The organism is Pseudomonas sp. BIGb0558, assembly GCF_024807515.1.
Taxonomy (GTDB): domain Bacteria; phylum Pseudomonadota; class Gammaproteobacteria; order Pseudomonadales; family Pseudomonadaceae; genus Aquipseudomonas; species Aquipseudomonas yamanorum_A.
On record NZ_JANUEW010000002.1, the window covers coordinates 288,358 to 519,043 of the forward strand.

Here is a 230,686-nt window from a genome sequence, read left to right on the forward strand (position 1 = left end):
AGCCCCGGCTCGCAAGAGCCGGGGCTTTTTGTTGGTGCGCTACAACGGCTTAGCCGTTGAACACATCATCCACGCTTTGCAGCGGGTAGTGCTTCGGATACGGCAGGGTGGCCACACCGGTCTCGATGGCGGCTTTGGCCACGGCATCGGAGATCAGGGTGATCAGGCGCTTGTCCATTGGTTTCGGGATGATGTACTCACGACCGAATTCCAGCTTGATGCCGCCGTAGGCGTCGCACACTTCCTGAGGCACCGGCAGCTTGGCCAGTTCGCGCAGGGCGTTGGCGGCAGCCACTTTCATTTCTTCGTTGATGCGCTTGGCGCGAACGTCCAGGGCACCACGGAAGATGAACGGGAAGCCCAGTACGTTGTTGACCTGGTTGGGGTAGTCCGAACGGCCGGTGGCCATGATCACGTCGTTACGGGTGGCGTGGGCCAGTTCCGGGGAGATCTCCGGGTCCGGGTTGGAGCATGCGAACACGATCGGGTTGGCCGCCATGGACTTGAGGCCTTCGGCGCTCAGCAGGTTCGGGCCGGACAGGCCAACGAACACGTCTGCACCGTCGAGGGCGTCAGCCAGGGTACGCTTGGAGGACGGATGCGCGAACATCGCCTTGTACTGGTTCAGGTCGGTACGCTCGGACTGCACAACGCCCTTGCTGTCGACCATGTAGATGTTTTCCAGCTTGGCACCCATGCTCACCAGCAACTTCATGCAGGAGATGGCTGCAGCGCCGGCGCCCAGGCAAACGATCTTGGCTTCGCCGAGGGTTTTGCCAGCGATTTCCAGGGCGTTGATCATGCCGGCCGCAGTAACGATTGCGGTGCCGTGCTGGTCATCGTGGAAAACCGGGATGTCGCACTGTTCGATCAGGGCCTTTTCGATCTCGAAGCACTCAGGTGCCTTGATGTCTTCCAGGTTGATGCCACCGAAGGTGATGGAGATGCGCTTTACGGTGTCGATGAAAGCCTGTGGGCTTTCGGAATCGACTTCGATGTCGAATACGTCAATGCCGGCGAAGCGCTTGAACAGCACGCCTTTACCTTCCATGACTGGCTTGGAAGCCAATGGGCCGAGGTTACCCAGGCCCAGGATCGCGGTGCCATCAGAGATCACTGCAACCAGGTTGCCTTTGCCGGTGTACTTGTAAGCCAGTTCAGGATCGCGGGCGATTTCACGTACGGGCTCGGCAACGCCAGGGCTGTAGGCCAGCGACAGGTCGCGGGCGGTGGCAGTGGCTTTGGTGAGCTCTACACTCAGCTTTCCTGGACGAGGATGGGCATGATATTCGAGAGCGGCAGTTTTCAAATCAGACATATCGGCATTCCGCTTTTACTGTTGGTCGACGGACCGCCGAGGATACTCGTGTCGCAAAGCCCCTACAAGACTGGGCAGTCACAGGTGTCAAGGGCCCTGCCCTACGACTTTTGGCCAAGAGCCACGGGATACAAGGGCTTAACTGTTCACAATCGTACGAAAAAATGTCTACAATTTTTTTCTTATGGTGCCGGTTGAAGCATGCCGGGATCGGTCAGTGGCAACAGCCAGCGTGCCTGGCCATTTTTCAGGCCGCCGCGTCGCGAGCGGTCCAGCACCCAGCCGCGGGCTTCGATGGACTGGCCCTGCAAACCCTTTAACAGCGAACTGTCGATCCGGTCCACCAGATTGGGTGCAATGCGTAATACCAGTGAATCCTGCAACTCAATCCAGATTCCACCCCGATTGCGCTCGATTTTGCTGACCCGGCCGCCGATTACGGCAAAGCCCGAGCGCTGGATTTTCGCCGCTTCTACCACCGGTGACTGGCGCCACAAGCCCAGCCGGGCCTGACGCGCGCTGCGTTCGGCGGCCTGCTGACAGGCAACCAACTCCACATTCGGTGCGACCGCCACCTGGAAGCCGAGGCCTTCGGCCAGCAACTGCGCCTCCAGATTCGCGCCGTCGGCGCCGTAGAGATGCGCCAGGGTGCGCCCGTAACGGTCCTTGCTCTCCCGGCCCGGCACCACGCCCACTCGCCCACCGCTCGCATCCACCAGGCTTTGCAGGCGCTCGCGGGCGGCCACGGCGAAGGGCTCGTCAGTGCGGCCCTGCTTGCCGGTTTCCGGGGCGTTGACGCCGATCATGCGCACGCTGCGGCCGTCCTTCAGGCGCACGGTGTCGCCATCCACCACCCGCTGCACGTCGAACGTGGCAAGAGACGAGGGCGCAGGGCAGAACACGTCGGCCTGGGCGGGCGCCAGCCAAATCGCAGACACAAAAAAGGCGCCCGCAAGGGACGCCTTTTTCATCAGCGAGGACAAGCCATACAGGCCATCCAAGCGGACCAGCCTTACTCGGCTTTAGGAGCAGCTTTAGCGCCGAAAGCACCGAAGCGGGTCTTGAAGCGATCAACACGGCCGCCAACATCCAGAGTCTTCTGCTTGCCGGTGTAGAACGGGTGGCACTCGTTGCACACGTCGATTGGCAGAGCTTTGCCGAAAGTCGAACGGGTTTCGAACTTGTTACCGCAGCTGCAGGTAACGTCGATGGCAACATAGTTTGGATGGATATCGGCTTTCATGGTGTATTCCTCAGGCTAGCGTGCCGCCAATCAACACTATTGTTGAATACCGCACGTAATTAGGCCGCGGATTCTACCAGACCTTTTTAAACGCGCAAGAAGCACTACGGCCCCTTTCATCAGAAAAGCGCGGCATACCAAGGCCCTGTGGGAGCCGGGCTTGCCCGCGATGCAGGCGCGGTGGTCTCTCAGGTACACCGTGCCGACACTATCGCGGGCAAGCCCGGCTCCCACATCCACCGCTGGTCTGCTAGGCTCGCGCCCTTCTTCGCCGCCCGTCATATGAGAACCCCCGCGTGCCCGACGCCATTTTGCGCCTCGCCCTGCCCTCGCCCCTGCGCCGCCTGTTCGATTACCGGGCACCTGCCGGCGTATTGCGGTCGCAGTTGCAGCCGGGCATGCGCGTACGGGTGCCGTTCGGCCGGCGGGAGATGATCGGCATCCTGGTGGAAGTCGCCGACTACAGCGAAGTGCCCGCCGAGAAGCTCAAGCCCGCGGTAGCGATCCTCGACAGCACGCCACCGCTGCCGCCCGCGCTGTTCAAGCTGTGCCTGTGGACCTCGCAGTATTACCAGCACAGCCTCGGCGATACGTTGAGCTGGGCGCTGCCGGTGCTGTTGCGCCAGGGCGAACTGGCCGAGGCGCGCCAGGAGCGTTTCTGGTCGATGGTGCCGGGCGCGCGCATGGACGACCCGCGCATCGCCCGCGCCCCGCGCCAGCGTGAAGCCCTGGCCACATTGGCCCAGCATCCCCACGGCGTCGCCCATCAGCTGCTAAGCAAGCTGATGCTGAGCAAGGACAGCCTGGACTTGCTGCTGGCCAAAGGCTTGGTGCAGGTAGAAATCCGCAAGCACGCACCCGGCGAGCGCCACGAACACTGGCTGGCCCAACCGGAACTGCCGCTCAACCCCGAACAACGCGCGGCCTACGAGGCGATTCGCGCCGGTTTCGACAGCTTCCACGCGTTCCTGCTGGCGGGCGTCACCGGCAGCGGCAAGACCGAAGTCTATTTGCAGTTGATCCGCGAAACCCTCGAAGCCGGCAAACAGGCACTGGTGCTGATCCCCGAGATCAACCTCGGCCCACAAACCCTGGCGCGATTCGAACAGCGTTTCAACGCGCGCATCGCCCTGGTGCACTCGGCGGTCAACGACCGCGAGCGCCTGGAATCCTGGCTCGCCGCCCGGGACGGCGAGGCCGACATTATTATTGGTACGCGCTCGGCGCTGTTCACCCCGATGAAAAATCCCGGGCTGATCATCATCGACGAAGAACACGACGGCTCCTATAAACAGCAGGAAGGCCTGCGTTACCACGCCCGCGACCTCGCGCTGGTGCGCGCCCGCCAGGAAAACATCCCGATTGTGCTGGGTTCGGCCACGCCGTCCCTGGAAAGCCTGCACAACGCCTACACCGGGCGCTATGGCCTGCTGCGCCTCAATGAGCGTGCCGGCGGTGCCAAGCAGCCACGCTTCCTGCGCCTGGATGTGAAAAGTCGTCCACTGGACAGCGGCATTTCCGGGCCAATGCAACAAGCCATCGGCCAGACCCTCGCCGCAGGCCAGCAAGTGCTGGTGTTCCTCAACCGTCGGGGTTTTGCGCCGACGCTGCTGTGCCATGACTGCGGCTGGATGTCCGAGTGCAAGCGCTGCGATGCGCGAATGACCGTGCACCAGCGCTCCGGCGAGCTGCGCTGTCATCACTGTGGGCATGTGGAACGAGTGCCGCGCCACTGCCCGCAGTGCGGCAAAGTCGACTTGCGGCCGGTGGGCGCCGGCACCGAGCGCGCCGAGGAAAGGCTGGGCATTCTGTTTCCGGATTACCCGGTGCTGCGGGTCGACCGTGACAGTACCTCGCGCAAGGACGCGATGAATCAGCTGTTTGCCACCATCCAAAAAGGCCAGCCGTGCATTCTGGTGGGCACGCAGATGCTTGCCAAAGGACATCACTTCCCACGGGTGACCCTGGTGTCGATCCTGGATGCCGACGGCGGGTTGTTCTCCGGGGATTTCCGCGCCAGCGAGCGCATGGCGCAGCTGATCGTGCAGGTCGCAGGCCGTGCCGGGCGGGCCGAAGAGCCGGGCAAGGTGATCATCCAGACGCACCTGGCCGACCATCCGTTGCTGATTCAACTGACAGAACAAGGCTACTTTGCCTTCGCCGAACAAGCCCTGAGCGAACGCCGCTCCGCCGGTTTGCCGCCGTTTGCGCACCTGGCGCTGCTGCGGGCCGAGGCGCACAAGCCGGGCCAGGCCGAAGGTTTCCTGGATGAAGCGTGCAGCGAGGCTGAACGTTTGCTGGGGGAACTGGGTCTGACCGGCATCGAATTGCTCGGCCCGGTACCCGCACCAATGGAGCGCCGCGCCGGGCGTTACCGCGCCCAGCTACTCTTGCAAGCCAGTGCCCGCGCCCCGCTGCATCGTTTATTAAGCAGCTGGTTACTTGCCCTGGAGCAAATGCCCAGCGGTCGCCAGGTGAGATGGTCGCTGGACGTAGACCCGGTAGATTTGTACTAAACCCCTGTGGCGAGGGAGCTTGCTCCCGCTGGGCTGCGTAGCAGCCCCAAAAAAGCCGGGAGCGCTACGCACTCCAGCGGGAGCAAGCTCCCTCGCCACAGCAAGCTCCCTCACCACAGGTTAATCGTCCGTCAAGGTCCAGCGAAGGTTGGCAAGCCCGCCCTCGCCACGGATAATGCCCAGTTTTTCCACCTGCGCATCGCGCGCCACCGCTTGCGGTCGAAAGAGAACACGATGAAAGACACCATTCGCCAGCTGATCCAACAAGCCCTCACCCAACTCGTCAACGAAGGTGTGTTGCCTGAAGGCCTGACGCCGGCGATCCAGGTGGAAAATACCCGCGACAAGACCCACGGCGACTTCGCCAGCAACATCGCGATGATGCTGGCCAAGCCCGCCGGCCTGAAGCCGCGCGACCTGGCGGAAAAAATCATCGCCGCGCTGCCGGCCGACCCGCAGGTCACCAAGGCGGAAATCGCCGGCCCCGGCTTTATCAACTTCTTCCAGAACACCCAGGCCCTGGCTTCGCGCCTGGACGCGGCCCTGGCCGACGCCAAAATCGGCGTGCGCAAGGCCGGCCCGGCACAGCGCGTGGCAATCGACCTGTCGGCACCGAACCTGGCCAAGGAAATGCACGTGGGCCACCTGCGCTCCACCATCATCGGCGACGGCGTGGCGCGGGTCCTGGAGTTCCTCGGCGACGACGTGATCCGCCAGAACCACGTGGGGGACTGGGGCACCCAGTTCGGCATGTTGATGGCCTATCTGCAGGAAAACCCGATTACCAGCAATGAGCTGTCGGACCTGGAGAACTTCTACCGCGCCGCCAAGAAGCGTTTCGACGAATCCGAAGAATTCGCCGACCGCGCCCGTGGCCTGGTGGTCAAGCTGCAAGCCGGCGATGCCGAATGCCTGGAGCTGTGGAGCCGCTTCCGCGAGATCTCGCTGTCCCACTGCCAGGAAATCTACGAGCTGCTCAACGTCAAACTGACCATGGCCGATGTGATGGGCGAAAGCGCCTACAACGACGACCTGATCAACGTGGTCAACGACCTCAAGGCCAAGGGCCTGCTGGTTGAGAGCAACGGCGCCCAGTGCGTGTTCCTCGAAGAATTCAAGACCGCCGACGGCGACCCGCTGCCGGTGATCATCGTCAAGGCCGATGGCGGCTACCTGTACGCCACCACCGACCTGGCCGCCGTGCGCTACCGCAGCGGCGTGCTGAAAGCCGACCGCGCCCTGTACTTCGTTGACCAGCGCCAGGCCCTGCACTTCCAGCAAGTGTTCGAAGTGGCGCGCCGCGCCGGTTTCGTGACCCACCCGATGCAGATGGAGCACATGGGCTTCGGCACCATGAACGGCGCCGATGGCCGCCCGTTCAAGACCCGTGACGGCGGCACCGTGAAGCTGATCGACCTGCTGAACGAAGCCCAGGACCGCGCCTACAACCTGGTGAAGGAAAAGAACCCGGAGCTGGCCGAAGCTGACCTGCGCAACATCGCCCGCGTGGTGGGGATTGGCGCGGTGAAATACGCCGACCTGTCCAAGCACCGCACCAGCGACTACAGCTTCAACTTCGAGCTGATGCTCAACTTCGAAGGCAACACCGCCCCGTACCTGCTGTATGCCTACACCCGGGTCGCCGGCGTGTTCCGCAAGCTGGGCAAGGACTTGAGCGAAGTCGAAGGCCAGATCAACCTTGAAGCACCGCACGAGCAGGAACTGGCCGCCAAGCTGGCGCAATTCGGCGAAGTGCTGAACAGCGTCGGCGAAAAAGGCACGCCGCACATCCTCTGCACCTATTTGTACGAAGTCGCCGGTTTGTTCTCCAGCTTCTACGAGAACTGCCCGATCCTGACCGCAGACGATGAAGCCCAAAAGCAGAGCCGCTTGCGCCTCGCCGCACTGGCAGGACGGACCCTCAAGCAAGGCCTGGAGCTGTTGGGCCTGGAAACTCTGGAGCGTATGTAAGTTGGCTGCCAAGAAAAAACCTGCACCCAAGCGCGGCGCCAGCCGCTACCAGGCACCGGCGAAGAAACCTATCCCGGGCTGGATGTGGCTGGCGATCGGCCTGACGGTCGGCGCCTTTGTGGTGTTCCTGATGAAACTGGACCCGGGCAAGGGCGATGACGTCAAACGGGTCAAGCAAGAGCAGCAGAAGGCTACGAAAATGGCCGAGGCGAACAAAACGCCACCTAGCCCGACTGCGCCCGTGAAGCCGAAGTACGACTTCTACACGCTGCTGCCGGAATCGGAAGTGATCGTGCCGCCGGACGCCGTGCCGGAGAAAACCTTGCCGACGCCGCAGCCTGTGCCGACCACACCGGTTACCCCGGCGGAAGCGGCGAAAATCGACACCGCACGGGCCCAGGCTGCACTGGCCGGGATTACCCCGCCGCCACCGCCGCCGGTTGCCACCACCAAGGCAGCGCCGGTGACCAAGTTCTTCCTGCAGGCGGGCTCGTTCCCGAAACAGGCGGATGCGGACCGCGTGCGGGCGCAGATTATTCTGCTGGGGCAGGCGGTGACGGTGGAGTCCGGGACGGTTAAGGATGCGACCTGGTATCGCGTGCTGGTAGGGCCGTTCAGCAACCGTGAACAGCTGACCGTGGCGCAGAAACAACTGGCGGGCGCAGGGTTTAGCAACCTGTTGTTACAACAACGCCAAAGCCGCTGATTGCGCCTCGCCGAAACCCTGCAGGAGCCGGCTTGCCGGCGATGAGGCCTCTGAATTGTGTGTGATTCTTGAGGCCGCCATCGCTGGCAAGCCAGCTCCTACAGGACTCGCACCACTCGTCCGCCCTCCCGTCCTACAGTTGAAATCCCCCCCGCCACCCCCATATGAGTTCCATCAGGGCATTTTCGCCCCGCAGCGTGGAGACTCTCCCCTTGACCACCATCGTTTCAGTTCGCCGCCACGGCAAAGTCGTCATGGGCGGCGACGGCCAGGTTTCACTTGGCAATACCGTGATGAAAGGCAACGCGAAAAAAGTCCGTCGCCTGTACCACGGCCAGGTCCTCGCCGGTTTCGCTGGCGCCACCGCTGACGCCTTTACCCTGTTCGAGCGCTTTGAAGGCCAACTTGAGAAGCACCAGGGCCACTTGGTCCGTGCCGCCGTCGAGCTCGCCAAAGAATGGCGCACCGACCGCTCCCTCAGCCGCCTGGAAGCCATGCTGGCCGTCGCCAACAAAGACGCCTCCCTGATCATCACCGGCAACGGCGACGTGGTTGAACCCGAAGAAGGCTTGATCGCCATGGGTTCCGGCGGCGGCTATGCCCAGGCCGCAGCCAGCGCACTGCTGAAGAAAACCGACCTGTCGGCCAAGGAAATCGTCGAGACGGCCCTGGGTATCGCCGGCGACATCTGTGTCTTCACCAACCACAACTTCACCATTGAGGAGCAGGACCTCGCCGAATAAGCCCCAGGCTTATTCCCGCTTGAGGACCGCCAATTACTATGTCCATGACTCCCCGCGAAATCGTCCATGAACTCAATCGCCATATCATCGGCCAGGACGATGCCAAGCGCGCCGTTGCCATCGCCCTGCGTAACCGCTGGCGCCGGATGCAACTGCCCGAAGAATTGCGCGTTGAAGTAACCCCCAAGAACATCCTGATGATCGGCCCGACCGGTGTCGGTAAAACCGAGATCGCCCGACGCCTGGCCAAGCTGGCCAACGCGCCGTTCATCAAGGTCGAAGCCACCAAGTTCACCGAAGTGGGCTACGTAGGCCGTGACGTCGAGTCGATCATTCGTGACCTGGCCGACGCGGCGCTGAAACTGCTGCGCGAACAGGAAATGACCAAGGTCAGCCATCGCGCCGAAGACGCCGCCGAAGAGCGCATCCTCGACGCCCTGCTGCCACCGGCACGCATGGGCTTCAACGAAGACGCCGCGCCGAGCTCGGATTCCAACACCCGCCAGCTGTTCCGCAAGCGCCTGCGTGAAGGCCAACTGGACGACAAGGAAATCGAGATCGAAGTCGCCGAAGTGTCCGGCGTCGACATCTCCGCACCGCCTGGCATGGAAGAAATGACCAGCCAGTTGCAGAACCTGTTCGCCAACATGGGCAAGGGCAAGAAGAAAAGCCGCAAGCTCAAGGTCAAGGACGCGCTGAAACTGGTGCGCGACGAAGAGGCCGGGCGCCTGGTCAATGAGGAAGAACTCAAGGCCAAGGCCCTGGAAGCGGTCGAGCAGCACGGCATCGTGTTTATCGACGAGATCGACAAGGTCGCCAAGCGCGGCAATTCCGGCGGCGTCGACGTCTCTCGCGAAGGTGTGCAGCGCGACCTGCTGCCGCTGATCGAAGGCTGCACCGTCAACACCAAGCTGGGCATGGTCAAGACTGACCACATCCTGTTTATCGCCTCCGGTGCGTTCCACCTGAGCAAGCCAAGCGACCTGGTGCCGGAACTGCAAGGCCGTCTGCCGATTCGGGTGGAGCTGAAAGCGCTGACGCCGGGCGATTTCGAACGCATCCTCAGCGAGCCGCATGCGTCGCTGACCGAGCAATACCGCGAGCTGTTGAAAACCGAAGGCCTGGGGATAGAGTTCCTGCCGGATGGTATCAAGCGTCTGGCGGAGATTGCCTGGCAGGTCAACGAGAAGACCGAGAACATCGGTGCCCGCCGCCTGCACACCCTGCTTGAGCGCCTGCTGGAGGAAGTGTCCTTCAGTGCCGGCGACATGGCGGGCGCGCAGAATGGTGTGGCGATCAAGATCGACGCCGACTACGTCAACAGCCACCTGGGCGAATTGGCGCAGAACGAAGATCTGTCTCGTTATATCCTGTAGGTCATGTGAACCCCCTGCAGGAGCCCGGCTTGCCGGCGATGGCGATTTCAAGGTCGCCATCGCCGGCAAGCCGGGCTCCTACATGATCTGCTCGGATCCCGTCATGACCAAACTGCCTACTGCCATCAACCTGCACAAAGCCTCCAAGACCCTGGGCCTCACCTACGGCCCCGATGAGGTTTATCAGTTGCCCGCCGAATTCCTGCGGGTGCACTCCCCCTCCGCCGAAGTCCAGGGCCACGGCAAACCGATCCTGCAATTCGGCAAGCTCAATGTCGGCTTGACCAAGATCGAACCCGCCGGCCAATACGCACTGAAATTGACCTTCGATGACGGTCATGACAGCGGATTGTTCACCTGGGACTACCTCTATCAACTTGCCGTGCGTCAGGACGCGCTGTGGGCGGATTATCTTGCCGAGCTGAAAGCCGCCGGAAAAACCCGCGACCCGAGCCAGTCGGTCGTGCGGCTGATGCTCTAGCTCAGGCCTTTTGCTCATTAGTGGGCATTTTCTAATTCCATCTGCTTGAATGCCCCTCTGTCGTGGCCAACGATTGGCCCGCTTGCGAAAAAAATTAAACTCGGGTAACCAATGGAACTGGCAAGTTCCCTGCATTTGACGATGCGGTATTAACGGTCACCCGAGCAGTAGTACCAGGCTGTGCTGTGTGGCAAGTAGTGGTACACAGCGGTACCCGGTACTCGTCTGTCGGACAATGGAGCGTCGTAGATGAGTAACAAGAACAACGATGACTTGAAACGCCAGGCCTCGGAAAACACCCTGGGGCTGAACCCGATCATCGCGTTACGGAAAAAGGATTTACTGGCATCCGCTCGGATGGTGCTGACCCAGGCCATCAAACAACCGTTGCACAGCGTCAAGCACGTCGCGCATTTTGGCGTCGAATTGAAGAACGTGGTGTTCGGCAAATCACAGCTGACACCCGAGGCCGACGACCGCCGTTTCAACGACCCGGCGTGGACCCAGAACCCGCTCTACAAACGTTACCTGCAAACCTACCTGGCGTGGCGCAAGGAGCTGCACGACTGGATCGGTGACAGCAACCTGTCGGAACACGACATCAGCCGCGGCCACTTCGTCATCAACCTGATGACCGAAGCCATGGCGCCCACCAACAGCGCGGCCAACCCGGCGGCGGTCAAACGCTTCTTTGAGACCGGCGGTAAAAGCCTGCTGGATGGCCTGTCGCATCTCGCCAAAGACATGGTGCATAACGGCGGCATGCCGAGCCAGGTCAATATGGGCGCCTTTGAAGTGGGCAAGAGCCTGGGCACCACCGAAGGCTCGGTGGTGTTTCGCAACGATGTGCTGGAGCTGATCCAGTACAAGCCGATCACCGAACAGGTGCATGAGCGCCCGCTGCTGGTGGTGCCGCCGCAGATCAACAAGTTCTATGTGTTCGACCTGTGCCCGGACAAGAGCCTGGCGCGCTTCTGCCTGCGCAATCACCAGCAGACGTTTATCGTCAGCTGGCGCAACCCCACCAAGGCCCAGCGCGAGTGGGGCCTGTCGACTTACATCGAGGCGCTGAAAGAAGCGGTCGATGTGGTGAGCGCAATCACCGGCAGCAAAGACATCAACATGCTCGGCGCCTGCTCCGGCGGTATCACCTGCACCGCCCTGCTGGGCCACTACGCGGCGCTGGGGGAGAAGAAGGTCAACGCCCTGACTCTGCTGGTGAGCGTGCTGGACACCACCCTGGACACCCAGGTAGCGCTGTTCGTCGACGAGCAGACCCTGGAAGCGGCCAAGCGCCATTCCTACCAGGCCGGCGTGCTGGAAGGCCGCGACATGGCCAAGGTATTTGCCTGGATGCGCCCCAATGACCTGATCTGGAATTACTGGGTCAACAATTACCTGCTGGGCAACGAGCCGCCGGTGTTCGACATCCTGTTCTGGAACAACGACACCACCCGCTTGCCGGCCGCATTCCATGGCGACCTGATCGAACTGTTCAAGAACAACCCGCTGGTGCGCGCCAATGCCCTGGAGGTATGCGGCACGCCGATCGACCTGAAACAGGTCACCGCCGATATCTATTCCCTGGCCGGCACCAACGACCACATCACACCGTGGCAGTCCTGCTACAAATCGGCGCAGCTGTTTGGTGGCAAGGTGGAGTTTGTGCTGTCCAGCAGCGGGCATATCCAGAGCATTTTGAACCCGCCGGGCAACCCCAAGTCGCGCTACCAGACCAGCGATACGATGCCGGGCAAGGCCCTGGACTGGCAGGAGAACGCCACCAAGCACACCGATTCGTGGTGGCTGCACTGGCAGGCGTGGCAGGCGGAGCGGTCGGGCAAGCTGAAGAAAGCGCCGACAGCACTGGGCAATAAAGCGTACGCAGCGGCTGAAGCGGCGCCGGGCACTTACGTACACGAAAGGTAGGCTGGAACGGGATCAACTGTGGGAGCTGGCTTGCCTGCGATGGCATCAACTCGGTGTGCCAGATACACCGCGGCGCCTGCATTGCAGGCAAGCCAGCTCCCACACTGACCGTTTTCCGGCAGGGAAATAGCGCCATTTCACAGGGTACGAGCATGCCGCAACCGTTCATCTTCCGTACCATCGACCTGGATGGCCAAGCCATCCGCACGGCGGTACGCCCGGGCAAGCCTCACTTGACGCCGCTGCTGATTTTCAACGGCATCGGCGCCAACCTTGAGCTGGTGTTTCCGTTCGTCCAGGCCCTGGACCCGGACCTGGAAGTGATTGCCTTTGATGTACCGGGAGTCGGCGGCTCGTCGACCCCCAGCCGGCCTTACCGCTTTCCTGGCCTGGCCAAACTCACCGCACGCATGCTCGATTACCTGGACTATGGCCAGGTCAACGCCGTGGGGGTTTCCTGGGGCGGGGCACTGGCGCAGCAGTTTGCCTATGACTACCCGGAACGCTGCAAGAAACTGATCCTCGCCGCCACCGCCGCCGGTGCCTTCATGGTGCCGGGCAAACCCAAAGTCTTGTGGCTGATGGCCAGCCCGCGGCGTTATATCCAGCCGTCCCACGTGGTGCGCATTGCGCCGATGATCTACGGCGGCTCATTCCGTCGGGATTCGAAACTGGCCGCCGAACACGCCAGCAAAGTGCGCTCGGCGGGCAAGCTGGGCTACTACTGGCAACTGTTCGCCGGGCTTGGCTGGACCAGCATCCACTGGCTGCACAAGATCAAGCAGCCGACCCTGGTACTGGCCGGCGATGACGACCCGCTGATCCCGCTGATCAACATGCGCATGCTGGCCTGGCGCATTCCCAACGCCCAACTGCACATCATCGACGACGGTCATCTGTTCCTGATTACCCGGGCCGAGGCGGTGGCGCCGATCATCATGAAGTTTCTCCAGGAGGAACGCCTGCGGGCGGTGATTCACCCGCAACCCGCGCTTTAGACGGTGGCGGTCAGGACGACCGCACCGCGCAACTTGGCCAGAACCGACTATGGTTCTGAATTGGCGTGCTTGTTGATGGCTTGACGAAGGAGTGTTGGCGCATGCGAGAAAGACCCGTATCGAACCCGGTGCCCACACCCGCCGCGTTCATCAATATTGAAAGTGCGATCACCGGCCTGCGCGGCCGGGATCTGCTGTCGACCCTGCGCAGCGTCGCCGCACACGGCCTGCGCAACCCGGTGCACACCGCCCGTCACGCCCTGAAGCTGGGCGGGCAATTGGGCCGCGTGTTGCTGGGGGAAACGGTGCACGAGCCGAACCCGGCGGACAGCCGCTTCGCCGACCCCACCTGGCAGCTCAACCCGTTTTACCGGCGCAGCCTGCAAGCCTACTTGAGCTGGCAAAAACAAACCCGTCACTGGATCGACGACAGCAACCTCAGCGCCGACGACCGGGCGAGGGCGCACTTTGCCTTTGCCCTGCTCAACGATGCAGTGTCGCCGTCCAACACGTTGCTCAATCCGCTGGCAATCAAGGAGCTGCTCAACTCTGGCGGCAACAGTGTGGTGCGTGGCGTCAGCAACCTGTTCGACGACCTGCTGCACAATAACGGCTTGCCGCGCCAGGTCACCAAACAGGCCTTCGAAGTCGGCAAAACCGTCGCCACCACCCCCGGCTCGGTGGTGTTTCGCAATGAGCTGCTGGAGCTGATCCAGTACAAGCCCATGAGCGAAAAACAGTACGCCAAGCCGCTGCTGGTGGTGCCGCCGCAAATCAACAAGTACTACATTTTCGACCTGAGCCCGAACAACAGCTTCGTCCAGTTCGCCCTGAAAAATGGCCTGCAGGTGTTCATGGTCAGCTGGCGCAACCCGGATGTGCGGCATCGGGAATGGGGCCTCTCCACCTACGTCGCCGCCCTGGAAGAAGCGCTGAACGTGTGCCGCGCAATCACCGGTGCCCGCGAGGTCAACCTGATGGGCGCCTGTGCCGGAGGCTTGACCATCGCCGCACTGCAAGGCCATCTGCAGGCCAAGCGCCAGTTACGCCGCATCTCCAGCGCCAGCTACCTGGTGAGCCTGCTGGACAGCCAGATAGACAGCCCGGCCACACTGTTCGCTGACGAACAGACCCTGGAAGCCGCCAAGCGCCGCTCTTACCAACAAGGCGTGCTCGACGGCCGGGACATGGCCAAGGTGTTCGCCTGGATGCGCCCCAATGACCTGATCTGGAATTACTGGATCAACAACTACCTGCTGGGCAAGGAGCCGCCGGCGTTCGACATCCTGTACTGGAACAACGACAACACCCGCCTGCCCGCCGCGCTGCATGGCGACCTGCTGGACTTCTTCAAGCACAACCCGCTGAGCCATCCCGGTGGCCTGGAAGTCTGCGGCACCCCCGTCGACTTGCAGAAGGTCACGGTGGACAGCTTCAGCGTGGGCGGGATCAACGACCACATCACACCGTGGGATGCGGTGTACCGCTCCACCCAACTGTTGGGCGGCGACAAGCGTTTCATTCTGTCCAACAGCGGGCATATCCAGAGCATCCTCAACCCGCCGGGCAACCCCAAGGCCAACTACGTCGAGAACCTCAAGCTGAGCAGCGACCCGCGCGCCTGGTACTACGACGCCGATCATGTCGAAGGCAGCTGGTGGCCCAATTGGCTGGCATGGATCCAGCAGCGCTCCGGCGTGCAGCGCGAAACCCTGACCGCCCTGGGCAACCAGAATTACCCACCGATGGAAGCGGCCCCGGGCACCTATGTGCGAGTCCGCTGAGCCCAACGACGATTTTAAGAAGACTGGATGAAGACCCGCGACCGTATCCTTGAATGTGCCTTGCAGTTGTTCAACCACAAGGGCGAGCCGAACGTGTCGACCATGGAGGTGGCCAATGAAATGGGAATCAGCCCCGGCAATCTCTATTACCACTTCCATGGCAAGGAGCCGCTGGTGCTCGGGCTGTTCGAGCGCTTCCAGGCCGAGTTGGCACCGTTGCTCGACCCGCCTGAGGACGCTCAACTGGCGGCCGAGGATTACTGGCTGTTTTTGCACCTGATCGTGGAGCGCATGGCGCACTATCGGTTTCTGTTCCAGGACTTGTCGAACCTGGCGGGACGCTTGCCGAAACTGGCCAAGGGTATTCGCAACCTGCTGACGTCGCTCAAGCGCACGCTGGCCTCATTGCTGGCCCGGCTCAAGACCGACGGGCAATTGGTCAGTGATACCCAGGCATTGGGGCAGTTGGTGGAACAGATCACCATGACCCTGCTGTTTTCCCTGGACTACCAACGAATTCTCGACCGCGAAGGTGAGGTGCGGGTGGTGGTGTACCAGATCATGATGCTGGTGGCCCCGCATTTGCTGATGCCGGCGAGGTTGGCGACGGAGCGTTTGGCGCTGCGTTACCTGGACGACTCGGACTAACAAACACCCCAATCAATGTGGGAGCTGGCTTGCCTGCTCCCACAGTGGATCACAAACAAAAAAGCCCGACCTTCGCAGGCCGGGCGTTTTTATATGTCCTGCAAAAATCAGGACTGACTGGTAGGCGCCGGGGTTGCCGGCGTTGCAGTCGAGGTAGCAGCAGGCGTCGGTGGAGTGACCGAGTTGGTCGCCGGCGCTGGAGTTGCAGGCTTGGCCACTACCGCTGGCTTTGGCGCTGCTGGTTTTTTGGCTACGGCAGGCTTCTTGGCCGCGGCCGGTTTTGCAGCTGGCTTGGCCGCTGCAGGTTTTGCAGCCGCAGGCTTGGCGGCGGGCTTGGCAGCAACCGGCTTGGCTGCAGGTTTCGCAGCGGCTGGCTTGGCAGCAGGCTTCGATGCAGCAGGTTTGGCGGCAGCGGTTTTAGCCGCTGGCTTGGCTGCTGCTTTTGCTGCCGGCTTGGCTGCGGGTTTAGCCGCAGGTTTTGCAGCTGCTTTAGCGGCCACTGGTTTAGCGGCAGGCTTGGCGGCCGGTTTGGCCGCTGCGGTTTTAGCCGCAGGCTTGGCAGCCGGTTTTGCAGCAGCTTTGGCAGGCGCCTTGGCCGCTGGCTTGGCTGCCGGTTTGGCGGCGGCCTTGACCAGAGGTTTGGCGGCGGTTTTTGCAGCAGGTTTGGCCGCTGCAGTTTTAGCCGCAGGCTTGGCAGCCGGTTTAGCCGCTGCCGTTTTAGCCGCGACTGGCGCAGCTTTAAGGCCGGTGAGTTTTTCGATTTGCTTGGTCAAAGTATCGACTTTGCTGTGCAGCGCTTTCACTTCAGTACGGCTAGGCACGCCCAGTCGCGAAATGGCACTGTTCAGGCGCTTGTCAAAAGCCCCTTCCAGTTCGCCCCACTTGTCGCTGATACGTGATTTGGCAGAACCGGCGGAAGCCTTTGCCGCATCGACTTGTTTACCCACTGTGCTCTTGGTCAACTTCTCGGCCTTCTCGCCGTCTTTAACCAAAGTCTCGAAGTATTTGCCGCCGTCACTGCTCACCTTCGAGTACACGCCTAAACCAGCCAGCCAGATCTTGCGGGAGTATTTTTCAACTTCCCCGATCCACGAGCTGCCTTCTTTATCAGTAGTCTTTTTAACAGCCATCCCGTTGTCTCCTTAGTGTTTACGCGCGACACGTTCGAGCAATGCCGTCAGCTCATCGAGCTTAGCAGAGAGTGTCTCCACGTCATGTTTAGACGGAATGCCGATCCGATTCAAGGCACTTCCAACACGACTATCAAAAGCTCTTTCAACTTTATCCAGTTGCACTTCGACTCGACCTTTGACGCCGAAGACTTCGCTCTTGACTTGATCAATCTGACTGTTGGCAGCATCAAGTTGTTCAATCACAACTTTTTTGCCTTTACTTTCAACATGTTGACCAGTCTTAACGAGTTCCTTGAAGTACTCGGCGCCCTCGCTGCCGACCTTGGCGTAAGCCCCCAAACCGGCCAGCCAGATCTTGCGGGCATAGGTTTTAACCTCGCTCAGGGTGTTAGTTCCGGTAGCAATTTTTTTCTTCAAAATAACTTTGGCCATGGTGCACCTCACGCATAAAGGGGGGAGGAACTGCCCACAGAAGTTGAGGGCTTGGGCACAAAGTAGGCAGAAAAATTAGAATCGGCACCCTAAGAAGGTCGAAAATCAGGCGAGGGCTTTATCCAGTGCCTTCTCGATTTCGGACTTGATGGTGCCACTCATGGCCGACATCAACAGGCCCAGTTCCACTTCGATGCGCAGGGAATCTTCAGCCACTTTAACGGTGCCTTTAACTCCCGAGCGCTTGAGGTTCAGTGTGTCGCCGGCCCACGAAGACTCCAGGCCATATTGCTCCTTGAGTTTGCTCGCCAACTTGTCGGCTTTTTCTCGGGCAGCGTCTTTGCCCAGTGTGTGGGCACGTTCAACCTGTATACGGGCCATTTGAATGACTCCTCGTTATAGAGACTTGTCGACCCGCCATGCGGCAAAAGGTCTCGGTGGCCACCTATCTTACCTTCAGCCTTGCCAAGACAAAGCATGCCTTGGGGATTAGAATGCCCCCATTCTCTTTTGGTGACAGCGATATGACTGATCAGCGCAAAGGCAGCGATGCCGAACCCACCACTCACTTCGGCTTCAAGAACGTCCCGGAAAGCCAGAAAGCGGAAAAAGTCGCCGAGGTGTTCCACTCGGTAGCCGCCAAGTACGACTTGATGAACGACGTGCTGTCCGGCGGCATGCACCGCCTGTGGAAGCGCTTCACCATCGAGTTGTCGGGCGTACGCACCGGCAACCGCGTGCTGGATATCGCCGGCGGTACGGGCGACCTGGCCGCCAAGTTCTCCAAGCTGGTGGGCCCCACCGGCCAGGTGGTATTGGCCGACATCAACGGCTCGATGCTCAAGGTCGGTCGTGATCGCCTGCTGGATAAAGGCGTGGCGGGCAATATCGAGTTCGTCCAGGCCGACGCTGAAAAGCTGCCGTTCCCGGACAACCATTTCGACTGCGTGACCATCGCCTTCGGCCTGCGTAACGTGACCCACAAGGAAGACGCCCTGCGCTCCATGTTGCGCGTACTCAAGCCCGGCGGCCGCCTGCTGGTGCTGGAGTTCTCCAAGCCAACCAACGCTTTGATGTCCAAGGTCTACGACACCTACTCGTTCGCCTTCATGCCGTTGATGGGCAAGCTGATCACCAATGACGCCGAAAGCTACCGCTACCTGGCCGAATCGATCCGCATGCACCCCAACCAGGAAACCCTGAAGTCGATGATGGTAGAGGCCGGTTTCGACCGCGTGACCTACCACAACATGACCTCGGGCATCGTCGCCCTGCACCGCGGCATCAAGCCCTGATGTTGTTCGCGGGCCTTCTCGCCAGCGTTGAACACGGCCTCAACCGTGTCTTGCGCCTGGACAGCACCGCCCTGGCGCGGCTGGCGCACCTGAACGGCAAGATCATCGCCGTCGATTGCACCAGCCCCGCCTTGCAGCTGTTTATCCTGCCCAACGATGAAGGCCTGTTGCTGGCGTCCCACTGGGCCGCCGATGCCGACTGCACCCTGCGTGCGTCCGGCTCAAGCCTGCTGCGCCTGGCCATGAGCCGGGACAAGACGGCGATCCTCCACGGCCCCGACGTTACGCTCACAGGCGACAGCGCGGTGCTGATGGACCTGGCCGCCGTGCTGCAAGACCTGGAACTGGACTGGGAATACGAGCTGTCACGCTGGCTCGGCCCGGTGGCCACGCAACTGATCAGTGGTCACCTGCGCAGCCGTACGCGCTGGTACCAGCAAGGTTTCGCCAGCCTCAACCAGAACCTCGCCGAATACCTGAGCGAAGAATCGCGCACCTTGGTCGGACAACGGGAAGCCGAAGCGCGCTTTCGCGAACTCGACCAGGCCAAACTCGACCTGGAACGACTTGAGGCGCGCTTCGAGCGCCTGAGCCGCTCCCTTGATTCAAGCGATAACGCATGAAGCTGCTCGCCGTCCGCCGTTTGTTTCGTATCCAGCGCGTCGTAATCCGCTACCGCCTCGATGACCTGCTGTTCGCCCTGCCGCTGCCGTGGTTTCTGCTGGCGGTGCGCTATGTGCTGCCGTGGCGCTGGTTCCCGCGCAAAACCCTCGACCTGAGCCGTGGCGCCCGCCTGCGCCTGGCGTTGCAGGACCTGGGACCGATCTTCATCAAGTTCGGGCAGATCCTCTCCACCCGCCGCGACCTGTTGCCCGAAGACATCGCCGACGAGCTGATGCTGTTGCAGGACCGCGTCCCGCCGTTCGACTCGCAACTGGCGGTTACGCTGATCGAAGAACAGCTCGGCAAGAAAATCAGCGAAGTGTTCAGCCGCTTCGACATCGCCCCGCTGGCCTCGGCCTCGGTGGCCCAGGTGCATGCCGCGCAGCTCAAAAGCGGCGAAGAAGTGGTGGTGAAGGTGATTCGCCCGGGGCTCAAGCCGATCATCGGCCAGGACCTGGCGTGGCTGTTCATCCTCGCCCGCGCTGCCGAGCGTTTCTCGGCCGATGCACGCCTGCTGCACCCGGTGGACGTGGTGCTCGACTACGAAAAAACCATCTACGACGAACTCGACCTGTTGCGTGAAGCGGCCAACGCCAGCCAGCTCAAACGCAACTTCGAAGGCTCGCCGTTGCTGTATGTGCCGCAAGTCTACTGGGACTGGTGCCGCCCGAAAGTACTGGTGATGGAGCGCATCTATGGCGTGCAGGTCACCGACCTCGCGACCCTGGCCGACCAGCGCACCGACATGAAGATGCTCGCCGAGCGCGGCGTGGAAATCTTCTTCACCCAGGTGTTCCGCGACAGCTTCTTCCACGCCGACATGCACCCCGGCAACATCTTCGTCAGCACCGTGAACCCGTGGAGCCCGCAGTACATTGCGATCGACTGCGGCATCGTCGGCAGCCTGACCCCCGAAGACCAGGATTACCTGGCGCGCAACCTGTTCGCTTTCTTCAAGCGTGACTACCGCCGCGTGGCGCAGTTGCACATCGATTCGGGCTGGGTGCCGGCAGAAACCAAACTCAACGAATTCGAAGCGGCGATCCGCACCGTGTGCGAGCCGATCTTTGAAAAACCGTTAAAAGATATTTCCTTCGGCCAGGTGCTGATGCGCCTGTTCCAGACCGCGCGGCGCTTCAATATGGAAGTGCAGCCGCAGTTGGTACTGTTGCAAAAGACCCTGCTGAACATCGAAGGCCTGGGCCGCCAGCTCTACCCGGACCTCGACCTGTGGAACACCGCCCAGCCATTCCTCGAGCGCTGGATGCGTGACCGTGTCAGCCCGAAAACCCTGCTGGGCAACCTGCAAAGCCAGGTCGAGCAACTGCCGCACCTGGCCAACATGACCCGCGACCTGCTGGAGCGCATGTCCCAGCCCCACGCCAAGGACCCGGCGCCGCCGTGGCACAAGCGCAAGGACGACTGGTTCCTGCGCCTGCTGGGCGCCGCGCACCTGGTGGGCGGTACGATACTGGCCGCCGGCGGTCCGCTGAATGAACTGGGCCATTGGCCGGCTGGCATTATGGTCGCCGTGGGCGTGTATCTGATCGTGCGTCGATAGCCAATCCGGTTATACACTGTCGCAAATTGCCGGAGCCGAAAATGAAAGACTGGCTGGACGAGATCAAGTGGGACAGTGACGGCCTGGTGCCGGCCATTGCCCAGGACTACAAGACCGGGCGCGTGCTGATGATGGCCTGGATGAACCGCGAGGCCCTGAGCCTGACCGCCGCCGAGAACCGCGCCATTTACTGGTCACGTTCCCGTGGCAAACTGTGGCGCAAGGGCGAAGAGTCCGGGCACGTGCAAACCCTGCATGAGATGCGCATCGACTGCGACGCCGATGTGGTGATCCTCAAGGTCGAACAGATTGGCGACATCGCCTGTCACACCGGCCGTCACAGCTGCTTCTACCGCGTGTTTGAAAACGGCGAGTGGAAGACCGTCGAGCCCGTACTCAAAGATCCGCACGCTATCTATTCGGCAGGACACTGACCATGAGCGATACCCTCAACCGTGTGGCCCAGGTGCTGGAAGACCGCAAAGGCGCGGACGCTGACAGCTCTTATGTCGCCAGCCTGTACCACAAGGGGCTGAACAAGATTCTGGAAAAACTCGGCGAAGAATCCGTCGAGACAATTATTGCTGCCAAGGACGCGCAAATCAGCGGCGACTGCAGCGACGTGATCTACGAAACTGCCGACTTGTGGTTCCACAGTCTGGTCATGCTCGCCCAACTGGGGCAGCATCCACAGGCAGTGCTTGATGAACTGGACCGTCGCTTCGGCTTGTCCGGGCATGCCGAAAAGGCCTCGCGCCCGTCCGCCTGACCAACTTTTACAGAGGAATTGCAGCATGGGCATTTTTGACTGGAAACACTGGATCGTCATTCTTGTGGTCGTTGTGCTGGTGTTCGGCACCAAGAAACTGAAAAACCTCGGCACCGACGTCGGTGAATCGATCAAGGGCTTTCGCAAGGCCATGAACGACGACGAAAAGCCTGCCGACCCGGTCGTCAACCCGGTGCCACCGGCGCAGCCTGTGCACCCGCAGGCCACTCAGCCGATCACTGAACGTCGCACCTTCGACGTACAGGCCGAGCACGTCAAAGAGCAGAACCAAAAAGACTCGTGAGTACTGAATAATGTTTGGTATCAGCTTCTCTGAACTGCTGCTCGTCGGCCTCGTGGCCCTGCTGGTACTGGGGCCGGAACGCCTGCCCGGTGCCGCGCGCACGGCCGGCCTGTGGATCGGGCGCCTGAAACGCAGTTTCAACGCCATCAAACAGGAAGTTGAACGGGAAATCGGCGCCGACGAGATTCGCCGGCAACTGCACAACGAACACATTCTGTCGTTGGAGCAAGAGGCACGGAAGATTCTCTCGCCGGTACAGGAAACGCCCAAGCCGGTTGAACCTGTGGCCGAGCACTCGATTGCACCGGCTGCCGCGCCCGCGCCTGCACCGGTCGCTGACCCCGTGCACGCCGCCGAGCCTGCGCCCGCAGCGCCCGTGACCCCGACCGAACCCGCGCCGACGCCTGCCGTGTCGCCCGCGCCCCACGACCCTACATTGCCGCCGCGAGCCCCATGAGCGCTGATAAACCGGAAACCGACCAGCACATGCCACTGGTCTCGCACCTCACCGAGTTGCGCACCCGCCTGCTGCGCTGTGTCGCGGCGATCTTCATCATCTTTGCCGGACTGTTTGCCTTCACCCAGCAGATCTACACTTTCGTCTCCACGCCGCTGCGCAATTACTTGCCGGCCGGCGCGACGATGATCGCCACCGACGTGTCGTCGCCGTTCCTCACGCCGTTGAAGCTGACGATGATGGTCTCGCTGTTCCTGGCGATCCCGGTGATCCTGCATCAGATCTGGGGCTTTATCGCGCCGGGCCTGTACAAGCATGAAAAACGCATCGCCGTGCCACTGCTGGTGTCGAGCATCCTGCTGTTCTACACCGGGATGGCCTTCGCGTACTTCCTGGTGTTCCCGCTGATCTTCAAGTTCTTCGCCGCCGCCACCCCGGCCGGTGTGGAGATGATGACCGACATCACCAGCTACCTCGACTTCGTGATGACGCTGTTCTTCGCCTTTGGCGTAGCGTTCGAAATCCCGGTGGCCGTGGTGCTGCTGGTGTGGATCGGCGTGGTCGACGTCAAATACCTGAAGAAGATCCGCCCGTACGTGATCATCGGCTGCTTCGTGGTCGGCATGATCCTGACGCCGCCGGACATCTTTTCCCAGACGTTGCTGGCCGTGCCGATGTGGATGCTGTTCGAGATTGGCATCCTGTTTGGCAGCCTGGTGAGCAAGCGTGGCGATCACCCGGATGACCAACCCGCCGACGACGACCAGCCGCCAGCGACCCAGCCGTGAACCTGCTGCTGCTTGAGGAGGCCGACTTTATCGCGGCCGACCGGGTGGTGCTGCGTGATCGGCGCCTGGTGCATATGCAGGAAGTCCACCGTGCCGCGGTAGGCGACAGCCTGCGGGTCGGGCGCATTGGCGGGCTGATGGGCAATGCTCAGTTGCTGCGCCTGGAGTCTCAGGAAGCCGAACTGGCAGTGACCTTCGACCAGCCGCCGCCGGCCAAACTGCCCCTGACCCTGCTACTGGCCCTGCCCCGCCCGAAGATGCTGCGCCGGGTGCTGCAAACCGTGGCCTCCATGGGTGTGCCTCGGGTGGTGCTGGTGAACAGCTACCGCGTGGAAAAGAGCTTCTGGCAGACGCCCTTCCTGGAGCCGGAAGCGATTCGCGAACAACTGATCCTTGGCCTGGAACAATCCCGGGACACCGTGCTGCCCGAGATCGTGATCGAAAAGCGCTTCAAACCGTTCGTCGAAGACCGCCTGCCGGCGCTGGCGCAAGGCACCCTCGGCCTGATTGGCCACCCAGGTGACTATCCACCCTGCCCTCGCGGTCTGGATGAGCCGGTGACGCTGGCCATCGGGCCGGAAGGCGGCTGGATTCCCTATGAAGTGGATCTGCTGGCCAAGGCCGGGTTGCAGCCAGTGCAACTGGGGGCTCGCATCCTGAGGGTCGAAACCGCTGTTACCGCGCTGCTCTCAAGACTCTTCTAAATCCCAATGTGGTGAGGGAGCTTGCTGTGGCGAGGGAGCTTGCTCCCGCTGGAGTGCGCAGCGCTCCCAGGATTTTGGGGCCGCTACGCAGCCCAGCGGGAGCAAGCTCCCTCGCCACAGCAAGCTCCCTCGCCACTAAAGCCCCCTCACCACAACAAGCTCCCTCACCACAAACGCCATCCCGCCTACAGAATCCAATGTCCCTGCCGATAGCCTCTGAATAAGTCCAAGCCTTGTTCCAGGGGAGTTCGCAGCATGTATCGTTGGTTAGCCGAGAAACTGGGGAATGTAAGCGTCAACCGCAAGCTGGGCATAGGCTTCGGCCTGGTATTGATCCTGACCCTGCTGATCACCTTTACCGGCTGGACCGGCCTGAGTGGCGTGATCAGCCGCGGCGACAAGCTGGGCTATATTTCCAGCCTCAACGGGCTGACCAAGGACCTGCGCCTGGCGCGCCTGGACTTCGAAATGCGCCGTGGCGAACAAGGCACCGGCGCGGTCAACGACTTGATCACACAACTGGACACCGGCCTGAAAACCGCCGCAGAGCTGATCGAGCAACCCGACGACAAGCTCCTCGTGGAGCAACAACAGGACGCCCTGGGCCAATACAAAAAAGCCTTTGGCACCATGGTCCAGGCCGGCCTCAAGCGTGAAGGCGCCCGCAGCAAGCTGGGCGATACCGCCGACAACGCCGTGGCAAAAACCAACGAAGTGGAAAAATCCCTGCTGCAAGGCGACAGCGTCACCCTGTTCAACAGCGTGGTCGACCTGAGCAAACTGATCCAGCAGGCGCGCTTCCAGGTGCGTGGCTACACCTACAGCGGCAAGGTCGAAGCCGAACAGCCAGCCCTGGACGCCATCGACAACGCCCTGAAAAAAATCACCGACCTCAACGGCCAGTTGCCCGAGCAATACCAGGCCAACCTGCAGGAGGCCAGCGTATCACTGCAGGCCTACCGCTCTGCCGTCAGCCAATACCGCGATTCCCAGGTGGCTACCGCTGCCGCGACGAAAATCATGGCCGAGCAAGGCGATATCCTGCTCGACCGCAGCAATAAACTCACCCTCTCGCAAACCGTGGTGCGTGACACCGACACCGCCCACGCCAAGAACCTGCTGCTACTGGCCACCGCCCTGGCACTGGCCTTCGGCATACTCGCCGCCTGGGCCATCACCCGACAGATTGTTATCCCGCTGAGCCAGACCCTCAAAGTCGCCGAGCGGGTAGCGGCCGGTGACCTCAGCCACAATTTGATCTCCGAACGCCGCGATGAGCTGGGCCAACTGCAGCGGTCCATGCAAAGCATGACCGTAGGCCTGCGGGAACTGATCGGCGGTATCAGCGACGGCGTCACCCAGATCGCCAGCGCCGCCGAACAACTGTCGGCCGTCACCGAGCAGACCAGCGCCGGGGTCAACAGCCAGAAGGTCGAGACCGACCAGGTGGCCACCGCCATGAACGAAATGGCCGCCACCGTGCAGGAAGTCGCCCGCAACGCCGAAGAAGCCTCTGAGGCGGCCGTCGCCGCCGACCAGCAGGCCCGCGAAGGCGACAAGGTGGTGGGTGAAGCCATCGCCCAGATCGAGCGCCTGGCCAGCGAGGTGGGCAACTCCACCGAAGCCATGGGCCATCTCAAGCGCGAGAGCGACAAGATTGGCAGCGTGCTGGACGTGATCAAGTCCGTGGCCCAGCAAACCAACCTGCTGGCCCTCAACGCGGCGATTGAAGCCGCCCGTGCCGGTGAAGCCGGGCGCGGTTTTGCGGTGGTCGCCGATGAAGTGCGCAGCCTCGCCCAGCGCACGCAGAAGTCCACCGAGGAAATCGAAGAGCTGATCGTCGGCCTGCAAAGTGGCACCCAGCAAGTGGCGACCATCATGGACAACAGCCGCAACCTCACCGACAGCAGCGTCGAGCTGACCCGCCGGGCCGGCAACGCCCTGGAGAACATCACCCGCACTGTCTCGACCATCCAGGCGATGAACCAGCAGATCGCCACCGCCGCCGAGCAACAAAGCGCCGTGGCTGAAGAGATCAACCGCAGCGTGCTTAACGTGCGGGATGTTTCCGAGCAGACCTCGGCAGCCAGCGAAGAAACCGCCGCTTCCAGCGCTGAACTGGCACGGCTGGGGATTTACCTGCAAACCCTGGTAGGCCGCTTCAAGGTCTGACCCGCGCGCGGCGGCCATCAGGGCCGCCGCCACGACAACTTGTGAAATTTCCTACGCGCTTTTCAGGTCGTGGATTACACACCTGGCGCCGAATAAAAGTAGCGTTTCAACTCCTCCTGACCTCTTCAGCCGGACGCTCGAAACGCTCCTTTTATTCGTTGGAGGTCCACATGCTTCGTCCACTGACCCGCCTGCTTGGAAACATCAGCATCAGCGTCAAACTTGCCCTGGGCTTTGGCCTGGTGCTTAGCCTCAGCCTCATCATCGCGGCAACGGGCTGGCAAGCCTTGAACGCCTCACTCAATCGCTCACAAAAGCTCACGACCCTCTCGCAATTAGCCGTTGTCGGTGAAGAGCTGCGTGCTGATCGCATTGTCTATCGCACGCTCAACGACCCCGCCAGCCTGTCCAAGATCGAGCAGCACATGGACAAGATCGACCAGTTTCTGGTGGATCTTTCCCCACGATTTACCGACCTGATCAATCAGCAGCAGTTGCAGGAAAGCCGACGCTTTGTCACCAGCTTCAAAACGGCCCTCAGCGGCCTGGAGGGGCTGACCAAACAACGCGAGAACGCCCGCGAACAGCTCAAGCGCAGCTCAGTCCAGAGCAGTGACACCCTCTCTGAACTGTCCAGCAACCTGCCCAATCAGGACGACGAAAAGGCCCTCGACGCCGTAGAACAATTGCGCCGGGCCATGGAGCAAGCCGAGGACCGCGCCCAAAGCCCCGCTTGGGCCGCCGCGTCACTGGACGCCTATGCCAACGGCCTGAATGATGCGCTGCTGGCGCTGGATGGCGCTCAAGCGGCTGTAAGCGCGCTACCGGTTGATGCCAGCGCCCTTAGAACCGCACTGCTCGGCTTTCGGACTCACCTGACACGCCTCAAGGAGGCCCAAGTGACCACCGAAACCACCCAGAACCAGCTTGAGCAATGGGTGGATCAGTTACTCAAGCAAAGCGACCTGTTGAGCCAGGACCAAACCACCAAACGTGACACGGAGGCCGGCCTCGCCCGTACCCTGCTGCTCAACGTCAGCGCGCTGGCGCTGTTGCTCGGCATCGTGGCCGCCTGGCTGATCGCCCGCCAGATCGTCGCGCCGCTGCGCCAGGCCCTCCACGTGGCCAACCGGATTGCCGAAGGTGACCTGAGCCACGACATCCAGACCTCACGTCAGGATGAACTGGGGCAGTTGCAGCGCAGCATCGGGCAAATGACCCTCAACCTGCGGGGCTTGATCAGCGGCATCGGCGACAGCGCCCAACAGATCGCCAGTGCCGCCGAACAACTGTCTGCCGTCACCGAACAGACCCGCGCCGGGGTCGATGGGCAGAAACAGGAAACGGAACAGGTGGCCACTGCGATGAACGAAATGCTCGCCACCTCCCAGGAAGTCGCGCGCCATGCCGAGCAAGCTTCACTGGCCGCTGCCGAGGCAGACCAACAGGCGGGCCAGGGTGATCAGGTGGTCGCCGAGGCCATTACCCAGATTGAGCAGCTGGCTCAGGAGATGCTCCGTTCTAGCCAGGCCATGCAAGGGTTGCAACAGGAGAGCCGGAAGATCGGCAGCGTACTGGAGGTGATCAAGTCAGTCTCGGAGCAGACCAATCTCCTGGCCCTCAACGCAGCGATCGAAGCGGCCCGCGCCGGCGAGGCCGGCCGAGGGTTTGCCGTGGTCGCCGATGAAGTGCGCAGCCTGGCGCAACGCACCCAGCAATCGGCCGAGGAAATCGAGGAACTGATCAGCGGCCTGCACCGAGGTACGCAGCAGGTTGCGGACATCATGGACAGCAGCCGCAGCCTCACCGACAACAGCGTGCAACTGACCCGTCGCGCAGGCGATGCCTTGGCCGGTATCACCCGGACCGTGTCGGTTATCCAGGAGATGAACCCACAGATTGCCGCCGCTGCCGAAGAGCAGACCGCAGTGGCAGAGGAGATCAACCGCAGTGTGCTGAAGGTCAAGGATGTGTCGGAACAGACCTCGGCCGCGAGCCAGGAGACGGCGGCGGCCAGTGTCGAACTGGCGCGCCTGGGCGCGGATTTGCAGGTGTGGGTGGGCAAGTTCAAGGTCTGAAGAAGCCCGCTGCCGACTGTGGGGAGGGTGCTTGCTGTGGCTAGGGAGCTTGCTGTGGCGAGGGAGCTTGCTGTGGCGAGGGAGCTTGCTCCCGCTGGAGTGCGCAGCGCTCCCAGGATTTTGGGGCCGCTACGCAGCCCAGCGGGAGCAAGCTCCCTCGCCACAGCAAGCTCCCTCGCCACAAGAAGCGTTTTACAGAACCTGACGCAGAAAGGCTTGGGCCCGAGGATCCTTCGGCGAATCGAAGAATTGCGCCGGAGCGGCGTCTTCCAGGAGTTTGCCGTGATCGAAGAACAGCACCCGATCGGCCACTTCCCGGGCAAAACCCATTTCATGGGTAACGCAGACCATGGTCATGCCTTCCAGGGCCAGGGTCTTCATCACGTCCAGCACTTCGCCGACCATTTCCGGGTCCAGCGCCGAGGTGGGCTCGTCAAACAGCATCACCTTGGGCTCCATCGCCAGCGCACGGGCAATCGCCACGCGCTGCTGCTGGCCACCGGAAAGCCGCGACGGAAATTCGTTGGCTTTCTGCGCGATGCCGACCTTTTCCAGGAGCGCCAGGGCCTTGGCCTCGCGCTCTTTCTTGCCGCGCTTGCGCACGACTTTTTGCGCCAGGCAGAGGTTTTCCAGCACGGTCATGTGAGGAAACAGGTTGAAGTGCTGGAACACCATGCCGACTTCCCGGCGATAAGCGTTCACGTCGGTCTTCGGGTCTGCCAGTTGCAGGCCGTCAATGCTCACCGAGCCGGAATCGAACTCTTCCAGGCCGTTAAGGCAACGCAGGAACGTCGACTTGCCGGAGCCGGACGGGCCGATCACCACCAGCACTTCACCCTTGGCCACCTGCGTGGTCACGTTATCCACCGCGCGGACTACGTGGCCACGGGTGTCGAAGACTTTTACCAGATCGCGGACTTCAATCACTTTGCGCGAGCCTCCGCTCAAGCCGGCTGGCGATTTTCGACAGCGGCAGGTTGATCAGCAGGTACAGGCCTGCCACGCAGAACAGGATTTCGAACGGCGAAAACGAGGTAGTGATGACTTCACGGCCGCTTTTCAGCAGTTCGGTAATCGCAATCACCGACACCAGGGACGTGTCCTTCACCAGGCTGATAAATTGCCCGGCCAGCGGCGGCAACACGCGCTTGAAGGCCTGCGGCAACACCACATGGCGCATCGACTGGCCGGCACTGAGCCCCAAAGAACGTGCCGCTTCATTCTGGCCACGGGCAATCGACTGCACGCCGGCACGAATGATTTCGGCCACATAGGCGCCGGTAAACAACGACAGCGCGGCGATCCCGGCGAATTCCCGGGACAGGTTGAGCACCGTGCCGATAAAGAAATAGAAAATGAAGATCTGCACCAATAGCGGCGTGCCGCGTACCAGTTCGACGTAGATCGTCGACAGATCGCGCAAAGTCGGGTTATTCGACAAGCGACACAACCCGGTCGCCAGGCCGATCAACAGGCCCAGCACCCCGGACACCACCGATAGCCACAACGTGGTCCACAAACCCCACAACAACGGGCCCGCCGCCCAATGCCGGGTGACGCCGATCACATCGCCCTCGGCCACGTCATCGTCCTTGGCCACTTGCAGGCTGTTCTCGGCCACGGTCAGGTGCTGTTCGTTGCCCTCGCCGTTACGCAGGGTGACTTCAGCTACATCGCCCTTGCGCACCAACTCGCTGACGGTGGAAATGTCCGACGCCCGCTGGGACTCTTCTGCCTGGTAGACGAAGTACTGCGGAACACGGTTCCAGCGCCATTCGTAGGACATCAGCGAGGTGGCGTAATACAACGCGCCGGCCAGGCCGACCAGCACCAGCACCGTCAGCAGGTGCCAGGGCCATTGGGCTTTTTTCTGTTTCATTATTTAACATCCATCAGGGGCGGGATGTACCCCGTATGTGGCGAGGGAGCTTGCTCCCGTTGGGCTGCGTAGCAGCCCCAAAAAAGGCGGGAGCGCTACGCACTCCAGCGGGAGCAAGCTCCCTCGCCACACAAGCCAAGCGTTATTCCATGTCCTTGAGCCACTCGGAGCTCTTGAACCACTTGTCATGGATGCGATCGTAGGTGCCGTCGTTGCGGATCTGGTGCAGGAAGTTGTTGATGAAGTTGATGCTGTCGTAGTCGCCCTTCTTCAGGCCGAACGCCAAAGGTTCAAAGGTGAACGGCTGGTCGAGGAATACCAGCTTGCCATTGCCGACCTTGTTCACCGCCACCACGTTGTAAGGCGCGTCGTAGACAAAGGCGTCGGCCTTGCCGTTGACCACGTCGAGCACGGCTTCCTGCTCGTTGTCGTAGCCGTGGTACTTGGCCTTGGAGATCAGCTTCTTGGCCACCATCTCGCCGGTGGTGCCGAGCTTGGAGGTCAGGCGGTACTTCTCGTCGTTCAGGTCTTTGTAGGACTTGATGGTGCCTTCCAGCTCCTTGCGAATCAGCAGGGTCTGGCCGACCACGATGAACGGTTCGCTGAAGTTCAGGCGCAGGTTGCGTTCCTGGGTCAGGGTCATGCCGCTGCCGATCATGTCGAACTTGTTGGTCAGCAGGGCCGGGATGATGCCGTCGTAGCCGGTGGAGATCGGCTCGAACTTGACGCCCATGGACTTGGCCATGGCCTTGAGGATGTCAACTTCAAAGCCGATGATTTCACCGCGCTTGTTGGTCATCTGGAACGGCATGTAGGTCGGGTCCATGCCGACTTTCAACGTGCCGCGCTTGACCGCATCATCGATGGCGCCGGCGTGGGCCGCGTTGACCGCCACCAGTGCGGTGACGCCTAGCAGCAGCATCGAAAGATACTTTTTCATCATCAAGTCCCCTGAACCCATTTTATGGTGAGATCGGCGCGCAAAAGGGCTGCACCATTTCGGGGTGCGATCCTAACTCACTCCCCGCCCGGTACAAAGGTTTCACCGGGATTTGTTGCCAAGGGATGACAGAAAAGCCCCACAACGGTGCAGGGAACCCTGCCGCTAGACATGTCAACGCACAGGCCAGCCAATTGATTGATGTGTAAGCAGTTATGACTACCAGCCCACCTCCGTCATCCAGTCCGTGTCTTTGAACCACTTGTCATGCAGCCGATCGTAGGTGCCGTCCTGGGCCACCTGATTGAGGAAATGATTGATCCAGTTGAGGCTGTCGTAATCGCCCTTTTTCACCCCGAACGCCAACGGCTCGTAGGTGAAGGGTTGTTCCAGCGCCAACAGCGTGCGGTTCTGGGGCTTGGTGATGGCGATCAGGTTGTACGGCGCGTCATGGATAAAGGCGTCCGCCTTGCCCTCCACCACCTGGCGCACCCCTTCTTCAGGGGTCGGAAAACTGTGCAACCGGGCAGCGTCGAGAAACCTCTTCGCCGCCGCCTCGCCCGTGGTGCCTTCGGCCGCCGCGATCCGGTAGCCGGCTTCGTTCAAGTCTTCGATGCTGTGGACCTGCTCGGCCAGCCGCGGATGCAGCAGCACGGTCTGGCCGACGATGATGAAGGAATCGCTGAAATTGAGTGTCAGGTTGCGCTCCTGGGTGACCGTCATGCCGCTACCGATCAGGTCGAACCGGCTGGCCAGCAGGCCGGGGATCAGGTCGGTATAGGGCACTGAGACCAACTCCAGCTTCACCCCCAGCGCCTTGCTCATCTCCCGTAGCAGGTCAATTTCAAAGCCGACGATGCGGCCCTTCTTGTCGGTCATCTCGAAGGGCACGTAGGCCGGGTTGGTGCCAACTTTCAGCACACCGCGGCGAACGGCTTCGTCTATTGCCCCGGCATGCGCCAGGTAACCATGGGAAAACGTGACGATGCCGAGCAACAGCATCGATAAATACCTTTTGATCATGAAACGCCCCTGTTCCGTTAAACACTCCCACTCCCAGCCACGCACAAGTTCGCGTAAACCAGGGGCTTCGAGTCAGATTTTGGGGGCGATGCTAACCCACTCACAGGCACGGCAATACGCCTTGGTGAAGGGTCTTTTGTTTCGAAATAACAAGGAGTTAGCGCGGAAGAACAGAGGGGAAAAACAACGTAGGACGGTTGCCAAAAACGCCCCCGAGGCGTTACCTCGGGGGCGTCCGAATCAGGCCGGTTGAGCCTGGGACGACAGTGGTTTCAATGGCAGCAACGGCGCATGCGGATCAGCCTTGACCGATGCCCGCCAGGCGTTGAGCCATTCGGCGTGACCTTCGCTCCAGACCTGCTCGTGCAAACGAGCCAGGGCGACCGGGTCGCTGAGCAAGGCCAGGCGTTCGCCGTTGTTGAGGCCGGCAGGGCCGACTTTCAGCGCATGACGAACACGCTCGGCGCGCAGCCATTCGATCGGCTCCGCCTGCCCGTGACGGGACGTCGCGAGGGCACACGCCAGGGCGTTTTGCTGAGGATCGACCACCGCCCGCACAAAGCCGTCGTTCAGCGCATGCCAACGGTTTTCGTGGGTGTATTTGTCGGTCGACAACAGCGCCTGGGGCGGATTGTATTCCTCGGGGATCAGGAACAGGCTCTCGTCACGGGACTTGAGGCCCAGCTTGACCCGGCTGGAAATCACCGACACCGGAATCGACAGCATCAGCGAACCCACGATCGGCACCAGCCACCACAGGAAGCTTGGGTTCAACCACACCACCAGCAGTGCCCAGAAGAAGCCGAGCAAGGTCTGCGGACCGTGGCGCTTGACCGCCTCGCTCCAGGGCGTGGAGTCGTCGTCACGCTGTGGCGAGTTCCAGGTCGCAGCCCAGCCGAGGAACGCGGCGAGTACGAAACGGGTGTGGAAGATCATCCGCACCGGCGCCAGCAACATGGAGAACAGCATCTCCAGCAGCATCGACAAGGTCACCTTGAACTTGCCGCCGAACTCTTTCGCGCCCTTGGCCCAGATCAGGATGATGCTCAGCAGTTTAGGCAGGAACAGCAGCACGATGGTGGTGGAGAACAGCGCCACCGCCTTGTCCGGATGCCATTGCGGCCACAGCGGGTACAACTGGCGTGGCGCCATGAAGTACTGCGGCTCCATCAGGGTGTTGACCGCCAGCAAGGCCGTCGACAGCACCAGGAAGAAGAACCACAACGGCGCCGACAGGTATGACATCACGCCGGTCAGGAACACCGCACGGTGCACCGGGTGCATGCCTTTTACCAGGAACAGGCGGAAGTTCATCAGGTTACCGTGGCACCAGCGACGGTCACGCTTGAGTTCGTCCAGCAGGTTCGGCGGCAGTTCTTCGTAGCTGCCCGGCAAGTCGTAGGCAATCCACACGCCCCAGCCGGCACGGCGCATCAGCGCCGCTTCAACGAAGTCGTGAGAGAGGATCGCACCGGCAAACGCGCCTTTACCCGGCAACGGCGCCAGGGCGCAGTGCTCGATAAACGGTTTCATGCGGATGATCGCGTTGTGGCCCCAGTAGTGGGATTCACCCAGTTGCCAGAAGTGCAGGCCGGCGGTAAACAGCGGGCCGTACACACGGGTGGCGAACTGCTGCATGCGCGCATACAGGGTGTCCATGCCCGACGCACGCGGCGCGGTCTGGATAATCCCGGCATCCGGCGTGGCTTCCATCAGGCGTACCAGGCTGGTCAGGCATTCGCCGCTCATTACGCTGTCAGCGTCGAGGACCACCATGTACTTGTAGTCACCGCCCCAGCGACGGCAGAAGTCGTCGAGGTTGCCGCTCTTGCGTTTGACGCGACGGCGACGGCGGCGATAGAAGATCTTGCCGAAGCCACCGGCGTCGCGGCACACGTCGAGCCAGGCTTGCTGCTCGGCGATGCAGATATCGGCCTCGTTACTGTCGCTGAGGACGAAGAAGTCGAAACGGTCCAGGTCACCGGTGGCGGCTACCGATTCGAACGTTGCGCGCAGGCCGGCAAATACCCGGGGCACGTCTTCGTTGCAGATCGGCATTACCAGCGCGGTGCGGGCGTCTTTCGGAATCGGCTCGTCACCGGCACTTTTGCCGGAGATACGGTATTTATCGTGACCGGTCAGCAGTTCCAGGAAGCCCATCAGCGCGGTCCAGAAACCGGCCGAGACCCAGCAGAACAGAATCCCGAACAGTACCAGGATGCTGGTTTGCAGGGCGTAAGGCAGCACCTGGGTAGCGGTTTGCAGCAGGGTCTGGTTGCGGATCTCGTCAAAGTCGACGAAGGACCAGCCCTGGTACGGCATGATGCCTTTCATGTACCAGCCTGCGACGATCGTCTGGCCGAGCATCAGCACCAGCAGGATATAGCGACGGATCGAACCGACGGTGCGCCAGCGCGCAGCCGGCAACACGCGCTCATCCTTCGGCGGTGCCGGAGGGTTGGTGCGACCGGTCAGGCGGCGCCAGCCACGCACCAGGATATTGGTGCGCCACGGCTCAGGCACGACCTTGGTCCGACGAATCGGCGGCGTGGCCTTGAGGCAGACCCGGCCGCTGGCATCGAGCGCCAGCATTTCGGCGTCTTGCAGCTCTTCGGCGGTGTTGAGGGTCAGCCGCGCACCTACCGACGTTTGGGCAGCGTCGGCCGGCGCATCGAACGTGGACGACGACAGGCGCTTGTGCAAATCACTGAAGGACTCGCAGCCCGCCAGTTCGGCGCGCTGCTCATCGGTCATCGGTAGATGCGCCAGGTACTCGGCAAGAGTCTCTGGCTGGACTTGGGAATTACTCATCGGCAGGCAACTGATAGCTCCAGGTTTCGGTCAGGACTTGCTCTGTCTTGGCCTGATCCTGGGTAGGGAGTGGTGTGGCTGGGGCAGCCGCTTCCGGCTGCTTGGCGTCCTTGTCCTTGGCGTCTTTCTTGGCCGCTTTCTCATGCTGTTTGGCCAGTACTTTATCGGCCTTAAGCACTTGGGTCGAAACCTTCTCCGGCTCAGGTGTCACGATATCCTGGACCAGGGCAGCACGCATTTCGGTCGGCTTGCCTGCGTCCTTGATCTTCATGCGCAGGGTCAGGCGCCAGCCTTGGGTGTGCGGGTTGTAGCGCACGCTGTTTTCAACGATTTCGGCGTTGTCACCCACGCTGACCTGGCTGCGAACCGGTGCATCCGGTGCGAGTTTCTTCAGGGACGGGCCCTCGAAGTCCACCAGGTAAGCCACGCTGCCGTCTGGCTGGCGGATCAGGTTGGATTGCTTGACGTCGCCGGTGGAACGCAGGGTCTGCTTGACCCAGGCGCTTTCAGGCGAATGGAACTCGGCGTCTTTCAACGTCCAGTGCAGGCGGTAGGCGACGTCCAGCGGCTTGCCTGGCTCCGGCAGTTTTTCCGGGCTCCAGAAGGCAACGATGTTGTCGTTGGTTTCATCGGCGGTCGGAATCTCTACCAGGTCGACGGAACCCTTGCCCCAGTCGCCATCAGGCTCGATCCAGGCGCTTGGGCGCTTGTCGTAGTTGTCGTCGAGGTCTTCGTAGTGGCTGAAGTTGCGACCGCGTTGCAGCAGGCCGAAACCACGCGGGTTTTCCACGGTGAAGTTGCTGACCGACAGGTGTTTCGGGTTGTTCAGTGGGCGCCAGATCCACTCGCCATTGCCGGCATGGATCGACAGGCCGCTGGAATCATGCAGCTCGCGACGGTAGTTGAGGACCTTGGACGGCTGGTTGGCACCGAACAGGAACATGCTGGTCAGCGGGGCAATGCCCAGCTTGGTGACCTTGTCACGCAGGTACATCTGGGATTTGACGTCGACGATGGTGTCGGTGCCAGGGCGCAGGATCAGGCGATAGGCGCCTGTGGCCCGTGGCGAATCCAGCAGGGCGTAGATCACCAGCTGTTTCTCACCCGGCTTTGGACGCTCGATCCAGAACTCGGTGAAACGCGGGAATTCTTCGCCGGACGGCAACGCAGTGTCGATCGCCATACCGCGGGCAGACAGGCCGTAGACCTGGTCTTTACCCACGACGCGGAAATAGCTGGCGCCGAGCATGGTCATGATTTCGTCTTGCTTGTCGCCCTTGTTGATCGGGTACAGCACACGGAAACCGGCATAACCCAGCTGTTCGGTGGACTTGGGATCGAACTTGACGTCGCCGAAATCGAAGCGGGACGGGTCGTACTTGATTTCCTGGACGCTGTCGGCGGTGACTTCGTTGATTTTCACCGGTGTATCAAAGTGCATACCCTGGTGATAGAAGGACAGCTTGAACGGGGTGTTCTGATCGGCCCACTCGGCTTTTTCGTTGCGGAAACGAATTTTCTGGTAATCAGCGAATTTCATTTCGCGGAATTCGTTCGGCAAATTGCTGCGCGGAGCTTCGTATTTCTGCCCGGCCAGCTCTTTTGCCTTGGCCGACACATCATCCAGACTGAATGCCCACAGTTGACCCGCGCCGAACAGGCAAAACAGGGCAGAGCCCGTTACCAGTGCGTTTCGTAACCGTTTGGCAGACAATTTTGGTGCATTACAGGGACTAACAATCACGAGCAACCCTCGCCGAAAACAGATCAAAAAACCAACGGCCAGCTATCTATATGCCAGGTTGGCGAGCATTGTTCCGACTCCCATGGGGCTAAATGATTCCCCACTGGCGATCGGACAAGTCTCTACCTAAGTCAAAAATGGACCAATTTACGCTGATCCCCGTAGCGCGCGATTATCTAGTAGCCCGCGTGACAACGCATCAGGGTCAGCGAAGTATTTGTAGCGAAAACCCGGTTTTTTGGGCATTACAAGTCGTTTTCAGTACATTCACGTCTGTAACAGGAAGGTGACCGGCCCGTCATTGACCAAATGCACCTGCATATCAGCGCCAAAACGCCCCGCCGCTACCGTGCCATGCAATTGTTGCGCTTGTAACAGCAGGTAGTCGAAAAGTGCTTCGCCCAACGCCGGCGGTGCCGCCGTGGAGAAGCTGGGACGCAAGCCGCTCTTGGTGTCTGCCGCCAGGGTGAACTGCGACACCAGCAGCAACCCGCCGCCAATGTCTTTCAAGGACAGGTTCATCTTGCCCTCGTCGTCGCTGAACACCCGATAGTTAAGCAGCTTATGCAGCAGCTTGTCGGCGCAGGCTTGGGTATCTGACGGTTCGACAGCCACCAGCACCAGCAAACCCTGGTCGATGGCCCCCACTACTTGCCCTTCTACCTCGACCCGGGCGCCGCGCACCCGTTGCAAAAGCCCCTTCATGCTTCTTCAGGCGGCAGATCAAGCAGGCGCCGTGCCATCTCACTCGCCGCACGCACCAGCGCATCGGCGATGCCGGGTTCGGCAGCCGCATGGCCGGCCTCGCGAATAATCTGCAGCTCACTGTTGGGCCACGCCTGGTGCAGTTCCCAGGCGTTATCCAGCGGGCAGATCATATCGTAGCGGCCATGCACGATGACGCCAGGCAGATGGGCGATCTTGTGCATGTCGCGGATCAGCTGGTCTGGCTCAAGGAACGAGTTGTTGGTGAAGTAGTGGCATTCGATACGGGCAATCGACAGGGCGCGCTGGGGCTCGGAGAAACGCTCGATCAACTGCGGGTTCGGGCACAGGCCCAACATGCGGCCTTCCCACGTGGACCAGGCCTTGGCGGCGTGCATCTGGGCGATCTGGTCGTTGCCGGTCAGGCGCTTGTGGTAGGCGCTGAGCAGGTCGTGGCGCTCCTCCACAGGGATGGGCGCGAGGTAGTCCTGCCAGTAATCGGGGAACAGTCGGCTGGCGCCCGCCTGGTAAAACCACTGAATGTCCTGGGGGCGGGCCAGGAAAATGCCCCGCACAATCAGACCATGTACCCGTTCTGGATGGGTTTGCGCATAGGCCAGGGCCAGGGTCGAGCCCCAGGAACCGCCGAACAGCACCCATTTTTCGATACCCAGGTGCTCGCGAATCCGCTCAAGGTCGGCCACCAGGTCCCAGGTGGTGTTGTTTTCCAGGCTGGCCCGCGGGGTGGAGCGCCCGCAGCCGCGCTGATCAAAAGTAACAATTCGGTACAGATTCGGATCGAAAAAGCAGCGGCTATTGGCGTCACACCCGGCGCCAGGGCCGCCGTGGATGAACACAACGGGCAAGCCTTCCGGGGAACCGCTTTCGTCGACGTACAGGACGTGGGTTTCGTCGACGGCCAGATCGTGCCGGGCGTAGGGTTTGATCTGCGGGTACAAAGTCTGCATTGCGCGCTCCGTAAGGGGTCGAGTTCATCCCTGGGGGGACGTCTATTATTCTGCCGTCTGGCATCATAAACCCGAATTGTGCAATGAGCATGTCCTGACGGACTTAGACCTGTGTCAGCAGAACACCACGCAGGTAATCCAGCAGATAAGCGTACAGCCGGTCGACCTCCGCTACCTGGCCTCGGGCTCGCAGGCAACCGTGGATCAGGCCTTTGCCGGGATACAGCGTGGCCGCCACCCCGGCCGCTTGCAGGCGCTCGGCGTAGAGCATGCCGTCGTCCCGCAGCGGGTCGAACTGGGCGACGGCGATCAAAGCCTGCGGCAGCCCGCTGAAATCCGCCGCCAGCAATGGCATGGCATAGGGCGACGGTTTGCCTGGCCCACGCAGGTACAGAGCCAGGTAGCACTCGGTGTCGGCTGTGCTGAGCAGTGGCGCGTCGACGCAGTCGCGGCGGGACGGCAAGTCGGCGGGGCCGCCCAGGCCGGGGTAGATCAGGATTTGCGCCAGGGGCTGCGGCTGATGGTCATCCCGCAGGCCCAGGCACAAGGCAGCCGCCAGGTTACCGCCCGCACTGTCACCGGCCACCACCAGACGTTGAAGGTTGATGTGACAAGGCGCTTCACCCGCCTGAATCGCCCGCCAGACCGTGCGGCAATCGTCGAAGGCGGCCGGGAACGGATGTTCGGGGGCCAGCCGATAATCAATGGCGATCACCAGCACCTGCAGAGCGTCGGCCAGCTCACAGCAGATAAAGTCGTGGGAATCCAGGCCACCCACCACCCAGCCGCCACCGTGCATATAAAGGATGCATGGCCAGCCGGCATCGGGCGCGGGTGTCGTGGGTTGATAAATGCGTATGCCCACGCCACCGAGGGAACCGTCTGACACCTGCAACCCTTCCGGCCGCGCCGGGGTGAATGCCTGGCACATGCGGTCATAGCCTTGGCGCAATCCAGCCAGCGATGTGTCATCGCTGGTGAAGGATTCGGTTTTTTCGACGAAGGCGCACATTGGCGCGGAAATCGGGTAGTGGGACATGAAGGTGATCGTCCTGATAGGAAGACTCAAAGCACACCACAGGACAAATGTGGGAGCTGGCTTGCCTGCGATAGCGGTGTGTCAACCAACGCCATCGTCGACTGATACACCGCCATCGCGGGCAAGCCCGGCTCCCACATTCGCTCTCTGTTGTTTGATCTATCGTGTTCGCATCAGGGTTTCAGGCTGGCCTGTACCGCCGCCACGCCGTCTTTGCCATCCAAAGTCGTCACACCCGCCAGCCAGCGCTGCAGGTCCTCGGGGTTATCCCGCAACCACTGTTTGGCCACATCCTGCGGCGTCTTGCGGTCCATGATCGGTACCATCAACTGGCTCTCCTGGGCCGCGGTGTAGGTCAGGTTTTCCAGCAGGCGTGTCACGTTGGGGCAACGCTCGGCGTAATCCGGCGCCGTCACCGTGGAGACCGTGGCCATGCCCTCGTTGGCACCGAACACGTCTTCACTGCCGGTGAGGTAAGCCATTTTCATGTTGATGTTCATCGGGTGCGGGGTCCAGCCGACGAACACCACGAACTCCTTGCGATTCACCGCCCGCTGCACCGCGGCCAGCATGCCCGCTTCACCGGACGCCACCAGCTTGAAGCCGCCGAGGCCGAAGCGGTTGCTGTCGATCATTTTCTGGATATCGGTATTGGCGCCGCTGCCCGGCTCGATGCCGTAGATCTTGCCGCCCAGCTTGTCCTTGAAGCGGGCAATGTCGGCAAAGGTTTTCAGGCCGGCATCGGCGACGTACTGCGGCACTGCCAGGGTGGCCTGGGCGTCGGCCAGGCTCGGCTTATCGAACACCTTGACCTGATTGGCCGCGAGGAACGGCGCGATGTTGTTGTCCATCGCCGGCTTCCAGTAGCCGAGGAAGATATCCAGGCGCTTGTCACGGATGCCGGCAAAGATGATTTGCTGCACGGCGCTGGTTTGCTTGCTGTCATAGCCCAGGCCATTGAGCAGCACGTAGGCCATGCCGCTGGTGGCGATCACGTCAGTCCAGCTGACCACGCCCATGCGTACGACCTTGCAGGAGGCCGGGTCGGCGGCCATGGCATTCGCACTGATCAGTGCGGCGCCGGTGAGAATCAACAGACAACGGTTGAACAGTCTTTTCATCGATGCGGTCTCACTCGGCAGTTTTTATTGTGGGGATGGCGTCTGACGCGCCGTGCCCCACACCTTACCCAGCGAGACCTCGATAAAAGCGAACTGTGGCGACAGGGATTTGCACACAGACGACTTGGGAGGTGTGTTGCTGTTGAGGGCCTCTTCGCAGGCAAGCCAGCTCCCACATTTGAATGTGTTTGCAATTCAAAAGGTGGGAGCCGGGCTTGCCCGCGATGGCTATCTCAGCTGCGCAACCAATCACCGATAGTGCTTCTGCCCCCAGGCCAGGAACCCTTCCAGCAACTCCTTCAATACCACCCGAGTCGGCTCGGCCAGGTCGGCGCGATAGCGGAACGGCTCAAACTCTTCCATGTACGTGCACTGCCCCAACTCCAGCTGCACCGCGTGGATATTCTCCGCCGGGTTGCCGTAGTGCCGGGTGATATGCCCACCCTTGAAGCGCCCGTTGAGCACATGGCTGTACTGCGGGTGACCGGCGCAGATGGCTTCCAGCTGGCTGGCCAGTTGCGGGTCGCAGGCTGCGCCATTGAAAGTGCCGAGGTTGAAGTCCGGCAGCTTGCCTTCGAACAGGTGCGGGATCATCGAGCGGATCGAGTGCGCATCAAACAACAATGCATAGCCGAACTCGGCCTTAAGCCGGGCCAGCTCGTTTTGCAGGGTGCGGTGATACGGCGTCCACACCTGCTCCAGGTACGTGGCGCGTTCGGCCTTGGACGGTTCCAGGCCTTCGCGGAACAGCGGCACACCGTCAAACAGCGTCGCCGGGTACAGGCCGGTGGTGGCGCCGACGTACAGCGGCTTGTCGTCTGATGGCCGGTTCAGGTCGATGACAAAGCGCGAATACTCGGCCGCCAGGGTGCTGGCGCCCAGTGCTTCGGCAAAGTCATACAGCGTGGGGATGTGCCAGTCGGTGTCCGGCAGGCTTTGCGCCTCGGGGATCAACCCGGCTTGCACCGCCGGCGTCAGGCGCAGGCCCGCGTGGGGCATGCTGATCAGCAGCGGCACACGGCCTTGTTTGAAGTTCAGAACCTTATCCACAGCAGTACTCCTTAAACGGTGACATCGGCGCCGTGGCGCACGACGCGTTTATCCAGCTCGCCACCCAGCCAGTAGGCCAGGTCGGCAGGGCGATCGATCTGCCAGGCGACAAAGTCCGCGACCTTGCCCACTTCCAGCGAGCCGTGGCTGTCGCCCAGGCCCAGGGCGGTGGCCGCGTGTTGCGTGGCGCCGGCCAGGGCTTCTTCCGGGGTCATGCGGAACAGGGTGCAGGCCATGTTCAGCATCAGGCGCACCGACAACGCCGGCGAGGTGCCCGGGTTGAGGTCGCTGGCGATGGCGATCTTCACGCCGTGCTTGCGCAGGGCGTCCATCGGCGGCAGCTGGGTTTCCCGCAGGAAGTAGAACGCCCCCGGCAGCAACACCGCGACGGTGCCGGAAGCGGCCATGGCGATGGCGTCTTCCTCGGTCATGAATTCCAGATGGTCCGCCGACAACGCCTGATAGCGCGCTGCCAGGCTGGAGCCGTGCAGGGACGACAACTGTTCGGCGTGCAGTTTTACCGGCAAGCCGAGTTTCTGGGCGGCGATGAACACACGCTCCACCTGCTCCGGCGAAAACGCCAGGTATTCACAGAAGGCGTCGACCGCATCCACCAGGCCTTCCGCCGCCAGTGCCGGCAGCATCTCGGTGCAGACGTGGTCGATATAGGCGTCGGCGCGGTCCACGTACTCCGGCGGCAACGCATGGGCCGCCAGGCAGGTGCTACGCACACTGACCGGCAACTCGGCGCCGAGGCGACGGATCACCCGCAGGATCTTGCGCTCGCTGGCCAGGTCCAGGCCGTAGCCGGACTTGATCTCGACGGTGGTCACACCGTCGCGCAGCAAACTGCGCAGGCGCTTGTGGCCGCTGGCAAACAGCTCATCTTCGGTCGCCGCGCGCGTGGCGCGTACGGTGCTGGCAATACCGCCACCGGCGGCGGCGATCTCGGCGTAGCTCACGCCTTGCAGCCGCTGCTCGAACTCGCCGCTGCGATTGCCACCGAACACCGTGTGGGTGTGGCAGTCGATCAGCCCGGGGGTGACCCACGCACCTTGCAGGTCATGGGTGGTTGCGTAGTCCGCCTTCGGCAGATCGGCGCGCGGGCCGATCCACTCGATGAGCGTACCCGAGGTAACGATGGCGGCATCCTCGATGATCGAGTAGTTGCCCTGGGCCATGGTTGCAACGTGGCAGTGTTGCCAAAGCGTTTTCATTCAACACCTGCGTTAGGTTATCGGTGAGACAAAGCCGGGTCGTAGTGGACCTTGGCCGTTTGCCCGGCGGCGGGCTTGACCCACAGCAGGTAGGCAACGATCAGCAGGACGATCCACACGGCGCCGACCATTAGGGCGGCCTGGGTGTCCGGGAAGTAACCCAGCACGCCGAAGATAAACAGCATGAACACGATGGCGGCCGCTGGCGCATAGGGCCAGAACGGCACCGGGAATTTCAGCTCGGCGATCTGCTCCTGGGTCATCGCGCGACGCATGGCCACCTGGGTGACCAGAATCATCAGCCACACCCACACAGTGGCAAAGGTCGCAATCGAGGCGATCACCAGGAACACGTTTTCCGGGATCAGGTAGTTGAGCACCACGCCGCCCAGCAACGCAGCACCCATCACCACCACGGTCATCCACGGCACGCCCTGTTTCGACAGCTGGGCAAAACCCTTGGGCGCCTGCCCTTGCTGGGCCAGGCCGTACATCATGCGGCCGGCGCCGAAGATGTCGCTGTTGATGGCCGAGACGGCGGCGGAAATCACCACGATGTTGAGGATGGTCGCTGCCGAGCCTATCCCCAGGTTGCTGAAGATCTGCACGAACGGGCTGCCCTGGCTGCCGATCTGCGGCCACGGGTAGATCGCCATCAACACAAACAACGTCAGCACGTAGAACAGCAGGATGCGCAGCGGCACCGCGTTGATCGCCTTGGGAATCACGCGCTGCGGGTCCTTGGCTTCGCCGGCGGTGATGCCGATGATTTCGATGCCGCCAAAGGCGAACATCACCACCGCGAAGGACGCAATCAAGCCGCCCACGCCGTTGGGCATGAAGCCGCCGTGGGCCCACAGGTTACTGAGGCCGGTAGCCGGCGCGTCGCCCGCCGAGTGAATGCCGAACAGCATGATGCCGAAGCCACCAAGGATCATCGCGACGATGGCGCCGACCTTGAGCAGCGACAGCCAGAACTCCATTTCGCCAAAGACTTTGACGTTGCACAGGTTCAGGCCGCCGATCAGCAACACGATGCCCAGCACCCAGACCCAGCGCGCGACTTCGGGAAACCAGAAGCCCATGTAGATGCCGAAGGCGGTGACGTCGGCGAGGCAGACGATGATCATTTCAAAGGCGTAGGTCCAGCCGAGGATAAAGCCGGCCATCGGGCCCAGGTAGGTGCTGGCGTACTGGCCGAAGGAGCCGGACACCGGGTTGTGCACGGCCATTTCGCCGAGGGCGCGCATCACCATGAACACCGCGGCGCCACCGATCAGGTAGGCCAGCAGTACAGCGGGGCCGGCCATCTGGATGGCGGAGGCAGAGCCGTAAAAGAGCCCGGTACCGATCGCGGAACCGAGGGCCATGAAGCGAATATGTCGGGCTGAGAGCCCGCGTTTCAAACCTTTTTCCTGGTGCATTTCTCGTCCTTAATTATTTTTATCCTGAGAAAATTCGAATCTGCAGAAGATCAATGTGAGAGCTGTCGAGCCTTGGCGAGGCTGCGATAGCGGTGGGTCAGGCTACGAAAATGTTGCCTGTGCCGGCGCCATCGCAGCCTCGCCAAGGCTCGACAGCTCCCACACTGGATCGGTGTGGCTGTTACAGGCTCGGGAGCAACTTCGCCGGCACCAGCTCATTCAGGCAGCGCGTTGCCAACAGCTCACTGGCGGCATTGATGTCTGGCGCAAAGAACCGGTCCTTCTCATAAAACGCGACTTTGCTGCGCAGGATCCCGCGTGCCTTTTCCAGCGCGGGTGAAGTCTTCAAGCCATTGCGCAGGTCCAGGCCCTGGCACGCCGCCAACCATTCCACCGCCAACACACCACGGGTGTTCTCGGCCATTTCCCACAGGCGCTTGCCCGCAGCCGGAGCCATCGACACGTGGTCTTCCTGGTTCGCCGAGGTAGGCAGGCTGTCGACGCTATGGGGATGCGCCAGCGCCTTGTTCTCGCTGGCCAATGCCGCTGCCGTCACCTGGGCGATCATGAAGCCGGAGTTCACACCGCCATTGCCCACCAGGAACGGCGGCAGTTGCGACATGTGCTTGTCCATCATCAGCGAGATGCGGCGTTCGCTCAGGGAGCCGATTTCCGCGATGGCCAGCGCCATGTTGTCCGCCGCCATGGCCACCGGTTCTGCGTGGAAGTTGCCGCCGGAAATCACGTCACCTTCCGCCGCAAACACCAGTGGGTTATCCGATACAGCGTTGGCTTCCACCACCAGCACTTCGGCCGCCTGGCGGAACTGGGTCAGGCAGGCGCCCATGACTTGCGGCTGGCAGCGCAGGGAGTACGGGTCCTGGACCTTGTCGCAGTTCTCGTGGGATTGGGACACTTCGCTGCTTTCGCCCAGCAGGGCGCGATAAGCGGCGGCGGAGTCGATCTGGCCACGCTGGCCACGGGCCGCGTGAATACGCGCGTCGAACGGCGAGCGCGAACCCAGCACGGCTTCCACCGTCAGGGCACCGCAAGCCAACGCACCGGCAAACAAATCTTCGCCTTCAAACAGGCCACGCAGCGCGTAAGCGGTGGAAACCTGAGTGCCGTTGAGCAGCGCCAGGCCTTCCTTGGCCGCCAGGGTCAGCGGCGTGAGGCCGGCGACTTTCAGCGCTTCGGTGGCTTCCAGCCATTCGCCCTTGTAGCGGGCCTTGCCTTCGCCCAGCAGCACCAGCGACATGTGGGCCAACGGCGCCAGGTCACCGGAGGCACCCACCGAACCTTTCAGCGGAATGTGCGGGTAAACCTCGGCGTTGATCAGGGCGATCAGCGCGTCGATCACCTGCCGGCGAATCCCGGAAAAACCCCGGCTCAGGCTGTTGACCTTGAGCACCATGACCAGCCGCACCAGCGCATCGCTGATGGGCTCACCGACGCCGGCGGCGTGGGACAGCACCAGGGAACGCTGGAGGTTTTCCAGGTCTTCGCTGGCGATGCGGGTCGAGGCCAGCAGGCCGAAACCGGTGTTGATGCCGTAGGCGGTGCGGTTCTCGGCGAGAATCTGCTCCACGCAGCTAACACTGGCTTCGATCTGGGCCGAGGCGCTGTCATCCAGACTGAGGGTTACCGGCTGCTGGTAGATGGCTCGCAGTTGGGCAAGGCTCAGTTGGCCTGGAATCAGGTTTAGCGCAGTCACATTCATGCTCCTTTTGAGAGTGTTGTTAACTACCAGTCGCTCCGGATGCTTCCGTTATCCGCCGCTGTGCTCTTTTAGAGGATCAGTCGGCTTGGCACGCTGGTTATTGTTGGGAAAAGATCAGTGCAAATTCGGTAGCGTGCGTTGCAGTAAATCGGCGTGCTTGAGCAACGCGGCTGCGGCCGCGATGTCCGGCGCCAGCCAGCGGTCCTGGTCGTAGGCCGGGACGTGTTCGCGCAGCAAACGCCAGGCGGTATCGGTACCGGCGCCGAAGCGCTGCTCCTGGAGAAACTCGAACGCCTGGGCCGCCAGCAGGTACTCGATGGCGAGGATCTGGGTGACGTTTTCCAGCACCGAATGCAGCTTCAGCGCCGCGTTGGTGCCCATGCTCAAGTGGTCTTCCTGAAGGCCCGAGGTGACGAAGTTGTCGAGCACCGCCGGTTGCGCCAGCTGGCGGTTTTGCCCGCACAGCGAAGCGGCGACGTACTGCACGATCATCATCCCGGAGTTGACCCCGGGGTTGCTCACCAGGAACGCCGGCAGGCCACTGACGTGGGGGTTGATCAGGCGGTCCAGGCGGCGCTCGGCGATGGAGCCGATTTCGGCCATGGCGATGGCCAGCATGTCGGCCGCCAGGGCCACGGACTGCCCGTGCGGGTTGGCCTGGGAGACCACGCGGTAGTTATCTGGCGTGCCGAGCACCAGCGGGTTGTCGCTGGTGCCGTTGAGTTCGGTTTCGATCTGCCGGGTGGCGTGCTCCAGTTGATCGCGGGCAGCACCGTGCACCTGGGGGATCGAACGGATGCTGAGGGCGTCCTGGGTACGAATGCCTTTGCTGCTGGCGATCACTTCACTGCCATCGAGCAGCGCGCGCAGGTTAATGCCCACTTGCTGCATGCCCGGGTGCGGCTTGAGGGCGATGATCTCTTCGTCGAAGGCGTCGATCTGACCGCGCTGGCCTTCAAAACTCATGGCACCGATCACATCAGCCCACTGCAGCAAACGGTGCGCATCGGCCAGGGCCAGGCAACTGAGGCCGGTCATGCACGGCGTGCCGTTGACCAGGCACAGGCCGTCTTTGGCACCCAGCACCACCACCTGCAAACCTTCTTCGGCGAGGGCCTGGTGCGCCGGGACGATGCGGCCCCGGTAGCTCACGTTGCCAACACCGAGCAAGGCGATGCTGATGTGGGCCATGTGGGTCAAATAGCCCACCGAGCCCTGGGACGGAACCTGCGGCGTGATGCCATGGTTGAGCAGCGCCAGCAGTGAGTGCACGACTTGCGGATGCAGGCCGGACTTGCCGTGGCTGTAGTTGATGATGGCGCAGCAGATGATCGCGCGGGTCTGTTCGTCGCTCAGCGCCGGGCCGACGCCGCAGGCGTGGCTGAGCAGGGTGTTGCGCGACAGCCGGCTGAGTTGCTCGCCCTTGAGCGATACGTTGCACAAGGCGCCCAGGCCGGTGTTGACGCCATAGGCGCGCTCGCCGCTGGTGACGATGCGCTGGACGATGGCCTGGGCATTGTCGATTCGCGCCCAGGCCTGGCCCGAGAGTTCGAGGACAGCACCGTGGCGGGCCACGGCGACCACGTCCTGCCAGCGCAGCGGGGCGTCGGCGATGATGATTTTTTCAGCCTGGGACATCTTTGTACCTTCTCCAATTCTTGTGCAGCTTCACCGGCCTCATCGCAGGCAAGCCAGCTCCCACAGGGGGAATGCATTTCAATTGTGGGAGCTGGCTTGCCTGCGATAGCGCCAGTCAACTCACCACAAATCGCGGTCAAACCACGGCAGCCCGCCGCTGAACGAACCGGTCCACATACTCATCCGCCGGCGAATGCAAAATCTCCCGGGGCGTGCCGACCTGGATCAGCTTGCCGTCCTTGAGGATCGCAATGCGGTTGCCGATGCGCACGGCCTCGTCGAGGTCGTGGGTGATGAAGACGATGGTCTTGTGCAGGGTCTTTTGCAGTTCCAGCAACTGGTCCTGCATCTCGGCGCGGATCAGCGGGTCGAGGGCGCTGAACGCTTCGTCCATCAGGATGATGTCGGTGTCGGCCGCAAGGGCGCGAGCCAGGCCCACCCGTTGGCGCATGCCGCCGGACAGCTGGTGCGGGTATTTGTTTTCGTAGCCCTTCAGGCCCACGGTTTCGATCCAGTGCAGCGCACGCTCGGTGCACACTTGCTTGGTTTCGCCGCGCACTTTCAGGCCGTAGGCGACGTTGTCCACCACGCTCTTGTGGGGCAGCAGGCCGAAGCTCTGGAACACCATGCTGATCTTGTGCCGGCGGAATTGGCGCAAGGCTTCCATGTCCAGTTGCAGGATGTCTTCGCCGTCCACCAGGATCGCGCCGCTGGTGGGGTCGATCAGGCGGTTGAAGTGGCGCACCAGGGTCGACTTGCCTGAACCCGACAGGCCCATGATCACGAAGATCTCGCCGGTGGCGATGCTCAGGGACAGGTCGTTCACACCCACCACGCAACCGGTGTCGGCCAGCACCTGGTCCTTGGTCTTGCCCTGGCCAATCAGCGCCAGTGCTTCCTTGGAGCGGTTGCCGAAGATCTTGAATACGTTTTTGACTTCAATCTTGCTGACGGTAGTCATTTGCTCGCCTCATGCCGTGGACGACCATAGGCCTGGGTAATGCGGTCGATGACCACTGCGAGAATCACGATCGCCAGGCCGGCTTCAAGGCCACGCCCGACGTTAAGCGTCTGGATACCGACGAGTACGTCTTCACCCAGGCCACGGGCACCGATCATCGAGGCGATCACCACCATCGACAGGGCCATCATCGTGGTCTGGTTGATCCCGGCCATGATGCTCGGCAGGGCCAGCGGCAGTTGCACGCCGAACAGTTGCTGCCAGCGGTTGGCACCGAAGGCGTTGATCGCTTCCATGACTTCACCGTCGACCTGGCGAATGCCCAGGTCGGTCAGGCGAATCAGCGGCGGCGCAGCGTAGATCACCGTGGCGAAAATCGCCGGCACCTTGCCCAGGCCAAACAGCATCAACACCGGGATGAGGTACACGAAGCTGGGCATGGTTTGCATGATGTCCAGCAGCGGCATCAACACCGAGCGCAGGCGGTTGCTGCGGGCCGACAGAATTCCCAGAGGAATGCCGATCAGCACCGAGATCACCGTGGCCACCATCATCAGTGCCAGGGTTTGCATCAGCTTGTCCCACAGGCCAACGGCGCCCACCAGGAACAGCAAGCCGACGATCACCGCCGTAGTGACCACCTTGCGCGTGGCGTGCCAGGCAATGCCGCCGACAATCGCCAGCATCAACCACCAGGGTGCCGCGCGCAGCACGCCTTCCAGGTTGACGATGGCCCACAACAGGGTGTCGGAGATGTGCCGGAACACATCACCGTAATTGGTCACCAGCGAATCAACCCAACTGTTGACCCAATCGGCGATGGAAAACGTAAAACTCTCAGGAAACATAGTGTGCTCTCGATCCAGTGGATTGTGGCCGGGCTTCCGGCTGCCTGCGAGGGCAACCGGAAACGCTCAACCTACAAGGCCGCTTCGATTTTCTTGGCTGCGTCGTCGCTCACCCATGCGTGCCAGACTTCAGGATGTTCCTTGAGGAAAATTTTCGCCAGTTTTGGTGATTCAATTCGCTCTTTGGCCATGCGGCCCAGGTTCTGGTTCAGCAGGTCGATAGGCAGGTTGACCTTTTCCAGCACGGCCACCAATTCCGGCGCTTGCTCGTGGAAGGTCTTGGACAGACCGACCTTGATGCTCACGCTTTTATCCACACCGGGCTTTTCTTCGAGTTTGACCAGGTCCACCTGGCCCATCAGCGGGGTGGGCGACCAGTAGTAGAACAGGATCGGCTCGCCGCGCTTGTAGCTCGACAGCACTGCCGCATCCAGCGCCGGTCCGGTGCCTGGGCGGAAGTTGGTGTAGGTGCTTTCCAGGCCATAGCTTTTCAGCATTTCGCTGTTGTCCAGCTCACAGGTCCAGCCGGCGGGGCAGTTGTAGAAGCGGCCCTTGGACGGTTCTTCCTGGTCCTTGAACACCGAGGCGTATTTGGCCAGGTCGGCGATGTTTTTCAGGTCCGGCGCCTTGGGTTCCAGCTTGCGCTTGGCATCGCCTTCGATCACGTAGCGCGGCACGTACCAGCCTTCAACCGCACCTACCACCGGAGCGCCGACACCGACGACTTTGCCGGCCTTCTCGGCCTTGTTCCAGACTTCGCTGCGGCCAACCCACTCCTCGGCGAACACCTGGATGTCGTTGCTGCTCAGGGCGTTCTCCATGGTGATGGAGTTGCCTGGCAGGCTGTCGGTTTTGCAGTCGTAGCCTTTTTCCAGCACGGTTTGCAGGATGTCGGTGAGCAACATGCCGCTTTCCCAGTTCAGGCCGGCGAATTTCACCGGTTTGCCGGATTCGCACCAACCGGCCGCCTGGGCGCCAGCAGAAGCCAGCAAGCCTGCCGAGAACAAAGTGGCCAGCAGGGTCTTATTCATTTTCATTGTTGTGACGCTCCCAATCTTGAAATGGATTACGGCAGTCAGTAGGCATCCTGCCCTGTCCACGTCCCATCAGGCCTGTGCAGCCAGCCCGTTTGTCGTTGGTGCAGCGCCCTGCTCTACCGGCAGGATCAGGTGTTCAGGTATTGCGCTGTGCCACTTTTTGGCGGCCCAGTAGTAAAGCGCAGCCGGCACCACCAGGCCGATGATCCAGGAGATATCGGTGTCGCCGAGGCTGGCAACCAGTGGTCCGGTGTAGAAATGCGTGGAGATGAACGGCATCTGGATCAGCACGCCGAACACGTAGATGCTGATGCCCATCACGTTCCAGCGACCGTAGCGGCCGTCGGGGTTGGACAGTGCCGGGATGTCGTAGCGCTCTTTGGTGATGCAGTAGAAATCCACCAGGTTGATCGCGCTCCAGGGCGTGAAAAACGCCAGCAGGAACAGGATGAACGCGGAGAAATCCTTGAGGAACGAGTCCTTGCCCAGCAACGCCAGCGCGGCCGCAATCGACACCATCACGAAGATGTACAACAGGCGCGTGCCACTGCCGATATGCCGGCTGCCACGGAAGCCACTGATGATGGTCGCGATCGACATGAAGCTGCCGTAGGCATTCAGGGTGGTGACGGTGACCTTGCCGAAGGCGATGCTGAAATACAGCAGCGCCGCGACGATCCCGGTGCCGCCCAGGCCGACGATGAATGACACTTCGTGGTGAGCGAATTGCGAGCCGGCCAGGGCCGCGGCAAACACACCGAACACCATCGACGCCTGCGCACCGATCACCGAACCGAGACCCACGGCCCAGAAGGTTTTCGAAGCCTGGGTGCTGCGCGGCAAGTAACGCGAGTAGTCCGCCACATACGGGCCAAACGCGATCTGCCAGGACGCCGACAGGGAAATCGCCAGCAGGAAACTGCTGAGAGAAAAATGCTTGTTGCCCAGCAACGCACCGATGTCGTTACCGGCCAGCAACTTGTAGAACAGGTAGACGAAAGCCACTACCCCCAGCACGCTGGCAACCCGGCCAATGCCGTGAATCACCCGGTAGCCGAAGATCGTGAACACCATGATCAGCCCCGCGAACAGCACGATGCCCACCCAGTCCTCAACATGGAGCAACTGCGCCACCGCCTGCCCCGCCAGCAATGAGCCGCTGGCGGAAAAACCGATGTACATCAGGCACACCAGGACCAGCGGGATCACCGCGCCATACACGCCAAACTGCACGCGGCTGGAGATCATCTGCGGCAAGCCCAGTTGCGGGCCTTGCGCCGCATGCAGCGCCATGACGCCGCCGCCCAGAAGTTGACCGATCAGCAGACCGATCAACGACCAGAACACATCACCGCCCAGCACCACGGCCAGGGCCCCGGTGACAATCGCGGTGATTTGCAGGTTGGCACCCAACCACAGGGTGAACTGACTTAACAGACGGCCGTGTCTTTCCGCTTCCGGGATGTAGTCGATCGAACGCCTTTCGATCAACGGGGTGCTGCTTGCACGAGCGTCTTTTACAGCCATTGTTGTTCAACCTCTGATGGATTGTTCTGCATGCGGATTGCTCTTCTGTGGGAGCTGGCTTGCCTGCGATGGCATCACCTCGGTCTTACTGACAAACCGAGTCGCCTGCATCGCGGGCAAGCCCGGCTCCCACAGGAACCGAGCCGGTCTTTATTTGATCATCGGCAGGTTCAGGCCCTGCTCTTTGGCGCAATCGATCGCGATCTGGTAGCCGGCATCGGCATGACGCATCACGCCGGTGGCCGGGTCGTTGTGCAGCACGCGAGCGATTCGCTCGGCGGCTTCGTCGGTACCGTCGCAGACAATCACCATGCCCGAGTGCTGGGAGAAGCCCATGCCGACGCCGCCACCGTGGTGCAGCGAAACCCAGGTCGCGCCGCTGGCGGTGTTGAGCAAGGCGTTGAGCAGTGGCCAGTCGGACACGGCGTCGGAACCGTCCTGCATCGACTCGGTTTCACGGTTGGGGCTGGCCACCGAGCCGGAGTCGAGGTGGTCGCGGCCGATCACGACCGGTGCCGACAGCTCGCCGCTGCGCACCATTTCGTTGAACGCCAGGCCCAGCTTGGCGCGCTGGCCCAGGCCAACCCAGCAGATACGTGCCGGCAGGCCCTGGAAGCTGATGCGCTCGCGGGCCATGTCCAGCCAGTTGTGCAGGTGGGCGTCGTCCGGGATCAGCTCTTTGACTTTGGCGTCGGTCTTGTAGATGTCTTGCGGGTCGCCCGACAGCGCAGCCCAACGGAACGGGCCGATGCCACGGCAGAACAGCGGACGGATGTAGGCCGGTACGAAACCCGGGAAGTCGAAGGCGTTTTCCACACCTTCTTCCTGCGCCATCTGGCGGATGTTGTTGCCGTAGTCGAAGGTCGGGATGCCTTGCTTCTGGAACTCGAGCATGGCTTTGACGTGCACGGCCATCGACTGTTTGGCAGCCTTGATCACGGCGGCCGGTTCGGTCTTGGCGCGGGCGCGGTATTCATCCCAGGTCCAGCCGGCGGGCAGGTAACCGTTGAGCGGGTCGTGAGCGCTGGTCTGGTCGGTGACCATGTCTGGGCGCACGCCGCGCTTGACCAGTTCCGGCAGGATTTCAGCCGCGTTGCCCAGCAGGGCGATGGAAATCGCGCGGCCTTCCTTGGTGTATTTGGCGATGCGCGCCAGGGCGTCGTCGAGGTCAGTGGCTTGCTCGTCGACATAACGGCTGTTCAAGCGGAAGTCGATGCTGACCTGCTGGCATTCGATGTTCAGCGAGCAGGCACCGGCCAGGGTCGCGGCCAATGGCTGGGCGCCGCCCATGCCGCCGAGGCCGGCGGTCAGGACCCAACGGCCCTTGAGGTCATCGTTGTAGTGCTGGCGACCGGCTTCGACGAAGGTCTCGTAGGTGCCCTGCACGATGCCCTGGCTGCCGATGTAGATCCAGCTGCCGGCGGTCATCTGGCCGTACATGGCCAGGCCCTTGGCGTCGAGTTCGTTGAAGTGTTCCCAGCTCGCCCAGTGCGGCACCAGGTTGGAGTTGGCGATCAGCACGCGCGGGGCATTGCTGTGGGTCTTGAACACGCCGACGGGCTTTCCGGATTGCACCAGCAGGGTTTCGTCGTCATTGAGGTTGGTCAGGCTTTCGACGATCTGGTCGTAGCATTCCCAGTTGCGCGCGGCACGACCGATGCCGCCGTACACCACCAGTTCTTTCGGGTTTTCGGCAACCTGTGGGTCGAGGTTGTTCATCAGCATGCGCAGCGGCGCTTCAGTCAGCCAGCTTTTGGCGGTCAGCGTATTGCCGCGTGCGGCACGGATTTCAACGTCACGGTACTTGGTAGGCTTGGTCACAAAAAATTCCTCAACGATCAATGCGCGAACATGATTGGTGCGAAGAGGATGTCCATGGACTCTTACGCACACATCTTTACTTGTACATACAAGCATATGCAATCAAGCGGCCAACTTTGCGCGCAAGGTTTGAAGAATTTTCCGGGATGAGGGTGAAAGCCTTGGAAAATAAGGCTTCGCTGCTTGATGAATTTTCTTACAGAGGATTTTTACAGCGCGGGAGACTTGTCACCGAGGCAGTGCTTTGCGCCATGCTGGGGCGTTCGGTAACAAGTTGGTGCGGGGGCTGGAAACAGTTTCCAGCGTCGCTGGAGATCAACTGTGGGAGCTGGCTTGCCTGCCATAGCGGTTGGTCAGCCATGCATCTGCTGCTGATACACCGCTATCGCAGGCAAGCCAGCTCCCACATTTTTAACCGCGTTTAGTCAGCTCGATGACGCAGCAACGACCCATGACGCTGACGTCCAGCAGGCCGGTGTTACCGTCCAGTTGCAGGCAGTCGTGACGGCTCAGACGCTCACCGAGCACCTTCACTTCATCGGCCACACTGAACACCAGCACGGTGTGCGCGGCGCTGAAGAAACGCTGCGTACCGTCCATCCACTGCAACCGCGCCTGATAGCGTTGCGGTGAATAGATCAGGTTGAAATCGCGGATCGGCCCGCCGATCAATCGACAGGACACCTGGCTGTCACCCTTGAACGGGAACGGCTGCAGCGGTAACAACCCGCGCTGTTCCTCGCCATCCACCGTGAGCACCATGCCCGAGCCTTGCAGCACGGTGATGATCCGCTGATACCCGGCGAAGGTAGAGAACCCGCCCGACTCGGCGATATCGGCAATCGACAGGCGCCAGCCAAAACCGTCCAGGCCCTCGCCTGCATCACGGGTGATTTCTTCGGTGCTGCCGCCGCCGTTTTTCCACGGCATGCGCACGTAATCGGCGGCGCGCCAGACTTTCATCGAACTCATTTACTGAAACGTCCTTCCAGGCTATGACGGGAACCGGGGTGGATCAAACGCGCGGCGGTCACCGGCTGGCGGCCCGACCAGGTGCGGCGGCGAATCAGCAGGCATGGCTCGCTGGTTTCGATTTGCAGCAGCTTGCATTCGTCGGCGTCGGCGAGGATCGCCTCAACTACGTGCTCGCCTTCGGTCAGCGGCGCCACCTGGTTGAGGTAGGCATATGGCGTTTGCTGGGTGAAATCCTGCTGCAGGTATTCCGGCGCTACGAGGGCGTTGACGAAACGGTCTTCGATTTGCACCGGGATGTCGTTTTCGTAGTGCACGATCAACGAGTGGAACACCCGCCCGCCTTCGCGCATTTCCAGGGCGACGGCGCGCTCGGAACCGGCAGCTTCTTCACCGAGGGTAATGACTTTGCAGGTATGACGATGGCCGCGGGACGCGATCTCGTCGGCAATGTTGTGCACTTCAAACAGCGCCGACTGGCTCTTGGGCTCGGCGACAAACGTGCCCACGCCTTGCATGCGCACCAGCAGGCCTTCGGCGGTCAACTCACGCAGGGCGCGGTTGATGGTCATGCGGCTGAAGCCCAACTGGTTGACCAGTTCGCTTTCCGACGGCACGCGGTAATGAGGCGGCCAGTTGCCGTTGAGAATCTGCTGGCTGATCATCTGTTTGACACGGGCATACAAGGGCGCCGGACTTTCGTCCATGTGGGCAGCCAGTGAAGACTTGGCGGGCGGAGTCGGCACAGGGAATCCTTGCAGGTGAAAAAGAAGCATAGCTTGCCGGAGTTTACCGAGCAGGCAAACGTCTGTATATGTATATACAAATAAACACACGACCGGGGTGCCTTAATCATGTCCGCTTTCTTTGCCGAACGCGCGCTGCTGCCTAATGGATGGGCCAATGATGTACGTCTTGAAGTCAGCGCCGACGGCCTGCTGACCAAGGTTGAGCCCAACGCCAGCGCAGACGGTGCCGAACGGCTCAGGGGGCCGGTGCTGGCGGGCATGCCGAACCTGCATTCCCACGCGTTCCAGCGGGCAATGGCCGGGCTGGCGGAAGTGGCCGGCAACCCGAACGACAGTTTCTGGACCTGGCGTGACTTGATGTACCGGATGGTCGGCAAGATCAGCCCCGACCAACTGCAGGTCATCGCGCGCCAGCTGTATATCGAGATGCTCAAGGCCGGCTACACCTCGGTGGCCGAATTTCATTATGTGCACCACGACGTCAACGGCCAGCCCTATGCCGACCCGGCGGAGCTGTCGCGGCAAATCAGCCAGGCAGCCGCCAGCAGCGGCATCGGGCTGACCTTGCTGCCGGTGCTGTACAGCCATTCCGGTTTCGGCGGCCAGGCACCCAATGAAGGCCAGCGGCGCTTTATCAACAGCACCGAGAATTACCTGAACCTGCAATCACGCCTGCAACCGATCCTGGCCGCACAACCGGCGCAGCAACTGGGCCTGTGCTTCCACTCGCTGCGTGCGGTCACGCCACAGCAGATCAGCGAAGTACTGGCCGCCAGCGACAAGGCGTGCCCGGTGCATATCCATATCGCCGAGCAGCAAAAGGAAGTCGACGACTGCCTGGCCTGGAGCGGCCAGCGTCCGCTGCAATGGCTGTATGACCATGTTGAAGTGGATCAGCGCTGGTGCCTGGTACACGCCACCCACGCCAATCCGGAAGAAGTGACATTGATGGCCAAGAGTCGGGCGATTGCCGGGCTGTGCCTGACCACTGAAGCCAATCTGGGCGACGGGATTTTCCCGGCGGTGGATTTCCTGGCCCAGGGTGGGCGCATGGGGATTGGTTCCGACAGCCACGTATCACTGAGCGTGGTGGAAGAATTGCGTTGGCTGGAATACGGGCAGCGTCTGCGGGACCAGCGGCGTAACCGGCTGTATCGCAGCGATCAGCCGATGGTCGGGCGTACGCTGTTCGATGCCGCACTGGACGGTGGTGCCGAGGCACTGGGGCAGCCGATCGGGCGCCTGGAAGTCGGCAAGCGTGCCGATTGGCTGGTGCTGGATGGCAACGATCCGTACCTGGCGACGGCGAACGAAGACGGGATTCTCAATCGCTGGCTGTTTGCCGGCGGGGATCGTCAGGTGCGCGATGTGCTGGTCAACGGCCAGTGGGTAATTCGCGACGGGCATCACGCTGCCGAAGAAGACAGCAGCCGGGCGTTTACCCAGGTCTTGCGGGATTTGTTGGGCTGACAGACGACACATAACAAAATGTGGGAGCTGGCTTGCCTGCGATAGCAGTGGTGAATCCGACACCGCTATCGCAGGCAAGCCAGCTCCCACATTGGAATGGTAGCGCTCTTCAGTTACTGCGAAGTCTTCGCCATCTGCTTGTCCGACGTCCGCCAGATCAACCGGGTGGTGTCATACCCCTGTTGCCGCGCCCTGCTCAGCAGGTCTTCGCGAGTGTCGGCACTGACTGTCGGCGTGCGGGACAATAACCACATATAGCGCCGGCTCGGGCTGCCGACAATGGCGGTCTTGTAGTCATCGCTGATGTACAACACCCAGTAATCGCCCTTGGTCACGCCCGGCAACAGCGCGGTGAACCAGTTATTGAATTCCACCCAGAGCTTGTCGGTCCTGCCGGCAACTTGCGGCGTGGCCGTGCCCTTGGCTTCCTGCCACTTCCACTCCGGCGTCAGGCAGCGGTTGAACACCGACATATTGCCATCGGGCAGCAGCGTGTAACGGGCTTCGGACTGCGCGCAATTGCGCTGGAAGTACATCGGCAAACGGGCCAACTCATACCAGGTGCCCTGGTAACGCTTGAGGTTGACGCTGCCAACCGTCTTGGGTTGCAGATCATCGCCAGAATGGCTGGCGCAGCCCGCCAAAAACAGGCTGGCGCAGAGGTATAGAACGAAACGCATCATGTTGTTTTTCTCCCGCAGGCTTTCGCCCCGGTTTACTTCAGGCCTTGCCCGGAAAAAATCAGTACTTTGTCACCGGCGTATTGCACGCTGATAAAGCTGTTTTTATCGCCCCAGGTGCAACTGGACATACCCAGCGCGCCAGAACAATCAGTCGGCTTGCCCAACAACGACTCCACCTCGGCCTTGGGCATGCCGGCCGACAGTTTTGCGTAATTTTCTTGAGTGACCTTGCTGCAAGCGGCCAGAAGCACGCAAAACGACAACAGGGCGAGACGGCGTAACGACATGGAAAAACTCCTGGAGAGACGAAGCAGCTTGGGGGTCTGCCAGAAGCTTAGAAGGGAAAAGGGGTGTCTGGTTCCCGATGGGGGGTGGTATTTCTTTTTTCAATCCAGCGACTTTATTCGGGCTTAAAAAATGGGTGCGTTTCGTCGGATGACAGCGGCAATAAACCACTGCAATGTCACGAAGGACCAAATAAAGACTAAAATCAGTCCTATCTTCAAGAAAGGATCGTCCCGTGAAACTCTCATCCCAGATCAAACCCATCAGCTACTTGAAAAGCCACACTGCAGAGATCGTCAAAAATTTAACTGAAAGCCGTGAGCCACTGGTAATCACCCAAAATGGTGAGGCCAAGCTGGTTGTGATGGACGTGAAAAGTTTTGAAGAACAAGAAGAAACCATGGCCCTGTTGAAGCTTCTAGCCTTAGGTAGCCGACAAATTGAATTGGGCCAGTTTCAAGACATGGAGGACGTGTTCGCGGAACTGGACAAGGACGATGAACAATGAGTTTCAACGTTGTAATCCTTCACTTCGCCAAAAACGACCTCAAGGAAATTAAGTCCTATCTGATCCGACAGTTCTCTGCAGCGTCATGGCAACAAACCTACGACACGTTGAAGCAAGCTCTTCGTCGCCTGGAAACCCAGCCTTATGCCGGATCCATACCCGAAGAACTTGAAAAGCTCCATCTCGGCCGCTACCGGCAGACTGTGTGCGGGATGAATCGGATCATTTATGAGATCCACGATAAAACCGTTTACGTCCATATCATTGCCGATACACGGAAAAGCTTTCAGGCGTTACTGCTGAAAAGCCTTATTCAATAAACAAAAAAGCCCCGAAATGCTGAAAGCATTCGAGGCTTTTTGCTTACCGCAAAGACTTACGCCTTGTGGTAACCGGTCACACGCTCAACTTCTTCCTTCGAACCCAGGAACACCGCCACGCGCTGGTGCAGGCCTTCAGGCTGGATGTCGAGGATGCGCTGGTGGCCGTCGGTGGACGCACCGCCCGCCTGCTCCACGAGGAACGACATCGGGTTGGCTTCGTACATCAGGCGCAGTTTGCCCGGTTTGGACGGCTCGCGGCTGTCACGTGGGTACATGAACAGGCCACCACGGGTCAGGATGCGGTGCACGTCGGCAACCATCGCAGCCACCCAACGCATGTTGAAGTTCTTCTTCAACGGGCCTTCCTCGCCTTCCATCAACTCGTTCACGTAGCGCTGTACCGGAGCTTCCCAGTGACGCTGGTTGGACATGTTGATGGCGAATTCCTGGGTAGTCGCAGGAATGGAGATGTCTTCGTGGGTCAGCACGAAGCTGCCCATTTCACGGTCCAGGGTGAAGCCTTTGACGCCATCGCCCAGGGTCAGCACCAGCATGGTCTGCGGGCCGTAGATCGCGTAACCGGCAGCCACCTGCTCGGTGCCCGGCTGCAGGAAGGCCTTTTCGTTCAGGGCTTCGTTCTGGCTCAGGTATTCGTTCGGGCAACGCAGTACCGAGAAGATGGTGCCTACCGGTGCGTTGATGTCGATGTTCGAAGAACCGTCCAACGGGTCGAATACCAGCAGGTACGCGCCTTTCGGGTATTTGCCCGGGATCTGGTAGGCATTGTCCATTTCTTCGGACGCCATGCCGGCCAGGTGACCGCCCCATTCGTTGGCTTCGAGCAGGATTTCGTTGGAAATCACGTCGAGCTTCTTCTGTACTTCGCCTTGTACGTTTTCAGTGCCCATGCTGCCCAGGACACCACCCAGCGCGCCTTTGGAGACGGCGTGGCTGATTTCCTTGCAAGCACGCGCCACCACTTCGATAAGGAAGCGCAGATCGGCAGGCGTGTTGTTGCTGCGGGTCTGCTCGATCAAATAGCGACTCAGGGTAACGCGGGACATGGAAGGCTCCGGAAATAGGGGGCTAAAAACCCGCGCAGTTTAACGCGAGTCGGGGCGTATTTCCTCATATGAGAGGATTTAAACCCAATAGAGTTCATGGACTTTATTTAACGTGCCACCGGCGGCTTGCGCAGCAAACTGTAGGCCATGGCCCCCAGTGCCGCCACACCGAGCAGCAGCACGGCCCAGAGACCGAGTTTTTTCCAGTTCGGCCCGCTATCAACAGGGGCCACAACCGCAGGCGAAGTCACCACCGCCTCGCCCGCCACTTTCGCCTGCCCAAGCCCCGCGAGGCGCTCGGCGCTGTAATCCGGAATCAACGTCGACAGCGGCAAGTTCGCACCCTTCACCGACGGGTTGCCCAACGCCAAAGTGAACGGTGGCTCGCCCCGCGCCAGAAACACCAACTGCGTGGCCCGCACCGCAAAGCTCAAGGCCGGTGCCTCCACACCGAGACCGCCGCCGCGCTCGTCCACGTCGAGCTTGAGCTGGGCAACGGCCTGGCCCGGCAGTTGCAATTCATTCTGCAAAACGTCCTGGCCATTTTGCGTCAGCCGGTAGAGCAAACCGCTGCTCAACGGCTGCCAGGCCTGATTGCTTTCCCGACGGCCCGACAAAGTGACCGGCGCGAGGCTGTTCGGTTGGCTCAGATCAATGCGCAAGCGTTCGACATTCAGTGTGTTGGGCAACTGCCAGCTGTATTCGCCCGCTTTGAGACGGCTACCCGACAACGGCTGCGACCACACCAGCGGCAACGGCAAGCTATGGGCATTGACACTCTCCAACTGCGCCGACGTCAGCGCCGGTGCGGCCTGGCCTTTCCACAGCAGGCGCAGATAACGCGCCGATTGCCCCGGCAAACTCACTTCATGCTGCTCGACGCGCTCGTCGGCAAACGACAGCCGCGCCACCTGCCCTTCGCCCCAGGAACGCCAGTGCTGCAAGTCGTCGCTGGCTTCGATGCTGAAACGCTGGAAGCCGTCGCGTTCGCTGGTCCAGTCGAGAATCAGTTGCTGCAACGGGGCCTTGATCGCACTGGCATCGAGCAGCCAGCCGCGCAGGACTTCTTCGCCGGCCTCCAGCTGGCTGGGCGGCTGCACCTGCACCAGCGTGCCGGTGGATGTGGATTGCACGCGAACGCTGGGCACGGCTTCAGTGGAGTCGGCCGCGGCGTACAGTGGAAACCACTTCACGTTGGCCAGGCTGCGGCTTTCGGTGCTTTGCGCCGACTGCCGCGCCAGCGCGTAAGCCTGGGGCTCGCCGGCGGCGTTGAACACCCGCACGTCATTCAGGTCAGCCTGACGGGCGCTCAACTGCACCACCAGCGGCAGTTCCAGGCGGTACCACGGGCCTTCGCCGCTGACCGTCAGCGGCACCCGCGTGGTGAAGTCGGCGGGGGTTTCCTGGGCCCAGGCCGAACACGTTGTGCACAACCCCAACAGCACCACACTCAGCTTGCCCATCAAGAGGCCACTCCTTCAGATTCAACCACCGGCTCGGGACGCTTGGGCGGCAACGGGGCGAAATAGCCCACCACCAGCAACAGCCCGCCCACACCGATAAACGATACGATCCGCGCCAGCCCGCCGCGGTTGCTCAGTTCGACGAAGAACAATTTGGCGACCACCACCGCGATCAACACGGCACCGATCAGCCACACCTCGCGCCGATGACGCAGATGGCCACCGATCATCAGGCTCAGGGCAATCAGGGTCCAGACGATCGACAGCCCGGCCTGTACCAGCATCGATTCCAGCAGCGCATCCAGATGGAACGGCACGCCACCCCAATGGTGAGCCGTGCGCATCACCAGGGCGGTGAAGAAGGCGAACAACGACACACCGGCGACCGCCTGGGCGATCAGTTCGGCGCGTGGCCCACGCTGGGGTGCGGCGCTGCGGGACCACAGGTACACACCCAATAGCGCGAACAATAAACCCAGGTCCAGCGGGTTAAGCAGCGGCACATACGGCAGCGGCTCGGCGGTGCCGTCGCTGAAGATATTTGCCAGCCAGAACCAGCCAAGCATCAACACCGCCAACGGCAACGCGGCATACAACCGGTACTCGCGCGGGTACGCCGACACCGGCCATGGCCAGTTGCGCGGCACAGCAGCCAGCACCAGGTACAGGCTTGGCAGAATCGCCCAGCCCAGCCAGCGCCAGGCGTTGTATTCCTCGGACAGCAGTAACAGGCCGTAGCGCAGCTCCAGCGCCAACACGCCAATCAGCATCCAGCAGCCGAGCACATGGGCGGCGCCCAAGGCTTTTTCCGGGATGACCAAGGCCAGGCGCCGCAGCGAAACGAAGTGCACCGCAAACACCGCCGCCCACGCCAGCCAGGCGAAATTTGCCGACGGGTGATAACGCGAGTCCCATGAGCCCAGCAACACCACGCCGGCCGCCGGCATCAACAGCGCGCACAGCAAGCCCAGCGACGCCCATTGCAGCCTCAGGGCCAACACCGCCCAGATCGCCACACTCACCGCCGCCACTGCCAACAGCCAGGTACCTTGCAGCGTCGAGGGCGCAAAACGCAGCACTTCACTGACCAACGCCAGCGTCCACCAGGCCGCGCCCCACACCAGCAGCACGTCGGACAAGCGCTGCAGACTCAACGCCTCGAACACCGGCGCATGCGGCCGACGCTGCAAACGCCAGGCACCGACCAGCGCCGCCAGCCCAAGCACCATCGGCGTCCAGAAACCGCTATGGCCCAGGGGACGCAAGCCTTCGCTGGTCAGCGGCCCGAGCAAGTCCGGCACCGCGATCAGGAACGAAGCGCCGCCGATCACCTGCAGCAACAACCCGAAGACAAAACTGACGCGCTGTTGCAGATACAGGCTCAGCCAGATGATCAACAATCCACTGGCCGCCCACACGCCGCTGGCGGTCTCCCATGGCAGCACGAACAGCACCGCCAGATTGATCAACACCAGCCCGGCCAGCAGTACTACCGACAAGCCACGCAACAACCGCACGTCGCTGCGCACCATGCTGTCCCGCGCGGCCAGCAGCATGCCGCCGATCAACGCCAGGCCTATCAGCGAAGCGGTGAGCAACCCGCTCCAGCCGGCACTGAACACCGCGCTTGAATCAGCACCCGCCTGCAGGCGCAGCAGGAACAGCGCGCCACCCAACAGTTGCACGGCAAACGCGGTGAAGAGGAACGTACGCGAGCCGATGCGCAGGCCCACCAGCAAGGTTGCAAGGCCCGCGATTGCCCAACTGATGGCGGTGCCTTGGGTCAACAGCAGCAACGGGGCAAGCAGGTACAAGAAACCCAGGCCGACACTGGCCAACACTGGCAAGCCGCGACGCTCCCAATTCGCCGCTTGTTCAACCGAGGCTTTGCGCAGTTGAGAGAAACTGAACAGCAATGCCGCGCCCAGCAACAACGCCCCCAACGGTGCGCCATCCAACAGGCTGGTTTCGCCAACCCGCAACTCGCTGAGGAACGCCAGCGCCGAGCCGACTTGCAACAGCAAGCCAAACGCCCGCGCCAGAGGCCGCTGCTGACGCAGGCCGAGCCAGAAGATCCCGGCGCCTTCCACCGCCCAGGCCGCTGCGGTCCAACGTGCGTCGAGGCCCAGTGGGATCGCCAGGCTGGCGAAGATCACACCCAGTGCCAGGCAGGTTTCCGCCAGCAGCAAGGCGCGCCCGCCACTCAGCAAACGGGCCAGGCCCATGTAGATAATGCCCAGGGCCAGAGCGCTGAACGCAGCGGCAAACTCCAGGTGCTGCACCAGCGCAAACTGCAACCCGAAGCCCACCACCGGCGGACCGAACAGCATGCTGCCGTCGACATAATCGCCCTTGGCCGCCGACCAGCGCAGCAGCGCGCCACGGCTGTCATCCTGCGGCGCATCGCTCATCTCCAGCAATTTGCGCCGGGCGAACAACAGGCCGATGCCGAGGTACATCAGGAAAAAGAGAATCAGGAACGGCTCGGTGCTCCACAACAATTCGGGTGTGTAGGAGCGCATACCCCAGGCGAAGCCGATGCCGAAGGTGCCGACGAATCCGATCAGGTTGAGCAGGCGCCAGGCCTTGAACCAGGCGATGGCAAGGATGCCCGCGTTCAGCAGGGCGAAATAGCTGAACAGCGCCACATGGTTGCCGGCGCCGGTGGACGTAAGGATCGGCGCCGCAAAACCGCCGAGGGCAGCGGCGCAGGCCAGGCCGAGGGCGTCCTGGGTAATGGCCAGGATCGCCGAAAAGACCGTGACCGCCACCAGCAGACCGAGGGCGGCACCGGGATCGAGCAGCGGGTGCAGGCGCATGGCCGCGAACACCGTCAGGTACAGCACGGCGATGCCGGTGCCTTGCAGCATCAACCCGTAGTTGCTGTTGCGCAGCCGCAGCCACCAGCCCAGGCCCAGCAAGGCCAGCGCACAGCCGGCAACGCCCGCATAACGCAGCTCGATCGGCACCACCATCCCTTCAGTGGCATAACGCAGCAGGAACGCCAGGCCGAGGAACAACAGCACCACGCCGACCCGCAAAACGGTGTTGCCACCGAACAACCAGTTGCGTGCGCCGCTGATGGCGCGCTCGATGAGATTGGGGCCACGGGGCACCGCTGGCGCGGCGGGCTGTTCAGGGATGCTGTCGCTCGGTTCCGCCCTCCAGACGTCAGCCGGCAATGGCTGGCTGGGCTCGGCCGCTACCGTTGCGTACGCAGGTTCCAATTCGGCGGGTAATTCCCAGACGAGTTCGGGCGACGCCGTTACCGGCAGCGGCTCTTCGACAAGGATAGGTTCGGGGGTTTCAACGGCAGCCGGCCTTTCCAGCAAGGCCAGACGTTGCTCCACCCCTTTCAGGGCGTTGCGGACAGACTCCAACTGACGGCCTTGCTCCTCCGTGCGCGAGGCGAGCATCGACAAGCGGATCGCCTGGCCAATGCCCAAACCGAGGAGCGCACCAATGCCCGCATCACTGAACGACTCGTCGAGTGTCCAGCCGAGCACCAGGCCAATCAGCATGAAAATCCATTGCATGGTCGATATCCCTAAGCAGCCCGAAGCGGGCAAACCGAGGCTTAGTATATCGACACAACCCAAATGTGGGAGCGGGCTTGCCCGCGATGCAATCTCCGCGGTTTCTCAGTAACACCGGGGTGATGCTATCGCAGGCAAGCCAGCTCCCACACAAAGCAGCGGGATCTGCGGTGCCTAGTCCAACGCTTTCCAGATCTCGGTCGCATACTCGCGGATGGTCCGGTCCGACGAGAACCAGCCCATGCGCGCAGTATTGAGCACCGCCGAGCGCCACCACTCCTTGGAATCATGCCAATGCGCCTCGACCCGGGACTGGGCATCCCAGTAGGAATCGAAGTCGGCACAGACCAGGAAGCGGTCGTAGTCGATCAGCGAATCCACCAACCCGGCATAACGGCCCGGATCATCCGGCGAGAACACCCCGCCACGAATCGCTTGCAGCACATCGTTCAAGCGATGGGACGCGGCGATTTCCGGCCCGGCATTGAACTCACCGGCGTGTTTGCGCGCTTCCACCTGCTGGGCGCTGAGGCCGAAGATGAACATGTGGTCGGCGCCCACCCGTTCGTGCATCTCCACGTTGGCGCCGTCCATGGTGCCAATGGTCAGCGCACCGTTAAGGCCGAATTTCATGTTGCTGGTGCCCGACGCTTCAAAACCGGCAGTGGAAATCTGCTCCGACAGGTCGGCCGCCGGAATGATGCTTTCCGCCAGGCTGACGTTGTAGTTGGGCAGGAACACCACCTTGAGCAACCCGCGCACCGTCGGGTCGTTGTTGACGGTACGGGCGATGTCGTTGGTCAGCTTGATGATCAGTTTGGCCTGGTGATAGCTGGCCGCCGCCTTGCCGGCGAAGATCTTCACCCTAGGTACCCAGTCGGTGCCCGGCTCGGCACGGATCGCCTGGTACAGCGCGACGGTGTGCAGCAGGTTCAACAGCTGGCGCTTGTACTCGTGGATCCGCTTGACCTGTACATCGAACATCGCCGCCGGGTTGACCGAAATCCCCAGGCGCTCGTGAATGATGTCGGCCAGTGCCCGCTTACTGTGCAGGCGCTGTTCGGCGAAGGCCTTGCGGAAGGCTTGCTTCTCGGCGAACGGCTCCAGGTCCACCAGGCGCTGCTCGGGGTTATCCAGTACGTCCGGGCCCAGGGCCTCCACCAGCATCGCGGTGAGTTTGGGGTTGGCCTGGTACAGCCAGCGGCGGAAGGTAATGCCGTTGGTTTTGTTGTTGATGCGGTCCGGGTAGAGCTTGTGCAGTTCGGAGAACACCGTGCTGCGCATCAGTTGGGTGTGCAGGCCGGACACGCCGTTCACGCTGTGGGAACCGAGAAACGCCAGGTTACCCATGCGCACGCGACGGCCGTTGTCTTCCTCGATCAGCGACACCGCGCGCAGCACGTCGAAGTCGTGGATGCCCTTGGCCCGCAGCGAGTCGATATGTTGGGCGTTGATCAGGTAGATGATCTGCATGTGCCGCGGCAGCATGCGTTCCATCAAGCCCACCGGCCAGGTCTCCAACGCCTCGGGAAGCAAGGTGTGGTTGGTGTACGACAGGGTTTCGACGGTGACGTCCCAGGCGGCATCCCACGGGATGTCGTGCAGGTCCACCAACTGGCGCATCAACTCGGCCACCGCGATCGAGGGGTGCGTGTCGTTGAGCTGGATGGCCGCGTGTTCGCCCAGGCTCAGTACCGAGCCGTGCATGTTCTTGTGGCGGCGCAGCAGATCCTGCAGCGAGGCGGAAACGAAGAAGTATTCCTGGCGCAGGCGCAGTTCCTGCCCCGCTTCGGTGCTGTCAGCCGGGTAAAGCACTCGAGAGATGCTTTCGGCACGGGCCACTTCGGCCACGGCACCCAGGTGGTCACCGGCGTTGAAGCGTTCCAGGTGCAGGTCTTCCACGGCCCGGGCACGCCACAGGCGCAAGGTGTTGACGCTGGCGCCACGCCAGCCGACTACCGGGGTGTCGTAGGCTACCGCACGTACGGTTTCATTCGGCGTCCAGACCTGGATCGACTTGCCGGACGCATCCAGCAGGGTTTCCACGCCGCCGCCAAAGCCGATCGGGTAGATCACCTCGGCGCGCTCGAACTCCCACGGGTTGCCGAAATCCAGCCAGCGTTCGGTTTGCTCCTGCTGCCAGCCATCGACAATCGCCTGACGGAACAGGCCGTGCTCATAACGAATGCCATAACCGTGGCCGGCAATGCCCAGGGTCGACATGCTTTCCATAAAGCACGCTGCCAGTCGGCCAAGGCCACCGTTGCCCAGGGCCGCGTCGGGCTCCAGCAGGCGAATGCGCTCCATGTCCACACCCAGCTCGCTCATGGCCTCGCGGGCCACGTCCAGCAAGCCGAGGTTGCTCAGGCTGTCGTAAAGCAAGCGGCCGATCAGGAATTCCAGCGAGAGGTAATAGACCCGCTTCTGCCCCTTGCGGTAGATGTGCCGCGTGTGGTCCATCCAGTGGTCGACCATATGGTCGCGGGCGGCCAGTGCAATGGCTTCGAACCAGTCGTGATCGAAAGCGTGATCGGGGTCCTTGCCCACCGCATAGGTAAGTTTGGTCAAGACGGCATCGCGAAATGCGGCTACCTCTGCTTCTCGTACAAGCGGTTCCTGAGACATCGATGCGACCTCGGGCGAGATAGAAGGAGTTGCTAGAGCCTAGACGGTCTGACAGACGGTAGACGCTCTGGTTCGGCAGTTTTTTAACTCATTCACCTTTGCGGGAATTTGATGCAGGGGCCGTGCCCGTTTGTGGCTCGGCGCAGCCTTCGAGCTGAAACCCGGAAGATATTGTTCAAAAAAGCACCAATTCCGGTATGATCCCGCGCCGGATAACACCCCTCTTGGAAACCTGATGAAGCCTCAACTGATCGCCGCCGCGGAACTCGACCGTCTCGAGACCTGGCAGAAATACTCAAGCCATATGTGTGGCGGCTGCGTGTCGAGCTGCTGCACCCTGCCGGTTGAGGTGAAGATCAAGGACCTGATCCGTATCGGCATCGTCGATGAGTTCGAGCGTGGCGACCCGCCGAAGAACATCGCCAAGCGCTTGCAGAAGGAAGGTATCGTCGAGCGCTTCAACGCCAAATCCGAGATCTTTACCCTGCAGCGCATGAGCAACAACGATTGCCTGTACCTGGATCGTAAGAGCCGCTTCTGCACTATTTATGACAAGCGCCCGGATACTTGCCGCAATCACCCGAAAATCGGACCGCGGCCGGGGTATTGCGCGTACAAGCCGAAGGAAGTGGTGCGCGAGACCAAGTTCAAGACCCTCGACAAGTTCTGACCCAAATTTTTGTGGGGGCCTTGAGGGCCCTATCGCAGGCAAGCCAGCTCCCACAGTTGAATGTGTTCACCTATCAAAATGTGGGAGCCGGGCTTGCCCGCGATAAGGCCGTCGCAGTCACCACAAAAACTGCAGGCATAAAAAAACGCCCCCGGCCTTTCGACCGGGGGCGTTTTTCATTCAGCCTGAGTTAACTCAGTTCTTGGCTTTCTTGGCAGCGCGGGTACGCTCGCCTTCGTCCAGGATCTTCTTACGCAGGCGGATCGACTTAGGCGTGACTTCGCACAGCTCGTCGTCCTGGATGAATTCCAGGGCCTGTTCCAGGGTGAAGCGAACAGGTGGAACCAGAGCGATGGTTTCGTCTTTGCCCGAAGCACGCATGTTGTCGAGCTTCTTGCCTTTGGTTGGGTTGACGCCCATGTCGTTGTCACGGCTGTTCAGACCAACGATCTGACCGTTGTAGATCTCTTGACCGTGTTCAACGAACAGCTTGCCACGCGCCTGGAGGGTTTCCAGGGAGTAGGTCAGCGCCTTGCCGGTTTCTACCGATACCAGAACACCGTTCTGACGGCCGGACATGTCGCCGGACTTCATGGTGTCGTAGCGATCGAAGATCGAGGTCAGGATGCCAGCACCGTTGGTCAGGGTCAGGAACTGGTTACGGAAACCGATCAGACCACGAGCAGGGATGTTGTATTCCAGACGCACACGGCCTTTGCCATCCGGCACCATGTTGGTCAGGTCGCCCTTACGCAGGCCCATCTCTTCCATGACCTTGCCCTGGGATTCTTCAGGGGTGTCGATGGTGACGTTTTCAAACGGTTCCTGCTTCACGCCGTCAACAGTACGGATGATCACTTCCGGACGACCAACGCCCATTTCGAAGCCTTCGCGACGCATGGTTTCGATCAGTACCGAGAGGTGCAGCTCACCACGGCCGGAAACCTTGAACTTGTCAGCGGAGTCGCCTTCTTCAACGCGCAGAGCAACGTTGTACAGCAGCTCTTTGTCCAGACGTTCCTTGATGTTACGGGAAGTCACGAACTTGCCTTCTTTACCGCAGAAAGGCGAGTCGTTTACCTGGAAGGTCATGGAAACGGTTGGCTCGTCAACGGTCAGAGGCTTCATCGCCTCGACAGTGTCCGGCTGGCACAGGGTGTCGGAGATGAACAGCGAGTCCATACCGCTTACGCACACGATGTCGCCGGCGAAAGCTTCTTCAACGTCGATACGGTGCAGGCCGTGGTGACCCATCAGCTTCAGGATACGACCGTTGCGCTTCTTGCCGTCGGCGCCGATAGCGACAACCGGGGTGTTCGGCTTGACGCTGCCACGAGCGATACGGCCAACGCCGATAACACCCAGGAAGCTGTTGTAGTCCAGTGCCGAGATTTGCATCTGGAACGGGCCTTCACGGTCAACCTTCGGTGGTGGAACGTGGTCAACGATTGCCTGGTACAGCGGGGTCATGTCTTCCGCCATGGCGGTGTGTTCCAGACCGGCAATACCGTTCAGGGCAGAGGCGTAGATCACCTGGAAATCCAGCTGTTCTTCGGTAGCACCCAGGTTGTCGAACAGGTCGAAGATCTGGTCCAGAACCCAGTCCGGACGCGCGCCTGGACGGTCAACCTTGTTGATGCACACGATCGGACGCAGGCCGGCTTCGAACGCCTTCTTGGTCACGAAACGGGTTTGCGGCATAGGGCCGTCTTGAGCGTCAACCAGCAGCAGAACGGAGTCAACCATCGACATTACGCGTTCTACTTCGCCGCCGAAGTCGGCGTGGCCCGGGGTATCCACGATGTTGATGTGGTAGCCGTTCCAGTTGATGGCGGTGTTTTTAGCCAGGATGGTAATACCGCGCTCTTTTTCCTGGTCGTTGGAGTCCATCACGCGCTCGTCGTTGAGCTCGTTGCGCTCCAGGGTGCCGGATTGACGCAGGAGTTTGTCTACCAGGGTGGTTTTACCATGGTCAACGTGAGCAATGATGGCGATGTTGCGTAGATTTTCGATCACTTGTGTATCTCGATCAGAGGATTCGGTGTGCTGACAGGTCGTGGCAGCGATTAACAGTAGAGTCAGGCCTTGCCGTTACAGCTTGACGGCAGAGTCGGGGGGCCGGTGACGCAGGCCACAGGCAAACAGCCCCGGGCTCTTAGCTCGGTCGATAAACGCGCACATTGGCATGCCCCTCACTGAGCAAATGGTGGGCATGCAGGCGACTCATCACGCCTTTGTCGCAATACAACAGGTACTGACGGCTGTCATCCAGTTCCTTGAAACGCGCATTCAATGCATAGAACGGCAGCGTTTGTACGTCGATGCCAGCGATTTCCAGCGGCTCGTCTTCAGCGGCATCCGGGTGACGGATGTCGATGATGATCTGACCGGCCAGAGCCTCGCTGACTTCTTCGATCTGCAAATCCTGGCCCAATTCGTCGATAACCCGATCGATCGGCACCAGTTTGGCGTTCTCCAGCGCACGCTCGAGAACCGCCATGTCGAACTGTTGTTCTTCGTACTCCACGCGGTTGCGCTTGGCGTGGGTCTTGGGGTTCACCGAGATGACCCCGCAATATTCCGGCATGTGCTTGGCGAAATCCGCCGTGCCGATCTGGGTCGCCAGGTCGATGATGTCTTGCTTGTGACTGGCGATCAGCGGGCGCAATACCAGCTTCTCGGTCACAGAGTCGATCAATGACAGGTTCGGCAGGGTCTGGCTGGACACCTGGGAAATCGCTTCACCGGTGACCAGTGCGTCGATTTCCAGCTGATCCGCGATTCGGGACGCAGCGCGCAACATCATACGCTTCAATACTACGCCCATATGACTGTTATCGACTTTCCCGAGAATTTCTCCCAGGACTTCCTCGAACGGTACGCTGACAAACAGCACCCGTTGCGAGCTGCCGTACTTCTTCCAGATGTAATGCGCGACTTCCATCACGCCCAATTCGTGTGCACGCCCGCCCAGGTTAAAGAAGCAGAAGTGACTCATCAGCCCGCGGCGCATGATCTGGTAGGCCGCCACGGTGGAATCGAAACCGCCGGACATCAATACCAGGGTCTGTTCCAGGGCGCCCAGCGGGTAGCCGCCGATGCTGTCGTGCTGGCTGTGGATCACAAACAACCGTTGGTCGCGAATTTCCATCCGCACTTCAATTTGCGGCGCTTTCAGGGAAATTCCGGCGGCGCCGCACTCGCGACGCAGCTTGCTGCCGACGTATTTTTCGACATCCATGGAGCTGAACGGATGCTTGCCGGCGCGTTTGCAACGCACCGAAAACACCTTGCCTGCCAGCACATCGCCGTAGTGCTGCTTGCACTTTTCGGTGATGTCGTCGAAGTCGCCCAGCGGGTACTCGTCGACCTGCAGGAAATGCGCGATGCCCGGCACGCAGCTCAGGCGCTCGGTCATGTCCTTCAAGGCTTTGGGGTCTGTGAGGCGGGTTTCCAGCTCGAGATTGTCCCACACACCGTTCACCACCACCGCCGGGTCCAGATCGCGGAGCACGGCACGGATATTCTTGGCCAATTGACGGATGAAACGCATCCGTACCGGTCGGCTCTTGATGGTGATCTCGGGGAAGACTTTAACGATTAATTTCATGAAAACAGCGCGCGCAGGCCCAGCCGAAAAAGGGGGGCGCGGATTATAGCGGAAATCGCTCAAGGTTTAACCAGTTAATATGCAACTGACCTTTCGCGCACCAAAACGGGTCATAAACGAAAATAAGCGCTACATTGCGGTGCGCAATTTATTCCGTTTCAGCGGTTTGCACCTTTATAGGGGCGTTTTTGTGGCAAAAAACCCATGTCGGGGCACTGGCATGCAATTTGCTCTCTTGTGAGGCAGGTTGCCTTGGTCGAGTATTCGCGCCGGCATCACCCACATTCTAAGGGCTAACTCCACTACCCCAGCCCGAAGCCACCCGGAGGACACTATGTCGAAGTCGGTTCAACTCATCAAAGATCATGACGTCAAATGGATTGATCTGCGCTTCACGGACACAAAAGGCACTCAGCACCACGTGACCATGCCGGCTCGCGACGCGCTGGATGACGCCTTCTTCGAAGAAGGCAAAATGTTCGACGGCTCCTCCATTGCCGGCTGGAAAGGCATCGAAGCTTCCGACATGATCCTGATGCCGGACGACAGCACCGCCGTACTCGACCCGTTCACCGAAGACCCAACGCTGATCATCGTCTGCGACGTGATCGAGCCTTCGACCATGCAAGGCTACGACCGTGACCCACGTGCGATCGCCAAGCGTGCCGAGGAATACCTGAAGTCGACCGGTATCGGTGACACCGTATTCGTAGGTCCGGAACCAGAATTCTTCATCTTTGATTCGGTCAAGTTCAAGTCCGACATCTCTGGCTCCATGTTCAAAATCTTCTCCGAACAAGGTTCGTGGATGTCCGACCAGGACGTGGAAGGCGGCAACAAAGGCCACCGTCCAGGTATCAAAGGCGGCTACTTCCCGGTTCCTCCGTTCGACCACGACCACGAAATCCGTACCTCCATGTGCAACGCCATGGAAGAGATGGGCCTGGTCATCGAAGTTCACCACCACGAAGTGGCGACTGCCGGCCAGAACGAAATCGGTGTGAAGTTCAACACCCTGGTTGCCAAGGCTGACGAAGTTCAGACCCTTAAGTACTGCGTACACAACGTGGCTGATGCCTACGGCCGTACCGCGACCTTCATGCCTAAGCCTCTGTACGGCGATAACGGTTCGGGTATGCACGTTCACCTGTCCATCGCCAAAGATGGCAAGAACACCTTCGCTGGCGAAGGTTATGCCGGCCTGTCCGACACTGCCCTGTACTTCATCGGCGGTATCATCAAGCACGGTAAGGCCCTGAACGGCTTCACCAACCCGTCGACCAACTCCTACAAGCGTCTGGTCCCAGGTTTCGAAGCTCCAGTAATGCTGGCCTACTCGGCTCGCAACCGTTCCGCTTCGATCCGTATTCCTTACGTGTCCAGCCCTCGTGCTCGCCGTATCGAAGCCCGCTTCCCGGATCCGGCAGCCAACCCGTACCTGGCCTTCGCTGCCCTGGTAATGGCCGGCCTGGACGGTATCCAGAACAAGATCCACCCTGGCGACGCCGCCGACAAAAACTTGTACGACCTGCCGCCTGAAGAGGCCAAAGAGATCCCACAAGTGTGCGGCAGCCTGAAAGAAGCCCTGGAAGAGCTGGACAAGGGCCGTGCGTTCCTGACCAAAGGCGGCGTGTTCAGCGACGACTTTATCGATGCCTACATCGCCCTGAAAAGCGAAGAAGAAATCAAGGTCCGCACCTTCGTACACCCACTGGAATACGAGCTGTACTACAGCTGCTGATCCGGTAGCGCCGCTTAACGTGGCGTGATGAAAAAGGCCTCCTTCGGGAGGTCTTTTTTTTGCCCGCAAAACCCTGCGGGAGCGGGCTTGCCCGCGAAAAACTCAAGGACACTGCATTTCTTCAATATTTACGCGTTATCGTTAACGACCTTCGCGGGCAAGCCCGCTCCCACAGGAGATCACCGTTGAAACGTCGACTTGCGTTCGCCTTGCTGTTCGTCAGCGCCAATGTATTCGCAGCACCACCCACCCTCGCCCCACTGCTCGACAGCATCGCCGAACGCCTGGCGATCGCCGACCAGGTGGCCCTGAGCAAATGGGACAGCCACAAGCCCGTCGAGGACCGTGCACGGGAGCAGGACGTGATCGCCAGCGTCGTGGCCCAGGCGCCGAGCTACAAACTGGCACCGGCGCAAGCCGAGCAGTTTTTCTCGGCCCAGATCGAGGCAAACAAATTGGTGCAATACGCTCACCTGTCCGATTGGCAACTGCAAGGCAAGGCGCCCAATGACCCACGCCCTGACCTGGTCGGGCAGATTCGCCCAAAACTGGACCTGCTGCAAAAACGCCTGCTGCAACAATTGGCGGACTTCACCCCGGAGCGCAGCAACCCGCAGTGTCCGCAATGGCTGGCCCAGGCCAATCACGCACCAGCCAACGACCCGCTGCACCAACTGGCGATGATTCGCGCCACTGCCGAGTTGTGTGTCTACCAGAACTAAAACTGCGTACCCAATCAAAAGTGTGGGAGCTGGCTTGCCTGCGATAGCGGTGTGTCAGCAACCAAAATACCAACGGGTAGTCAGCTATCGCAGGCAAGCCAGCTCCCACAGGTTTCAGTGACACGAGTTCCTGAACAGATTTTTCAAAATCGCACTATATTGGTGCGATACGCTGCACCCTTCCCACTTGCCCAGCCCATTTTGGTTCGAAACTTCCCGCTCAAGCTGGCAGAACGCCACAGTTTCGCGCCTTAAGCCCCCATTTCAGGGCTTTAACGCTTCTTTTCGGAGCTTTGGTTTGGTTTTTGCATTTTCCTTGTATCAGCGTGTGCCTCAAGCCCGCGCCTTGCTCCAAAAGAGGTCCTAATGACCATCAGCGACGCACTGCACCGCCTGCTACTCGACAACCTGACCACCGCGACCATTCTGCTCAATGACGAACTGCGCCTTGAGTACATGAACCCGGCGGCGGAGATGCTGCTGGCCATCAGCGGACAGCGCAGCCATGGGCAATTCATCAGCGAACTGTTCACCGAGTCGGCCGAGGCCTTGAGTTCGCTGCGCCAGGCCGTGGAGCAGGCGCACCCGTTCACCAAGCGCGAAGCGATGCTCACCGCCCTCACCGGCCAGACCCTGACCGTGGATTACGCGGTCACACCGATCCTGAGCCACGGCGCCACCTTGCTGCTGCTGGAGGTGCATCCTCGCGATCGCCTGCTGCGCATCACCAAGGAAGAGGCGCAACTGTCCAAACAGGAAACCAGCAAGATGCTGGTGCGTGGCCTGGCCCATGAGATCAAGAACCCCCTGGGCGGGATTCGCGGCGCTGCACAGTTGCTGGCCCGCGAGCTGCCGGACGAGAACCTCAAGGACTACACCAACGTCATCATCGAGGAAGCCGACCGCCTGCGTAACCTGGTAGACCGCATGCTCGGCTCCAACAAGCTGCCGTCGCTGGCGATGACCAACGTCCACGAGGTTTTGGAGCGTGTTTGCCAGCTGGTGGAGGCCGAAAGCCAGGGTTGCATCACCTTGGTGCGCGACTACGACCCAAGCATCCCCGACGTATTGATCGACCGCGAGCAGATGATCCAGGCGGTGCTCAATATCGTGCGTAACGCCATGCAGGCCATCAGCAGCCAGAACGAACTGCGCCTGGGCCGCATCAGCCTGCGCACCCGCGCCCTGCGCCAGTTCACCATCGGCCACGTGCGCCATCGCCTGGTGACCAAGGTCGAGATCATCGACAACGGCCCGGGCATCCCGGCCGAACTGCAGGAAACCATCTTTTTCCCAATGGTCAGCGGCCGCCCGGACGGTACCGGGCTCGGCTTGGCCATTACCCAGAACATCATCAGCCAGCACCAGGGTTTGATCGAGTGTGAGAGCCATCCCGGCCACACCACGTTCTCGATCTTTCTGCCACTGGAACAAGGAGCCCCATCGACATGAGCCGTAGTGAAACTGTCTGGATCGTCGATGACGACCGTTCTATCCGCTGGGTCCTGGAGAAAGCCTTGCAACAGGAAGGCATGACCACCCAGAGCTTCGACAGCGCCGACGGGGTGATGAGCCGCCTGGCTCGCCAGCAGCCCGACGTGATCATCTCCGACATCCGCATGCCCGGCGCCAGTGGCCTGGACTTGCTGGCGCGGATTCGCGAGCAGCACCCGCGCTTGCCGGTGATCATCATGACCGCGCACTCGGACCTGGACAGCGCTGTCGCGTCCTATCAGGGCGGCGCCTTTGAATACCTGCCAAAACCGTTCGACGTGGACGAAGCGGTGGCGCTGGTAAAACGCGCCAACCAGCACGCCCAGGAACAGCAGAACCAGGAAGCCCCGCCAGCCCTGACCCGTACTCCGGAAATCATCGGCGAAGCGCCAGCGATGCAGGAAGTGTTTCGCGCCATCGGGCGCTTGAGCCACTCCAACATCACCGTGCTGATCAACGGCGAGTCGGGTACCGGTAAAGAGCTGGTGGCCCACGCCTTGCACCGTCACAGCCCACGGGCGGCGTCGCCGTTTATCGCGCTGAACATGGCGGCAATTCCGAAGGATTTGATGGAGTCGGAACTGTTCGGCCATGAAAAAGGCGCGTTCACCGGTGCGGCCAACCTGCGCCGTGGCCGTTTTGAACAGGCCGATGGCGGCACGCTGTTCCTCGATGAAATCGGCGACATGCCGGCCGACACCCAGACGCGCTTGCTGCGGGTGCTGGCAGATGGCGAGTTTTATCGGGTAGGCGGGCACACGCCGGTCAAGGTCGACGTTCGCATTATCGCGGCGACCCACCAAAACCTGGAAACCCTGGTGCATGCCGGGAAATTCCGTGAAGACTTGTTCCACCGCTTGAACGTGATCCGTATCCACATCCCCCGGATGTCGGACCGCCGCGAAGACATCCCGACCCTGGCCCGTCACTTCCTCAGCCGCGCCGCCCAGGAGCTGGCCGTCGAGCCGAAGCTGCTGAAAAGCGAGACCGAGGAATACCTGAAGAACCTGCCATGGCCGGGCAACGTACGTCAGCTGGAGAACACCTGCCGCTGGATCACGGTGATGGCTTCGGGGCGCGAAGTGCATATCAGCGACCTGCCGCCGGAGCTGCTGAGCCTGCCTCAGGATTCGGCACCGGTGACCAACTGGGAGCAGGCGCTGCGCCAATGGGCCGACCAGGCTTTGGCACGTGGCCAGTCGAACCTGCTGGACAGCGCTGTACCGGCGTTTGAGCGGATCATGATCGAAACCGCCCTCAAGCATACCGCCGGTCGTCGTCGCGACGCCGCCGTGCTGCTGGGCTGGGGCCGCAACACCCTGACCCGCAAGATCAAGGAGCTGGGGATGAAGGTCGACGGCGGGGATGATGACGAAGGTGATGAGGCCTGATCACTAATCCCTGATCCACTGAAGATCTAATGTGGGAGCCGGGCTTGCCCGCGATGGCGTTGTGTCAGTCACTGGATGTATCGACTGACACAGCGCCATCGCAGGCAAGCCAGCTCCCACATTTGTTTTGTACCAGACTAACGACCGTGCACCGCTTCAATGCACCACGAACCGGCATCGCGCACGCATCCAACGCCTTAAACACATGCCTTGTTAAATAAATATTAAAAGCTGAAAACGCCAAAGCCCCGTATTCCGGGGCTTTGCGCTTTCTGAAGAAATTTTTTGGCACAACTTTTCAATTCTGGCACGCGCCCTGCAATAACCCTGTTACTACCCAGTTTCGGGGACCTTGGTACAGGCAGGCCGAGAATCCCCTCTTTACACCCGGGGTGCTTGATGCGGATCGCGTCGCGCCCCACACCCGTTTCGGGAACCTCGGTACAGGCAGGCCGGGGATTCCCTCTTTAACACCGAAGCCTTTGGCTTCACCCCGTTTTGGGAGCCCTGGTACAGGCAGGCCGGGAACTCCCTTCTTTACACCCGGGGCTTATGAGGCAACTCGCCCATAGCCCCAGCCCGTTTTGGGAACCTTGGTACAGGCAGGCCGGGGATTCCCTCTTTTATTCCTCCCGGAGATGGATCTCCAACCGCCAGCGTCCTTCGACCTTCTCCCCCGACCATTCCCCGCGCAACGGCCGAGCCGCCACCAGGTTCAGCAGCAAGCCGCCATCGGTCTTGCGCACGCGCCAGTTCACGTCCTTGTCATTGACCTTCAGTTGCCCACCCTGAGCCTTGCCCAGCGCATCGAACAACAGCGCCACGGTGCCGTCGATATGCTCGCCGTGCAGCTTGGGTTCGCTGTTGAACCACACCACCAGGCCATCGGCGGCGGGCTCTACCTGCAGCAGCTCAACCGGGTCTGGGGTGGTCAGCCGGCCGATCATCAGGCCCACCATCAGGCCGACAATCGCCAACGAGCCTAAAACCCGTGGCAGAAGCTTCGGCCTGGGATCTTCTTCAGGGGTAGAATGCAGCGCATCTTTGCCTTCGGAGCCGTGCATGTTTCACGTCATCCTTTTTCAACCAGAAATTCCGCCGAATACCGGCAACGTTATCAGGCTGTGCGCCAACAGTGGCTGCCACCTGCATTTGATCGAGCCGCTGGGCTTCGACATGGACGACAAGCGCCTGCGCCGTGCCGGGCTGGACTACCACGAGTACGCCACCCTGCAACGCCACGCCGACCTTGCCAGTTGCCTGGAAAGCCTGAACCACCCTCGGCTGTTCGCGTTTACCACCAAGGGCTCGCGGCCGTTCCATGATGCCAGCTTTGCCGAAGGCGACGCCTTCCTGTTCGGCCCGGAAAGCCGGGGCCTGCCGGCGGATGTGCTCGACGCCCTGCCCGACGGCCACCGCCTGCGCCTGCCGATGCGCGAAGGCTGCCGCAGCTTGAACCTGTCCAACACCGTGGCCGTGGCCGTCTACGAAGGTTGGCGGCAACTCGGTTTCAAGTAACGCACATAACAAATGTGGGAGCGGGCTTGTGTGGGAGCCGGGCTTGCCCGCGATGCAAGCACCTCGGTGTGTCAGTCACACCGCGGTGATGCTATCGCAGGCAAGCCAGCTCCCACACAAACCGGCTCCCACATTTAGTTCTGCGTCAGGTTCGAAATTATTGAACCGTTGGCGAACCTTCCTGTTGCATGCGCTGCAGCTCTTGCGCATACAGGGCATCGAAGTTCACCGGAGCCAGCATCAGCGCCGGGAACGAGCCACGGGTGACCAGGCTGTCCAGGGTCTCACGGGCATACGGGAACAGGATGTTCGGGCAGAACGCGCCCAGAGTGTGGCTCATGGACGCTTCGTCCAGGCCCTGGATCAGGAAGATACCGGCCTGCTGCACTTCAGCGATGAAGGCCACTTCTTCGCCGTTCTTGACGGTCACCGACAAGGTCAGCACGACCTCGTGGAAGTCGCCTTCCAGGGCCTTTTGACGGGTGTTCAGGTCCAGCGCGACGCTCGGGGTCCATTCCTGACGGAAGATGGCCGGGCTTTTTGGCGCTTCGAACGACAAGTCGCGTACGTAAATACGCTGCAGGGAAAATTGTGGGCCTTGAGCCTCTTCTGCTGCCGCTTCGGTGTTCTGTTGGTCAGTCATCGCAGATCCTTCGTGATCTTGGGGTCTTTTAGGGGTTGTGAGTCAGACGTGAAGCAGCGCATCCAGTTTACCGGCGCGCTCGAGTGCGAACAGGTCATCGCATCCACCGACATGCTTGTCACCGATCCAGATCTGCGGCACGGACGTGCGTCCCGCTTTCTTGGTCATCTCGGCGCGCACCTGGGGCTTGCCATCAACCTTGATCTCGTCGAAGGCAATGCCCTTTTTCTCAAGCAAGGCCTTGGCCCGCATGCAATAAGGGCAATAATCGCTGGAATAAACGACAACCTGGCTCATATCACTTCACCAGCGGCAGGTTATCGCCACGCCAGCTGGAGATACCACCCGACAGTTTGGCGGCGTTGAAGCCGGTTTTCAGCATCTCGCGGGCGTGGGTGCCGGAGTGCTGACCCTGGGCATCGACCAGGATGATGGTCTTGGCCTTGTACTTTTCCAGCTCGGCCAGACGCGAAATCAGTTTGTCCTGGGGAATGTTCAGCGCGCCAACAATGTGACCGGCGGCGAAATCCTTGGCGGGACGAATGTCCACCACTACGGCCTCATCCTTGTTGACCAGAGCGGTCAACTCCGACGTGCTGAGGCTGCGGCCACCGCGGCTCATTTCGTGAGCGATCAGCAGCGCCAGCAGTACGACGAACGCACCAGCGAGCAAATAGTGGGTAGTGGCAAATGCAATCAGGTGATCAACCATCAAGGAGGTTCCAGGGCGTTAAAATGGCGGTAAGTATACACAGCCGTCATGGTCGGCCAACCCCCGTAAAGCGGTGACGTGGTCGGAACTTCGCTTTAAACTGCCACTCCCTTTTCAATTGCCTTCATTCATTACCGCCGCGAGAGGATCTATGACTACTACGCCTAAACCTTTGGTCCTGATAATTCTCGATGGCTTCGGACACAGTGAAAGCCACCACGACAACGCTGTGTACTCGGCCAGCAAGCCCGTACTGGACCGTCTGAGCGCTACCGTACCGAACGGCCTGATCTCCGGGTCGGGCATGGATGTTGGCCTGCCGGACGGCCAGATGGGCAACTCGGAGGTCGGCCACATGAACCTCGGCGCCGGACGAGTGGTATATCAAGACTTCACCCGCGTGACCAAAGCGATCCGCGACGGCGAATTCTTCGAGAACCCGACCATCTGCGCGGCCGTGGATAAAGCGGTCAAGGCCGGCAAGGCGGTGCACTTCATGGGCCTGCTGTCGGACGGCGGCGTCCACAGCCACCAGGACCACCTGATCGCCATGGCCGAACTGGCCTTCAAGCGCGGTGCCGAGAAGATCTACCTGCACGCCTTCCTCGACGGCCGCGACACCCCGCCAAAAAGCGCCCAGTCCTCCATCGAACTGCTGGACGAAACCTTCAAGACCCTCGGCAAAGGCCGCATCGCCAGCCTGGTGGGCCGTTACTTCGCGATGGACCGTGACAACCGCTGGGACCGCGTGGCCCAGGCCTACAACCTGATCGCCGACGGCCAGGCCGAATACAACGCCGCCACCGCCCAGGAAGGCCTGGAAGCCGCCTACGCCCGTGGCGAGAGCGACGAATTCGTCAAGGCCACCACCATCGGTGAGCCGGTGAAGATCGAAGACGGCGACGCACTGGTGTTCATGAACTTCCGCGCCGACCGTGCCCGCGAGCTGAGCCATGTGTTTGTCGATGACGGTTTCAAGGACTTCCAGCGCGCCCGCCAGCCGAAAGTCGAATTCGTGATGCTGACCCAATACGCCGCCAACATCCCGGCCCCGTCTGCATTTGCCCCGGGCAGCCTGGAAAACGTGCTGGGGGATTACCTGGCGAAAAACGGCAAGACCCAACTGCGCATTGCCGAAACCGAGAAATACGCCCACGTGACCTTCTTTTTCTCCGGCGGTCGTGAAGAACCGTTCCCGGGCGAAGAACGCATCCTGATCCCGTCGCCAAAAGTCGCCACCTACGACCTGCAGCCGGAAATGAGTGCCCCGGAAGTCACGGACAAGATCGTCGACGCCATCGAGCACCAGCGTTATGACGTGATCGTGGTCAACTACGCCAACGGCGACATGGTGGGCCACAGCGGCAACCTGGAAGCGGCGGTGAAAGCCGTGGAATGCCTGGACCTGTGCGTGGGCCGCATCGTCGACGCCCTGGACAAGGTGGGCGGCGAAGCGCTGATCACCGCCGACCACGGCAACTGCGAGCAGATGTCCGACGAATCCACCGGCCAGGCCCACACCGCCCACACCACCGAGCCGGTGCCGTTCATCTACGTTGGCAAGCGCGACCTGAAAGTGCGTGACGGCGGCGTGCTGGCCGACGTGGCACCGACCATGTTGATGCTGATGGGTCTGGAGAAGCCGAAAGAGATGACCGGGACCTCAATCCTGGTCTGATCCCGAAGCACCGCGTAATCCTGTAGGAGCTGGCTTGCCTGCGATAGCATCAACCTGGTGTATCTGAAACACCGAGGTGCCTGCATCGCCGGCAAGCCAGCTCCCACAAGGTTCGGAGGCGGCTTCGGGGATGTCCTTTTGCCATACTGCCGCCACTCGGCACCTAACTTGCCTGCCTTGCCGAATTGGGCGTTTTTTTTGCAGCGTGGGCCGGGCATACTAGGCCGTCCCTTTCCCTGGTGTCGCCCGCCTCTATGCTTCGCGCCTTGATTACCCTCGCTCTTGTCTGCCTGCTCCAACCGGCGTTTGCCGATGAGCGCGCACAAACCCAACAACAGTTGGACGCTACGCGTCAGGACATTACCGAGCTGAAGAAACTGCTCGGCAAGCTCCAGGAAGAGAAATCCGGCGTGCAGAAAGACCTGCGCGGAACGGAAACCGAGATGGGCAAGCTGGAGAAGCAGGTCCAGGAGCTGCAAAAGGAACTAAAGAAGAGCGAGTCGGAACTGGAGCGACTCGACGGTGAGAAAAAAAAACTCCAGAGCGCCCGCGTTGAACAGCAACGCCTGATCGCGATCCAGGCCCGCGCCGCCTACCAGAACGGCCGCCAGGAATACCTCAAGCTGCTGCTCAACCAGCAGAACCCGGAAAAATTCGCTCGCACCCTTACCTATTACGACTACCTGAGCAAGGCCCGCCTGGAGCAACTGAAAAGCTTCAACGAGACCCTGCGCCAGTTGGCCAATGTCGAAACCGAGATCGCCAACCAGCAGTCGCAGTTGCTCGACCAGAAAAGCGCCCTCGACAGCCAGCGCGACGAGCTGGACAAGGTGCGCAAGGAGCGCCAGCAAGCGCTGGCCAAGCTGAACGACGACGTAAAGGCCCGCGACACGAAGCTCAAGAATCGCGAGCAAGACCAGGCCGACCTGGCCAAAGTCCTGAAAACCATCGAGGAAACCCTGGCTCGCCAGGCCCGCGAGGCCGAAGAAGCGCGGCAAAAAGCGCTGATCGCCCAGCAGGAAGCCGAAAAAAAGCGCGAGCGTGAGGCCGCCGAGGCAGTCGCCAGCGCCACCACCGACGCCCCGGCCCCGCGTAAACCGGCGCGCGCAGCCCCTGGCCCGCTGGTTTCCAGCGCCGGCGAATCCTTCGGCGGACCTTTTGCTTCGGCCCGAGGCAAACTTCCATGGCCAGTTGATGGTCGACTACTGGCACGCTTTGGTGAAACCCGTGGCGATGACACCCGCGCCAAGTGGGACGGTGTGATGATCAGCGCCGGTGCCGGCACCCAGGTCCATGCCATTCACGGCGGCCGTGTGGTGTTCGCCGATTGGCTGCGTGGCGCAGGTTTGTTGGTGATTCTTGACCACGGTAATGGCTATTTGAGCCTTTACGGCCACAATCAAACTTTGCTTAAAGCGGCAGGTGATGTTGTAAAAGCCGGTGAATCCATCTCCACTGTCGGTAACAGTGGTGGCCAGGACACTCCGGCGCTGTACTTCGCTATTCGTCAGCAGGGCCGCCCGAGCGACCCAGCACAATGGTGCCGCACCCAAGGATAAGGGTCGCATCTACATTAGGAGTTCGTTCGACATGCTGCATTTGTCCCGCCTCACATCGCTGGCCCTGACGATCGCCCTGGTGATCGGCGCGCCTTTGGCATTCGCCGACCAGACCGCCCAGTCAGCCACGGCCGCGACCACCAAGGCCCCGCTGCCGCTGGACGAGTTGCGCACCTTTGCCGAGGTCATGGACCGGATCAAGGCTGCCTATGTCGAACCTGTGGACGACAAGACCCTGCTGGAAAATGCCATCAAGGGCATGCTCAGCAACCTTGACCCGCACTCCGCTTACCTCGGCCCGGAAGATTTCGCCGAGCTGCAGGAAAGCACCAGCGGTGAATTCGGTGGCCTGGGCATCGAAGTCGGCGCCGACGACGGCAACATCAAGGTGGTCTCGCCGATCGATGACACCCCGGCGTCGAAGGCCGGCATCCAGGCCGGCGACTTTATCGTCAAGATCAACGGCCAGCCAACCCGCGGCCAGACCATGACCGAAGCCGTCGACAAGATGCGCGGCAAGATCGGCCAGAAAATAACCCTGACCCTGGTGCGCGACGGCGGTACACCGTTCGACGTGACGCTGACCCGCGCCACCATCACGGTCAAGAGCGTGAAGAGCCAGTTGCTGGAGTCGGGCTACGGTTACATCCGCATCACCCAGTTCCAGGTCAAGACCGGCGACGAAGTGGCCAAGGCCCTGGCCAAGCTGCGTAAAGACAACGGCAAGAAACTCAGCGGCATCGTGCTCGACCTGCGTAACAACCCGGGCGGCGTGTTGCAGGCGGCAGTGGAAGTGGTCGACCACTTCATCACCAAGGGCCTGATCGTCTACACCAAGGGCCGTATCGCCAACTCCGAACTGCGCTTCTCGGCCACCGGCAACGACCTCAGCGAAGGCGTGCCGATGGTTGTGCTGATCAACGGCGGCAGCGCCTCGGCCTCGGAAATCGTCGCCGGCGCCCTGCAAGACCAGAAACGCGGCGTGCTGATGGGCACCACCAGCTTCGGCAAAGGCTCGGTGCAAACCGTGCTGCCGCTGAACAACGAGCGCGCCTTGAAGATCACCACCGCGCTGTACTACACGCCGAACGGTCGCTCGATCCAGGCCCAGGGCATCGTGCCGGACATCGAAGTGCGCAAGGCCAAGATCACCAACGAGGCCGACAGCGAGTTCTACAAGGAAGCCGACCTGCAAGGTCACCTGGGCAACGGCAACGGCGGCGCCGACCAGCCTACCGGCAGCGGCTCCAAAGCCAAGCCGATGCCACAGGACGACGATTACCAGTTGGCCCAGGCACTGAGCCTGCTCAAGGGCCTGAGCATTACGCGCAGCCGTTGATATGCGTCGTGGACTGATCATCGCTTTGCTGTGCTGTCTGGCGGGTGTTGCCCAAGGCAACCCCGCCAGTGCCGCTCCCGCTGAACACAAAGCCTACCTGACCCTGATCATCGACGACCTCGGGCAAAACCTGCCCCGGGATCGTCGCGTGCTCGCCCTGCCCGGCCCTGTGACCACGGCGATCATGCCCGACACACCCCACGCCGCCGAATTCGCCCGCGAAGCCCACAAGGCCGGCAAGATCGTGATCCTGCACATGCCCATGGACCCGGCCACCGGCCCGTTCGCCTGGCACCCGGAGTTGCCCATCGAAGAACTCGGCAAACGCCTGGACGCCGCCTTCAAGGCCGTGCCGTACACCGCCGGCATCAACAACCACATGGGCAGCCGCATGACAGCGCAGCCGGAAGCCATGGCGTGGTTGATGGGCGAATTGCAACGGCGCCACAAGTTCTTCGTCGACAGCCGCACCAGCGCCAAGAGCGTGGCCGCTGCCGAAGCGCAGAAGATCGGTTTGGCCAGCGTCTCGCGGGACGTGTTCCTCGATGACGAGCGCACTGAAGCGGCCATCACCACCCAACTGCAAACCGCGATCAAGCTGGCCCACAAACAGGGTTCGGCGGTGATGATCGGCCACCCTTATCCACAGACCCTGGCGGTGCTGGAACGCGAGCTGCCCAAGCTCAAGGCCCAGGGCATCGAGTGGATCGATATCAAGCTGATGATCAGCCTGCGCAGCAATCGCGCGATGGCTGGCCATGGCAAAGACGGCACCTATCGCTGACCCCGTGATGGGTTCCGGGCGCTCTATATAGCTACCGCTGGGCGCCTCCCGTTTTATTCAATAGTTGCAGCGCAGCCGCACAGGCCACCCATACCGGGGCCTGCAACTTTTAATAGAATTGGGACGACAAACCATGCAACCCATACGATTCAAAGATCTGCTGATCAACTTCACCACGGAGTTTGACCTGCTCTGGAGCGCCAAGGATTCAGGCGCCGATAACGCTGCCACCTTTTGGCGCCCCAACACGACGGCCGATGCGCTGAACAGTTTTTCTTCATTGGGTGACGTAATTGTCAGCGACTATCGCACGATCAATAACCGAAAATTCGTCGCGGTGGTCAGCGAAGCAGACAGCGTCAATGGCACTGCGCTTCGAGCGCCGGTGGACTTTAATCTGGTCTGGAAAAACTCCGGAAAGAAGGTTCGATCCGAGTGTTCCGTATGGAAACCCGTGCCTCCCGAAGGCTATGTGGCAATGGGGATGGTCTGCTGTATCGGTTATGACAAACCGACGCTGAATGCGATTCGTTGTGTCCGGGCTGACCTGGTGGTCGATGCCTATATCGGCAACCCGATATGGAGCGACAAGGGCAGCGGGTCTCGCATGGACTTCAGCGCCTGGGACATCCACACCCCCGACGTCCAGCCCGCAGAAGCCTATATCGCAGCGGGCACCTTTTACGGCGCCGACAGCTGGACCCGGCCTTCTTTCGGCGCCAGGCCGTACGCCTTGCGCATGGAGCTGGCAGTGCAGGAAAGCACCCTGCCTGCACCACCCACACCGCTTGCCCTGGAAGAAACCGAAGCGTCTTCCCACGTTTGCGAGTTGCCGTGGTTTGTCGTGAAAGACAGCAACCTGACGCCACTTGAGCAACTGCATCAATCGCCCATCTATCGACTGGAAAGAAGCGACCGCTATCTACCTGTCGGCGTTGGGCACAATACGACGCTCCAGGGCAAAACGTTCAACTGGACGGCACGCAAGGGCGAGGCAGGCGATAGCTCGGTAGACTTCATAGCGGCGACGGGTATTGAGTTTGCGTACGAGTGGTCACCGATTACTCGACCGGTGATTTTTTCTGCACACCTGAACAAGTCCTTCACCCATACCGCCCAATCAGCGAAAGGCTGGGGCACTTCAACCTCACTGGAAGTGGCGGCCTACGTGCCGGCGAGCCAGACCATCGCGGCCTACGTTGTACGCAGCGAATACAAGCTCTATCGACAGGACGGCAGCCAATTGGCAGCCACCGTCAGCTACACCAACGGCGACACAGTGTATTTCAGCGAATCAACGGCACAGGCGCCTGAGGTAGACGAACCAGCACCCGTCCTGGTTCCACCCGTAGAGCCAGGCCCGGTCGAGGAAGCACCTGTTACCCCGCCAGGAGAAACGGCTTTAGAGATAACGCCCCATGATTTGATCGACGACACCTTCTTCTCGTAACTGATCCAGGGCTGCCTGAAGCTTGGCCACCACGTCATCCGGCACATTCTTGTTCAATGCCAGATACAGCTCGGCGCTGTTGAAGCGCAGTACGGTCTTGAGTCCGGTCACCCCGACCTGGCGCGCCAGATAACGGCCCGCCGGGTCGCCGGTAGCCCAGAGGTCGATCTGGCCATCGATCAATTTCTGCGCATTGTCCTGGTCCCGCAGCACGATGACCGGCTTCAGGCCCTGCTTCTCCAGGCTCTCGGCGATGGCATCGCCCTTGTAGGCGCCGATCTTGTAGCGCCGGGCCTGCTCAAGGTCGCTCAACTGGATCTTGCTGTCAGCCTTGGCCAGCAGCACCCAATCGTCCGGGCCGATGGGGCCGACCCATTTGAACAGCGCCTCACGGTCCGGCAGGCGCGCCATCACGAACACACCGTAGCCGGGCTTTTCCAGGGCGAGTTTGTAGATTCGCTCCCAAGGGAAACGCAGGGTGAGGCTGTAGGAAATGCCGGCACGCTGGAAGGTCTCGCGGACGATGTCCACGGCGATGCCTTCGATGTTCTCTTCCTTGGCGAAGTTCTTGCCGTTTTTCGCCATGTTGTACGGCGGGAAGTTTTCCGTCAGCAGCACCAGGGAAGCGCTGTCGGATGGTTCATCAGCGTGAGCCGAACCCGTCAACAGAACGGTGGTACTGGCAAGGGCGAGCAGCAGGTCTTTGAACATGAAAGTTACCGGAATCCATGGCAAGCCCAGAGAGTGCCGCGAGCCTGCCATGGTGTCCAGTGACGTTTAGCGTACGACGATACCGCGCGCCGCCATGTAGGCCTTTGCCTCAGGTACGGTGTATTCGCCGAAGTGGAAAATGCTCGCCGCCAGCACTGCGCTGGCGTGGCCTTCGATCACGCCGTCGGCCAGGTGCTGCAGGTTGCCGACGCCGCCCGAAGCAATCACCGGGATGCCCAGGGCATCGCTGATGGCGCGGGTCACGCCCAGGTCGAAGCCGTTTTTCATGCCGTCCTGGTCCATGCTGGTCAGCAGGATTTCACCGGCGCCCAGGGCCTCCATCTTCATCGCCCACTGCACCGCGTCCAGCCCGGTTGGCTTGCGCCCGCCGTGGGTGAAGATCTCCCAGCGCGGGGTTTCGCCGGGGCCTGAGACTTTCTTGGCATCGATGGCCACCACGATGCATTGCGAACCGAAGTGCTGCGCGGCTTCGCCGACGAACTCCGGATTGAACACGGCCGCAGTGTTGATCGAGACCTTGTCTGCGCCAGCGTTCAGCAGGTTGCGGATGTCTTGCACGGTGCGCACGCCACCGCCCACGGTCAGCGGGATAAACACCTGGCTGGCCATGCGCTCGACGGTATGCAACGTGGTGTCGCGACCGTCGACGCTGGCGGTGATGTCGAGAAAGGTAATCTCGTCAGCACCCTGTTCGTCGTAGCGACGGGCGATTTCCACCGGGTCGCCGGCGTCACGGATGTTCTCGAACTTGACGCCCTTGACCACGCGACCGTTGTCGACGTCCAGGCAAGGGATGATGCGTTTGGCCAGCGCCATGGTCAGTCCTCAGCCGTTGTAGGCGTCGCAGTAAGCCTGGGCTTCAGCGACGTCCAGGGTGCCTTCATAGATCGCACGGCCAGTGATGGCGCCGATGATCCCTGGCGCCTTTGCGTCCAGCAGCGACTTGATGTCACCCAGGTTGTGGATACCGCCGGAAGCGATCACCGGGATCTTCGTGGCGGCAGCCAGCGCAGCGGTGAACGGTACGTTGCAGCCCTGCATCATGCCGTCTTTGGCGATGTCGGTATAAACGATGGCAGAGACGCCGTCGGCTTCAAACTGCCTGGCCAGGTCGATCACCTGGACGGTGCTGATCTCGGCCCAGCCGTCGGTGGCGACGAAACCGTCTTTGGCGTCCAGGCCCACGATCACCTTGCCGGGGAATGCACGGCAGGCTTCGGCAACAAAGGCAGGGTCTTTGACCGCCTTGGTACCGATGATCACGTAGCTCACGCCCGCTTTCACGTAGTGCTCGATGGTTTCCAGGGAACGGATGCCGCCGCCGATCTGGATCGGCAGGTTCGGGTAGCGCCTGGCAATCGCCGTGACCACTTCACCGTTGACCGGCTGGCCTTCGAACGCACCGTTCAAGTCCACCAGATGCAGACGACGGCAGCCACCTTCCACCCACTTGGCAGCCATGCTCACCGGGTCATCGGAGAACACCGTGGAATCTTCCATACGGCCCTGGCGCAGACGTACGCAGGCGCCGTCCTTGAGATCGATAGCGGGAATAATCAGCATCTGGCAAACCTTATTCGATATTCAGCGTTGCTCGGGAAATCAGGGTTTCTCGAGCGCCCACAAGTCGCTTTCGATGCTTTCGAACCTTTCTTTAAGGTGCGTCTGCACATCGAAAATCGCCCTGTTGTAATAGTGCGGAGCAATTTCAGTGGTGAACAGTTCGAGGATTTCTGCAACCTCGAACGAACCGAGCTTGAGCTCGAAGCGGTCTTCCATGAAACGCTTGATCTTGTCGGTGGCCTCACTCTCCTGCTGGGGAGTGAGGTTCAGGATCGGCGGCTTGACCTTCTTGGCCATTACCAGCGCCCGTCCCACGCGGCGAAGTTCTGCAGCAATTGCAGGCCATGGGTATGGCTCTTCTCCGGGTGGAACTGCACGGCAAAGCGCGAACCGTCGGCCAGGGCCGCGGCGAAGTCGACGCCATAGTGCCCGCCACCCACCACCTGGCGCGGGTTACCGGCAGCGATGTAGTAGCTGTGCACGAAGTAGAAACGCGCAAGGTCCGGCACGTTGTGCCACAGCGGGTGATCCACGGTCTGGCGCACTTCGTTCCAGCCCATGTGCGGCACCTTCAGGTGCTCGCCGTCTTCGTGCAGGCCCTTGCCGAAAAACTTCACCTGGCCCGGGAACAGGCCGATGCAGTCGACGCCGTCGTTCTCTTCACTGCTGTCGAGCAAGGCTTGCATGCCCACGCAGATGCCGAGGAACGGCCGGTCCTGGCTGACTTCACGCACCAGGCTGTCGAAGCCCAGGCGGCGAATCTCGGCCATGCAGTCGCGAATCGCGCCGACCCCTGGGAAAACCACCCGGTCGGCTTCGCGAATCACGTCGGCATCGCTGGTGATCAGCACCTTGCCGGCACCTACGTGTTCGAGGGCCTTGGCCACCGAGTGCAGGTTACCCATGCCGTAATCGATAACCGCGACCGTCTGCATTACAGGACGCCCTTGGTCGACGGCATTTGCCCGGCCATGCGGTCATCCAGCTCCACAGCCATGCGCAGGGCGCGACCGAAGGCCTTGAACACGGTCTCGATCTGGTGGTGGGTGTTGGTGCCACGCAGGTTGTCGATGTGCAGGCTGACCAGCGCGTGGTTGACGAAGCCCTGGAAGAATTCCTGGAACAGGTCGACGTCGAAGCCGCCCACGGTGGCGCGGGTGTACGGCACGTGCATCTGCAGGCCCGGGCGGCCGGAGAAGTCGATGACCACACGCGACAGCGCTTCATCCAGCGGGACATAGGCGTGGCCGTAGCGACGGATGCCTTTCTTGTCGCCGATGGCCTTGGCAAATGCCTGGCCCAACGTGATGCCGACATCCTCCACGGTGTGGTGGTCGTCGATATGCAGGTCGCCCTTGCTGACGATATCCAGGTCGATCAGCCCGTGACGGGCGATCTGGTCCAGCATGTGCTCAAGAAAAGGTACACCGATATCAAATCGGGCCTTTCCGGTGCCATCCAGGTTAATCGAGGCTTTGATCTGGGTTTCCAGAGTGTCGCGCTCGACGGACGCCTTACGTTCGGCCATCACCAGCTCCGCAAAATCATTGGGCGAAAAAGGCAGCCATTATAGGGGCGCGGGCGCTAAACAGAAACATCGGAGGGGATAAGACTGACGAGTTGACGCGAGGAATGTCGGGGATAGACATGTGCATACAGGTGAGCACGGGTTCAGGCGGGACTGGATTATGTGGGAGCTGGCTTGCCTGCGATGCAGACACCTCGGTGTTTCAGTTACACCATGGTGATGCTATCGCAGGCAAGCCAGCTCCCACACAAGCCCGGTTCCCTCAGGAACCGGGCCCACTCTGCCGCGGTGTTAGTGGAACAGTACCGCGGTTTTCTGCAGGGTGACCCACACGCCCCACGCCAACGGAATACCCACCGCCAGCCAGGCGGCAACCGCCAACGGCACGCTGCCGGAAGAGGCTTTCCATTCCAGCACGGTGCTGGAATCGGCGCCCTTGTCGTGGCCCAGCGCCTGTTCGGCAGCCAGTTCCGCGTCGGTCATGAAGTACTTGTCTGCCACCGGCCGTACCAGCAGGTTGCAGATGAAGCCCAGCACCAGCAGGCCGGCGAGGATGTACAAGGTGATGTCGTAGGCCGCAGCGCGTTCAACGCCGATGCTCAACTGATACTCACGCAGGTAGTTCACCAGCACCGGGCCCAACACGCCCGCTGCTGCCCATGCCGTCAGCAGGCGACCATGGATCGCGCCCACCATTTGCGTACCGAACAGGTCCGCCAGGTAAGCCGGGACAGTCGCAAAACCACCGCCGTACATCGACAGGATGATGCAGAAGGCCGCGACGAACAGTGCCACGTTGCCCAGATGGCCCAGGTTCGGGATCAGCGCGTACAGGGCAAAGCCCAGGGCGAAGAACACGAAGTAGGTGTTTTTACGGCCCAGGTAGTCGGAGAACGATGCCCAGAAGAACCGGCCACCGATGTTGAACAGACTCAACAGACCGGTAAAGCCGGCGGCAATGGCCGCGATGGACGCCAGTTGGCCGGCATCCAACTGGCCAAACGTCAGACCGTTACCCAGCAACTTGCCGCCGAACACTTCCTGCAGCAGCGGCGAAGCCATGCCGAGGATGCCGATACCGGCAGACACGTTCAGGCACAGCACCAGCCACACCAGACGGAATTGCGGGGTTTTCCAGGCCACGTTCACGTGCACGTGACGGTGGGTGATCATCGCGTTGCTGGCTTTCTTCGCCGGGGCAGTCCAGCCCTCAGGCTTCCAGCCGGTCGGCGGAACACGGTAAGACAAGGCGCCGCCAATCATGAACACGAAGTAGATCACGGCCATGACCACGAAGCTCTGCCACACGCCAACGCTGGTCGGCGAGGCAAAGTGGCCCATCAGCGCAGCTGCCAACGGGGCGCCAACCATCGCGCCGCCGCCGAAGCCCATGATCGCCATGCCGGTGGCCATGCCGCGTTTGTCCGGGAACCACTTGATCAGGGTCGAAACCGGCGAGATGTAGCCCAGGCCCAGGCCGATACCGCCAATGACCCCGGAGCCGATCCACATCAGCCAGATCTGGTGGGTATAAATCCCCAATGCCGAGATCAGCAGGCCGCCACACCAGCACAAGGCCGACACGACGCCGGCCTTACGTGGCCCGGCATGTTCCAGCCAGCCGCCCCAGATCGCTGCCGAGCAGCCCAGGAAGATGAAGAACAGGGTGTAGATCCAGCCCAGCATGGAGATGGGCCAGTCGCATTGGGACGAGAAGACCTGGCTGATAAAGCTCATGTCCGGCGCGCAGGCGACCGGTGCGGTAATACCCAGCGCCTTGGACAGCGGCAGCCAGAACACCGAAAAACCATAGGCCATGCCGATGCACAAGTGGATGGCCAGGGCGGCCGGTGGTACCAGCCAACGGTTGAACCCGGGCTTGGCGATAATGCGCTCCTTGGACAGGAACGCAGGCTGTGCGGCAGTTGAACCTGCCACAGTGCTAGTGCTCATTGGTGTTTCCCCCAGTTATTAGTATGTGTCCGTCGGGCGCTCTCTCCTTTGGCCTTACACGCAAGGCGTGGCCATATTTGTTGAGTAAAGCTCCATTTTTGCGCGACGTTTAGTCGCAGAAGGCGGACGAACACGCAGAGATTAGCATCTGTGGATGACAGAAAAACCAAACTGATATCACCTTTTTCGGGATATCTGATTTCTCTGACGTCAAAAATCCGTTTTCCGGCCTCTAGATACAATGTAACTATCCGCGAACTGACGTAAGCCTTCGGGCGTTATACTCTGCGGCTAAATTTTAAAACGACATACAAGGACTCGCCCATGAAAGCGTTCGGCAAAATCCTGGGTCTGGTACTTCTCGGGCTGTTGCTGATCATTGTGGCTCTAGGCTTTGCCCTGACCCATCTCTTCGATCCCAACGACTACAAAGACGAGATTCGCCAGATTGCCCGCGACAAGGCCCACATCGAGCTGACGCTCAATGGCGACATCGGCTGGAGCCTGTTCCCCTGGCTCGGCCTTGAACTGCACGAGGCCAGCGTTGCGACCCTGACCAACCCGACCCAGCCGTTTGCCGATTTGCAGATGCTCGGCCTCTCGGTGCGCGTGCTGCCGCTGCTGCGCCGCGAAGTGCAGATGAGCGATGTGCGTGTCGAAGGCCTGAACCTGCGCCTGAACAAAGATGTGCATGGCCATGGCAACTGGGAAGACATCGGCAAGAATGTGCCGGACCCGAGCACGCCTGCCAGCACGCCCGCCGTCGCTGAAGCGGCCACGCCGCCCAAGCCTGAAAAGCCGCCACAGCCGATCCGCCTGGACATCGACAGCCTGACCATCAACAACGCCCGCGTCGAATACAACGACGAGCAGACCGGCAAGCAGTTCAGTGCCGAAAGCATCCAATTGAGTGCCGGCGCCGTGCATGAAGGTGCAAGCATCCCGCTGAAACTCACCGCCTTCCTCGGCACCAACCAGCCGCTGATGCGCGTCAAGACCGAGCTGAACGGCAACTTGCGCATTCAACGCGCCCTCCAGCGCTACCAGTTCGAAGACATGAAACTCACCGGTGAAGCCACCGGCGAGCCGCTGCAAGGCAAGACCCTGACCTTTTCGACCCAGGGCCAATTGCTGGTGGACCTCTCCGCCAACATCGCCGAATGGACTGGCATGAAGCTGTCGCTGAACCAACTGCGCGCCCTGGGCGAGCTGAAGGTCAACGACCTGGACAAGACCCCGCAACTCAGCGGCGCCCTGTCGATTGCCCAGTTTGACCTGGCCAAGTTCCTCGACAGCGTCGGCAACCCGCTGCCACCGATGGCCGCGGGCAGCCTGAGCAAGGTCGAACTGGTCAGCCGCCTCAAGGGCACGCCCACCAGCCTGGCGCTTGAAGACCTCAACCTGAAACTCGACGAGAGCACCTTCACCGGTCGCGTGGCCGTGGATGATTTCGCCAAGCAGTCCCTGCGGGTACAGCTCAAGGCCGACACGTTCAATGCCGACAACTACCTGCCAGCAAAATCCGACGCCGCCAAAGGCGCGACGGCCGCCCGCCAGGCTGAAGTGCAAAACAGCGAAGCCGGCGCCATGGCGGCCGGAGGCACCACACCGCTGCCGGACGCCCCGACCAAGGGCGCGTGGAGCACCGACAAACTGCTGCCACTGACCCGCCTGCGCGCCCTGGACGTGAATGCCGACCTGTCCTTCGGCCAACTCACCCTGAGCAAGCTGCCGATCCAGAACGCCGCACTGAAAGCCTCCGGCCTCGATGGGCAGCTCAAGCTCGACACCTTGAGCGGCGGCCTCTACAACGGCACCTTCCAGGCCAACGGCAACCTTGACGTGCGTCAGGACATCCCGTTGCTGGCGCTGCAAACCCGCATCAAGCAAGTGCCGGTCGAGCGCATCCTGCAAGCCCAGGGGCAGAACCCGCCGGTGAAGGGCCAACTCACCCTCGACAGCAATCTCAATGGCCGCGGCAATAGCCAGAAGGCCCTGATCGACAGCCTCAACGGCACCGCCAGCTTCGTGATCAATAACGGTGTGCTGCTCAACGCCAACCTTGAGCAACAACTGTGCACCGGCATCGCCTTGCTCAACCGCAAGACCCTCAGCGGCGAGCAGCGCGGCAAGGACACCCCGTTCCAGGAACTCAAGGGCAACCTGACCTTCCGTAACGGCGTGGCCAGCAACCCGGACCTGAAAGTGCGCATCCCGGGCCTGACCGTCAACGGCAACGGTGACATCGACCTGCGCGTGCTGGGCATGGACTACCGCGTGGGCATCATCGTCGAAGGCGACCAGCGCGAAGTGCCGGACCCGGCCTGCGAGGTGGGTTCCAACTTCCAGAACATCGAAGTCCCACTGCGCTGCCGCGGCCCGCTGGAACTGGGCGCCAAGGCTTGCCGCCTGGACAAGGACGGCCTGAGCCAGGTCGCTATCAAGGCGGCAGGCAACAAGCTCAGCGAGAAGCTTGAGCAGAAGCTCGACAAGGTCAATCCACAGTTGAAAGATGCTCTGAAAGGCCTGTTCAAGCGATGAGAGACGAGCAATTTTCATCGGCGGTGCTCGACTGGTACGACCGCCACGGTCGCCACGACCTGCCCTGGCAACAGGGCATCACGCCTTACCGGGTATGGGTCTCGGAGATCATGTTGCAGCAGACCCAGGTCAGCACCGTGCTGAACTACTTCGACCGGTTCATGGCTTCCCTGCCGACAGTCGAAGCCCTGGCTGCCGCGCCGGAAGACGAAGTGCTGCACCTGTGGACCGGCCTGGGTTACTACACCCGGGCGCGCAACCTGCAAAAGACCGCGAAGATTGTCGTGGCCGAATACGCTGGTGAGTTTCCCCGTGACGTCGAAAAGCTCACCGAGCTGCCCGGCATCGGCCTGTCCACCGCCGGCGCGATTGCCAGCCTGAGCATGGGCCTGCGGGCGCCGATCCTCGATGGCAACGTCAAACGCGTGCTGGCACGCTTTACCGCGCAAGAGGGTTACCCAGGCGAGCCGAAGGTTGCCAAGCAGTTGTGGGCCACCGCAGAGCGCTTTACGCCCCATGACCGGGTCAATGCCTACACCCAGGCGATGATGGACATGGGCGCCACGCTCTGCACCCGCAGCAAACCCAGCTGCCTGCTGTGCCCGCTGGAAAAGGGCTGCGAAGCCCACATGCTCGGCCTGGAAACCCGCTACCCGATCCCCAAGCCCCGCAAGACCGTGCCCCAGAAGCGCACGCTGATGCCGCTGCTGGCCAATGGCGAAGGCGCGATTCTGCTTTACCGTCGCCCTTCCACGGGCCTGTGGGGCGGTTTGTGGAGCTTGCCGGAGCTGGATGACCTGAGCGACCTGGAACACCTGGCCAACCAGCACTCCCTGGCGCTGGGCGAGCAACAGGCACTGCCGAGCCTGATCCACACCTTCAGCCACTTCCAACTGGCTATCGAACCCTGGCTGGTCCAGGTCCAGGAGTCTGCCCATCACGTGGCCGAGGCTGACTGGCTCTGGTATAACCTCGCCACCCCGCCGCGCCTGGGCCTTGCCGCCCCGGTAAAGAAACTGCTGAAGCGCGCGGCTGAAGTATTGAACGCAGGAGTTCCGTCATGACCCGCACCATCATCTGCCGCAAGTACCACGAAGAATTGCCCGCCCTGGAACGCGCCCCGTTCCCTGGCGCCAAGGGCCAGGACATTTTCGACAACGTCTCTGCCAAGGCCTGGGCCGACTGGCAAAAACACCAGACCCTGCTGATCAACGAAAAACGCCTGAACATGATGAACGCCGAAGACCGCAAATACCTGCAAGGCGAGATGGACAAGTTCTTTTCCGGCGAAGATTACGCCAAGGCCGACGGCTACGTGCCACCTGCTGAATAATTGATCAAATTTGGGGGTTGGCCCGTAAGCGACGGTAATAATTAAATATTTTTTGAAAACTTGCTTGACGACCCCCTGAAAAACCCGTTTAATGCGCCCCGTTGCCCAGATAGCTCAGTCGGTAGAGCAGGGGATTGAAAATCCCCGTGTCGGCGGTTCGATTCCGTCTCTGGGCACCACTAATTAGTTTCAGGTGGTGCAAACGTCATCTGAAACAAACAAGAAACCCGCCTGGTGCGGGTTTTTTGTTGTCTGGATTTTTTGCCCCCCTTCAGCCCCCTCCGCGCATCAACGTCAACACCGCAGCCCGCTCCTGCTCGGAGATGTGAAAACCACTCTCCTCCACGCGCGCAATCCAATCCTGCGCCGAAAGCGACTCACCAAAACGCACCAGACGCCCGTAGCGCCTGAACACCGCCTCCAGCACCCCGATCATCGACGGGTAGCTGCAGCCGCCGTCAAAACAAATACTGAGGCCGCCAAACCAGGAACGGCCGATCACGTGAGCACTACCGGCGCTCTCAGCGCCCGCGTACGCAAAATCCATTTTTACTGCTTCCATGTCACATCCAGAAATCATCACTACGAAAGTACCAAAGCCTAGCAGACGCGTGCTTTACGGCAGGCTGCAAAGCGTTTTATCAGACCCGACGGTCATTTAAACGACGACCATACAGCAAGACGATCCAAACCGTCGGGGACCCGCTGCGCCTTATGACCCTATTGATCTGTCCTTAATTCCCCAGTGATCGCCTCTCGCATCACCCCGGAGCCACGACGAATAAGGCAACTGACTCACTTCACCAGAAACACCATTAGCGGGTTGTCATTCAATCGCCCGCTGAACACCGGCGCCCTATGCTCCAGTGGCGTGCCATTGAGCAACGCGGTTTGCTTGCGCTCCACAATCACCCAGGCCGGACGCGGCAACGTGTCCACCAGCAAGGGTTCGTTGCGCCCGATGAACAGCGGCTTCTCGTCGTGATCAAGGTTCATGATGTAGCGGATCGCCCAGGTGTCCTTGGCCAGATCGACAAACACCAGGGTCCCGGGATTGCCGGCTCGCAGTTTCTCCACCGCGCCAACGAAGTTCCTGGTGTCGAATTGCAGGTCCTTCGCCGGCTCCACCACCTTCACCAGCACCAGCCATTGGGTAGCCAATGCAATAAGGCTGAGCACTACCAGGCGCCGGCCGAGACTGTCCTGCAAACGCCGCCAGGCAATCACGGCGGCCAGTTGCAGCACAATCAGCACACCCACCAACGCCGGCACTGAAACGTCCGGCCAGTAACCGTGCTTGTGCCACAGGTGCCGACAGACAAACACCACCACGATCCCGAGCACCGGCAAGGCCGCCACCAACCACTCATAACCACGACGCACACCCAGCAGCCAGCCCTGGGCCTGGAGCAAGCCGTAGGCCGCCACTGCAGCGAACATCGGCACCATCGGCACAATGTAATAAGCGCGCTTGAAGTGCGGGATGGACAGGCCCAGCAGAATCATCAGCCCGCAGGCGGCCAGGCGCACCGCCAACTGCACATCGGCATCCTCGTTGCGCACCGACCATTTGTGACGCAGGACAATCATCGTCGCCAGCGCCAGCGGCACCACCGGGAAATAGCGGTACAGGCTCAACTTGAAGTAGAAGTAGAACGCCTCGCCGGTTTCGTCGAGGCGCCCGGTAAACTGCATCCTGAGCACATCATCGACAAAGGCATCGCCGCCGCTGATCCGCGCCAGCTTCAACAGCACCCACCAACAGCCTGCCAGCAGGATCAGTCCGATAACCCCGTGGGCAATGACCTTTTTCAGCAGTGCAATCCGCTCTTGCCGCGTGCGGGCCGGGCCCATCGCCCAGTAGACACAGACCACCCCGCACACCTCGACCAGCCCCAACGGACCGCGAATGGCAAACGCCACCACGAATAACGGAAAGACCGCATATTGGCGCAGCCGCGAGCCCGTGCGCTCGCCGGTATGCAACAGATAGAAACTCGCCAGGCACAGAAACGAGACCATCTGGTCCAGGCACACCGAACGCGACTTTTCCAGCAACTGGGCGGTCAATGCGGTGAGCAGTACCGTCAGCAGCGCCCACGCCCGACCGGACGGTGCCAGCAAGCGGTAGATCAGCGCCATGACCCCGGCCGATGCCAGGGCGGTAGGCATCACGTTGGCCAGATCATTGGGCGCCCCGAACAAGCGGGCAAAGAGGTAGCTGAGATACGTCGCCGTGCCGGGATAGTCCGGGTAAGACTCACCATAGGTGGTCGGAAAGAGGCTCGGGCCGTGGCGAAACATCTCTTGCATGAAGACGGCCCATCGGCCATCGAAGCCTTGTGGCTGCTGGTCCCAGATCCCCAGGGTAAACAGCAGCAAGGCGATGAAAAAGATTCCCAGCGATTCCATTCGAAAGCGGTTGTGTTGATCCATTGTTCAGCCTGTCAGGTGGGGTAAACCGGCCCATGTTGCCGAACACTCTCCTGAATAACCCCTGAACGGAATCAAACATTCATCCGCCTAACGACGAGCGGGCCAAATCAGCAGCGGCATCAGCCGGATGTAGAGTAGCTCCCCCACCAGTTCTACCAGGGTTTGCGTGATCACCGCTGCGCCAGCGAGCCCACGGATGTCTTCGGGCAACGCCAGCGCCAGCGGCAACACCACCAGAGAATTGCGCGTAGAAGCACTGAAGGTGACCGCCCGCGCCGTACTCGCCGGCAGCTTGAACAACCGCGAAGCCAATGCGCCCATCAGCGGCGCCAGCAACAGAAAGCCGACGTAAACCGGAATCACCGGCGCCAGCAGGCCGATATCGCGGACCACCGCGGTGATTTGCGAACCGATCACCACCATCAGCACCAGCGCCATGGCCGGCACGGGCAGCCAGGCCCAGGCATCGTTCCAGGCACTGATGACCTGAGAGCGCCGGGACAGGGAAGTCGTCAGCACCGCCAGAATCATGGGCGCCACGATCAGCAGCAGGAAGGCCTCGACAAACGGCCCCACCGAAACCACCACCTGCGATTGCGCCCCCAGCATCAACCCCAGGTACAGCGGCAACAGCAACAGTTGCAGCAGCAACAGGATCGGGGTCGCTGCCAGCATCAACCGTGAATCACCCTTGCCGATGTGGGTGAACACCACCACGTAGTCGATGCACGGCGTCAACAGCACCAGCAACGCTCCCACCAGAATCGCCGGTTGCGCTACCAGGCCACGGGTCAGCGCCCACACCAGCAACGGAATCAGGATGAAGTTGGCCAGCAGTAACGCGCACATGAAACGCTTGTTGCCCAAGCCCTGGCGCAAGTCCAGAAACGGGATTTGCAGGAACATCGCGTACATCAGCACGGCGATGGCGGGCGTGACCAGGGCGGCCAGGCCTTGAGACATGGAGGGCGCCAGCAGGCCGACAACGGCAGCCAGCAGCACGGCGGCGAAGTAGATCGGGATCTGGTGTTGCTCGAGGGTGTCGCGAGTCATGGACAGGTTCTGATAGGGCGAGAGGGCCCAAGCCTAGGCATTTGAGTCGCTCAGGTCGAGCATCAGAAAATCGTCGGGGTCTTAGCGACAGAAATTTGTTAGCTTCGACTTCTTATAAAACTGCGCACGGGCCTCTGACGCCCCATCGAAAGCGCAATGATCGAGCCAGCTCATGAATCTGCCAATCCGCCCCCAAGCCGAACCCTTCCGCGAAGCCGCCGCCGACGGCCACCTCATTGGCGGCTTCACCTGGCGCCACATCAGAACCGACCTCGAGCGCCCGGTAGTCATCATCAACGCCGCCACCTCCGTGCGCTGCCGTCACTATTCACGCTTCGCCGACTACCTGTTTGCCAATGGCTTCGATGTCATCACCTACGACTACCGTGGCATCGGCGAATCCCGCAGCGGCTCGCTGAAGGGCTTCAAGGCGTCATGGTCGGATTGGGGCGTGCTGGACTTCGAAGCGATCCTGCAGCGCGCGCAGCGGGAGTTTGCGGGGCAGCCGATTGATGTGGTCGGGCACAGTTTTGGTGGGTGCGCGGCGGGCCTTGGGGCCTCCGGCGCGGTGATCCGGCGATTGGTCACGGTGGGCGCGCAGTTCGCCTATTGGCGCGACTACGAGGCGAGCGGGCGCTGGCGGATGTTTGCCAAGTGGCATGTGGTGATGCCGTTGGTGACCGCAATGTTTGGCTACTTCCCGGGCAAGCGCATGGGCTGGCTGGAAGATACGCCGGCAGGTGTGGTGCGCGATTGGAGTACGCCGACGCCAGGTTATGAAAAACGCCCCAGCGGGCGGGCGCTGAGTGAGCTGCCGTTTTCTCGGGTGAAGGCGCAGGTATTGGCGATCAGCATCACCGATGACCCATTTGGCACGGTGCCGGCAATCGAGCGCCTGCTGAGGTACTTCGAAGGCAGTGAGCGCACGCACCTGCGGATCGCCCCTGAAGATATCGGCGAAAAGGAGGTCGGACATTTCGCGTTCTTTCGAAGCCAGTATCAGGATCGGTTGTGGCCGATTGCGCTGGCGTGGCTACAACGAGGGGAATTGGCCGAAGGCACTCCGGGCCACCAAGTGACGGATCGCACCTAGAAACCCTTGGGATTTCCCCGGACCTGCGCTTCAATACGCCATTCCCAGATCCTGACACCAAGGACGTGAGCCCATGGCCTCGCCGAACAAGCAGCAAAAACGCGCCCACCGGGCAAAAGCCAAGGCCAAGCAGAACCGCACCCAACGCGCCGTCGCCACCAAGCCCGATGCCTTTGCAGGCGATGACAGCCGCATTGACCTTGAGTCGGTGGATTTGACCGAGCTGTTCCTGGAGATGCGTACCGCCGGCGAAACCAGCCAGCAGGCGCTGTGTGCGGTGTTCCTGGCGCACCCGCTGCTGGCGGTGGTGCTGGAGCAGGAAGGTGAAGAGGAAGCGACTGACTTCATCCTTGCGGCGCTGATCGAGTATCGCCAGTGGGCCACGGATACCGAGGATGAAGCAGCGGCCCTGGCGTGGATTGAATCGCCAGAGTTCCAAGCCGATTACGTGGCGGCATCACAGGCACTGGTTAATTCCGAAGGCTGATACAAAACGCAATGTGGGAGCCGGGCTTGCCCGCGATGGCGGTGAGTCAGTCAACATCTGTCTCGACTGACACACCGCCATCGCGGGCAAGCCCGGCTCCCACAGTTTTTTACAGCGCTTGATGGATCGTATTTCAACCCATCAATTCAACACCGCAGCCCCAACCTTCCGGCCCTTGCGCCGACGAGACACCATCAGCCCCGCCGCAACCACCAGCAAGCTCAGGATCCCGGTAGCCATGATCTCCACCCGGTGCGCTTCCTGGAACAGCATGATGGTCAGCACGCCCACGATGAACACGATCACCGCGTACGTCAGGCCCGGGAACAACCACATCTTGAAGGCAATCTTCTCGCCCGCCTCGGTGCGCTTCTGGCGCATGCGCAGTTGCGAGACGGCGATCACCAAGTACACCAGCAAGGCAATCGCGCCGGAGCTGGCCAGCAGGAATTCAAACACGGCAGCCGGGGCCACGTAGTTGGCAAACACCGCCAGGAACGCCGCGCCGGTAGACAGCAACACCGCCCAGTAAGGCGTGCCGCTCTTGTTGGTGATCTTGGACACCGCCGGCGCATCGCCGCGGCGGCCCAGGGAGAACATCATGCGCGAAGCGGTGTACAGCGCCGAGTTCAGGCAACTGGTCACCGCCACCAACACCACCAGGTCAACGATCAGCTTGGCATTCGGAATGCCCATGCGTTCCAGAACGGTCTGGTAGGAACCGACCGCGGCCAGTGCAGGATCATTCCACGGCACCAGGGCCACCACGATGAAAATCGACACCAGGTAGAACAAGCCGATCCGCCAGATCACCGAGTTGGTGGCCTTGGAAATCTGCTGGCCCGGGTTCTTCGATTCAGCAGCCGCGATGGTCACGATCTCGGTGCCCATGAACGAAAACATGGTGGTCAGGATTGCCGCCAACACCGCGCCCATGCCGTTGGGCAGGAAGCCTTGAGTGTCGAACAGGTGTGAAACGCCGCTGACCTGACTGCCCGGCAGGAAGCCGAAAATCGCCAGGATGCCGAGGATCACAAAGCCGATGATCGCCACCACTTTGATCAACGCAAACCAGAACTCGAACTCGCCGTAGTTCTTCACGCTGAACAGGTTGGTCGCCGTCAGCAGCAAGGTGATGATCAAGGTAAACGCCCAGATCGCCACGCTGGGAAACCAGGCGTGAAGGATGGTCGCGGCAGCGTTGGCTTCCAGCGGAATCACCAACACCCAGAACCACCAGTACAACCAACCGATGGTAAAACCGGCCCAGTGCCCGATCGCGCGGTCGGCATAAGTAGAGAACGAACCGGTATCCGGCGAAGCAACGGCCATCTCGGCCAGCATGCGCATCACCAACACCACCAGGGTACCGGCGGCGGCATACGCCAGCAGCACGGCTGGCCCTGCCGCAGCAATCGCGTGGCCGGAACCGACGAACAACCCGGCACCGATAACGCCGGCAATCGACAGCATGGTGACGTGACGCGGTTTGAGCCCCTGTTCGAGGTCATTGGAGCTTTGCGTACTACTCATTGACACACCTTTGCGAGGAATTGCGAATACGGTCCACCCGGCCTGGCGTCTTTCTCGTGAAAAGAAACCAACGGGGCGTTCTTTATTTTTTACGCAAGATTTGCGCCAAAATGTTACAGAGCCGCGATTGACGCGGGCTGTAGGGAAACTCAATAGCTAACGTAAGTCACTGACACTAATGGCATTCCGCTATAGCGTTACTGTGCGACCCACTTAAAAGACGAACAGGCGCACCAAAAACACACACAAATTGTGCGTGACGCCCTATTAAAGGGCTGATAGGGACCGTTCACCCGTTTAACCCTTCCAACACCCGGCCAAAGCTGGCACCATCGCGCCCTTTTTTACGCAAAACCTGTGGGAATCCGGGTTCAAACGGCTGTTCGGTTGTTGATGGCGCGACACACTGCTGTGCCGATGCGACACCCTGCCGCACACCGCCTGATAACCGCCCGCAGGGCTGTTGGCTGTCATCCAAACGCTATGCTAGCTTGGCGCCTCGCCAGGAAGGCGGCCCAACAGCAGGAGCGCAATGAACACAATGAGGACCCCACATGGCTGAGGCCACGCCCGCGCTTGAAATCCGCAACTTGCATAAACGCTATGGTGAGTTGGAGGTGCTTAAAGGCATCTCGCTGACCGCCCGCGACGGCGATGTGATCTCGATCCTGGGTTCCTCCGGTTCCGGCAAGTCCACGTTCCTGCGCTGCATCAACCTGCTGGAAAATCCGCACCAGGGGCAAATCCTGGTGGCCGGTGAAGAACTCAAGCTCAAGGCCGCGAAAAACGGCGAACTGGTGGCCGCCGACGGCAAACAGATCAACCGCCTGCGCAGCGAGATCGGTTTTGTGTTTCAAAACTTTAACCTGTGGCCGCACATGAGCATCCTCGACAACATCATCGAGGCCCCGCGCCGCGTGCTCGGCCAGAGCAAGGCCGAGGCCATCGAAGTCGCCGAAGCCTTGCTGGCCAAGGTCGGCATCAGTGACAAGCGCCACGCCTACCCGGCGCAATTGTCCGGCGGCCAGCAGCAACGCGCCGCCATCGCCCGCACCCTGGCCATGCAGCCCAAGGTCATCCTGTTCGACGAGCCCACATCGGCCCTTGACCCGGAAATGGTTCAGGAAGTACTTAATGTGATCCGCGCACTGGCCGAAGAAGGCCGCACCATGCTGCTGGTCACCCATGAAATGGGCTTCGCCCGTCAGGTGTCCAGTGAAGTGGTTTTCCTGCACCAGGGCCTGGTCGAAGAGCAAGGATCGCCACAGCAGGTATTTGAAAACCCGCTTTCGGCGCGCTGCAAACAATTCATGTCCAGCAACCGCTAACGGAGCAACATGCATGCAGAACTATAAAAAATTCCTCCTGGCTGCCGCCGTTTCGATGGCATTCAGCGCCTCGGCAATGGCCGAGACCTTGACCATGGGGATCGAAGCGGCCTACCCGCCCTTCAACAATAAAGACGCCAGCGGCAACGTAGTGGGCTTTGACAAAGACATCGGCGACGCCCTGTGCGCCAAGATGAAAGTCGAGTGCAAGGTGTACGTCTCCGATTGGGACGGCATCATCCCGGCCCTGAACGCCAAGAAGTTCGACTTCCTGGTCTCCTCGCTGTCCATCACCGATGAACGCAAGCAGGCCGTCGACTTCACCGACCCGTACTACTCCAACAAGCTGCAGTTCATCGCGCCCAAAGCCACCAAGGACTTCAAGACCGACGCCGGCTACCTGAAGGGCAAGATCATCGGTGCACAACGCGCGACGCTGGCCGGTACCTACCTGGAAGACAAGCTGCCGGACACCACCGCCAAGCTCTACGACACCCAGGAAAACGCCTACCTCGACCTGACTTCCGGCCGACTGGACGGGATGCTCGCCGACAAGTACGTACAGTACGAGTGGCTGAAAAGCAAAGACGGTTCCGCCTACGAGTTCAAGGGCGACCCGGTGGTAGAGAGCGACAAGATCGGTATCGCCGTGCGTAAAGGCGATGCACTGCGCGAGCGCTTGAATACCGCACTGGCTGAAATCAAGGCCGACGGCACCTACAAGAAGATCAACGACAAGTACTTCCCTTTCAGCATCGAGTGATCCTGAATGGCCTGCCCGGCGTGCTCCCTTGAGTGCGCCGGTCCTGAGCTTTGCCTTGCGAAACGACTAAACCATGAATTTCGACCTCTACGGATTCGGCCCGGCGCTCGCCGCTGGTGCGCTGATGACCGTCAAGCTGGCGCTCACGGCCCTGTGCCTTGGGTTGGTGCTCGGCCTGGCCGGCGCCTTGGCCAAGACTTCCCCGTACAAGCCCCTGCAATGGCTTGGCGGCGCCTACTCCACGCTGGTGCGTGGCATCCCGGAACTGCTGTGGGTACTGCTGATTTACTTCGGCACGGTCAACCTGATGCGTTCCCTCGGGGAGTTTTTCGGCAACCCCGACCTGTCCCTCAGCGCCTTCGCCGCCGGGGTTATCGCCCTGGGCCTGTGCTTTGGCGCCTACGCCACGGAAGTGTTCCGCGGGGCGATCCTGGCAATCCCCAAGGGCCACCGTGAAGCCGGTGTCGCCCTGGGCCTGTCGAAGTTCCGGATCTTCACCCGGTTGATCATGCCGCAGATGTGGCGCATCGCCCTGCCGGGCCTGGGCAACCTGTTCATGATTCTGATGAAGGACACCGCGCTGGTCTCGGTGATCGGCCTGGAAGAAATCATGCGCCACGCGCAGATCGGCGTGACCGTCACCAAGCAGCCCTTCACCTTCTTTATGGTCGCGGCCTTCATGTACCTGGGCCTCACCGTCCTGGCGATGACCGGCATGCACTTCCTGGAAAAACGTGCCGCGCGCGGCTTTGCGAGGAGCACGCAATGAGTGGCGACTACAGCTGGCTGGCGCATTTCGACCTCGGCCTGAACTGGGCCGTGATCATCAAGTGGCTACCTCGGTTGGCCCAGGGCGCAACCCTGACCCTGGAGCTGGTGGCCATCGCCGTGATCGCCGGCCTGCTGCTGGCGATCCCGCTGGGCATCGCCCGCTCTTCACGCCTGTGGTACGTGCGCACCCTGCCCTACTGCTACATTTTCTTCTTCCGTGGCACGCCGCTACTGGTGCAGTTGTTCCTGGTGTATTACGGCCTGGCGCAGTTCGACGCCGTGCGTGAGAGCGCCATGTGGCCCTACCTGCGGGACCCGTTCTGGTGCGCTACCGCCACCATGACCCTGCACACCGCCGCCTACATCGCCGAGATCCTGCGTGGCGCGATCCAGGCCATCCCGCCGGGTGAAATCGAAGCGGCGCGGGCACTGGGCATGTCCAAGCCCAAGGCGCTGTTCTACATCATCCTGCCGCGTGCCGCGCGCATCGGTCTGCCGGCCTACAGCAACGAAGTGATCCTGATGCTCAAGGCCAGCGCCCTGGCCAGTACCGTGACCTTGCTGGAGCTGACCGGCATGGCCCGCACGATCATTGCCCGCACTTATCTGCCCGTGGAGATTTTCTTCGCCGCCGGGCTGTTCTACCTGCTGATGTCCTACGTCCTGGTGCGCTTCTTCAAGCTGCTGGAACGCTGGTTGCGGGTCGATGCCTGCCAGGGCCGCTGACGCCTCGTTGACGGGTGAGCAACTGCTCGCCCGCTTCCAGGCGCTGGACGCGTTCCTCACCGAGCATCAAGGGCTGTGGCGACCACGGCCCTTTACCCACCTGCAATTGCCGTGGGAAACCCGGCACCCCGAGCTGGCCCACTGGCTGCGACAGCGCTCGCTGGCAGACGCGGAAAGCAGCCATAACCAACCTCACACCCTGCCGGCACCCGCGCCCTTTCCCGAGCTGGCGATACAGTCGCTGAATCTCAGTGCTGTGGATAACTTACCGTCCAGTGCCCTACCAGCCGCCCACCATCGTTTGAACATCGATGTACCCGGCCGCAAATGGCAGCAGATCGAAGCCTTCGGTGCCGCGCTGCAATTCGCCGCAACACCAAAACACTGGCTCGACTGGTGCGCCGGCAAGGGCCACCTCGGCCGCCGGCTGCTGCAACCCCGGCAACAACTGACATGCCTGGAATACGACCCGGCCCTGATCGCCTCGGGGCAGGCGCTCAGCGAACACCATCGATTGCCCGTCACCCATCGCCTGCAAGACGTGATGGCCGACATGCAGATCAGCCCCGAGCAAACCCCGGTCGCCCTGCATGCGTGCGGTGACCTGCATGTGCGCCTGCTCCAGCTGGCCAGCGCCGCCGGCTGCCGGCAACTGGCCGTGGCACCGTGCTGCTATAACCGCATCCGCGCCGAGCATTACCTGCCACTGTCGATGACCGCCCAGGCTTCATCACTGCGTTTATCGGTGGAAGACCTCGGCCTGCCGCTGAGCGAAACCGTTACCGCTGGGGCGCGAGTGCGCCAGCAGCGCGACACCTCGATGGCCAGGCGCCTGGGCTTCGATGGTCTGCAACGGCAACTGCGCGGCAGTGACGAGTACCTGCCCACTCCATCGCTGCCCGCGAGTTGGCTGGCCAAGCCCTTCGCCGACTACTGCCGCGAACTGGCGGCGCTCAAGGGATTATCCACCGGTGAACAGGATTGGCTGGCGCTGGAGGCCCAAGGCTGGCGGCGCTTGGCCGAGGTAAGAAACCTGGAATTGCTGCGTGGCCTGTTTCGGCGCCCGCTGGAGATGTGGCTGGTGCTGGATCGCGCGCTGTTTCTCACGGAGAACGGCTACACCGTGCACGTCGGCAGCTTCTGCGAAACACCGCTGACCCCGCGCAACCTGATGCTGCTGGCCGAGCGCAATTAAGGGGCATTTTGTCGCAGCGTGCCCTGTGGATAACTCTGTTGATGGAATTCTTGCGCAGGCCGTAGCAGCAAGCTTTACAGAGCAAAATGCTGACTGGTCATTTTTTGTTCATAAAATAAAACGCACGCAAAACAGGCAGTTGCAGCCTGATGAGAACCGCTCCGCAAAATTGCGGTTTCATGACATGTCCAACCAACCGATTGTGCATAAGCATCTGGCGTTAGCGGCATAACCCGGGCTTTTCAGCGGGCAATCAACAGGCGGCAAAGCTCGTTGATATCGTCACAGGCCATGCTCGCGGCTTCGTTATCCAGCGGGTCGCTGCCAAAGGCCAGGGCCTCGCTGATCGCCGAATCCCGGTGCACCACTTCCAGCAGGTTTTCACCCAGGCGCTTCTTGAACACCTCGACCATGTCGAGGCTGAAGCCGGAGGTTTCGTCGAGCTGGTTGATCACGAAATGGCAACGCAGCGCCGGCTGGCGACCAAGGTGCGGCACCAGCAACTGTTCCATCTGTTCCAGGGTGCCAAGGGAGGCGGCATCCGCCTGGGCAATCACCAGCACCACATCGGCCACGTTCAGCGCCTGATGCAGGTAGACGTTGTTGCCCGCCGGAGTGTCGATGATCACGGTGTCGTGCTCACTCAAGCCCAGGGCCGACAGATGTTGCGCCAGCCAGTCCGGCTCCTGTTTCAGCCAGCGCTGGAGGTCTTCCTGCTGACGGATATCGGTTTCGCCAAAGGTGATCACCTGGCAACCGGCAAAGCCTGAATGAAGGATCTGGCTCCAGCGCTCGTTGTGCAGGCTGGTGCGCCCGATGCCAGGCAAGGCGTGGCTCAGGCCGAAGTGATGATAGAGCGCGTTTTGCGGGTCCAGGTCCAGCGCCACTACCGGCCGCCCCAGGCGTTGCATACCGCTGCTGAGTGCCGTGGCCAGGGTGCTGCGGCCTACACCGCCGTTGACTGACACCAACGCCACCACATTCGCACGGATGCTCGGGGCTTCGCGCCGCTGCTCGTTGGCACAGGGGGAATGCGGGGAGAACGACGCGCCGCTGCCCATGTTGAGGCTGGCGCTGTCGTCGACGGGGATGTCTTCGAAGAATTGCAGCATCGAATCCATTCCCTGGACATCACTGGCAGTTGTCTTATCAAACAACTCAAAAAGATCATCGGTTCGGCTCATCGCCAACACTCCTCACGACGCATCGTAAAGACGTGAAAGGTCAGCTGTACTGATGCTTACCGCAGGTCTTTTTGTGGGCGCCTTTGTGTACGCATTCTGTGACAAAGGATCGAGAGTGTCATTATTTTGGTGTTTCTGAAGAAATCTTTAAGACGAGCGGTAAATGGTCAATTTACTGACTAATCTTTATCGAATCGTACGGCGTCTGCAAATCACGCTCCGGAATTTCCCAGATCAGCAGCTTGGGCGGCGTTTGCTTGAACGCCGGGCTGTCGAAATAAGCTTTGGCGGCGCCAGAAAATTCACCACCGTCTTTGCTGAAATTACCCACCGGTGCATTCATGGCTTTTTGCAGGAAACCCACGAAGTTCGAATTACGCGAGAACGAAGTGCCGATCAGCGCCACGTTCGGCAGCCCGGCGTCGCCAAACAAATCGTCAGGGTTGCTGGACGCCGCAGGACCATTCTCATGGGCCGTACTGGCGGCAACTTGCTCGCCCACCGGCTGCAACTTCGGCGGCAACCAGTCGAGACCGGCCAGGCGCACCAGGTCACCCGGACGCGGTGCCAGCGGCGCCTGGGTAATGTCGAAGGCCTGTTCCGGCGTGGCCTTGATACCGCGCTGCTGAATGCGTTGGGCCACGGCACGGGCGCCGGCATTCGAGCCGATTTCGCTCCAGTGGGTGTCGGTGCGCAGGAACGCTTCCGGGCCGAGGGGTTTGAGGGTCTCGGTCAAATCCAGGACTTCAACGCCCGCCGCTTGCAGCTGCGTGGTCCATTGCCGGATTCGGCCATCCAGCACTGCCGGACGATACAAGCCGCAACGTTCGGCGGCGGCAATGCGGGTTTTATCCGGCACCACCACCACTTGCAGATCAATACCGCGTTGGCCGAGCTGCTTTTGCAGGTCGATCACCGCGTCCGCCTTAGTGCGCGCATTGTCGTCGGCGTGACGGTTGAGCTTCAGTTCATCGCTGATAAACAGCCAGCCCGGACAACCCTGGCGCACCCGCGGCCCGGTGTCGCTGAACGCCAGCCAGCTGGCGCCGCGCTCCAGGTTCGCCGCTTCAATCGCCATCGGCGCCTTGGACAGTTCCTTGGCAAACCGATGGGTCACGTCGCCATGCAACAGCATGTCGCTGTCGACCTTGGGCGGCAGGAAACTCACCGGGCCCTTGACCATCAGCCAGACGCAAGACAACAGCCCCGCCGCCAGGAAAGGCACCAGCACCCAGCCCGCCAGGGGGCTGGTGCGAACGGCCAATTCACTCGGTGGGGTCGGCGCGGTAGGGGCGGGCATCGTCAGGCTTCCTTAGAACTGAAAGTACAGAAACGGTACGGCATCGCGGCTGGCAATCAGCGCGAACGACAACACAAACCCGGCCACCGGCCACAGGGACGCGGCCACCACAAACCAGGGCTGCGTACCAAAACGCTGCTCGCAGCGGGTCTGCCAGATCGGCGCGATGATGCACACCAAGCCGAGCAACACGGCCATGCCATGGGCCGGACGCATGGCCACCGCCAACGCATCACCCAGTGCAATGCCATGCATGCCGAATTGGCCGGCGTACATGGTCAGTGCCGAATGGAAGTCCGGCGCGCGGAACAGCGTCCACGCCAGGCACACAAACAGCAGCGTCAAAATGTGCGACAGTGCCAAAGGGATACGCGGCAACGTCGAGCGCGACCACGCCCGGTCGATGCACAACGCAATACCGTGGGCCGATCCCCACAACAGGTAGTTCCAGCTGTCACCGCCATGCCACAACCCGGCAATCGCCATGGTCAGGAACAGGTTGCGGTAGGTGCGCCATACGCCGTCGCGGTTACCGCCGAGGGCGATGTACAGGTAGTCCCGCAGCCAACTGGACAACGACAGATGCCAACGCCGCCAGAAGTCCTGGATGCTGCTGGCCAGGTACGGCCGGTTGAAGTTTTCCGGGAAGTGGAAGCCCAGCATCAAGCCCAGGCCGATGGCCATGGCGCTGTAGCCGGCGAAGTCGAAAAACAGTTGCAGCGAGTACGCCAGGCAGCCGATCCAGGCATCCACCAGGCTCGGGTTTTCCAGGTGGAAGGCGATGTCCACCAGCGGCGACAAGGTGTCGGCCACCAGCACTTTCATGCCCATGCCGATCATGAAGCGCCGGGCACCGAGACTGAAATTCGGCCAGTTGAAATAGCGCTGGTTCAGCTCGCGCCGTACCCAGTCATACCGAATGATCGGGCCGGCAATCGAGTGGCCGAACATCGAGATATAGGTGGCGTAATTGATGAAGCTGCGCTCCACCGGCACCGTATGCCGATGCACGTCCACCAGGTACGAGATCGCCTGCAACACAATGAACGACAACCCCGCCGGCAACGCCACGCGCTGCCACTCCAGCGGCATGGCGCCGTACCAGGTGATCACCTCGCTCACAGTGCCCGCGACGATGTTGGCGTACTTGTACCAACACAGCACGGCGGTGTTGAACACGATCAACGCGATCAACAACCGCACCCGGCCTTTGCCGTCTTCACGGGAACGGTCCACCAGCAAGCCGCCGACCCACGCCACCACGGTCAACACCATGTGCAGGAACAGGAACAGCGGGCTCAACCAGCCGTAGAACAGCCAGCTGCCGATCAACAGGATGACGTTGCGCCAGCCCGGACGGGCCAGCGCATAAATCAACAGGAAGGCCGGCAGGAACAGCGTGAGGAATTCCAGTGAGGCAAAGACCATGGTGGTGTCGGGCCCGATCAGTTAGCGAGCGTGTCGGAGGTAAACAGCAACCTCGAACCGGCAGCCGATGGCAGGGCCAGCACGCTGTAGCGCTCGCCGGCCTTGAGGGTGAAGGTCAGCGGTTGGCCGACCGGCGCATTGGCGCACTTGAGCTGCACCGACAGTTCCACCGGGTTGATCATGCGGCGCGAAATCGAACCCTCAGCGACCTTCTTGAACAGCTCGGCTTTTTGCGCCACGGCTTCCAGGCTCGCGTCGGCGCAGGCTGCGTCGGCGTTGATAAAGGCCAGCGAGGCCTTCAGCGCATTGAAGTCGTCGGGTTGTTCGTGGATCACCAACTGGCGCGTGCCGCCCTTGGCATCCGGCACGGCGACCACGGTGGCGAACTCACCCGGTGCGACGGTCACGGCCAGCTCGGAATCCTTGCCGCCCTGGCTCAATACGCCCTTGATCGGAGTCTTGCCGCCCGACACCGGCAGGTAGTCAGACACCAGCTTGTCGCCGCCCAGCACCAGGCTGGCCTTGGAACCTTGTGGCAGCAATTTCAGCTCGCCGTCGGTGCCGTTGGCCAGGCGCAGGAACGCCGAATCTTTCTCCGGGCCGGTGGGGTAAAGCGGGATGTCGGCGCTGTAGGCGCTGACGCTGGCAAGCAAGGTCGCCAGGCCCAGGGTAATCCGCTTCATTATTGCGCTCCCTTGGTCACAGCGGCCGGTGGCAACTTCGCCAGGGACTCGCCGATCGCCTTGGCCCACTTCTGGTAGCCGTCGATGGTGAAGTGCTGGCCGTCAGTGGTGATCCACTGGCCCGGCTTGGAGAAGGTCAGCGAGTCGACGTAGGTGCACGGCGCCACGTTGGTGGCGAGGAACTGGGACATCACCTTGGTGCGCGCGTCATCCTTCTTGTACTGCGAACCGACCTTGCCCCACGCCGGCCCGACCCACACGCACTTGGTGCCGGTTTCGGTGATGGCTTTGGTCAGGGAGGTCACGCTTTTCCAGGCCCAGACTTTCGGGAACTGCGGCTCCGGGTACGAAGCCATGGTGTCGGCGATGATGATCACCACCAGGTCCGGCTTGTCCTTGGCGATCAGGTCTTTGATCGGCGTGGTGCTCATGCCGTTCTTGCCGAAAATCTCGGCCTTGCCGCCGGGCAGGCGCTCGGCGCCGCACTCGACTTTCTTCGGCACGATCCAGTCGGCCGCACCGGCGCCGCACGCGCCGATGGAGTGTACCTTGGCGCCTTGAGCAGTGAGATTGTCCTGCAGCGGGTTGAGCAGCGAATCAGGAAAGCTCATGTGACTTTCGCCCAATACCAGCAGGGTCAGGCCGGCAATAGCAGAAGCGGAAACAGGCATGGATGACTCCTATCAATCAATTCGAATAAGGGGAACGGTACGGACTGACCGGCAAGGGCATAGGCCCGCTCAGGTCTTCAAACAGATAGCGCAGGTAGGCGTTGCCGACGTACTGGCGATAGTCCTGGGCGTTGTCGAGACCGACTTCGCCACCCAGGTAAAAGCGCGAGCTGAGGCGGTATTCGGCGGCAGCGTTGAAGCTGTAGCCGATGCCGGTTTTTGTATCTTGGGCATAGTTCGGATTGCCCCGGGCACGCTGAAGCTGGTCATGCCCCGGGAAATAATCGACTGCATCTTGCTCGATACGCTGGAGGCCCACCGAACTTTTTATCTGGTAGCTGAAGCGATCAAAGCTCTGCGCCCAACGCACCGGCACACCCAGGGAGTAGAAGCCCTGTGGACTGAAGTAGCCGCCCTGGCCGTAGGTGTAGTAACCCTGGTTCTCTTTGAAGCGCATGTACGAACCGCTGAGACCAAGGGTCAGGGTGTCGGTCGGGGTATTGCGCAGGTACCAGTAGATGCCGCTGCCCAGTTCCAGGCGGGTGTTGTCTTCGACATTATTGCCCAGCATCTCGTGCAACGACGCGTAGCCATACACACCGAGCTTCTGGTTGTCGTAGCTCAGGTCGCCACGCCCACCGTTGGCGGTCACGCCGCCCCATTTTTCGCCGGTGCGCTTGTCTTCGGAACCGGCAAAGGAGGTCACGCTGTCGGTGACCGGACGCCGCGAAACGTTGACGCCGTAACGGAAGTTGGAGCCCTGGGAAAACGGCCGCGAGACACTGGCGCCACCGATGATGGTGTCGTACAGGAAGCCCAGCGGGCTGACGCCGATATCGGCCTTGAGGCCTTCATCCGGGTTCTCCACGGCAACGGCGAAACCGACACCCGTGTCGCTCTGAGAGCCCGCCGGGTTGGCAGTACCACCGCCAAACCGGGTGGCGGAGTCGCTTTTCACACTGCCGGAACTCAAGTGCACCGGCGTCACACGTGCGGCGACGTTGAGGTCACCCACCGGCATCCGCACCTCGAACGGCGCCTCAACGTCAGTGATTTTGCTCAACCCGCTCTCACCATTATTGCTGCGAACGCTCAAACCCTGCACCACATAACCGGTGCGATCCCGCAGGATCGTATCCAGCGCACGACGTGCCGGGCTCAGGTTGGCGGTGTCGAGGGAAGCAATCTTCGACGGTGGCTCGAACGGCTCACTCCAGTTGTTCGACGCCGGACGCCCGGAGGCGGCTAAAGCGTTTTCCGGCACGACATTGGTCGGCGCATCAATCGGTGGCGGTACTGGACCGGCGACGGTCAGGTCAGTGACCTGGCGACGCTGGCCCGGCAAGCCGACGAAGGGGTTGTAAGGGACGCCCTGGGAACCGGCCTGGGCCAGTTGCGTCTGGCTCTTCTGGCTGTTCTCAATCGCCAGCGCCTTGCGCAGCAGCGCAGCGGCTTCGTTGTTTTTGCCCAGGCCCTGATAGATGCGCGCCGCCGAGGTGAGGATCTCCGGGTTACCCGGTTCCAGGGACAGCGCCTTTTCACTGGCGCTTTCCGCCAGGCCACGGTCACGACCTTGCAGCGCGATATCCGCCAGGCCCAATTGCAGGCGGGCGTTGTTCGGGTTCTGCTGGATCAACGGAGCGTAAAGCTCCATGGCTTTTTTGCTGTTGCCACTGGCCGCGTACATCCGCGCCAGGGCACCTACCGCCAGTGCATCGTTGGGACGCTGGGCAAGGGCCGGCGACAGCATGTCGTAGGCCGCGACCAGGTCGTTTTTCTCGCGCAAGGCGTCGGCCTGTTTGACCCGGTACAGGTAGATCAAATCGTCGTAGCGCTGGCGACCGGTTTCACTCAATGGCTGGCCCTGCACTTCGCGCAGGATGTCGCCCGCCTCGGTGTAGTGGTTGGCCTTGAGCAGCACGTTGGCGTACAGCAGCTTCTGGTCGACGGTGGGGTTCGGGTTCTTATCCACCACCTTCTGCATGATATCCAGGCCCTGCTGCGTGGCACCGACTTCCACATAAGCGGCAGCCAGAATCGCCAGGCGCTCGGGCTTCTGCCGGGTCATGGCTTCACTGCGGCCCAGCAGTGCGAGGGCTTCCGGGCGCTGGCCACGGCGGGCGGTCTCGATGGCGATGTCGGTCTGCTTGTGCAGGGCGATATCGATGCCCAGCTCGTTCATGTCGGCGGTACGTTGCCCGGCCGGGATCCGCGCCAGGGTCTCTTCGGCTTTCTTCCACTCGCTCAACTCGGCCGACAACAGCGTGCTGGTGTACAGCGCGTCCGGCTGGTTCGGTTGCTTGGCCAGCAAGCCGTCGATCAGTGCGCGGGCGTTGCGAATCTGGCCGTCGCGCAGGTAGATGCGTGCCAGGGCGAAGCGCGTCCACGGGTTTTCCGGGTCGGCATCGAGGGCTTGTTTGTAGGCGGCTTGCGCGGCTTTCAAATCACCCCGTTGCTCGGCCAGCTTGCCGACCTGGGTGGCGCGCAACGCAGTGATCTTCACACTCGGCGCAAACTTGGCGCGCTCGGCGGGCGATACCGAGTCGATCAGCTTCAAGGCTTCTTCCGGCTGCCCGGATTGGGACAGCACGTTGATCAAACCGCTCAGTGCATCCGGGTCGCCAGGATGACGGGCGAGCACTTTGCGGTAGCCGGCTTCGGCGGCTTCGAACTGATTGTCCTGGGCCTGGAAGCCGGACAGCGCCACGGCCGCGCCGGGCTGGCCAGGGTTCAGGCGTTCGGCCTGGGCCACCAGGTCACGGGCCTGGCTGGTACGACCGCCACGCTGCGCATCGCGAGCCTGGTTCAGCAGGTTCCAGTAGCGCACATCATTGAGCGCCGACTGCCACGCCGCGCCACCCGGCAAACGGGTGGCCTGTACCAGGTAGCTTTCGGCCTCGCTGAAGCGCTGCTGCTGTTGACGCAGCACGCCCATGCCGCCGAGGGCATCGACGTCGTTGGATTTTTCGCTGAGGCGCGCAGCCAGCAGCGGCTCGGCGGTTTTCAGGTCGCCGTCATCCAGCGCCTTGAATGCCTTGGTCATCTGCGGATCACGTTGCCAACCGGCGCCGCTCTTGCCCTGGGCGATGCCCTTGTTCATCAGCGCACGGATCTCGGTGTCGTCCGGGTGCACAGCGAGGAACTGCTGGAACAACGGCACCTGGTCGCTCTTCGGCGGGCCGAGCCAGATCAGCGCAAAGCGCCAGGTTTCATCGGCATTGCCGCCCACGTCGTTGTTCGGCGCCAGCTTGGCCAGCGCGCGAATGCCATCGGCCCGGGTGGCCGGGTTACGCGCCAGATGCTTGGCCAGGAACAGCGCCACAATCGGGTCATTCGGCCGCTCGCGGGACAAGCGCTGCAAGCCGGCGATGGCTTCATTCGTGCCCTTGGATGTAAAGCCCAGGGTGTTGTAATACTCGCGGGCGACCAGGCCCTGAGGCTGGCGCCCCTGGAAGATCTGGCGATACAGCGCCACCGCCTGCTCACGCTCTTCTTCAGGCTCGCCCAGCTCGCGGGCCTGCTCCAGCAACTTGGCGTTGGCCGGAATATTCAGGGTGATGTCCTGCTCCAGCAGCAAGGCCTGGCGCGGAACCGGGCTCAACGCCTGCAGGCGGGCCAGGTACTTTTGCGCTTCAGCCGGGCGCTGTTGCTGCACCGAAATCAAGCCGATGCCATACAGCGCATCCGGTTGCTCGGGGCTCAGGCGCAGCAGTTTCTGCCAGGTCTCGAGGGCGCGTTCCGGGTTCTTTTTCGACTGCCAGTAATAACCCTGCTCGATCAGCAGGCTTTGCGGGTCAGTGGTTTCGGCAAAGCTGGCGGTAGACGCCAGGGCCGCCAGAATCGCAACGGCTAGCGTGTGACGGCGCATGCTGACTCCCAGGATAATTTCACCGTGCCGTCTTGTTCGAAACGGTACTTTTGATCAGCGAAGCCCTGGCCGAACAGGCTGAGCATGTAGTCGTAGTAGATCGGCTGCGCACTGTCCGGGGCCGAAGGCGCGAGGGCTTTCGCGAGGGCGTCGTCGACCTTCTGCTTTTGCAGTTGCGCCAGGGCGGTTTCGCCCCGGGCCTGAAAGAAGGCCATGGTGGAGGCCGAGAAACCCGTCGGCGTGTAGCCGTTGTTTTTCTCGACTTCACCGGTCAGCACATGGACTTTCTCCGGAGGAAAACCGGCGACCGACGAAGCGGTCGCCCGGGAAATCCCGCCCAACGCCTTGAGCATCGGCGCGGCCAGCGGGTCGCTCTTGGCGGTCATGCCGGCCCAGAGGTACGTGCGGATCGCGTCGTAGCTGCCCAGGTCATCGGAAAACGGATCGACGATAAACAGCCCGGTGTTCGCACTGGTGGCGCGATAACCAACCCAGTTGGCCGCCAGGCCGTGGGGGTTGCTCGGTTGGTCAGCGAGCATCTTCGCGTTGCTCTCGGCCACTTCGTTCCAGCCGGCGTTCGGGCGTTCTTTTGCAAAGCGACGCAGTTGCGGCAGCACTTGATAGCTTGGGTTGAAGCGCCACAGGCCGCCCGGATGCGCATAGCCCACCGGCCCCGGCAACAGCATCTTGCCCAGGCCCGGCACACGTACGATCAGGTTGCGTTCAACGTTGGCCAGCACCAGTTGCGCGTCGCTGCGGTACTGCGGTGCATTCCACACGCGCGCCGCTTCGAGCAAGGCGTAGGCCATCCACAGATCGGCGTCGCTGGCGGAGTTGGGGTCGATCGTGCCCCACTTGCCGTCGGCGCGCTTGCCCCACAACCAGGCCGGCAGGTTCTGGCCGATGTCGGCACCTGCCATGTTGGCCTTGGTCCAGGTCCAGAGCTTGTCGAAGGTCGCCCGGTCATTGCCCACCAGGGCAAAGAACATCGCGTACGACTGCCCTTCCGAGCTGCTTTCCGTCGGCTTCATGGACGAGTTCAACACCCGGCCATCGTCCTGGATAAAGCGCTTGGCATAGTTCTGCCACAGCGGCCAATCACAGGTCTGTGCCTGGGCGGCACCGGCAAACAAGGTACTGCCGATCACGGCCAGAATCGCGCTACGCAAAGGGCTCATGCCAACCGCCGTTTTGCACGGGCACGCAGTGCCAAGTAGATCAGGCAGGTCAGCACCAGCAGACCGAGGAAGGTGATTGCCAACATCCAGCCCAGGTTCTGGGACAGCTGCCATTGCATGAATTTGAAGTAGTTCAGGTCGCCGACGTAGTACTGCTGGTCGGCGACCAGCGAGCTGATCTGCGTACCCTGCACCACCGCCAGGCTGCCCTGGATCGAGTCTTTGTAGTCGTCACCGCCAATCAGCGCCGAGGTCGCTTCAAGCAGGCCCTGAGGCTGATTGCTGGCGATCAGTACCACACTGCGCCCGGCCTTGAGCGGCGATTGGAAACCGGCGAACCAGGTGCTGTTGCTCAGGCCGCTGAAGGTGATGCCGGCGTTGGCCGGATGCTGGTTGGCGGCGGCGTCCGGGCTGATCCAGCTGCGCACATAGCGCGGCAGGTCAGACAGCAGGAAGTGGTGCTGCGGGCCGTCGCTGGTAGCCGGCAGGTACTGCTGCCATTGCTGCAACAGCGGCTGGTTGCCGCCGGTGGCGAGCACCAGCAAGTCTTTGTCGGCAACGCTTTGCACGTCCTTGGCCTGCACCACTTTGACAGCCGTGGCCGGGTAGCCGGTGGATTCGCCGAAGCGGCCCATCACGGTCAGGTAGGCGCTCAGCTCATCGGTGCCGACGTTGTCCGGCATCACTACGGCGGATTCCGAAAGGTCAGCCAGGCGAGTGAACGGGAAGCCCGAATCGTTGAACACGCCGAGGTTCGGCATCGCAATAAAGTGCTGGTAGGTGCTCAGGTCCAGGCTGGAGTCAGGGTCAATCGCGCCGCGCATGTTGTCGACGATGATGTCCCGGCATTCGCCCTCTTTGATGTAGTCGTACATGAAGCGCAGTTGCAGCTTGGACTTGGGCGAAGCCGAGCTGATCGGCAACAGGGTCGTCACTTCACGGGGCAGGGTTTCATCTTTCTTCAACTGGTCCAGCAGGCTTTGCCCGCCGCCCAGGTTGGTCACCGACGGCAACGCCACGGACTTCATGAACTGGTCGTTCAGGCCAATCAGCAAGGACGAGTTGGTAGACACCTGCTGTGGCGTGTAGCGGTATTTGACGTTGAGCGGCACGCCCTCTTCACGCCAGTTGAACAGGTCGGGCGGCAGGCGCAGGTCGACGCTGATCGGGCCCGGGTTGTAGCCGGAGACGTTGAGTTTTTTCAGCTCCACCAGCTCGCCAAGGCGTACCGGGCGATTGCTGGGCAACCAGTTCGGCGCATCGTACGGGCGGCGCGGGGCCAGGGTGTCGAGCTTGGTGATGACCACGCTGTTGCCGGTCAACACCGGGTTGCCCAGCACCACTGCGGTGGCGGCGCGCTTGAGTTCGGCGCCGTCGCGGCCGGAGACGATCAGCAGCTTGCCATTCGGGTCGTTGGGGTTGGCGATCAGGGTCAGGGTCGGCCCTTTTGGCTCGGGTACCGCCACACCGTGTACGTCCACGGCCTGGGTGCTTTGCACCAGCACGATGGCGTTGCCCTTGGCCGGGATCTCGCCGAGGGTGGTCGGGAACGTCGCACCACGGTAGCTGGCCATGCCGCCTACCCACGATGACAGTGCACCGGCGGCTTCCAGCGCGGCGTTGTCCGGCGCGGTGGCAAACACGAACGGCAGGCTGACCTGGCGCGCATCACGCTTGTCGAAGAACGGCAGCGGCAGCACCGACAGGTCGTCCTTCAAGACGATCGGCTGCACCTGCACTTTCAGCTCGCTGCTGTTGCTGATCTTGGCCCACAGGCTGCTGTGCAGCGGGTCTTCACAGGACATGGTGTAGTGACCGATAAACTGCAGGCTCAAGCGGTTGAATTCGGTGATCAGGTGCGCCGGGATCTGCACCAGCTTTTCCTGCTGGATGCCTGCGCCGTCTTTGGGCAGCGGCAGGCTGGCGGCGACTTCGTCGTTGACCAACACGTTGATCTGCGACAGGTCCGCCAGCAGCGCTGGCGAGTAGCTGTACTTGAGCAGCAGTTGCGCGCCCTTCACTACTTCATCGGCACGGATGTCGAAGTTGACGCTGTCGGACGCTTCCACGCCTTGCAGGTTCATGGTGTCGCGGCGGCCCAATTGCTTGAGGGTCAGGCTGTAACCGTCATCCGTGCTCTGCACCGCAACGGCGGGTGCAGCAGCCTGTGCCTGCGAGCCCAGGCCCAGCAGCGAAGCGATCATCAGCGCGAGCACACCGCGCGACTGCGGGCGGGCAAATATCGTGGAAGTCATGGCTTGTCCATCAGCGTATCGAGCGGTTGTGAGGGAGTGCGGCGCAGGGCCAGACGCAATTCATGCAGCGTGGCGCGGCCCAGGGTAAACAGGCCGCCGATGCCGATGGCACCGACTTCACGCAGGGCAGACAACGGTGTATCGGGCTGGCCGGCGCCCCAACTGGCGGCCCAGGTGTCGGCGCGGGAAAACGTCAGGCGTACCAGTTCGCTTTGCTGGCGCAGGGACAGTGCATCGAATTGCGCGCCAATCTGCGCGCCCTTGCTGAACACCACCCGCGCCTGGAACAGGCTGTCCTGGCCATTGCGCGACAGCACCAACTGCACCGGTTCGCCCTGGGCAATCTGGTGCCCGTCGGCGAGGATCAGGCCGAAGCCGTTTTGCGAGAAATCCTGAGTGGTGCCCTTGAGCACACGGCCGTCGGCGCAGATCACGCTGACCGGCAATTTTGCGCTGACCCGCGGCTCGGAACGCACTTGCCGCGCCTCCGAAGCCACTGCCACTGCCGCGCTGGTAATGATCAGGTTGTAGAGGGTCCAGGTCAGGTTGATTGCCACGGTGACCGCGGTGGACTCATCGCCCCAGATCAACTGATAGAGACCGAAGCCCAGCCCGACCAGGTTCACCGCCAGCAGTACCAGGTACGGCCGCGCGAGTTTCCAGTCGAAGAATTGCTTGTCGATGATCCCCCCCTTGTCGGTGACGTTGAAGCCACCGGCCTTCGGGTTGACCAACGCCACCAGCACCGGCGGCAGGATGTACCAGGCCAGCACGGTCTCGTAGACCTCGTTCCAGAACGAGTGGCGGAAGCGCCCCTGGATCCGCGAGTTGGTCAGGCTCGAATGCACCAGGTGAGGCAATACATAGGCGACGATCATCAGCGCCGAAGCGTGGAAGATCTGCGCGCCGAAAATCAGGTAGGCCAGCGGTGCGGTGAGGAACACCAGCCGCGGCAAGCCATAGAAGAAGTGCAGCATGGCGTTGGCGTAGCAGATGCGCTGGCCCCACTTCAGGCCTTTGCCCAGCAGTGGGTTGTCGGTGCGGAAAATCTGCGCCATGCCACGCGCCCAGCGAATACGCTGGTTGATATGGCGCGACAGGCTTTCAGTGGCCAGGCCCGCTGCCTGCGGGATTGCCAGGTAAGCGGTGTTGTAGCCCAGTCGGTTGAGCTTGAGCGCGGTGTGGGCGTCTTCGGTCACGGTCTCGACGGCCACGCCGCCGATTTCCAGCAACGGCTTACGGCGGATCACCGCACACGAGCCGCAGAAGAAGGTCGCGTTCCACAGGTCGTTGCCGTCCTGCACCAGGCCGTAGAACAGTTCGCCCTCGTTGGGCACGGCGCGGAAGGTGTCGAGGTTCTTTTCAAACGGGTCAGGCGAAAAGAAGAAGTGCGGCGTTTGCAGCATCGCCAGCTTCGGGTCCTTGAGGAACCAGCCGAGGCTGACCTGCAAGAAGGAACGGGTCGGCACGTGGTCGGCGTCGAACAGCGCGATGTACTCGCCGTCGGTGACCTTCAACGCTTCATTGAGGTTGCCGGCCTTGGCGTGGAAATTGTTGTCGCGGCGGATGTAGTTCACGCCGATCTTGCGGCAGAAATCGCGGAAGTCGTCGCGACGGCCATCGTCGAGTACGTGGACCCGCAGCTTGTCCTTGGGCCAGTCCATCGCCTGGGCGGCGAAGATGGTCAGTTTGACGATGCTCAACGCCTCGTTATAGGTCGGGATGAACACATCGACAGTGGGCCACTCCGACGGCTCCGTCTTGAGCCACACCGGCTCGCGACGCAGCGGCCAGGCGGTTTGCACGTAGCCGAAGATCAGCACCACCAGCGCGTACAACTCGGCGAGCACCAGGCCGTAGCCGAAGAGCATGTCCAGCCAGGTTTCAAAACCCAGGGTGGAGGTCAGGCGCCAGTACATGTAGCGCAGCGACGCCACCAGCGACAACACCACCAGCGCGAGGATCGCCATGCGCCCGGGAATCTTGCGCAGCACCAGCACCGCGAGGAAGCACACAGCCGCAAACAGGCACTGGCTGTAGAGGTCCAGCGGCGCGCTGACGATGCTCACCAGCAACAGGGTGCCGATCACGCAACTGATCACCACCAGCACTTTGCGCAGCGCATCGGGCCAGCGGTTGAAGCGCGAAATCGCGGCGTCCAGGCGCTGTTCAGTGCGCCCCGGGGTGTGGGGCGTAGAGGACGTAGTGTCGGTCATGGAAGGTCCGAATCGATGCGTTCGAGCAGCGTGCGGCACAGGGCATGAATGTCCTGGCAGCCGAGACTGTTGACGGTAGGGTCGAGGGGATCGCGGCCGTAGGCCTGGGCTTCGCTGAACGCCGGGTCACGGTGGACCGTGCCGAGCAGTGCATCGCCCAGGCGCGCCTTGAACACTTCGGCCATGTCCAGGCTGAAGCGGTGGGCGCCGTCGAGTTGGTTGATCACGTAGTAACGCTGTGGCGGCTTTGCGCGCTCAAGGTACGGCGCCAGCACACTGTCCATCTGGGCCAGGGTGCTGAATGACGAGACGTCCGCCTGCACCGCCACCAACACCACATCGGCCAGGGCCATGGCCTGATGCAGGTACACCGTGTTGCCGGCGGGCACGTCGATCACTAGCGTGTCCTGGCCATTCAAGCGCAGGCCCGCAAGATGCTTGGGCAGCCATTCGGTTTCTTCGCCCAGCCAGCGATTGAGATTTTGTTGCTGTTCGTTGTTGGTCTCACCGAACGCCACCAGCCGGCAACCGGCAAAGCCACGCTCAGCCAGGCCTTCCCACGACTCATTGCTCAAACTCGCCGCACCGATGCCGGGCAGATTCAGGCCCAGGCACAAGTGATGACGCAGGGCGTTTTGCGGGTCCAGGTCCAGCGCCAGCGCCGGGCGACCTTGACGCTGCAAGCCGCTGGCGATGGCGGCGGTCAGCGTACTGCGGCCGACGCCGCCTTTTAGCGACACCACCACAATCACCTTGGGCGACGATTGCTCCGAGTACACCTCACCGGTCGGCCCTTCCACCACTTCGGGTGGCTGCACGTGACCGGCTTCGGCCTGGGTCAACTCCTCGAGCAAACGCAGCAATGGCGCCGACGGCGGCTCATCCCGGATGACCGGAGAAGCGGCCTTGACGGGGGTGGGCACGGCGTCGAAACGCTCGACGACCACATCATCCTCAAGATAATCGTGGACGGCCTGCAACTCCCGGTAGCCATTTGGATTGGCGCCCAGCTTATTGAATAGTTTTGAAATATCGTCTGCGCGACTCACCCACGGCCCTCCCCGATTAATAGCTTTAAAGGCGATAAAAAGGTCAGCGCATAAGGCTGACCTTGGTATTTCTAGTTATGTGTTGGCAGGCGGCATTCTGTGATATCAGATTGATGGTGTCAGTATTTTGATGCTTTTCGATTAATTCTTTCCGACGAGTGGCATTGTGTCGATTTTTTGACTTATTTTTGATTTTTTTACCATTTTCTTGCAGATCAAAAGGTTGTGATGCTTTATTGGTAAAATTGCTGGCCGACTGGTCAGGAAAAACCGCTTAGCTGACAAATCAAATTACAACTAAGTGATTAACCCTCAGCGCGCCATAAAAGCGATTAAACGATTCCGCTATTAATCTGACGCTTAATATTTCGAAACAGAATACGTAAAGGCTCGCCTTATTCAAGGGAAAACCGATGGTCGTTATGCCGAAAGCATCTAAGCAAAAGGCCTGACCGACTAATCCCTCTAACGGTCGGGTTTATGTATCAAGTTGTATGCAATTCCCCTCTCAATACATGGCGAGGCAAAACGCCGGGGTGCATGACACAGGCCGGATACCTCCCGGGCGCTCAATAGGCTCCAACGAAACACATCACCTATTGAACCCCAGAGGACACCACCATGAACCGGACCACCTTCATCGCCAGCAGCCTGTTTGCCTTGCTCAACATCGCCGCCTTTTCAGCCCACGCCGAGGCCAGCCAAAAGCTGGATATTCAGCAAGTGCTGTCGACGGTGGACGATGGTGGTGCCGCGTGTGGAGTGGTGAATGCGCGGATGACTTACCTGGATTCCCATGGCCAGAAGCGCGTGTTTGAGTACATGAAATTTGCGGACTCGTGCAATGAAGGCAGCTAACACGGTGAACAGCAAACCCTGTGGCGAGGGAGCTTGCTCCCGCTGGGCTGCGAAGCAGCCCCAAAAAACAGTGGGAGCGCTGCGCACTCCAGCGGGAGCAAGCTCCCTCGCCACAAAATCTCTTCTGAAGCTAAATCGCTTTAACCGCGAATACGGTGCTCGGTGAACTCATAATCCTCCTGGCAATCGCCAGTCGGGTCCGCCGCCACACTCACGTAATGAACCGTGTCGGTGTCGACCATCTTGTAGGTGTAGATATCCGGCGTACGCACGCCATCCGTTCTCAACTCATTCTTGCCATTGACCGCAGACCAGGTGCCGTTCTCGGTTTGAATCGGCTGGGTTTGCTGCGCATCACGGAAAAAGGTGATGGTGAAGCGGCCGTCGGGCTTGAGGTTGTTGTTCCAGGACAGGAACTGGCACTTGCCGCTTTCTGCGCGCAGGCCTTTCCATTGGCCGACGAGGGCCGGGTCGTTGGCAGGCTTGTTGGCGGCGCAGCCACCGAGGGTGGCGGCCAGGAAAATGAGAGCCAGGGAGAGATTCCGTTTCACGTGGTGCTTCCTTATATGAGTGCATTCGTCTCGCGAACGCGCTCAGGATTGATCCTGATAGATGCCGATGGTTCGTTGAAGCGCCCCTTCATCCATGGGACGGCTGACGAAGAGTGGCATGTTGCCACCACCTACAGACCTTTTCCAGTGATCCAGCGCATGGGATTTGCGGGGTTTGGGTGATTGAAACGAGGCCGAGCAGAAAAAACCCAGGCGGTTGCAAAAATAGTCAGAATTCAGGGGTTTACAGAAGCTTGCCAATCGCTATAATCGTCGCCCTAACACGCCGGTATAGCTCAGTTGGTAGAGCAACTGACTTGTAATCAGTAGGTCCCGGGTTCGACTCCTGGTGCCGGCACCACATTAGGCTCCATTGCATTCCACTGAATGCTCTGGAAGCCCCGAAAACCCGCCCTTTGGCGGGTTTTTTCGTTCCAGAACCCTCCGTCGGGATCCAACAAAATCCCCCTTCCCCGAGGGTATGTTAGGGGTACTGCGATTTCCCGGTCAGGAGCGCGTACCCCTATGCCACGTCTAGCGATCCCCCTCAGCGACCTGCAATGCCGCACGGCCAAAACCCGCGAGCGCGCCTACAAACTGTTCGACGGCGGCGGCATGTACCTTTTCGTCAAACCCAATGGCGTGAAGACCTGGCGCTTGAAGTACACCAAGCCCAACGGCAAGGAAGGTACGCTCATCATCGGCAATTACCCCATCGTTACCCTTTCCGTCGCACGACGTAAGCGAGACGAAGCCAAGGCGTTGCTGCTAGACAACCTCGATCCAATGGAAGAAAAGAAGAAGGCCAAGATCGTAGCCCAGCGGGCGGCACTGCTTTTCGAAACCGTTGCTCTGGAGTGGCACGCCGACATGTCCCGTCGCTGGACCGAAGGACACGCAAAAACCGTGATGAGCCGACTGCGTACCCACGTCTTCCCGCTGATCGGCCAACGACCCATCGCTGAACTCGATACCCATGACCTGCTAGAGATCACCCAGCGCATCAAGGAACGCGGCACCATGGATGTGGCGTTAAGGGTACAGAACTACTTATCCACCATCATGCGCGGGGCCAAAAGGGCTCGGCAGATCACCATGAATCCTGCACTGGATCTGGCAGGCTCGATTCACGCGCCGCGCACAGTCCATCGCCCGGCCCTATCCCTCAATCGCCTACCCGAACTGCTACACCGTATCGACAACTACAACGGCCGCGAGTTGACGCGCCTCGCCGTCCTGTTGACGTTGCATGTATTCGTCCGCTCCAGTGAGCTGCGCTTCGCCCGATGGAGTGAGTTCGACTTCCAACGCGCCATGTGGGAAATCCCCGATACGCGCGCACCGATTGAAGGGGTACGCAACTCCACACGCGGGACCAAGATGAACGGCGACATTCAAATGGTTCCGCTATCGCCGCAGGTCATCGAAATACTGGAGCGCCTGCGTAGCCTCAGTCGCTTTTCAGAATTAGTGCTACCGGGCGACCATAAGTACTGGAAGCCCATGTCCGAGAACACGGTGAACACCATGCTCCGTAACGTCGGCTATGACACCAGCAAGGACGTGTGCGGCCACGGCTTCAGGACAATGGCCTGTAGCGCCCTGCTGGAGTCCGGGTTATGGACCGACGCAGCCATCGAAAGACAAATGAGCCACAAGGAACGCAACCGTGTGCGCGCCGCGTATATCCACAAAGCTGAATTTCTGGAGCAGCGCCGGCTGATCATGGCGTGGTGGAGCAACTACATCGACGCCAACCGCCATGGGCATGTGACGCCGCACGAATTCGCTCACCCGGTCGGCGACAACATTACCGCCCTGCAACATAGACGTGGCGCATCCAAACGTGAGTAAGCCAATGAGATCACCGCAGTCCGCCCTTCCACGCGGGCCCATCCAAGCGGGGCTGCAAAGCCGCCCTGCTTGGATGGACCTCACTTAAAAAATCTAAAGCCCACGCAACTGTCTGTGGAAAACCATAGATTTCCACCGGTGGATAATTTCATCCACAGCCGCAGAACTCCCGAAAATTCGAGCCTTGACCCAAATTGTCCACAGGCGTAGAAAAGATCGGGCAAAGCGCTGTCGTTGACAGCAACCCAGGTAGCCAGAACCTTTAAGGCTACGCCACACCGTGGTGGTTCTCCCAAAGTGCGATTAGCGTCCGGCGGCTCGCACGCTCACAGCGATGTGATGGATGCCTACTTCTACCAGAGTGCCCACTGCGGCAACTCACACCCCTTCGTAGCTGCCCTGCAGCAACCCATCCGCTTGGCCATTTCACTGCGCCAACCTGCGCCCGTCTCTTTCTCCCGGAAAGAGACGGGCGCTCCTACCGCTGCTGCAGCCCAACTCGTACAAGGCTTTGCGGCATTCCCCCTCGTGACAATCGGCGTGACAAACACCGAAGTCACCAGCAACAGCGATGCAGATGATGGTGCCGCAGCCCAGGGAATGGACTGCACCTGACTGACAGTCAGGCATGCCCCGGTCATCTCATCACTGCCTTCACCCGACTCAGGATCTCGCGGCGCTGATCTCGTCAGCCAGTGCAGCCTCCACCCGCCCACTTCTTCGGAAGTGCTCAGGAGGCCAGATCATGAGATGCCCAAGCTCTCGGTCGTAAAGAGCCGCCAGTCCCGCGTTAGTGGACAACCCTCACAGGTCGCAGGGGCCTTGATCCCTGATAACACTCAGCATTCTTGGCGGGATGACGTGGGGAAGGTTTTAAGAGTTGGCTTCGAGAGGCGTTCGATCATGGTACTGGTAGGTAAACGGGATGGGCGGAACTTTGGCTATGGGCGGCAATTGAGCTATGCCGGGCCGCAAGCGTTGCGCGATCTATTTGGCGGCGGGCATTACGGCACGGTCAAAACTCACAGTGATCGATGGCAGGCGTTTGTACGCTGGTGTCGTTCGGAGGATGGACCAGGGTTTAACGATGCGCGGCGGATTGATCGGCAGACTTTGCTGGACTACGCCGGGCACTTGCGTCAAAAAGTTGAGTTGGGTGAGCTAGCCATCGCCACAGCGCAAAACCGGTTGTCCAGCGTCAACCGGACCATGGCCGCGCTTCGCGGTGATCAATATGTGAAAGTGCCAAACCCGAGCAAGGTGTTAGGAATGCGGCGGACCACCGTTCGCACAACCGCTCCCCAAGGCCAAGATCGTGAGCAAGTTATGCGCATCGTCGAAGCGCTTCGCGAACACCAAATGCCGCGCGCGGCGGCTATCGCTCAGTTGGCGCGAGCCACCGGCATGCGCTTACGCGAGGCGATTTTGGCTGACCTACCGCGTTTAAAACGTGAGGCCGAACTCTACGGCAAGATCAACATCCAGGATGGCACCAAAGGTGGCCGTTCAGGTGCGTCAGCACCTCGCAGGATTACGGTCGATGATCATATTCGTGAAGCTCTGAGGTTTGCCGAACAGGTCTCGCCCGATGGTGGCCGCAACCTGCTGGCACCGAACGAAAGCTACCTCGATTTCTTGCAGGGGAACGTCCGCCCCGCCCGAGATATCCTCCATACGCACAACCTCAAAGGCTTCCACGAATTGCGGGCAGCCTATGCGTGCGAACGCTATGAGCAAATCACCCATCATCTCGCGCCTATCAACGGTGGCAGGTGCAGGCGCCTCGATCCACGCCTTGATCGAGAGGCACGCTTACAAATCAGCTATGAGCTCGGACACGGCCGTATCGACGTGGTATCGGCGTACGTCGGTGGTCGAACATGAGCAAGCCATTCGATATGGAGCTGTTCCTGACGGGCGTCCTGACCGGATCGCACACCACCCGTCAACGCCACCTTCGTCAGGCGAAGGCTATCCAAACAGCTATCGCTGAGCGCTGGCAACGCGACAATCCATGGACTTGGCAGAGAAAACACCTTGAGTGGTTTTTGAATCACCACCTAAACCAGCGCACTGAGTCGACGCGCTATTACTACTTGCTGACCATGCAATTACTCACTCATCGCCTAGGAAAATCCTGGCAGCTCATCCGCTAAGCGAAAGTCAGAAAACGGCCAAAAGTAGATGGTCGGGGGGGGGCTCGCAATATGAGAGTCGATTCACATGTACTCTCAGCTACGCTCTGCATATTAGCTTCAATTTCCCCCAGGCTGCGGCGAAAGTGACCTACGCTATTGACAATCGCAAGCTATCCTCGATTGGTAGACATGCTGATGGCAAAATAGTAGTGTTTTTATTTTTAACGCTATGATTAGTCTTTCAAACCTAATGTTAATGACAGTTACCCTTGAGGCCGAAAAGGGTAATTAAAATGAATGAATGAGAGAACGTTTAGATGAGTGCTATTGATTACGCTGATGGACTGAACGAGCGAAAAGTATCGTTCGCGCTGTTTCGAAATGCACTGCATCAAAATGATCTTGCAGCATCGTTAGGCTGGGAGCGAACGATTGATAAGCTCGTAGAGTATCTGAAGTCAGAAAAAACATCCGGGAAGTATGCTCAAGGCTTGGAGGATGTTTATATAGACCTCACAAATAACGGCAATAAGCTGGTGCGAGTTTATAACTTGTTAGGTGAGTATGATGAGATTGTAAAATTCTTCAAACTTAATATTCTTGAAGAAGATACTTTGTATGATGATAGGTTTCCGCTGCCTTTGGAACACGACGACCTGGTCAATGCGCCGCTTGACATAAATTGCGTAGATTTCTACGAGACTGACAGCAGGATTTGGTTTGTATTCTGCTCGAAGCAGTACGTCATAGAGAAAGAAATTCTGCCCGAAGGATCCCTCACGGACCTGGTTATCGAAGACTATGGTCGTTTTGATGAGATCTTTGGTATTCGCAAGCGCGCCGTGCAACTATTTGATGTTGTATGCATTGACAAAGAGAGTTCTATATTAGAGTTCCGGATGGATGGCTTGGACGTTCAAAGAGCCAAGGATATAGAGCGACGACTTGAGTTTTTGGAATCGAAAATTCTCAAGGCTTTTGAGAGTGACTTTGATCTTGGTGAGCTTTTTGCTGGTCCGATTAATTTGTTTCCGGCAATCCAAAAACTTTATTTAAGTCCTGATGGACGAATTGCCGAAATAGGTCACACCACCACAAGTGCTGGCGTGCACAATGGTAAAATGCGTACCAAACAACTTGATTTTCGGGATGACCGATATCATGTTGGAGGTGTTTCCAAGGTTGCGGAACTTAATCCTCATATGTTGTCCAAATGCTGGGATAGTCCTTCTGGATATGGTTATGTTCAGTTGGTTGTTCCGGGAACTGTTGCCCTGACGAGCTCAGAGAATCCGACGATTGACACAGCGCACATCCTATCGTGCGCTTCAGATTTAGACTATGATTTCGTTATGAGTAAACTACTTGAATCATTGATGCCATGAATCTTGATCATGCGTTAAGTATAATTGCTGAGGATATTAGGCCGACTGAGGATCAGCAGGCCATTTTTCGTTTGGCTGAATACATCTTTGCGCATAAGAAAGATATAAAACATCTGACCTATTCTGCAATTGCTCAGCTTGTGGATGTTAGACGACCAGAAAAGCTCTTGCGCATTGCTCAATATTTGTCTGGAGAGAGAGTTAAAATACTCGAGATGAAATTTGAGCTGATAATCGATGATTGCATTACGCCGCTTGATGATGAGACTGTTTACCACGCTGAAACAACAGGCTCACTGATCCATCCTGATACAGGTTACCCTGTCGAAAATTATAGTCACCATGTATACCCCTACTTCGTCCCTTCTTCGGAGGTCGAAAATGGGTGAAGTTGTGAATGACCCTCTTGATGGTCTTACTTTAGGACAGCTTAAGTTGTTTGCAGAGCAGTTTGGACTTTCCGGCGTTGCAGGTTCGATCAGGAGAGCGACAGCTAGTACTTATGAACAATTTACAGAAACCTTATACTCTGATCTGAATGATGTTGTTTTGAGTTTCCAGGAGAATCCGGAGCTTAGAAGGAATGATGGTGAAGATCGGCTCACTATTGAGATTGTGAATGTCCTTCGTGGCATGGGTTATAATGCCGGGCATGAAACAAAAATAGGTGGTCATACGGATCTTTCCGTTAGAGGTAAAAACAATTACCTTTGGATTGGTGAGGCAAAAATCCATTCGAGTTATGATTATCTCTTTCAAGGATTTCAGCAACTCTGCACCCGGTATGCCACAGGTGATGTGAATCAAGATAGCGGTGGATTAATAATCTACATTACCAAGAATAAAAATTCTTCCAAGGTTATAACGACGTGGAAAGAGCGTTTGAGTGGATACGGTCTTGACGGCCTGGAGATAAATTCATGCCCAAAACGTCCCGATTTTGAATTTGATTCGACGCACATGCTCGAGCGGACAGGAACACCTTTCAAGGTTAAACACATCGGTGTTAGCTTGTTTTTTGATCCGCAGGACAAGGACTGATACTTGGCTATATAACTGTGCGCTTCTGTGCTCACTAAAATTTTCGATCGTTCTACGCTATAGGTAAACTACTAGTGGCATGAGTGAATGCATTAGTAACTTCATCGATGCGACACTAAAAATAGTGCAGGCAATACGTTTCGGTGTGCCTCAGAAGGCGGTTGGCATGCGTCAGGTCGCCTTCTGAGCGCTATGGAACGATAGTAGCCTTTCGTGATTGGCTGCCATCGACCCAATATAGGCGCCGGTGGCGCTACTCGTCTATTTCCAAGAGAATGTTATTGTCGTCGAGTGCGCGCGTCAAGATCTGCACCAAGCGACTATTCGAATTAGACTGAATTATACTTCTGCAAGCTGATTTGAAATTATTAGTGCCATGAAGAAACTCTTCGCTAAGCCCTGTAGTCCGTAATAAAGAAAAATTTTCGTGAAGAAAATCGCCAAGCTTGTTACCGCGCAGGCGCCTTATTACCTCTTCGTATTGCGCTGGTGTGGATTGCTGAAAACAAATATTTTCTCTATCCCCCCAGCCCTTGTTGCTTCTGATTCTATCGATAGCCTCTTCTAATGCAAGCGGAGGATATTGCCTATCTCTTATGCGGGCATTTAGAGCTTCGATTGCTGGATGAAGTGACTGTCCCCTGCTAGGGAAGTGCTCAGGCTCGCCGGATTCAATAGCAGGCTCATTTTTTTCGATCCACACTTCAATCAGCTGTTCCGAAGCACTAGTTTCTCCAAGCTCACTGAGAATGTTAGCAACTCCGCTTGCCTCAACCCCGCTTAATAGCCCTGCGTTGGGAACGAAAGACTTAGTAAACTCCAATGCTTTTTCCTGATCGAACAGCGGATCCCAAAAATACGACTCAAAAAATCCTCTGACCTCGTTTTGCACCTGATTTCTTGCTAAATCTGTACGATATTTAGACATGACTTTGTCTAGCTTTTCTTTGTCGATAATACCTGTTTGCAAATAATCCTGAACTACATTTTCAAAATCATCGCATGATGAGATGCCGAGGCTATTGATGATGTCATCCCACTTAATGTCATCATCTGTACGCTGCGCACGCGACATTATTTTTACGATTGAGTTATGCTGCAAAACATATTCGCTGGTGATTTCTGATGTTATACCTCGATAATGAATGGCTGTCAGTAGTACTGTGCTAGGAACCACCTTACTTTGTACATGCTCATCAAGTATGCCGTAGTTCTCCAGCAGCTCTGACAGGACTCTTATTATTCTTTTAATTACCCTAATGTTCGTAATACCTAAAGTGCTTATAGCGTCACGAGCAGACTCCAAAAAACTGAGATTATAATCCGCGCTTGCAACAGCAAATGCTTCGGGGGACGTAGGCTGAAGTAATAGCTCTATATCGACAACCTTTTCGTGAAGCTTTTTCCAAATGTTTTCGTCTTCTAGTTTGTCTGTATTCAGAAGGAGCAAAAAGCGGGTTTTGTGATTTTCTGAGTACTCATTTATAAAGCCAAGGATCTCATCGATGTCTAAGCTTTTGTGCTTGCGCTCGACGTCGTCAATCACCACTAGTCGTCCACCTAATAGTTTCGGTAAGCTCAGAAGGATGAGTTCATCCACTGCCAAGCCTGGAATAAACTTTCCTGCGATACCTTTTATCAGCGAACCTCCAGCACTAACGAAATCTTTGTATCTGCTATCATTTGTAACTGATCCACTTTGAAGAAGTCTTAATTTCAAATCATTTGAGGTTTTAGCTCCAAAAATCGAAACGAAAATTGGCTGAGGGACACTAGGAGTGGGGCTTTTAAGCTCTTGCTTTATAAGATTCCATAGATGAGTTTTTCCTGTCCCCCACTTCCCTGAAAGCGCGACAACCTTGTAAGAGTGGTCATTTAGAATTCTTATTAAAGTTTCTTTGGCTTGTTGATATGAGCTTAACATGGCGTCCATTTATCCTTAATTCAAAAAACGTACTGAAGCTGTTAAAGGTACTATCAAGCTTTGGCGAGGCATGCTCTTGCAATTGAACTAGTAGTGGCTACTGGTATTTCATGTCCTGCATAGACAGATCCGCCGACCAATGAGTAAAAACGATTAGGCCTACCAAAGAAGTCGTTCGCTAATGGCCGGCAATAGGTTTACCAGCGGTTCAACGCAGAGCTCAACTGTAATGCATAGTTAGCCCGTTACCACAGTAACTTGTCCACGATTCGTGGTATTCCGGTCGTCCCACGCGTAGAGTCTAGTGCCAAAAAATCCCGCAGATTTGGATTATGGTTGTTACTTCGCCAAATCTCATAAATATGCTGATTTATACCTATAGCCGCAACGAATCTTGCAGAATCCCAACTTGTGCGTCCGGCTCCCCGCGGGCTCGGATTTGGTATGCCAAGAGGCAAAGTGCCATTCCATTGATCCCACGTGCGCAAACCGAGTGGAGGTAAATATGTAGCTCGGGATATGTGAAAGTACGAGAGCCCGGAGTGTCTCCCATCAATCATCGGGGCCAAATCTGGAAACAAGCAATGTAATGTCTTGCTTGCAGCAACAAAACCGCCGCTCAAGGTCACTGAGCCCGGTGCGGCCAAGACGTTAAAGAGGTCTTGCAACTCCACTGATAAGGTAGAGTGCGTCGAGGAGTTGCTAATGGTGCAAGGCGATGTTGGCAATGGAAGTGAGATATTTTGTATCCAGTTTAGAACCCCAGCAGGAAGTCCATTTAGAATCCCATGTAGCACCGGAGGAGCGACGAGAATCGAGCGTTGTGCGCTCATACCAAAGGCCGTCAATAGATTATGAATATCCGCAGCGGCGTTCCCATTTTTAATCCAGTTTGCGAGGCTTCCATGGGTAGCAACCCCTTGTGCTCTGCCAACTATAAATCTTTCATATGTAATGTTGTAATTAGCAGTACGTGAGTTTGGTGTGTTGTACGCCGCGATCATCGCTGGAAGCATCGCCGGCAGCGCCGCCAATTGCGTGTTCACTGGTATAGGCATCTATTTCACCAAATAAAATATTTTTTAATGTAATGACTAACTATAAATAGATTACCAGAGGCATAATGTCTAACGGCTTGCGGTTAATTTTTTGAAGTCAGCACAAGCAGTCTTTTTGTTGACTGCCTCAGCGTAACAGCGCTATGCAGTAAAATCAGCTACGTTCGTAATGCGAATCTGAGTTTTCAATCGCATTCCGTTACCGCGAATGGTCACCGATCGCTTGGTACGGTGGGCATCTACAGCACGTTGATACTGTTCATTAGTCAATATCGCAGACATAAAAGTTCGTTCTCCCTGGAAGTCTGTGACTACTCGGATATAGTTCCTATTACCTTCAGGATCGCGCGAGCGGAGCTCGACTATGGAGCCAGTCACCGTTATATTATCTTCCCCGCGGAAGTGCTTCTTAATAAAGGCGACATAGTCCTTTAACCGTGTAATCTTATCTTCGGTAATCCAACCGGTAGAAGAGGTCCGTATAGAGGCTCCTGTTTCTAAAGAAAACTCAATGGTATCCATACCAGGCCCTAAAATCATCTTCGACAAGGCTTCCAACAATTCCACATCAAACAGTGAAATGGCATCCGCCATTGACTCTTCGGTGTATAAAGACTCTGTATCGTTGAGTACTCGAGCATTCAGGAATTCAATAGCCGAAAATAATGAAGAGCAAACTTTATTCGAGTCAATCGCCTCATGCCCGAATAAATCGGCTTGCCGGAGCGTTATTCTTGGCACCTCGATGCTAGCAATGAAGCTACCGACTTTAGTTTGAAGCAAAAGACATTCGTTTGCGAAAGTACTGGCTGTTACTCGATTAGAGTTATTATCCCCACCCAGCTTAAATTTCGCGCTTTCATATAACCCTGCTCCCATATGAGTCAAAAACTCCCCAAACGCCAAAAGCGGCATCGCACCCCAGCGAGTAGACGAATCCACGAATCGTGATGAGATACGAGCAGGACTTGAATCTGCATTTGAAGCGGCGCTCTCAACCATTTCGCCGAAGCGGCTGTAACCATACAAATCCAATAGAGAGTCAGCAGCTGCATGCAAAAGAGTATCTACACCAGGCTTGGATGAGTCATCGGGTAGCGCGATGGAATACTTCCCCTCGATCCCAAGGGCAGCCGGCGGATAAAAAAAACGAAGTCCCTTGGCTTGACGCCCTTCTACCCATCCTGAGGCGGTGAGAAAAGTCTGGAGCTTTTCGGCGAGGATAGACAGGTCTTCAGATCTATGACTCATACCTCTATCCCCAGCTGCTCGTAGCAAGATCGGACGAAACCGAGCCCAAGACGATTGGCCTTCGGAATCGAAATCCTAATTTGGTGCGCGTTCTCGGTCTCAGTAACCCCCTCATCTGGTAGGTACCAGTATGCGCTTCCAGCAACAGACAATTGTGACTCGTCTATGGCTATACAGTTCGGTGGGGCTGAATCGAGCACTACAAGGATTAGGTGCATGGGCAAAAACTGAGGTCGTCGGGCGACGAGATCATTGTAGGTCTTGGATTCGAGATCAAACCTAATCTGATCGCCATCGTCCGTGACTCCAGCAGATGTGGTTGCCTTGAGCTGAAAATCTAGCTTGTAGGGAGAGTCAAGATAACGCATCCCCCCTTGGGGAGTGCGTCGCACTGTAACAGGGCAGACAACCATGTCCACTCCATGGTCAAGCGGGGGCTCCGTGACTTTAAATCCGTGCCCGTTAGCGAGGATTCGAAGAAATTCCTTCGAGATCGCTTCCTTGATCTGAGCCTCCGTCATATCCCCGCCGTGCCTAATTTTTTGACAGCATAACGTATGAAAATGCTGAGCGTTAGTCATGAACGGCATAAGGCCATCATCACTCCAAGTAACGTTCGACACTCGAGCAAGCATAGCGACACTTCCTTCATTAGCGAGGAAGGCGGGTCACACAGAGATTTGTGTCCTCTCGGGGCAGAAGAACACACCCCCTTCATGGGAAGCCGGTGGAGCCTCGGACGCCATAGAAGTTAGAAAACTTGACTTATATAGTCGACGTTGAACGACTTGCGTACAAATTGCACAAATGTCCCGAAAGCTACTGAATCCGGATTCGATTCCACTGAAAGCCATAACTAGCTGATTTATTTATAGTTACTAGTTGGGGTACGCCGAATTTTCCAACGAACTCCAGACGCCCGGAAAACCTGGCCTCGCCGAAACATACCGTTCGTCTGGTGCCGGCACCATACAAAACGAAGCCCTCGCAGAAATGCGGGGGCTTTGTTGTTTCTGGGGTATCCCCGCCCCTCGCTGCCTTCCTGCCTATCCCCTCGCCTTTCTTGTCGCCGAATCGACCATCGTGTTTACTGTCAATTGCGCCACAGGTGCCTCCTTGCGCGCCAAAACGGTTTTCAAGTGTATTGCCTTTAAACAGGTTCGAACGCTTATGACGATTGCTACGCCCTCCATCAAACTCAGCACGCTTCGGCAAATAGCGCCCTACCTGAGCATGCGAGGGGTGTCGCCGTTGGAGTTCTTTCGGCGCTTTGGTATTTCCCCCCACGTTTTTCATCAGGCTGATGGGTGGGTGCCGCGCGCGACCTGCTTTCATATCGCCAATGAAATGGCGGCTATCGCACAGGATCCTTTCGCCGGTGCGTCGGTGGGACACTTGATCGAAGTACGTTCACTCGGGGCCTGGGGCGACTTGATATTGGGCTCGACCAGCCTCGCTCAGGCGTGTGCAGTAGCGTCGATCCATACGGAGTTACTGCATCAGGGAGGGGAAGTAAAAATCGTCACCGAAGGCCGTACAACAAAACTCATCCACCAATTTACCGGACAGCACGGGGCTGACCCGAAGCAAGTGATTTTCGGCACGCTGGCGCTGCTTAGAAAAGTACCGCTCATGTCCGGCGAGCCTGGCGGCATTCGTGTGCATCTGAAAAACCCCAGGGAAAGAGGCGACGAGACGCTTGAAGAATACCTGGGGCCGAACCTCGAAATGAACGCGACATACAACATGATCGAGTTCGACCGTGAGTTGCTCGACACGCCCCTGCAAGCTGTTCGGGATGACGCCTGGAAAGTCACCCAGGCCTTGAAGTCGACCGTTGAAACCGCCGACGTGCTCGCCAAACAGATAGCGGACCAGCAACTGTCCAAACTTGCCACTATTTCAAAAAAGATCGGACTGTCTCCGCGCACGTTGCAACGTCGCCTCGAACATTGCGGCATCGACTTCGATGCACTGCGTGACGAAACACGTCGCAGTGAAGCCTTTCAATTACTGGCCAGCGGTAAATACAGCGCGACCGAGATTGCCTACATGGTCGGCTACAGCGATCCCGCGCACTTTACGCGTGCCTTCAAGCGTTGGACCGGGAGCCCGCCGTCGCGCTATCGCTCCATCCTGAAACAGGGTCGCTAACCTCCTCGCTTCCTTCCCGTACAACTATTCGGCCCATTTCAGCGGTTGCCTTCGCGTGCGCGCTCACTTTGCTTTTGGCACCAAATGGCAAGTTTGCGCCGAGGCGTTCTTATACAGTCAAAAAATTAACGCCAACTTATAAGACCCTGAGGTTTAAATGTCTCACTCATGCACCGCCTGCGTCCTTGCCATCGCACTGGCAACGTTTGGAAGCGCGAACGCCCAGTCATCCCCGGAAGCGGTAATACCGGTGGGCGTGGATAACTTTGCCCGTGCCGAGTCCGATCTCTACCTGGGAAAAATGGTCGCGAGTGGCAGTTTGGGCCGGTTTGTTCATACCCGCGAAGCGGTACCCATCGACGCCCAGGATGTGGTGCGGATGAACCGGGACACGCTCTATTCGTCAGCGGTGTTCGACCTCGATGCAGGCCCCGTCACCATCACGTTGCCTGAGGCCGGTGGGCGGTTCATGTCGATGGCGGTGATCAATGAAGATCACTACGTCCCCATCGTCACGTACGGCGCAGGCCGCCGGACGCTGACAAAAGAGGCCGTCGGCACACGTTATGTATTTGTGGCGGTGCGCACGTTCTTCGATCCCGCAGATGCCAAAGACCTTGAAAAGGTACATGCACTGCAGGATGCAATCACCGTCAGCCAGGCCAAGGTTGGAGAGTTTGTAGTGCCCAAGTGGGACCTAGCGAGCCAGGCAAAGGTGCGCGAGGCTCTGGAGGTGCTGGGTTCGACGATTCCTGACTACAACCAGTCCTTTGGCCCAAAGGGCACGGTCAATCCAATCCATCACTTGATCGGCACCGCCACAGGCTGGGGCGGAAACCCGGCCAAGGACGCGATCTACCTCGGCGGCGTGATGCCGCACAACGATGGGGAAACCCTTTACCGACTTAAAGTTGGAGAGGTCCCGGTCAATAGTTTCTGGTCTGTCAGTGTTTATAACGCCGACGGTTACTTTCAGAAGAATCCCTATGACGCCTATTCGTTGAACAACCTCACCGCCAAGAAAAGTGAGGACGGCTCGATTGTTATCCAGTTCGGCGGTTGCGACGGGAAGATTGTTAATTGCCTGCCTACTACACCCGGCTGGAACTACACCGTCAGGCTTTATCAGCCGAGCGAACAAATACTGAATGGCAAATGGAGCTTTCCAAAGCCACAGCCCGTCGCACTCTAGTCAGTTATTCCCAAATTTTTAGAACTTAAAAAATTGCAAATACGTTTGGTTTTACACCAAAGGAAACAAGCGATGACAACCCTCTATGGTTCGAACTTTCTCAAGTACCCGGTGACGCTCATGACCGGTGCGGCGCTCGCTTTTGCGATGGTGTTGCCTGCACACGCCGACGATTCAAGTGAGCCCTCCGTGACCGTCGGTGGCGGACTTGCCGTTGGCCCGCTGTACGAAGGTTCCTCACACTACGCTGCGTTCCCGTCACTGAAACTCAAAGCGGTTTTGCCCACCGAAAACTGGGGCAAATTTACCGCATCCTTCCCGGAAGGGCTGCGCTGGGACCTACCGGGTTTGTCGCCTTTCGGGATCGCCCTGTTGCTGGGTTACGACCAGGGCCGCAAGGAAAGAATCCACACCCTGGGCGGTCGTGATGACTACCTCAAGGGCATGGGCAACCTGGACAGCACCGCGCTTGTCGGGGCGGAAGCGTATTGGATGCTACCGGCCGGACGCCTGTTCGTGCGTGGCCTGCAAGCCAGCCAGAGCCGCGATTACGGTGGCGAAAGCCTGGGGCGTACCGCATTCCTGGAGGCCGGTTTCGCCACCGCCTACGCACTGTCTTCGACATTGACCCTGGACTCGACCCTATACGGCACCTGGAGCAATGAGAAAGACATGATGGCGCGCTTCGGCGTCACCGCCCAACAAGCGGCGCGCACCGGCTTCGACGAATACCACCCAGGCGGCGGCATGCGCGACGTGACCTTGAAACTGGGCCTCACCTGGCAATTGCAGCCACAACTGGCACTGGAAGGCGGCATCAAAACCTACGCCCTGGTCTCCGACGCCCGCAACAGCCCGCTCACGGGTGAAAACGTGGGCGCAGGCGCCTACCTGAATGCCCTTTACCGGTTTTGATCAGGGAACACTCGATGAAAACACTACATAAGCAGCTGGGTTTGGCCGGCCTGCTCTGGTCGGGGCTGGTACTTGCCGACGATGCCACCAAGGTCACAGACCCTCACTTCAAGCTGGCCCCAGGCTATCTGAACTCGGCGGATCTGCCATTGCGCCTGGCGTTGCTGGGCGCCCCGCCCAAGCCCGACTCTGCGGCGCTTGCACGGGATGAAGAAGCACGGCGAACAGCGCTGTCGCTACGCGGTACGGCCCGGGAGAAACTCGCCGCAGCAGATGCGGAGCTGTCATTCCCGGGCCCGGCCAACGCATTCGTCTGCGCGATGGGCACGCCGATCAGCGAGAAAAATACACCGCATCTCTACACCCTGATGCAACGCACCCTGACCGATGCGGGCGGCTCCACCTACGCTGGGAAAAATGCCTACAACCGCACCCGACCGTTCGTGGCCCATAACGAAGGAACCTGTCGCAAAGACATGGAGCCGTTGCTGCGTACCGATGGCTCCTGGCCGTCCGGCCACTCTGCCGCGGGCTGGGCCTGGGGCCTGGTACTGGCGGAAATCAACCCGGCACGCGCCACCGAACTGATGACCCGCGGGTTGTCCTTCGGCCAAAGCCGGGTCATCTGCGATGCGCACTGGCAGAGCGACGTGGATGCAGGCCGCATCATGGGGGCCGCCACAGTGGCGAGCCTGCATAGCAATCCGGCATTCCTGGCGGACCTCGCGGCGGCGAAGGAAGAGGTCAAGGCTGCGCAAAAGGCTGGCCTGAAACCTACAGAAGACTGCGCGGCCGAGAGCGTGGCGCTCTCGCTGACCCAGCACTGATCGGGGAAACACCATGATCCACAGTGACAACGTCCGCCTGGCGCTGCTGGTTGGCGCTTTCGCGGTCGCCGGCTCAAGCCTGCCAACAGTGGCCAGGGCGGCAGACAGCGATGAATGGCAGTTCAACGGTGGGCCCTACGTATGGGGCGCCGGTATCCGTGGGCACGTGGGCCACAGCAGCACCGGGACCCAGTTCATAAAATCCGACTTCTCCGACATCGCCAAGACGGTCGATATGTCGGTGATGCTGATGGGTGAGGCGCGCCGTGGCCCCTACAGCGTGCTCGCCGACCTGATGTACATCGACACCGACACCCGCAACCGCCTGCCTGGAGGCGCCAAACTTGAGGTTGAAAGCAAGACGGCCTCCGGGTTCCTGGGTGGCGGCTACACCGTGCTGGGAGATGAAAACCGTCGGCTGGATGTCGCCGGTGGCGTGCGCGTCTGGTACAGCGGCACCACCCTCACCTTCCATGGTGGTCCTCTTGGCGGCTCATCGGGTTCTGACAATGCGACCTGGGCAGACGCCATGGCGGGACTGCGCGGGCACTATGCCGTGAATGACCGGTTCTGGTTGTCATCGTGGGGAATGGCGGGCGCCGGGCAGTCTCGGGAGGATTGGGACCTGGCTGCGCTGGCGGGCTGGGAGTTCTGGCCGGGATTTTCAGCGGTGGCCGGCTACCGGGCCATGGGGGTGAATTATCGTCATGACGGGTTTGTGTACGACATTGTCCAGAAGGGGCCACTGCTGGGTATCAGTGGGCGATTCTGAGGTGTTGGGCTATTTTGATTTCACCCGAAAGGATGTCGCGGAGAGCCGGACATGGTTCAAGAATTCAATCACCACCGTGAATGGATAGCAGCGCTTGATAAGTACGAGAAACTTCTGACTGAAAACCCCGACCTCCGCTGGGAAGGGCTACCGGCCGATCAGCACACCCGCATGGCACTCGGGTTGTACAAGCTCAAGTGCTTCGCCGAACGGATGCTCGAAGGCAGCACGGCAATCTGGGCCAGACTGGACGCCATGGACGAACTTCGACTCCACTTGATCAGCGAGCACCACTGGACCCTGCAGGACGTGCGGCAGATACAGGACGAAGAGGATTTTGTGTTCCTTCTTCATGATGAGTTGCAACAGATGAAGCTGACCGAGCAAGAGGCTGGGCCTGTTCGGCAGTGGACGGATCATCTTGGGTCAAGGGGTGAGTACCAGCAGCACTACAGGGATTCTGCTTCATAGCGGGAGTGGGGGTTGGAGTAGGCTTTCAATTCAATAACGAGAATCGTGGTCTGACGCAGTTTTCCCGTTTTCCAGATAGACCAATTCCTGTAGAGAAGTCCCGCCTCAGATTTATGCAGAATTATGGGTAGCCAATAATTATGGCGTATCCATAAAAAGAGCTAATTCATGAGCACATGCCTCTGCGGCCCCGAATTTTCGTACACCCATATCAGCTTGCCTCCCCATCCTCCACCCCGCTAACCTCCCCCAGCCGCTGCAAAATCAGCGGCCGGATGTGGAAGTCCGTACTATGGCTAAAGGCGCTCAAACGCCCATGAACACCTACTGGCGTTTTTTTTCGCCTGTATTCTTGTGTTATGGCGGCTGTGTGCGGGGCACTTCGGTGCGCCGGGTTCCTTTAGCCCCGGTCTTCCACACCTGCGCACAGCTGCCACCCTCATGTGGAAGTGAGATTGGCAGTTCCTGAATCGCTAAAGGAGCTTCGCCATGTTCAAGGTCACACCTAACCCGCCTCATACCCCAATCGACGCCAAGCTTCATGCCGCCGCGCAGCGGGCGATTGATCATTACTTGCACTCATCAGACGATGCAGAACCTGCGGCGCGTTCAGGCAGTAATCTGTTCTCCGTTTCGCCCGATGTGGATACCGAAACGCTGCTGGCCAATGCCGCAGAAACCCTCTCGTCAGCCAATGAAATGGTCTCGAACCTGGCATTCGAGCTGGAAGGATCACAAAGGGCTGTGGCATTGGGGATTCAGCAACTGATTGAGTTGAGTTCAATCCTGGTAGATCGGGCGTTGGAACAGGTCGCGCCTTCAACCCGTTAATTCCGACAGGCCAACAAAAAACGCCCCGAACCATCACGGTCCGGGGCGTTTTTTCGTTCAGTCGCGTCGCTTAGTGCCCAGCACTCTGCCCACCATCCACATGCAGAATCTCACCCGTCACAAACCCAGCCGATTCCAGGTACACAATAGCCTGCGCAATATCCCGCGCTTCACCCATATGCCCAACCGGATGCAAGCTACCCAACGCCGCATGCGTCTCTTCACCATGCATCGGCGTCTTGATAATCCCGGGGCTCACCGCGTTCACCCGAATCCCGCGCTTGGCGTATTCAATCGCCAGCGATTTGGTCGCGGAGTTCAGCCCGCCTTTGGTCAGCGAAGCCAGCACCGACGGCACGCCGTCAATCGCGTGGTCCACCAGGCTGGTGGTGATGTTGACGATGTGCCCGGCGCCCTGTTTCAGCATCTCGGTAATCGCCAGTTGGGTGATGTAGAAGAACCCGTTCAGGTTCACCGCCAACACGTTCACGTAGTCTTCGTGGGTGTAGCTGGTGAAGGGTTTGGCGACGAAGATCCCGGCGTTGTTGATCAGGCTGTCGATGCGGCCAAACCGCGTCACGCCTTCGCGGATGACGCGCTCGGCGGTGGCCGGCTCGGCGATGTCGCCCGCCACGGTAAGGATGTCTGGATCGGTCGACGGTTTGATCGACCGGGAGGTGGCAACCACGCGGTAATCCAGCTCGCGGTAAGCCTTGACCGCAGCAGCACCGAGGCCTTGGGATGCGCCAGTAATCACAACGACTTTTTTCGAATTGCTCATGATGAAACCTCTATAGGGAAAATGGGATGGTTCAAGCAGCCGCGGCGGACATTTCCCGCAGCATCTGTTCGTAGTAACTGACTGATTGCGACCCGGAGACCAACTGGCGGCCGTTGAGCACCATGGCCGGCACGGAGTTGATGCCGTGCTCGCGATAGAACACTTCAAGCTCGCGCACTTCGTTGGCGTAGGCGGTAGAGCCCAGCACCTTGCGTGCGCCTTCAATGTCCAGCCCGGCTTCGGCGGCCAAACGAGCCAGGGTTTCGTGGTCGCTGACGTTCTGGCCATCGCTGAAATACCCTCGCAGCAGCGCCCTTTTCAGCTCGGTCTGGCGCCCTTGCTGCAACGCCCAAAACAGCAACCGATGGGCGTCGAAGGTGTTGTAGAAGTGGCTGCGTTTTTCCAGGTCGAAGGTGAAGCCGATGGCCTCGCCCCGCTCCATCAGCATCTTTTTGCCGCTGGCGACTTCCTCGGCGCTGCGCCCGTATTTGCGCATCATGTGGGCGACGGCGTTTTCGCCTTCGGCCGGCATGTCGGGGTTGAGTTCGAAGGGTTTGAAGGTCAGTTCAACCTTCACTTCGCCTGCCAGGTTGTCGATGGCTTGTTCCAGGGCGGTGGCGCCGAGGGCGCACCACGGGCACACCACATCGGAGATGAAGTCGATGGTGACGGGCGCGCTCATGACGGATTTTCCGCGAGCTGCTTGCGGTACTGGGTGGTAGTGATGCCGGCATAGCCCCAGTTATCGGTGTCGACTTCTTCGATGACGATGTGGGTCAGGTCGGGGCGTTTTTTGAGGACGCGCTCGAGGGTTTCGGTGATTTCGGCAATGACCTGGGCTTTCTGCTCCGAGGTAACGCCGTCGCGGGTGATGCGTACGCTGACAAATGGCATGGCAAGGCTCCAGTGACTTGCCCATCGACATGGTGGGCAGGCAGTGAGGCCAATTTATGGGGTTGTTTGATGTGGATAAAGGTGGGGCGGAGTACTTCATTAGTGATGTGGTGTAATCAATAAGCTCAGATCGCAGGCATAAAAAAACCCCGAACCAGTCGGGGTTTTTTATCGCCTTGAATCAGGCGCGACGCTCAATCAATCAGAAAACGTTGATTGGGTAGTCGGCGAACAGACGGATCTCGTTACCGCCCACGTTGTAGTTGCTGGCGTTGTTGGAAACGCGCAACCACGACGCACGGGCACGCAGGCTCAGGTCTTTGGCCGGGCCGTTCTGTACCACGTATTTGAACTGGTTGAAGATCTCACGCTCGGTGCCACTGCCGCGGTTGGAACCGTCGTCAATGTTGGTGCCGCGCACGTAGGCGATGTTGTAGGTCAGGCCAGGCACGCCGAAGGCGCTGAAGTCCAGGCCGTAGCCTGCTTGCCAGGAGCGCTCGTCCTTGCCGTTGAAGTCAGACCAGTAGGAGTTGGCCAACAGGATGGTGTTGCCACCGTCGCCGATACCGCCTGCGTTGCGGTAGCCGCCGTACAGGTAACCGGTGTCACCGGTGCTGCGCTGGTGGGCCAGGGTGAAGCTGTGCGGGCCAACGGCCCACGTGGCGCCCAGGCTCCAGATTTTGTTGTCGCGAGCGTCGGCGTCACCTTGGTTTTCCAGGGCGAAACTACGGTCGAGCTTGGTTTTGTAACCGTTGAAGTCGAAGGTCAACGATTGTTTCTCTGGCAGGGCCAGCACGTAGTTGACGTTGACGTATTGCTTCTTCAGCACGTCCTGCATGTTGGAAGCGTAGAGCGCTGCCGACAGGCTTTCGGTGAATTTGTAGCTACCGCCGATGTAGTCGATGCTTTTCAGCGCGCCACTGTCGGAACCCTCGGCGCTCTTGCGAGCTTCCTTGGTGAAGTGACCAGCGTCCAGTTGCAGGCCGGCGATTTCTTTGGAAACGATCGAAGTACCTTCGTAGGTTTCCGACAACAGACGGGAGTTGTCGTACTGCAGCACCGGCACGGCTGGCATCTGCTGACCGTATTTGATCACGGTGTTGGAGATGCGTGCCTTGACGGCTGCGCCGCCCTTGGCCAGGTCATCGGCTGCTGCGCCGCTGTCGCCTTGCTTGAAGAAGTCGATACCGCCAGCGCCACTGCGACCTTTACCACCATCCAGGCGAATGGCGTATTGGCCGATCACGTCCACACCCACACCGACGGTGCCTTGGGTGAAACCGGACTCGAACTTGCCGATGAAGCCCTGGCCCCATTCGGCTTTGTCTTGCTTGCCGTTCTTGTAGTCGCGGCTGATGTACGCGTTGCGTGCCGCGATGTTCAGGTGGCTGTCTTCAACAAAACCCTTTGATTGGGATTGGTCGTCAGCCATTGCTTGCGTAGCGCTCAAAATCCCCAGAGCGATCAGCCCCATCCGTTGTTTCAACATTTTCTTATATTCCTTATTACTGGTTGAGTACGCGCTGTGACACCAGGCTCCGTGTTGCTTTTCTGGTGTCGACTTTCCCCAGATAAAAAAAGGCCCGCGGACGACTAAAATGCCGCGGGCCTTTTTTTATTGGAGAAGTCATGGCGGTTAGCCACAGGCGTTGGGGCGAATCCTATCCGCGCCCTTTACTGTGTGTCAATTTCGTGAATCGTCTGTATTTAGGCTAAAAAAGTCTAAGAAACATTAAATAGCCATCATGGTGCAAGGCTCTATCAAGCCCGTCTCGGCTCTTCGCAACCCTGCAGGCCACACATTGGTGCACTCGATTGGGTGGTTGGAATCGAAATTGCGACTGTTTGTCTCAGCCACTCAGCAAAGGCTTGGGGCTTGCCCAGCCAGGGGCTGATGTCGAGCAATTGCAGTTGGCCGCCCTGCTCCAGGGCCAAGGTGGGAAAGCCCTGGCCGCCGATTTTTGCCAGCCATTGGCGGCTGTCTTTAATGTGAGCCTGGGTTTCTGCGCCCTGGATTTCATTGAAGGCTGTGTTGAAGACTTGAGGATCCAAACCGATGGACTCAGCCAGAGTCAGCAGCACGTCGTTATCGGCGATTCGGCGACCTTCGACGTAGTGCGCCGTTTGCAAACGCGCCAATAATTCCAGGCCGCGACCGGCAATTTTTTCTGCGGCCAGCACCGCGCTGATGGGCGGGGCTGAGTCGAACACCGCGTCGTGGTCCCGCAGCAAGCCTTCGAAATACGCCTGGCCAAACGGTTGCCCGGTGTACTCGGCAATGCGCCGGTCATGGGGCATCACGTAGTCACGCAACTGCAGCGAGACAGATTGGCGATTGGCGCCGGTCATCATGCCGCCGCCGTGCAGCTGGACAGGCAATACATCCCGGGCGGCATGCAGCAGCGGCTCGGCGCCGTAACACCAGCCGCACAGCGGGTCGTAAATGTAATGAAGCGTGGCTGCCGACATGACGGGCTCCGATAGACGTTGATGCCCGGCAGATTAGTCTTACCTACAGTTCGGAAAACCCCGAATTGGCTCCCAGACTGTTTCGGGAATCGGTCGAATATCCCTGTAAAACATATGCCGTAACATTTTTCAGAAGGGTCAACTTAGGAATAGATAACCTGCGCAAATAGTAAGCATTACCATTAACGCGCTTTTATCCTGCCAACCTTTTTGGATACACACCCCGATGCCTGCCCTGCGCCTGACGCCCATTACCCTTGGGCTTTCTGTACTGCTGTCTGCCGGATTTGCCTGCGCTGCCACCGTCCTGCCGGAAACTTCCGTGAGTGCTGAAGCCGACGAAGACGACCCGCGCGTCAAGGAAACCAGTACCGCTACCCGCACCGCCACACCCGTGCGCTACGTGCCCCAGGCCATCGACTCGGTGAAAACCGACAGCCTGCGTTCCTACGGCACCAATGACCTGGGCCAGGCCTTAAGCGGCGTGCCCAACGTCAGCAGCGGCGCCGACACGCGGTTCGACAGCCTGCGCATCCGTGGCTTCGACGCCAGCAATGACTTCTATCTGGACGGTATTCGCGACGACAGCCAATACGTACGCGACCTGCACAACATCGAACGCATCGAAGTGCTCAAAGGCCCGGCAGCCGTGCTGTACGGGCGCGGCGGCCAGGGCGGCATCGTCAACCGCGTGAGCAAGCTGCCCCAGGCCGGTCGCGCCTCCAGCATCGAAGCCCAGGGCGGCAGCGATGATTTGCGCAGCCTCTATGCCGACCTCAGCACCGACCCCACCGATAACATCAGCCTGCGCCTGAACATGGGCAACCAGGACAACAACAGTTTCCGCGACGGCGTCAGCGGCAATCGCCAGCTGTTTGCACCGTCCATGAGCTGGCAACTGACCCCCGACCTGAACTGGCTGGTGCAGTACGAATACAGCCGTTACAACCGCACGCCCGACCGTGGCATTCCCGGGGTCAATGGGCGGCCGGCGGATGTCAGCCGCGGCACCACTTATGGTGACAAGCGCGATTACATCGACGACACATCCCAATCCCTGCGCTCCCGGCTGGCCTATGAGTTGAACGACAGTTGGCAACTGCGCCATACCCTGGGCGTGTTCACCCTCGACAGCGACTTCGATAACACCTACGCCGTCAGCTACGACCCCAAAACCAACAAGGTCGGGCGCCAGCGCTGGCAGCAGGACTTGACCACACGCAACATCCTCAACAACGTCGAGCTGGAAGGCGGCTTCAGCACTTTTGGCCTGGAGCATCGCTTGCTGACCGGAGTGGAATTGGGCAACCAGCGCCGCGACCCGAAACTCTATCGGGCGCCGCTCGCCGCCGTGCCGAGCGTGGATGTGTACAACCCCAACCCGGACCTGCGCCACAACGGTCGCCTGCCGGCATTCAGCAGCAGCCACACCGAAGTGCAAAGCCAGGCCGTGTATGTGCAGGACCAACTGCGCCTGAACGATCAATGGCAACTGCTCGCCGGTTTGCGCTACGACCGCTTTGATGTGGAGTCCACCAACAGACTGACCAACGCCTCGGAACAGGTCGTGAGCCACAGCACCAGCCCGCGGGTGGGCCTGGTCTGGACGCCGCTGGAACACCATTCGTTCTACGCCTCGTGGAGCAAGACCTTCTCGCCCACCGGTGGCGGCCTGATCGGCATCACGCCCAACGCGACGGGCAACGCCAACGACCTGAGCCCGGAACTGACCAGGCAGAAGGAAATCGGGGTCAAGAGCGACTGGCTCGATGACCGCCTGAGCACCACCCTGGCGGTGTACGAACTGGAACTCTACAACCGCCGCACCCGTGACCCGCTGGACCCGACCATCACCCTGCTCAGCGGCGAGCAGCGCTCCCGTGGCGTGGAGTTGACCGCTGCCGGCAAGATCATCGGCAACTGGTATGTACGCGGCGGCGTTGGCCTGCAGGACGCCACGGTGGTGAAGGACAACAACGGTTTTGAAGGCAAGCGCATCAGCGACGTGGCCAAGCGCAATGCAAGCCTGTTCGTCACCTGGAAACCGGAGATGGGCTGGTACGCGGAAACCGGGCTGACGCTGGTGGGTGAGCGTTATGCGGATAACGCCAACACCGTGGTGTTACCGGGTTACGGCCGCTGGGATGCACTGGCCGGGTTCCGGCAGAAGGAATGGGATGTAAGGGCGGCGCTGAACAATATCAGCGACAAGACGTACTACGCGTCGGCGACGAGTGCGGCGCAGATTCAGTTTGGGGACCCGCGTAGTCTGGTGGTTACCGGAACGTACAGTTTCTAAACAGCAACGCACTTTTCTGTGGCGAGGGAGCTTGCTCCCGTTGGGGTGCGAAGCACCCCCAAAATAAGGCGACTGTGTTTTTCCAGATAGAACTCGGTGATCTGTTTTGGGGCTGCTGCGCACACCAACGGGAGCAAGCTCCCTCGCCACAAAGTCCGGTGCAACATTGAAAACAACCTTCAGTTCTGCATCAACTCACACAACGCCTGCACCTCATCCTCGCTGAACAGCCCCACCGGGTACCGTTCGCTCATCACCCGGCGCGGGTCGGGCGTCCTGATCTGCCTCGAACCGTTTGCCTTCAACCAGAGCGCCAGCGCATGGATCGCGTCGCCGTTCACCCGCAAGGGGTGGAACGTACGCTTGTACATAAGGTTGATATCGGCATTCATTTCAGCGCTCTCTCCGACGGCTTGAGCGGCTAACTTACTCAAGGTTTATGACAGAACCGCTTAGTCAGACTAAGCGCTCCCTGTCGCAACAGCGATACAAGAGCTATGCCAATGTGCCCGGTTTGTCGGCACATGGTCACAAAAAAGCCCACGAACCTGACGGGCCGTGGGCTTGCTGTGAGCGCCCAAACCGCGGCGCACCCGATTGGCACTCAACCGGGTATCAGGCTGTTACAAGTGCACTCAGTTTTTGTGCGGCGCCGGCTGCTGCTGGGTCAGGCAGTGGATGTTGCCGCCCCCCAGTAACAGTTCGCGCCCCGGCACCATCACCACTTCGTGCTGCGGGAACAGGTTCTGCAGAATCTCCTTGGCGCGGCTGTCCAGCGGGTCGTCGAAGCTCGGCGCGATGATGCCGCCGTTGACAATCAGGAAGTTGACGTAGGAACCGGCCAACCGCACGGTGGGATTGCGCTCCTGGGTGCCGTCGACTGGATCCACGCCGGCACATTCTTCCTCGGTGGCGTACAGCGGCCCCGGGATCGGCATTTTATGCACTGTGAACGAGCGGCCCTTGGCGTCGGTGCTGCTTTGCAGGACGTCCATGGCGGCGTGGCAGCGTGCGTAGTTCGGGTCTTGCGGGTCATCGGTCCAGGCCAGCAACACTTCGCCCGGGCGCACGTAGCAGCAGAAGTTATCCACATGCCCGTCGGTTTCGTCGTTGAACAGGCCATCCGGCAGCCAGATAATCTTATCCACAGCCAGGTTGGCACTGAGCACCGCTTCGATTTCCTCGCGCTGCAGGTGCGGGTTGCGATTGCGGTTGAGCAGGCATTCTTCGGTGGTGATCAGCGTGCCTTCGCCGTCGACGTGAATCGAGCCGCCTTCCAGCACAAACCCTTCGGTGCGATAACGCGGGCTGCGCTCGATCTCGAGGATCTTGCCGCCCACCTGGGAATCGCGATTCCACGGCGAGTACAGGCCGCCATCAAAGCCGCCCCAGGCGTTGAAGTCCCAGTTCACGCCACGCACTTCGCCGCTGTTGTTGATCACAAACGTCGGCCCGGTATCCCGTACCCAGGCATCGTCACTGGACATTTCCACCAGGCGGATATTCGGTACGTCCAGGCGCGCCCGGGCGTTTTCATACTGGCTGGCCGAGACCGCCACGGTCACCGGTTCAAAGCGTGCAATGGCCTTGGCCACCGCCACGTGGGCGGCCTGCGCCGGCTTGCCGCCCAGGCGCCAGTTGTCCGGGCGCTCGGGCCAGATCATCCAGGTCTGGGTCTGTGGCGCCCATTCGGCAGGCATATGGAAGCCGTCGGCGCGGGGGGTGCTGTGCAAAGTGGTCATGAAAAATCTCCTGGGACGGCTGCGTGAGCATGACGCCTTTATATCGGATAAAAATCGACCTTAAAAGACGATTTACATCTACCACTCATAAATTACCGAGCAATTACCGATAACAATCGAATTACCCCGACAAATGGTTAAAGCGACTCGTCCAACACCTTCGCCAGCATGTCGACGAAGAAGTCCACGCTTTGCCGGGAAGTGACCATCGGCGGCTTGATCTTGAGGATGTTCAGATAGTCGCCGGTGGGCTGCATGAAGATCCCCAGTTCCCGCAAGCGATCACACAGCAGCGCGGTCTCTTCGGTGGCCGGTTCCAGGGTCTGCCGGTCGCGGACCAATTCCAGCCCCAGGTAAAACCCGGAACCATGCACCGCGCCCACCAACGGATGCTGCTCGACCAACGCTTCCAAACGGGCCTTGAAATGCCCGCCTACCACCTGGGCGTTTTCCCACAGTTTTTCTTCCTCCATCACGTCCAGCACCGCCATGCCGATGCGGCAACTCACCGGGCTGCCGCCTGATGACGAGAAGAAGTAACCCTCGGCCTCCAGCGCCTCGGCGATTTCCCGGCGGGTGATCACCGCGCCCAATGGCTGGCCGTTGCCCATGCCCTTGGCCATGGTGATGATGTCCGGCACCACGCCCTGCTCTTCAAAACCCCAGAAGAAATGGCCCATGCGGCCATAGCCCACCTGCACTTCATCGGCGATGCACACGCCGCCCTGTGCCCGAACCAGGGCATATACCTGCTGCAAATAGCCAGGCGGCAAGGAGATCCCGCCGGCATTGCCGTACACCGGCTCACAAATGAAGCCCGCCAGTTGGCGGTTCTGCGCGGCGATTTTCGCCAGGTTGTGTTCCACGCTGCGTACGTAGTCCGGCGCACTGTCCTGCCCGCGGAACTCGCCGCGATAGGTATTCGGCGCGGTCACCGGATGCACCCAGTCCGGGCGGCTGCTCAAGGCCTGGGGGTTGTCGGCAATCGAGGTCGACACCGCGTCCGCCGCCACTGACCAGCCGTGATAGGCCTCCAGCACGCTGAGCATGTCGCGCCCGCCGCTGTGGGCCCAGGCCAGGCGAATGGCCAGGTCATTGGCTTCGGTGCCGCTGTTGACCAGGAACACCCGGTCCATGGAGTCCGGCGCCAGGGCCAGCAGACGCTCGGAGAATTCGGCAATCGCCGCATAGTGGAAGCGTGAGTTGGTGTTGAGCAGCGACCATTGCCGCGCCGCCACTTGGGCCATGCGTGGGTGACCGTGGCCGAGCACCGCGACGTTATTGAGCATGTCGAGGTAGGAGCGACCCTGCATGTCGATCAGATGATTGCGCCAACCGCGCTCGATGCGCGGCGGGTCGATGTAATAGTGCTTCTGCGAGCGGGCGAAGCTGGCATCGCGACGAGCCAGCAAGGCCTCGGGGTCCAGTTCCGGCTCGGCGTCGCAGGCCAGCCCCAGCAAAGTGGCCGGGGATGGGCACAACGCTTGCCAGGCCACCGCCCGGGACGGCGTGCAGAACAGCGGCGGTTCGAGTTCGGCGCGGCACAGTTGCACCGTCAGCGGGCCGGCAACTTCGCCGAGCACTTGGCCCTTTACCACCGCGGCGCCGTGTTGCAACAAGGCGTTCACGCCCCACAATCGCACACTCAACTGCTCGCTGTGCAGGCACATCAAGCCGTCGGCGGCGTAGCGCAAGGTGCCGGCGAACGGTGCTTCCACCGTGGCACCCAGAGGCATGTGCAGCTCTACATGAAGCGGGAAAGTCTCGGGCTCGACGGCGCTGTCGGGCTGGGTACGGGACAGTCGGTATTGAGCATAACGGCTGGCTGCCAAGCCATGGACCACAGCCGCTTGTTCCAGCAGACGGCGATCAATGCCCTCCTGCTCCCAATTGCCGGCCTCGAAATGCGGGCTGAGCACGCCCAGGTCAATCAGCGCGAACTCACGCCCAACCAGCCCCGGCAACAACGGCGCAAAGCCTTCGCCGGCAATTGGCGGCAACTGGGCACCGACACAACCCAGGATCGCCGCCTCCATCAGCTCAAAGGGCACCGATGTCGCCACGTTGAAAATTTCCCACTCATGCTCGGCGTTCTTCAACAGGTAGGTGTTATCCGGGTCCAGCCTCTGCTGCTGCTCACTGCTCAGTACCAACACTGCAGCCCTCGCGACGATCAGCGGCCATAGCACCTGCAACTCTTCGTGCTGCAACGCAGTGATCGCGTGGCACGCCTGGATCGCCGGCAGAATGGCGAACGGATCGCCCTCGGCATGGTGCAGCAGTGCCGCGCAAGTCACCGACAGGTCGGCAATGCGCCAGGTACGCACCAGGTCGCCGAAGTCGATCACGCCCTGGACCTGCCAATGCCGCTGGGCATCGCGCTGCCACACCACGTTGTCATCGGTGATATCCATGTGCACGGCTTGCCACGGCAGGTGATCGGCCAAAGGCCGCACACGGCGTTCCACTTGCTCGGCCACTTGCTCCAGCGCCGCCCGCTGGGGAAGGTTTTCGAGGGTCGAGAGCAGATGGGTGATCAGTTCAAGGGCGTGGCGAGGGTCCCATTGCAGAGTGCGTTCCAGGCCCGGATGCTCGAAGCCGGCCAGCGCCAGGCTCATCCGCCCGCAGAGTTCGCCGAAGCCTGCGATCACTTCACGGCCCAGATGTGGGACATGGGTCAGTGGCTGGCCGTCGATGTAGTCCAGCAGCCGCAGGTGCACGGTGTGCCCGGCGACGGTTTCGGTCAGCAGGTCTTCGCCATCAAGCGCTGTGATCACCTTGGGCACCCGCACGTCTGAATGTTCCTGCAGGTGCTTGAGGGCCGCGTGCTGGGCCTGCAGCTCGACGGCGGCATAGTCGCCCCGGCAGATTTTCAGCACAAAACGGCCTCGGTCACTGTCGATGCGGTAGTTGAGATCTTGCTGGCTGCCCAGGGACTTTAGCGTGCCGCCGAGGTCGTAATGCTGCTCCAGTAGCCGCGCCGCAGGGTCTGGTCCGACTTGCGGGCATGGCAGACTGGCGCGATGAATCAACGTGGCGAGCAACATGTGACGACCCCTGGTGTTTTTATCAGACGCTTATATCGCCATTGTTGACGGGGGTTACGCAACCCCCAGGCCCCACCCGGTGCCGTCAATCTGATGGTGTCCCCTTGCACCACCTGGCTTCACAACTCAAGCTATGCTCCATTCGCTTAATGTCTGTCTAAGGAAAAGGGCCTCCGACATGCGCATTCTCATCACTGGCGGCGCCGGATTCATCGGCTCAGCTCTGATCCGGCACCTGATTCAACACACCGGGCACGAAGTGCTCAACCTGGACAAACTGACCTATGCAGGCAACCTTGAGTCGCTGACCAGCATCGCGACCAATAGCCGCTATGAGTTCGTCCAGGCCGACATCATCGACCAGGCCACCGTCAGCGCCGTGCTGGCGCGCTTTGAGCCCCACGCGATCATGCACCTGGCGGCCGAGTCCCATGTGGACCGGTCCATCGACGGACCGTCGGATTTTATCCAGACCAATATCGTCGGTACCTACAGCCTGCTGGAGGCCGCACGCGGCTATTGGCAGAAGCTGGAAGAACCGGCCAAAAGCGCCTTCCGCTTCCACCACATCTCCACGGATGAAGTGTACGGCGACCTGCACGGCGTGGATGACCTGTTCACCGAGACCACGCCTTACGCGCCCAGCTCGCCTTACTCGGCCAGCAAAGCTGCGTCCGATCACCTGGTGCGTGCCTGGCAGCGCACTTACGGCCTGCCGGTGCTGCTGACCAACTGCTCGAACAACTACGGGCCCTTCCACTTCCCCGAGAAGCTGATCCCGCTGGTGATCCTCAACGCCCTGGCCGGTAAACCGCTGCCGGTGTATGGCGATGGCCTGCAGGTGCGCGACTGGCTGTTCGTCGAAGACCACGCCCGCGCGCTGTTCAAAGTGGTAACCGAAGGTGTGGTGGGCGAGACCTACAACATCGGCGGCCATAACGAGCAGAAGAATATCGACGTGGTGCGCAGCATCTGCGGCCTGCTGGAAGAGCTGGCGCCACAGCGCCCGGCGGGCGTCGAAAAATTCACCGACCTGATCACCTTCGTCAAGGATCGCCCGGGCCACGACCAGCGCTACGCGATCGACGCCAGCAAGATCGAACGCGAGCTGGGCTGGGTGCCCGAAGAAACCTTTGAAACCGGCCTGCGCAAAACCGTGCAGTGGTACCTCGATAACCTGGAATGGTGCCGCAGGGTCCAGGACGGCAGTTATCAGGGCGAACGACTGGGCAACACCGACTTTAAGGATCTGATCGCATGATGAAGGGAATCGTATTGGCCGGTGGCTCCGGCACCCGTTTGCACCCCATTACCCTGGGCGTTTCCAAGCAGCTGTTGCCGGTGTATGACAAGCCGATGATCTACTACCCGATTTCGGTGCTGATGCTGGCCGGGATCAAGGACATCCTGGTGATTTCCACCCCGGTGGACCTGCCGCAGTACCGTAACCTGCTGGGTGACGGCAGCCAGTTTGGCGTGCGTTTCACCTATGCCGAACAACCGTCACCGGACGGCCTGGCCCAGGCGTTTCTGATTGGTGAAGAGTTCATCGGTGATGACCCGGTGTGCCTGATCCTGGGCGACAACATCTTCCACGGCCAGCATTTCGGCGACCAGTTGCGCACCGCCGCCGAGCGCCCATCCGGCGCCACCGTGTTCGGCTACTGGGTCAAGGACCCGGAGCGTTTCGGCGTGATCGATTTCGACAGCGAGGGCCGCGCGCTTTCCATCGAGGAAAAACCGGCGAAGCCAAAGTCGAGCTACGCGGTGACCGGGCTGTATTTCTACGATAACGACGTGATCAAGATCGCCAAGGCCGTCAAGCCATCGCCACGTGGCGAGTTGGAAATCACCGACGTCAACAACGCCTACCTCCAGCGCGGCGACCTGCATGTGGAGCGCTTCGGCCGTGGTTTCGCCTGGCTCGACACCGGCACCCACGACAGCCTGCTGGAAGCCTCGACGTATGTGCAGACCATCGAGCACCGCCAGGGTTTGAAAGTGGCATGCCTGGAAGAAATCGCCTACGAGAACGGCTGGATCGATCGCGACCATTTGCTGGAACGGGCCAAATACTTTGGCAAGACCGGCTACGGCCAATACCTGTACTCACTGGCCGGGGAGCAAAAATGAAGGTCACCGACACCTCGCTGCCGGGCGTACTGATCATCGAACCGAAAGTGTTCGGCGACGAGCGCGGTTTTTTCTACGAAAGCTTCAACGCCCGCGCCTTCGAAGAAGCCACCGGGCTCAAGCGTGACTTCGTGCAGGACAACCACTCGCGCTCGCAGAAAGGTGTGCTGCGCGGGCTGCATTACCAGCTCGAACATACCCAGGGCAAACTGGTGCGCGTCACCGCCGGCGAAGTACTGGATGTGGCCGTAGACATTCGCCGCAGCTCGCCCAACTTCGGGCAATGGGTGGGTGTGCGGCTTTCCGCCGACAACCACCGCCAACTGTGGGTGCCGGAAGGTTTCGCCCATGGGTTTGTGGTGCTGAGCGACTACGCAGAATTCCTCTACAAGACCACTGATTACTACCAGCCGAGCGCCGAGCGCAGCATCCTCTGGAACGACCCGACGCTGGCCATCGACTGGGAGCTGACCGAGGCGCCGCAACTGTCCGCCAAGGATCAGGCCGGCAAAAGCCTGCAAGAGGCCGACCTGTTCCCATGAGCACCCCGTTGAAAATCCTCATCAGCGGCCAACACGGCCAGGTCTCCCGGGAGCTGCAACATCGCCTCCAGGGCTTGGGCGAGTTGATCGTGCTGGGCCGCGACCAGCTTGACCTGGCGCAGCCCGAGCAGATCCGCCAGCAAGTGCGTGCCCACCGCCCGGGCCTGATCATCAACGCCGCCGCGCACACCGCCGTCGATCAAGCCGAAAGCGAGCCGGAGGCGGCCTTCGCCATCAACGCCACCGCCCCCGGCGTCTTCGCCGAGGAAGCCAAGGCACTGGGCATTCCACTGATCCACTACTCCACCGACTACGTGTTCGACGGCAGCAAGGCCGCGCCCTACAACGAGGACGACGCCACCCACCCGTTGGGCGTGTATGGCGCAAGCAAGCTGGCCGGTGAACAGGCAATCGCCGCGGTCGGCGGTGAGCACCTGATTCTGCGCACCAGTTGGGTCTACTCGACCCATGGCAAAAACTTCCTGCTGACCATGCAGCGCCTGCTGCAGGAAAAGCCGCAGATGCGCATCGTCGCCGACCAGATCGGCGCGCCGACCTGGGCCGGCACCATCGCCAACAGCACCCGGGCCCTGATCGAACGCTGGCAAGCGGGCCAGGCCGGGGATTGGGGGGTCTACCACCTGACCGCCCAGGGCGAGACCTCGTGGTTCGGTTTTGCACAGGCAATCGGCGAGCAATTGCGGGCCCAAGGCAAAGCTTGCGCAGAGCTGGAGGCGATTCCCTCCAGCGCCTATCCGACACCCGCCAAGCGTCCGCTGAACTCACGCCTCGATTGCAGCCGCCTGCAACAACAGTGGCACGTATCGCAGCCGCAATGGCACGACGCATTGCGCGAGTGTCTTGCCGAGCAGGCGTAGGCATAATGCGCCTGTACCCACAGGCGCACGATTCCCATGACTCCACCCCTTCCGCGAAGACCCCGCTGGCGCAGCCTGGCCCTGCTGGCGCTGTGCCTGGCACCGCTGTTGTGGCCGCTGGAGCACTTGGCCGAGCGCTATTATCGCAGCGAACTGGCCGGGCAGAACCGCCAGACGCTGGACCTGTACGTCGCCAACCTGCTGGGCACCCTGCACCGCTATGAAGTGTTGCCGCAGATCCTCGGCGACCTGCCGGCCCTGCGCACCGCCATCGACGCGCCCCAGGTCAGCACCAACCTGGTCAACGCCAACCACCTGCTCAAGGACGTTGCCGCCCAGGCCGGGGTGGAAGTGATGTACCTGATGGACACCACCGGCAAGACCCTCGCCGCGTCCAATTGGGACAAGCAGGACAGCTTCGTCGGGCGTAACTTTTCCTTTCGCCCCTACTTCAGCGAAGCCATGGCCGGGCGCCTGGGACGCTTCTTCGGCCTGGGCACCACCTCGGCCAAACGCGGCTACTTCTTCGCCGCCGCTGTGCGCGATGGCGACAAGATCATCGGCGTGCTGGTGGTGAAGGTCGACCTGGACCACACCGAAAGCCTGTGGGGCAACACACCGGAACAACTGCTGGTGACTGACCACAACGGCGTGGTGATCCTGACCTCGCGCCCGCAATGGCGATTCCGCGCCACCCGGCCACTGACGGACGAAGAACGCCGCGCCATCATCGCCATCCAGCCCTACCCGACGCGCGACCCGCAGCCGCTGAACCTCAGCTCCACGGCCTGGGTACGCCAGGCCACCGACATTGCCGAAACCGGCTGGAAGGTCGAGATTCTTGCCCCCCGCACGCTGATCAGCCGCCCGGTGCGCACCGTGGTCGCCGTGGGTGGCGCCACCTTGCTGGTGCTGATGCTGTTGCTCGGCCTGATGATGCAGCGCCGTCGTCACTACCTGGAGCGCATCGCCTTCGAAGCCAAGGCCCGCCGCGAGCTGGAAATGCGCGTGATCGAACGCACCAGCGACCTGGAAGGCCTCAACCGGCGCCTGAAACAGGAAGTACTGGAGCGCGAACATGCCCAGCAGGAACTGGTGCGCGCCCAGGATGACCTGGTGCAGGCCGGCAAGTTGTCGGCGCTGGGCACCATGTCGGCGAGCATCAGCCACGAGCTCAACCAACCGCTGGCGGCGATTCGCAGCTATGCGGAAAACGCCGAGATCCTGCTGGACCACCAACGCACCGACGACGCTCGTGGCAACCTCAAGCTGATCAGCGAATTAACCGGGCGCATGGCCTCGATCATCGCCCACTTGCGCGCCTTCGCCCGGCGCGACCGCCACGCGCCGGAAAGCGTGGCCCTGCAACCGGCACTGGATGATGCGCTGGCGCTGCTGGCCAAGCGCAGGCGGTCCATGGAGGTCGAGTTGATCCGCGATTTACCCGAGGCCACCTTGTGGGTCGCAGCCGGCGAAACCCGCCTGCGCCAGGTGCTGGGCAACCTGCTGGCCAACGCCCTCGACGCCCTGACCGAAAAAGGCCCGCCACGCAAACTCTGGTTGAGTGCCCAAACCACCGAACAGGGCGTCAACCTGTACATTCGCGACAACGGCCCGGGGTTCTGCATGGAAGCCCTGGGCCGCGCCAGCGAACCCTTCTACACCACCAAGACCCGCACCCAGGGCCTGGGGTTGGGCCTGGCGATCTGCGACACCCTGATGCGCGCCTTTGGCGGTGAACTGTTGTTCGCCAACCACAAGGAAGGTGGCGCGCTGTTAACCTTGAAACTGCGCGCCGGAGCACCGGGTGTCAGTCTGCAACCGTCCGAGGACCGCAGTGTATGAGTATCGATAACCAGATTCAGGTGGTGTTGATCGACGATGATCCACACCTGCGTCAGGCCCTGTGCCAGACCCTGGACCTGGCCGGGCTGAAGGTCCTGACCCTCGGCGAAGCCCAGGGCCTGACCGCGCGCCTGTCCCGGGATTGGCCGGGCGTGGTCGTGAGTGACATCCGTATGCCCGGCATGGATGGCCTGGAGCTGCTGAGGGAACTCCACGCGCAAGACCCGGAGCTGCCGGTGCTGCTGATCACCGGCCACGGCGATGTGCCGTTGGCGGTGCAGGCCATGCGGACCGGCGCCTACGACTTCCTGGAAAAACCCTTCGCCAGCGACGCCCTGCTCGACAGCGTGCGCCGTGCCCTGGCCCTGCGCCGCCTGGTGCTGGACAACCGCAGCCTGCGCCTGGCCTTGAGCGACCGCCAGCAATTGAGCACGCGCCTGGTGGGGCACTCACCGCAGATGCTGCGCCTGCGCGAGCAAATCGGCGCGCTGGCGGCGACCAAGGCCGACGTGCTGATCCTCGGCGAAACCGGCGCCGGCAAAGAGGTGGTGGCGCGTGCGCTGCACGACCTGTCGAACCGCCGCACCGGCCCGTTCGTGGCGATCAACGCCGGGGCGTTGGCCGAGTCGGTGGTGGAAAGCGAGTTGTTCGGTCACGAGCCGGGGGCCTTTACCGGCGCCCAGAAGCGGCGCATCGGCAAATTCGAATTCGCCAATGGCGGCACGCTGTTCCTCGATGAAATCGAAAGCATGAGCCTGGATGTGCAGGTCAAGCTGCTGCGGCTATTGCAAGAGCGCGTGGTGGAACGTCTTGGGGGCAATCAGTTGATCCCGCTGGATATCCGCATCATCGCCGCCACCAAGGAAGACCTGCGCCAGTCCGCCGACCAGGGGCGCTTCCGGGCTGACTTGTACTATCGCCTCAACGTCGCGCCCCTGCGCATTCCGCCACTGCGCGAACGGGGTGAGGACGCGCTGATGCTGTTCCAGCACTTTGCCGACGAAGCCAGCACCCGCCACGGCCTACCGATGAAAGAGTTGCAACCGGGCCAACGCGCGCTGCTGTTACGCCACAGCTGGCCGGGCAACGTGCGCGAACTGCAAAACGCCGCCGAGCGCTTCGCCCTGGGCCTGGAACTGGCGCTGGACAGCACCCCGGACAACCCTTCGACCGGCATCCTCACCAGCACGCCCGGCGGCTTGAGCGAACAGGTCGAACAGTTTGAAAAAAGCCTGATCGCCGCTGAACTGACGCGCCCCCACAACTCCATGCGCAGCCTTGCCGAAGCACTGGGCGTGCCGCGTAAAACCCTGCACGACAAACTGCGCAAGCACGGGCTGAACTTCGCCGACAGCGGCAACAGTCACGCTGACGACGAATGACCCTTTTCCACCTGCCACGAGGCCACCATGAGTCGCGATAGCCGTTACCTGGAATCGATCCTTCACCACGACATTCCCCTGACCCGGGAAATGGGCCTCAAGGTAATCGACTGGCAGGACCGACAACTGCAACTGCGCTTGCCGCTGGACGCCAACATCAACCACAAGAGCACCATGTTTGGCGGCAGCCTCTACTGCGGTGCCGTGCTGGCGGGCTGGGGTTGGCTGCATCTGCAGTTGCGTGAGGAAGGGATTGAAGACGGGCACATCGTGATTCAGGAAGGGCAGATCAGTTACCCGCTGCCGGTGACTACTGATGCGACGGCGGTTTGCCAGGCACCAGATGAGAAGGTGTGGAAGCGTTTTTTGGCGACGTATAAGCGTTATGGCCGGGCGCGGTTGGCGCTGGAGACGTGGATTGTCAATGAGGGCAGTGAAGAGCGGGCCGTGGCCTTTACTGGCCAGTACGTGCTGCACCGCTAACAATCATAACCCCCGCCCCGTATAACGCCCGCCCCGTAGCAGCTGTCGAGCGCCAGCGAGGCTGCGTCGGGCGCAACTCGGTCCTGCGCCAGCCGTGATTACAGCGGTGCTGCCACCGCAGCCTCGCTGGCGCTCGACAGCTGCTACGGGGCGCCGGGCTTCAGGAACGAGCCAGGGTCAGCAACCGCTCGCGCCACTCCGCTTTAGCCGGCAACGCCAGGAAGAACGGATTTAATAGCGACGCCCGAGCCGGATAACTGAACGGCTGCCCATCCAGCTCCAGCACTTCACCGCCCGCCCCTTCCAGCACACCCTGTGCCGCCGCCGTGTCCCACTGCGAGGTCGGCGCCAGGCGCGGGTAGCAATCGGCGCTGCCTTCAGCCAACAGGCAAAACTTCAACGAGCTGCCGATATTGGCCAGTTTCAACTCGCCCAATCCCACACTCAAACCGGCCAGCAAACGCTCCTGCTCCGGGCTGCTGTGCCGACGGCTGGCAACCACGGTAAACGCCTCGCCCGCCGCAGGTGTCCGGCGTACCTGAATCTGCTTGGGCGGCTCACTCACATCGGAGCGCCAGGCGCCAAGCCCGGCACCGCCGAAGTAGCAACGGCCGCTGGTGGGTATCGATACCACGCCGAACACCACGCGACCCTGTTCGATCAGGGCGATGTTGACGGTGAACTCCTCGCTGCCGGAGATGAACTCCTTGGTGCCGTCCAGCGGGTCCACCAGCCACCAGCGCTGCCAACCGGCGCGCACGCTCTGGTCGATGTCCGCGTCTTCTTCAGACAGCACCGGAATGCTCGGGTCCAGGGCGGTGAGCCCGGCGAGGATCAGGTGATGGGCGGCCAGGTCGGCGGCAGTGACCGGCGAATCATCGGTCTTGGTGGTCACGGCCACGTCGGCACGCCAGTACGGCAGGATGACCTCGCCGGCCTGGCGGGCCAATTCAATCACGGGGGCAATAAACGGGTGACCCAGGAACAGTTCGCTCATGGCTGGAACGCTCCTCGTTGAGTCAGCAGGTCACGTACCAGATACAGCGCAGCCAAGGCACGGCCCTCGCTGAACTGCTCGTTTTGCGCCAACTGCGAAAGCTCCCGCAGGTTGACCCGGTCAACGCGCATCGGCTCCGGCTCGTCGCCTTCCAGGCGCTCTTCGTACAGCTCGGTGGCCAGTACCACCTGGATTTTCTGGCTCATGTAGCCGGGGGACAACGACAGTTCGGTGATGTGTTCCAACTGGCGGGCGCCGTAACCAGCTTCTTCCTTGAGCTCCCGGTCTGCGGCCGCCAACACATCCTCACCCGGCTCGATGAGGCCCTTGGGCAATGACAGTTCGTACTCGTCAGTGCCGCCGCAATATTCTTCAATCAGCAGCGCATGGTCCGAGTCGATCATCGCCACGATCATCACCGCGCCGTAACCGGCCCCCCTGCCCACCAGGCGTTCGTAGGTCCGCTCCACGCCATTGGAAAAGCGCAATTGCACTTCCTCCACGCGGAACAAACGGCTACTGGCGACTATTTCGCGGGCGAGGACGGTGGGTTTCTGGCGCATGAGCGGCTCCTTGGCGTGATCGGGTTACTATACCGTGGCTTTTCCGATTGTCTGTGTCGGATATCTTTTCTTACATGAGTGTTCTTTATGCCTCCACTGCCCTGGCACGCCATCGACACCGTCCTGCTGGACATGGACGGCACCTTGCTCGACCTGCACTTCGACAACCATTTCTGGATGGAGCACCTGCCCCAGCGCTACGCCGAGCTGCATGGCGTGAGCCGGGCCATGGCCGAGATGGAGCTGCAGCCGCTGTTCGAGCGTAACGCCGGACAGTTGCAATGGTATTGCCTGGATTTCTGGAGCGCCGAACTCAAGATCCCAGTGCGTGAACTCAAGCTGGAAACCGCCCACCTGATCGCCTTGCGCCCGGACGCCGATACCTTCCTGGCGGCGATCAAACAGGCCGGCAAGCGGGTGATCCTGATCACTAACGCGCATCGCGATTCGCTGTCGTTGAAGCTGGAGCGCATCGAGTTGGCGCCTTATTTCGAGCGGCTGATCAGCTCCCATGACTATGGTTTTGCCAAGGAAAACCCACAGTTCTGGGACGCACTGCACGCCGACATCGCCTTCGACCCGGCCCGCAGCCTGTTTATCGATGACACCTTGCCGATCTTGCGCAGCGCCCGGGATTTTGGCGTGGGGCACTTGCTGGCGGTGAAGGAGCCGGACAGCCGGAAGGGGCCTAAGGACACGGCGGAGTTTGCGGCGGTTGGGGATTATCGGGAGTTGATTGTCGGGCTTTAGATCGCAGCGCGGGCAAGCCCGCTCCCACAGGAGAATGCATTCCAAATGTGGGAGCGGGCTTGCCCGCGATTGCCATCACTCAATATGAAGCCTTACTCAGGAATACGCAGTGTCTGCCCTGGGTAGATTTTGTCCGGGTGGGACAGCAGCGGCTTGTTGGCCTCGAAGATTTTGTTGTACTGGTTGGCGTTGCCATACACCGCCAGGGAGATCGCGCTCAGCGTGTCGCCCTTTTTCACCACCACAAAGCGGGCCGCAGCGACAACCGGACCGGAAACGGTGATCTGGTCATCAACACTCGCTACGCCGGCGATGTTGCCCAGCGCCAACAGGATTTTTTCTTTCTCTTCCTGGCTGGCAACTTCGCCGGTCACGGTCACCTTGTCACCATCAACGGTGGTTTGCACATTGGGATTACCCAACCCGACCTTGGCCACGTGATCTTTCAACTGCTCGCTCGCGTTGGCATTACCCGGCGTCAACAGATCAATCAACTTCTCGCCTGCTTCCTTAACAAAACTGAAAATACTCATGGTGCGCTCTCCTTGGGATATGAATTCCAGATGCAAAAGACTAGACCAGTCCCACAGAATTGGGTTCCTGCCCGACCAAAGACCGGATAACTCCTACGGTTCCTGAGCCCCGACCCCAAACGCGCTAGAATTCCCCGCCTATGGACCACGCCCTGGAGCGAAGATGGACATCAAGCAGCTGAAATTCCTCATCGCCCTCGACGAAACCCGTCACTTCGGCCAGGCCGCCGCGCGTTGCCATATCACCCAGCCGACCCTGTCGATGCGCCTGCGCAGCCTGGAAGAAGAGCTGCAACTGCCACTGGTCAATCGCGGCCAGCGCTTCGAAGGCTTTACCGCTCCGGGTGAGCGCGTGTTGGCCTGGGCACGCACGGTGCTGGCGGCGTACGACGGCTTGCAGGCCGAGGCCGCCGCCTGTCGGGGCAACCTGGTGGGTACGCTGCGCCTGGGTGTGGTGCCGTTGTCGAGCTTCGATCCGCTGGCGTTGATGCAGAAGCTGCATAAAGAGCACCCGAGCCTGCGCTTTGAGCTGTCCGCGTTAAGCTCCGAGCAGATCCTTGAACAACTGGCGAGCAACCGCCTGGACCTCGGTGTGTCGTACCTCGAGCGCCTGGACGCCGAGCGTTTCGACTCCCTGGCCTTGGGCGAAACCCGCATGGGCCTGCTGTACGACCAACGGTTCTTCAGCTTCGGCGACAAGCCCCTGAGCTGGGAAGCGCTGATCGAACTGCCCCTGGGCATGCTCACCAGCGGCATGCACTTTCGCCAGTCCATCGACCACAACTTCCACAGCCGCGGCCTCAACCCGCAGCCGCTGTTGCAGACCGATGCCGTCCATCAATTGTTACAAGCCGTGCACGGCGGCCTGTGCTGCGCGGTGATGCCACTGGACGGCGGCCTCGACGCCCTCACCGAGCACCTGCGCCTGCAACCCATTGAAGACGCTCACACTCTGGCCCGCCTGGGGTTGATCATGCGTCGCAGTGCACCGCGTTCGGCATTGGCGGAAGCCTGTTTTGCGCTGTACCAGAAATCGCTGCTGGAACCTTGATCGACGTCATCTATCGATAGATCAGTACTGACGATTAGACGCGACCCTTTGTCGCGCCTAGTCTTAGAGCTGAATACTCCCGGTGGTAATGCCCAATGAACGCCCAGCGCCCAGTCTGCGCGGCGCCTGCCCTCGAAACGCCCGCGCCCGCCGCCAGCCAGAGCTACCAGTTTTGTAATCTCGAACACACCGAATCGGCCAGCACCGCGCTCGCCGAGGAAGTCGCGTTGGCGATTGCCTATAACGACATCAGTCAGGCGGTGATGCTGGTGACGCCCACCGACCTTGAAGACTTTATTGTCGGCTTCAGCATCGGTAGCGGCATTATCGAAGACGTTAGCGACATTTATGACCTGAAAATCAGCGGATCGGGTTCAACTCAATACGCTCAGGTACAGATCTCCAGCCGTGCCTTCTGGAATATGAAGCAGCAGCGCCGGCAACTGGCTGGCACCAGCGGCTGTGGACTGTGTGGGGTAGAGGCCGTGGAACAGGCGCTGCCCAACCTCAAGGTGCTGCCCGGCGCGCCCCTGCCGCCTGCCGAATGGCTGGATGGCCTGCGCCAACGCATCAGCGCGTTTCAACCCCTGGGCCAGTACAGCGGCGCGGTGCATGCGGCGGTGTTCATGAACAACCAGGGCGAATTGCTGCTGGGCCGTGAAGACATCGGCCGGCATAACGCCCTCGACAAGCTGATCGGCGCGCTGATCCGCCAAAAAATTCCGACCGACGGCGGCCTGGCGATTGTTACAAGTCGCTGCAGCCTCGAGCTGATCCAGAAAGTCCTGCGCGCAGGCATCCAGACCCTGGTCAGCCTGTCGTCGCCCACCGGCCTGGCCCTGCAATGGGCCCGCCGGCACAACCTCAATCTCATCCACCTGCCGCAGAAAAGTGCGCCGCGGGTCTACAGCCCTGCGATGGAGAATCAAGCGTGAGCAATCATCATCAAGCCGACGATAAACCCACCCCGCGCTACAAGCCCTACAAAGGCCCGGCCGGTGGCTGGGGCGCACTGATCAGCGTGGCGCAAGCCTGGCTGACCAGCGACAACGCGCTGAAAAACATCCGCATGATGCTCAAGACCAACCAGAACGGCGGCTTCGACTGCCCGGGCTGCGCCTGGGGCGACTCGCCGGAAAGCGGCATGGTCAAGTTCTGCGAGAACGGCGCCAAGGCGGTCAACTGGGAAGCTACCAAGCGCCGGGTCGACGCAGCGTTCTTCGCCAAGCACAGTGTCAGCGCACTGCTGGAGCAGAGCGACTACTGGCTGGAGTATCAGGGCCGCCTGACCGAGCCAATGAGCTACGACGCCGAAACCGACCGTTACAAGCCCATCAGTTGGGAGTCGGCGTTCGACCTGATCGGCAAGCACCTCAACGCACTGCCAAACCCGGACATGGCCGAGTTCTATACCTCGGGCCGGGCCAGCAACGAGGCGGCTTACCTGTATCAACTGTTCGTGCGCTCTTACGGCACCAACAACTTTCCGGACTGCTCGAACATGTGCCACGAAGCCAGCGGCGTGGCCCTGGCGCAAAGCGTGGGCGTGGGCAAAGGCACCGTGACCTTCGATGACTTCGAGCATGCGGACGCGATTTTCGTCTGGGGCCAGAACCCCGGCACCAACCACCCTCGGATGCTCGAACCGCTGCGCGAAGCGGTAAAACGTGGCGCCCAGGTGGTGTGCATCAACCCGCTCAAAGAGCGTGGCCTGGAACGCTTCCAGCACCCGCAACACCCGCTGGAAATGCTCACCAACGGCGACAAGCCGACCAACACCGCCTACTTCCGCCCGGCGCTGGGTGGCGACATGGCCATCCTGCGCGGCATGGCCAAGTTCCTGCTGCTGTGGGAACGCCAGGCCCAGGCCGAAGGCAAAGAGGCCGTGTTCGACCACGACTTCCTCAACGAACACACCACCAACGTGCTGGATTACCTGGGCAAGATCGACGACACCTCCTGGGATGAAATCGTCGAGCAGTCCGGCCTGACCCTGGTGGAGATCGAGCAAGCGGCGCGCATGTACGCCAAAGGCAAGAACGTGATCATGTGCTGGGCGATGGGCATCACCCAGCATCGCCATTCGGTGCCGACCATCCAGGAAATCGCCAACCTGATGCTGCTGCGCGGCAACATCGGCCGCCCGGGCGCCGGCCTGTGCCCGGTGCGTGGCCACAGTAACGTGCAGGGCGACCGCACCATGGGCATCAACGAACGGCCACCGGTGGCGTTCCTTGACTCCCTGGAACGTCGCTTCCAGTTCCAGGTACCGCGGGAAAACGGCCATAACGTGGTGGAAGCCATCCACGCCATGCTCGAAGGCCGCTCCAAAGTGTTTATCGGCCTGGGCGGCAACTTCGCCCAAGCCACGCCAGACAGCCCGCGCACCTTCGAAGCCCTGCGCAATTGCGACCTGACCGTGCAGATCAGCACCAAGCTCAACCGCAGCCACCTGATGCACGGCAAGGACGCGCTGATCCTGCCATGCCTGGGCCGCACCGACATCGACATCCAGGCCGAAGGCCCGCAAGCGGTGACCGTGGAAGACTCGTTCAGCATGGTCCACGCCTCCAACGGGCAGTTGCAGCCGCTGTCGAAACAGATGAAATCCGAGCCTGCGATTCTTGCTGGCATTGCTGCCGCCACCCTGGGCAGCAAGCCGGTGGATTGGAACTGGCTGGTAGCCGATTACGACCGCATTCGCGACCTGATCGCCGACACCATTCCGGGCTTCAAGGACTTCAACGAACGCCTGAAAAACCCGGGCGGTTTCTACCTGGGTAACTCGGCCGGCGCACGCCGCTGGAACACCCCGTCGGGCCGCGCCAACTTCCGCCCGAACATCCTGCCCAAGGACCTGGTGCACGAACGCACCCGCAATACCGGGCAACTGCCGGACCTGATCATGCAGTCGATGCGCTCCCACGATCAGTACAACACCACTATCTATGGCCTGGACGACCGCTATCGCGGGGTCAAGGGTCAGCGGGATGTGCTGTTCGTCAACGAAGCCGACATCATCCGCCTGGGCTTCAAGCCGGGGCAGAAGGCCGACATCGTGTCGATCTGGGATGACGGCCGCGAACGTCGGGTGAAGGGCTTTACCTTGCTGGCGTTTGATATTCCGGCAGGACAAGCTGCGGCTTATTACCCGGAAGTGAACCCGCTGGTGCCGCTGGAGAGCACCGGGGATGGCAGCCATACGCCAACCTCGAAATTCGTGGCGATTCGGTTGGAAGCAGCGAGTGCGACCGGCTTGATCATGGCGAAGTCGGCCTAAGCCACACCTTCTTATTGTGGCGAGGGAGCTTGCTCCCGTTCGGGTGCGAAGCGCCCGTAAAAATTTCGAGGCCGCTGCGCAGCCCAACGGGAGCAAGCTCCCTCGCCACAAACAGCACCCGAGTTTTTTACGGGCACAAAAAAGGCCGCTTTTGCATAAAAGCGGCCGTTCCGAAGTAGTTAAAGACTCGCAAAAATCACTTAAGTTCCCCATACAAAACAGCAACTTAGAGAATTGTATACAACCCATACCACTGGTCGGGTTTCGATTGTTTCCGCCTCGATACAACCTCAGGATCGCGCCGTCATCCTCTTGAGGTTCCTCTATGAAGTTCTCCTCGATTCTCTTGTTGTCCCTTGGCCTGGTCAGTGGCGCAGCCATGGCCGGTGGCACCACCGAAGCCGGTGTGGGCGGCGCATTGGGCGGGGTTTTAGGTTCGGTCGTAGGCCAGCAGTTGGGCGGTAACACCGGTTCGGCCATCGGTGCAGCCCTCGGCGGCGCAGGCGGCAGTGCGGTTGGTGCAGACAAACGCAGCCGTGGCGAAGCGGCCATTGGCGGCGCGTTGGGCGCAGCCGGTGGCAACGTGGTGGGCCGCAGTGTCGGCGGCAGCACCGGCAGCCTGATCGGCGCAGCAGCCGGCGGTGGCGCCGGTGGCGCGCTGGGCAACTACATGGGCAACAAGAGCGATGACGATGACCGTCGTTACCGCGGGCGCGACAACCGCCGTTATGACCGCGACGACCATCGCGGGCGCGGCCATGCTTATGGGCATCGCAAGAACAAGCATCACTATCGCCACCGGTAAGACTTGAAATACCTTCCGGAAAACGCAGCAAAATAGTGTGGGAGCTGGCTTGCCTGCGATGCGGTCGCCTCGGTGTATCAACCAAATCGCGGCGATGCTATCGCCGGCAAGCCAGCTCCCACATAAGCTGCGTCAGGCCACCAAGCGCTGCAAGGCACCTCGCAGCGCTTCTGGAATCGTCACCGGCTGGTTCGACGCCCGATCCACGAACACATGCACAAACCTCCCCGCGGCACAGGCGTCGTCTTCGCCAGCCTTGAACACCGCCAACTCATACTGCACCGAACTGTTGCCCAACTTGCCCACCCGCAGGCCTATCTCGATGCGGTCCGGAAAGGCAATCGACGCGAAGTAATCGCACGCCGAACTCACCACAAACCCAACCACTTCGCCGTCATGAATATCCAACCCGCCCTGCTCGATCAGGTAGGTGTTCACCGCTGTATCGAAGAAGCTGTAGTAGGTGACGTTATTCACATGGCCATACACATCGTTGTCGTGCCAGCGCGTGATGATCGGCTGGAAGTGACGGTAGTCGGCGCGCTGTGGCATTGAGTCGGACATGGACAAATCTCGGGTCAGTTGATTTACAGGTCGTCCAAATGAGCTTCAGCCCATTCACGCACCTCGGCGTAGGGATATTCCTCAAGCGCGGCGAAGCCTGGAATGCTCTTCGCCTTCAGCTTGGTAAACAACGGCACGCTGATCCCGCCCAGGAACCGCGTCAAGCGCTCGGCGCCCGGCAAATGACCGTTGTACTCATGATGCCTGTGGATAAAATCACCGCACAGCGCCTGGAAGTTTTTATCCACAAGCGGCGGCAGGCTTGGCGGCGGCGGCAAGTGAGCGACATTACCGTGACACACCGAACAATGCCCGCATTGCCGGGGCGCATTTTCATCGCCGAAATAGTGCGCCAGGCGGTAACCCAGGCACTGCTCTGTGGCAAACAGATCCAGCATGGCGTGAATCCGCGCCACTTCCGTCACCTCGTGCTGTTTGAAGCCTGTGTATAACTCTGTGCTCAGCGCCTGTGGATCAAAGTCGGTATTGAGCAAGCTGTAAACCTCGGTCATCTGTTTGCTTTCCATCTCGATCAGGCCCTGTTCCTGGAAGTAATCCAGGGCCTTTACCACCCGGTTGCGCTCGGCTTGATGCTGCTGGTAAAGCGCATCGAAATCCACGGTCGCCCAGGTTTTCGCGCGTTTGCAGACCTGGATAATCGCTGCGACAAACTGCTGCCGCTCGCCGGAAAAACGCGCGAGCAAGGCTTCTGGCTCAATCAGATACTTGAAACGGTATTCAGCGTAAAACGCATAGCGCGGCGCGATCACGCCCTTGAGTTCAAGCTGCACCAGCAAGGTCTTCAGCGGCAGTTCGCGGATGTTGCTCTGGTCCGAAAGCGAGCGGAGCAGGAACTCCCACTGCCCGTCACCACGGGATGCCTGTATCTCCTCAAGCACGCGGCGAATACCTTCCTGTTCCGGCGTGTCGCCGTACACAAAGTTTTCCAGAATATTCAGGCTGTCGCGATTCGCCAGAACCAGGCAGTCGGAAGGCTGCCCGTCACGCCCGGCGCGACCGATTTCCTGGCTGTAGTTCTCGATGGACTTGGGCAAGTCGAAGTGCACCACGTTGCGAATGTCGCTCTTGTCGATGCCCATGCCAAAGGCGATGGTGGCGACGATGCAGTTGGACTGGCCGCCCATGAATCGCCTCTGGATGCCCTCACGCTTATCGTGCGCCAGGCCCGCGTGGTAAGCCTCGGCCTGGATACCGTTGCGATTCAGATGCTCGGCGATATGTTCGGCGGTTTTCTGCAGGGTGACGTAGACGATGCTCGGCTGATTGGCCCGCTCCTTCATCCATGCCACCAGCCGTCGACGCTTGTCCTGGCCAGCGACGGGCTCCACCAGCAGGTTGAGATTGGAGCGGTAGAAGCCCGTGGTGATCACATCGTCCGGCGCAATGGCGAACTTGGCCTGCATGTCGGCGATCACCTTGGGCGTGGCGGTAGCCGTCAGCAACAACGCCTGTGGGATACGGAACTGGCGCTGGTAATCCGGCAGCTTCAGGTAATCCGGGCGAAAGTTATGGCCCCATTCGGAAATACAGTGCGCCTCGTCCACCACCAGCAGCGAGATCGGTACGCTCTGCAGGAAATTGCGGAAACGCTCGTTCTTCAAACGCTCCACGGAAACCATCAGGATTTTCAGCTCGCCCGAACGCGCCCGGGCCATGACGTCATTGGCATCATCGCGGCTCTGGGCCGAGTCGATGCTGCCCGCCGAAATACCGTGGCGCTGCAAGAAACCCAACTGGTCCTGCATCAACGCCAGCAACGGCGACACCACGAGCGTCAAATGCGGCAGCAACACGGCGGATAGTTGATAGCAAAGGGACTTGCCGGAACCGGTGGGGAAAATCGCCGCCGCCGAACGGCCTGCCAGAATCGCGCTGACCGCCGCTTCCTGACCCAAACGAAACTGTGGATAACCAAAGACCTGTTGGAGGGTGTTGTGCATAAGCTGTCACTCCATTGACCGCTGAACGAGCCCAAAACATAGACCAGCGCATTCAGCGAATCGAGAAAGGTCGCAAGTTAAAAAGAGTCAGGATGATACACAGCCTGGGCAATGGAGTAGGCACCAGTAGGAAACGTTCCAACCTCGCGCAGGACGCATCTGCAAACCCATTGCGCTACAATCAAGCTTCGCACCGAGAGGACGCTGTCATGGCCGAACTGACGTTTGAGCAAAAGCAGGATCACTACGACAAGATCCGCCGATCCAACTACCTGGCCAGCCTGCGCCTGGAAGGGTTCGACACCCAGCCCGCCGACGTCGACAAACCCCTGCCGACCCGCGAAGCCGTCCTCGCCAAGTACCGCAACACGCCACGCTGATGCTCGACAAATACGGCGTGGGCCAGGACCCGTACTGCTACCCCGGTAGCAGCGTCCTGCGTAACCGCCTGGATTTGTTCGACGAAGAGCGCCTGCATCAGGCCGAGCGGGAACTGTCTGAAATTGCCGTAGGCAGCCTGCCGCTGTATCCCCCACCCTACGACCTTGAACGCCTGCAGCACATCCACCGCACCCTGTTCGGCGACATCTACGAATGGGCCGGTGAGCTGCGCACGGTCAATATCCAGAAAGGCGACACGCTGTTTTGCACACCGGAGCGTATACCGCCCGAAGCCGCGAAAATCATCCAGCACGTGGCCCAGGCCAACTGGTTCGTTGGGGCTACCCAGGCCGAGTTGGTGACGCAAATCGCCGAGGCTTATGGCGACCTCAACGTGATCCACCCGTTTCGCGAAGGCAATGGCCGGGCGCAGCGGATTCTGTTCGAGCAGATCATCGTCAACGCCGGATTTTCGGTGAATTGGTGGTTGGTGAAGAATGCGGCGTGGATACCGGCGAATATTGATGCGGTGGCGTGTGATTACCGGGGGTTGGAGGCGATTTTTGAGCGGTGCATCAGCACCCCGCGCTGAGCAAAACATTGCTCAACTTGCACCGCAACGCCACCCCCACCTATAGTTCGCCCCGTCGCTGCAAAATCAGCGATCAGGTTTGGTCACCTGTACAGAGTTCGCATACGCACCCTCAGATGTCGTAGGCACATTCGTGCCCACACGCTTCATGGCGGCTGTGTTTGGGACGCCTTCGGGCGTGCCGGGTGAATCTCTGCCGGTTGACCAACCTGGACACAGTCCGCCACCCATCGCTTGGTCACGATGATGGCGGTTCTCCTAAATTACAGAGATCGAAATCAATGAGCGCTATAAATCCATCTGAAAATCGCTATCGCCTTCTGCGCACCAACTTCACCGATACCCATCCTCTGGTCATAGATACTGAAGCCGCTGCCGAAGACATTCAGTCCGCCGCACACCAACGCATCCGCGCTGCAGCCGACCTACTGGAAACCTTCTCCTGCCTGACCTTCGAACAGGCCGACCTCAAAGACATTTCCCACATCACCAACCCCCTGTATTTGCTGGTCCAGGATGGATGTGACCTGCTGGAAGCCGCCCAATACGGAATGATGCAACTCACCACCGCAGACGCCATAAAGCGAACACCCTCTGAGCAATCACACAGTTAAAAATGTGGGAGCTGGCTTGCCTGCGATAGCGGAGTGTCAGACAACACCTCTACCACTGACACACCGCCATCGCGGGCAAGCCCGGCTCCCACTTTTGATTTCTCCGCATGCGAAGTATCAATCCACTGCAAATCTAGGATAAGGCCGTAAGAAAACGCCGAGCGCCACGCCATATCCTTCCCAAACTGCTTCCCGCACCAGCCAATCCCTCTACAGAACTCACCGCAGCCTGACCGAAACTAGCGCCCCGTCATCTACTCGGCAGAAACCCCGTGAACCTCGAAAGGACTCAATACATCGGCCACTATGGCGTCATGTTCACCTTGATCCGATTTACCGTAACACCCCATAACCGACACAAACTCGCCACTCTCTGCTTGATTGACGCACAAGCCTCTGCTGACGCTCAAGTTAAAGGCGGAATCGGCCCTCAACGCTCTACGTCCTCAATGCACGTGTACTCAAATGAGTCATAGTCAGATGCTCTACTTACAAGCAGCGTGCTTTTTCGCCGCTTACCTGCTGCTGCACTACCAAATCACCGACGCCACAATCAGAAAGCGATGTGCCCTCACCTTTCTAACGACGACGCTAATCCTGACTTTCTGGCTACCCTACGTGGCCATCATTCTCAGCATTCAACTCCTCCCTATCGCCCTGTTCTTGATAGGCTTGGCACTGTTCATCACACGAAATAAATTCCGCCGGAAACGTAACCGCCCTCCTCACCCACTCCAACGTGCCCCCACCATGAACCTGGCCCCCAACTTTCCCGAAGACACCGCCATGCAGCAACTCCTGCAACTGCTGCACGACGAAATCGGCTTGCCTAAACACAAAACCATCCGCCTCGAAACCTCAATCAACCTGGACTTGGGCTGCGACGGCACCGAGGCCAAGCAATTCATTGAGGCGCTGGAACAGGATTTCGCCGTCGACTTGAACGACTACGACGCTTATCGTTACTTCCAGCCTCCGGTCTTTGATGTGTTCCTGAAACGCCGAGCCAAAGGTCGCGGCGATAAAATCCCGCTGACCATCGGCATGCTCTACCTGGCTATCAAGACTCAGCGTTGGGACACCCAAACCCTGGAAAACCTCAGCTGAATTGTAGGAGCCGGGCTTGCCCGCGATGAGGCCCGAACAATCAACACACCTATAAGCCAATACACCGTAGCCTCAAAAAAATAACAAGGACCTTACATGGACGTACTAATGGGCCTGCTGGCCGCCCTGCTCTGGGGCGGCACGGACTTTCTCGTGGGCCTCAACGCCCGAGCCGTCGGCGTAAAACGCGCGGTGTATTTCGGCCAGGCCTTGGGCTTCCTGATCATGACCCTGCTGTTGGCCATATTCCCCGCCTTCCTCGTCAAATCCCTCGCGGCACCGTTGAGTTTCTGGCTCCTTGGCGCCGCTGCAGCCCTGCTGACCGTCTCCGGCGCCCTCGCACTGTCCAAGGCCTTCTCCCTGGGCAAAGCGGCCATCGTCGCACCGCTGGTGACGTCCTACGGCGTCGTGACCACTTTACTGTCATGGGCCAGCGGCGAACACATCAGCCTGATCCAACTCGGCTGCATCGCTCTCTGCGTAGTCGGCGTGATCCTGTCCAGCATTCACAAGGACAACGGCGTCCCTCACAACAGCTCCAGCCGCTCGATTGCCTACGCAATGCTCGCAGCGTTGCTCTACGGCACAAGCTTTTGGGTGCAAGGCCGCTACACCCTGCCGACGCTTGGACCGATCACGATGCTTTGGCTCGGGTATCTGGTAGGCCTGTGCGTGCTGGTGTTGATGGTGCTTAAAGTCAAAGACGGCCTGAAAATCCCGCCGCTGAAAAACTGCGCAACATTGACCGGGGCGAGCCTGATGAACCTTGGCGGGTTCTCGGCATTTTCGTGGGGCGCAATGGTGGGGTCGGTTTCCGTGGTGACGGTGATCAGCACCCTATCCGGCGGGATCGCGGCGATTTTGGGGTTTGTATTTTTCAAGGAACGACTTTCAGCGGTACAAGTAACCGGCGTGGTACTGGTGTTGGTGGGAGCGGTGGTTTTGCACCTCGTCGACTGATCCATCGCCCACAAAAAAGCCGCCCACAAGGGGCGGCTTTTTCACAACTGCCGAATCTTACAACTTCGGACCCGCAGCCTTGATCGCATCGCTCACTTCAAACTTCTTGAAGTTCTCGATGAACAGACCCGCCAGCGCTTTCGCGGCTTCGTCGTAGGCAGCCTTGTCAGCCCAGGTGTTACGTGGGTTCAACAGGCCGGTATCAACGCCAGGTACAGCCAATGGCACGTCCAGGTTGATGGTGTCCAGGTGCTCGGTCTCGGCACCGATCAACGCGCCGCTCTGGATCGCTGCAATCACGCCACGGGTGGTCGGGATGTTGAAGCGCTTGCCAACGCCGTAGCCGCCGCCGGTCCAGCCGGTGTTGACCAGGTACACCTTGGAGCCGAAGCCGCGCACGCGCTTGATCAGCAGTTCTGCGTATTCACCGGCCGGACGCGGGAAGAATGGCGCGCCGAAGCAGGTGGAGAAGGTCGACTTGATGCCGCCGCCCGAACCCATTTCAGTCGAGCCCACCAGAGCGGTGTAGCCGGACAGGAAGTGGTAGGCCGCTTGTTCTTCGCTGAGGATCGACACGGGCGGCAGTACGCCGGTCAGGTCGCAGGTCAGGAAAATCACAGCGTTGGGCTCGCCACCGAGGTTTTTCTCGGAACGCTTGGCCACGTGCTCCAGCGGGTAGGCGGCGCGGCTGTTCTGGGTCAGGCTGACGTTGGTGTAGTCGGCGTGCTTGGCATCGTCGATCACCACGTTTTCGAGCACGGTGCCGTGCTTGATGGCTTTCCAGATAACCGGCTCGTTCTTCTCGGAGAGGTCGATGCACTTGGCATAGCAACCGCCTTCGATGTTGAACACCACGCCCTCGCCCCAACCGTGTTCGTCGTCACCGATCAGGTAACGGCTTTCGTCGGCGGACAGGGTGGTTTTACCGGTGCCGGACAGGCCGAAGAACAGGGTCACATCGCCAGCTTCGCCGATGTTGGCTGCGCAGTGCATCGGCAGTACGTCGGACGCCGGCAGCAGGAAGTTCTGCACCGAGAACATGGCTTTTTTCATCTCACCGGCGTAACGCATGCCGGCGATCAGGACTTTTTTCTGGGCGAAATTGAGGATCACGCAACCGTCGGAGTTGGTGCCGTCACGCTCTGGCACGCATTCGAAGTTGGCCACGTTAAGCACTTGCCACTCTTCACGACCGGCCGGGTTGTACTGGGCCGGGTTGATGAACAGGCAACGACCGAACAGGTTCTGCCAGGCAGTCTGGGTGGTCATTTTCACGGCCAGGTAGTGGTCTTCTGCAGCCCCTACGTGAACGTGGGAAACGAAATGCTCTTGCGCGTTGTTGAATGCCTCGACGCGAGCCCACAGGGCGTCGAACTTGTCGGCCGGGAACTTGCGGTTGATCGGGCCCCAGGCAATGGCAGCCTGGGTGGAAGGCTCTTCAACGATGAAGCGGTCGACTGGCGAACGGCCGGTACGATGACCGGTTTCTACGACCAGCGCTCCAGTATCGGCAAGCACGCCTTCACCGCGCTGCAGGGCTTCTTTGACCAGATCGTCAACACTCAGGTCAGTGTATACGGCGTTATTGGCTTGCGTCATGAGGTTCCCCGTCGGCCTATGGCCGAGTGCTCCAAACGTTTTGTAGTAGAAAGTTGCGCACTACTACCGCGAAAAAAGTGGGCCGGATTATGCCAGAAAAGCCCAAAAAGAGTAGGGTCCTCCGGTCAGAACGGCGGAAATCTGGCGTTTCTCAGGTGATTTACCTGTGCTTAAACGTTTTAGTGGCGGGTGCCTGAAGGGGTGTCGACGCCCGCGCCGGCGAATAATTGAGCAATATCGGCGGCGTCGAACAGGTAGCGCTGGTTGCAGAACTGGCAGTCGATCTCGATGTTGCCACCGTGTTCCACCACCAGATCCTGCGCATCTTCCAGGCCCAGGCTGACCAGGGCAGTGGCGGAGCGCTCGCGGGAGCAACTGCAGTGGAAGCGCAGGGATTGCACGTCGAACAGGCGCACGGCCTCTTCGTGGTAAAGGCGGTGCAGGATGGTTTCGTTGTCCAGGCCCATCAGTTCTTCGGCTTTCAAGGTGCCGGCCAGGGCGGTGATGTGTGCCCAGCTGTCGGCGCGGTCTTCTTCATCCTTGATGCGGTCGGCCGGCAGTTGTTGCAGCAGCAGGCCGCGGGCGCGCTTGCCGTCGGCGTTGAGCCAGAAGCGGGTGCCCACTTGCTGGGACATCACGAAATAGTTGGTGAAGCAGTCGGACAGGGTTTCACCGTCGAGATCGACGATGCCCTGGTAGCGCTGGCCTACGGTCGGGTCGACGGTCAGTGCCAGTACGCCGTCAGGCATGAGGTCGGCCAGGGTCGCGTCGGGGGCGATGCGGTCGGCGTCGTAACGGGCCAGGCCACGGATTTCGCGCTCGCTGGAGCATTCGATCATCAGCAGCGGGATCGGGCCTTCGGAGCGGGCCTGCAGGATCAGCAAACCATCGAACTTCAGGGTGCCCACCAGCAACGAGGCGGCCGCCATCAGCTCGCCGAGCAACTGCGCGACCGGCTCCGGATAGGGGTGCTTGGCGAGGACTTCGGCATAGCTGCGCTCCAGGGCGACCAGCTCGCCGCGGGCGTCGCTGTCGTCGAAGATGAAGCGTTGGGTGAAGTCGGTATCCGGTAAATCAGTCATAGGTCTGGGTATCTGAATTGATGACAAAAAGATGACAAGGTTTATAGAATTACACGCTTTAGCACTATTTTGGTGCGGCCTTCCACGGAAAAACGAAGCGCTTTAAAGCAAAGAGGAAACAGTTTATGAACAATCCGGGTTTGTTCCAAGCCAAGTGGAACCTCGGGCGATTGGCCCTGTGCAATTTACTCGCTGTGGGGCTGCTGTGTTTTTGGCTCTGGCCGGCGGGCCAGGCGCTCTGCGTGGTTTTCGACGAGTGGCTGTTTCATCTGCTCAACGACCCTCTGGCGAGCAGCCCGGTGTGGCTGCATGTGTGGGCGGTGGCCAGTTTGCGCCCGTTTGACGCGGTGGTCGGGGTGATTCTGCTGACGCTGTTGATCCGCGGCGGCTGGGTGTTCAAGGCGATTGAAGTGCGCCAGGCGTTTTTCGGATTCCTGGGCATTCTGCTGCTGTTGCTGTTTATCCGCATGCTGTTTTCCAAGCTGGCGGCGCAGATGGGCTGGCAACACCATAGCCCGTCGATGGTGATCAGCGGGGCGATCCAGATGAGTGACTATTTCCCCGGCCTTGAAAAAACCTGGGAACTGAAGGACCGCTCCAGCCAGAGTTTCCCGGGAGATCACGCGTCCGTGTTGTTGATCTGGGGAATGTTCATGACCGTGTTCGCCAAGCGCATCGGCCAGGTTCTCGTGATCTGGGGCTTGGCGCTGCTGTTCATGATGCCGCGGCTGGTGGCCGGCGCACATTGGGGGCAGGACGATTACATCGGCGGGGTGTTGCTGGCGCTGTTGGCGTTGGGCTGGGGTTACTACACGCCGTTTGCAGCGAAGGTTTCGGGACTTCTGGTACGGGTGACAAGCCCGGTGTTTGGATGGTTTCAACGGGTGCCGCTGGTTAATCGCTTGAGCGTTATTCGCAGCGCTTAACGTGAAGTTGCAGGAGCCGACCTGGCTCCTGCGGTTTTCCGGTTAATCATCGTTGCCACTGCCGCGAAACTTGAACAGGTCACGCCGCTGCTTCTTGCTCGGCTTGCCGTCGGTGGTCATGCCCAGGGAGCCCGCCTTGCGCATGGCCGCCGCGTTTTCGCGCTTGGCGATGCTGGCTTCGGTTTCGGTATACAAGGCCTGCGCCTCGGGAGCGCCCCTTCGCACAATTGAAAGCGCCTGGACCACCACGGTTCGCTCATCAAAACCGGCACGAATCTGGAACTCATCGCCAATGCGCGGCTCCTTGCCCGGCTTGCAGCGCTCGCCCCGCCAATGCACTTTGCCACTCTCGATAGCCGCCTTGGCGAGGGCACGGGTCTTGAAAAAGCGCGCCGCCCACAACCACTTGTCCAGACGGACTTTTTCTTCCTCTTCCTGCTTCTGAGCCACTTGAATTCCTCGCTCTGAAAAATGTCGCAACTTTACCGTTGAAACCCTTCAACGCATAAACCCTTGAGCTCACCTAAGATACGCCAGGTAGCAACCTGTTTTCGCGAGGTTAACGCGTGACCGACTTTCCCATTTCACTCACCTCGCCCAGACAAGGCTGCGCGGGTTGCCAGCAAAGCGAACCGCTGGGCTTTGAGTTTGCCTTCGCCTATCAGCCTATCGTGGACCTGCGCGACCACTCGGTCTTTGCCCATGAAGCCCTGGTGCGCGGCGTTAAGGGTGAGGGTGCGTTGTCGGTACTTGATCAGGTCAACGACAGCAATCGCTATCGTTTCGACCAGCAATGCCGCACCAAGGCCATCGCCACCGCCTCGACACTGGGCCTGCAGACGCACCTTTCAATCAACTTCATGCCCAATGCGGTCTATCGGCCCGAGTTGTGCATTCGCAGCACCCTGGAAGCGGCCCGCACGCATAATTTTCCATTGGACCGGCTGATTTTCGAGACACTGGAAAGCGAGCACGTAGATAACTATCGCCATTTGACGAATATTCTGCGTGAATACCGCGAATTCGGCTTCAAGACCGCCATCGACGATTTCGGGGCGGGCTATTCGGGGCTGAACCTGCTGGCCGATTTCCAACCTGACTTGATCAAACTCGACATGGCGCTGATCCGCGATGTCGACCGTGATCGTGTCCGCCAGGTGATCGTCCGGGGGATTGTCACAATCTGTGAGCAGTTGGGCGTTACTGTCATCGCCGAAGGTATCGAAAGTGCCGGCGAGCGGGATTTCCTCGCCGACTGTGGAATATTTCTGATGCAGGGCTACTGGTTCGCCAAGCCTGCATTCAAAGCCCTGGCCGAGGTTTCACCTGGCGCCTGGGCGAATTAATTGCCGGTTATTCATATTGAAGACATTTGACCATTTGACCGTTGTGGGTCTGCGTGAGTGGGTGGCACTTCCCGACTTGGGAGTGGCTGGCCTGCGCGCCAAGATCGACACCGGCGCCAGTACCTCAAGCCTGCATGCCACCGAGATCGAGCCATTTGAGCGCGACGGTGCAAAGTGGGTGCGCTTCACCGCGCACCTGGGCAGCGTGGTGCAACTGCGTCACCGGCGCTGCGAAGCGCCGCTGGTGGCGATGAAAACCATTAAAAGCTCCAACGGCCAGGCCCAGGTGCGGTATGTGATCAGCACCACTCTGGCCCTGGGTGATCGGGTGTGGCGGGTGGAATTCACCCTCGCCTGCCGCAAGGCGATGCGTTACCGGCTGTTGCTGGGCTCCAAGGCTCTGATTGACGGCCAGCTGGTGGTCAATCCCGGGCTCAAATACGTTCAAGACAAGCCGGTGTTCCCGGTATCTACTACCTCTGCCACAGGTGTTGCATGAAGATCGCTGTGCTGTCGCGTAACCCGCGTCTGTATTCCACCCGTCGCCTGGTCGAGGCCGGCACCGAACGTGGCCATGAGATGGTGGTGATCGATACGTTGCGCGCCTATATGAACATTGCCAGTCATAAGCCGCAGATCCACTACCGGGGCAAGCCGCTGGAAGGCTTCGATGCGGTGATCCCGCGTATCGGCGCTTCGGTGACATTCTATGGCTGCGCGGTGTTGCGCCAGTTTGAAATGATGGGGGTCTCGCCCCTGAATGAATCGGTGGCCATCGCCCGTTCGCGGGACAAGCTGCGCTCGCTGCAGTTGCTGTCGCGCCGTGGCATCGGCTTGCCGGTCACCGGTTTTGCACACTCCCCGGACGATATTCCCGACCTGATCGAGATGGTCAACGGCGCGCCGCTGGTGATCAAGGTACTGGAAGGTACCCAGGGCATCGGTGTGGTGCTGTGTGAGACGGCAACGGCCGCCGAGTCGGTGATCGAGGCGTTCATGGGCCTCAAGCAGAACATCATGGTGCAGGAATACATCAAGGAAGCCGGCGGTGCGGATATCCGCTGCTTCGTGGTGGGCGACAAGGTGATTGCCGCGATGAAGCGTCAGGCCAAGCCGGGGGAGTTCCGCTCCAACCTGCACCGTGGCGGCAGCGCCAGCCTGATCAAGATCACCCCGGAAGAGCGCATGACGGCCCTGCGCGCGGCCAAGGTCATGGGGCTGAGTGTGGCGGGTGTGGATATCTTGCGTTCCAACCACGGGCCATTGGTGATGGAGGTGAACTCATCACCGGGCCTGGAAGGGATTGAAACCACCACCGGCAAGGATGTGGCGGGGATCATCATTCAGCATCTGGAGAAGAGTGGTGGGCCGAATATGACGCGCACCAAGGGCAAGGGTTAATCCCCCCTGTAGGAGCTGGCTTGCCTGCGATACAGGCACCTCGGTTTTTCTGGCGAACCGCGGTGATGCCATCGCGGGCAAGCCCGGCTCCCACACCAGCCCCACACATTTAATCTGTGTTGGGTGTTAGACCGCGTCTCTAGGCAGCATCAAACCCAACGGCAAACGCACTCGTGCTTCCAGGCCGCCATCCGGCCGGTTGCGCAATTCAACATTGCCGCCATGCATCGAAGCAATTCGCCGCACAATTGCCAGCCCCAGGCCGGTGCCCTTGCCACCCCGGGCACGGTCGCCACGGGTGAACGGGTTAAAGATGCCTTCCAGTTCCGCCGGATCGATACCGGCGCCACGGTCCATCACACTCAGCACGACGTAAGGCGCGCTGGTATCCCCGGACACATACGCCGCCACTTCCACATCGGAACCGGCGTGATGCAAGGCGTTGCCAATCAGGTTGTTCAGCAACCGCTTCATCGATACCCGGCGCAACGCGAACGGCTGGATCGGCTCCAGGCGCATGCGAACCTGCTCGCCGTTCTGGTTGTAGGGCGCCACCACTTCACGTACCAGGTCCGTCAGGTCGACCTCTTCCACCACTTCGTCCCGACCGTCACGGATAAACGCCAGGAACTGGTCGAGAATCGCGTCCATGTCCTCGATGTCGCGAACCATGTCGTCGGTCAGGTCGGTGTGGTTGCCCATCAGCTCCAGGGACAGCCGCAACCGCGTCAGCGGCGTGCGCAGGTCATGGGATACCCCCGCCAGCATCAGCTCGCGCTCGCGCCCCGCCTGTTCGACATCCTCGGCCATCTGGTTGAACGCGCTGTACACCTCGGTCATTTCACTCGGTGTATCGCTGATGGGCAGGCGCACACTGCGGCCCTGGCCCAGTTGGCGTGCGGCAAACACCAGGCGCTTGAGCGGCTGGTTGAGCTGGCGCACGAAAATCCAGGCAGACGCGGTGGAAAGCAAACCAATCGCCAGGAACCAGCCCAGCACGTTCCAGATCTTCTGCCCCCGCAGCGGATGCGGATACAGCGGCACCTTCAGCCAGTCCTCGCCCAAGCTTGGCGCCCGCACCCACAGTGCCGGCGACACATGCATGCGCAGCCGCACCTCGGTGTCTTCACCCAGTTCGGCCTGCATCTGGCGTTGGTAGATTTCGCTGTAGGGCCAATGTTGCTCGCCCTCGGGCACGCCTGCGCCCGCGACCCGAACCAGGGTAGCGGCCTTGGCGATCTTCTCGCGGTTCTCGGGGTCTGCGGCCCAGTAGGCGCGCAAGGTCAGGGCGACACCGTGGCTGTACTGCCGGTCCACCAGCACGTCTTCGTTCATCAACAGATAAACCAGTGTCAGGGCCTTGGAAAACAGTACGACGATGAGCACCAGCCAAAGGGTGCGTGAGAAGAAACTCTGCGGGAACCACAACGGGGTTTTCATAAAAGACAGCTGGACACCTTGCAGGCGCGAGCGAAGCTCGCAGAATTGCAAACGCCGGGCAACCGGCTGACTCTTATCGAGTCATCACCGGCAGGCCCGCCTCTGCAAATCATTGGTCACTTGGTTGCAGTGCCGTCCGGCACAAACACGTAACCCACACCCCACACCGTCTGGATATAACGCGGCTTGGATGGATCGGGCTCGATCATCCGGCGCAGACGGGAGATCTGTACGTCGATGGAGCGCTCCAGGGCGTCCCACTCCCGGCCTCGGGCCAGGTTCATCAGCTTGTCGCGGGTCAGCGGCTGGCGAGCGTTCATCACCAGTGCCTTGAGCACGGCGAATTCGCCGGTGGTCAGCATGTGCACTTCATCGCCACGCTTGAGCTCACGGGTGGCCAGCGACAGCTCGTAGTCACCGAAGGTCACGCTTTCGTCTTCGCTGCCTGGAGCGCCCGGTACCGGGGCGGCCTGGCGACGCAGTACGGCCTTGACCCGGGCCATCAGCTCATCCGGGTTGAACGGCTTGGCCAGGTAATCGTCGGCGCCCAGTTCGAGGCCCTTGATGCGGCTCAGCTCATCGCCCTTGGCGGTCAGCATGATGATCGGGATCTGATTGTTGGCGCCGCGCAGGCGTTTGCAGGCGGTCAGGCCGTCTTCGCCGGGCAGCATCAGGTCCAGCACCACCAGGTTGAAGACTTCACGTCCCAACAGGCGGTCCATCTGTTCGGTGTTTGGCACCGCGCGGGCACGATAGCCCTTGGAGTTGAAGAAACGCTCCAGCAGGCTGCTCAGCCCCGGATCGTCATCAACGATGAGAATTTTTTCGCCTTCAGCAGTTTGTGCAGTGCTGCTCATTAGATGCTCCTCTTATCTCGGCGCGCATTATGGCGTAGCTGCCGTTATACGCACCGTGTGCATTGTTAGCAGATTTTTCCTCTACCGCCAGCGAACCCGCGCCCTACAACCTTGGCCTCAATCCCCCCAAGGGCGGAACGCTGGTTATAATGCGGCGCCTTTGTGCAGGGCAACGTCAGTTCGTTACCGTTTACTGCCAGGGGATTTTTTTACCCGCTTGTAGTGATTTTTTCGATTTCGAGGGTCAATAGGCTGCCTCTTGACCCAGGCAGCGGCGCCAGTCGGGCCGCTCAACCAGCCTCGCAAGCCTTGTTTTCCGGGCCTGCGAGCCTGCTTTCAGAATTTCAGGTGGTTTTATGGACAGCATCAACAGCCGCATCGCCGAGGAACTCGGTGTACGCCCACAACAGGTCGAAGCGGCCGTCGCTCTACTGGATGAAGGCTCCACGGTGCCCTTCATCGCCCGTTACCGTAAAGAAGTCACCGGCAGCCTCGATGATATCCAGTTGCGGCATCTGGAAGAGCGCCTGCGCTACCTGCGAGAACTCGACGAACGGCGTATCAGCATCCTCGCCAGCATCGAAGAGCAAGGCAAGCTGACCCCGCAACTGGAACGCGACATCAAGCTCGCCGACACCAAGACCCGCCTCGAAGACTTGTACCTGCCGTACAAGCAGAAGCGCCGCACCAAGGGCCAGATCGCCCTGGAAGCCGGCCTCGGCGAGCTGGCCGACGGCCTGTTCAACGACCCGTCCCTGGCCCCGGAAAGCGAAGCCGCACGCTTTGTCGATGCCGAAAAAGGCGTCGCCGACGTCAAGGCCGCCCTGGAAGGTGCCAAGTACATCCTCATGGAGCGCTTCGCCGAAGACGCCAACCTGCTGGAAAAACTGCGCAGCTACCTGAAGCAGGAAGCCACCCTCAGTGCCCGCGTAATCGCCGGTAAGGAAGAGGAAGGCGCCAAGTTCCGCGATTACTTCGAACACGACGAGCCGCTGAAAAGCATGCCGTCCCACCGCGCCCTCGCCATTTTCCGCGGGCGCAACGAAGGTATTCTGAGCTCCGCGCTGAAAGTCGGCGATGAGCTGCCGGGCACCATGCACCCGTGCGAAGGCATGATCGGTCAACAATTCGGCATCCAGAATCAGAATCGTCCTGCGGACAAATGGCTCGGTGAAGTCGTGCGCTGGACCTGGAAGGTCAAGCTCTACACCCACCTGGAAACCGACCTGCTGGGCGAACTGCGCGACGGCGCCGAAACCGAAGCCATCAGCGTGTTCGCCCACAACCTGCACGACCTGCTGCTGGCCGCGCCGGCCGGCCCGCGCGCCACCCTGGGTCTCGACCCGGGCCTGCGCACCGGTTGCAAGGTTGCGGTGGTTGACGCCACCGGCAAGATGCTCGACCACGCCACGGTCTACCCCCACGTGCCGCACAACAAGTGGGACCAGACCATCGCGATCCTGGCCGCCCTGTGCGCCAAGCACTCGGTGGACCTGATCGCCATCGGCAACGGCACCGCCAGCCGTGAAACCGACAAGCTGGCCGCCGAACTGATCAAAAAATACCCAGGTATGCAGATGACCAAGGTGATGGTCTCCGAGGCCGGCGCTTCGGTGTACTCCGCCTCGGAACTGGCTTCCAAGGAATTCCCGGACCTCGACGTGTCGATCCGTGGCGCCGTGTCCATCGCTCGCCGCCTGCAGGACCCACTGGCCGAACTGGTGAAGATCGATCCGAAATCCATCGGAGTCGGCCAGTACCAGCACGACGTGTCGCAGCTGAAGCTGGCCCGCGGCCTGGATGCGGTGGTGGAAGACTGCGTGAACGCCGTCGGTGTAGACGTGAACACCGCCTCCGTTGCGCTGCTGGCCCGCATCTCCGGCCTCAACGCCACCCTGGCGCAGAACATCGTGACCCACCGCGACGAGAACGGTGCGTTCAAGACCCGTGCGGCGCTGAAAAAAGTCGCACGCCTGGGCGAAAAAACCTTCGAACAGGCCGCCGGCTTCCTGCGCGTCATGAATGGCGACAACCCGCTGGATTCCTCGGCCGTTCACCCGGAAGCCTACCCGCTGGTGCAACGCATTGCCGCTGAAACCGACCGCGACATCCGCTCGCTGATCGGCGACGCCGCGTTCCTCAAGCGCCTGGACCCGAAAAAGTACACCGACGAAACCTTCGGCGTGCCGACCATCACCGACATCCTGCAAGAGCTGGAAAAACCCGGTCGCGACCCGCGCCCCGAGTTCAAGACCGCCGAGTTCCAGGAAGGCGTCGAAGACCTCAAGGACCTGCAACTGGGGATGATCCTCGAAGGCGTGGTCACCAACGTGACCAACTTCGGCGCGTTTGTGGATATCGGCGTGCATCAGGACGGTTTGGTGCACATCTCTGCGCTTTCGGAGAAGTTCATCAAGGACCCTCGCGAAGCCGTGAAAGCCGGTGACGTGGTCAAGGTGAAAGTCATGGAAGTCGACATCCCGCGCAAACGCGTCGGCCTGTCGATGCGCATGAGCGACACCCCGGGCGAGAAAATCGACGGAGCCCGCGGCGCACGCCCAGGCTCTGCGCCACGCCAGTCCCAAGGCAGCGCACCGCGCAAGGAAACCGCAGCCCCAGCCCCGGCCAATAACGCCATGGCTTCGCTGTTCGCCAACGCCAAACAACTGAAGAAACGTTAATGGAACTGCCAGCCGGCTTGACCCACAGTGCTTTCAGCGAACTCATTGGCTGCCGCCTGCAACGCCTGGAAACCGGTGTTGCCGAGGTGGCCATGACCCTGGAACCACAGCTGCGCAACCGCGCTGGCAAACTCCATGGCGGGGCGATCTTCAGCCTGGTGGACATTGCCATGGGGCTGGCGTGTTCCAGCTCCCATGGTTTCGACCAGCAGAGCGCGACCATCGAATGCAAGATCAACTACATCCGCGCCGTTTCCGACGGCGACGTGCTGTGTACCGCCCGGGTGATTCACCCCGGCCGGCGCACGCTGGTGGTCGAGGCTGACGTGTACCAGGACGAAAAACTGGTCGCAAAAGCACAAGGCACCTTCGCTGTCCTATAGCTCCTTGTCATCGATTTGAGTTAATTTCGGCGCTGCGAAAGTTGCGCCGAACTTTTCTTCGTGCGCGATAGCCAGATTCAAGGACGAGGGCGGCTCTTTCAGAGTGGGTCAATCCGGCTCGAAAACCAGGCGATAACGCCAGTTTCCACTTCACCCTTGTAGACCGTCCTGCCCACCCCCATATTGGGGCGACTGACGCGTGAAGGAATCCAACTTGAGCGAACTTCTCAACCGCCGCCTGGCATTGCTCGGCAAGCACGAACACCTCTCTTTGCTCGAGCAATGCCTGCACGGCATCGAGCGCGAATGCCTGCGCGTCACCGGTGAAGGCCGACTGGCACAAACGCCGCATCCCGAGGCCCTGGGCGCTGCACTGACCCACGAACAGATCACCACCGACTATTCCGAGTCGCTGCTTGAGTTCATCACGCCGGCCCTGCCCAACCCGGCCGACACCCTGAGCAGCCTCGACAAGATCCACCGTTTTGCCTACAGCAAGCTCGGCAACGAGTACCTGTGGAGTCCATCGATGCCGTGCCCGTTGCCGGCCGAGGAAGATATTCCGATTGCCTACTACGGCACCTCCAACATCGGACAGCTCAAGTACGTGTATCGCAAGGGCCTGGCCCTGCGTTACGGCAAGACCATGCAGTGCATCGCCGGGATCCACTACAACTTTTCCCTGCCGGAAGACCTCTGGCCGCTGCTCAAGGAAGCCGAAGGCTTTGTGGGCACCGACCGGGACTATCAGTCCACGGCCTATATCGCACTGATCCGTAACTTCCGCCGCTACAGCTGGCTGCTGATGTACCTGTTCGGCGCCTCGCCGGCCCTGGACGCGGGTTTCCTGCGCGGGCGCTCGCACCAGCTTGAAGTGCTGGATGCCGACACCCTGTACCTGCCGTACGCCACCAGCCTGCGCATGAGCGACCTGGGTTACCAGAGCAACGCCCAGGCCGGCCTGACGCCGTGCTACAACGATCTGGCGAGCTACACCGACAGCCTGCGCGAAGCGGTGGCAACGCCCTACGCACCGTACGTCGAAGTCGGCACCCATAAGGACGGTGAGTGGGTACAGCTCAACACCAACATCCTGCAGATCGAAAACGAGTACTACTCCAACATCCGGCCCAAGCGCGTGACCTACACCGGCGAACGGCCGATCCAGGCGCTGATGGCCCGTGGCATTCAGTACATCGAAGTGCGCTGCCTGGACATCAACCCGTTCCTGCCGATGGGTATCGACTTGCAGGAGTCGCGCTTCCTCGATGCGTTCCTGCTGTATTGCGCGCTCAACGACAGCCCGCTGTTCGCCGACAACGAGTGCGGCAACGCCACCTCCAACTTTCTCAGCGTGGTCAAGGAAGGTCGCCGTCCGGGCCTGCAATTGCAGCGCCGTGGCGAATCGGTGGACATGAAGGAATGGGCCGCCGAGCTGCTGGAGCAGATTGCTCCGCTGGCAGCCTTGCTGGACCAGAGCCAGGGCATCACTGAGCACAGCCAGGCGCTGGACGCCCAGTTGGCGAAGGTCAAGGACTCGTCCCTGACCCCGTCGGCCCAGGTGTTGGCGGCGATGAGCGAACGTAAAGAGAGCTTTGCGCAGTTTTCGCTGCATCAGAGCCAGGTGCACGCCGAGCATTTCCGCAGCGAGCCGTTGAAGGCTGAGGAACAGGCACGCTTTGAGGAACTGGCGCGTAATTCGCTGGCGCAGCAGGCGGAGCTGGAGCAAAACGAAGTGGGCGACTTTGACGTGTTTGTCGGCTCGTACCAGGCGAGCATTCTGGCGATCAGTAACTAAAGGCCTTACGCAAAACCCTGTGGGAGCCGGGCTTGCCCGCGATGCAGGCGCCTCGGTACTTCAGTAGTACCGAGTCGATGCCATCGCAGGCAAGCCAGCTCCCACATTTGACCTCTGCAGACCCAAGCTTCAGGTTCACTTCTCCTCATAAGCTAATTCGAAAATGTTATTTATTTTCGGATTCTTAGATCATTTAGTCTTCTCACACGCCGACCTCCGGCCGCCTGATGAGGACTCTCCCCTTGAAACTGCACTTCCCCCTTCGCCTCCTGGCGGCCTTGTCCCTGGCCGGTGCCAGCCTGTTTGCCCAGGCCGCCGACGTGACCATCGCTTACCAGACCACCGTCGACCCGGCGAAAGTCGCCCAGGCCGACGGCGCCTATGAAAAAGCCACCAACGCCAAGATCGACTGGCGCAAATTCGACAACGGTGCCGACATCATCGCCGCCATCGCTTCCGGCGACGTGCAGATCGGCTACCTCGGTTCCAGCCCGCTGACCGCTGCGGTAACCCGCAAGGTGCCGGTGGAAACCTTCCTGATCGCGACCCAGATCGGCGGTGCCGAAGCCCTGGTGGCCCGCAACGGTTCCGGGATCAACAGCCCGCAGGACCTGATCGGCAAGAAAGTCGCCGTGCCATTTGTTTCCACCGGCCACTACAGCCTGTTGGCCGCGCTGAAACACTGGAACATCGACCCTTCGAAAGTGACCATCCTCAACCTCGCCCCGCCGGCCATCATCGCCGCCTGGAAGCGCGGTGATATCGACGCCACCTACGTGTGGGACCCGGCCCTGGGCGTGGCCAAGGAAAACGGCAAGGTGCTGATCACCTCCGGCGAACTGGCCAAGTTTGGCGCGCCGACCTTCGATGCCTGGATCGTGCGTAAGGATTTCGCCGAGAAGCACCCGGAAATCGTCACGGCTTTTGCCAAAGTCACCCTGGATGCCTACGCCGCTTACCGCAAAGACCCACAAGCCTGGCTGGCTGACAAAGGCAACGTCGACAAACTGGTGAAGCTCTCCGGGGCCAAGGCCAGCGACATTCCGCTGCTGCTGCAAGGCAACGTGTACCCGCTGGCGGCTGACCAGGTGACCCTGCTCGGTGCACCGACCACCAAGGCCGTCACCGACACTGCTGCGTTCCTCAAGGAACAAGGCAAGGTCGACGCCGTACTGCCGGACTACGCCCCGTACGTCAGCCCGAAGTTCATCACTAACTGATACCAGGAGTTAACCGCGATGGCCTTGCTACAACTGGAGCGCATCAGCGCACAGTACCCAGGCAGCCCGGAGCCAGTACTGGCAGATATTTCCCTGAGCCTTGGGCCCCAGCAATTGCTGGTGGCCCTCGGCCCTTCCGGCAGTGGCAAGACTTCGCTGTTAAACCTGATTGCCGGTTTTGTCGAACCCAGCGCCGGGCGCATCACCCTTGACGGTGTGCCGGTGAAAGGCCCCAGCGCCGAACGCGGCGTGGTGTTCCAGGATGACGCCCTGCTGCCCTGGCAGGACGTGCTGGCCAACGTAGGCTTCGGCCTGGAACTGGCCGGCGTGCCCAAGGCCCAGCGGGAAATCCGCGCCCGGGAAATGCTCGCCCTGGTGGACCTCGCCGGTTTCGACAGTCGCCGCATCTGGCAACTTTCCGGCGGCCAGAAGCAACGCGTCGGCCTGGCCCGTGCGTTGGCTGCCGACCCACGCGTACTGCTGATGGACGAACCCTTCGGCGCCCTCGATGCCTTCACCCGTGAACAGATGCAGGAACTGTTGCTGCAAGTCTGGCGGCGCACGGCAAAACCCGTCTTCCTGATTACCCACGACATCGAAGAAGCGGTGTTCCTCGCCACGGACCTGATTCTGCTGGCGCCCAACCCCGGGCAGATCGTCGAGCGCCTGAGCCTGGACTTCGGCCAGCGCTACGCTGCGGGCGAATCGGCACGGGCGATCAAGTCCGACCCGCGCTTTATCGAAACCCGCGAACACGTGCTGGGCAAGGTGTTCTCCCAACGGCAGGTGTCCGCATGAGCAGTTACGAATTACCGGCCACGGCCGCCAAGCCGGCAACCAAACCCGTCACGCCCGTACGCCGCAGCCTGAGCACCCGCTGGATCAGCGTGCTGACCCTTCTCACTCTGGTTGCCATCTGGTGGGCCGTAACCGCCAGCGGGCTGATCGAACCGCTGTTCCTGCCACCGCCTTCGGCCGTGCTGCAAAAAGGCTGGCTGCTGGCGACCACCGGCTACATGGACTCCACCCTGTGGCAGCACCTGGGCGCGAGCCTCAAGCGTATCGGCCTGGGCCTCGGTTTTGCCGTGCTGACCGCCGTGCCGGTGGGCATTGCCATCGGCTCCAATCGCATCGCCCGGGGCATTCTGGACCCGCTGATCGAGTTCTACCGGCCGATTCCACCCCTGGCTTACCTGCCGCTGATCGTGATCTGGTGCGGCATCGGCGAGCTGTCCAAGGTGCTGCTGATCTACCTGGCGATTTTTGCGCCGATCGCCATCGCGACCGCCACCGGCGTACGCACTGTCGACCCGGCCAAGTTGCGCGCTGCGCAGTCGTTGGGCGCAACACGGGCCCAGTTGATTCGCCATGTGATCCTGCCAAGCGCCCTGCCCGACATCCTCACCGGCGTGCGGATTGGCCTGGGTGTCGGCTGGTCGACACTGGTGGCCGCCGAGCTGATCGCCGCCACCAGCGGCCTGGGCTTCATGGTGCAGTCCGCGGCGCAGTTCCTGGTCACCGATGTGGTGGTGCTGGGGATTCTGGTGATCGCACTGATCGCCTTCGCCATGGAAATGGGCTTGCGTGCCCTGCAGCGCAAACTGGTGCCTTGGCATGGCCAGGCACACTAAGCACATCTTCGACGAGAACCCCATGAGCAGCCTGACCGTAACGCCTCTCAGCACCGCCCTTGGCGCCCAGATCAGTGGCGTCGACATTACCCAACCGCTGACCATCGAACACCGCGACGCCATCGAACAGGCGCTGCTCAAGCATTCGGTGCTGTTCTTCCGCAACCAGCCAATCAACCCGCAGCAACAGGCGCGGTTCGCGGCACATTTCGGCGACCTGCACATTCACCCGATCTACCCCAACGTGCCGGAACAGCCTGAAGTGCTGATCCTCGACACCGCCGTGACCGACGTGCGCGACAACGCCATCTGGCACACCGACGTGACCTTCCTGCCAACGCCAGCCCTCGGCGCGGTACTCAGCGCCAAGCTGCTGCCGGAGTTTGGCGGCGACACGTTGTGGGCCAGCGGGATTGCCGCGTATGAGGCGTTGTCGGAGCCGTTCAAGAAACTGCTGGACGGTTTGACGGCAACCCATGACTTCACCCGATCCTTCCCGCTGGAGCGTTACGGCAACACGCCGGAAGACCTGGCGCGCTGGGAAGAAGCCCGGCGCAAGAACCCGCCGCTGTCTCATCCGGTGATTCGTACGCACCCGGTGAGCGGGCGCAAATCGCTGTTCGTCAGTGAGGGGTTCACCAGCAAGATCAACGAACTGGAGCCGGCGGAAAGTGAAGCGGTGTTGAAGCTGCTGTTTGCACACGCCACCCGGCCGGAGTTCACCATTCGCTGGCGCTGGCAGGAAAATGACGTAGCGTTTTGGGATAACCGCGTGACCCAGCATTACGCGGTGGATGATTACCGGCCGCAGCGGCGGGTGATGCACAGGGCGACGATTTTGGGGGATGTACCGTTCTAGAAAGAACGCTACAGATCTAATGTGGGAGCGGGCTTGCCCGCGATAGCGGTGGGTCAGCGACATATTCATCGACTGATACTCCGCCATCGCGGGCAAGCCCGGCTCCCACAGGTGACCGGGGTTGATTCAGAAACCGCTTATTCAGCCGTGGACGGCTTCTCCCACAAGTTGATCCCGCCTTCCTGGGCAAACCGATCAATCTCCGCCAGCTCCTGCGCACTGAAGCTCAGGTTCTGCAACGCGCCGACGTTTTCAATGATCTGCTCCGGCCGGCTCGCACCGATCAGGGCGCTGGTGACCCGTGGATCACGCAACGTCCACGCCAGCGCCATCTGCGCCAGGCTCTGGCCACGGCGCTTGGCGATTTCGTTCAACGCACGCGCGTGAGCGATGTTGGCTTCGGACAAGTGCTTGGCCTGCAACGAACCACCACCCGGACGATTCACCCGTGCATCCGCCGGTACGCCGTTGAGGTATTTGTCGGTCAGCAGGCCCTGGGCCAATGGCGTGAACGCAATCACCCCGGCGCCGAGTTCTTCGGTGACGTCCAGCAGGTCTTTTTCCACCCAGCGATTGAGCAGGTTGTAGGCCGGCTGGTGGATCAGCAGCGGGACTTTCCACTCTTGCAGCAGCGCTGCGATCTCGCGGGTTTTTACGCCGGAATAGGACGAGATCCCGATGTACAACGCCTTGCCCTGTTGCACGGCGGTAGCCAGTGCGCTGGCGGTTTCTTCCAGTGGGGTGTCGGCATCAAAACGGTGGGAGTAGAAGATGTCCACGTAGTCGACGCCCAGGCGTTGCAGGCTCTGGTCGAGGCTCGCCAGGACGTACTTGCGCGAACCGCCGCCCTGGCCATATGGGCCCGGCCACATGTCCCAGCCGGCCTTGCTGGAGATGATCAGTTCATCGCGGTAGTGCTTGAAGTCTTCGCGCAGCAAACGGCCAAAGTTGATCTCGGCGCTGCCGTACGGAGGGCCATAGTTGTTGGCCAGGTCGAAATGGTTGATCCCCAGGTCGAACGCGGTGCGCAGCAAGGCGCGCTGGGTGTCGATGGGGGTGCTGTCGCCAAAGTTGTGCCACAGCCCCAGGGACAGTGCCGGCAGCACCAGTCCGCTGCGACCTACGCGGCGATAAGGAATAGATTCATAGCGGTTTTCGGCAGCAATGTAAGTCATCGAATCCTCTCTGGTCTTATGAGCAAATAAGGCCTGGGAATAACGATATTCCCAAGCCTTTTAAGCAGCTGAATCGCTTAAGTGTGCTTGCTCTTTGTACAGCAATTTCCTACCAGAGTGGAACGACGTAGCTCACATAGAAGCGGTTTTCATCTTGCACGGTGGCACCGGTGATATCCGGGCTGGCGTGGGCATTTCGCCAGGTTACGCCGAGGCCTTTGAGGGTACCGGTAGGCACCTGGTAAGCCACGGTGACGTTACGTTCCCATTCGCTGGTAGTGCCTTGGGTGGTGCGGATGTCATCACCGTGGGCGTAGGACGTGGCGAAGGTCAGGCCGTTGAGGCCGAGTTTGCCGAAGTCATATTTGTACTGGGCCAGCCAGGTGCGTTCGCCGGCGTGCTGGAACTTGTTCAGTTGCATGTTGGTGAGTGCCGGGGTGTCGGCGCCCGAACCCGGGCCCTGGTTGCTGGCACCGCTGTTCAGGCCGGAATCCAGGTACGGGAAGTCGCTGTCGCCGCTGTTTTTCTGGATGCCCAGGCCGACGGTATGGCCGTCCAGGCTGTAGCTTTCCAGCAGGCTGACGGTGGACTGGTTGATGCGACCCTTGGAGGTGCCGTCGCCGTAGAGGCCGGCAGCGGAATAGTCTTTGTCGCCGGAGGCGTTTTCACCTACACCCAGGCTGCGGTACAGGCGCACGTCGGTGTCGATCGCGCCCACAGGCAAGGCGTCATGGCGCTTGGCACCGAGGAAGAACTGCTGGTAGTAATCCTCGAGGTTCGAGTACCACAGGCTGATGGTGGTGTCCGGCAAGCCTTTGTAGTCCGCGCCGCCGTAGAGGAAGCGATCGCTCTCTTTTGTGCCGCCGGCGGTGATCATGCCCTGGTCGCCGGTTTCGTTGCGGATCTTGGTCTTGAGGATGTCACCGGCGGTAAAGGTGAAGTCGGTCAAGTCTTTGGAAACCAACTGCACGCCGGTGTTGGTCTGCTGGTACAGGCGGCCGTCGGTGTTGGCCAGTACCGGGTTGTTGCCGTAGAGCGTACCGACGCGCAATTCATCCTGGGCGAAGCGCATCTTGAAGGTCGGGCTGAGCACGCCGAACTGGTCGGCGGACTTGCCGTTATCCAGCGGGAACATGCTGCCGGGGTAGCGGCCCTGGTGATCCTTGTCGTTGAGGTCGCCACCGGAGTCCAGTTTCAAGCCGTAGAACGCCTGCAGGTCCAGACCAAAACCGACCGGGCCTTCGGTGTAGCCAGACTTGAAGTTGAATTCGAAACCCTGGCCCCAGTCACGGATGCTGTGGGCCTTGTTATTGCTGTTCACCACATCGCGCCCCTGCTGGTTGAGGTAGCGGTTCAGCAGGGTCACGTCGGCGTGGCTGTCATCGATAAAATCGGCGTGGGCGGACAGCATAAAGCTCGCCATGGCGGCACCCACCATGGGGCTTAATAACGTCTTCATTGGTACCGGTCTCCGTCACTGTTCTGAAATGAAAGCGTCAAACGCTTCACACAATTAGGCGATGGCCATGTGACAGTTCGGAGTCAAAACACCCTTTACCCGGATGAAATTAAATTTAAGAAACCCAGCAAGTACGCGGGTTAGCGGGCAGTGGCGAAGATTTCGGCGAGCCAATCGACGAACACTCGCACCCTCGGCGACATGTGTCGGTTTTGCGGGTAGAGCACCGAAACCGGCATGGGCGGCGGCGGGGTATCGGTGAGGATTTCCTGCATCACGCCCTGGTTAATCAACTCGGCCATGCGGTAGTGCGGGCACTGGATAATGCCCAGTCCGGCCACCGCGCTGGCGGAGTAAATCTCTGCACCAAACACCGACAAGGCACCCTCGATCGTGACTTCCCGCACTTGGCCGTCGACCATGAATTCGAACGGAAACAGCTTGGCGGTGGTGCGCGAAACGTAGTTCACCGCGCGGTGCTCGCCAAGGTCGGGGAGGCTTTTAGGCTCGCCATATTTACGCAGGTACGCCGGACTCGCGCAGGTCACCTGGCGCAGCGTCGCAACACGTCTGCCGATCAACGCCGAATCTCCCAGGGTGCCCGCCCGCAGCACGCAATCCACGCCTTCGGCGATCAGGTCGACGAAGCGGTCGGCCTCGCTGATGGACAGTTCGATTTCCGGGTAGCGCGCCATGAATTGCGGCAGTGCCGGGATCACGAAGTACTTGGCCAGGGTGCCATGCAAATCCACTCGCAGACGGCCCTTGGGCGCCACTGAACGGAATGCCAGTTCCGCCTCTTCCAACTCCGCCAGCAGTTGCACGCAACGCAGGTAGTAGGCCTCGCCATCCAGCGTGGGGCGTACACGGCGGGTACTGCGCTCCAGCAACCGCGTGCCCAGCCACGCTTCGAACTGGTTGAGGGTGTGGGTCAGGGTGGCGCGCGGCAGGTTCAGGTCATCGGCAGCTAGAGTGAAGCTGCTGCGCTCGTAGATCCGTACGAACACTTTCATCGCTTTGACTTGGTCCACAGCGCGTCTCCATTGTTGGCGATTCTTGAACAGTCAAGGCAACTCTGGCGCATTTATCGGCCTGGGTAAACATGTGAACCTGCTTGCACACCCACTTCAAGGACCGCTCACCATGACCACTCAAGTTGCAATCATCACCGGCGCTTCCCGCGGCATCGGCGCCGTGGTTGCCAGACAACTGGCCGCCGACGGTTACGCCGTCGCCATCAACTACGCCAACAGCGCCACCGAAGCGTCGAAACTGGTAGTGGAGTTGCGCCAGGCCGGCCACCAAGCCATAGCGATCCAGGGCGACGTGGCCAGCGCCGCCGACGTCAAGCGCCTGTTCGACGAGACCGAGACCCAGTTGGGCAAGGTTGATGCGCTGATCAACAACGCCGGGATTCTCAAGGTGCTTCCGCTGGCCCAGCACAGCGATGAGCTCTACAACCAGAACTTCGACATCCATACCCGTGGCACCTTCAACGCCCTGCGTGAAGCGGCCACCCGCCTGAACGACGGCGGGCGCATCGTCAATTTTTCCAGCAGCACCGTCGGCCTCAACTTCCCGGGTTACGCGGTGTACATCGCCAGCAAGGCGGCGGTGGAGTCCCTGACCCAGGTGTTCGCCAAGGAAATGCGTGGCCGGCGCATCACCGTCAACGCTGTCGCCCCGGGCCCGGTGGCTACCGAACTGTTCCTGCATGGCAAAAGTGAAGAGCAGATCCAGGGCCTGGCGAAGATGGCGCCACTGGAGCGTCTTGGCCAACCGGAAGATATCGCGCGTGTGGTGTCGTTCCTGGTGAGCCCGGCCGGTGGTTGGGTGAATGGGCAAATCCTGCGGGCCAATGGTGGTTTGGTCTGAAACCACACAACCACTCACTCTACGACGCACTAATATTGTGGCGAGGGAGCTTGCTCCCGCTGGAGTGCGTAGCGCTCCCAGGATTTTGGGGCCGCTTCGCAGCCCAGCGGGAGCAAGCTCCCTCGCCACAGGGTTGGTGTTCATATCAGGAGACTTCAGCCATGCACACCGCTCTCGTCATCACCTGCGGCCTGATCCTGCTCGCGTTGATGCTGTTTGTCGGCCAGAAGCTGGGCGTCAGCCGGCACATTCTGGCCTACAGCTTTGTCGGAATCTGGCTGGTGGTGTCGGTGGTGAACGGCGCGGTAGGCGTGGTCACTGCCGGCCAGCCCCTGGTCTCGGAGCTGGTGATCGGCAGTGGGGTGTTCGGTGCGCCGTTGGTGGCACTGGCCCTGTTTATCAGGGCCTGAGCCTTAGCGAACCAGGTGCAGGAACTGCAGGTGCCGTTCGTACTGGTCGAGGATGTCGTTGATGATCTGCTCCTTGGTGTAGCCCACCAGGTCGTAGTCCTGGCTGCCCTCGCTCAGGTGCACTTCCGCGCGGTAGTAACGACGGTTGTTGAGCTGCTTGGAACCCATCCCGCCCCGTGCGAATGACGGCGTGAAATAGCCGCGCATCTGCACCTGATACACGAACGGATGCTCCTCGCCGTGGCCGATTTCCAGGCTGACGCTGTCGTTGGACGGGTCGGGCTGGGTAACCACGTTCAGGCCTTTTTCGACAAACACCGCCGTCACTTCTTCAATGGCCGGACGCACCGTGGTCTCGAGGAAACGGTACACCTCATCCCGTGACGGGAAATGCACCGCCTGGCTCAAACGCTGGCGCCAACCGCCCGTGCCTTTGCGCGACCCCGACACCGGTGCCAGGGAATGCAGCTGCGCAATCTGCTTCTGCGACTCAAGGTAGAACGCCTTGTGCAGCCCCCACATCATCAGCAGCAAAATCATCGAGAACGGCAGCGAGGTCAGCACCACGGCCGACTTGAGGGAGTCGATGCTGCCGGCGAACAGCAGCGCGCTGGTCACCAACGCGGTCATCGCGCCCCAGAACACCCGCAGCCACTTCGGCCCGTCTTCATCGGCATTGCCGCCTTTGGCCGACAGGGTCGAGAGCACCACGGTGCCGGAGTCGGCCGAGGTGACGAAGAACACGAAGCTGATAAACACCGTGACCGCGATGACCGTCTTGCTCCACGGGTAGGTTTCCAGCAGCAGGTACAGGCTCATCGACGGATCATCAATGGCCGACTGCCCCAGCGCCGTGAGGCCGTGATTGAGCACCTGGTCGATGGCGCTGTTGCCGAAGATCGACATCCACGCCAGGGTGAAACCCAACGGGATCAACAGCACGCCGAACACGAATTCACGGATGGTACGGCCGCGGGAAATTCGCGCGATAAACAGGCCCACGAACGGCGACCATGCGATCCACCAGGCCCAATAGAACACCGTCCAGCCGCCCAGCCAATCGCTGGGTTTGTCGTAGGCGTAGAGGTCGAAACTCTTGGTGGGCAAGGCGCCGAGGTAGTCGCCGATGTTCTGGATCAGGGTGTTGAGCAAGTGCTGGGTGGGCCCGGCGAACAACACGAACAGCAGCAGCGCACAGGCCAGCAGCATGTTGATGTCGGACATCACGCGCACGCCCTTGTCGACGCCGGAGACGGCCACCAGGATCGCCGCGCCCATCATCAAGGTGATGAGGCCGACCTGGATCCACTGGGTGTGGGCCACGCCGAACAGGTAGTCCAGCCCGGAGTTGAGGTGCAACACGCCAAAGCCCATGTCGGCGCCGAGGCCGAACACCGTGGCGATGATGCCGAAGCCATCCACCGCGTAGCCGATGGGGCCGTTGATGCGCTTGCCGATCAGCGGGTACAGCGCCGAGCGCAACGCCAGCGGCAGGTTGTGCCGGTAGGCGAAATACGCCAGGGCCATGCCGACAAAGGCGAACACGCCCCAGCCATGCAGGCCCCAGTGCAGAAACAGGATCTGCATGGCCTGGCGCGCGGCGTCACCGTTCAAGGCTTCGCCCTGGGGCGGTTGCACCAGGTGAGTCAGCGGTTCGGACACGCAGAAGAAAAACAGCGTGATGCTGATGCCGGCGGCGAACAACATGCCGGCCCAGGACAGGTAACTGAATTCGGGCTCGTCGTGGTCGGCACCGAGTTTGATCTTGCCGTAGCCCGATAACGCGGTGACCACCACGAAGACCAGATACAGGGTCATCGCCAGCATGTAGTACCAGCCGACCGTATTGGCCGCCCAGTTTTGTGCGGCCAGCAGCCAGGCGCCGGCTTGTTCGGGAATCGCGATGACGGTCAGGCCGAACAGCAGGATGAAGCTCGCGGCGAAGTAAAACACCGGCGGGTTCATGCGGACCAGACCGCTGGAAGGTAGGGACGATGCACTCATGTAGGGTGCACCTCAAGGGTATGGGATGTGGCTGTGAAAAACGGACTCAGCAAAGGTAAGCCTCCTGTTGTGAGCGGGCAGCGAACCACCGATTTAACTTGAACGAACAGTCAAGTTAAACATGGATAGGGGTTTGAGGACTAATCGCAGGGCCGAGTGGTAGGTGTTTCCTACACTAGCTCAAGGATTGGTATGACGCGTGGGGATGGGGAAACGTTCAGTGATTGCTGAGCGAAAAAGCGGCCAGAACTGGAATACGGTCTCCTGTGGGAGCTGGCTTGCCTGCGATGGCGGTGGGTCAGCCATACCTCTGTCGCTGATACACCGCTATCGCAGGCAAGCCAGCTCCCACATTTGATCTGTGTGATCGTTAGAGAGAGCAGTGTTTTACTTCTGCGTGCCGTCGTCGTGCTGCAGGTTCGCCTGGGTCAGGTTCGCCCCCGCCGGCACGCTGCGCGTCAGCCACACGTTGCCGCCAATGGTCGAACCCTTGCCGATCGTGATCCGCCCCAGGATCGTCGCCCCGGCGTAGATCACCACGTCATCTTCAACAATCGGATGCCGCGGATGGCCCTTCTGCAACTGCCCATCCTCATCCGCCGGGAAGCGCTTGGCGCCCAGGGTCACGGCCTGATAGATACGCACTCGCTCGCCGATGATCGCGGTCTCGCCAATCACCACACCCGTCCCGTGGTCGATAAAGAAGCTCGGGCCGATCTGCGCGCCCGGGTGAATATCAATCCCGGTCGCCGAATGCGCGATTTCCGCACTGATGCGCGCCAGCAACGGCAAGCCGGCACGGTACAAATGGTGAGCCAGCCGATGGTGAATCACCGCCAGAATCCCCGGGTAGCACAGCAGCACTTCATCCACGCTGCGCGCCGCCGGGTCGCCGTGGTAGGCGGCGAGCACGTCGGTGTCCAGCAGGCTGCGCAAGGCGGGCAAGGCCAGGGCGAAATCCTGGATCAGGTGGATGGCATGGGCGTCCACCTCACTGTCATCCTGGCCGCCTTGCCGCGCGGCGTAACGCAGCTCGAGCCGCGCCTGGGCGAGCAATGCATTGAGCGCCACATCCAGGGTGTGGCCGACGTAGAAATCTTCACTTTCTTCACGCAGGTCCACCGGCCCCAAACGCATGGGGAACAGCGCACCGCACAATGCCTCCAGAATCTGCGCCACGGCTTCCCGTGACGGCAGCTCGCGCCCGCCCTGCTCGCCGCTGACCCGACCATTGCGGGTGCGCCACTGGTCCCGGGCGCTGCGCAGCTGGCTGACGATGGTCTGTAATTGCCAATGACTGGAACGCTCACTCACGGTCTTCACTCCTGACGAAATGCCCATCACTTTACGGCAAGGAACCTTAGCGTCCTTAAGAACCAATAGTGCAATGCTAATAACCGGTGCGCATAAGCGATTGCCGGTTGCCCACTGAAAAGTGCCTGCCTATAGTCGGTGCATCTCTGACCACCCGTGCGTAGCCATGATCAAACAACAGCTCGACCGCTTTAACCGTCTGGAACTGCTGGGCGGCGCCACCGCCCTGGAAAAACTCGAACGGCTGTCGGCCTGGCTGGGGCGTGACGTGTACGTCAAACGCGATGACACCACACCGCTGGCGATGGGCGGCAACAAGCTGCGCAAACTCGAATACCTCGCCGCCGATGCCCTCGCCCAGGGCGCCGATACCCTGGTGACCGCCGGTGCGATCCAGTCCAACCATGTGCGCCAGACCGCCGCACTGGCCGCCAAGCTGGGCCTGGGCTGCGTCGCCCTGCTGGAAAACCCCACGGGCACCGAAGACCCCAACTACCTGGGCAACGGCAACCGTCTGTTGCTGGACCTGTTCGACGCCAAAGTCGAGCTGGTGGAGAACCTGGACGACGTCGACGCCCAACTCAACGCCCTCGCCGACCGCCTGCGCAGCAACGGCAAGAAGCCGTACCTGGTACCCATCGGCGGCTCCAACGCACTGGGCGCCCTGGGTTATGTACGCGCCGGCCTGGAGCTGGCCGGGCAGATTGAAGACAGCGGCATCCAGTTCGCCGCCGTGGTCCTGGCCTCGGGCAGCGCGGGCACACACAGCGGCCTGGCATTGGCGCTGAGCGAAGTGCTGCCGGACCTGCCGGTGATCGGCGTCACCGTGTCCCGCACTGATGAAGCCCAGCGTCCCAAAGTACAAGGCCTGGCCGAACGCACCGCTGAACTGTTGGGCATAAACATACCGGATGCCTTCAAGGTGATTTTGTGGGACGAGTACTTCGGCCCGCGTTATGGCGAACCGAATGCCGGCACCCTGGCGGCAATCAAGCTGATGGCCAGCCAGGAAGGCCTGCTGCTGGACCCGGTCTACACTGGCAAGGCCATGGCCGGCTTGCTGGATGGCATTGGTCGCCAGCGCTTTGAAGAGGGGCCGATCATCTTCCTGCATACCGGTGGCGCACCGGCGTTGTTTGCTTATGATTCGAGTTTTTGATATTCCATAAAGAAATATCAATCTTGTTTTATATTATTTTCAAGTCTTAAAAGCGCTGTTTATAGTCACGCCGTAGGCGAAGTTACTGGCGATCCCCGCGACTCGGTGAATCTTAAACACCGAGTTGATGCATTCGCGAGCAAGCCCGCTCCCACACACCGCGCTTTTAAGGCAGGATACGACTACCGCGTCACCTGCATCGCTCAACATAAAAAACACAGGGGCTCTTCATGACTATTTCCGTATTCCGTCGCACGTTACTGGTTGGTACGTTGGGGTTGGCGCTTGGCGCCGGGTGGCTCGGCCAGGCGGTTGCCGGCGAGCAGCTGGACAACATCAAGAAAGCCGGCGAAATCAAGATTGGCCTGGAAGGCACCTACCCGCCGTTCAGCTTCGTCGATGAAAGCGGCAAGCTCAGCGGTTTCGAGGTCGAGTTGTCTGAAGCGCTGGCCAAGAAGCTGGGCGTCAAGGTCAAGCTGCAAGCCACGCCGTGGGATGGCATCCTCGCCGCCCTGGAATCCAAGCGCCTGGACGCAGTTGTCAACCAGGTGACCATCTCCGATGCGCGCAAAGAGAAATATGATTTCTCCAAGCCGTACACCGTCTCCGGGATCCAGGCGCTGACCCTGGCGAAAAACGTCGACACCATCAAGACCGCCGACGACCTGGCCGGCAAGAAAATCGGTGTGGGCCTGGGCACCAACTACGAACAATGGCTCAAGGACAACCAACCCAAAGCCATCGTCAAAACCTACAACGATGACCCAACCAAGTTCCAGGACCTGCGCATCGGCCGTGTCGACGCCATCCTGATCGACCGCCTGGCCGCACTGGAATACGCCAAGAAAGCCAAGGACACCGCCGCTGCAGGCGCTGCGTTCTCCCGCCAGGAAGCCGGCATTGCCCTGCGCAAAGGCGAGCCTGAACTGCTGGCCGCCGTGAACAAGGCCCTCGACGAACTGCGCGCCGACGGCACCTTGAAGAAGCTGTCCGAGAAGTACTTCAACGCTGACGTTACTCAATAATGGAAGCAGGTTTCCAACTCGCGCTGGACTCCGCGCCCTTCCTGCTCAAGGGCGCGTATTTCACGGTAATCCTTAGCCTGGGCGGGATGTTTTTCGGCTTGCTGCTGGGCTTCGGCCTGGCCTTGATGCGCCTCTCGCGCTTCAAGTTGTTGAGCTGGATCGCCCGGGTCTATGTGTCGTTCTTTCGCGGCACGCCCTTGCTGGTACAGCTGTTTTTGATCTACTACGGCTTGCCGCAAGTGGGCATCGAGCTGGATCCGATCCCGGCCGCCATGATCGGCTTCTCGCTGAACATGGCCGCCTATGCCTGTGAAATCCTGCGTGCCGCCATCGGTTCCATCGAGCGCGGCCAGTGGGAAGCTGCGGCCAGTATCGGCATGACCCGTGCGCAGACCCTGCGCCGGGCCATCCTGCCGCAGGCCATGCGCACGGCCTTGCCGCCGTTGGGCAACAGCTTTATTTCCCTGGTCAAGGACACCGCGCTGGCAGCCACCATCCAGGTGCCGGAGCTGTTCCGCCAGGCGCAATTGGTGTCGGCCCGTACCTTCGAAATTTTCACCATGTATCTGTCCGCCGCCTTGATCTACTGGATTCTTGCCAGCGTTCTGGCGCACGTGCAAAACCGCCTGGAAGCACGAGTCAACCGGCATGACCTGGAGTCTTGAAGCATGATCGTGGTTGAAAAACTGACCAAACAATTCAAGGGTCAGGTGGTGCTTAACGGGATCGACCTTGAGGTCAAGGAAGGCGAAGTCGTCGCCATCATCGGCCCCAGCGGTTCCGGCAAGACCACCTTCCTGCGCTGCCTGAATTTCCTCGAAGAACCCACCAGTGGCCGGATCAAGGTCGGTGACATCGAGATCGACAGCAGCCGCCCGCTCAACCAACAGCAAAGCCTGGTGCGGCGCCTGCGCCAGCACGTGGGTTTTGTGTTCCAGAACTTCAACCTGTTCCCCCACCGCACCGCCCTGGAGAACGTCATCGAAGGCCCGATCGTGGTCAAGAAGATGCCCCGGGCCGCCGCGGATGCCCTCGGCCGCAAGCTGTTGGCCAGGGTTGGCCTGGCGGGCAAGGAAGACGCCTACCCACGGCGCCTGTCCGGTGGGCAGCAGCAACGGGTCGCGATTGCCCGGGCACTGGCGATGGAGCCGGAGGTGATCCTGTTCGATGAACCCACCTCGGCCCTGGACCCGGAGCTGGTGGGTGAAGTGCTGGCGACCATTCGTAGCCTCGCTGAAGAAAACCGCACCATGGTCATCGTGACCCACGAAATGAGTTTCGCCCGGGATGTAGCCAACCGGGTGATCTTCTTCGACAAGGGCGTCATCGTTGAACAAGGCGAAGCCAAGGCACTGTTTGCCAACCCGAAAGAAGAACGTACCCGGCAGTTTCTCAGCAAGTTCATCAACAACTAACTTGCGCCGACCTGGTGTAAGAAACTTCGCTTTATAGAGTTGCCGAAAGGCAACTCACCTCTTTAGCATTTTTTGGGAAAAGCCCTTTATTCATTGGGTAAAAGTCACCTCGAAACCGCCAGTTCAAGCGCCTCTCCAGTAAGACCCTTCTGAATATTCCATAGCGCCCTATTTGCCCCGCCCAGCCTCTTGACGCCAACTAACCAAGCCTCTTATCTAACGCCAGGATAATTGGATCCATTCTGGTTTTTCATTAAATCGTTCCTTTCGGACTACGCCGCCTGCCCGCGCCAAATGTCCGGAACGATTGCTGCTGGCTGCATCAAGGAGATTATTTATGAAGCGTATTTCCACCCACGCGCTGCTCACCGCCCCGACCTTGCCCCAGGCCAATCGTGAAGGCATCAACGCTCTTGCCGCGACCCACCTGCAGGTCGATATCGCGCCTTACTGCGGCATGGACGAGGGCGACCTGATCGAGTTGTTCTGGAACAACTGCTTTGCCGCCTCCCGGCGCATCACCGCCGGCAAAATCGGCATGCCCACCCGCCTGCGGGTGCCGGAAAGCTTTGTGCAAAATGGCCCGGCGCGGATTCACTACCGGGTCATGCAAATCGGCCACGGCCCGGCGCGGTCGGCCGTCACCCGGGTGCAGGTCAAGACCGATTACCCCGGCGGCCATCCTTCTGCGTTGAGTAACGACGAAAACCAGAACCTGGCCGCCGTCGGCCTGCCCGAGACCATCCGCCGCCACGGCGTCAACAGCAGCCAGATCCGCCGCGGCGTGCCCCTGACCATCGAGCCGTACCTGAACATGGAGGCGGATGACGAGATCACCCTGCGCTGGGGCGACGTACGCCTGGACCTGCCGAAAATCCAGGCCGGCGATGTGGGCAAGGCGCTGCAGGTGTGGGTGCCGTCGGCGGTGATTGTCGAGGCCGGGGACGACCATCGTCTCGAAGTGACCTACTGCATTCTCGATCGCTTCGGCAACAATTCACGCTGGGCGCCCGCCCGCACCCTGCGCATCGCCGCGCTCCTTCCCCAAGCCCCGACCAGCCCCGCCAGGGCCCCGCTGGTCTATCAGCCACGCCGCCCCGGCTCGCCTTGCGAAGCCGGGTGACAGACCTTCTATGCATATTCCTAAAAGTTAGTTTATTTAAAAATTTAACACGCTTAGGGTATATGCACCGGACCACCGGACATTCCTGATTTTTTTATCTTTTCAACGGATGTGAGGTAGGTATGGTCAAAATTACCCCGGTGCGTAACGCCAGGGCATTGCGTGCAGCCAAGGAGCGGCGCTGATGTCTAACTTGGCCCAAACACCCCACCAGAGTGATCTGGACGTCGCCCCGCTGTTGTTGCCCGCCAAGGTGCTGCGCAACGACGCCGAGGCCCTCAGCGCCGCCCACACACTTGCCCAGGCCGCGCGCCTGCAAGCGGCCAGGCGCGATCAGCAACGCAAACTGCCTTGGGCTGAAATCGAGCATTTCACCCGCAGCGGCCTGGGCAGCATTTCGATTCCCCGTGAGTACGGCGGCCCGCAGGTGTCCTTCGTGACCCTGGCCGAAGTGTTCGCGATCATCAGCGCGGCCGACCCGGCGCTGGGTCAAATCCCGCAGAACCATTTCGGCATCCTGCACGTGCTGCAAGGTGCGGCCAGCGAGCGCCAGAAAAAGCAGCTGTTCCAGAGCGTGCTGGACGGTTGGCGCATCGGCAACGGCGGCCCGGAACGCGGCACCAAAAACACCCTGGACCTCAAGGCACGCATCACCGCCGAAGGTGACGGCTACGTCATCAGCGGCCAGAAGTTCTACTCCACCGGTGCGCTGTTCGCCCATTGGGTGGCGGTCAAGGCGCTGAACGATGACGGCAAAGTCGTCATGGCGTTCGTACGGCGTGGCGCCGAAGGGCTGCGCATCGTTGATGACTGGTCGGGCTTTGGCCAACGCACCACGGCCAGCGGCACCGTGCTGCTGGATCAGGTGGCGGTGGACGCCGAACTGGTAGTGGACACCTGGCGCCTCGGCGAATCGCCGGGCATCCAGGGCGCAGTTTCGCAATTGATCCAGGCGGCCATCGACGCCGGCATCGCCCGTGGCGCAATCGACGACACCATCAGTTTTGTGCGTGAGCGCTCGCGGCCATGGATCGACGCCAAGGTCGAACGGGCCAGCGATGACCTGTATGTGATCGCCGATATCGGCAAGCTGAAAATCGAACTGCACGCGGCCGAAGCCCTGCTACGCAAAGCCGGGCAGGTGCTGGACCAAGTGAGCGCGGTGCCGATCACCGCAGAGTCCGCGGCACGCGCCTCGATTGCCGTGGCCGAAGCCAAGGTGCTGACCACCGAGATTTCATTGCTCGCCAGCGAAAAGCTTTTCGAACTGGCCGGCAGCCGCGCCACCCTCGCCGAATTCAACCTCGACCGCCACTGGCGCAACGCCCGGGTGCACACCCTGCACGACCCGGTGCGCTGGAAGTACCACGCGGTGGGCGCCTATCGCCTGAACGGCACATTGCCGGCCCGACATTCCTGGATTTAACCGACCAGACCTCTGGAGAATACGCATGACCCTTTCTCACCACGTCGCGGTTATCACCAGCGATGAACAAGCCCTTATTGTCGCCAGCGACCTGGCTGAAGACTTCCGCCGCGACAGCGCCCTGCGCGACCGCGAACGACGCCTGCCCTTGCCTGAACTGGACGTGTTTTCCCGCTCCGGCCTGTGGGGCATCAGCGTACCCAGGGAGTTCGGCGGTGCCGGAGTTTCCAACGTGACCCTGGCCAAGGTCACGGCACTGATTGCCCAGGCGGATGCGTCCCTGGGGCAGATCCCGCAAAACCATTTTTATGCCCTCGAAGTGCTCCGTGTGAACGGCAGCCCGGCGCAGCAAAAACGCCTGTACGCCGAAGTGCTCGCCGGCCAGCGCTTCGGCAATGCCCTGGCAGAGCTGGGCACCAAGACCGCCCATGACCGCACTACCTCGATTACCCGCGACGGTGACGGCTTGCGCATCACCGGCCGCAAGTTCTATTCCACCGGTGCGATCTACGCCCAACGTATTCCCACTTCTGTGGTGGATGAAAACGGCGTGCAGCAACTGGCTTTTGTCGCCCGAGACAGCCAGGGCCTGAGCGTGATCGACGACTGGAGCGGCTTCGGCCAGCGCACCACCGGCAGCGGTTCGGTGGTGTTCGATAACGTGTGGGTCGCGGCCCAGGACGTGATCCCGTTCCAGAGCGCCTTCGAGCGCCCGACCACCGTCGGCCCGCTGGCGCAGATCCTTCACGCCGCCATCGACACCGGGATTGCCCGCGCGGCTTATGAAGATGCCCTGCATTTTGTGCGCACCAAGACCCGGCCATGGATCGACGCCACCAGCGACAAAGCCACCGAAGATCCGCTGACCCTGAAAAGCTTCGGCCACCTGAGCATCCGCCTGCACGCCGCCGAGGCATTGCTGGAGCGCGCAGGTGAGTTCCTCGACCGCGCCCAGGCCGACAGCAATGCCGACACCGTCGCGGCCGCGTCCATCGCGGTCGCCGAAGTACGCGCCTTGAGCACTGAGATTTCACTGGCCGCCGGCAGCACCCTGTTCGAACTCGCCGGCAGCCAGGCGACCCTTGCCGAACACGGCCTGGACCGCCACTGGCGCAACGCCCGGGTGCACACCCTGCACGACCCGGTGCGCTGGAAGTATCACGCGGTGGGCAATTACTACCTCAACGAGGCGAACCCGCCACTGCGGGGGACTATCTGATGGCAAAGAAAAAGATCCTGCTCAATGCGTTCAACATGAACTGCATCGGGCATATCAACCATGGCCTGTGGACCCATCCACGGGACACCTCGACCCAATACAAAACCATCGAATACTGGACCGAGCTGGCGCAGCTGCTGGAGCGCGGGCTGTTCGACGGGCTGTTCATCGCCGACATCGTCGGGGTGTACGACGTCTACCAGAACTCGGTGGACGTGCCGCTCAAAGAGGCGATCCAGCTGCCGGTCAACGATCCGTTGCTGCTGGTCTCGGCCATGGCCGCCGTCACCAAAAACCTCGGCTTCGGCCTCACCGCCAACCTCACCTACGAAGCGCCCTATCTGTTCGCCCGACGCATGTCCACGCTCGATCACCTGAGCCGTGGCCGGGTGGGCTGGAACATCGTCACCGGCTACCTCGACAGCGCCGCCAAGGCCATGGGCCTCACCGAGCAGGTCGAGCATGACCGGCGCTACGACCAGGCCGACGAATACCTGGAAGTGCTCTACAAACTATGGGAAGGCAGCTGGGAAAACGACGCGGTGATCAACGACCCGCAGGCGCGGGTGTACGCCCAGCCCGAGAAGGTGCACAAGGTCGAGCACAAGGGCGAGTTCTATCAGGTGGAGGGTTATCACCTGTGCGAGCCGTCGCCGCAGCGCACTCCGGTGCTGTTCCAGGCGGGCAGTTCGGACCGTGGTTTGCTGTTCGCCGGGCGCCATGCCGAGTGCGTGTTCATCAGCGGGCAGAACAAGGCCGCGACCAAAATCCAGGTGGACAAGGTGCGCGCCAGCGCCGTGGAAGCCGGGCGCAACCCGCAGGACATAAAGGTGTTCATGGGGCTGAACGTGATTGTCGGTGCCACCGAAGAAGCCGCGTGGGCCAAGCACGCCGAGTACCTGAGCTACGCCAGCGCGGAAGCCGGCGTGGCGCATTTTTCGGCGTCTACGGCGATTGATTTTTCACAGTACGAAATCGACGAACCGATCCAGTACGTGAAGAGCAACGCCATTCAGTCGGCAACCAAAAACCTGCAAAACAACGACTGGACCCGGCGCAAGTTGCTGGAGCAACACGCCCTCGGCGGCCGCTATATCACCCTGGTGGGTTCGCCGGCACAGGTGGCCGACGAGCTGGAGTCATGGATCAGCGAGACCGGCCTGGATGGCTTCAACCTGACGCGCATCGTGACCCCGGAAAGCTACGTCGACTTCATCGACCTGGTGGTGCCGGAACTGCAGCGCCGGGGTTCGTACAAGACCGCGTATGAGACCGGGACGCTGCGGGAAAAAGTCTTCCACAGCTCCGCGCACCTGCCCGAACAACACACTGGTTCCAGCTACCGCCACTAACCCCGAACTGTAGGAGCTGGCTTGCCGGCGATTGCGGTGGGTCAGCGAAATCTTCTTCAACTGACACACCGCAATCGCCGGCAAGCCAGCTCCTACAGTTGACCGAGTTGCTCACACAAATATCTTATGACTGGAAATCCATTATGAAAAAAACATTGCTCAGCCACCCAGTCAAAGCACTGGCCCTCGCCCTCGGACTCTTCAGCTCGGCAGTGTTCGCCGCCGATGCGCCGTTGAAAGTCGGCACCACCGCCGCCTTCGCCATTCCCCTGGAGGCCGCCGTCGAAGAGGCCGGCAAACAGGGTTTGAAAGTCGAACTGGTGGAGTTCACCGACTGGATCGCACCCAACGTCAGCCTGGCAGCCGGCGATATCGACGTGAACTACTTCCAGCACATCCCGTTCCTGGAAAACGCCAAGGCCGCCGCCGGCTTTGACCTGGTGCCGTACGCGCCAGGCATCATCAACAACGTCGGGCTGTATTCGAAGAAGTACAAGAGCATCAACGACCTGCCCCAGGGCGCCAGCGTGGCGATTGCCAACGACCCGATCAACAGCGGTCGCGGCCTGCAACTGCTGGCCAAGGCCGGCTTGATCACACTCAAGCCGGGCGTGGGCTACAAGGCCACTGAAGAAGACATCGTCACCAACCCGAAGAAGATCAAGATCCTGCAAGTGGAGGCCGTGCAACTGGTGCGCGCCTATGACGACGCCGACCTGGTGCAGGGCTACCCGGCGTATATCCGCCTGTCCAAGACCTTCGATGCCGAGTCGGCGCTGCTGTTCGACGGCCTCGACCACCCGGAATACGTGATCCAGTTCGTGATCCAGCCCAAGAGCAAAACCGACCCGCGTGTGATCAAGTTCGTCGACATCTACCAGCACTCGCCGGTGGTGCGCGCCGCGTTGGATAAATCCCTTGGCAAGCTCTACCAAGTGGGCTGGGAAGATAAAAAATGACCGCCGCCCACTCTCAACTGCGCGACCTGGGCTTGCCGCCCAGGGACGCCGAGCAGACAGAACTGCACCCGGATCTGAACCGCGCGCACGTGCGCTTTATCAACCTGGGCAAGACCTATGACGGCCAGGCCGTGCCGGCCCTGCAAGGCATTGACCTGGCGATCCAGCGCGGCGAAGTGTTCGGCATCATCGGCCGCAGCGGCGCCGGCAAGTCGTCGCTGATCCGCACGATCAACCGGCTGGAGCAACCGAGCAGCGGCCGGGTGTTGATTGACCAGGTGGACATCGGCGACTTCGACGAAGACCGCCTGGTCGCCCTGCGTCGGCGCATCGGCATGATCTTCCAGCACTTCAACCTGATGTCGGCCAAGACCGTGTGGCAGAACGTCGAACTGCCACTGAAAGTCGCGGGCGTGCCCAAGGAGCAGCGCGAGAAAAAGGTGCGCGAACTGTTGGAACTGGTGGGTTTGCAGGACAAGCACAAGGCCTACCCGGCGCAGCTGTCCGGCGGGCAGAAACAGCGGGTGGGCATTGCCCGCTCCCTGGTGCATGACCCGCAGATTCTGTTGTGCGACGAAGCCACGTCTGCGCTCGACCCTGAGACCACCCAATCGATCCTCGGTCTGCTGCGGGAGATCAACAAACGCCTGGGCCTGACCATCGTGTTGATCACCCACGAGATGGCGGTGATTCGCGAAATCTGCGACCGCGTGGTGGTGTTGGAACACGGCCATGTGGTTGAGCAAGGCCCGGTGTGGGAAGTGTTTGGCAACCCGCGGCACGAGGTCAGCAAAACCCTGCTGGCCCCGTTGCAACACGGCCTGCCGGAAGAACTGCAAAACCGTTTGCATGCCCACCCGGCCTCAAGGGACGCCGCCGTGGTGCTGCGTTTGCAATTGACCGGCAGTGCCGAAGACGAGCCAGACCTGGCCGCGCTGTTCAGCGCCCTCGGCGGCCGTGTGCGCTTGCTGCAAGGCGGTGTGGAGCGCATCCAGGGCCATGCGCTGGGGCAATTGCTGCTGGCGGTCAGCGGCTCGTCCCTGAGCGCCGAAGAACTGCGCACCCGCGCCGGGCGCTGGGCACAACAGGTGGAGGTGCTGGGCTATGTGGTTTGATCGTTTATTGCAGGGCGCCATCGACACGCTGTTGATGGTCGGCGTGTCGTCGCTGATCGCGCTGCTGGTGGGGATTCCGCTGGCGGTGTTCCTGGTGACCAGCGACAAGGGCGGCATCTATCAGGCGCCCGCCTTGAATCGGGTGCTGGGGGCGTTCGTTAACCTGTTTCGCTCGATTCCGTTCCTGATCCTGATGGTGGCGTTGATTCCGTTCACCCGGCTGATCGTCGGCACCACCTATGGCGTGTGGGCGGCGGTAGTGCCCTTGACCATTGCGGCCACGCCATTCTTTGCGCGGATCGCCGAGGTCAGCTTGCGGGAGGTCGATCACGGCTTGATCGAAGCGGCCCAGGCCATGGGTTGCCGGCGCTGGCATATCGTCTGGCATGTGCTGTTGCCCGAGGCGCTGCCGGGGATTGTCGGCGGGTTCACGATCACCCTGGTGACCATGATCAACTCCTCGGCGATGGCCGGGGCCATAGGTGCCGGCGGGCTGGGGGACATTGCCTATCGCTATGGGTATCAGCGCTTTGACACTCAGATCATGCTGACGGTGATCGTGCTGCTGGTGATCCTGGTGGCCGTGATTCAGTTGGGCGGCGATCGGTTGGCCAGGGTTCTGAACAAGAGGTGAGGTATAGTCGGGCCATCTCAGCGCCCGGTATTGCCCGCCATGAAACTCGCCCCCGACGACCTCGACCAGATCACGTCCACCACCCTCGGCCACTACAACAAGGTGGCCGAGGATTTTCGTGAAGGCACCCGCGATCACGATGTGAGTCAGAACATCGATGCATTGCTGCGGCATATCCAGGGCGACGCACCGTTTACCGTGCTGGATTTCGGCTGCGGGCCGGGGCGGGACTTGCAGACGTTTACCCGCATGGGGCACATCGCGGTGGGGCTTGATGGCTCGGAGCGGTTCGCGCAGATGGCTCGGGAAGACAGCGGCTGTGAAGTGCTGCAGCAGGACTTCCTGAAGCTGGATTTGCCTGCCGGGCGTTTCGACGGGATCTTTGCCAATGCGGTGCTGTTTCATATTCCCAAGCAGGAGTTGCCGCGCATTCTTGGGCAATTGCATGGGGCGTTGAAGGTCGGTGGCGTGTTGTTCAGCTCAAACCCCCGGGGTGAAAACCAGGAAGGTTGGAACGGGCCACGGTATGGCTCGTATCACGACTTGCAGGCATGGCAGGAACTGCTGACGGCGGCGGGGTTTGTGGAGCTGGAGCATTACTATCGGCCGGCGGGATTGCCACGGGAACAGCAGCCGTGGTTGGCGAGTGTGTGGCGCAAAACCTAACCCCCCGTAGCAGCTGTCGAGCCCTGGCGAGGCTGCGTCAGGCGCACCTCGGTCACCGCGCCTGGCTCAAACTCGGCAGCGCGGCCAACGCAGCCTCGCTAGGGCTCGACAGCTGCTACGGAATAAATCGTAGGTGATTCGCCGGATATGAACGCCGTTACGCTGTTAGCCGCATAACCCTCTCTCACCTCCCCGGAAAAATTCGCCACCAACCGCGTTCCATCGGCAAAGCTGGTCTGCTGCACCTGCCTGTCTGCCGTCAACCAGCGGAAATCCGTCATGGCCTGAGTCGCCAACCGTTCATGCAGCGGCCGGAAAAATTCGTCCTGACGTTGAATCAACGGCAAACGCTGCTTCACCGTTGCCGCACTCAAGTGATACAGCGGCGGCACGTTGTAGAGCAGTTGCGTCAGTTCGTTCTCCCGCCGCACATTGCTCAGTTTCAGGCTGTCGAACAGCCAATGGTGCGTGGTGATCACCGAGCCGTGGAACACTGCCTGATACAGCGGCAGGCGCATCGTCGGGTCGAAGTAGACCGTACGGAATGGCTCTTTCAACGGCACGGATTTGAAGAACACCGCCGGCTGTTCCGGCGGGTACCAGGCGCCTACGTAATAGGGCGACTGCTTGTCCCGGGTCATCTCCTTGTCTCCCCAGCCCAGCACCGGCGTTTGCATGCCGTGGGCAAACAAAATGCCTTGGGCGGTCATCGCGTTGCCGTCCTCCGAACCTGCCGGCAGCTTGAGCACGGTACTGATCCAGCGGGACGCATCGATATTGCCATCGGCGTTCTGTGCCTGGGTCATGCCGGCGCCGATGCGATAGCTGTCGAACAGCATGCTGGTGGCATAGGCGTCGAGGAACCAGGCGTTGAAGCCGGACCTGGCCTGCACCGCCTTGATCCGTGCTTCCAGTAACGGCCGCACGCAGCGTGGGTCGGTGTAGTGGCCGGACTTCTGGAAGCCGGTCTTGAACTCGCCGCCCTTCAATACGATCGCGCATTCGCTGTAGGCCTTGCTGCCCAGGTGCGCGGTGGTCCAGTCGGGGTTTTCGGTGGCGGACAAGGCGGTTTCATAGGAGTCGTAGGGCGCCATCAAGTAACCGGCATCAACCCCCGCCTTGACCGCTTCAGGGTGCCAAAGGCCGCCTTCCCAGCCTTCGCCCTGGGTCACCAGCAGGCGTTTGAGACCGGCACCTTTCAACGCATTGGTGACCGATAACGTACTGCCCCAGCTCTCGGGCGTGGCGCTCAAGGCGCCGGCAAAGGCCACCGCCAATTCGCTGCGCAATGCGCCATAACCGTCAGCAAGCCGGGTCATGTCGGGCTCGGTGGAGGGCTGCCAGCCTTGCCGAACCTTTTTGTTGATCGCGGCGTTCAAGCCGCGCAGGAGAACGCCTTGCTCATACGGTTGCTTGACCTGCCGCAGCTGCGCCGATTCCTTATCCAGCAAACCATTCAATTCAGCCGCCAGGCCTTTGCCGCCGCGCAGCAGCTTGAGCAGTTGCGGCCAATCGCGCACATCGCCCGGGCCCAGCAGGTCATTGCCCCACAGGTAGATATGGCTCGCGCCCAGCAGTTTTTCCGCTTCCGGGGTTTGCCGCAGTTTGTCCGCCAGGGGTTCATAGCGGCCCTGCTCCACCAGCCACTGGCGATAACGCTTGGCGCCGGCCAGCGGATCGCTTTCGCCCAGGTGCAACAGCAGGGTCATCGGCGTGGCGGGATCCAGCGTTGTGAACTCATGGGAGGCCGACAACGCCAGCCCTTTGCCGTCAGCCTGCCAACGCAGCCGGTTGTTGTAGGGATTGGTCATCAGCCAGTTGAGGGTGAACGTGCCGTGATCCACACCCCACAGCGGCAGGCTGAGGTCTTGCGTGGTGTTGACGTCGCCCTGTTCCAGCAGGAATTTTTGCCATACGGCATTGCCCGCCGGCACGTAATGCCCTTCGGCCAGAGGCCAGACCAGGCCCTTGCCGATGGCACTGGCGGGCTGCCGCAGGATCGGCAGCTCACCGGCGTCACGTGCAGTGATCGTCAGCGCCAAGTCACGCTGCTCAAGGCTGGCACTCAGGCTGTAGGCGCCGCCGTCCCAGTGCCAACTGGCCTGTTTGGAACTCTCCTTCAGATCGCCAACCTTGTGCCCGTCGACGCCGCTGGAGGCTTGCACCGCATCACTGTCGGCCGGAGTCACACGTATCGCCAGGGTGGCCGGGTCGAGTTCGATGCGCCACAGCTGGTTTTCCAGCACGGTCGTGGCGACGGCCAGGGGCGATAAAACCAGGCTGCTCAGCAGCAGCCCGTGGCGCAACCAGTGAATCATGCTCAAGCCTGTTCGTTCTTCGGCTCGCGAATCTTGTACCAGGCCACATACAGCGCCGGCAGGAACAGCAGCGTCAGCAACGTCGCAATGATGATGCCGCCGATCATCGCATAGGCCATCGGCCCCCAGAACACTTCCCGGGCGATAGGAATCATGCCCAGGCTGGCCGCCGCCGCGGTCAGCAGGATGGGACGGCGCCGGTGTTCGGTGGCTTCTACCACCGCGTCCCACGGCGTGTAGCCGTCGCGTTCATAGGCGTCGATCTGCGTCACCAGAATCACCGAGTTGCGGATGATGATGCCGATCAGCGCAAGAATCCCGAGGATCGCCACAAAGCCCATGGGCGTGCCCGTGGGAATCAGCGCCAGCACCACGCCAATCAGCCCCAGCGGCGCAACGCTGGCCACCAGGAACATCTTCTGCACGCTGTGCAGCTGGATCATCAGGAAGGTCGCCATCAAGAACAGCATCAGCGGCACCACCTTGGCAATCGGGCCCTGGGCCTTGCCGCTTTCTTCCACGGTGCCGCCGGTGGCGACCTTGTAGCCCACCGGCAACGCGGCGCTGAACTTGTCGATTTCCGGCTTGAGCTGTTTCACCAGGTCGGTCGGCTGCATGTCGTCGCGCACCGCCGCCTTGATGGTGATGGTCGGCTTGCGGTCGCGACGCCACACCAGCGGCTGTTCAAGTTCATAGCGCACGGTGGCGAACGCCAGCAGCGGAATCGAGGTGCCGTTGGGCGTGACGATCTGCAGGTTCTGCAAGGTCTCCGGCGTGCCGCGTTCGGCATCTTCGGCGCGCCCAACCACGTTGATCAGGTAGATATCGTCATGCACCTGGGTCACCGACGCACCGCTGACCACGCTGTTCATCAACTGCGCCACGTCTTCCGACGACAGCCCCAGTTGCCGCGCCTTGTCCTGGGCGATGTCCACCCGCAGGACTTTGCCCGGCTCGTTCCAGTCGTAGATGATCTCGCCCATGTGGGTATTTTTATCGAGCATGGTCGCCAGTTCGATCGCATGTTTGCGCACCTGGTCGATGTCCTTGCCAGACACTCGATACTGGATCGGACGCCCCACCGGCGGGCCCATTTCCAGCGGCTGCACAAAGCTGCCCACGCCCACAAAGTCTTCCCGCAGGCGTTTTTGCAGGCGGGCAATCAGCGCGCCGCGTTCTTCCAGGCCCTTGCTCACAATCACCAACTGCGCGTAGTACGGGTTCTCCAGTTGCTGGTCCAGGGGCAGGTAAAAACGGATCGCACCCTGGCCGATGTAGGTGCTCCAGCGGGCGATGTCCGGGTCGTCCTTGATGATCGCCTCAAGGCGGTCGACGGCCTTGCGGGTCTCGTTGATCGAGGCGTTTTGCGGCAGGTTGAGGTCGACGAGAATTTCCGGACGGTCCGAAGACGGGAAAAACTGGTTCTGCACGAACTGCATGGAAAACACCGACGCCACAAACAACAGCACGGTGATGCCGATGGCCCACCAGCGATTGCGCATGGCCCACAGCATGCCGCCATTGAACGCCCGGCCCACACGGCCCGGCTCGGCGTTATGGGGTTTTACCTTGCTGCTGAGGATGTGCACCCCCAGCACCGGCGCGAACAATACCGCGACCACCCACGACACCAGCATCGCCACGGCAATCACCGCGAACAAGGTGAAGGTGTACTCACCCGCCGAGCTCGCGTTGAGGCCAATCGGCACAAACCCGGCGACGGTCACCAGCGTGCCGGTCAACATCGGGAACGCGGTGGAGGTGTAGGCGAAGGTAGCGGCCTGCTCCTTGGTCTCGCCTTTTTCCAGGCGCGTGATCATCATTTCCACGGTGATCATCGCGTCGTCCACCAACAGGCCGAGGGCGATGATCAACGCGCCCAGCGACACCCGCTGCATGGTGATGCCGCTGTATTCCATGAACACGAACACCAGCGCCAGCACCAACGGAATCGAGCACGCCACCACCAACCCGGCGCGCACGCCGAGGCTGATAAAGCTCACTACCAGCACGATGATCACCGCTTCAAACAGTGCGCTTGTGAAGCCACCGACGGCCTCTTCCACCACTTCTGCCTGGTCGGAAACCTTGTGCACGCCCACACCCACCGGCAAGTCGGCAGTCAGGTCGTCCATGCGCTGGTGCAGGGCCTTGCCAAAGTCCTGGATGTTGCCGCCCTTCTGCATGGCGATGGCCAAGCCGATGGCGGGCTTGCCGTTGAAGCGAAACATCGGCGTCGACGGGTCGACATAGCCACGGGTGATTTCCGCCACATCCGCCAGCCGATAGAACCGGTCATTGAGCCGCAGGTTGACGTTGGCCAGGTCCTTCTCCGAGGCGAATTGCCCGGAGGTGCGCACCGAAATCCGCTCAGGCCCCGCCTCGATCACCCCGGCCGGGGTCACCGCGTTCTGCGATTGCAGGCTCTGCACCACCTGGCGTTGATCAATCCCCAGGGCCGCGAGTTTGCGGGTGGAAAAATTCAGGTAAATCACTTCGTCCTGCTGGCCGATCATCTCGACCTTGCCCAGCCCCGGCACCGAGCGAATTTCGGCGCGCACCTGCTCCACGTAATCGCGCAGTTGGCGCATCGACAGGCCATCGGCGGTGAACGCATACACCGAGCCGAACACATCCCCGAACTCGTCGTTGAACGCCGGCCCCTGCAAGCCCTGAGGGAAGCTGCCGCGGATGTCGTCGATCTTCTTGCGGACCTGGTACCAGATCTCCGGGATGTCCTTGGCGCTGGTGGTGTCCCGCAGGAACACGAACACCGTGGATTCGCCGGGCCGGGTGTAGCTTTTCACGTAGTCGAGGGAGTCCAGCTCTTCGAGTTTTTTCTCGATGCGGTCGGTGACCTGCTTGAGGGTTTCTTCCTGGGTCGCGCCCGGCCAGCGGGTCTGGATCACCATGGTCTTGATGGTGAACGACGGGTCTTCCTCACGCCCCAGGTTCATGTACGAGAACACGCCCATCAGCAGCGCGACGAACATCAGGTACCACACGAAGGACTGATGCTTGAGGGCCCAGTCGGATAAGTTGAAGCTCCCTTTCATCGCGGGCTGTCCTCGTCGATTTTGACTTTTTGCCCGGGCTTCAGGCTGTTCACGCCGGCACTCACCACCCGCTCGCCGGGTTTGACGCCGGCGTTGAGCAAGGCGCTGTCGGCGTCACGGCTGACGATGGTGACGTCACGGGGCTGCACGGTCTGGCTTTGGGTGTCGATGACCCAGATGCGGGTCTTGCCGTCGGCTTCCTGCAAGGCGCTGAGGGGCAACACGATGCGCGGGGCGATGGTCGAGCTGAGGGTTACGCTGATGGCGGTGCCGAGGCGAAACGCAGGCGGCGTTTCGGCCAGGGTCAGGCGGGCGCGACGGGTGCGGGTGGCGCTTTGGGCCTGGGGCTCGATCTCACGCACGGTGGCGGTGGTGCTGACGCTCGGGTCCATTTGCCCGGCAACCAGGAACACTACGTCCGGCGGCAGGCGCTCGGCGAGGCCGGCGGGCAAATCGATGACGGCTTCCTTGATGTCCGGTCGCGCCAATGTCACCACTTGCTGCCCGGCGCTGACCACCTGGCCGGCCTCGGCATTCCAGGCGGTGACGATGCCTGCATGGTCGGTGCGCAGTTCGGCGTAGTTGAGCTGGTCTTTGGCCTGGTTGACCGAGGCCTTGGCCTGGTCGAGCGAGGCCTGAGTGGTTTTCAGGTCGGTCTGGGCGATGTCCAGTTGGGCCTGGGCGCCGACGCCACGGTTGAACAATTCCTGCTGGCGGCGTGCGTTGGCCTGGGCGTTGATCCACTGCGCCTGCACGCGAGCCAGGTCGCCCTGGGCCGAGCGCAACTGGTTCTGTTGATCGGTGGGGTCGAGCACCGCCAGCAACGCGCCCTGTTCCACTTCCGCGCCTACGTCGACCGCGCGCCGGGCGATACGGCCGGGCACACGGAAACCGAGATTGCTTTCATATCGGGCCTGGATGGTACCGGCGAAACGCCCGAGGTTTTCCTGGTCTTCGGACTTCACTTCAATCGACAACACCGGGCGCACCGGTTCCGGCGCCGGTTCTTCCTTGGAGCACGCCATCAGCAACAGGCTGGCGGCCAGCACACACGTCAGCCGCTTCATGGCTGCACTCCTTGGGCCTGGGCCTGGTCCGGCGGCTGGGCGATTTCCACGATCATGCCGGGGTGCAGCAACTGCCCACCGGCCACCACGACTTTTTCGCCGCCCTTGAGGCCGTCGCTGATGATCACCTTGCCGGTGAGATAACGCGCGACCGTGACCTTGTGCAGTTGCGCCTTGCCGTCGTCGTCAATCAGCCATACCGCTGGCTCGCTGATGTCTTTGGTCAAGGCAGCCCATGGCAACTCGATGCTGGCCTTGGCCGGCCCGTTGGCGGTGGCACTGACCACCGAGCCCAGTTGCATGCCCTTGGGCAGCGCGTCGAGGGCGATCTTGACTTGCACGGTGCCGGTATTCGCGGCCACCGCCGGGGTGACTTCGCGGACTTTGCCCAAGGCAGTAATCTGCGGGTTTTCCAGCAGGCTGACGGTAATCGGTTTGTCCGGTGGCGGCTCTACCAGCAACGATTCATAGACGTTGAACACCGCATCGCGCTCGCCATCCCGGGCCAGGCTGAAAATCGGCACGGTGGCCTGCACCACCTGGCCCACCTCGGCCTGGCGTGCGGTGATGATGCCCGGCGCGTCGGCGATCAGCGAGGTGTAGCCCAACTGCTCATGGGCATTGGCCAATTGCGCCTGGGCGGCGGTCAGCGCGCTCTGGCTGCTGCGCAACGCGGCCTGGGCGGAGTCGTATTCGCTGCGGCTGGTGTAGCCCTTGGGCAGGAGTTTTTCCTGGCGCACAAACGCGGCGGCGGTCTGCTTGACCCGCGCCTGTTCGGCGACCACCTGGGCCTGGGCGGAGTCGACATTGGTCTGCAAATCTTTCGGATCGAGCTTGGCCAGCACCTGCTTGGCGCTGACCCGGTCACCGACATCCACCATGCGCTGGATGATCTTGCCGCCGACGCGGAACGACAGATCGGTCTGCACCCGCGCCTGGATATCGCCGGTCAGGGTCACGGCGGCGGCGAAGTCGGCAGACTTCACGGTCTGCACAAACACCCGGGAATGTTCCTTGGGTTCGGCTTTTTCCTGGCCGCAGCCGCTCAGCAGCGCCAACAGGCCAAGGCCGAAGATAAATCTCGAGGTGGGACCGCCCATGCAGGCTCCTTTTGCGTGATGCCGCCGTGCCAGTGTCTATGCGACTGTGAGCTTAGAACAGGGTTCCTTATCTGCATGGAGAATCCCATACTCCGATGGTTCCCACGCCGATAATTTTTCTCATGCTCAAGACCCTCGCGGTAGCCAATTACCGCTCGATCAACAAATTGGTGGTGCCGCTGGATCGGTTGAACCTGATCACCGGCCCCAATGGCAGCGGCAAGTCCAACCTGTACCGCGCCCTGCGGCTGCTGGCGGAGACAGCCCAGGGCGGGGTGATCAACGCGCTGGCCCGTGAGGGTGGGCTGGATTCGACCTTCTGGGCCGGGCCGGAAACCATCAGCCGGCGCATGCTCAGTGGCGAGGTGGCGGTAGAGCCCGTTGTGCGCCAGGGCGTGAGGCGCCTGCGCCTGGGGTTTGCCGGGGACGATTTCAGCTACGCGATTTCCCTCGGTTTACCCGAGAAAACCTTGTCGTTCTTCAGCCTGGACCCGCAGATCAAGAAGGAATGCATCTGGGCCGGCCACGTGTACCGCCCGGCCAGCCTGCTGGTGCAGCGTTCCGGCCCGATGGTGCGTGCCCGGGACGGTCGCGCCTGGGATGTACTGGCCCAGCACACGCCGAACTACCACAGCCTGTTCGATCAGGTCGGCAGCCTGCGGGGTTCGCCGGAAGTGCTGTTGCTGCGCGAGAGCATTCGCGGCTGGCGCTTTTATGATCACTTTCGCAGCGATGTCGACGCCCCGGTGCGCCAGCCACAACTGGGCACGCGTACGCCGGTGTTGCATCACGACGGTCGGGATTTGGCGGCGGCGTTGCAGACCATTCGCGAGATTGGCGACCCGGATGCGTTGCAGCGGGCGATCAGCGATGCGTTTCCCGGGGCACGGTTGAATATCGAGCCGTTGCAGGGCGGACGCTTTGCCATCGAGTTTTATCAGGAAGGGTTGCTGCGGCCGTTGTCGGCAGCGGAGTTGTCGGACGGGACCTTGCGCTATCTGCTGCTGGTGGCGGCGCTGCTGACACCGAGGCCGCCAACGATGATGGTGCTGAACGAGCCGGAAACCAGCTTGCATCCGGACCTGTTGCCGGCGTTGGCGCGGTTGATCATCCAGGTGTCGCAGCAGTGTCAGGTGTGGGTGGTGTCCCATGCCAGCCGCTTGATCGCGGCGTTGCAGCAGGATGAAGGGTGTAATTCGATCGTGCTGGAGAAGGTGATGGGGCAGACGCAGGTGGTGGGGCAGCGGGTGCTGGATGAGCCGGCGTGGCATTGGCCCAGTTAGGCGGCGCCTGGCCCGGCCTCATCGCGGGCAAGCCCGCTCCCACATTTTGATTTGTGAATACGTTCAAAGGTGGGAGCTGGCTTGCCTGCGATAGCGGTAGAACAGTCAGTGCAGAATTAGCCCTGCCACTTCCCGCCTTCAACAATCACGCTTTCTGGCTTGGTGTCATCGCTCAGTTCCTTGCGAACATACTGGTCATACAGCTTGAGCAAATATTTCTCCTCGCCCAGCTTGGCCAGCTCGGCATTCACCCAATCGCGCAGTTCGATGTTGCCCTTCTTCACCGCCGGCGCGATCGGCGCTTCATCGCCCAGTTTCTGCTCCAGCACACGGTAGCCCGGGTTCTGCTTGGCCCAGCTGAACAGCACCAGGTTGTCCTGCGCGTACGCATCACCACGGCCTGCCGACAACGCTTGCAGCGACTCGGAGTTTTTCTCGAACTTCAGCAGTTTCCAGTCCGGGTGGTTCTTGGTCAGCCAGATATCAGCGGTAGTGCCAGTGGTGACGATGGTGGTGCGGGTCGCCAGGTCGTCCAGGCTTTTCACCGGGCTGCCGTTGGCCACCAGCGCCTGCACTGCCACTTTCAGGTTTGGGTTGGTGAAGTCCACCGCTTCCTTGCGCTCAGGGGTCACGGTCATGTTGGCGAGGATCAGGTCGACCTTGTCGCTTTGCAGGAACGGAATGCGGCTCGCCGGTTCCACGGCGACAAATTCAACCTTGTTTTCGTCGCCCAGCAGGTCCTTGGCGAAGCGGCGGCCGATGTCGGTATCGAAGCCGACGTAGCGGCCGGACTCATCCACAAAACCAAACGGCGGTTTGTCGGTAAATACGCCGACGATCAGCTTGTCCCGCGCCTTGATCTTGTCGATGTAGCTCACGGCGGCAGCAGGTTTTGCGGGCTCTTCGGCCTTCTTGTCGCAGCCGGCCAGCAATGCGACGGCGAGCAATGGCAGTAACAACTTGGCAGTTTTCATATCAGCTCCAGTTCCTTGGTTTTCTTGGGCAGTGTTGAAACAAAGGAGAACTTCTCCAGGAACTGCTGCGCGCGTGCGGTTTGCGGGTTCGTAAAGAATGCCTCGGGGGTGTTTTGTTCGAGGATGCGGCCGGCCTCCATGAACACCACGCGGTCGGCGACCGCGCGGGCGAAGGCCATTTCGTGGGTGACGATCAGCAGGGTCATGCCGTCTCGGGCCAGGTCCTGGATCACTTCCAGTACTTCCTTGACCATTTCCGGGTCGAGGGCAGCGGTGACTTCGTCAAACAGCATGACCTGCGGGTTCATGCACAACGAACGGACGATGGCGATGCGTTGCTGCTGGCCGCCCGAAAGCTGGCGCGGGTAAGCGTCGCGCTTGTCCGAGAGGCCTACGCGCTCCAGGAGTTTTTCGGCCTGGGCCCGGGCTTCGCGGGGCTCGCGTTTTTGCACTTTCAGCGGGCCGAGCAAAATGTTGTCGAGCACGCTCATGTGGGGGAACAGGTGGTAACTCTGGAACACCATGCCCACGTCCTGGCGCACCTGGCGCCAGTCGGTGGCCTTGTCCAGCAGCTCCTTGCCGGCAAAACGCAGGCTGCCGCTGTGGGCCACTTCCAGGCCGTTGAGGCACCGCAGCAAGGTGCTTTTGCCGCAACCGCTGGGGCCGAGGATCACCACCACCTCGCCGCTTTGCACGCTCAGGTCGATGCCCTTGAGCACCTGCTGGTCGCCGAAGTATTTGTTGAAACCCTGGAACTCGATCAATGCGCTCATGCTTGGGCCCAGCGCCGTTCCAGCACCTTGGAGGCGGCCGACAACGGGTAGCAGATAAAGAAGAAAAACAGGAACAGCGCGCCGTAGATCAACACCGACTCGTAGGTGCGCTCGATGATTTGCTGGCCGACCTTGATCACGTCCACCACACCGATCAGCACCGCCAGGGAGCTGGTCTTGATGATGCGGGTGTAGACGTTGATGGTCGGCGGGGTCATGCGTTTGAGGGCCTGGGGCAGCAGCACGTAGCCGTACAGTTGCGGGTCCGACAGGCCAATCGACAGGCCGGCTTCGCGCTGGCCGCGGGGCAGCGAATGCAAGGCGCCGCGCACCACTTCGCCGACTTCACTGGCGCCCCACAGCGACAGCACCAGCACCGCGCACCAGAAGCTGGGGATGCTCAGGCCAAAGAAAATCGGCAGGCCGAAGAACAGCAAATACAGCCACACCAGCACCGGGATGGCGCGGAATAGCTCCAGGTAAACCCGCAGCACCAGGTTGATCGCTTTCGAGTTCAGCGTGCGCAGCACGCCATACACCACGCCGCCGACGGTGCTGAAGGCGATGCTCAAGAATGAGATCGACAGGGTTTGCGCAGCGCCCTTGCCCAATTGCGGCAACGACACCCAGAGTAATTCAAGACCCGAACTGGCCATGCTGGAGCCTCCTTTCAAGGCGGCTGAGCAGCAGCGACAGCGGCAGGAATAACAACACGCAGATCAGTGTGAGCACCGCGAGCATTTCGTAGGTTTTGTAGTAGAGGGCGATGTAGCTTTTGGTGGTGTAGAGAATTTCCGGCACCGCCACCGCCGACACGATGGTGGTTTCCTTGAGCAGGAAAATAAAGTTCGCAAACAGCGCCGGCAGGCTGAGGATCCCGGCCTGGGGCAGGATCACATGGCGCAGCAGTTGCCAGTGGGACAGGCCGATGGACTTGCCCGACTCGATCTGTGCCAGCGGCACCGCCTCGACGCCGGCGCGCAGCACTTCGGTGAGATAAGCACCGCCGAGAAAGGTCATGGTAATGATCGCCGCCCAGAACCCGGAGATATTCAGCCCCAGGGCCGGCAACGCGAAGTACACGAAAAACAGTTGGATCAGCAGCGGGGTGTTGCGCGCCAGCTCGACGTACAGCGCCACCAGGCGCCACACGTAAGGGGTGCGAAATACCAGCAGCGCGGCGTTGATCAAGGCCACCAGCATGGAGGTGCCAATGGCGATCAGGCCGACTTGCAAGGTCACGCCCACGGCCTTGAGAAACGCCGGCAGCGTGCTGAGGATAAATGCGTAATCGAAGGTCATCTCAAATCCCTGACGCCGCAGGGGTAATGCGGCGTTGGTGCGGTCCGGTCCAGCGTGGGTAACGCGGAGTAGCGCCGACTTTAAAGGTATAAAAAGTAAAATTTAAATACCGAAATAGCATATTGATATCACCCAAATAGATAACCTGCGGATTCGCGGTGCAGGCGGATGACAGCTACTGTTCCCGTGTAAGTAGGAAGGGTCTATTTATCGGCGCTGCACTTCAGGGATAGGCAGCGCCTGGCCAGACTGATGGCCCATCAACAGGCGAGGGAATGAGCGATGACCGAGGCAAAACCGATTGACCCGCAGGAACTGGTGAAGTGGCTGGTGGCGTTGCGCAGGGCCATTAACAGCCGGAATCTTTAAACCGACACCGATCCAGTGTGGGAGCTGGCAAGCCAGCTCCCACAGTTTTGACCGCATTCCAGCCATAAAAAACGCCGACGCTGTATAAGCCGTCGGCGTTTAAACCTTGAAGGAGGTTTTGGGGCTCGATCAGAACGCCGGCACGACCGCGCCGTTGTATTTCTTCTCGATGAAGGCTTTCACTTCAGGGCTGGTCAGGGCTTTGGCCAGCTTCTGGATGGCATCGCTGTCCTTGTTGTCCGGGCGGGCAACCAGGAAGTTCACGTACGGCGACTTGGCGTCTTCGATGATCAGCGCGTCCTTGGCCGGGTTCAAGCCGGCTTCCAGGGCGTAGTTGGTGTTGATCAGGTCCAGGTCAACCTGGTCCAGAACGCGTGGCAGCAAGGCCGATTCCAGCTCTTTGAATTTCAGGTTTTTCGGGTTGCTGGCGATGTCTTTCGGCGTGGCCAGGGCGTTGGTTGGATCTTTCAGGGTGATCACGCCAGCTTTCTGAAGCAGCAGCAGGGCACGGCCGGAGTTGCTGCCTTCGTTCGGGATGGCCACGGTGGCGCCATCTTTGAGCTCAGAGATATTCTTGATCTTTTTCGAGTAGCCGCCGAAAGGTTCGACGTGCACACCGATCACGGTGACCAGGTTGGTGCCTTTACCCTTGTTGAAGTTTTCCAGGTACGGCAGGGTCTGGAAGTAGTTGGCGTCCAGACGCTTCTCGGCCACCTGTACGTTCGGCTGTACGTAGTCGGTGAAGACTTTGATTTCCAGGTCCACGCCTTCTTTGGCCAGGGTCGGCTTGACCAGCTCGAGGATCTCGGCGTGCGGGATCGGGGTAGCGGCTACCACCAGTTTCTCGTTGGCCTGGGCGAAGCTGGCAGTCAGGGCAGCCGCCAATGCGGTAAACAACAGAACCTTTTTCATGCAGTGTCCTTATCGAAAATCCGGGTCGTCTGGGACGGCCGCTTTTTTAGTTGAGTGCCAGCGAAGTGCTATCGCGGCGTGAAGCGGACAATACCGAGGTTTTTTATTCCAGAACAATACTTTTTATTCACTTTGATATTCCATTTTGTTCATGTAGGAGCCCGGCTTGCCGGCGATGGCGTTCTTGAGCCTTGCGATGCTCCTGAGGACGCCATCGCCGGCAAGCCGGGCGCCTACAAAACAGCGTGTTCTTTCAGATAGCTTTTCAGGGCTTCAACCTCGGCGGCGCTGGCGTGGCCAAGAATTCGCCGCACCTGCTCCACAGGCGAACCTGCCACGGGCAGGTTCAAATGCTCCGGCAAAATCTCGTCGCCACTGCTGACCAGCAGGGCAAAGTGGATCACGTTCTCCAATTCCCGGGTGTTGCCCGGCCAGCTGTGATGCTCCAGCACGCGCTGGGCTTCATCGCTGATCAATGGCACCGGCAGGTCGAGACGCTGGCTGTAGATACCGAGGAAATACTCCGCCAGCGACAGGATGTCGCCCACTCGCTCGCGCAGTGCCGGCAACTCCAACTGGCCTTCGCTGAGGTAATGGAACAAGCGCTCATGAAACTTGCCGGCCGCCACGGCCTGGGCGAGGTCGATGCTGGTGGCTGCCACCAGCCGCACATCCACCGGGCTTGGTTGATGGGCGCCGACGCGAGTGACTTCGTGGTTTTCCAGCGCCGCCAGCAGCTTGACCTGGATCGGCAGCGGCAAGTCGCCGATTTCATCCAGGTACAAGGTGCCGCCGTTGGCCGAGCCAAACCAGCCGGCCCGGCTGCTGGCCGCGCCGCTGTGGCTGCCGGCGGCATAGCCGAACAATTCGGCGTCGGCGTACGTCGGGCTGATGGCGCCGCAATTGACCGAGACAAACAAGCCGGTGCGGTCGCTGCCTCGGTGGATGTGGCGCGCGAGCAGCTCCTTGCCGCTGCCGGTTTCACCGCGGATCAACACGGGCAAGGCACGGGGGGCGAGGTTTTCGAGGTCTTCGCGCAACTGGCGCGAACGCGGGTCGACAAACACCAGCGCCTTGGCACGAATGCTCAGGGGGCTTTTTTCGGCGTCGGGGAAGGTCAACAGGGGCTGACCGAAGGTTTCATGCAGGCTCATGGCAGACTCCCGCCCCATCCACGAAGGGGAAGGGGCGTTTAAAAAATTTTATGCACGGCGCCGGGAGTGGTGTTCCAGGCGATTTTGCAGGCGATAGAGGTAGGCGAAGCCCTGTTCCCAGCGTTGGTGGCCGGACTTCACATTGATGTGCCCGGCACCCGACAGGATTCCGGCTTCGGCGCCCCAGTTGCGGGCCAGTTCAAGGGCGCGGGTGGCGCTGACGGCGCTGTCGTTGTCGGAGCTGACGACCTGGCTGGGGAACGGCAACAGGTCGCTGGGGATTGGCGCAAAGTTACGCAGGGCGGGAGCGCAGGCGGGGCGTTCGACATCGGCCGGGGCCACCAGCAGGGCGCCGCGTACCTGACGCAGAAACTGCACCGGGGCGGTGGCGGCCCAGTGGGCAACGGTGATGCAGCCCAGGCTGTGGGCAATCAGAATCACCGGGGTGCTGTCGGCGGCGATGGCTTCGGCCAGTGCTGCCACCCAGTCTTCGCGGCGCGGGGTGAGCCAGTCGGCCTGCTCCACGCGTGCGCTGTTGGGCAGGCTGTTCTGCCAATGACTTTGCCAATGATCTTCTGGCGATCCTTGCCAGCCCGGCACGATCAGATAACGAATCGACTCGCTGTGCATGGGTGTGCCCTCCTGCAGCGTTTAACGTTGTGGGTCAGTATAGGCACGGGGTATATATTCGTTAAGGAATAAGAAGCTATTTATTAATAACCAAAGTGATGACTTGAGGGTACATATCCGTTATTTAGGTAACGGCCACCTATGGTTTCGCTCTTACAGCGACTCACTTTGGAAAAGCCGGAATGCCGGCCCAGCCCAAAGCAAGCAAAGGGCTCGGCCCCGCCTGTCGGCACCTCGCCTAGGCTCGGCGTTCCCTCACTCCAGGCTGAATGGGGCAGTCAGATCAAAATCAAAAGCAAGAGCACGGCGGCCTGAAAGCCGACCTGAGTGGTAAAAGCAAAGGCAAAAGCCGCTTTTCTGTAGGAGCTGGCTTGCCGGCGAAGAACCTGAGAACGCCGCGTTCATTCAGGACGCCAGCGTCATCGTTAACGACCATCGCCGGCAAGCCAGCTCCTACAGTGGACCGTGGTCGCTTTAGATTTTGCCTTTGCTTCACCACACTCAAGCCGGCCTGTAGGCCGCTGTGCTCTGGCTTTTGATCTTGATTTTGATCTTAGGCGCCCCGTTAAACCACGCTGGCCGAACGCAGGTAGTACGGAGCGGGTAAACCGGCAGGACGCCGGTTTAGCCGCGACGGGGCAGGGACGCCCCGTCGCGGCGGCCCGCTTCGTGCTGCCTGCGTTCGGGCACACCGAGCATTAGCGAGGTGCCGAGTGGTGGGGCAAGAGCGTTTTGCTTACTTTTGCGCTGTTCAAAAGTGAGCCGCTGTAAGAGCGGAACCATAGGCGGCCATCACCCAAATAACGGATATGTACACCCCCCCAAACCGCAGGCAAAAAAAAGGCCGCACCCTGCCAAGGAGACGGCCAAAAAATTGTCGAGGCATTTGAAACTAACGTGCAGTAATCACCGACAGCTTGGTAATCCCAGCACGCTCGATAGACGCCATGGCTCGCGCCACTTCGCCGTAGTTCACTCCATCATCAGCCTGCAGTTGCACCCGCACATCCGGGTCCTTGGCCTTGGCCGACTGCAGGTTGAATTCCAGCAGGTCCGGCTGGATTTCATCCTTGTTGATAAACAGTTTGCCGGCGGCATCGATGCTCACCACCAACGGGTCTTTCTGCTCCACCGGCGCCACGGCCTCGGTCTTGGGCAGGTTGATCGGAATCGCATTGGTCAACAGCGGCGCCGTCACGATAAACACCACCAGCAGCACCAGCATCACGTCCACCAGCGGGGTGACGTTGATCTCGCTCAGCACCTCATCACTGTCTTGCGTGGAGAAGGCCATCTCAGGACGCCTCCTTCACTTTTTGCGCGCCGCCCTGGGCACCACCCGCCTTGCTCAGCGTCGGGTGCAGCAGCACACGGAACGAGTTCTTCTGCGCCAGGCTGTAGAAGTCGTGGGCGAAGTCATCCAGGTCGGCGGCGGTGAGTTTCAGGCGACGCAGGAAGTAGTTGTAGACCAGCACCGCAGGCACCGCGACCGCGATACCAACACCCGTGGCAACCAGCGCGGCACCAATCGGCCCGGCCACGGTTTCGAGGCTGGCGGAACCGGCGGCGCTGATGCCTTTCAAGGCTTCCATGATCCCCCACACGGTGCCGAACAGACCGATAAACGGCGAGGTGCTGCCGATACTGGCGACCACGGCCAGGCCGGTTTCCAGAGAACGACGCTCACGCACAATCTGTTGGCGCAGGGCACGTTCGAGGCGGTCCTGGTGATTGATCGCCTGGCTCAGGTCAGCCGCGTGCGGCGCATCGCCGACCTGGATCGCGGCGTAACCGGCCTGGGCCACACGGGCAGCAGCGCCCGGTTTGGTTTCAGCCAGTTCCGCGGCCGAATCCAGGCTGGAGGCCGCCCAGAACTGTTTGTGGAACTTGCGATCCTGGGACTTGAGGCGGCCGAACTGGACGCCCTTGAGCAGGGCCAGGCCCCAGGTGGCGACCGAAAAGACCACCAGCAGCCAGATAACCGCGCTTTCGATGGATTCAGTTGGAGATGCTAATGCCATGATGTCTTCCCTCTGTGCAGGTCGCGATGTGTCCAACACACCGCATCCCAATAATTAATGAATCTTGAAATCGATCGGTACGCTGACCCAGCCGTCCTGGGCCACATCGCCCTGCTTGGCCGGTACAAAACTCCAGCGCTTCACGGCAGCCAGTGCGGCTTCGTCGAGTTGCTGGCGACCACTGCTTTTCTGAATCTGGATCTCACCCGGTTTGCCGGTAGCCAATACATGCACCCGCAACAACACCGTGCCTTCCCAACCCCGGCGCTGGGCCAGTGACGGGTATTCGGGCGCCGGGTTCTTCAGGTACGCGGCGTTGGCCGAGGCCGGCGTTACCGGCGCTGGCGCAGGCGGTGCCGGGGCTGGAGCCGGTGGCGCAGGTACAGGTGGCGCAGGCGGCTGCTCCGCCACCGGTTTCGGTGCGGGCTTGGGCACAGGCTTCGGTACCGGCTTGGGTTTCGGAATCTTTTTCGGCGCCGGCTTGGCGGCCAACTCATCGACCACCGGTGGCGGTGGCTCGACAACCGGCGGCGGCGGCGGTGGCGGCACGGGTGGCGGCGGTTCCACAACCGGCGGTGCCGGCTGGGAAAATTCGATGGTCATCGGCGGAATTTCCGGCGGCACAATCGGCAGCACCGGGGTTGGCTTCTGGCTGACCCAATAGATCACCGCGCCGTGCAAGGCCAGCGCGAGAATCCCCAACAGGATCGCTTCACGCCGACTCAACACACCCTTGGGGGTTTTCTGCGTACGCAGCTGCCCCAACGGCGCGCGATGCGGCCGGCCAAGGTCGACCAACTCACCACCCGGTGCCTGGCGCCACTGCGCCTCTTGTGCACTGGCGGCGGTCTGGACATTGCCCATTGATTAACTCCCCTGCGGTCTTAAGCAAAAAAACCGA

Annotated in this window: 204 protein-coding genes, 2 tRNA genes and 3 pseudogenes; 107 read left to right on the top strand and 102 right to left on the bottom strand. The window is 60.7% G+C overall.

Annotated elements, in window-relative coordinates; genetic code table 11:
- Positions 1–49 precede the first annotated feature (49 nt).
- The 3 genes from M2400_RS04595 to rpmE all read right to left on the bottom strand — a co-directional run bounded on the left by M2400_RS04595 (position 50) and on the right by rpmE (position 2,561).
- Positions 50–1,318 (bottom strand): malic enzyme-like NAD(P)-binding protein, encoded by a 1,269-nt coding sequence (locus tag M2400_RS04595; RefSeq protein WP_177076036.1) that lies wholly within the window; start codon positions 1,316–1,318, stop codon positions 50–52.
- Between the two features lie 182 nt (positions 1,319–1,500).
- Positions 1,501–2,289, bottom strand: a complete 789-nt coding sequence (locus tag M2400_RS04600) for a thermonuclease family protein (protein WP_405046156.1) — start codon at positions 2,287–2,289, stop codon at positions 1,501–1,503.
- Between the two features lie 41 nt (positions 2,290–2,330).
- Positions 2,331–2,561, bottom strand: a complete 231-nt coding sequence (gene rpmE / locus M2400_RS04605; RefSeq protein ID WP_003209330.1) for a 50S ribosomal protein L31 — start codon at positions 2,559–2,561, stop codon at positions 2,331–2,333.
- Positions 2,562–2,857: 296 nt separating this feature from the next.
- Here rpmE and M2400_RS04610 point away from each other — a divergent pair, with 296 nt between their 5' ends.
- The 10 genes from M2400_RS04610 to M2400_RS04655 all read left to right on the top strand — a co-directional run bounded on the left by M2400_RS04610 (position 2,858) and on the right by M2400_RS04655 (position 15,713).
- The gene (locus tag M2400_RS04610; RefSeq protein ID WP_259195245.1) at positions 2,858–5,077 is read left to right on the top strand and encodes a primosomal protein N'; all 2,220 of its coding nucleotides are present in this window, start codon (positions 2,858–2,860) and stop codon (positions 5,075–5,077) included.
- A gap of 234 nt (positions 5,078–5,311) precedes the next feature.
- The gene (argS, locus tag M2400_RS04615; RefSeq protein ID WP_259195244.1) at positions 5,312–7,048 is read left to right on the top strand and encodes an arginine--tRNA ligase; all 1,737 of its coding nucleotides are present in this window, start codon (positions 5,312–5,314) and stop codon (positions 7,046–7,048) included.
- A gap of 1 nt (position 7,049) precedes the next feature.
- Complete coding sequence (locus M2400_RS04620) at positions 7,050–7,754, top strand: SPOR domain-containing protein (protein WP_177041109.1); 705 nt, start codon at positions 7,050–7,052, stop codon at positions 7,752–7,754.
- 212 nt (positions 7,755–7,966) lie between these two features.
- Positions 7,967–8,497: an ATP-dependent protease subunit HslV gene (hslV, locus tag M2400_RS04625; RefSeq protein WP_177041108.1), complete on the top strand. Its 531-nt coding sequence runs from the start codon at positions 7,967–7,969 to the stop codon at positions 8,495–8,497.
- Between the two features lie 38 nt (positions 8,498–8,535).
- On the top strand, positions 8,536–9,873 hold the full coding sequence (hslU, locus tag M2400_RS04630; RefSeq protein WP_177041107.1) for an ATP-dependent protease ATPase subunit HslU: 1,338 nt from the start codon (positions 8,536–8,538) through the stop codon (positions 9,871–9,873).
- A 103-nt stretch (positions 9,874–9,976) separates the two neighbouring features.
- Positions 9,977–10,354 carry a gamma-butyrobetaine hydroxylase-like domain-containing protein gene (locus tag M2400_RS04635; RefSeq protein ID WP_017478232.1) on the top strand — a complete coding sequence of 126 codons (378 nt, stop codon included), beginning with the start codon at positions 9,977–9,979 and terminating at the stop codon, positions 10,352–10,354.
- Between the two features lie 249 nt (positions 10,355–10,603).
- Entirely contained in the window at positions 10,604–12,283 is a 1,680-nt protein-coding gene (gene phaC / locus M2400_RS04640; protein ID WP_177041103.1) for a class II poly(R)-hydroxyalkanoic acid synthase, read from the top strand.
- 152 nt (positions 12,284–12,435) lie between these two features.
- Entirely contained in the window at positions 12,436–13,281 is an 846-nt protein-coding gene (gene phaZ, locus M2400_RS04645) for a poly(3-hydroxyalkanoate) depolymerase (protein ID WP_003209316.1), read from the top strand.
- A 101-nt stretch (positions 13,282–13,382) separates the two neighbouring features.
- Positions 13,383–15,065 carry a class II poly(R)-hydroxyalkanoic acid synthase gene (gene phaC, locus M2400_RS04650; RefSeq protein ID WP_177041100.1) on the top strand — a complete coding sequence of 561 codons (1,683 nt, stop codon included), beginning with the start codon at positions 13,383–13,385 and terminating at the stop codon, positions 15,063–15,065.
- A 27-nt stretch (positions 15,066–15,092) separates the two neighbouring features.
- Positions 15,093–15,713, top strand: a complete 621-nt coding sequence (locus M2400_RS04655) for a TetR/AcrR family transcriptional regulator (protein WP_177076032.1) — start codon at positions 15,093–15,095, stop codon at positions 15,711–15,713.
- Between the two features lie 107 nt (positions 15,714–15,820).
- Here the strand turns inward: M2400_RS04655 and M2400_RS04660 are convergent, their stop codons facing one another.
- The 3 genes from M2400_RS04660 to M2400_RS04670 all read right to left on the bottom strand — a co-directional run bounded on the left by M2400_RS04660 (position 15,821) and on the right by M2400_RS04670 (position 17,659).
- Entirely contained in the window at positions 15,821–16,843 is a 1,023-nt protein-coding gene (locus tag M2400_RS04660) for a phasin family protein (protein WP_177076030.1), read from the bottom strand.
- A gap of 12 nt (positions 16,844–16,855) precedes the next feature.
- A complete protein-coding gene (locus M2400_RS04665; protein ID WP_177041095.1) occupies positions 16,856–17,278 on the bottom strand; it encodes a phasin family protein in 423 nt (140 codons plus the stop codon).
- 105 nt (positions 17,279–17,383) lie between these two features.
- Positions 17,384–17,659 carry a polyhydroxyalkanoic acid system family protein gene (locus tag M2400_RS04670; protein WP_008439272.1) on the bottom strand — a complete coding sequence of 92 codons (276 nt, stop codon included), beginning with the start codon at positions 17,657–17,659 and terminating at the stop codon, positions 17,384–17,386.
- Positions 17,660–17,802: 143 nt separating this feature from the next.
- Between M2400_RS04670 and ubiE the strand changes: the two genes are divergently transcribed.
- The 12 genes and pseudogenes from ubiE (at position 17,803) to M2400_RS04725 (ending at position 28,069) form a co-directional block, all read left to right on the top strand.
- Positions 17,803–18,573, top strand: a complete 771-nt coding sequence (gene ubiE / locus M2400_RS04675; protein WP_003209306.1) for a bifunctional demethylmenaquinone methyltransferase/2-methoxy-6-polyprenyl-1,4-benzoquinol methylase UbiE — start codon at positions 17,803–17,805, stop codon at positions 18,571–18,573.
- On the top strand, positions 18,573–19,196 hold the full coding sequence (locus M2400_RS04680; protein WP_259195241.1) for an SCP2 domain-containing protein: 624 nt from the start codon (positions 18,573–18,575) through the stop codon (positions 19,194–19,196). The genes ubiE and M2400_RS04680 overlap by 1 nt, the downstream gene beginning before the upstream one ends.
- Positions 19,193–20,797: a ubiquinone biosynthesis regulatory protein kinase UbiB gene (gene ubiB / locus M2400_RS04685; protein ID WP_177041091.1), complete on the top strand. Its 1,605-nt coding sequence runs from the start codon at positions 19,193–19,195 to the stop codon at positions 20,795–20,797. The genes M2400_RS04680 and ubiB overlap by 4 nt, the downstream gene beginning before the upstream one ends.
- A 41-nt stretch (positions 20,798–20,838) precedes the next feature.
- Positions 20,839–21,231: a phosphoribosyl-AMP cyclohydrolase gene (gene hisI, locus M2400_RS04690; protein ID WP_010169173.1), complete on the top strand. Its 393-nt coding sequence runs from the start codon at positions 20,839–20,841 to the stop codon at positions 21,229–21,231.
- A gap of 2 nt (positions 21,232–21,233) precedes the next feature.
- The gene (locus M2400_RS04695) at positions 21,234–21,566 is read left to right on the top strand and encodes a phosphoribosyl-ATP diphosphatase (protein ID WP_003209299.1); all 333 of its coding nucleotides are present in this window, start codon (positions 21,234–21,236) and stop codon (positions 21,564–21,566) included.
- 25 nt (positions 21,567–21,591) lie between these two features.
- Positions 21,592–21,870, top strand: a complete 279-nt coding sequence (locus tag M2400_RS04700) for a twin-arginine translocase TatA/TatE family subunit (protein ID WP_017478213.1) — start codon at positions 21,592–21,594, stop codon at positions 21,868–21,870.
- 10 nt (positions 21,871–21,880) lie between these two features.
- Entirely contained in the window at positions 21,881–22,327 is a 447-nt protein-coding gene (gene tatB, locus M2400_RS04705) for a Sec-independent protein translocase protein TatB (protein WP_177041089.1), read from the top strand.
- The gene (gene tatC / locus M2400_RS04710) at positions 22,324–23,115 is read left to right on the top strand and encodes a twin-arginine translocase subunit TatC (RefSeq protein ID WP_003209295.1); all 792 of its coding nucleotides are present in this window, start codon (positions 22,324–22,326) and stop codon (positions 23,113–23,115) included. The genes tatB and tatC overlap by 4 nt, the downstream gene beginning before the upstream one ends.
- Complete coding sequence (locus tag M2400_RS04715) at positions 23,112–23,819, top strand: 16S rRNA (uracil(1498)-N(3))-methyltransferase (RefSeq protein ID WP_177114293.1); 708 nt, start codon at positions 23,112–23,114, stop codon at positions 23,817–23,819. Before tatC ends, M2400_RS04715 begins: the two co-directional genes overlap by 4 nt.
- 255 nt (positions 23,820–24,074) lie before the next feature.
- A pseudogene (locus M2400_RS33470) lies at positions 24,075–25,133 on the top strand (methyl-accepting chemotaxis protein); the annotation flags it as partial.
- A 144-nt stretch (positions 25,134–25,277) separates the two neighbouring features.
- Positions 25,278–25,991 (top strand): methyl-accepting chemotaxis protein, encoded by a 714-nt coding sequence (locus M2400_RS33475; protein WP_371318573.1) that lies wholly within the window; start codon positions 25,278–25,280, stop codon positions 25,989–25,991.
- Positions 25,992–26,161: 170 nt separating this feature from the next.
- A complete protein-coding gene (locus M2400_RS04725) occupies positions 26,162–28,069 on the top strand; it encodes a methyl-accepting chemotaxis protein (protein ID WP_177114297.1) in 1,908 nt (635 codons plus the stop codon).
- A gap of 192 nt (positions 28,070–28,261) precedes the next feature.
- On the opposite strand, the gene M2400_RS04730 is transcribed toward M2400_RS04725, so the two are convergent.
- From M2400_RS04730 to hutC, 22 genes and pseudogenes are all read right to left on the bottom strand, one after another.
- Positions 28,262–28,996, bottom strand: coding sequence for an amino acid ABC transporter ATP-binding protein (locus M2400_RS04730; RefSeq protein ID WP_177041081.1), 735 nt, complete (start codon positions 28,994–28,996; stop codon positions 28,262–28,264).
- Positions 28,989–29,948 carry an amino acid ABC transporter permease gene (locus tag M2400_RS04735; protein WP_093202652.1) on the bottom strand — a complete coding sequence of 320 codons (960 nt, stop codon included), beginning with the start codon at positions 29,946–29,948 and terminating at the stop codon, positions 28,989–28,991. The genes M2400_RS04730 and M2400_RS04735 overlap by 8 nt, the downstream gene beginning before the upstream one ends.
- A 142-nt stretch (positions 29,949–30,090) precedes the next feature.
- Complete coding sequence (locus M2400_RS04740; protein ID WP_010169158.1) at positions 30,091–30,888, bottom strand: transporter substrate-binding domain-containing protein; 798 nt, start codon at positions 30,886–30,888, stop codon at positions 30,091–30,093.
- Between the two features lie 219 nt (positions 30,889–31,107).
- Positions 31,108–31,911, bottom strand: coding sequence for a transporter substrate-binding domain-containing protein (locus tag M2400_RS04745; protein WP_177076024.1), 804 nt, complete (start codon positions 31,909–31,911; stop codon positions 31,108–31,110).
- Between the two features lie 220 nt (positions 31,912–32,131).
- Positions 32,132–34,722: pseudogene (gene mdoH / locus M2400_RS04750) on the bottom strand (glucans biosynthesis glucosyltransferase MdoH).
- Entirely contained in the window at positions 34,715–36,466 is a 1,752-nt protein-coding gene (locus M2400_RS04755) for a glucan biosynthesis protein G (protein WP_310503510.1), read from the bottom strand. The pseudogene mdoH and the gene M2400_RS04755 overlap by 8 nt, the downstream one beginning before the upstream one ends.
- Positions 36,467–36,733: 267 nt before the next feature.
- Positions 36,734–37,171: a D-aminoacyl-tRNA deacylase gene (dtd, locus tag M2400_RS04760; protein ID WP_017478202.1), complete on the bottom strand. Its 438-nt coding sequence runs from the start codon at positions 37,169–37,171 to the stop codon at positions 36,734–36,736.
- Positions 37,168–38,139 (bottom strand): prolyl aminopeptidase, encoded by a 972-nt coding sequence (gene pip / locus M2400_RS04765; protein ID WP_177076020.1) that lies wholly within the window; start codon positions 38,137–38,139, stop codon positions 37,168–37,170. The genes dtd and pip overlap by 4 nt, the downstream gene beginning before the upstream one ends.
- A gap of 103 nt (positions 38,140–38,242) precedes the next feature.
- Complete coding sequence (locus tag M2400_RS04770) at positions 38,243–39,178, bottom strand: alpha/beta hydrolase (RefSeq protein ID WP_259195238.1); 936 nt, start codon at positions 39,176–39,178, stop codon at positions 38,243–38,245.
- 173 nt (positions 39,179–39,351) lie between these two features.
- Complete coding sequence (locus M2400_RS04775) at positions 39,352–40,299, bottom strand: choline ABC transporter substrate-binding protein (protein WP_259195237.1); 948 nt, start codon at positions 40,297–40,299, stop codon at positions 39,352–39,354.
- Between the two features lie 249 nt (positions 40,300–40,548).
- The gene (hutG, locus tag M2400_RS04780; RefSeq protein WP_177076016.1) at positions 40,549–41,349 is read right to left on the bottom strand and encodes an N-formylglutamate deformylase; all 801 of its coding nucleotides are present in this window, start codon (positions 41,347–41,349) and stop codon (positions 40,549–40,551) included.
- An 11-nt stretch (positions 41,350–41,360) separates the two neighbouring features.
- Positions 41,361–42,566 (bottom strand): imidazolonepropionase, encoded by a 1,206-nt coding sequence (hutI, locus tag M2400_RS04785; RefSeq protein ID WP_259195236.1) that lies wholly within the window; start codon positions 42,564–42,566, stop codon positions 41,361–41,363.
- Positions 42,567–42,583: 17 nt separating this feature from the next.
- Positions 42,584–43,990 (bottom strand): amino acid permease, encoded by a 1,407-nt coding sequence (locus M2400_RS04790; RefSeq protein ID WP_259195235.1) that lies wholly within the window; start codon positions 43,988–43,990, stop codon positions 42,584–42,586.
- Between the two features lie 181 nt (positions 43,991–44,171).
- A complete protein-coding gene (gene hutH, locus M2400_RS04795) occupies positions 44,172–45,710 on the bottom strand; it encodes a histidine ammonia-lyase (RefSeq protein WP_259195234.1) in 1,539 nt (512 codons plus the stop codon).
- A 114-nt stretch (positions 45,711–45,824) separates the two neighbouring features.
- The gene (hutH, locus tag M2400_RS04800; protein ID WP_259195233.1) at positions 45,825–47,348 is read right to left on the bottom strand and encodes a histidine ammonia-lyase; all 1,524 of its coding nucleotides are present in this window, start codon (positions 47,346–47,348) and stop codon (positions 45,825–45,827) included.
- A gap of 136 nt (positions 47,349–47,484) precedes the next feature.
- Positions 47,485–48,309, bottom strand: coding sequence for a glycine betaine/L-proline ABC transporter ATP-binding protein (locus tag M2400_RS04805; protein WP_259195232.1), 825 nt, complete (start codon positions 48,307–48,309; stop codon positions 47,485–47,487).
- Entirely contained in the window at positions 48,306–49,157 is an 852-nt protein-coding gene (locus tag M2400_RS04810) for a proline/glycine betaine ABC transporter permease (protein ID WP_017478193.1), read from the bottom strand. Before M2400_RS04810 ends, M2400_RS04805 begins: the two co-directional genes overlap by 4 nt.
- A 71-nt stretch (positions 49,158–49,228) precedes the next feature.
- Positions 49,229–50,194 carry an ABC transporter substrate-binding protein gene (locus tag M2400_RS04815; RefSeq protein WP_259195231.1) on the bottom strand — a complete coding sequence of 322 codons (966 nt, stop codon included), beginning with the start codon at positions 50,192–50,194 and terminating at the stop codon, positions 49,229–49,231.
- Between the two features lie 69 nt (positions 50,195–50,263).
- The gene (locus M2400_RS04820; RefSeq protein ID WP_177114313.1) at positions 50,264–51,721 is read right to left on the bottom strand and encodes a cytosine permease; all 1,458 of its coding nucleotides are present in this window, start codon (positions 51,719–51,721) and stop codon (positions 50,264–50,266) included.
- A gap of 150 nt (positions 51,722–51,871) precedes the next feature.
- A complete protein-coding gene (gene hutU, locus M2400_RS04825) occupies positions 51,872–53,542 on the bottom strand; it encodes a urocanate hydratase (protein ID WP_177041055.1) in 1,671 nt (556 codons plus the stop codon).
- A gap of 411 nt (positions 53,543–53,953) precedes the next feature.
- Positions 53,954–54,514, bottom strand: a complete 561-nt coding sequence (locus M2400_RS04830) for a HutD family protein (protein WP_177076008.1) — start codon at positions 54,512–54,514, stop codon at positions 53,954–53,956.
- Positions 54,511–55,221 (bottom strand): histidine utilization repressor, encoded by a 711-nt coding sequence (gene hutC, locus M2400_RS04835; protein WP_003217980.1) that lies wholly within the window; start codon positions 55,219–55,221, stop codon positions 54,511–54,513. The genes M2400_RS04830 and hutC overlap by 4 nt, the downstream gene beginning before the upstream one ends.
- Before the next feature lie 147 nt (positions 55,222–55,368).
- Between hutC and M2400_RS04840 the strand changes: the two genes are divergently transcribed.
- Positions 55,369–56,733, top strand: coding sequence for a formimidoylglutamate deiminase (locus M2400_RS04840; RefSeq protein ID WP_177114315.1), 1,365 nt, complete (start codon positions 55,369–55,371; stop codon positions 56,731–56,733).
- Positions 56,734–56,846: 113 nt separating this feature from the next.
- Here the strand turns inward: M2400_RS04840 and M2400_RS04845 are convergent, their stop codons facing one another.
- Entirely contained in the window at positions 56,847–57,416 is a 570-nt protein-coding gene (locus M2400_RS04845) for a lipocalin family protein (RefSeq protein WP_177041051.1), read from the bottom strand.
- A 32-nt stretch (positions 57,417–57,448) separates the two neighbouring features.
- On the bottom strand, positions 57,449–57,703 hold the full coding sequence (locus tag M2400_RS04850) for a hypothetical protein (protein WP_003217986.1): 255 nt from the start codon (positions 57,701–57,703) through the stop codon (positions 57,449–57,451).
- Between the two features lie 233 nt (positions 57,704–57,936).
- On the opposite strand from M2400_RS04850, the gene M2400_RS04855 reads away from it, so the two are divergent.
- Together M2400_RS04855 and M2400_RS04860 are read left to right on the top strand one after the other, a co-directional pair.
- A complete protein-coding gene (locus M2400_RS04855; protein ID WP_177114317.1) occupies positions 57,937–58,209 on the top strand; it encodes a type II toxin-antitoxin system Phd/YefM family antitoxin in 273 nt (90 codons plus the stop codon).
- Positions 58,206–58,529, top strand: coding sequence for a type II toxin-antitoxin system RelE/ParE family toxin (locus M2400_RS04860; RefSeq protein WP_259195230.1), 324 nt, complete (start codon positions 58,206–58,208; stop codon positions 58,527–58,529). Before M2400_RS04855 ends, M2400_RS04860 begins: the two co-directional genes overlap by 4 nt.
- Before the next feature lie 56 nt (positions 58,530–58,585).
- Here M2400_RS04860 and M2400_RS04865 read toward each other — a convergent pair whose 3' ends face one another.
- The 4 genes from M2400_RS04865 to M2400_RS04880 form a co-directional block, all read right to left on the bottom strand.
- Positions 58,586–59,596, bottom strand: coding sequence for a class 1 fructose-bisphosphatase (locus M2400_RS04865; RefSeq protein ID WP_177041047.1), 1,011 nt, complete (start codon positions 59,594–59,596; stop codon positions 58,586–58,588).
- Between the two features lie 107 nt (positions 59,597–59,703).
- Positions 59,704–61,059, bottom strand: coding sequence for a DUF3999 domain-containing protein (locus M2400_RS04870; protein WP_259195229.1), 1,356 nt, complete (start codon positions 61,057–61,059; stop codon positions 59,704–59,706).
- The gene (locus M2400_RS04875) at positions 61,059–64,595 is read right to left on the bottom strand and encodes a DUF2339 domain-containing protein (protein WP_259195226.1); all 3,537 of its coding nucleotides are present in this window, start codon (positions 64,593–64,595) and stop codon (positions 61,059–61,061) included. Before M2400_RS04875 ends, M2400_RS04870 begins: the two co-directional genes overlap by 1 nt.
- Positions 64,596–64,769: 174 nt before the next feature.
- Complete coding sequence (locus M2400_RS04880) at positions 64,770–67,220, bottom strand: glycogen/starch/alpha-glucan phosphorylase (RefSeq protein ID WP_177114323.1); 2,451 nt, start codon at positions 67,218–67,220, stop codon at positions 64,770–64,772.
- A 235-nt stretch (positions 67,221–67,455) separates the two neighbouring features.
- Here M2400_RS04880 and M2400_RS04885 point away from each other — a divergent pair, with 235 nt between their 5' ends.
- On the top strand, positions 67,456–67,890 hold the full coding sequence (locus tag M2400_RS04885) for a YkgJ family cysteine cluster protein (RefSeq protein ID WP_017478181.1): 435 nt from the start codon (positions 67,456–67,458) through the stop codon (positions 67,888–67,890).
- Positions 67,891–68,085: 195 nt separating this feature from the next.
- Here M2400_RS04885 and typA read toward each other — a convergent pair whose 3' ends face one another.
- Positions 68,086–69,906, bottom strand: coding sequence for a translational GTPase TypA (gene typA, locus M2400_RS04890; protein ID WP_053140412.1), 1,821 nt, complete (start codon positions 69,904–69,906; stop codon positions 68,086–68,088).
- 139 nt (positions 69,907–70,045) lie between these two features.
- Positions 70,046–71,500, bottom strand: coding sequence for a tRNA uracil 4-sulfurtransferase ThiI (gene thiI, locus M2400_RS04895; RefSeq protein WP_259195224.1), 1,455 nt, complete (start codon positions 71,498–71,500; stop codon positions 70,046–70,048).
- Positions 71,501–71,834: 334 nt separating this feature from the next.
- Between thiI and glnA the strand changes: the two genes are divergently transcribed.
- The 4 genes from glnA to ntrC all read left to right on the top strand — a co-directional run bounded on the left by glnA (position 71,835) and on the right by ntrC (position 76,848).
- Complete coding sequence (glnA, locus tag M2400_RS04900; protein WP_177041043.1) at positions 71,835–73,241, top strand: glutamate--ammonia ligase; 1,407 nt, start codon at positions 71,835–71,837, stop codon at positions 73,239–73,241.
- A gap of 185 nt (positions 73,242–73,426) precedes the next feature.
- Positions 73,427–73,963, top strand: a complete 537-nt coding sequence (locus M2400_RS04905; protein ID WP_177114325.1) for a chorismate mutase — start codon at positions 73,427–73,429, stop codon at positions 73,961–73,963.
- 366 nt (positions 73,964–74,329) lie between these two features.
- Complete coding sequence (gene glnL / locus M2400_RS04910) at positions 74,330–75,415, top strand: nitrogen regulation protein NR(II) (RefSeq protein ID WP_003218001.1); 1,086 nt, start codon at positions 74,330–74,332, stop codon at positions 75,413–75,415.
- Positions 75,412–76,848: a nitrogen regulation protein NR(I) gene (ntrC, locus tag M2400_RS04915; RefSeq protein WP_008435682.1), complete on the top strand. Its 1,437-nt coding sequence runs from the start codon at positions 75,412–75,414 to the stop codon at positions 76,846–76,848. Before glnL ends, ntrC begins: the two co-directional genes overlap by 4 nt.
- Before the next feature lie 623 nt (positions 76,849–77,471).
- Here ntrC and M2400_RS04920 read toward each other — a convergent pair.
- Positions 77,472–77,912 (bottom strand): hypothetical protein, encoded by a 441-nt coding sequence (locus tag M2400_RS04920; RefSeq protein ID WP_259195223.1) that lies wholly within the window; start codon positions 77,910–77,912, stop codon positions 77,472–77,474.
- Between M2400_RS04920 and M2400_RS04925 the strand changes: the two genes are divergently transcribed.
- Positions 77,911–78,366, top strand: coding sequence for a tRNA (cytidine(34)-2'-O)-methyltransferase (locus tag M2400_RS04925; protein WP_003218007.1), 456 nt, complete (start codon positions 77,911–77,913; stop codon positions 78,364–78,366). The genes M2400_RS04920 and M2400_RS04925 overlap by 2 nt on opposite strands.
- A 157-nt stretch (positions 78,367–78,523) precedes the next feature.
- Here the strand turns inward: M2400_RS04925 and secB are convergent, their stop codons facing one another.
- Genes secB through M2400_RS04940 form a run of 3 tightly spaced genes read right to left on the bottom strand, consistent with a single transcriptional unit; the run spans position 78,524 to position 79,721 of the window.
- Positions 78,524–79,009, bottom strand: coding sequence for a protein-export chaperone SecB (secB, locus tag M2400_RS04930; RefSeq protein WP_003218009.1), 486 nt, complete (start codon positions 79,007–79,009; stop codon positions 78,524–78,526).
- Positions 79,010–79,051: 42 nt separating this feature from the next.
- Entirely contained in the window at positions 79,052–79,306 is a 255-nt protein-coding gene (grxC, locus tag M2400_RS04935) for a glutaredoxin 3 (protein ID WP_177075996.1), read from the bottom strand.
- Between the two features lies 1 nt (position 79,307).
- Positions 79,308–79,721, bottom strand: a complete 414-nt coding sequence (locus M2400_RS04940; RefSeq protein ID WP_177041037.1) for a rhodanese-like domain-containing protein — start codon at positions 79,719–79,721, stop codon at positions 79,308–79,310.
- Between the two features lie 151 nt (positions 79,722–79,872).
- On the opposite strand from M2400_RS04940, the gene gpmI reads away from it, so the two are divergent.
- The 5 genes from gpmI (at position 79,873) to M2400_RS04965 (ending at position 86,531) form a co-directional block, all read left to right on the top strand.
- Positions 79,873–81,399 (top strand): 2,3-bisphosphoglycerate-independent phosphoglycerate mutase, encoded by a 1,527-nt coding sequence (gene gpmI, locus M2400_RS04945; protein WP_177041036.1) that lies wholly within the window; start codon positions 79,873–79,875, stop codon positions 81,397–81,399.
- Between the two features lie 254 nt (positions 81,400–81,653).
- Entirely contained in the window at positions 81,654–82,958 is a 1,305-nt protein-coding gene (locus M2400_RS04950) for a murein hydrolase activator EnvC (RefSeq protein WP_177041035.1), read from the top strand.
- Between the two features lie 31 nt (positions 82,959–82,989).
- Positions 82,990–84,297, top strand: a complete 1,308-nt coding sequence (locus M2400_RS04955) for a S41 family peptidase (protein ID WP_003218023.1) — start codon at positions 82,990–82,992, stop codon at positions 84,295–84,297.
- A gap of 1 nt (position 84,298) precedes the next feature.
- Positions 84,299–85,081, top strand: coding sequence for a divergent polysaccharide deacetylase family protein (locus tag M2400_RS04960; RefSeq protein ID WP_259195222.1), 783 nt, complete (start codon positions 84,299–84,301; stop codon positions 85,079–85,081).
- 133 nt (positions 85,082–85,214) lie between these two features.
- Positions 85,215–86,531: a Vps62-related protein gene (locus M2400_RS04965; RefSeq protein WP_259195221.1), complete on the top strand. Its 1,317-nt coding sequence runs from the start codon at positions 85,215–85,217 to the stop codon at positions 86,529–86,531.
- Here M2400_RS04965 and M2400_RS04970 read toward each other — a convergent pair.
- The 7 genes from M2400_RS04970 to M2400_RS05000 all read right to left on the bottom strand — a co-directional run bounded on the left by M2400_RS04970 (position 86,484) and on the right by M2400_RS05000 (position 92,307).
- Complete coding sequence (locus M2400_RS04970) at positions 86,484–87,242, bottom strand: ABC transporter substrate-binding protein (RefSeq protein WP_259195220.1); 759 nt, start codon at positions 87,240–87,242, stop codon at positions 86,484–86,486. The genes M2400_RS04965 and M2400_RS04970 overlap by 48 nt on opposite strands.
- Before the next feature lie 66 nt (positions 87,243–87,308).
- Positions 87,309–88,079 carry an imidazole glycerol phosphate synthase subunit HisF gene (hisF, locus tag M2400_RS04975; protein WP_003218030.1) on the bottom strand — a complete coding sequence of 257 codons (771 nt, stop codon included), beginning with the start codon at positions 88,077–88,079 and terminating at the stop codon, positions 87,309–87,311.
- Positions 88,080–88,088: 9 nt separating this feature from the next.
- The gene (gene hisA, locus M2400_RS04980; RefSeq protein ID WP_027605077.1) at positions 88,089–88,826 is read right to left on the bottom strand and encodes a 1-(5-phosphoribosyl)-5-[(5-phosphoribosylamino)methylideneamino]imidazole-4-carboxamide isomerase; all 738 of its coding nucleotides are present in this window, start codon (positions 88,824–88,826) and stop codon (positions 88,089–88,091) included.
- A gap of 39 nt (positions 88,827–88,865) precedes the next feature.
- The gene (locus M2400_RS04985; RefSeq protein WP_003218033.1) at positions 88,866–89,123 is read right to left on the bottom strand and encodes a DUF2164 domain-containing protein; all 258 of its coding nucleotides are present in this window, start codon (positions 89,121–89,123) and stop codon (positions 88,866–88,868) included.
- Positions 89,123–89,761, bottom strand: a complete 639-nt coding sequence (gene hisH / locus M2400_RS04990; protein WP_177041031.1) for an imidazole glycerol phosphate synthase subunit HisH — start codon at positions 89,759–89,761, stop codon at positions 89,123–89,125. Before hisH ends, M2400_RS04985 begins: the two co-directional genes overlap by 1 nt.
- Positions 89,761–90,354: an imidazoleglycerol-phosphate dehydratase HisB gene (hisB, locus tag M2400_RS04995; RefSeq protein WP_003218037.1), complete on the bottom strand. Its 594-nt coding sequence runs from the start codon at positions 90,352–90,354 to the stop codon at positions 89,761–89,763. Before hisB ends, hisH begins: the two co-directional genes overlap by 1 nt.
- Positions 90,355–90,645: 291 nt before the next feature.
- Positions 90,646–92,307 (bottom strand): OFA family MFS transporter, encoded by a 1,662-nt coding sequence (locus tag M2400_RS05000; RefSeq protein ID WP_177075986.1) that lies wholly within the window; start codon positions 92,305–92,307, stop codon positions 90,646–90,648.
- Positions 92,308–92,631: 324 nt separating this feature from the next.
- Between M2400_RS05000 and M2400_RS05005 the strand changes: the two genes are divergently transcribed.
- The 4 genes from M2400_RS05005 (at position 92,632) to M2400_RS05020 (ending at position 96,360) form a co-directional block, all read left to right on the top strand.
- Positions 92,632–94,848, top strand: a complete 2,217-nt coding sequence (locus M2400_RS05005) for an AsmA family protein (protein WP_177075984.1) — start codon at positions 92,632–92,634, stop codon at positions 94,846–94,848.
- A complete protein-coding gene (gene mutY / locus M2400_RS05010; RefSeq protein WP_259195219.1) occupies positions 94,845–95,912 on the top strand; it encodes an A/G-specific adenine glycosylase in 1,068 nt (355 codons plus the stop codon). Before M2400_RS05005 ends, mutY begins: the two co-directional genes overlap by 4 nt.
- Positions 95,909–96,181 carry an oxidative damage protection protein gene (locus M2400_RS05015; RefSeq protein ID WP_010169058.1) on the top strand — a complete coding sequence of 91 codons (273 nt, stop codon included), beginning with the start codon at positions 95,909–95,911 and terminating at the stop codon, positions 96,179–96,181. The genes mutY and M2400_RS05015 overlap by 4 nt, the downstream gene beginning before the upstream one ends.
- Positions 96,182–96,284: 103 nt before the next feature.
- Positions 96,285–96,360, top strand: a tRNA-Phe gene (locus M2400_RS05020).
- 92 nt (positions 96,361–96,452) lie between these two features.
- Here M2400_RS05020 and M2400_RS05025 read toward each other — a convergent pair.
- From M2400_RS05025 to M2400_RS05035, 3 genes are all read right to left on the bottom strand, one after another.
- Complete coding sequence (locus tag M2400_RS05025) at positions 96,453–96,743, bottom strand: hypothetical protein (protein WP_256351878.1); 291 nt, start codon at positions 96,741–96,743, stop codon at positions 96,453–96,455.
- 233 nt (positions 96,744–96,976) lie between these two features.
- The gene (locus M2400_RS05030; protein WP_259195215.1) at positions 96,977–98,617 is read right to left on the bottom strand and encodes a glycosyltransferase family 39 protein; all 1,641 of its coding nucleotides are present in this window, start codon (positions 98,615–98,617) and stop codon (positions 96,977–96,979) included.
- Positions 98,618–98,704: 87 nt separating this feature from the next.
- Positions 98,705–99,670, bottom strand: a complete 966-nt coding sequence (locus M2400_RS05035; RefSeq protein WP_259195214.1) for an arsenic resistance protein — start codon at positions 99,668–99,670, stop codon at positions 98,705–98,707.
- 172 nt (positions 99,671–99,842) lie between these two features.
- Here M2400_RS05035 and M2400_RS05040 point away from each other — a divergent pair.
- Together M2400_RS05040 and M2400_RS05045 are read left to right on the top strand one after the other, a co-directional pair.
- A pseudogene (locus M2400_RS05040) lies at positions 99,843–100,760 on the top strand (alpha/beta fold hydrolase); the annotation flags it as partial.
- Positions 100,761–100,836: 76 nt separating this feature from the next.
- Entirely contained in the window at positions 100,837–101,250 is a 414-nt protein-coding gene (locus M2400_RS05045; RefSeq protein WP_177075974.1) for a hypothetical protein, read from the top strand.
- A 141-nt stretch (positions 101,251–101,391) separates the two neighbouring features.
- Here the strand turns inward: M2400_RS05045 and gabP are convergent, their stop codons facing one another.
- Positions 101,392–102,783: a GABA permease gene (gene gabP, locus M2400_RS05050; protein ID WP_177041023.1), complete on the bottom strand. Its 1,392-nt coding sequence runs from the start codon at positions 102,781–102,783 to the stop codon at positions 101,392–101,394.
- 554 nt (positions 102,784–103,337) lie between these two features.
- Between gabP and M2400_RS05055 the strand changes: the two genes are divergently transcribed.
- From M2400_RS05055 to M2400_RS05080, 6 genes are all read left to right on the top strand, one after another.
- A complete protein-coding gene (locus tag M2400_RS05055; RefSeq protein WP_169386600.1) occupies positions 103,338–104,111 on the top strand; it encodes an ABC transporter ATP-binding protein in 774 nt (257 codons plus the stop codon).
- Positions 104,112–104,124: 13 nt separating this feature from the next.
- Positions 104,125–104,874 carry an ABC transporter substrate-binding protein gene (locus M2400_RS05060; protein ID WP_010169040.1) on the top strand — a complete coding sequence of 250 codons (750 nt, stop codon included), beginning with the start codon at positions 104,125–104,127 and terminating at the stop codon, positions 104,872–104,874.
- Positions 104,875–104,947: 73 nt separating this feature from the next.
- Positions 104,948–105,643, top strand: a complete 696-nt coding sequence (locus M2400_RS05065; RefSeq protein ID WP_010169038.1) for an ABC transporter permease — start codon at positions 104,948–104,950, stop codon at positions 105,641–105,643.
- Between the two features lie 38 nt (positions 105,644–105,681).
- Positions 105,682–106,371 carry an ABC transporter permease gene (locus M2400_RS05070; protein WP_029615812.1) on the top strand — a complete coding sequence of 230 codons (690 nt, stop codon included), beginning with the start codon at positions 105,682–105,684 and terminating at the stop codon, positions 106,369–106,371.
- A complete protein-coding gene (locus tag M2400_RS05075; protein ID WP_259195212.1) occupies positions 106,352–107,566 on the top strand; it encodes an SAM-dependent methyltransferase in 1,215 nt (404 codons plus the stop codon). Before M2400_RS05070 ends, M2400_RS05075 begins: the two co-directional genes overlap by 20 nt.
- A gap of 25 nt (positions 107,567–107,591) precedes the next feature.
- The gene (locus M2400_RS05080) at positions 107,592–107,798 is read left to right on the top strand and encodes a hypothetical protein (protein WP_177114344.1); all 207 of its coding nucleotides are present in this window, start codon (positions 107,592–107,594) and stop codon (positions 107,796–107,798) included.
- Positions 107,799–107,808: 10 nt separating this feature from the next.
- On the opposite strand, the gene bcsQ (M2400_RS05085) is transcribed toward M2400_RS05080, so the two are convergent.
- The 10 genes from bcsQ (M2400_RS05085) to bcsQ (M2400_RS05130) all read right to left on the bottom strand — a co-directional run bounded on the left by bcsQ (M2400_RS05085) (position 107,809) and on the right by bcsQ (M2400_RS05130) (position 123,329).
- Complete coding sequence (gene bcsQ, locus M2400_RS05085; protein WP_177114346.1) at positions 107,809–108,750, bottom strand: cellulose biosynthesis protein BcsQ; 942 nt, start codon at positions 108,748–108,750, stop codon at positions 107,809–107,811.
- A 172-nt stretch (positions 108,751–108,922) separates the two neighbouring features.
- A complete protein-coding gene (locus tag M2400_RS05090) occupies positions 108,923–110,050 on the bottom strand; it encodes an alginate O-acetyltransferase AlgX-related protein (RefSeq protein ID WP_259195211.1) in 1,128 nt (375 codons plus the stop codon).
- Between the two features lie 12 nt (positions 110,051–110,062).
- On the bottom strand, positions 110,063–111,478 hold the full coding sequence (locus tag M2400_RS05095; protein ID WP_177114350.1) for an MBOAT family protein: 1,416 nt from the start codon (positions 111,476–111,478) through the stop codon (positions 110,063–110,065).
- A gap of 17 nt (positions 111,479–111,495) precedes the next feature.
- Positions 111,496–112,161, bottom strand: a complete 666-nt coding sequence (locus tag M2400_RS05100) for an alginate O-acetyltransferase AlgF (RefSeq protein WP_177041013.1) — start codon at positions 112,159–112,161, stop codon at positions 111,496–111,498.
- On the bottom strand, positions 112,161–112,832 hold the full coding sequence (locus M2400_RS05105) for an SGNH/GDSL hydrolase family protein (RefSeq protein WP_010169025.1): 672 nt from the start codon (positions 112,830–112,832) through the stop codon (positions 112,161–112,163). Before M2400_RS05105 ends, M2400_RS05100 begins: the two co-directional genes overlap by 1 nt.
- A 16-nt stretch (positions 112,833–112,848) precedes the next feature.
- Positions 112,849–116,700: a cellulose biosynthesis protein BcsC gene (locus M2400_RS05110; RefSeq protein ID WP_259195209.1), complete on the bottom strand. Its 3,852-nt coding sequence runs from the start codon at positions 116,698–116,700 to the stop codon at positions 112,849–112,851.
- Positions 116,682–117,878, bottom strand: a complete 1,197-nt coding sequence (gene bcsZ, locus M2400_RS05115) for a cellulose synthase complex periplasmic endoglucanase BcsZ (RefSeq protein WP_177120386.1) — start codon at positions 117,876–117,878, stop codon at positions 116,682–116,684. The genes M2400_RS05110 and bcsZ overlap by 19 nt, the downstream gene beginning before the upstream one ends.
- Positions 117,875–120,133, bottom strand: coding sequence for a cellulose biosynthesis cyclic di-GMP-binding regulatory protein BcsB (bcsB, locus tag M2400_RS05120; protein WP_177041007.1), 2,259 nt, complete (start codon positions 120,131–120,133; stop codon positions 117,875–117,877). The genes bcsZ and bcsB overlap by 4 nt, the downstream gene beginning before the upstream one ends.
- Entirely contained in the window at positions 120,130–122,349 is a 2,220-nt protein-coding gene (gene bcsA / locus M2400_RS05125) for a UDP-forming cellulose synthase catalytic subunit (protein ID WP_177120384.1), read from the bottom strand. Before bcsA ends, bcsB begins: the two co-directional genes overlap by 4 nt.
- Positions 122,346–123,329, bottom strand: coding sequence for a cellulose biosynthesis protein BcsQ (gene bcsQ, locus M2400_RS05130; RefSeq protein WP_259195368.1), 984 nt, complete (start codon positions 123,327–123,329; stop codon positions 122,346–122,348). The genes bcsA and bcsQ (M2400_RS05130) overlap by 4 nt, the downstream gene beginning before the upstream one ends.
- A gap of 690 nt (positions 123,330–124,019) precedes the next feature.
- Between bcsQ (M2400_RS05130) and M2400_RS05135 the strand changes: the two genes are divergently transcribed.
- Complete coding sequence (locus tag M2400_RS05135) at positions 124,020–124,256, top strand: DUF2790 domain-containing protein (protein ID WP_177041004.1); 237 nt, start codon at positions 124,020–124,022, stop codon at positions 124,254–124,256.
- A 140-nt stretch (positions 124,257–124,396) separates the two neighbouring features.
- On the opposite strand, the gene M2400_RS05140 is transcribed toward M2400_RS05135, so the two are convergent.
- Positions 124,397–124,807 carry a hypothetical protein gene (locus M2400_RS05140; protein WP_259195208.1) on the bottom strand — a complete coding sequence of 137 codons (411 nt, stop codon included), beginning with the start codon at positions 124,805–124,807 and terminating at the stop codon, positions 124,397–124,399.
- 285 nt (positions 124,808–125,092) lie between these two features.
- Between M2400_RS05140 and M2400_RS05145 the strand changes: the two genes are divergently transcribed.
- From M2400_RS05145 to M2400_RS05175, 7 genes are all read left to right on the top strand, one after another.
- Positions 125,093–125,168: transfer RNA gene (locus tag M2400_RS05145), tRNA-Thr, on the top strand.
- A 164-nt stretch (positions 125,169–125,332) separates the two neighbouring features.
- Positions 125,333–126,661, top strand: coding sequence for a phage integrase central domain-containing protein (locus M2400_RS05150; protein WP_259195207.1), 1,329 nt, complete (start codon positions 125,333–125,335; stop codon positions 126,659–126,661).
- A gap of 903 nt (positions 126,662–127,564) precedes the next feature.
- Positions 127,565–128,545 (top strand): integrase domain-containing protein, encoded by a 981-nt coding sequence (locus M2400_RS05155; protein WP_259195206.1) that lies wholly within the window; start codon positions 127,565–127,567, stop codon positions 128,543–128,545.
- The gene (locus M2400_RS05160) at positions 128,542–128,817 is read left to right on the top strand and encodes a hypothetical protein (RefSeq protein ID WP_259195205.1); all 276 of its coding nucleotides are present in this window, start codon (positions 128,542–128,544) and stop codon (positions 128,815–128,817) included. Before M2400_RS05155 ends, M2400_RS05160 begins: the two co-directional genes overlap by 4 nt.
- 299 nt (positions 128,818–129,116) lie before the next feature.
- Entirely contained in the window at positions 129,117–130,184 is a 1,068-nt protein-coding gene (locus M2400_RS05165; RefSeq protein ID WP_259195204.1) for a hypothetical protein, read from the top strand.
- Positions 130,181–130,573: a hypothetical protein gene (locus M2400_RS05170; RefSeq protein WP_259195203.1), complete on the top strand. Its 393-nt coding sequence runs from the start codon at positions 130,181–130,183 to the stop codon at positions 130,571–130,573. The genes M2400_RS05165 and M2400_RS05170 overlap by 4 nt, the downstream gene beginning before the upstream one ends.
- Positions 130,566–131,225 (top strand): hypothetical protein, encoded by a 660-nt coding sequence (locus M2400_RS05175; protein WP_259195202.1) that lies wholly within the window; start codon positions 130,566–130,568, stop codon positions 131,223–131,225. Before M2400_RS05170 ends, M2400_RS05175 begins: the two co-directional genes overlap by 8 nt.
- A gap of 253 nt (positions 131,226–131,478) precedes the next feature.
- Here the strand turns inward: M2400_RS05175 and M2400_RS05180 are convergent, their stop codons facing one another.
- The 3 genes from M2400_RS05180 to M2400_RS33480 all read right to left on the bottom strand — a co-directional run bounded on the left by M2400_RS05180 (position 131,479) and on the right by M2400_RS33480 (position 136,093).
- The gene (locus M2400_RS05180) at positions 131,479–133,149 is read right to left on the bottom strand and encodes a KAP family NTPase (protein WP_259195201.1); all 1,671 of its coding nucleotides are present in this window, start codon (positions 133,147–133,149) and stop codon (positions 131,479–131,481) included.
- 1,199 nt (positions 133,150–134,348) lie between these two features.
- The gene (locus tag M2400_RS05185; RefSeq protein WP_259195200.1) at positions 134,349–135,458 is read right to left on the bottom strand and encodes a hypothetical protein; all 1,110 of its coding nucleotides are present in this window, start codon (positions 135,456–135,458) and stop codon (positions 134,349–134,351) included.
- Positions 135,455–136,093 (bottom strand): DUF4365 domain-containing protein, encoded by a 639-nt coding sequence (locus tag M2400_RS33480; protein WP_405046314.1) that lies wholly within the window; start codon positions 136,091–136,093, stop codon positions 135,455–135,457. The genes M2400_RS05185 and M2400_RS33480 overlap by 4 nt, the downstream gene beginning before the upstream one ends.
- Positions 136,094–136,628: 535 nt before the next feature.
- Here M2400_RS33480 and M2400_RS05190 point away from each other — a divergent pair.
- The 7 genes from M2400_RS05190 to M2400_RS05220 all read left to right on the top strand — a co-directional run bounded on the left by M2400_RS05190 (position 136,629) and on the right by M2400_RS05220 (position 142,620).
- Positions 136,629–137,612 carry an AraC family transcriptional regulator gene (locus tag M2400_RS05190; protein WP_259195367.1) on the top strand — a complete coding sequence of 328 codons (984 nt, stop codon included), beginning with the start codon at positions 136,629–136,631 and terminating at the stop codon, positions 137,610–137,612.
- A 157-nt stretch (positions 137,613–137,769) separates the two neighbouring features.
- Positions 137,770–138,804: a DUF1254 domain-containing protein gene (locus M2400_RS05195; RefSeq protein WP_259195199.1), complete on the top strand. Its 1,035-nt coding sequence runs from the start codon at positions 137,770–137,772 to the stop codon at positions 138,802–138,804.
- A 72-nt stretch (positions 138,805–138,876) separates the two neighbouring features.
- Positions 138,877–139,719, top strand: coding sequence for a MipA/OmpV family protein (locus M2400_RS05200; protein WP_259195198.1), 843 nt, complete (start codon positions 138,877–138,879; stop codon positions 139,717–139,719).
- 14 nt (positions 139,720–139,733) lie between these two features.
- Positions 139,734–140,546, top strand: a complete 813-nt coding sequence (locus tag M2400_RS05205; protein WP_259195197.1) for a phosphatase PAP2 family protein — start codon at positions 139,734–139,736, stop codon at positions 140,544–140,546.
- A gap of 13 nt (positions 140,547–140,559) precedes the next feature.
- Positions 140,560–141,318 carry a hypothetical protein gene (locus M2400_RS05210; RefSeq protein WP_259195196.1) on the top strand — a complete coding sequence of 253 codons (759 nt, stop codon included), beginning with the start codon at positions 140,560–140,562 and terminating at the stop codon, positions 141,316–141,318.
- 51 nt (positions 141,319–141,369) lie between these two features.
- A complete protein-coding gene (locus tag M2400_RS05215) occupies positions 141,370–141,789 on the top strand; it encodes a hypothetical protein (protein WP_259195194.1) in 420 nt (139 codons plus the stop codon).
- Positions 141,790–142,278: 489 nt separating this feature from the next.
- The gene (locus tag M2400_RS05220) at positions 142,279–142,620 is read left to right on the top strand and encodes a DUF6124 family protein (protein WP_259195192.1); all 342 of its coding nucleotides are present in this window, start codon (positions 142,279–142,281) and stop codon (positions 142,618–142,620) included.
- A gap of 70 nt (positions 142,621–142,690) precedes the next feature.
- Here M2400_RS05220 and M2400_RS05225 read toward each other — a convergent pair whose 3' ends face one another.
- The 5 genes from M2400_RS05225 to M2400_RS05245 form a co-directional block, all read right to left on the bottom strand.
- Positions 142,691–143,401, bottom strand: coding sequence for an SDR family NAD(P)-dependent oxidoreductase (locus tag M2400_RS05225; protein WP_259195191.1), 711 nt, complete (start codon positions 143,399–143,401; stop codon positions 142,691–142,693).
- Positions 143,402–143,432: 31 nt separating this feature from the next.
- Entirely contained in the window at positions 143,433–144,083 is a 651-nt protein-coding gene (locus M2400_RS05230) for a DsbA family oxidoreductase (RefSeq protein ID WP_259195190.1), read from the bottom strand.
- Entirely contained in the window at positions 144,080–144,295 is a 216-nt protein-coding gene (locus M2400_RS05235; protein WP_177075948.1) for a 4-oxalocrotonate tautomerase family protein, read from the bottom strand. Before M2400_RS05235 ends, M2400_RS05230 begins: the two co-directional genes overlap by 4 nt.
- Positions 144,296–144,497: 202 nt before the next feature.
- The gene (locus M2400_RS05240; protein WP_177040985.1) at positions 144,498–145,784 is read right to left on the bottom strand and encodes an OprD family porin; all 1,287 of its coding nucleotides are present in this window, start codon (positions 145,782–145,784) and stop codon (positions 144,498–144,500) included.
- 272 nt (positions 145,785–146,056) lie between these two features.
- Complete coding sequence (locus tag M2400_RS05245) at positions 146,057–146,764, bottom strand: DsbA family protein (RefSeq protein WP_177040983.1); 708 nt, start codon at positions 146,762–146,764, stop codon at positions 146,057–146,059.
- 226 nt (positions 146,765–146,990) lie between these two features.
- Here M2400_RS05245 and M2400_RS05250 point away from each other — a divergent pair, with 226 nt between their 5' ends.
- The gene (locus M2400_RS05250) at positions 146,991–149,063 is read left to right on the top strand and encodes a TonB-dependent siderophore receptor (protein ID WP_259195188.1); all 2,073 of its coding nucleotides are present in this window, start codon (positions 146,991–146,993) and stop codon (positions 149,061–149,063) included.
- 179 nt (positions 149,064–149,242) lie between these two features.
- Here M2400_RS05250 and M2400_RS05255 read toward each other — a convergent pair whose 3' ends face one another.
- From M2400_RS05255 to M2400_RS05265, 3 genes are all read right to left on the bottom strand, one after another.
- Entirely contained in the window at positions 149,243–149,455 is a 213-nt protein-coding gene (locus M2400_RS05255) for a hypothetical protein (protein WP_177040979.1), read from the bottom strand.
- 243 nt (positions 149,456–149,698) lie between these two features.
- Positions 149,699–150,805: an agmatine deiminase gene (gene aguA / locus M2400_RS05260; protein WP_177040977.1), complete on the bottom strand. Its 1,107-nt coding sequence runs from the start codon at positions 150,803–150,805 to the stop codon at positions 149,699–149,701.
- Positions 150,806–150,942: 137 nt separating this feature from the next.
- Positions 150,943–153,852: an aminotransferase gene (locus tag M2400_RS05265; RefSeq protein ID WP_259195187.1), complete on the bottom strand. Its 2,910-nt coding sequence runs from the start codon at positions 153,850–153,852 to the stop codon at positions 150,943–150,945.
- A 178-nt stretch (positions 153,853–154,030) separates the two neighbouring features.
- Between M2400_RS05265 and rfbB the strand changes: the two genes are divergently transcribed.
- The 7 genes from rfbB to M2400_RS05300 are packed head-to-tail and all read left to right on the top strand — an operon-like array spanning position 154,031 to position 161,115.
- Positions 154,031–155,113 (top strand): dTDP-glucose 4,6-dehydratase, encoded by a 1,083-nt coding sequence (gene rfbB, locus M2400_RS05270; RefSeq protein ID WP_177128607.1) that lies wholly within the window; start codon positions 154,031–154,033, stop codon positions 155,111–155,113.
- Complete coding sequence (rfbA, locus tag M2400_RS05275) at positions 155,110–155,985, top strand: glucose-1-phosphate thymidylyltransferase RfbA (protein WP_177040970.1); 876 nt, start codon at positions 155,110–155,112, stop codon at positions 155,983–155,985. The genes rfbB and rfbA overlap by 4 nt, the downstream gene beginning before the upstream one ends.
- Positions 155,982–156,527, top strand: coding sequence for a dTDP-4-dehydrorhamnose 3,5-epimerase (rfbC, locus tag M2400_RS05280; protein ID WP_177040969.1), 546 nt, complete (start codon positions 155,982–155,984; stop codon positions 156,525–156,527). Before rfbA ends, rfbC begins: the two co-directional genes overlap by 4 nt.
- Complete coding sequence (gene rfbD, locus M2400_RS05285) at positions 156,524–157,405, top strand: dTDP-4-dehydrorhamnose reductase (protein WP_259195186.1); 882 nt, start codon at positions 156,524–156,526, stop codon at positions 157,403–157,405. Before rfbC ends, rfbD begins: the two co-directional genes overlap by 4 nt.
- A 36-nt stretch (positions 157,406–157,441) precedes the next feature.
- Positions 157,442–159,250 (top strand): ATP-binding protein, encoded by a 1,809-nt coding sequence (locus tag M2400_RS05290; protein WP_177075934.1) that lies wholly within the window; start codon positions 157,442–157,444, stop codon positions 159,248–159,250.
- Positions 159,247–160,632, top strand: a complete 1,386-nt coding sequence (locus M2400_RS05295) for a sigma-54 dependent transcriptional regulator (protein ID WP_177040964.1) — start codon at positions 159,247–159,249, stop codon at positions 160,630–160,632. The genes M2400_RS05290 and M2400_RS05295 overlap by 4 nt, the downstream gene beginning before the upstream one ends.
- Before the next feature lie 27 nt (positions 160,633–160,659).
- Positions 160,660–161,115: a YiiD C-terminal domain-containing protein gene (locus tag M2400_RS05300; RefSeq protein WP_177040962.1), complete on the top strand. Its 456-nt coding sequence runs from the start codon at positions 160,660–160,662 to the stop codon at positions 161,113–161,115.
- Positions 161,116–161,275: 160 nt separating this feature from the next.
- Here M2400_RS05300 and cysQ read toward each other — a convergent pair whose 3' ends face one another.
- Together cysQ and nudE are read right to left on the bottom strand one after the other, a co-directional pair.
- Complete coding sequence (gene cysQ / locus M2400_RS05305; RefSeq protein WP_177040960.1) at positions 161,276–162,112, bottom strand: 3'(2'),5'-bisphosphate nucleotidase CysQ; 837 nt, start codon at positions 162,110–162,112, stop codon at positions 161,276–161,278.
- Complete coding sequence (nudE, locus tag M2400_RS05310; RefSeq protein ID WP_177040958.1) at positions 162,109–162,675, bottom strand: ADP compounds hydrolase NudE; 567 nt, start codon at positions 162,673–162,675, stop codon at positions 162,109–162,111. Before nudE ends, cysQ begins: the two co-directional genes overlap by 4 nt.
- A gap of 87 nt (positions 162,676–162,762) precedes the next feature.
- On the opposite strand from nudE, the gene yrfG reads away from it, so the two are divergent.
- Entirely contained in the window at positions 162,763–163,425 is a 663-nt protein-coding gene (yrfG, locus tag M2400_RS05315) for a GMP/IMP nucleotidase (RefSeq protein ID WP_010168969.1), read from the top strand.
- A 92-nt stretch (positions 163,426–163,517) separates the two neighbouring features.
- Here yrfG and lysM read toward each other — a convergent pair whose 3' ends face one another.
- Positions 163,518–163,958: a peptidoglycan-binding protein LysM gene (lysM, locus tag M2400_RS05320; protein ID WP_010168967.1), complete on the bottom strand. Its 441-nt coding sequence runs from the start codon at positions 163,956–163,958 to the stop codon at positions 163,518–163,520.
- A gap of 163 nt (positions 163,959–164,121) precedes the next feature.
- Here lysM and M2400_RS05325 point away from each other — a divergent pair, with 163 nt between their 5' ends.
- The 4 genes from M2400_RS05325 (at position 164,122) to M2400_RS05340 (ending at position 169,094) form a co-directional block, all read left to right on the top strand.
- Positions 164,122–165,009 (top strand): LysR family transcriptional regulator, encoded by an 888-nt coding sequence (locus M2400_RS05325; protein WP_017478126.1) that lies wholly within the window; start codon positions 164,122–164,124, stop codon positions 165,007–165,009.
- A gap of 95 nt (positions 165,010–165,104) precedes the next feature.
- The gene (gene fdhD, locus M2400_RS05330; RefSeq protein ID WP_008435774.1) at positions 165,105–165,944 is read left to right on the top strand and encodes a formate dehydrogenase accessory sulfurtransferase FdhD; all 840 of its coding nucleotides are present in this window, start codon (positions 165,105–165,107) and stop codon (positions 165,942–165,944) included.
- Positions 165,941–168,289, top strand: coding sequence for an FdhF/YdeP family oxidoreductase (locus M2400_RS05335; protein WP_177040952.1), 2,349 nt, complete (start codon positions 165,941–165,943; stop codon positions 168,287–168,289). Before fdhD ends, M2400_RS05335 begins: the two co-directional genes overlap by 4 nt.
- Before the next feature lie 325 nt (positions 168,290–168,614).
- Positions 168,615–169,094: a glycine zipper domain-containing protein gene (locus M2400_RS05340; protein ID WP_076018173.1), complete on the top strand. Its 480-nt coding sequence runs from the start codon at positions 168,615–168,617 to the stop codon at positions 169,092–169,094.
- A gap of 132 nt (positions 169,095–169,226) precedes the next feature.
- On the opposite strand, the gene M2400_RS05345 is transcribed toward M2400_RS05340, so the two are convergent.
- Positions 169,227–169,658, bottom strand: coding sequence for a thioesterase family protein (locus M2400_RS05345; protein WP_177132234.1), 432 nt, complete (start codon positions 169,656–169,658; stop codon positions 169,227–169,229).
- Between the two features lie 23 nt (positions 169,659–169,681).
- Positions 169,682–171,619 carry an ATP-dependent DNA helicase RecQ gene (locus M2400_RS05350; protein ID WP_177120366.1) on the bottom strand — a complete coding sequence of 646 codons (1,938 nt, stop codon included), beginning with the start codon at positions 171,617–171,619 and terminating at the stop codon, positions 169,682–169,684.
- 209 nt (positions 171,620–171,828) lie between these two features.
- On the opposite strand from M2400_RS05350, the gene M2400_RS05355 reads away from it, so the two are divergent.
- The 5 genes from M2400_RS05355 to M2400_RS05375 all read left to right on the top strand — a co-directional run bounded on the left by M2400_RS05355 (position 171,829) and on the right by M2400_RS05375 (position 175,273).
- Positions 171,829–171,999: a YhfG family protein gene (locus M2400_RS05355; protein WP_003213201.1), complete on the top strand. Its 171-nt coding sequence runs from the start codon at positions 171,829–171,831 to the stop codon at positions 171,997–171,999.
- Positions 171,999–172,592, top strand: a complete 594-nt coding sequence (locus tag M2400_RS05360) for a putative adenosine monophosphate-protein transferase Fic (RefSeq protein WP_177040947.1) — start codon at positions 171,999–172,001, stop codon at positions 172,590–172,592. Before M2400_RS05355 ends, M2400_RS05360 begins: the two co-directional genes overlap by 1 nt.
- Positions 172,593–172,873: 281 nt before the next feature.
- Positions 172,874–173,206, top strand: coding sequence for a hypothetical protein (locus M2400_RS05365; RefSeq protein WP_259195184.1), 333 nt, complete (start codon positions 172,874–172,876; stop codon positions 173,204–173,206).
- A gap of 750 nt (positions 173,207–173,956) precedes the next feature.
- The gene (locus M2400_RS05370; RefSeq protein ID WP_177114390.1) at positions 173,957–174,313 is read left to right on the top strand and encodes a DUF1493 family protein; all 357 of its coding nucleotides are present in this window, start codon (positions 173,957–173,959) and stop codon (positions 174,311–174,313) included.
- Between the two features lie 108 nt (positions 174,314–174,421).
- Positions 174,422–175,273 carry a DMT family transporter gene (locus tag M2400_RS05375; protein ID WP_259195366.1) on the top strand — a complete coding sequence of 284 codons (852 nt, stop codon included), beginning with the start codon at positions 174,422–174,424 and terminating at the stop codon, positions 175,271–175,273.
- Between the two features lie 57 nt (positions 175,274–175,330).
- Here the strand turns inward: M2400_RS05375 and M2400_RS05380 are convergent, their stop codons facing one another.
- Positions 175,331–176,872, bottom strand: coding sequence for a phosphoenolpyruvate carboxykinase (locus M2400_RS05380; RefSeq protein WP_177040941.1), 1,542 nt, complete (start codon positions 176,870–176,872; stop codon positions 175,331–175,333).
- A gap of 179 nt (positions 176,873–177,051) precedes the next feature.
- Positions 177,052–177,954, bottom strand: a complete 903-nt coding sequence (hslO, locus tag M2400_RS05385) for an Hsp33 family molecular chaperone HslO (protein WP_177040939.1) — start codon at positions 177,952–177,954, stop codon at positions 177,052–177,054.
- A gap of 125 nt (positions 177,955–178,079) precedes the next feature.
- Here hslO and M2400_RS05390 point away from each other — a divergent pair, with 125 nt between their 5' ends.
- Positions 178,080–178,880 (top strand): phosphatase PAP2 family protein, encoded by an 801-nt coding sequence (locus M2400_RS05390; protein WP_259195183.1) that lies wholly within the window; start codon positions 178,080–178,082, stop codon positions 178,878–178,880.
- A gap of 42 nt (positions 178,881–178,922) precedes the next feature.
- On the opposite strand, the gene M2400_RS05395 is transcribed toward M2400_RS05390, so the two are convergent.
- The gene (locus M2400_RS05395) at positions 178,923–179,330 is read right to left on the bottom strand and encodes an RNA-binding S4 domain-containing protein (protein ID WP_003213184.1); all 408 of its coding nucleotides are present in this window, start codon (positions 179,328–179,330) and stop codon (positions 178,923–178,925) included.
- Positions 179,331–179,446: 116 nt separating this feature from the next.
- On the opposite strand from M2400_RS05395, the gene M2400_RS05400 reads away from it, so the two are divergent.
- Genes M2400_RS05400 through rimK form a run of 3 tightly spaced genes read left to right on the top strand, consistent with a single transcriptional unit; the run spans position 179,447 to position 181,627 of the window.
- Entirely contained in the window at positions 179,447–180,226 is a 780-nt protein-coding gene (locus M2400_RS05400) for an EAL domain-containing protein (protein WP_259195182.1), read from the top strand.
- 34 nt (positions 180,227–180,260) lie between these two features.
- The gene (locus M2400_RS05405; RefSeq protein ID WP_017478110.1) at positions 180,261–180,725 is read left to right on the top strand and encodes an ATP-dependent zinc protease; all 465 of its coding nucleotides are present in this window, start codon (positions 180,261–180,263) and stop codon (positions 180,723–180,725) included.
- A complete protein-coding gene (rimK, locus tag M2400_RS05410; protein ID WP_003213178.1) occupies positions 180,722–181,627 on the top strand; it encodes a 30S ribosomal protein S6--L-glutamate ligase in 906 nt (301 codons plus the stop codon). Before M2400_RS05405 ends, rimK begins: the two co-directional genes overlap by 4 nt.
- 126 nt (positions 181,628–181,753) lie before the next feature.
- On the opposite strand, the gene M2400_RS05415 is transcribed toward rimK, so the two are convergent.
- Positions 181,754–183,067, bottom strand: a complete 1,314-nt coding sequence (locus M2400_RS05415) for an ATP-binding protein (RefSeq protein WP_003213176.1) — start codon at positions 183,065–183,067, stop codon at positions 181,754–181,756.
- Between the two features lie 116 nt (positions 183,068–183,183).
- Complete coding sequence (ompR, locus tag M2400_RS05420) at positions 183,184–183,924, bottom strand: two-component system response regulator OmpR (protein ID WP_003213175.1); 741 nt, start codon at positions 183,922–183,924, stop codon at positions 183,184–183,186.
- Positions 183,925–184,280: 356 nt separating this feature from the next.
- Here ompR and M2400_RS05425 point away from each other — a divergent pair, with 356 nt between their 5' ends.
- The 7 genes from M2400_RS05425 to tauD all read left to right on the top strand — a co-directional run bounded on the left by M2400_RS05425 (position 184,281) and on the right by tauD (position 192,496).
- On the top strand, positions 184,281–186,605 hold the full coding sequence (locus M2400_RS05425; protein WP_177040933.1) for a Tex family protein: 2,325 nt from the start codon (positions 184,281–184,283) through the stop codon (positions 186,603–186,605).
- Positions 186,605–186,988: a PaaI family thioesterase gene (locus M2400_RS05430; RefSeq protein WP_008435797.1), complete on the top strand. Its 384-nt coding sequence runs from the start codon at positions 186,605–186,607 to the stop codon at positions 186,986–186,988. The genes M2400_RS05425 and M2400_RS05430 overlap by 1 nt, the downstream gene beginning before the upstream one ends.
- 214 nt (positions 186,989–187,202) lie before the next feature.
- Positions 187,203–188,786 carry a glutamate--cysteine ligase gene (gene gshA / locus M2400_RS05435; RefSeq protein ID WP_177075914.1) on the top strand — a complete coding sequence of 528 codons (1,584 nt, stop codon included), beginning with the start codon at positions 187,203–187,205 and terminating at the stop codon, positions 188,784–188,786.
- A gap of 242 nt (positions 188,787–189,028) precedes the next feature.
- The gene (gene tauA / locus M2400_RS05440; protein ID WP_003213167.1) at positions 189,029–190,006 is read left to right on the top strand and encodes a taurine ABC transporter substrate-binding protein; all 978 of its coding nucleotides are present in this window, start codon (positions 189,029–189,031) and stop codon (positions 190,004–190,006) included.
- A gap of 18 nt (positions 190,007–190,024) precedes the next feature.
- The gene (tauB, locus tag M2400_RS05445) at positions 190,025–190,804 is read left to right on the top strand and encodes a taurine ABC transporter ATP-binding subunit (RefSeq protein ID WP_029615807.1); all 780 of its coding nucleotides are present in this window, start codon (positions 190,025–190,027) and stop codon (positions 190,802–190,804) included.
- Positions 190,801–191,637, top strand: coding sequence for a taurine ABC transporter permease TauC (gene tauC, locus M2400_RS05450; RefSeq protein WP_259195180.1), 837 nt, complete (start codon positions 190,801–190,803; stop codon positions 191,635–191,637). Before tauB ends, tauC begins: the two co-directional genes overlap by 4 nt.
- 22 nt (positions 191,638–191,659) lie before the next feature.
- Positions 191,660–192,496, top strand: coding sequence for a taurine dioxygenase (gene tauD / locus M2400_RS05455; protein ID WP_177075912.1), 837 nt, complete (start codon positions 191,660–191,662; stop codon positions 192,494–192,496).
- A gap of 137 nt (positions 192,497–192,633) precedes the next feature.
- On the opposite strand, the gene mgrA is transcribed toward tauD, so the two are convergent.
- The 3 genes from mgrA to M2400_RS05470 form a co-directional block, all read right to left on the bottom strand.
- A complete protein-coding gene (mgrA, locus tag M2400_RS05460) occupies positions 192,634–193,671 on the bottom strand; it encodes an L-glyceraldehyde 3-phosphate reductase (RefSeq protein ID WP_003211877.1) in 1,038 nt (345 codons plus the stop codon).
- Between the two features lie 109 nt (positions 193,672–193,780).
- Positions 193,781–195,109, bottom strand: coding sequence for an OprD family porin (locus M2400_RS05465; RefSeq protein ID WP_259195365.1), 1,329 nt, complete (start codon positions 195,107–195,109; stop codon positions 193,781–193,783).
- A gap of 161 nt (positions 195,110–195,270) precedes the next feature.
- Positions 195,271–196,161, bottom strand: coding sequence for a LysR family transcriptional regulator (locus M2400_RS05470; protein WP_177120360.1), 891 nt, complete (start codon positions 196,159–196,161; stop codon positions 195,271–195,273).
- Between the two features lie 112 nt (positions 196,162–196,273).
- Here M2400_RS05470 and M2400_RS05475 point away from each other — a divergent pair, with 112 nt between their 5' ends.
- The gene (locus M2400_RS05475) at positions 196,274–197,005 is read left to right on the top strand and encodes an SDR family oxidoreductase (RefSeq protein WP_259195178.1); all 732 of its coding nucleotides are present in this window, start codon (positions 196,274–196,276) and stop codon (positions 197,003–197,005) included.
- 161 nt (positions 197,006–197,166) lie between these two features.
- Positions 197,167–197,415, top strand: a complete 249-nt coding sequence (locus tag M2400_RS05480) for a hypothetical protein (protein ID WP_259195177.1) — start codon at positions 197,167–197,169, stop codon at positions 197,413–197,415.
- 3 nt (positions 197,416–197,418) lie between these two features.
- On the opposite strand, the gene betT is transcribed toward M2400_RS05480, so the two are convergent.
- Both betT and epsC read right to left on the bottom strand, forming a co-directional pair.
- Positions 197,419–199,380: a choline transporter BetT gene (gene betT / locus M2400_RS05485; protein ID WP_177114443.1), complete on the bottom strand. Its 1,962-nt coding sequence runs from the start codon at positions 199,378–199,380 to the stop codon at positions 197,419–197,421.
- Positions 199,381–199,806: 426 nt separating this feature from the next.
- A complete protein-coding gene (gene epsC, locus M2400_RS05490) occupies positions 199,807–200,733 on the bottom strand; it encodes a serine O-acetyltransferase EpsC (RefSeq protein ID WP_010168915.1) in 927 nt (308 codons plus the stop codon).
- Between the two features lie 166 nt (positions 200,734–200,899).
- Here epsC and M2400_RS05495 point away from each other — a divergent pair, with 166 nt between their 5' ends.
- The 12 genes from M2400_RS05495 (at position 200,900) to M2400_RS05550 (ending at position 212,826) form a co-directional block, all read left to right on the top strand.
- Positions 200,900–201,892: a D-cysteine desulfhydrase gene (locus tag M2400_RS05495; protein ID WP_259195176.1), complete on the top strand. Its 993-nt coding sequence runs from the start codon at positions 200,900–200,902 to the stop codon at positions 201,890–201,892.
- 230 nt (positions 201,893–202,122) lie between these two features.
- On the top strand, positions 202,123–202,917 hold the full coding sequence (tcyJ, locus tag M2400_RS05500) for a cystine ABC transporter substrate-binding protein (RefSeq protein WP_177040916.1): 795 nt from the start codon (positions 202,123–202,125) through the stop codon (positions 202,915–202,917).
- Entirely contained in the window at positions 202,917–203,582 is a 666-nt protein-coding gene (gene tcyL, locus M2400_RS05505) for a cystine ABC transporter permease (protein WP_010168909.1), read from the top strand. The genes tcyJ and tcyL overlap by 1 nt, the downstream gene beginning before the upstream one ends.
- 3 nt (positions 203,583–203,585) lie before the next feature.
- Positions 203,586–204,332, top strand: a complete 747-nt coding sequence (gene tcyN, locus M2400_RS05510) for an L-cystine ABC transporter ATP-binding protein TcyN (protein ID WP_177040914.1) — start codon at positions 203,586–203,588, stop codon at positions 204,330–204,332.
- A 337-nt stretch (positions 204,333–204,669) separates the two neighbouring features.
- Positions 204,670–205,455 (top strand): hypothetical protein, encoded by a 786-nt coding sequence (locus M2400_RS05515; RefSeq protein ID WP_177040913.1) that lies wholly within the window; start codon positions 204,670–204,672, stop codon positions 205,453–205,455.
- 184 nt (positions 205,456–205,639) lie between these two features.
- Positions 205,640–206,881: an SfnB family sulfur acquisition oxidoreductase gene (locus tag M2400_RS05520; RefSeq protein ID WP_259195174.1), complete on the top strand. Its 1,242-nt coding sequence runs from the start codon at positions 205,640–205,642 to the stop codon at positions 206,879–206,881.
- Between the two features lie 25 nt (positions 206,882–206,906).
- Positions 206,907–208,100 (top strand): SfnB family sulfur acquisition oxidoreductase, encoded by a 1,194-nt coding sequence (locus M2400_RS05525; protein ID WP_259195173.1) that lies wholly within the window; start codon positions 206,907–206,909, stop codon positions 208,098–208,100.
- Complete coding sequence (locus tag M2400_RS05530) at positions 208,100–209,452, top strand: LLM class flavin-dependent oxidoreductase (protein ID WP_259195172.1); 1,353 nt, start codon at positions 208,100–208,102, stop codon at positions 209,450–209,452. Before M2400_RS05525 ends, M2400_RS05530 begins: the two co-directional genes overlap by 1 nt.
- Positions 209,453–209,595: 143 nt before the next feature.
- Complete coding sequence (locus tag M2400_RS05535) at positions 209,596–210,411, top strand: MetQ/NlpA family ABC transporter substrate-binding protein (protein WP_010168897.1); 816 nt, start codon at positions 209,596–209,598, stop codon at positions 210,409–210,411.
- On the top strand, positions 210,408–211,526 hold the full coding sequence (locus M2400_RS05540) for a methionine ABC transporter ATP-binding protein (RefSeq protein ID WP_177114404.1): 1,119 nt from the start codon (positions 210,408–210,410) through the stop codon (positions 211,524–211,526). Before M2400_RS05535 ends, M2400_RS05540 begins: the two co-directional genes overlap by 4 nt.
- Positions 211,516–212,160, top strand: coding sequence for a methionine ABC transporter permease (locus M2400_RS05545; RefSeq protein WP_003211840.1), 645 nt, complete (start codon positions 211,516–211,518; stop codon positions 212,158–212,160). Before M2400_RS05540 ends, M2400_RS05545 begins: the two co-directional genes overlap by 11 nt.
- Before the next feature lie 39 nt (positions 212,161–212,199).
- On the top strand, positions 212,200–212,826 hold the full coding sequence (locus M2400_RS05550) for a bifunctional 2-polyprenyl-6-hydroxyphenol methylase/3-demethylubiquinol 3-O-methyltransferase UbiG (RefSeq protein ID WP_177040903.1): 627 nt from the start codon (positions 212,200–212,202) through the stop codon (positions 212,824–212,826).
- A gap of 98 nt (positions 212,827–212,924) precedes the next feature.
- Here M2400_RS05550 and M2400_RS05555 read toward each other — a convergent pair whose 3' ends face one another.
- Genes M2400_RS05555 through M2400_RS05570 form a run of 4 tightly spaced genes read right to left on the bottom strand, consistent with a single transcriptional unit; the run spans position 212,925 to position 220,367 of the window.
- Positions 212,925–215,144: a glycoside hydrolase gene (locus M2400_RS05555; RefSeq protein ID WP_259195171.1), complete on the bottom strand. Its 2,220-nt coding sequence runs from the start codon at positions 215,142–215,144 to the stop codon at positions 212,925–212,927.
- 2 nt (positions 215,145–215,146) lie between these two features.
- Entirely contained in the window at positions 215,147–218,200 is a 3,054-nt protein-coding gene (locus tag M2400_RS05560; RefSeq protein WP_177040898.1) for an efflux RND transporter permease subunit, read from the bottom strand.
- Positions 218,197–219,267 carry an efflux RND transporter periplasmic adaptor subunit gene (locus M2400_RS05565; protein ID WP_259195170.1) on the bottom strand — a complete coding sequence of 357 codons (1,071 nt, stop codon included), beginning with the start codon at positions 219,265–219,267 and terminating at the stop codon, positions 218,197–218,199. The genes M2400_RS05560 and M2400_RS05565 overlap by 4 nt, the downstream gene beginning before the upstream one ends.
- Complete coding sequence (locus M2400_RS05570; protein WP_259195169.1) at positions 219,264–220,367, bottom strand: efflux RND transporter periplasmic adaptor subunit; 1,104 nt, start codon at positions 220,365–220,367, stop codon at positions 219,264–219,266. Before M2400_RS05570 ends, M2400_RS05565 begins: the two co-directional genes overlap by 4 nt.
- Positions 220,368–220,489: 122 nt before the next feature.
- Here M2400_RS05570 and M2400_RS05575 point away from each other — a divergent pair, with 122 nt between their 5' ends.
- A complete protein-coding gene (locus tag M2400_RS05575; RefSeq protein ID WP_177132285.1) occupies positions 220,490–221,650 on the top strand; it encodes an AAA family ATPase in 1,161 nt (386 codons plus the stop codon).
- 116 nt (positions 221,651–221,766) lie between these two features.
- On the opposite strand, the gene M2400_RS05580 is transcribed toward M2400_RS05575, so the two are convergent.
- The 10 genes from M2400_RS05580 to M2400_RS05625 all read right to left on the bottom strand — a co-directional run bounded on the left by M2400_RS05580 (position 221,767) and on the right by M2400_RS05625 (position 230,649).
- Entirely contained in the window at positions 221,767–222,624 is an 858-nt protein-coding gene (locus tag M2400_RS05580; RefSeq protein WP_177120353.1) for a transporter substrate-binding domain-containing protein, read from the bottom strand.
- The gene (locus M2400_RS05585) at positions 222,621–223,397 is read right to left on the bottom strand and encodes an amino acid ABC transporter ATP-binding protein (RefSeq protein ID WP_177040887.1); all 777 of its coding nucleotides are present in this window, start codon (positions 223,395–223,397) and stop codon (positions 222,621–222,623) included. Before M2400_RS05585 ends, M2400_RS05580 begins: the two co-directional genes overlap by 4 nt.
- The gene (locus M2400_RS05590) at positions 223,394–224,053 is read right to left on the bottom strand and encodes an amino acid ABC transporter permease (protein ID WP_177075894.1); all 660 of its coding nucleotides are present in this window, start codon (positions 224,051–224,053) and stop codon (positions 223,394–223,396) included. The genes M2400_RS05585 and M2400_RS05590 overlap by 4 nt, the downstream gene beginning before the upstream one ends.
- On the bottom strand, positions 224,034–224,699 hold the full coding sequence (locus M2400_RS05595; protein ID WP_003211825.1) for an amino acid ABC transporter permease: 666 nt from the start codon (positions 224,697–224,699) through the stop codon (positions 224,034–224,036). The genes M2400_RS05590 and M2400_RS05595 overlap by 20 nt, the downstream gene beginning before the upstream one ends.
- A 498-nt stretch (positions 224,700–225,197) precedes the next feature.
- A complete protein-coding gene (locus M2400_RS05600) occupies positions 225,198–225,980 on the bottom strand; it encodes a MetQ/NlpA family ABC transporter substrate-binding protein (RefSeq protein WP_010168878.1) in 783 nt (260 codons plus the stop codon).
- A gap of 233 nt (positions 225,981–226,213) precedes the next feature.
- Positions 226,214–227,134, bottom strand: a complete 921-nt coding sequence (locus M2400_RS05605) for a sigma 54-interacting transcriptional regulator (protein ID WP_003211821.1) — start codon at positions 227,132–227,134, stop codon at positions 226,214–226,216.
- A 48-nt stretch (positions 227,135–227,182) separates the two neighbouring features.
- Positions 227,183–227,764 (bottom strand): alpha/beta hydrolase, encoded by a 582-nt coding sequence (locus M2400_RS05610; RefSeq protein ID WP_177040882.1) that lies wholly within the window; start codon positions 227,762–227,764, stop codon positions 227,183–227,185.
- Positions 227,765–228,656: 892 nt separating this feature from the next.
- Positions 228,657–229,058 carry a biopolymer transporter ExbD gene (locus tag M2400_RS05615; RefSeq protein WP_003218118.1) on the bottom strand — a complete coding sequence of 134 codons (402 nt, stop codon included), beginning with the start codon at positions 229,056–229,058 and terminating at the stop codon, positions 228,657–228,659.
- Position 229,059: 1 nt separating this feature from the next.
- Positions 229,060–229,788 carry a MotA/TolQ/ExbB proton channel family protein gene (locus tag M2400_RS05620; protein ID WP_177120271.1) on the bottom strand — a complete coding sequence of 243 codons (729 nt, stop codon included), beginning with the start codon at positions 229,786–229,788 and terminating at the stop codon, positions 229,060–229,062.
- 51 nt (positions 229,789–229,839) lie between these two features.
- A complete protein-coding gene (locus tag M2400_RS05625; RefSeq protein ID WP_177042273.1) occupies positions 229,840–230,649 on the bottom strand; it encodes an energy transducer TonB in 810 nt (269 codons plus the stop codon).
- Positions 230,650–230,686: the final 37 nt, after the last annotated feature.

Excerpts from the sequence above, each read along its gene's own strand:
- M2400_RS04595 (WP_177076036.1), bottom strand. The coding sequence starts at position 1,318 with ATGTCTGATTTGAAAACTGCCGCTCTCGAATATCATGCCCATCCTCGT.
- M2400_RS04600 (WP_405046156.1), bottom strand. The coding sequence starts at position 2,289 with ATGAAAAAGGCGTCCCTTGCGGGCGCCTTTTTTGTGTCTGCGATTTGG.
- rpmE (WP_003209330.1), bottom strand. The coding sequence starts at position 2,561 with ATGAAAGCCGATATCCATCCAAACTATGTTGCCATCGACGTTACCTGC.
- argS (WP_259195244.1), top strand. The coding sequence starts at position 5,312 with ATGAAAGACACCATTCGCCAGCTGATCCAACAAGCCCTCACCCAACTC.
- hslU (WP_177041107.1), top strand. The coding sequence starts at position 8,536 with ATGTCCATGACTCCCCGCGAAATCGTCCATGAACTCAATCGCCATATC.
- M2400_RS04635 (WP_017478232.1), top strand. The coding sequence starts at position 9,977 with ATGACCAAACTGCCTACTGCCATCAACCTGCACAAAGCCTCCAAGACC.
- phaC (WP_177041103.1), top strand. The coding sequence starts at position 10,604 with ATGAGTAACAAGAACAACGATGACTTGAAACGCCAGGCCTCGGAAAAC.
- phaZ (WP_003209316.1), top strand. The coding sequence starts at position 12,436 with ATGCCGCAACCGTTCATCTTCCGTACCATCGACCTGGATGGCCAAGCC.
- phaC (WP_177041100.1), top strand. The coding sequence starts at position 13,383 with ATGCGAGAAAGACCCGTATCGAACCCGGTGCCCACACCCGCCGCGTTC.
- M2400_RS04655 (WP_177076032.1), top strand. The coding sequence starts at position 15,093 with ATGAAGACCCGCGACCGTATCCTTGAATGTGCCTTGCAGTTGTTCAAC.
- M2400_RS04660 (WP_177076030.1), bottom strand. The coding sequence starts at position 16,843 with ATGGCTGTTAAAAAGACTACTGATAAAGAAGGCAGCTCGTGGATCGGG.
- M2400_RS04665 (WP_177041095.1), bottom strand. The coding sequence starts at position 17,278 with ATGGCCAAAGTTATTTTGAAGAAAAAAATTGCTACCGGAACTAACACC.
- M2400_RS04670 (WP_008439272.1), bottom strand. The coding sequence starts at position 17,659 with ATGGCCCGTATACAGGTTGAACGTGCCCACACACTGGGCAAAGACGCT.
- ubiE (WP_003209306.1), top strand. The coding sequence starts at position 17,803 with ATGACTGATCAGCGCAAAGGCAGCGATGCCGAACCCACCACTCACTTC.
- M2400_RS04680 (WP_259195241.1), top strand. The coding sequence starts at position 18,573 with ATGTTGTTCGCGGGCCTTCTCGCCAGCGTTGAACACGGCCTCAACCGT.
- ubiB (WP_177041091.1), top strand. The coding sequence starts at position 19,193 with ATGAAGCTGCTCGCCGTCCGCCGTTTGTTTCGTATCCAGCGCGTCGTA.
- hisI (WP_010169173.1), top strand. The coding sequence starts at position 20,839 with ATGAAAGACTGGCTGGACGAGATCAAGTGGGACAGTGACGGCCTGGTG.
- M2400_RS04695 (WP_003209299.1), top strand. The coding sequence starts at position 21,234 with ATGAGCGATACCCTCAACCGTGTGGCCCAGGTGCTGGAAGACCGCAAA.
- M2400_RS04700 (WP_017478213.1), top strand. The coding sequence starts at position 21,592 with ATGGGCATTTTTGACTGGAAACACTGGATCGTCATTCTTGTGGTCGTT.
- tatB (WP_177041089.1), top strand. The coding sequence starts at position 21,881 with ATGTTTGGTATCAGCTTCTCTGAACTGCTGCTCGTCGGCCTCGTGGCC.
- tatC (WP_003209295.1), top strand. The coding sequence starts at position 22,324 with ATGAGCGCTGATAAACCGGAAACCGACCAGCACATGCCACTGGTCTCG.
- M2400_RS33475 (WP_371318573.1), top strand. The coding sequence starts at position 25,278 with ATGAACGAAATGGCCGCCACCGTGCAGGAAGTCGCCCGCAACGCCGAA.
- M2400_RS04725 (WP_177114297.1), top strand. The coding sequence starts at position 26,162 with ATGCTTCGTCCACTGACCCGCCTGCTTGGAAACATCAGCATCAGCGTC.
- M2400_RS04735 (WP_093202652.1), bottom strand. The coding sequence starts at position 29,948 with ATGAAACAGAAAAAAGCCCAATGGCCCTGGCACCTGCTGACGGTGCTG.
- M2400_RS04740 (WP_010169158.1), bottom strand. The coding sequence starts at position 30,888 with ATGAAAAAGTATCTTTCGATGCTGCTGCTAGGCGTCACCGCACTGGTG.
- M2400_RS04745 (WP_177076024.1), bottom strand. The coding sequence starts at position 31,911 with ATGATCAAAAGGTATTTATCGATGCTGTTGCTCGGCATCGTCACGTTT.
- dtd (WP_017478202.1), bottom strand. The coding sequence starts at position 37,171 with ATGAAGGGGCTTTTGCAACGGGTGCGCGGCGCCCGGGTCGAGGTAGAA.
- pip (WP_177076020.1), bottom strand. The coding sequence starts at position 38,139 with ATGCAGACTTTGTACCCGCAGATCAAACCCTACGCCCGGCACGATCTG.
- M2400_RS04770 (WP_259195238.1), bottom strand. The coding sequence starts at position 39,178 with ATGTCCCACTACCCGATTTCCGCGCCAATGTGCGCCTTCGTCGAAAAA.
- M2400_RS04775 (WP_259195237.1), bottom strand. The coding sequence starts at position 40,299 with ATGAAAAGACTGTTCAACCGTTGTCTGTTGATTCTCACCGGCGCCGCA.
- hutI (WP_259195236.1), bottom strand. The coding sequence starts at position 42,566 with ATGAAAACGCTTTGGCAACACTGCCACGTTGCAACCATGGCCCAGGGC.
- M2400_RS04790 (WP_259195235.1), bottom strand. The coding sequence starts at position 43,990 with ATGCACCAGGAAAAAGGTTTGAAACGCGGGCTCTCAGCCCGACATATT.
- hutH (WP_259195234.1), bottom strand. The coding sequence starts at position 45,710 with ATGAATGTGACTGCGCTAAACCTGATTCCAGGCCAACTGAGCCTTGCC.
- hutH (WP_259195233.1), bottom strand. The coding sequence starts at position 47,348 with ATGTCCCAGGCTGAAAAAATCATCATCGCCGACGCCCCGCTGCGCTGG.
- M2400_RS04805 (WP_259195232.1), bottom strand. The coding sequence starts at position 48,309 with ATGACTACCGTCAGCAAGATTGAAGTCAAAAACGTATTCAAGATCTTC.
- M2400_RS04810 (WP_017478193.1), bottom strand. The coding sequence starts at position 49,157 with ATGTTTCCTGAGAGTTTTACGTTTTCCATCGCCGATTGGGTCAACAGT.
- M2400_RS04815 (WP_259195231.1), bottom strand. The coding sequence starts at position 50,194 with ATGAAAATGAATAAGACCCTGCTGGCCACTTTGTTCTCGGCAGGCTTG.
- M2400_RS04820 (WP_177114313.1), bottom strand. The coding sequence starts at position 51,721 with ATGGCTGTAAAAGACGCTCGTGCAAGCAGCACCCCGTTGATCGAAAGG.
- M2400_RS04830 (WP_177076008.1), bottom strand. The coding sequence starts at position 54,514 with ATGAGTTCGATGAAAGTCTGGCGCGCCGCCGATTACGTGCGCATGCCG.
- hutC (WP_003217980.1), bottom strand. The coding sequence starts at position 55,221 with ATGGACGAAAGTCCGGCGCCCTTGTATGCCCGTGTCAAACAGATGATC.
- M2400_RS04840 (WP_177114315.1), top strand. The coding sequence starts at position 55,369 with ATGTCCGCTTTCTTTGCCGAACGCGCGCTGCTGCCTAATGGATGGGCC.
- M2400_RS04845 (WP_177041051.1), bottom strand. The coding sequence starts at position 57,416 with ATGATGCGTTTCGTTCTATACCTCTGCGCCAGCCTGTTTTTGGCGGGC.
- M2400_RS04850 (WP_003217986.1), bottom strand. The coding sequence starts at position 57,703 with ATGTCGTTACGCCGTCTCGCCCTGTTGTCGTTTTGCGTGCTTCTGGCC.
- M2400_RS04860 (WP_259195230.1), top strand. The coding sequence starts at position 58,206 with ATGAGTTTCAACGTTGTAATCCTTCACTTCGCCAAAAACGACCTCAAG.
- M2400_RS04865 (WP_177041047.1), bottom strand. The coding sequence starts at position 59,596 with ATGTCCCGCGTTACCCTGAGTCGCTATTTGATCGAGCAGACCCGCAGC.
- M2400_RS04870 (WP_259195229.1), bottom strand. The coding sequence starts at position 61,059 with ATGGGCAAGCTGAGTGTGGTGCTGTTGGGGTTGTGCACAACGTGTTCG.
- M2400_RS04875 (WP_259195226.1), bottom strand. The coding sequence starts at position 64,595 with ATGCAATGGATTTTCATGCTGATTGGCCTGGTGCTCGGCTGGACACTC.
- M2400_RS04880 (WP_177114323.1), bottom strand. The coding sequence starts at position 67,220 with ATGTCTCAGGAACCGCTTGTACGAGAAGCAGAGGTAGCCGCATTTCGC.
- M2400_RS04885 (WP_017478181.1), top strand. The coding sequence starts at position 67,456 with ATGAAGCCTCAACTGATCGCCGCCGCGGAACTCGACCGTCTCGAGACC.
- thiI (WP_259195224.1), bottom strand. The coding sequence starts at position 71,500 with ATGAAATTAATCGTTAAAGTCTTCCCCGAGATCACCATCAAGAGCCGA.
- glnA (WP_177041043.1), top strand. The coding sequence starts at position 71,835 with ATGTCGAAGTCGGTTCAACTCATCAAAGATCATGACGTCAAATGGATT.
- glnL (WP_003218001.1), top strand. The coding sequence starts at position 74,330 with ATGACCATCAGCGACGCACTGCACCGCCTGCTACTCGACAACCTGACC.
- ntrC (WP_008435682.1), top strand. The coding sequence starts at position 75,412 with ATGAGCCGTAGTGAAACTGTCTGGATCGTCGATGACGACCGTTCTATC.
- M2400_RS04925 (WP_003218007.1), top strand. The coding sequence starts at position 77,911 with ATGTTTCACGTCATCCTTTTTCAACCAGAAATTCCGCCGAATACCGGC.
- M2400_RS04920 (WP_259195223.1), bottom strand. The coding sequence starts at position 77,912 with ATGCACGGCTCCGAAGGCAAAGATGCGCTGCATTCTACCCCTGAAGAA.
- secB (WP_003218009.1), bottom strand. The coding sequence starts at position 79,009 with ATGACTGACCAACAGAACACCGAAGCGGCAGCAGAAGAGGCTCAAGGC.
- grxC (WP_177075996.1), bottom strand. The coding sequence starts at position 79,306 with ATGAGCCAGGTTGTCGTTTATTCCAGCGATTATTGCCCTTATTGCATG.
- M2400_RS04940 (WP_177041037.1), bottom strand. The coding sequence starts at position 79,721 with ATGGTTGATCACCTGATTGCATTTGCCACTACCCACTATTTGCTCGCT.
- gpmI (WP_177041036.1), top strand. The coding sequence starts at position 79,873 with ATGACTACTACGCCTAAACCTTTGGTCCTGATAATTCTCGATGGCTTC.
- M2400_RS04950 (WP_177041035.1), top strand. The coding sequence starts at position 81,654 with ATGCTTCGCGCCTTGATTACCCTCGCTCTTGTCTGCCTGCTCCAACCG.
- M2400_RS04955 (WP_003218023.1), top strand. The coding sequence starts at position 82,990 with ATGCTGCATTTGTCCCGCCTCACATCGCTGGCCCTGACGATCGCCCTG.
- M2400_RS04960 (WP_259195222.1), top strand. The coding sequence starts at position 84,299 with ATGCGTCGTGGACTGATCATCGCTTTGCTGTGCTGTCTGGCGGGTGTT.
- M2400_RS04965 (WP_259195221.1), top strand. The coding sequence starts at position 85,215 with ATGCAACCCATACGATTCAAAGATCTGCTGATCAACTTCACCACGGAG.
- M2400_RS04970 (WP_259195220.1), bottom strand. The coding sequence starts at position 87,242 with ATGTTCAAAGACCTGCTGCTCGCCCTTGCCAGTACCACCGTTCTGTTG.
- hisF (WP_003218030.1), bottom strand. The coding sequence starts at position 88,079 with ATGGCGCTGGCCAAACGCATCATCCCTTGCCTGGACGTCGACAACGGT.
- hisA (WP_027605077.1), bottom strand. The coding sequence starts at position 88,826 with ATGCTGATTATTCCCGCTATCGATCTCAAGGACGGCGCCTGCGTACGT.
- M2400_RS04985 (WP_003218033.1), bottom strand. The coding sequence starts at position 89,123 with ATGGCCAAGAAGGTCAAGCCGCCGATCCTGAACCTCACTCCCCAGCAG.
- hisH (WP_177041031.1), bottom strand. The coding sequence starts at position 89,761 with ATGCAGACGGTCGCGGTTATCGATTACGGCATGGGTAACCTGCACTCG.
- hisB (WP_003218037.1), bottom strand. The coding sequence starts at position 90,354 with ATGGCCGAACGTAAGGCGTCCGTCGAGCGCGACACTCTGGAAACCCAG.
- M2400_RS05000 (WP_177075986.1), bottom strand. The coding sequence starts at position 92,307 with ATGAGCACTAGCACTGTGGCAGGTTCAACTGCCGCACAGCCTGCGTTC.
- M2400_RS05005 (WP_177075984.1), top strand. The coding sequence starts at position 92,632 with ATGAAAGCGTTCGGCAAAATCCTGGGTCTGGTACTTCTCGGGCTGTTG.
- mutY (WP_259195219.1), top strand. The coding sequence starts at position 94,845 with ATGAGAGACGAGCAATTTTCATCGGCGGTGCTCGACTGGTACGACCGC.
- M2400_RS05015 (WP_010169058.1), top strand. The coding sequence starts at position 95,909 with ATGACCCGCACCATCATCTGCCGCAAGTACCACGAAGAATTGCCCGCC.
- M2400_RS05025 (WP_256351878.1), bottom strand. The coding sequence starts at position 96,743 with ATGGAAGCAGTAAAAATGGATTTTGCGTACGCGGGCGCTGAGAGCGCC.
- M2400_RS05030 (WP_259195215.1), bottom strand. The coding sequence starts at position 98,617 with ATGGATCAACACAACCGCTTTCGAATGGAATCGCTGGGAATCTTTTTC.
- M2400_RS05035 (WP_259195214.1), bottom strand. The coding sequence starts at position 99,670 with ATGACTCGCGACACCCTCGAGCAACACCAGATCCCGATCTACTTCGCC.
- M2400_RS05045 (WP_177075974.1), top strand. The coding sequence starts at position 100,837 with ATGGCCTCGCCGAACAAGCAGCAAAAACGCGCCCACCGGGCAAAAGCC.
- gabP (WP_177041023.1), bottom strand. The coding sequence starts at position 102,783 with ATGAGTAGTACGCAAAGCTCCAATGACCTCGAACAGGGGCTCAAACCG.
- M2400_RS05055 (WP_169386600.1), top strand. The coding sequence starts at position 103,338 with ATGGCTGAGGCCACGCCCGCGCTTGAAATCCGCAACTTGCATAAACGC.
- M2400_RS05060 (WP_010169040.1), top strand. The coding sequence starts at position 104,125 with ATGCAGAACTATAAAAAATTCCTCCTGGCTGCCGCCGTTTCGATGGCA.
- M2400_RS05065 (WP_010169038.1), top strand. The coding sequence starts at position 104,948 with ATGAATTTCGACCTCTACGGATTCGGCCCGGCGCTCGCCGCTGGTGCG.
- M2400_RS05075 (WP_259195212.1), top strand. The coding sequence starts at position 106,352 with ATGCCTGCCAGGGCCGCTGACGCCTCGTTGACGGGTGAGCAACTGCTC.
- bcsQ (WP_177114346.1), bottom strand. The coding sequence starts at position 108,750 with ATGAGCCGAACCGATGATCTTTTTGAGTTGTTTGATAAGACAACTGCC.
- M2400_RS05090 (WP_259195211.1), bottom strand. The coding sequence starts at position 110,050 with ATGCCCGCCCCTACCGCGCCGACCCCACCGAGTGAATTGGCCGTTCGC.
- M2400_RS05095 (WP_177114350.1), bottom strand. The coding sequence starts at position 111,478 with ATGGTCTTTGCCTCACTGGAATTCCTCACGCTGTTCCTGCCGGCCTTC.
- M2400_RS05100 (WP_177041013.1), bottom strand. The coding sequence starts at position 112,161 with ATGAAGCGGATTACCCTGGGCCTGGCGACCTTGCTTGCCAGCGTCAGC.
- M2400_RS05105 (WP_010169025.1), bottom strand. The coding sequence starts at position 112,832 with ATGCCTGTTTCCGCTTCTGCTATTGCCGGCCTGACCCTGCTGGTATTG.
- M2400_RS05110 (WP_259195209.1), bottom strand. The coding sequence starts at position 116,700 with ATGCGCCGTCACACGCTAGCCGTTGCGATTCTGGCGGCCCTGGCGTCT.
- bcsZ (WP_177120386.1), bottom strand. The coding sequence starts at position 117,878 with ATGAGCCCTTTGCGTAGCGCGATTCTGGCCGTGATCGGCAGTACCTTG.
- bcsB (WP_177041007.1), bottom strand. The coding sequence starts at position 120,133 with ATGACTTCCACGATATTTGCCCGCCCGCAGTCGCGCGGTGTGCTCGCG.
- bcsA (WP_177120384.1), bottom strand. The coding sequence starts at position 122,349 with ATGACCGACACTACGTCCTCTACGCCCCACACCCCGGGGCGCACTGAA.
- M2400_RS05135 (WP_177041004.1), top strand. The coding sequence starts at position 124,020 with ATGAACCGGACCACCTTCATCGCCAGCAGCCTGTTTGCCTTGCTCAAC.
- M2400_RS05150 (WP_259195207.1), top strand. The coding sequence starts at position 125,333 with ATGCCACGTCTAGCGATCCCCCTCAGCGACCTGCAATGCCGCACGGCC.
- M2400_RS05155 (WP_259195206.1), top strand. The coding sequence starts at position 127,565 with ATGGTACTGGTAGGTAAACGGGATGGGCGGAACTTTGGCTATGGGCGG.
- M2400_RS05160 (WP_259195205.1), top strand. The coding sequence starts at position 128,542 with ATGAGCAAGCCATTCGATATGGAGCTGTTCCTGACGGGCGTCCTGACC.
- M2400_RS05165 (WP_259195204.1), top strand. The coding sequence starts at position 129,117 with ATGAGTGCTATTGATTACGCTGATGGACTGAACGAGCGAAAAGTATCG.
- M2400_RS05170 (WP_259195203.1), top strand. The coding sequence starts at position 130,181 with ATGAATCTTGATCATGCGTTAAGTATAATTGCTGAGGATATTAGGCCG.
- M2400_RS05175 (WP_259195202.1), top strand. The coding sequence starts at position 130,566 with ATGGGTGAAGTTGTGAATGACCCTCTTGATGGTCTTACTTTAGGACAG.
- M2400_RS05180 (WP_259195201.1), bottom strand. The coding sequence starts at position 133,149 with ATGTTAAGCTCATATCAACAAGCCAAAGAAACTTTAATAAGAATTCTA.
- M2400_RS05185 (WP_259195200.1), bottom strand. The coding sequence starts at position 135,458 with ATGAGTCATAGATCTGAAGACCTGTCTATCCTCGCCGAAAAGCTCCAG.
- M2400_RS33480 (WP_405046314.1), bottom strand. The coding sequence starts at position 136,093 with ATGCTTGCTCGAGTGTCGAACGTTACTTGGAGTGATGATGGCCTTATG.
- M2400_RS05190 (WP_259195367.1), top strand. The coding sequence starts at position 136,629 with ATGACGATTGCTACGCCCTCCATCAAACTCAGCACGCTTCGGCAAATA.
- M2400_RS05195 (WP_259195199.1), top strand. The coding sequence starts at position 137,770 with ATGTCTCACTCATGCACCGCCTGCGTCCTTGCCATCGCACTGGCAACG.
- M2400_RS05200 (WP_259195198.1), top strand. The coding sequence starts at position 138,877 with ATGACAACCCTCTATGGTTCGAACTTTCTCAAGTACCCGGTGACGCTC.
- M2400_RS05205 (WP_259195197.1), top strand. The coding sequence starts at position 139,734 with ATGAAAACACTACATAAGCAGCTGGGTTTGGCCGGCCTGCTCTGGTCG.
- M2400_RS05210 (WP_259195196.1), top strand. The coding sequence starts at position 140,560 with ATGATCCACAGTGACAACGTCCGCCTGGCGCTGCTGGTTGGCGCTTTC.
- M2400_RS05215 (WP_259195194.1), top strand. The coding sequence starts at position 141,370 with ATGGTTCAAGAATTCAATCACCACCGTGAATGGATAGCAGCGCTTGAT.
- M2400_RS05220 (WP_259195192.1), top strand. The coding sequence starts at position 142,279 with ATGTTCAAGGTCACACCTAACCCGCCTCATACCCCAATCGACGCCAAG.
- M2400_RS05225 (WP_259195191.1), bottom strand. The coding sequence starts at position 143,401 with ATGAGCAATTCGAAAAAAGTCGTTGTGATTACTGGCGCATCCCAAGGC.
- M2400_RS05230 (WP_259195190.1), bottom strand. The coding sequence starts at position 144,083 with ATGAGCGCGCCCGTCACCATCGACTTCATCTCCGATGTGGTGTGCCCG.
- M2400_RS05235 (WP_177075948.1), bottom strand. The coding sequence starts at position 144,295 with ATGCCATTTGTCAGCGTACGCATCACCCGCGACGGCGTTACCTCGGAG.
- M2400_RS05240 (WP_177040985.1), bottom strand. The coding sequence starts at position 145,784 with ATGTTGAAACAACGGATGGGGCTGATCGCTCTGGGGATTTTGAGCGCT.
- M2400_RS05245 (WP_177040983.1), bottom strand. The coding sequence starts at position 146,764 with ATGTCGGCAGCCACGCTTCATTACATTTACGACCCGCTGTGCGGCTGG.
- M2400_RS05250 (WP_259195188.1), top strand. The coding sequence starts at position 146,991 with ATGCCTGCCCTGCGCCTGACGCCCATTACCCTTGGGCTTTCTGTACTG.
- M2400_RS05255 (WP_177040979.1), bottom strand. The coding sequence starts at position 149,455 with ATGAATGCCGATATCAACCTTATGTACAAGCGTACGTTCCACCCCTTG.
- aguA (WP_177040977.1), bottom strand. The coding sequence starts at position 150,805 with ATGACCACTTTGCACAGCACCCCCCGCGCCGACGGCTTCCATATGCCT.
- M2400_RS05265 (WP_259195187.1), bottom strand. The coding sequence starts at position 153,852 with ATGTTGCTCGCCACGTTGATTCATCGCGCCAGTCTGCCATGCCCGCAA.
- rfbB (WP_177128607.1), top strand. The coding sequence starts at position 154,031 with ATGCGCATTCTCATCACTGGCGGCGCCGGATTCATCGGCTCAGCTCTG.
- rfbA (WP_177040970.1), top strand. The coding sequence starts at position 155,110 with ATGATGAAGGGAATCGTATTGGCCGGTGGCTCCGGCACCCGTTTGCAC.
- rfbC (WP_177040969.1), top strand. The coding sequence starts at position 155,982 with ATGAAGGTCACCGACACCTCGCTGCCGGGCGTACTGATCATCGAACCG.
- rfbD (WP_259195186.1), top strand. The coding sequence starts at position 156,524 with ATGAGCACCCCGTTGAAAATCCTCATCAGCGGCCAACACGGCCAGGTC.
- M2400_RS05290 (WP_177075934.1), top strand. The coding sequence starts at position 157,442 with ATGACTCCACCCCTTCCGCGAAGACCCCGCTGGCGCAGCCTGGCCCTG.
- M2400_RS05295 (WP_177040964.1), top strand. The coding sequence starts at position 159,247 with ATGAGTATCGATAACCAGATTCAGGTGGTGTTGATCGACGATGATCCA.
- M2400_RS05300 (WP_177040962.1), top strand. The coding sequence starts at position 160,660 with ATGAGTCGCGATAGCCGTTACCTGGAATCGATCCTTCACCACGACATT.
- cysQ (WP_177040960.1), bottom strand. The coding sequence starts at position 162,112 with ATGAGCGAACTGTTCCTGGGTCACCCGTTTATTGCCCCCGTGATTGAA.
- nudE (WP_177040958.1), bottom strand. The coding sequence starts at position 162,675 with ATGCGCCAGAAACCCACCGTCCTCGCCCGCGAAATAGTCGCCAGTAGC.
- yrfG (WP_010168969.1), top strand. The coding sequence starts at position 162,763 with ATGCCTCCACTGCCCTGGCACGCCATCGACACCGTCCTGCTGGACATG.
- lysM (WP_010168967.1), bottom strand. The coding sequence starts at position 163,958 with ATGAGTATTTTCAGTTTTGTTAAGGAAGCAGGCGAGAAGTTGATTGAT.
- M2400_RS05325 (WP_017478126.1), top strand. The coding sequence starts at position 164,122 with ATGGACATCAAGCAGCTGAAATTCCTCATCGCCCTCGACGAAACCCGT.
- fdhD (WP_008435774.1), top strand. The coding sequence starts at position 165,105 with ATGAACGCCCAGCGCCCAGTCTGCGCGGCGCCTGCCCTCGAAACGCCC.
- M2400_RS05340 (WP_076018173.1), top strand. The coding sequence starts at position 168,615 with ATGAAGTTCTCCTCGATTCTCTTGTTGTCCCTTGGCCTGGTCAGTGGC.
- M2400_RS05345 (WP_177132234.1), bottom strand. The coding sequence starts at position 169,658 with ATGTCCGACTCAATGCCACAGCGCGCCGACTACCGTCACTTCCAGCCG.
- M2400_RS05350 (WP_177120366.1), bottom strand. The coding sequence starts at position 171,619 with ATGCACAACACCCTCCAACAGGTCTTTGGTTATCCACAGTTTCGTTTG.
- M2400_RS05355 (WP_003213201.1), top strand. The coding sequence starts at position 171,829 with ATGGCCGAACTGACGTTTGAGCAAAAGCAGGATCACTACGACAAGATC.
- M2400_RS05360 (WP_177040947.1), top strand. The coding sequence starts at position 171,999 with ATGCTCGACAAATACGGCGTGGGCCAGGACCCGTACTGCTACCCCGGT.
- M2400_RS05365 (WP_259195184.1), top strand. The coding sequence starts at position 172,874 with ATGAGCGCTATAAATCCATCTGAAAATCGCTATCGCCTTCTGCGCACC.
- M2400_RS05370 (WP_177114390.1), top strand. The coding sequence starts at position 173,957 with ATGAACCTGGCCCCCAACTTTCCCGAAGACACCGCCATGCAGCAACTC.
- M2400_RS05375 (WP_259195366.1), top strand. The coding sequence starts at position 174,422 with ATGGGCCTGCTGGCCGCCCTGCTCTGGGGCGGCACGGACTTTCTCGTG.
- M2400_RS05380 (WP_177040941.1), bottom strand. The coding sequence starts at position 176,872 with ATGACGCAAGCCAATAACGCCGTATACACTGACCTGAGTGTTGACGAT.
- hslO (WP_177040939.1), bottom strand. The coding sequence starts at position 177,954 with ATGACTGATTTACCGGATACCGACTTCACCCAACGCTTCATCTTCGAC.
- M2400_RS05390 (WP_259195183.1), top strand. The coding sequence starts at position 178,080 with ATGAACAATCCGGGTTTGTTCCAAGCCAAGTGGAACCTCGGGCGATTG.
- rimK (WP_003213178.1), top strand. The coding sequence starts at position 180,722 with ATGAAGATCGCTGTGCTGTCGCGTAACCCGCGTCTGTATTCCACCCGT.
- M2400_RS05415 (WP_003213176.1), bottom strand. The coding sequence starts at position 183,067 with ATGAAAACCCCGTTGTGGTTCCCGCAGAGTTTCTTCTCACGCACCCTT.
- ompR (WP_003213175.1), bottom strand. The coding sequence starts at position 183,924 with ATGAGCAGCACTGCACAAACTGCTGAAGGCGAAAAAATTCTCATCGTT.
- M2400_RS05425 (WP_177040933.1), top strand. The coding sequence starts at position 184,281 with ATGGACAGCATCAACAGCCGCATCGCCGAGGAACTCGGTGTACGCCCA.
- M2400_RS05430 (WP_008435797.1), top strand. The coding sequence starts at position 186,605 with ATGGAACTGCCAGCCGGCTTGACCCACAGTGCTTTCAGCGAACTCATT.
- tauB (WP_029615807.1), top strand. The coding sequence starts at position 190,025 with ATGGCCTTGCTACAACTGGAGCGCATCAGCGCACAGTACCCAGGCAGC.
- tauC (WP_259195180.1), top strand. The coding sequence starts at position 190,801 with ATGAGCAGTTACGAATTACCGGCCACGGCCGCCAAGCCGGCAACCAAA.
- tauD (WP_177075912.1), top strand. The coding sequence starts at position 191,660 with ATGAGCAGCCTGACCGTAACGCCTCTCAGCACCGCCCTTGGCGCCCAG.
- mgrA (WP_003211877.1), bottom strand. The coding sequence starts at position 193,671 with ATGACTTACATTGCTGCCGAAAACCGCTATGAATCTATTCCTTATCGC.
- M2400_RS05465 (WP_259195365.1), bottom strand. The coding sequence starts at position 195,109 with ATGGTGGGTGCCGCCATGGCGAGCTTTATGCTGTCCGCCCACGCCGAT.
- M2400_RS05475 (WP_259195178.1), top strand. The coding sequence starts at position 196,274 with ATGACCACTCAAGTTGCAATCATCACCGGCGCTTCCCGCGGCATCGGC.
- M2400_RS05480 (WP_259195177.1), top strand. The coding sequence starts at position 197,167 with ATGCACACCGCTCTCGTCATCACCTGCGGCCTGATCCTGCTCGCGTTG.
- betT (WP_177114443.1), bottom strand. The coding sequence starts at position 199,380 with ATGAACCCGCCGGTGTTTTACTTCGCCGCGAGCTTCATCCTGCTGTTC.
- M2400_RS05495 (WP_259195176.1), top strand. The coding sequence starts at position 200,900 with ATGATCAAACAACAGCTCGACCGCTTTAACCGTCTGGAACTGCTGGGC.
- tcyJ (WP_177040916.1), top strand. The coding sequence starts at position 202,123 with ATGACTATTTCCGTATTCCGTCGCACGTTACTGGTTGGTACGTTGGGG.
- tcyL (WP_010168909.1), top strand. The coding sequence starts at position 202,917 with ATGGAAGCAGGTTTCCAACTCGCGCTGGACTCCGCGCCCTTCCTGCTC.
- tcyN (WP_177040914.1), top strand. The coding sequence starts at position 203,586 with ATGATCGTGGTTGAAAAACTGACCAAACAATTCAAGGGTCAGGTGGTG.
- M2400_RS05515 (WP_177040913.1), top strand. The coding sequence starts at position 204,670 with ATGAAGCGTATTTCCACCCACGCGCTGCTCACCGCCCCGACCTTGCCC.
- M2400_RS05520 (WP_259195174.1), top strand. The coding sequence starts at position 205,640 with ATGTCTAACTTGGCCCAAACACCCCACCAGAGTGATCTGGACGTCGCC.
- M2400_RS05525 (WP_259195173.1), top strand. The coding sequence starts at position 206,907 with ATGACCCTTTCTCACCACGTCGCGGTTATCACCAGCGATGAACAAGCC.
- M2400_RS05530 (WP_259195172.1), top strand. The coding sequence starts at position 208,100 with ATGGCAAAGAAAAAGATCCTGCTCAATGCGTTCAACATGAACTGCATC.
- M2400_RS05535 (WP_010168897.1), top strand. The coding sequence starts at position 209,596 with ATGAAAAAAACATTGCTCAGCCACCCAGTCAAAGCACTGGCCCTCGCC.
- M2400_RS05540 (WP_177114404.1), top strand. The coding sequence starts at position 210,408 with ATGACCGCCGCCCACTCTCAACTGCGCGACCTGGGCTTGCCGCCCAGG.
- M2400_RS05545 (WP_003211840.1), top strand. The coding sequence starts at position 211,516 with ATGTGGTTTGATCGTTTATTGCAGGGCGCCATCGACACGCTGTTGATG.
- M2400_RS05550 (WP_177040903.1), top strand. The coding sequence starts at position 212,200 with ATGAAACTCGCCCCCGACGACCTCGACCAGATCACGTCCACCACCCTC.
- M2400_RS05555 (WP_259195171.1), bottom strand. The coding sequence starts at position 215,144 with ATGATTCACTGGTTGCGCCACGGGCTGCTGCTGAGCAGCCTGGTTTTA.
- M2400_RS05560 (WP_177040898.1), bottom strand. The coding sequence starts at position 218,200 with ATGAAAGGGAGCTTCAACTTATCCGACTGGGCCCTCAAGCATCAGTCC.
- M2400_RS05565 (WP_259195170.1), bottom strand. The coding sequence starts at position 219,267 with ATGAAGCGGCTGACGTGTGTGCTGGCCGCCAGCCTGTTGCTGATGGCG.
- M2400_RS05570 (WP_259195169.1), bottom strand. The coding sequence starts at position 220,367 with ATGGGCGGTCCCACCTCGAGATTTATCTTCGGCCTTGGCCTGTTGGCG.
- M2400_RS05575 (WP_177132285.1), top strand. The coding sequence starts at position 220,490 with ATGCTCAAGACCCTCGCGGTAGCCAATTACCGCTCGATCAACAAATTG.
- M2400_RS05580 (WP_177120353.1), bottom strand. The coding sequence starts at position 222,624 with ATGAAAACTGCCAAGTTGTTACTGCCATTGCTCGCCGTCGCATTGCTG.
- M2400_RS05585 (WP_177040887.1), bottom strand. The coding sequence starts at position 223,397 with ATGAGCGCATTGATCGAGTTCCAGGGTTTCAACAAATACTTCGGCGAC.
- M2400_RS05590 (WP_177075894.1), bottom strand. The coding sequence starts at position 224,053 with ATGGCCAGTTCGGGTCTTGAATTACTCTGGGTGTCGTTGCCGCAATTG.
- M2400_RS05595 (WP_003211825.1), bottom strand. The coding sequence starts at position 224,699 with ATGACCTTCGATTACGCATTTATCCTCAGCACGCTGCCGGCGTTTCTC.
- M2400_RS05600 (WP_010168878.1), bottom strand. The coding sequence starts at position 225,980 with ATGAAAAAGGTTCTGTTGTTTACCGCATTGGCGGCTGCCCTGACTGCC.
- M2400_RS05605 (WP_003211821.1), bottom strand. The coding sequence starts at position 227,134 with ATGAGCCTGCATGAAACCTTCGGTCAGCCCCTGTTGACCTTCCCCGAC.
- M2400_RS05610 (WP_177040882.1), bottom strand. The coding sequence starts at position 227,764 with ATGCACAGCGAGTCGATTCGTTATCTGATCGTGCCGGGCTGGCAAGGA.
- M2400_RS05615 (WP_003218118.1), bottom strand. The coding sequence starts at position 229,058 with ATGGCCTTCTCCACGCAAGACAGTGATGAGGTGCTGAGCGAGATCAAC.
- M2400_RS05625 (WP_177042273.1), bottom strand. The coding sequence starts at position 230,649 with ATGGGCAATGTCCAGACCGCCGCCAGTGCACAAGAGGCGCAGTGGCGC.